General features: G+C 67.4%; 219 protein-coding genes and 8 pseudogenes (1 of these 227 only partly in view). 163 read left to right on the top strand and 64 right to left on the bottom strand.

Annotated elements, in window-relative coordinates; translation table 11 throughout:
• Positions 1-267 precede the first annotated feature (267 nt).
• The 91 genes and pseudogenes from GobsT_RS21880 (at position 268) to GobsT_RS21280 (ending at position 71803) form a co-directional block, all read left to right on the top strand.
• Positions 268-720, top strand: coding sequence for a hypothetical protein (locus tag GobsT_RS21880; protein ID WP_109570925.1), 453 nt, complete (start codon positions 268-270; stop codon positions 718-720).
• 537 nt (positions 721-1257) lie between these two features.
• Entirely contained in the window at positions 1258-1452 is a 195-nt protein-coding gene (locus tag GobsT_RS39840) for a hypothetical protein (protein WP_197905096.1), read from the top strand.
• 521 nt (positions 1453-1973) lie between these two features.
• Entirely contained in the window at positions 1974-2351 is a 378-nt protein-coding gene (locus GobsT_RS21865) for a hypothetical protein (protein ID WP_010052548.1), read from the top strand.
• Between the two features lie 683 nt (positions 2352-3034).
• Complete coding sequence (locus GobsT_RS38035) at positions 3035-3508, top strand: hypothetical protein (RefSeq protein ID WP_157507133.1); 474 nt, start codon at positions 3035-3037, stop codon at positions 3506-3508.
• A 1775-nt stretch (positions 3509-5283) separates the two neighbouring features.
• Positions 5284-5667, top strand: a complete 384-nt coding sequence (locus tag GobsT_RS38030; RefSeq protein ID WP_010051517.1) for a hypothetical protein — start codon at positions 5284-5286, stop codon at positions 5665-5667.
• Between the two features lie 63 nt (positions 5668-5730).
• Positions 5731-6726, top strand: coding sequence for an IS701 family transposase (locus GobsT_RS21840; RefSeq protein ID WP_010033997.1), 996 nt, complete (start codon positions 5731-5733; stop codon positions 6724-6726).
• Positions 6727-6839: 113 nt separating this feature from the next.
• The gene (locus GobsT_RS40565; protein ID WP_261340078.1) at positions 6840-6968 is read left to right on the top strand and encodes a hypothetical protein; all 129 of its coding nucleotides are present in this window, start codon (positions 6840-6842) and stop codon (positions 6966-6968) included.
• Between the two features lie 882 nt (positions 6969-7850).
• Positions 7851-8465, top strand: a complete 615-nt coding sequence (locus GobsT_RS21830) for a TapB family protein (RefSeq protein WP_010049974.1) — start codon at positions 7851-7853, stop codon at positions 8463-8465.
• Between the two features lie 134 nt (positions 8466-8599).
• Positions 8600-9073: a hypothetical protein gene (locus GobsT_RS21825; protein ID WP_010049973.1), complete on the top strand. Its 474-nt coding sequence runs from the start codon at positions 8600-8602 to the stop codon at positions 9071-9073.
• Between the two features lie 146 nt (positions 9074-9219).
• Positions 9220-9705 (top strand): hypothetical protein, encoded by a 486-nt coding sequence (locus tag GobsT_RS21820; protein WP_010049972.1) that lies wholly within the window; start codon positions 9220-9222, stop codon positions 9703-9705.
• A 149-nt stretch (positions 9706-9854) separates the two neighbouring features.
• Positions 9855-10328 carry a hypothetical protein gene (locus tag GobsT_RS21815; RefSeq protein ID WP_010049971.1) on the top strand — a complete coding sequence of 158 codons (474 nt, stop codon included), beginning with the start codon at positions 9855-9857 and terminating at the stop codon, positions 10326-10328.
• Positions 10329-10445: 117 nt separating this feature from the next.
• Positions 10446-10901 carry a hypothetical protein gene (locus GobsT_RS21810; protein WP_010043205.1) on the top strand — a complete coding sequence of 152 codons (456 nt, stop codon included), beginning with the start codon at positions 10446-10448 and terminating at the stop codon, positions 10899-10901.
• Between the two features lie 115 nt (positions 10902-11016).
• Entirely contained in the window at positions 11017-11460 is a 444-nt protein-coding gene (locus tag GobsT_RS21800; protein WP_010036179.1) for an SMI1/KNR4 family protein, read from the top strand.
• 73 nt (positions 11461-11533) lie between these two features.
• A complete protein-coding gene (locus GobsT_RS21795; RefSeq protein ID WP_010036162.1) occupies positions 11534-11836 on the top strand; it encodes a hypothetical protein in 303 nt (100 codons plus the stop codon).
• Between the two features lie 523 nt (positions 11837-12359).
• On the top strand, positions 12360-12851 hold the full coding sequence (locus GobsT_RS21785; RefSeq protein WP_109570928.1) for a hypothetical protein: 492 nt from the start codon (positions 12360-12362) through the stop codon (positions 12849-12851).
• Between the two features lie 115 nt (positions 12852-12966).
• A complete protein-coding gene (locus GobsT_RS21780; protein ID WP_010047339.1) occupies positions 12967-13380 on the top strand; it encodes a hypothetical protein in 414 nt (137 codons plus the stop codon).
• Between the two features lie 1128 nt (positions 13381-14508).
• On the top strand, positions 14509-14829 hold the full coding sequence (locus GobsT_RS38025; RefSeq protein WP_157507046.1) for a hypothetical protein: 321 nt from the start codon (positions 14509-14511) through the stop codon (positions 14827-14829).
• A gap of 408 nt (positions 14830-15237) precedes the next feature.
• Positions 15238-15627, top strand: a complete 390-nt coding sequence (locus tag GobsT_RS21770) for a hypothetical protein (RefSeq protein WP_010049655.1) — start codon at positions 15238-15240, stop codon at positions 15625-15627.
• 81 nt (positions 15628-15708) lie between these two features.
• The gene (locus GobsT_RS21765) at positions 15709-16107 is read left to right on the top strand and encodes a hypothetical protein (RefSeq protein ID WP_148087835.1); all 399 of its coding nucleotides are present in this window, start codon (positions 15709-15711) and stop codon (positions 16105-16107) included.
• Between the two features lie 126 nt (positions 16108-16233).
• Positions 16234-16548 carry a hypothetical protein gene (locus GobsT_RS21760; protein ID WP_010049652.1) on the top strand — a complete coding sequence of 105 codons (315 nt, stop codon included), beginning with the start codon at positions 16234-16236 and terminating at the stop codon, positions 16546-16548.
• Between the two features lie 115 nt (positions 16549-16663).
• Positions 16664-17209 carry an SMI1/KNR4 family protein gene (locus tag GobsT_RS21755; protein ID WP_010049650.1) on the top strand — a complete coding sequence of 182 codons (546 nt, stop codon included), beginning with the start codon at positions 16664-16666 and terminating at the stop codon, positions 17207-17209.
• Positions 17210-17283: 74 nt separating this feature from the next.
• Complete coding sequence (locus GobsT_RS38020; protein WP_010049647.1) at positions 17284-17742, top strand: hypothetical protein; 459 nt, start codon at positions 17284-17286, stop codon at positions 17740-17742.
• Between the two features lie 502 nt (positions 17743-18244).
• Positions 18245-18724 (top strand): hypothetical protein, encoded by a 480-nt coding sequence (locus GobsT_RS21740; RefSeq protein ID WP_010049641.1) that lies wholly within the window; start codon positions 18245-18247, stop codon positions 18722-18724.
• A 131-nt stretch (positions 18725-18855) separates the two neighbouring features.
• Positions 18856-19050 carry a hypothetical protein gene (locus tag GobsT_RS38910; protein ID WP_197905096.1) on the top strand — a complete coding sequence of 65 codons (195 nt, stop codon included), beginning with the start codon at positions 18856-18858 and terminating at the stop codon, positions 19048-19050.
• Positions 19051-20601: 1551 nt separating this feature from the next.
• Positions 20602-20856 (top strand): 30S ribosomal protein S21, encoded by a 255-nt coding sequence (rpsU, locus tag GobsT_RS21725; RefSeq protein ID WP_010036141.1) that lies wholly within the window; start codon positions 20602-20604, stop codon positions 20854-20856.
• Positions 20857-21010: 154 nt separating this feature from the next.
• Positions 21011-21442, top strand: a complete 432-nt coding sequence (locus GobsT_RS21720) for a hypothetical protein (protein WP_010036156.1) — start codon at positions 21011-21013, stop codon at positions 21440-21442.
• A gap of 552 nt (positions 21443-21994) precedes the next feature.
• A complete protein-coding gene (locus tag GobsT_RS21710; protein WP_010045714.1) occupies positions 21995-22450 on the top strand; it encodes a hypothetical protein in 456 nt (151 codons plus the stop codon).
• A 112-nt stretch (positions 22451-22562) separates the two neighbouring features.
• Entirely contained in the window at positions 22563-23033 is a 471-nt protein-coding gene (locus GobsT_RS21705) for an SMI1/KNR4 family protein (protein WP_010045715.1), read from the top strand.
• A 571-nt stretch (positions 23034-23604) separates the two neighbouring features.
• Positions 23605-24060 carry a hypothetical protein gene (locus tag GobsT_RS21695; protein ID WP_010045714.1) on the top strand — a complete coding sequence of 152 codons (456 nt, stop codon included), beginning with the start codon at positions 23605-23607 and terminating at the stop codon, positions 24058-24060.
• Positions 24061-24176: 116 nt separating this feature from the next.
• Positions 24177-24623 (top strand): hypothetical protein, encoded by a 447-nt coding sequence (locus tag GobsT_RS21690; RefSeq protein WP_232068403.1) that lies wholly within the window; start codon positions 24177-24179, stop codon positions 24621-24623.
• 503 nt (positions 24624-25126) lie between these two features.
• Positions 25127-25723 (top strand): barstar family protein, encoded by a 597-nt coding sequence (locus GobsT_RS21680; protein WP_081471832.1) that lies wholly within the window; start codon positions 25127-25129, stop codon positions 25721-25723.
• Between the two features lie 69 nt (positions 25724-25792).
• The gene (locus GobsT_RS21675) at positions 25793-26077 is read left to right on the top strand and encodes a hypothetical protein (RefSeq protein ID WP_010036128.1); all 285 of its coding nucleotides are present in this window, start codon (positions 25793-25795) and stop codon (positions 26075-26077) included.
• A 73-nt stretch (positions 26078-26150) separates the two neighbouring features.
• Complete coding sequence (locus tag GobsT_RS21670; protein WP_010045710.1) at positions 26151-26609, top strand: hypothetical protein; 459 nt, start codon at positions 26151-26153, stop codon at positions 26607-26609.
• 78 nt (positions 26610-26687) lie between these two features.
• On the top strand, positions 26688-27098 hold the full coding sequence (locus tag GobsT_RS21665) for a hypothetical protein (RefSeq protein WP_010038094.1): 411 nt from the start codon (positions 26688-26690) through the stop codon (positions 27096-27098).
• A 193-nt stretch (positions 27099-27291) separates the two neighbouring features.
• Positions 27292-27783 carry a hypothetical protein gene (locus GobsT_RS21660; protein ID WP_010038090.1) on the top strand — a complete coding sequence of 164 codons (492 nt, stop codon included), beginning with the start codon at positions 27292-27294 and terminating at the stop codon, positions 27781-27783.
• 37 nt (positions 27784-27820) lie between these two features.
• On the top strand, positions 27821-28201 hold the full coding sequence (locus GobsT_RS21655; protein WP_232068402.1) for an SMI1/KNR4 family protein: 381 nt from the start codon (positions 27821-27823) through the stop codon (positions 28199-28201).
• A gap of 89 nt (positions 28202-28290) precedes the next feature.
• Positions 28291-29007 carry a hypothetical protein gene (locus GobsT_RS21650; protein ID WP_232068401.1) on the top strand — a complete coding sequence of 239 codons (717 nt, stop codon included), beginning with the start codon at positions 28291-28293 and terminating at the stop codon, positions 29005-29007.
• Between the two features lie 115 nt (positions 29008-29122).
• Positions 29123-29644 (top strand): hypothetical protein, encoded by a 522-nt coding sequence (locus GobsT_RS21645; RefSeq protein ID WP_010038098.1) that lies wholly within the window; start codon positions 29123-29125, stop codon positions 29642-29644.
• A gap of 251 nt (positions 29645-29895) precedes the next feature.
• On the top strand, positions 29896-30204 hold the full coding sequence (locus tag GobsT_RS38010; protein ID WP_010045704.1) for a hypothetical protein: 309 nt from the start codon (positions 29896-29898) through the stop codon (positions 30202-30204).
• Between the two features lie 368 nt (positions 30205-30572).
• Positions 30573-30749, top strand: a complete 177-nt coding sequence (locus GobsT_RS38005) for a hypothetical protein (RefSeq protein WP_162542142.1) — start codon at positions 30573-30575, stop codon at positions 30747-30749.
• A 1296-nt stretch (positions 30750-32045) separates the two neighbouring features.
• Positions 32046-32498 (top strand): hypothetical protein, encoded by a 453-nt coding sequence (locus tag GobsT_RS21625; protein WP_010036182.1) that lies wholly within the window; start codon positions 32046-32048, stop codon positions 32496-32498.
• A 77-nt stretch (positions 32499-32575) separates the two neighbouring features.
• Positions 32576-32923, top strand: coding sequence for a hypothetical protein (locus GobsT_RS21620; RefSeq protein ID WP_010036172.1), 348 nt, complete (start codon positions 32576-32578; stop codon positions 32921-32923).
• Positions 32924-33073: 150 nt separating this feature from the next.
• The gene (gene rpsU / locus GobsT_RS21615) at positions 33074-33328 is read left to right on the top strand and encodes a 30S ribosomal protein S21 (RefSeq protein WP_010036141.1); all 255 of its coding nucleotides are present in this window, start codon (positions 33074-33076) and stop codon (positions 33326-33328) included.
• Positions 33329-33494: 166 nt separating this feature from the next.
• Positions 33495-33854 (top strand): DUF6959 family protein, encoded by a 360-nt coding sequence (locus GobsT_RS21610; protein ID WP_010045700.1) that lies wholly within the window; start codon positions 33495-33497, stop codon positions 33852-33854.
• Between the two features lie 70 nt (positions 33855-33924).
• A complete protein-coding gene (locus GobsT_RS21605) occupies positions 33925-34176 on the top strand; it encodes a hypothetical protein (RefSeq protein ID WP_010036135.1) in 252 nt (83 codons plus the stop codon).
• A 76-nt stretch (positions 34177-34252) separates the two neighbouring features.
• A complete protein-coding gene (locus GobsT_RS21600) occupies positions 34253-34741 on the top strand; it encodes an SMI1/KNR4 family protein (protein WP_071529331.1) in 489 nt (162 codons plus the stop codon).
• Positions 34742-34813: 72 nt separating this feature from the next.
• Positions 34814-35125 (top strand): hypothetical protein, encoded by a 312-nt coding sequence (locus GobsT_RS21595; protein WP_010045692.1) that lies wholly within the window; start codon positions 34814-34816, stop codon positions 35123-35125.
• A 505-nt stretch (positions 35126-35630) separates the two neighbouring features.
• Positions 35631-36230: an SMI1/KNR4 family protein gene (locus tag GobsT_RS21585; protein WP_010045689.1), complete on the top strand. Its 600-nt coding sequence runs from the start codon at positions 35631-35633 to the stop codon at positions 36228-36230.
• A 743-nt stretch (positions 36231-36973) separates the two neighbouring features.
• The gene (locus GobsT_RS21575) at positions 36974-37417 is read left to right on the top strand and encodes a hypothetical protein (RefSeq protein ID WP_010047344.1); all 444 of its coding nucleotides are present in this window, start codon (positions 36974-36976) and stop codon (positions 37415-37417) included.
• Between the two features lie 73 nt (positions 37418-37490).
• Positions 37491-37793, top strand: coding sequence for a hypothetical protein (locus GobsT_RS21570; protein ID WP_010036162.1), 303 nt, complete (start codon positions 37491-37493; stop codon positions 37791-37793).
• A gap of 71 nt (positions 37794-37864) precedes the next feature.
• Positions 37865-38308: an SMI1/KNR4 family protein gene (locus tag GobsT_RS21565; RefSeq protein WP_010036179.1), complete on the top strand. Its 444-nt coding sequence runs from the start codon at positions 37865-37867 to the stop codon at positions 38306-38308.
• Positions 38309-38414: 106 nt separating this feature from the next.
• Positions 38415-38783: a hypothetical protein gene (locus GobsT_RS21560; protein WP_010043916.1), complete on the top strand. Its 369-nt coding sequence runs from the start codon at positions 38415-38417 to the stop codon at positions 38781-38783.
• Positions 38784-38920: 137 nt separating this feature from the next.
• A complete protein-coding gene (locus tag GobsT_RS21555; protein WP_010036179.1) occupies positions 38921-39364 on the top strand; it encodes an SMI1/KNR4 family protein in 444 nt (147 codons plus the stop codon).
• 80 nt (positions 39365-39444) lie between these two features.
• Positions 39445-39711, top strand: a complete 267-nt coding sequence (locus GobsT_RS38000) for a hypothetical protein (RefSeq protein WP_010043908.1) — start codon at positions 39445-39447, stop codon at positions 39709-39711.
• A 236-nt stretch (positions 39712-39947) separates the two neighbouring features.
• Positions 39948-40361 carry a hypothetical protein gene (locus tag GobsT_RS21545; RefSeq protein ID WP_010047339.1) on the top strand — a complete coding sequence of 138 codons (414 nt, stop codon included), beginning with the start codon at positions 39948-39950 and terminating at the stop codon, positions 40359-40361.
• A gap of 111 nt (positions 40362-40472) precedes the next feature.
• The gene (locus GobsT_RS21540) at positions 40473-40772 is read left to right on the top strand and encodes a hypothetical protein (protein ID WP_148087832.1); all 300 of its coding nucleotides are present in this window, start codon (positions 40473-40475) and stop codon (positions 40770-40772) included.
• 1417 nt (positions 40773-42189) lie between these two features.
• Positions 42190-42681, top strand: a complete 492-nt coding sequence (locus GobsT_RS21530; protein ID WP_109570928.1) for a hypothetical protein — start codon at positions 42190-42192, stop codon at positions 42679-42681.
• A gap of 1821 nt (positions 42682-44502) precedes the next feature.
• Positions 44503-44886: an elongation factor Tu gene (locus tag GobsT_RS21505; protein WP_010043221.1), complete on the top strand. Its 384-nt coding sequence runs from the start codon at positions 44503-44505 to the stop codon at positions 44884-44886.
• 1070 nt (positions 44887-45956) lie between these two features.
• The gene (locus tag GobsT_RS21490; RefSeq protein WP_010047329.1) at positions 45957-46481 is read left to right on the top strand and encodes a hypothetical protein; all 525 of its coding nucleotides are present in this window, start codon (positions 45957-45959) and stop codon (positions 46479-46481) included.
• Between the two features lie 79 nt (positions 46482-46560).
• Positions 46561-47160, top strand: coding sequence for a hypothetical protein (locus tag GobsT_RS21485; RefSeq protein ID WP_148087830.1), 600 nt, complete (start codon positions 46561-46563; stop codon positions 47158-47160).
• Positions 47161-47185: 25 nt separating this feature from the next.
• The gene (locus GobsT_RS21480; protein ID WP_010047325.1) at positions 47186-47908 is read left to right on the top strand and encodes an SMI1/KNR4 family protein; all 723 of its coding nucleotides are present in this window, start codon (positions 47186-47188) and stop codon (positions 47906-47908) included.
• Between the two features lie 72 nt (positions 47909-47980).
• Positions 47981-48580 carry a hypothetical protein gene (locus GobsT_RS21475; protein WP_010047323.1) on the top strand — a complete coding sequence of 200 codons (600 nt, stop codon included), beginning with the start codon at positions 47981-47983 and terminating at the stop codon, positions 48578-48580.
• 377 nt (positions 48581-48957) lie between these two features.
• Positions 48958-49305: a hypothetical protein gene (locus tag GobsT_RS21470; RefSeq protein WP_029601390.1), complete on the top strand. Its 348-nt coding sequence runs from the start codon at positions 48958-48960 to the stop codon at positions 49303-49305.
• Between the two features lie 152 nt (positions 49306-49457).
• A complete protein-coding gene (locus GobsT_RS21465; RefSeq protein ID WP_148087828.1) occupies positions 49458-49688 on the top strand; it encodes a hypothetical protein in 231 nt (76 codons plus the stop codon).
• A 1304-nt stretch (positions 49689-50992) separates the two neighbouring features.
• A complete protein-coding gene (locus GobsT_RS21455) occupies positions 50993-51304 on the top strand; it encodes an SMI1/KNR4 family protein (RefSeq protein WP_010043226.1) in 312 nt (103 codons plus the stop codon).
• 205 nt (positions 51305-51509) lie between these two features.
• Positions 51510-51680, top strand: a complete 171-nt coding sequence (locus GobsT_RS37995) for a hypothetical protein (RefSeq protein WP_157506824.1) — start codon at positions 51510-51512, stop codon at positions 51678-51680.
• Positions 51681-52174: 494 nt separating this feature from the next.
• Positions 52175-52573 carry a hypothetical protein gene (locus GobsT_RS21445; RefSeq protein ID WP_010043223.1) on the top strand — a complete coding sequence of 133 codons (399 nt, stop codon included), beginning with the start codon at positions 52175-52177 and terminating at the stop codon, positions 52571-52573.
• Between the two features lie 898 nt (positions 52574-53471).
• Positions 53472-53855: an elongation factor Tu gene (locus GobsT_RS21435; RefSeq protein ID WP_010043221.1), complete on the top strand. Its 384-nt coding sequence runs from the start codon at positions 53472-53474 to the stop codon at positions 53853-53855.
• Between the two features lie 543 nt (positions 53856-54398).
• A complete protein-coding gene (locus tag GobsT_RS21425) occupies positions 54399-54854 on the top strand; it encodes a hypothetical protein (protein ID WP_010043205.1) in 456 nt (151 codons plus the stop codon).
• 187 nt (positions 54855-55041) lie between these two features.
• Complete coding sequence (locus GobsT_RS21420; protein WP_010043219.1) at positions 55042-55416, top strand: Imm1 family immunity protein; 375 nt, start codon at positions 55042-55044, stop codon at positions 55414-55416.
• Between the two features lie 121 nt (positions 55417-55537).
• Positions 55538-56383 carry a hypothetical protein gene (locus GobsT_RS39835; protein WP_010043217.1) on the top strand — a complete coding sequence of 282 codons (846 nt, stop codon included), beginning with the start codon at positions 55538-55540 and terminating at the stop codon, positions 56381-56383.
• Between the two features lie 112 nt (positions 56384-56495).
• The gene (locus tag GobsT_RS21400) at positions 56496-57062 is read left to right on the top strand and encodes a TIGR02996 domain-containing protein (protein ID WP_010043215.1); all 567 of its coding nucleotides are present in this window, start codon (positions 56496-56498) and stop codon (positions 57060-57062) included.
• A gap of 114 nt (positions 57063-57176) precedes the next feature.
• Positions 57177-57629 carry a hypothetical protein gene (locus tag GobsT_RS21395; protein ID WP_157506821.1) on the top strand — a complete coding sequence of 151 codons (453 nt, stop codon included), beginning with the start codon at positions 57177-57179 and terminating at the stop codon, positions 57627-57629.
• Between the two features lie 133 nt (positions 57630-57762).
• Positions 57763-57960 carry a hypothetical protein gene (locus GobsT_RS21390; protein WP_081471750.1) on the top strand — a complete coding sequence of 66 codons (198 nt, stop codon included), beginning with the start codon at positions 57763-57765 and terminating at the stop codon, positions 57958-57960.
• A 75-nt stretch (positions 57961-58035) separates the two neighbouring features.
• Positions 58036-58497: a hypothetical protein gene (locus GobsT_RS21385; RefSeq protein WP_010043210.1), complete on the top strand. Its 462-nt coding sequence runs from the start codon at positions 58036-58038 to the stop codon at positions 58495-58497.
• Positions 58498-58615: 118 nt separating this feature from the next.
• Complete coding sequence (locus tag GobsT_RS37990) at positions 58616-59092, top strand: hypothetical protein (RefSeq protein ID WP_010038105.1); 477 nt, start codon at positions 58616-58618, stop codon at positions 59090-59092.
• A gap of 971 nt (positions 59093-60063) precedes the next feature.
• Positions 60064-60258: a hypothetical protein gene (locus tag GobsT_RS39830; protein WP_197905096.1), complete on the top strand. Its 195-nt coding sequence runs from the start codon at positions 60064-60066 to the stop codon at positions 60256-60258.
• An 896-nt stretch (positions 60259-61154) separates the two neighbouring features.
• Complete coding sequence (locus GobsT_RS37985; protein WP_157506818.1) at positions 61155-61298, top strand: hypothetical protein; 144 nt, start codon at positions 61155-61157, stop codon at positions 61296-61298.
• A 115-nt stretch (positions 61299-61413) separates the two neighbouring features.
• Positions 61414-61971 (top strand): hypothetical protein, encoded by a 558-nt coding sequence (locus GobsT_RS21355; RefSeq protein ID WP_010043207.1) that lies wholly within the window; start codon positions 61414-61416, stop codon positions 61969-61971.
• Positions 61972-62515: 544 nt separating this feature from the next.
• Positions 62516-62971 carry a hypothetical protein gene (locus GobsT_RS21345; RefSeq protein WP_010043205.1) on the top strand — a complete coding sequence of 152 codons (456 nt, stop codon included), beginning with the start codon at positions 62516-62518 and terminating at the stop codon, positions 62969-62971.
• 115 nt (positions 62972-63086) lie between these two features.
• Positions 63087-63518: a hypothetical protein gene (locus GobsT_RS21340; protein WP_010036156.1), complete on the top strand. Its 432-nt coding sequence runs from the start codon at positions 63087-63089 to the stop codon at positions 63516-63518.
• Between the two features lie 1880 nt (positions 63519-65398).
• A complete protein-coding gene (locus tag GobsT_RS37980) occupies positions 65399-65584 on the top strand; it encodes a hypothetical protein (protein ID WP_029601031.1) in 186 nt (61 codons plus the stop codon).
• A 72-nt stretch (positions 65585-65656) separates the two neighbouring features.
• Positions 65657-65971 carry a hypothetical protein gene (locus tag GobsT_RS21320; RefSeq protein ID WP_010043203.1) on the top strand — a complete coding sequence of 105 codons (315 nt, stop codon included), beginning with the start codon at positions 65657-65659 and terminating at the stop codon, positions 65969-65971.
• 83 nt (positions 65972-66054) lie between these two features.
• Positions 66055-66642 (top strand): hypothetical protein, encoded by a 588-nt coding sequence (locus GobsT_RS21315; protein ID WP_010043201.1) that lies wholly within the window; start codon positions 66055-66057, stop codon positions 66640-66642.
• Between the two features lie 174 nt (positions 66643-66816).
• A complete protein-coding gene (locus GobsT_RS21310) occupies positions 66817-67203 on the top strand; it encodes a hypothetical protein (RefSeq protein ID WP_148087733.1) in 387 nt (128 codons plus the stop codon).
• A 37-nt stretch (positions 67204-67240) separates the two neighbouring features.
• Entirely contained in the window at positions 67241-68452 is a 1212-nt protein-coding gene (locus tag GobsT_RS21305; RefSeq protein WP_148087826.1) for a hypothetical protein, read from the top strand.
• 59 nt (positions 68453-68511) lie between these two features.
• Positions 68512-69669: a transposase gene (locus tag GobsT_RS21300; protein WP_010033494.1), complete on the top strand. Its 1158-nt coding sequence runs from the start codon at positions 68512-68514 to the stop codon at positions 69667-69669.
• A 72-nt stretch (positions 69670-69741) separates the two neighbouring features.
• Positions 69742-70074, top strand: a complete 333-nt coding sequence (locus GobsT_RS21295; protein ID WP_010043197.1) for an ISAs1 family transposase — start codon at positions 69742-69744, stop codon at positions 70072-70074.
• A 34-nt stretch (positions 70075-70108) separates the two neighbouring features.
• On the top strand, positions 70109-70558 hold the full coding sequence (locus tag GobsT_RS21290; RefSeq protein WP_010043196.1) for an ISAs1 family transposase: 450 nt from the start codon (positions 70109-70111) through the stop codon (positions 70556-70558).
• 144 nt (positions 70559-70702) lie between these two features.
• Positions 70703-71320, top strand: a pseudogene (locus GobsT_RS21285) (transposase family protein); the annotation flags it as partial.
• A 63-nt stretch (positions 71321-71383) separates the two neighbouring features.
• Entirely contained in the window at positions 71384-71803 is a 420-nt protein-coding gene (locus tag GobsT_RS21280; RefSeq protein WP_109570954.1) for a hypothetical protein, read from the top strand.
• Positions 71804-71835: 32 nt separating this feature from the next.
• On the opposite strand, the gene GobsT_RS21275 is transcribed toward GobsT_RS21280, so the two are convergent.
• The 6 genes from GobsT_RS21275 to GobsT_RS37975 all read right to left on the bottom strand — a co-directional run bounded on the left by GobsT_RS21275 (position 71836) and on the right by GobsT_RS37975 (position 78200).
• Positions 71836-75702 carry an FtsK/SpoIIIE domain-containing protein gene (locus tag GobsT_RS21275; RefSeq protein WP_010035442.1) on the bottom strand — a complete coding sequence of 1289 codons (3867 nt, stop codon included), beginning with the start codon at positions 75700-75702 and terminating at the stop codon, positions 71836-71838.
• 73 nt (positions 75703-75775) lie between these two features.
• Positions 75776-75997: a hypothetical protein gene (locus tag GobsT_RS21270; RefSeq protein WP_010035439.1), complete on the bottom strand. Its 222-nt coding sequence runs from the start codon at positions 75995-75997 to the stop codon at positions 75776-75778.
• Positions 75994-76650, bottom strand: coding sequence for a hypothetical protein (locus GobsT_RS21265; RefSeq protein WP_010035436.1), 657 nt, complete (start codon positions 76648-76650; stop codon positions 75994-75996). Before GobsT_RS21265 ends, GobsT_RS21270 begins: the two co-directional genes overlap by 4 nt.
• 79 nt (positions 76651-76729) lie before the next feature.
• Complete coding sequence (locus GobsT_RS21260; protein ID WP_010035434.1) at positions 76730-77002, bottom strand: WXG100 family type VII secretion target; 273 nt, start codon at positions 77000-77002, stop codon at positions 76730-76732.
• A 385-nt stretch (positions 77003-77387) separates the two neighbouring features.
• Positions 77388-77807 carry a hypothetical protein gene (locus GobsT_RS21255; protein ID WP_109570954.1) on the bottom strand — a complete coding sequence of 140 codons (420 nt, stop codon included), beginning with the start codon at positions 77805-77807 and terminating at the stop codon, positions 77388-77390.
• Between the two features lie 63 nt (positions 77808-77870).
• Entirely contained in the window at positions 77871-78200 is a 330-nt protein-coding gene (locus GobsT_RS37975) for a DDE transposase family protein (protein WP_085948016.1), read from the bottom strand.
• Between the two features lie 35 nt (positions 78201-78235).
• Between GobsT_RS37975 and GobsT_RS41175 the strand changes: the two are divergent.
• From GobsT_RS41175 to GobsT_RS21235, 3 genes and pseudogenes are all read left to right on the top strand, one after another.
• A pseudogene (locus tag GobsT_RS41175) lies at positions 78236-78427 on the top strand (transposase); the annotation flags it as partial.
• Positions 78428-78542: 115 nt separating this feature from the next.
• A complete protein-coding gene (locus GobsT_RS21240) occupies positions 78543-79412 on the top strand; it encodes an IS3 family transposase (protein WP_197905138.1) in 870 nt (289 codons plus the stop codon).
• A gap of 283 nt (positions 79413-79695) precedes the next feature.
• Positions 79696-80520 (top strand): IS5 family transposase, encoded by an 825-nt coding sequence (locus tag GobsT_RS21235; protein ID WP_010035390.1) that lies wholly within the window; start codon positions 79696-79698, stop codon positions 80518-80520.
• A gap of 33 nt (positions 80521-80553) precedes the next feature.
• On the opposite strand, the gene GobsT_RS21230 is transcribed toward GobsT_RS21235, so the two are convergent.
• The gene (locus GobsT_RS21230; protein ID WP_010035418.1) at positions 80554-85674 is read right to left on the bottom strand and encodes a beta strand repeat-containing protein; all 5121 of its coding nucleotides are present in this window, start codon (positions 85672-85674) and stop codon (positions 80554-80556) included.
• Between the two features lie 342 nt (positions 85675-86016).
• On the opposite strand from GobsT_RS21230, the gene GobsT_RS21225 reads away from it, so the two are divergent.
• The 3 genes from GobsT_RS21225 (at position 86017) to GobsT_RS21215 (ending at position 89970) form a co-directional block, all read left to right on the top strand.
• Complete coding sequence (locus GobsT_RS21225) at positions 86017-86334, top strand: hypothetical protein (RefSeq protein ID WP_010035415.1); 318 nt, start codon at positions 86017-86019, stop codon at positions 86332-86334.
• Between the two features lie 354 nt (positions 86335-86688).
• Complete coding sequence (locus tag GobsT_RS21220) at positions 86689-88020, top strand: IS701 family transposase (RefSeq protein ID WP_029600695.1); 1332 nt, start codon at positions 86689-86691, stop codon at positions 88018-88020.
• A gap of 144 nt (positions 88021-88164) precedes the next feature.
• The gene (locus GobsT_RS21215; protein WP_010035410.1) at positions 88165-89970 is read left to right on the top strand and encodes a cation:proton antiporter; all 1806 of its coding nucleotides are present in this window, start codon (positions 88165-88167) and stop codon (positions 89968-89970) included.
• A gap of 32 nt (positions 89971-90002) precedes the next feature.
• Here the strand turns inward: GobsT_RS21215 and GobsT_RS21210 are convergent, their stop codons facing one another.
• Positions 90003-90668 carry an HAD family hydrolase gene (locus GobsT_RS21210; RefSeq protein ID WP_029600694.1) on the bottom strand — a complete coding sequence of 222 codons (666 nt, stop codon included), beginning with the start codon at positions 90666-90668 and terminating at the stop codon, positions 90003-90005.
• A 185-nt stretch (positions 90669-90853) separates the two neighbouring features.
• On the opposite strand from GobsT_RS21210, the gene GobsT_RS21205 reads away from it, so the two are divergent.
• The 3 genes from GobsT_RS21205 to GobsT_RS21195 all read left to right on the top strand — a co-directional run bounded on the left by GobsT_RS21205 (position 90854) and on the right by GobsT_RS21195 (position 96174).
• Complete coding sequence (locus tag GobsT_RS21205; protein WP_010035405.1) at positions 90854-92200, top strand: DUF1501 domain-containing protein; 1347 nt, start codon at positions 90854-90856, stop codon at positions 92198-92200.
• A 651-nt stretch (positions 92201-92851) separates the two neighbouring features.
• Entirely contained in the window at positions 92852-94831 is a 1980-nt protein-coding gene (locus GobsT_RS38905) for a GAP1-N2 domain-containing protein (RefSeq protein WP_202903383.1), read from the top strand.
• 392 nt (positions 94832-95223) lie between these two features.
• Positions 95224-96174, top strand: coding sequence for a transposase (locus GobsT_RS21195; RefSeq protein WP_010035394.1), 951 nt, complete (start codon positions 95224-95226; stop codon positions 96172-96174).
• 231 nt (positions 96175-96405) lie between these two features.
• On the opposite strand, the gene GobsT_RS21190 is transcribed toward GobsT_RS21195, so the two are convergent.
• On the bottom strand, positions 96406-97230 hold the full coding sequence (locus GobsT_RS21190) for an IS5 family transposase (protein ID WP_010035390.1): 825 nt from the start codon (positions 97228-97230) through the stop codon (positions 96406-96408).
• A 61-nt stretch (positions 97231-97291) separates the two neighbouring features.
• Between GobsT_RS21190 and GobsT_RS21185 the strand changes: the two genes are divergently transcribed.
• Complete coding sequence (locus GobsT_RS21185; protein ID WP_010035388.1) at positions 97292-98194, top strand: hypothetical protein; 903 nt, start codon at positions 97292-97294, stop codon at positions 98192-98194.
• Entirely contained in the window at positions 98100-98822 is a 723-nt protein-coding gene (locus GobsT_RS21180; RefSeq protein WP_010035386.1) for a hypothetical protein, read from the top strand. Before GobsT_RS21185 ends, GobsT_RS21180 begins: the two co-directional genes overlap by 95 nt.
• Here the strand turns inward: GobsT_RS21180 and GobsT_RS21175 are convergent.
• Both GobsT_RS21175 and GobsT_RS40560 read right to left on the bottom strand, forming a co-directional pair.
• A pseudogene (locus tag GobsT_RS21175) lies at positions 98794-99078 on the bottom strand (IS66 family transposase); the annotation flags it as partial. The gene GobsT_RS21180 and the pseudogene GobsT_RS21175 overlap by 29 nt on opposite strands.
• 173 nt (positions 99079-99251) lie before the next feature.
• Positions 99252-99587: pseudogene (locus GobsT_RS40560) on the bottom strand (transposase); the annotation flags it as partial.
• Positions 99588-99664: 77 nt separating this feature from the next.
• Here GobsT_RS40560 and tnpC (GobsT_RS21165) point away from each other — a divergent pair.
• A pseudogene (tnpC, locus tag GobsT_RS21165) lies at positions 99665-101129 on the top strand (IS66 family transposase).
• Here tnpC (GobsT_RS21165) and GobsT_RS39820 read toward each other — a convergent pair.
• The 5 genes from GobsT_RS39820 to GobsT_RS21145 form a co-directional block, all read right to left on the bottom strand.
• Positions 101123-101569: a hypothetical protein gene (locus GobsT_RS39820; RefSeq protein ID WP_050790213.1), complete on the bottom strand. Its 447-nt coding sequence runs from the start codon at positions 101567-101569 to the stop codon at positions 101123-101125. The pseudogene tnpC (GobsT_RS21165) and the gene GobsT_RS39820 sit on opposite strands and share 7 nt — an antisense overlap.
• Positions 101566-102516 (bottom strand): transposase, encoded by a 951-nt coding sequence (locus GobsT_RS21160; protein ID WP_010035394.1) that lies wholly within the window; start codon positions 102514-102516, stop codon positions 101566-101568. Before GobsT_RS21160 ends, GobsT_RS39820 begins: the two co-directional genes overlap by 4 nt.
• 218 nt (positions 102517-102734) lie before the next feature.
• Positions 102735-103142 (bottom strand): helix-turn-helix domain-containing protein, encoded by a 408-nt coding sequence (locus GobsT_RS21155; protein ID WP_010035371.1) that lies wholly within the window; start codon positions 103140-103142, stop codon positions 102735-102737.
• A gap of 212 nt (positions 103143-103354) precedes the next feature.
• Complete coding sequence (locus GobsT_RS21150; RefSeq protein WP_010035368.1) at positions 103355-104293, bottom strand: response regulator; 939 nt, start codon at positions 104291-104293, stop codon at positions 103355-103357.
• Between the two features lie 267 nt (positions 104294-104560).
• A complete protein-coding gene (locus GobsT_RS21145) occupies positions 104561-106030 on the bottom strand; it encodes a DUF1501 domain-containing protein (RefSeq protein WP_010035365.1) in 1470 nt (489 codons plus the stop codon).
• A 229-nt stretch (positions 106031-106259) separates the two neighbouring features.
• Here GobsT_RS21145 and GobsT_RS21140 point away from each other — a divergent pair, with 229 nt between their 5' ends.
• On the top strand, positions 106260-106574 hold the full coding sequence (locus GobsT_RS21140) for a hypothetical protein (RefSeq protein ID WP_010035363.1): 315 nt from the start codon (positions 106260-106262) through the stop codon (positions 106572-106574).
• On the opposite strand, the gene GobsT_RS21135 is transcribed toward GobsT_RS21140, so the two are convergent.
• Positions 106567-107448 carry a transposase gene (locus tag GobsT_RS21135; RefSeq protein ID WP_071529242.1) on the bottom strand — a complete coding sequence of 294 codons (882 nt, stop codon included), beginning with the start codon at positions 107446-107448 and terminating at the stop codon, positions 106567-106569. The two genes, GobsT_RS21140 and GobsT_RS21135, sit on opposite strands and share 8 nt — an antisense overlap.
• A 381-nt stretch (positions 107449-107829) precedes the next feature.
• Here GobsT_RS21135 and GobsT_RS21130 point away from each other — a divergent pair, with 381 nt between their 5' ends.
• Positions 107830-108987, top strand: a complete 1158-nt coding sequence (locus tag GobsT_RS21130; RefSeq protein ID WP_010035353.1) for an NAD(P)-binding domain-containing protein — start codon at positions 107830-107832, stop codon at positions 108985-108987.
• A 186-nt stretch (positions 108988-109173) separates the two neighbouring features.
• Positions 109174-109344: a transposase gene (locus GobsT_RS37970; protein WP_010035349.1), complete on the top strand. Its 171-nt coding sequence runs from the start codon at positions 109174-109176 to the stop codon at positions 109342-109344.
• Between the two features lie 10 nt (positions 109345-109354).
• Here the strand turns inward: GobsT_RS37970 and GobsT_RS21125 are convergent, their stop codons facing one another.
• A complete protein-coding gene (locus GobsT_RS21125; protein WP_010035346.1) occupies positions 109355-109921 on the bottom strand; it encodes a hypothetical protein in 567 nt (188 codons plus the stop codon).
• Positions 109922-110017: 96 nt separating this feature from the next.
• On the opposite strand from GobsT_RS21125, the gene GobsT_RS40555 reads away from it, so the two are divergent.
• Positions 110018-110692, top strand: a complete 675-nt coding sequence (locus tag GobsT_RS40555) for an ISAs1 family transposase (RefSeq protein WP_010035343.1) — start codon at positions 110018-110020, stop codon at positions 110690-110692.
• Entirely contained in the window at positions 110580-111164 is a 585-nt protein-coding gene (locus GobsT_RS40550) for an ISAs1 family transposase (protein WP_109570957.1), read from the top strand. Before GobsT_RS40555 ends, GobsT_RS40550 begins: the two co-directional genes overlap by 113 nt.
• 18 nt (positions 111165-111182) lie before the next feature.
• Here the strand turns inward: GobsT_RS40550 and GobsT_RS21110 are convergent, their stop codons facing one another.
• The 8 genes and pseudogenes from GobsT_RS21110 to GobsT_RS37965 form a co-directional block, all read right to left on the bottom strand.
• Positions 111183-112007, bottom strand: a complete 825-nt coding sequence (locus GobsT_RS21110) for an IS5 family transposase (protein WP_010035390.1) — start codon at positions 112005-112007, stop codon at positions 111183-111185.
• A 40-nt stretch (positions 112008-112047) separates the two neighbouring features.
• Positions 112048-112200: pseudogene (locus tag GobsT_RS41170) on the bottom strand (IS4 family transposase); the annotation flags it as partial.
• Between the two features lie 74 nt (positions 112201-112274).
• Positions 112275-113315: an IS4 family transposase gene (locus tag GobsT_RS21105; RefSeq protein WP_162097343.1), complete on the bottom strand. Its 1041-nt coding sequence runs from the start codon at positions 113313-113315 to the stop codon at positions 112275-112277.
• 127 nt (positions 113316-113442) lie between these two features.
• The gene (locus tag GobsT_RS21100) at positions 113443-114690 is read right to left on the bottom strand and encodes a DUF1501 domain-containing protein (RefSeq protein WP_109571485.1); all 1248 of its coding nucleotides are present in this window, start codon (positions 114688-114690) and stop codon (positions 113443-113445) included.
• A 152-nt stretch (positions 114691-114842) separates the two neighbouring features.
• Positions 114843-115073 (bottom strand): transposase, encoded by a 231-nt coding sequence (locus GobsT_RS21095; RefSeq protein ID WP_081471463.1) that lies wholly within the window; start codon positions 115071-115073, stop codon positions 114843-114845.
• 390 nt (positions 115074-115463) lie between these two features.
• On the bottom strand, positions 115464-115733 hold the full coding sequence (locus GobsT_RS21090) for a hypothetical protein (protein ID WP_148087824.1): 270 nt from the start codon (positions 115731-115733) through the stop codon (positions 115464-115466).
• Between the two features lie 88 nt (positions 115734-115821).
• Positions 115822-117153 (bottom strand): IS701 family transposase, encoded by a 1332-nt coding sequence (locus GobsT_RS21085; RefSeq protein WP_010035327.1) that lies wholly within the window; start codon positions 117151-117153, stop codon positions 115822-115824.
• 66 nt (positions 117154-117219) lie between these two features.
• On the bottom strand, positions 117220-117393 hold the full coding sequence (locus GobsT_RS37965) for a hypothetical protein (protein ID WP_010035324.1): 174 nt from the start codon (positions 117391-117393) through the stop codon (positions 117220-117222).
• A gap of 300 nt (positions 117394-117693) precedes the next feature.
• Here GobsT_RS37965 and tnpC (GobsT_RS21080) point away from each other — a divergent pair.
• The 3 genes and pseudogenes from tnpC (GobsT_RS21080) to GobsT_RS21070 all read left to right on the top strand — a co-directional run.
• Positions 117694-118703 (top strand): annotated as a pseudogene (gene tnpC / locus GobsT_RS21080) (IS66 family transposase); the annotation flags it as partial.
• A gap of 433 nt (positions 118704-119136) precedes the next feature.
• On the top strand, positions 119137-121035 hold the full coding sequence (locus tag GobsT_RS21075; protein ID WP_050790211.1) for a hybrid sensor histidine kinase/response regulator: 1899 nt from the start codon (positions 119137-119139) through the stop codon (positions 121033-121035).
• Complete coding sequence (locus GobsT_RS21070; protein WP_010035319.1) at positions 121032-122216, top strand: HDOD domain-containing protein; 1185 nt, start codon at positions 121032-121034, stop codon at positions 122214-122216. The genes GobsT_RS21075 and GobsT_RS21070 overlap by 4 nt, the downstream gene beginning before the upstream one ends.
• Before the next feature lie 178 nt (positions 122217-122394).
• Here GobsT_RS21070 and GobsT_RS21065 read toward each other — a convergent pair whose 3' ends face one another.
• Both GobsT_RS21065 and fliK read right to left on the bottom strand, forming a co-directional pair.
• Positions 122395-122664: an EscU/YscU/HrcU family type III secretion system export apparatus switch protein gene (locus tag GobsT_RS21065; RefSeq protein WP_010035317.1), complete on the bottom strand. Its 270-nt coding sequence runs from the start codon at positions 122662-122664 to the stop codon at positions 122395-122397.
• A gap of 1 nt (position 122665) precedes the next feature.
• A complete protein-coding gene (gene fliK, locus GobsT_RS21060) occupies positions 122666-124165 on the bottom strand; it encodes a flagellar hook-length control protein FliK (protein ID WP_010035314.1) in 1500 nt (499 codons plus the stop codon).
• Positions 124166-124284: 119 nt separating this feature from the next.
• On the opposite strand from fliK, the gene GobsT_RS21055 reads away from it, so the two are divergent.
• The 10 genes from GobsT_RS21055 to GobsT_RS41165 all read left to right on the top strand — a co-directional run bounded on the left by GobsT_RS21055 (position 124285) and on the right by GobsT_RS41165 (position 133196).
• Positions 124285-124635 (top strand): flagellar basal body rod protein FlgB, encoded by a 351-nt coding sequence (locus GobsT_RS21055; RefSeq protein WP_010035309.1) that lies wholly within the window; start codon positions 124285-124287, stop codon positions 124633-124635.
• Positions 124636-124652: 17 nt separating this feature from the next.
• On the top strand, positions 124653-125087 hold the full coding sequence (gene flgC / locus GobsT_RS21050; protein WP_010035306.1) for a flagellar basal body rod protein FlgC: 435 nt from the start codon (positions 124653-124655) through the stop codon (positions 125085-125087).
• Positions 125088-125104: 17 nt separating this feature from the next.
• Entirely contained in the window at positions 125105-125416 is a 312-nt protein-coding gene (fliE, locus tag GobsT_RS21045; protein WP_010035304.1) for a flagellar hook-basal body complex protein FliE, read from the top strand.
• A gap of 71 nt (positions 125417-125487) precedes the next feature.
• Positions 125488-127059 (top strand): flagellar basal-body MS-ring/collar protein FliF, encoded by a 1572-nt coding sequence (gene fliF, locus GobsT_RS21040; RefSeq protein WP_010035303.1) that lies wholly within the window; start codon positions 125488-125490, stop codon positions 127057-127059.
• Between the two features lie 46 nt (positions 127060-127105).
• Positions 127106-128038, top strand: a complete 933-nt coding sequence (locus tag GobsT_RS21035; RefSeq protein ID WP_162097342.1) for a FliG C-terminal domain-containing protein — start codon at positions 127106-127108, stop codon at positions 128036-128038.
• Between the two features lie 1157 nt (positions 128039-129195).
• Positions 129196-129675, top strand: a complete 480-nt coding sequence (locus tag GobsT_RS21030) for a FliH/SctL family protein (RefSeq protein WP_010035300.1) — start codon at positions 129196-129198, stop codon at positions 129673-129675.
• A complete protein-coding gene (locus tag GobsT_RS21025) occupies positions 129662-130978 on the top strand; it encodes a FliI/YscN family ATPase (RefSeq protein ID WP_109570958.1) in 1317 nt (438 codons plus the stop codon). The genes GobsT_RS21030 and GobsT_RS21025 overlap by 14 nt, the downstream gene beginning before the upstream one ends.
• Positions 130979-131184: 206 nt before the next feature.
• Complete coding sequence (gene fliJ, locus GobsT_RS21020) at positions 131185-131670, top strand: flagellar export protein FliJ (RefSeq protein WP_010035296.1); 486 nt, start codon at positions 131185-131187, stop codon at positions 131668-131670.
• Positions 131671-131844: 174 nt separating this feature from the next.
• Positions 131845-132639 carry a MotE family protein gene (locus GobsT_RS21015; RefSeq protein ID WP_010035293.1) on the top strand — a complete coding sequence of 265 codons (795 nt, stop codon included), beginning with the start codon at positions 131845-131847 and terminating at the stop codon, positions 132637-132639.
• A 23-nt stretch (positions 132640-132662) separates the two neighbouring features.
• Positions 132663-133196 (top strand): flagellar biosynthetic protein FliO, encoded by a 534-nt coding sequence (locus GobsT_RS41165; protein ID WP_109570959.1) that lies wholly within the window; start codon positions 132663-132665, stop codon positions 133194-133196.
• Between the two features lie 145 nt (positions 133197-133341).
• Here GobsT_RS41165 and GobsT_RS41160 read toward each other — a convergent pair whose 3' ends face one another.
• A complete protein-coding gene (locus GobsT_RS41160; protein WP_010035289.1) occupies positions 133342-133890 on the bottom strand; it encodes a transposase in 549 nt (182 codons plus the stop codon).
• A gap of 721 nt (positions 133891-134611) precedes the next feature.
• On the opposite strand from GobsT_RS41160, the gene GobsT_RS21000 reads away from it, so the two are divergent.
• Positions 134612-136120: a hypothetical protein gene (locus tag GobsT_RS21000; RefSeq protein WP_010035283.1), complete on the top strand. Its 1509-nt coding sequence runs from the start codon at positions 134612-134614 to the stop codon at positions 136118-136120.
• A 242-nt stretch (positions 136121-136362) separates the two neighbouring features.
• On the opposite strand, the gene GobsT_RS20995 is transcribed toward GobsT_RS21000, so the two are convergent.
• From GobsT_RS20995 to GobsT_RS20980, 4 genes are all read right to left on the bottom strand, one after another.
• Positions 136363-140586, bottom strand: a complete 4224-nt coding sequence (locus GobsT_RS20995) for a tetratricopeptide repeat protein (RefSeq protein ID WP_010035280.1) — start codon at positions 140584-140586, stop codon at positions 136363-136365.
• A 219-nt stretch (positions 140587-140805) separates the two neighbouring features.
• A complete protein-coding gene (locus tag GobsT_RS20990) occupies positions 140806-141867 on the bottom strand; it encodes a S1C family serine protease (protein WP_010042563.1) in 1062 nt (353 codons plus the stop codon).
• 109 nt (positions 141868-141976) lie between these two features.
• Entirely contained in the window at positions 141977-143062 is a 1086-nt protein-coding gene (locus GobsT_RS20985) for a S1C family serine protease (RefSeq protein WP_010042560.1), read from the bottom strand.
• A 222-nt stretch (positions 143063-143284) separates the two neighbouring features.
• Entirely contained in the window at positions 143285-144661 is a 1377-nt protein-coding gene (locus GobsT_RS20980) for a UTP--glucose-1-phosphate uridylyltransferase (protein ID WP_010042557.1), read from the bottom strand.
• 187 nt (positions 144662-144848) lie between these two features.
• On the opposite strand from GobsT_RS20980, the gene GobsT_RS20975 reads away from it, so the two are divergent.
• From GobsT_RS20975 to GobsT_RS20960, 4 genes are all read left to right on the top strand, one after another.
• Positions 144849-146228 (top strand): arylsulfatase B, encoded by a 1380-nt coding sequence (locus GobsT_RS20975; protein ID WP_010042555.1) that lies wholly within the window; start codon positions 144849-144851, stop codon positions 146226-146228.
• Positions 146229-146500: 272 nt separating this feature from the next.
• Positions 146501-148189: a DEAD/DEAH box helicase gene (locus tag GobsT_RS20970; protein ID WP_029601004.1), complete on the top strand. Its 1689-nt coding sequence runs from the start codon at positions 146501-146503 to the stop codon at positions 148187-148189.
• A 68-nt stretch (positions 148190-148257) separates the two neighbouring features.
• Positions 148258-148779 (top strand): P-loop nucleotide/nucleoside kinase family protein, encoded by a 522-nt coding sequence (locus GobsT_RS20965; protein ID WP_010042551.1) that lies wholly within the window; start codon positions 148258-148260, stop codon positions 148777-148779.
• Between the two features lie 35 nt (positions 148780-148814).
• Positions 148815-150143 carry an outer membrane protein assembly factor BamB family protein gene (locus GobsT_RS20960; protein WP_010042549.1) on the top strand — a complete coding sequence of 443 codons (1329 nt, stop codon included), beginning with the start codon at positions 148815-148817 and terminating at the stop codon, positions 150141-150143.
• Between the two features lie 30 nt (positions 150144-150173).
• Here GobsT_RS20960 and GobsT_RS20955 read toward each other — a convergent pair whose 3' ends face one another.
• Both GobsT_RS20955 and GobsT_RS20950 read right to left on the bottom strand, forming a co-directional pair.
• Complete coding sequence (locus tag GobsT_RS20955; RefSeq protein WP_010042546.1) at positions 150174-151154, bottom strand: formylglycine-generating enzyme family protein; 981 nt, start codon at positions 151152-151154, stop codon at positions 150174-150176.
• Positions 151151-152701, bottom strand: a complete 1551-nt coding sequence (locus GobsT_RS20950; RefSeq protein ID WP_010042545.1) for a reverse transcriptase domain-containing protein — start codon at positions 152699-152701, stop codon at positions 151151-151153. Before GobsT_RS20950 ends, GobsT_RS20955 begins: the two co-directional genes overlap by 4 nt.
• A gap of 71 nt (positions 152702-152772) precedes the next feature.
• On the opposite strand from GobsT_RS20950, the gene GobsT_RS20945 reads away from it, so the two are divergent.
• The gene (locus GobsT_RS20945; RefSeq protein ID WP_010042544.1) at positions 152773-154830 is read left to right on the top strand and encodes a HEAT repeat domain-containing protein; all 2058 of its coding nucleotides are present in this window, start codon (positions 152773-152775) and stop codon (positions 154828-154830) included.
• Between the two features lie 421 nt (positions 154831-155251).
• Here GobsT_RS20945 and GobsT_RS20940 read toward each other — a convergent pair whose 3' ends face one another.
• The 5 genes from GobsT_RS20940 to GobsT_RS20920 form a co-directional block, all read right to left on the bottom strand.
• The gene (locus GobsT_RS20940; RefSeq protein WP_010042543.1) at positions 155252-155725 is read right to left on the bottom strand and encodes a TIGR03067 domain-containing protein; all 474 of its coding nucleotides are present in this window, start codon (positions 155723-155725) and stop codon (positions 155252-155254) included.
• A gap of 29 nt (positions 155726-155754) precedes the next feature.
• Complete coding sequence (locus GobsT_RS20935; RefSeq protein WP_010042542.1) at positions 155755-156510, bottom strand: SDR family NAD(P)-dependent oxidoreductase; 756 nt, start codon at positions 156508-156510, stop codon at positions 155755-155757.
• A 67-nt stretch (positions 156511-156577) separates the two neighbouring features.
• A complete protein-coding gene (locus GobsT_RS20930; protein WP_010042539.1) occupies positions 156578-157459 on the bottom strand; it encodes an RNA polymerase sigma factor in 882 nt (293 codons plus the stop codon).
• Between the two features lie 124 nt (positions 157460-157583).
• Entirely contained in the window at positions 157584-158939 is a 1356-nt protein-coding gene (locus GobsT_RS20925) for a tRNA modification GTPase (protein WP_232068400.1), read from the bottom strand.
• A complete protein-coding gene (locus tag GobsT_RS20920; RefSeq protein ID WP_010042534.1) occupies positions 158936-159517 on the bottom strand; it encodes a putative signal transducing protein in 582 nt (193 codons plus the stop codon). Before GobsT_RS20920 ends, GobsT_RS20925 begins: the two co-directional genes overlap by 4 nt.
• 78 nt (positions 159518-159595) lie before the next feature.
• On the opposite strand from GobsT_RS20920, the gene GobsT_RS20915 reads away from it, so the two are divergent.
• From GobsT_RS20915 to GobsT_RS20905, 3 genes are all read left to right on the top strand, one after another.
• Positions 159596-161113, top strand: coding sequence for a carboxypeptidase M32 (locus tag GobsT_RS20915; protein ID WP_010042532.1), 1518 nt, complete (start codon positions 159596-159598; stop codon positions 161111-161113).
• A 155-nt stretch (positions 161114-161268) separates the two neighbouring features.
• Entirely contained in the window at positions 161269-162234 is a 966-nt protein-coding gene (locus GobsT_RS20910) for a serine/threonine protein kinase (protein ID WP_010042530.1), read from the top strand.
• A 102-nt stretch (positions 162235-162336) separates the two neighbouring features.
• Positions 162337-163188, top strand: coding sequence for a DUF1559 family PulG-like putative transporter (locus GobsT_RS20905; RefSeq protein ID WP_010042529.1), 852 nt, complete (start codon positions 162337-162339; stop codon positions 163186-163188).
• Positions 163189-163386: 198 nt separating this feature from the next.
• On the opposite strand, the gene GobsT_RS20900 is transcribed toward GobsT_RS20905, so the two are convergent.
• Positions 163387-163623, bottom strand: coding sequence for a YqaE/Pmp3 family membrane protein (locus GobsT_RS20900; protein WP_010045091.1), 237 nt, complete (start codon positions 163621-163623; stop codon positions 163387-163389).
• Positions 163624-164422: 799 nt separating this feature from the next.
• Between GobsT_RS20900 and GobsT_RS20895 the strand changes: the two genes are divergently transcribed.
• Together GobsT_RS20895 and ispH are read left to right on the top strand one after the other, a co-directional pair.
• On the top strand, positions 164423-164764 hold the full coding sequence (locus GobsT_RS20895; protein WP_010045089.1) for a DUF6370 family protein: 342 nt from the start codon (positions 164423-164425) through the stop codon (positions 164762-164764).
• Between the two features lie 119 nt (positions 164765-164883).
• Positions 164884-165816, top strand: a complete 933-nt coding sequence (gene ispH, locus GobsT_RS20890; protein ID WP_010045086.1) for a 4-hydroxy-3-methylbut-2-enyl diphosphate reductase — start codon at positions 164884-164886, stop codon at positions 165814-165816.
• A gap of 111 nt (positions 165817-165927) precedes the next feature.
• On the opposite strand, the gene GobsT_RS20885 is transcribed toward ispH, so the two are convergent.
• Entirely contained in the window at positions 165928-166476 is a 549-nt protein-coding gene (locus GobsT_RS20885; RefSeq protein WP_033199077.1) for a VOC family protein, read from the bottom strand.
• A gap of 563 nt (positions 166477-167039) precedes the next feature.
• On the opposite strand from GobsT_RS20885, the gene GobsT_RS20880 reads away from it, so the two are divergent.
• Both GobsT_RS20880 and GobsT_RS20875 read left to right on the top strand, forming a co-directional pair.
• Positions 167040-167405: a hypothetical protein gene (locus tag GobsT_RS20880; protein ID WP_010045079.1), complete on the top strand. Its 366-nt coding sequence runs from the start codon at positions 167040-167042 to the stop codon at positions 167403-167405.
• Positions 167406-167741: 336 nt separating this feature from the next.
• Positions 167742-168563, top strand: a complete 822-nt coding sequence (locus tag GobsT_RS20875) for a 3-keto-disaccharide hydrolase (RefSeq protein ID WP_010045077.1) — start codon at positions 167742-167744, stop codon at positions 168561-168563.
• A gap of 212 nt (positions 168564-168775) precedes the next feature.
• Here the strand turns inward: GobsT_RS20875 and GobsT_RS20870 are convergent, their stop codons facing one another.
• Complete coding sequence (locus GobsT_RS20870) at positions 168776-169615, bottom strand: amidohydrolase family protein (RefSeq protein WP_010045074.1); 840 nt, start codon at positions 169613-169615, stop codon at positions 168776-168778.
• Between the two features lie 121 nt (positions 169616-169736).
• Positions 169737-170288: a hypothetical protein gene (locus GobsT_RS20865; RefSeq protein ID WP_010045070.1), complete on the bottom strand. Its 552-nt coding sequence runs from the start codon at positions 170286-170288 to the stop codon at positions 169737-169739.
• 365 nt (positions 170289-170653) lie between these two features.
• Here GobsT_RS20865 and GobsT_RS20860 point away from each other — a divergent pair, with 365 nt between their 5' ends.
• The 3 genes from GobsT_RS20860 (at position 170654) to GobsT_RS20850 (ending at position 173163) form a co-directional block, all read left to right on the top strand.
• Positions 170654-171769, top strand: coding sequence for a Gfo/Idh/MocA family protein (locus GobsT_RS20860; RefSeq protein WP_033199075.1), 1116 nt, complete (start codon positions 170654-170656; stop codon positions 171767-171769).
• Entirely contained in the window at positions 171766-172590 is an 825-nt protein-coding gene (locus tag GobsT_RS20855) for a hypothetical protein (RefSeq protein WP_010045066.1), read from the top strand. Before GobsT_RS20860 ends, GobsT_RS20855 begins: the two co-directional genes overlap by 4 nt.
• A gap of 78 nt (positions 172591-172668) precedes the next feature.
• Positions 172669-173163 carry a hypothetical protein gene (locus GobsT_RS20850; RefSeq protein WP_010045064.1) on the top strand — a complete coding sequence of 165 codons (495 nt, stop codon included), beginning with the start codon at positions 172669-172671 and terminating at the stop codon, positions 173161-173163.
• 44 nt (positions 173164-173207) lie between these two features.
• Here GobsT_RS20850 and GobsT_RS20845 read toward each other — a convergent pair whose 3' ends face one another.
• Positions 173208-174875 carry an amidohydrolase gene (locus tag GobsT_RS20845; protein ID WP_050790329.1) on the bottom strand — a complete coding sequence of 556 codons (1668 nt, stop codon included), beginning with the start codon at positions 174873-174875 and terminating at the stop codon, positions 173208-173210.
• 152 nt (positions 174876-175027) lie between these two features.
• Here GobsT_RS20845 and rlmN point away from each other — a divergent pair, with 152 nt between their 5' ends.
• From rlmN to GobsT_RS20830, 3 genes are read left to right on the top strand one after another with little or no spacing between them, the layout of a single operon-like run.
• Positions 175028-176188: a dual-specificity RNA methyltransferase RlmN gene (gene rlmN, locus GobsT_RS20840; RefSeq protein WP_081471814.1), complete on the top strand. Its 1161-nt coding sequence runs from the start codon at positions 175028-175030 to the stop codon at positions 176186-176188.
• Positions 176189-176240: 52 nt separating this feature from the next.
• Entirely contained in the window at positions 176241-176912 is a 672-nt protein-coding gene (locus GobsT_RS20835) for an RNA polymerase sigma factor (protein ID WP_010045058.1), read from the top strand.
• Between the two features lie 17 nt (positions 176913-176929).
• Positions 176930-178660, top strand: a complete 1731-nt coding sequence (locus GobsT_RS20830) for an anti-sigma factor family protein (RefSeq protein ID WP_010045056.1) — start codon at positions 176930-176932, stop codon at positions 178658-178660.
• 160 nt (positions 178661-178820) lie between these two features.
• On the opposite strand, the gene GobsT_RS20825 is transcribed toward GobsT_RS20830, so the two are convergent.
• The 4 genes and pseudogenes from GobsT_RS20825 to GobsT_RS20810 all read right to left on the bottom strand — a co-directional run.
• Positions 178821-179426 (bottom strand): flavin reductase family protein, encoded by a 606-nt coding sequence (locus GobsT_RS20825; protein ID WP_010045053.1) that lies wholly within the window; start codon positions 179424-179426, stop codon positions 178821-178823.
• A gap of 237 nt (positions 179427-179663) precedes the next feature.
• Positions 179664-180830, bottom strand: coding sequence for a homogentisate 1,2-dioxygenase (locus tag GobsT_RS20820; protein WP_010042683.1), 1167 nt, complete (start codon positions 180828-180830; stop codon positions 179664-179666).
• A gap of 222 nt (positions 180831-181052) precedes the next feature.
• Entirely contained in the window at positions 181053-181268 is a 216-nt protein-coding gene (locus GobsT_RS20815; protein WP_010042678.1) for a hypothetical protein, read from the bottom strand.
• A pseudogene (locus GobsT_RS20810) lies at positions 181265-181987 on the bottom strand (fumarylacetoacetate hydrolase family protein); the annotation flags it as partial. The pseudogene GobsT_RS20810 and the gene GobsT_RS20815, both read right to left, overlap by 4 nt.
• A gap of 297 nt (positions 181988-182284) precedes the next feature.
• Between GobsT_RS20810 and GobsT_RS20805 the strand changes: the two are divergent.
• Both GobsT_RS20805 and GobsT_RS20800 read left to right on the top strand, forming a co-directional pair.
• Positions 182285-183217, top strand: a complete 933-nt coding sequence (locus GobsT_RS20805; RefSeq protein WP_010042674.1) for a sulfurtransferase — start codon at positions 182285-182287, stop codon at positions 183215-183217.
• Positions 183218-183223: 6 nt separating this feature from the next.
• Entirely contained in the window at positions 183224-184192 is a 969-nt protein-coding gene (locus GobsT_RS20800; RefSeq protein ID WP_010042672.1) for an inorganic phosphate transporter, read from the top strand.
• 254 nt (positions 184193-184446) lie between these two features.
• On the opposite strand, the gene hppD is transcribed toward GobsT_RS20800, so the two are convergent.
• Complete coding sequence (gene hppD / locus GobsT_RS20795; RefSeq protein WP_010042670.1) at positions 184447-185547, bottom strand: 4-hydroxyphenylpyruvate dioxygenase; 1101 nt, start codon at positions 185545-185547, stop codon at positions 184447-184449.
• A gap of 70 nt (positions 185548-185617) precedes the next feature.
• Positions 185618-186517: a phenylalanine 4-monooxygenase gene (locus GobsT_RS20790; RefSeq protein ID WP_010042669.1), complete on the bottom strand. Its 900-nt coding sequence runs from the start codon at positions 186515-186517 to the stop codon at positions 185618-185620.
• A 124-nt stretch (positions 186518-186641) separates the two neighbouring features.
• Here GobsT_RS20790 and GobsT_RS20785 point away from each other — a divergent pair, with 124 nt between their 5' ends.
• The 11 genes from GobsT_RS20785 to GobsT_RS20730 all read left to right on the top strand — a co-directional run bounded on the left by GobsT_RS20785 (position 186642) and on the right by GobsT_RS20730 (position 198759).
• On the top strand, positions 186642-187640 hold the full coding sequence (locus tag GobsT_RS20785; protein ID WP_010042668.1) for an NADPH:quinone reductase: 999 nt from the start codon (positions 186642-186644) through the stop codon (positions 187638-187640).
• 118 nt (positions 187641-187758) lie between these two features.
• Positions 187759-188880: a hypothetical protein gene (locus tag GobsT_RS20780; protein WP_148087822.1), complete on the top strand. Its 1122-nt coding sequence runs from the start codon at positions 187759-187761 to the stop codon at positions 188878-188880.
• A gap of 280 nt (positions 188881-189160) precedes the next feature.
• Positions 189161-190156 carry a GDP-mannose 4,6-dehydratase gene (gmd, locus tag GobsT_RS20775; RefSeq protein WP_010042662.1) on the top strand — a complete coding sequence of 332 codons (996 nt, stop codon included), beginning with the start codon at positions 189161-189163 and terminating at the stop codon, positions 190154-190156.
• 88 nt (positions 190157-190244) lie between these two features.
• Complete coding sequence (locus tag GobsT_RS20770; RefSeq protein WP_010042660.1) at positions 190245-191204, top strand: GDP-mannose 4,6-dehydratase; 960 nt, start codon at positions 190245-190247, stop codon at positions 191202-191204.
• Between the two features lie 157 nt (positions 191205-191361).
• Entirely contained in the window at positions 191362-192471 is a 1110-nt protein-coding gene (locus GobsT_RS20765; RefSeq protein ID WP_010042658.1) for a hypothetical protein, read from the top strand.
• 448 nt (positions 192472-192919) lie between these two features.
• Complete coding sequence (locus GobsT_RS20760; RefSeq protein WP_157506574.1) at positions 192920-194137, top strand: transposase; 1218 nt, start codon at positions 192920-192922, stop codon at positions 194135-194137.
• Between the two features lie 142 nt (positions 194138-194279).
• Positions 194280-195002, top strand: a complete 723-nt coding sequence (locus GobsT_RS20755; protein ID WP_010042655.1) for a hypothetical protein — start codon at positions 194280-194282, stop codon at positions 195000-195002.
• Positions 195003-195255: 253 nt separating this feature from the next.
• Positions 195256-195741, top strand: coding sequence for a transcription elongation factor GreA (gene greA, locus GobsT_RS20750; RefSeq protein ID WP_010042653.1), 486 nt, complete (start codon positions 195256-195258; stop codon positions 195739-195741).
• Between the two features lie 401 nt (positions 195742-196142).
• Entirely contained in the window at positions 196143-196649 is a 507-nt protein-coding gene (locus GobsT_RS41155) for an FHA domain-containing protein (RefSeq protein ID WP_071529299.1), read from the top strand.
• Between the two features lie 498 nt (positions 196650-197147).
• Entirely contained in the window at positions 197148-198455 is a 1308-nt protein-coding gene (locus tag GobsT_RS20735) for a DUF1015 domain-containing protein (RefSeq protein ID WP_010042649.1), read from the top strand.
• 4 nt (positions 198456-198459) lie between these two features.
• On the top strand, positions 198460-198759 hold the full coding sequence (locus tag GobsT_RS20730; protein ID WP_010042646.1) for a zinc-ribbon domain-containing protein: 300 nt from the start codon (positions 198460-198462) through the stop codon (positions 198757-198759).
• A 67-nt stretch (positions 198760-198826) separates the two neighbouring features.
• On the opposite strand, the gene GobsT_RS20725 is transcribed toward GobsT_RS20730, so the two are convergent.
• The 8 genes from GobsT_RS20725 to GobsT_RS20690 form a co-directional block, all read right to left on the bottom strand.
• Positions 198827-200077: a glycosyltransferase family 4 protein gene (locus tag GobsT_RS20725; RefSeq protein WP_010042643.1), complete on the bottom strand. Its 1251-nt coding sequence runs from the start codon at positions 200075-200077 to the stop codon at positions 198827-198829.
• Positions 200078-200130: 53 nt separating this feature from the next.
• Positions 200131-200568, bottom strand: coding sequence for a DUF2784 domain-containing protein (locus GobsT_RS20720; protein WP_010042641.1), 438 nt, complete (start codon positions 200566-200568; stop codon positions 200131-200133).
• 616 nt (positions 200569-201184) lie between these two features.
• Positions 201185-201658, bottom strand: coding sequence for a hypothetical protein (locus GobsT_RS20715; RefSeq protein WP_010042639.1), 474 nt, complete (start codon positions 201656-201658; stop codon positions 201185-201187).
• A 185-nt stretch (positions 201659-201843) separates the two neighbouring features.
• Positions 201844-202272: an ElaB/YgaM/YqjD family protein gene (locus tag GobsT_RS20710; RefSeq protein ID WP_010038591.1), complete on the bottom strand. Its 429-nt coding sequence runs from the start codon at positions 202270-202272 to the stop codon at positions 201844-201846.
• A 65-nt stretch (positions 202273-202337) separates the two neighbouring features.
• Complete coding sequence (locus GobsT_RS20705; protein WP_010038590.1) at positions 202338-204158, bottom strand: AI-2E family transporter; 1821 nt, start codon at positions 204156-204158, stop codon at positions 202338-202340.
• A gap of 200 nt (positions 204159-204358) precedes the next feature.
• The gene (locus GobsT_RS20700; RefSeq protein WP_010038589.1) at positions 204359-205540 is read right to left on the bottom strand and encodes a hybrid sensor histidine kinase/response regulator; all 1182 of its coding nucleotides are present in this window, start codon (positions 205538-205540) and stop codon (positions 204359-204361) included.
• The gene (locus GobsT_RS20695) at positions 205518-205985 is read right to left on the bottom strand and encodes a response regulator (protein WP_029600831.1); all 468 of its coding nucleotides are present in this window, start codon (positions 205983-205985) and stop codon (positions 205518-205520) included. Before GobsT_RS20695 ends, GobsT_RS20700 begins: the two co-directional genes overlap by 23 nt.
• Positions 205942-210912, bottom strand: coding sequence for a PAS domain S-box protein (locus GobsT_RS20690; protein WP_010038586.1), 4971 nt, complete (start codon positions 210910-210912; stop codon positions 205942-205944). Before GobsT_RS20690 ends, GobsT_RS20695 begins: the two co-directional genes overlap by 44 nt.
• A gap of 95 nt (positions 210913-211007) precedes the next feature.
• On the opposite strand from GobsT_RS20690, the gene GobsT_RS20685 reads away from it, so the two are divergent.
• On the top strand, positions 211008-212465 hold the full coding sequence (locus GobsT_RS20685; protein ID WP_063744582.1) for a sigma-54-dependent transcriptional regulator: 1458 nt from the start codon (positions 211008-211010) through the stop codon (positions 212463-212465).
• A 61-nt stretch (positions 212466-212526) separates the two neighbouring features.
• Here the strand turns inward: GobsT_RS20685 and GobsT_RS20680 are convergent, their stop codons facing one another.
• The 3 genes from GobsT_RS20680 to GobsT_RS20670 form a co-directional block, all read right to left on the bottom strand.
• Positions 212527-214545, bottom strand: coding sequence for a DUF1559 family PulG-like putative transporter (locus GobsT_RS20680; RefSeq protein WP_157506653.1), 2019 nt, complete (start codon positions 214543-214545; stop codon positions 212527-212529).
• Between the two features lie 96 nt (positions 214546-214641).
• Complete coding sequence (locus GobsT_RS20675; protein ID WP_010038578.1) at positions 214642-216240, bottom strand: DUF1559 family PulG-like putative transporter; 1599 nt, start codon at positions 216238-216240, stop codon at positions 214642-214644.
• Positions 216241-216361: 121 nt separating this feature from the next.
• Positions 216362-217762 (bottom strand): undecaprenyl-phosphate glucose phosphotransferase, encoded by a 1401-nt coding sequence (locus GobsT_RS20670; protein WP_010038576.1) that lies wholly within the window; start codon positions 217760-217762, stop codon positions 216362-216364.
• Positions 217763-217911: 149 nt separating this feature from the next.
• On the opposite strand from GobsT_RS20670, the gene GobsT_RS37950 reads away from it, so the two are divergent.
• The 7 genes from GobsT_RS37950 to GobsT_RS20640 all read left to right on the top strand — a co-directional run bounded on the left by GobsT_RS37950 (position 217912) and on the right by GobsT_RS20640 (position 224784).
• Complete coding sequence (locus tag GobsT_RS37950) at positions 217912-218088, top strand: hypothetical protein (protein ID WP_010038575.1); 177 nt, start codon at positions 217912-217914, stop codon at positions 218086-218088.
• Between the two features lie 227 nt (positions 218089-218315).
• Positions 218316-219674 carry a reverse transcriptase family protein gene (locus GobsT_RS20665; RefSeq protein WP_010038574.1) on the top strand — a complete coding sequence of 453 codons (1359 nt, stop codon included), beginning with the start codon at positions 218316-218318 and terminating at the stop codon, positions 219672-219674.
• Positions 219675-219734: 60 nt separating this feature from the next.
• Complete coding sequence (glmM, locus tag GobsT_RS20660; protein WP_010038573.1) at positions 219735-221084, top strand: phosphoglucosamine mutase; 1350 nt, start codon at positions 219735-219737, stop codon at positions 221082-221084.
• A gap of 74 nt (positions 221085-221158) precedes the next feature.
• Positions 221159-221908 (top strand): SIR2 family NAD-dependent protein deacylase, encoded by a 750-nt coding sequence (locus tag GobsT_RS20655; RefSeq protein ID WP_010038571.1) that lies wholly within the window; start codon positions 221159-221161, stop codon positions 221906-221908.
• Between the two features lie 122 nt (positions 221909-222030).
• A complete protein-coding gene (locus GobsT_RS20650; protein ID WP_010038569.1) occupies positions 222031-222906 on the top strand; it encodes a bifunctional 5,10-methylenetetrahydrofolate dehydrogenase/5,10-methenyltetrahydrofolate cyclohydrolase in 876 nt (291 codons plus the stop codon).
• Positions 222907-222960: 54 nt separating this feature from the next.
• Positions 222961-224226, top strand: a complete 1266-nt coding sequence (locus GobsT_RS20645) for an AI-2E family transporter (RefSeq protein ID WP_010038567.1) — start codon at positions 222961-222963, stop codon at positions 224224-224226.
• A gap of 198 nt (positions 224227-224424) precedes the next feature.
• Complete coding sequence (locus GobsT_RS20640; protein ID WP_010038565.1) at positions 224425-224784, top strand: hypothetical protein; 360 nt, start codon at positions 224425-224427, stop codon at positions 224782-224784.
• A gap of 56 nt (positions 224785-224840) precedes the next feature.
• Here the strand turns inward: GobsT_RS20640 and GobsT_RS20635 are convergent, their stop codons facing one another.
• Complete coding sequence (locus GobsT_RS20635; RefSeq protein WP_010038563.1) at positions 224841-226208, bottom strand: MFS transporter; 1368 nt, start codon at positions 226206-226208, stop codon at positions 224841-224843.
• 381 nt (positions 226209-226589) lie between these two features.
• On the opposite strand from GobsT_RS20635, the gene GobsT_RS20630 reads away from it, so the two are divergent.
• Both GobsT_RS20630 and GobsT_RS20625 read left to right on the top strand, forming a co-directional pair.
• Complete coding sequence (locus tag GobsT_RS20630; RefSeq protein ID WP_010038559.1) at positions 226590-227939, top strand: DUF1501 domain-containing protein; 1350 nt, start codon at positions 226590-226592, stop codon at positions 227937-227939.
• A 95-nt stretch (positions 227940-228034) separates the two neighbouring features.
• The gene (locus GobsT_RS20625; RefSeq protein ID WP_010038556.1) at positions 228035-228535 is read left to right on the top strand and encodes a flavin reductase family protein; all 501 of its coding nucleotides are present in this window, start codon (positions 228035-228037) and stop codon (positions 228533-228535) included.
• 101 nt (positions 228536-228636) lie between these two features.
• Here the strand turns inward: GobsT_RS20625 and ypfJ are convergent, their stop codons facing one another.
• On the bottom strand, positions 228637-229001 hold the end of the coding sequence (ypfJ, locus tag GobsT_RS20620; protein WP_010038553.1) for a KPN_02809 family neutral zinc metallopeptidase. 532 nt of this gene lie beyond the right edge of the window; 365 of the gene's 897 nt are visible here — the last part of the coding sequence; the start codon falls outside the window, past its right edge; it ends in the stop codon at positions 228637-228639.

The following is a 229001-nucleotide window of genomic DNA, read 5'->3' as shown; positions in this document are numbered from 1 at the left end:
GCCGGCGCGGCTCATCGCCGCGAGGTGCGGTTGGTCGTGTCCTCCGGTGTGCGGCAGCACGGTGATGCGGGTCGGTGGTGCTCCGCTCGGCCGCACCGGTGGCCCGGGCTCCGCGGAGCCGCGACGCTCGGCGTGCGCCCCCGAACCGCGGAGTCATGCGAGCCGAACCCGGCGCTGCACCTGACACCGCCCGCTCGTTTGTGACGCACCGCTCATCCGATGATGGCGGTGCAGGTGAGCTTTATGTTCGGCACCAGAGGGCCGCGGATGAGCGACGGTCGTCTGAAGATGTTGGCGCACTTGCCGGCGTCGAGTGACTTCTCTCTGGCTGCGGCTGTCGCGTACTTCGATGGCCGACAGTGCGGTCGGCGGTCGGTCCAGGCCGAGTTAGCACCCGAAGCCCGTAGCCCAACCGGTTTCCGGGTGCGGTTCACCTCCTGGGCCGTGGTGGCGTGGTTGGAGGAGGGAGCGGAGGTGTTGGCCGACAGCGCAGAACTGGCCGCCGGCCCTGACCTACCGGCCCCGCCGGAGGTGGTCGCCGGGTGCTCCCGCCGGCTATCTGTGTGGTCCGACCCGGGTCTGACCGCCGACCGCCGGGCCAAGTTCTGGTGGCTCGCGGCCCAACTCCGCGAGCGGTTCGCGGCCCTGCACTACGACCACTTCGCAGTGCGGTGGCTCACAGACGCCGAACCCGGCGCTGCACCTGACACCGCCCGCTGATTCGGGGCGCACCGCTCATCGTGTGATGGCGGTGCAGGTGAGCTTGATTGTTCGGCCACCCGGGCGTTCTGGAGCGCGCGGGCGGCGGTGGGCGTGTGGTCCGCGGGGCATCAGACGGTGGTGGCTCCGCGTGGTGCCGGTCGGTGGTTGGCGCGGCTCGTCGCCGCGAAGTGCGGGTGGGCGTGGCCGGGGGCGCGTGGGGACACGGCGGTTCGAGTCGGTGGTGCTCCGCGTGGTGCCCGTGGGTGCCTGGCGCGGCTCATCGCCGCGAGGTGCGGTGGTGGGTGGCCTCCGGTGGGCCGCGACACGGTGCGTCGAGTCGGTGGTGCTCCGCACGCCCGCACCGGTGGCACGGGCTCCGCGGATGCGCGACGCTCGGCCCGTGGCCAGGAACCGCGGTGCGGAGCGAGCCGAACCCGGCGCTGCACCTGACACCGCCCGCGAGTTTGTGACGCATCGCTCCCTGGGAGGGGGCGGTGCAGGTGAGCTTTATGTTCGGCCACCTTCGCGTTCTGGATCGCGCGTGCGGTGGTGGGCGTGTGGTCCGCGAAGGTGACGCCCACGCGTCGGTGGTGGCTCCGCGTGGTGCCGGTCGGGGCGGGCGCGGCTCGTCGCCGCGAGGTGTGGTTGGGCGTGGCCGGGGTGCGGGTGGGGACACGGCGGTTCGGGTCGGTGGTGCTCCGCGTGGCGCGCGTCAGGGCGGGCGCGGCTCGTCGCCGCGAGGTGCGGTGATGGGTGGCCACCGGTGGGCCGCGACACGGCGATTCGAGTCGGTGGGGCTCCGCTCGGCCGCACCGGTGCCGCGGGTTCCGCGGATGCGCCAAGCTCGGCGTGTCGCCCGGAACCGCGGAGGCGAGCGAGCCGAACCCGGCGCTGCACCTGACACCGCCATCAGCCGCCGTTGTGTCGCTCACTCCATCCTGGCGGTGCAGGTGAGCTTTCTGTTCGGCCCCGCGCCGAGACCCACGGGGGTGGGCGCGATGTCGATAGGGTAGCCAGCCCCCCATCCCAAGTGGCTGGCCCGACCCGCGCCCACCCCCGAGGCGCGAGCGGATCGGTGTAGCTCATCTGCCGGGCTGCATGAGCGGGGCCGAATGTGGAGCTCACCTTCACGGGCAGCCCATGTTCGGCGTGGTGGGGCGCGGGGCCGAACCCTCCGCTGCACCAGACTCGCGCATGCAGAACTCGGGGATCGCCCCCTCCAGGGCGCGCGAGCAGGTGAGCTCCACATTCGGCACCCGAGGCGCTGATCCATGTCGCCACTACCAGAGGCCGCCACCGACGCTGAGTTGGTGGCGCTGGTCGATCGCTGGGTGGGACTTCTGGAGCAAGGCGACTACGAGGCCGCGAACGAGTTGATCCCTCCTGACGAGGGGCGCTGGGCACCGAACCGCGTGCGGTGGGCGATCGAGGGCTCTGGCGGACGCGCTACCGTCGCGGGCGAGTCGCGTGGGCTTCCCCAGCGCAGGGTGGTGGACCGCTGGGAAGCGGCCGACGGGTCCGACGCGGTGGGCGAGATTTGGTACGACCTCAACATCGACGGGGTGGCTTCCGACCTGACCGCGACGTTCTGGCTGGTCCGCGTGCAGGGCGGGCAGGTGGTGCGGCTCAAGGACATCCACGTCATGTAGCCGCCCGCCTGGAGCAAAGGCACGCCGAACCCGGCGCTGCACCGGACCCGGCCATGTAGTTTGTTTCCCGTTGCTCCCCGCGCGTCTCTGCCGCACACGGGTGTCGCGGCCGGGCCGGTGAGCTTCATCGTTCGGCACCGGAAGGGGGATCGGATGCGGGTGCGGTGGCTTGTGGTCGTCGTGTTACTCGGTGCGGGGTGTGCCGGTTATTGGCTGTCACCCTGGGGCCGGCACGCGGAATCGGCCACACGACAGGAGCGACCGTTCGTCTCCCTGGAAGCCGTCGTGGCCGGATACGATGGGTGGGAGGTCGTGGCCCCGCCCCGATTGCCGGGACCATACCGCAAATCCCTTGCCGGCGGTTCATGTCTCGGGCCAGGTGGGTCGATGATCTGTCGGGCACAGGACGACGACGGCACAGTGATCGAAGAAGTACGGCTGCAGGGCGCCCCGGCCTACGCTCAACTGGTCGTGAGCTTGGACACCGCGAGCGGAGGACGCACTCTCGTCGTCATGCGCCGACCGCGCTGAGGACAGAGCCGAACCCGGCGCTGCACCTGACACCGCCGGCTGACTTGGGACGCACCGCTCATCCGATGGTGGCGGTGCAGGTGAGCTCTTTGTTCGGCCACAGAGGCTCTCGTGCAAAAGCACTCCGCTCTAGTACGGGCCGACAACCCAAGGTGAACGCGGTGCTTCGTGTCATCGGCTGGACCCTGGCTGCGGCTGTTGCTGGTGCGGTGCTCGTTTTTCTCGGTGCAGTTGCCTTCGTCGAATTGATCCAGCCCCGGATGTTCCCTCCCAAGCCCGGGGAGGGCTTCAATGCCCTCGGGCTTGTTCTCTATCTCTTTGGCCCCCCCTGCGGGGCGGTGATCGGAGCAACGGCCGGGTTGGTCTGGTCGCTGTACCGGTGGAGGCGACCCGACAGGGCGCCGGCCAATCTGTTCGGCTACCTGTTCAGCGGTCTGGTCGCCACAGGCGTGCTCTGCTTCCTTCTCCTAGTGGTGTTCCGGGGAGGGCAAGTAAAACCACTCGCCTGGCTGCTGGTGGGTGGGGTGACGGCGGACGCCGTGGTCGGGGCTGCCGCTTGCTTCTGGCTGGGCGCCCGATCGACACGGTACGCCGAACCCGGCGCTGCACCTGACACCGCCCGCTGACTTGGAACGCACCGCTCATCCGGTGATGGCGGTGCAGGTGAGCTTTATGTTCGGCAACCATCGCGTGCATGAGGGCGCGCGTGCGGCGGTGTGCGTGTGGTCCGCGGTGGTGAACCGCGCGCGTCGGGCTTCGCGTGGTGCCGGTTGGGGCTGGCGCGGCTCGTCGCCGCGAGCTTGCGGTGGTTGTGGCCGGGTGCGGATGGGGACACGGTGGTGCGGGTCGGTGGTGCTCCGCTGAGACCGATCGGTTGCGGGCGCGGCTCATCGCCGCGTGTGGCGGTGGTGGGTGGCCCCCGATGTGTCGGGACACGGCGCCGTGGTTCGGTGGTGCTCCGCCCGGTCGCACCGGTGGGCGGGCATCCGCGGATGCGCGGCGCGGATGTGAGCGAGCCGAACCCGGCGCTGCACCTGACACCGCCCGCTGACTTGTGACGCACCGCTCATCCGGTGATGGCGGTGCAGGTGAGCTGTTCGTTCGGCAACCACCGCGTGCATGATCGCGCGTGCGGCGGTGGTGGGCGTGTGGTCCGCGTGAGTAAACGCCGCGGGTCGGGCTCCGCGTGGTGCCCGAGTGCGACGGGCGCGGCTCATCGCCGCGAGGTGCGGTTGGTCGTGGCTGGCGGCGCGTGGGGACACGGCGGTGCGGGTCGGTGGTGGCTCCGCGTGGTGCCCGGGGGTGCCGGGCGCGGCTCATCGCCGCGGGTGGCAGTGGGTGGCCTCCGGTGGGCCGCGACACGGCGCATCGGGTCGGTGGTGCTCCGCCCGCCCGCACCGGTGGGCGGGCTTCCGCGGATGCGCGGCGCGGACGTGAGCGAGCCGAACCCGGCGCTGCACCTGACACCGCCATCGGGCTTGGGACGCACCGCTCATCCGGTGATGGCGGTGCAGGTGAGCTGTTCGTTCGGCCACCCTCGCGTGCTGGAGCGCCCGTGCGGCGGTGTGCGTGTGGTCCGCGTGGGTGAACCCCGCGCGTCGGGCTCCGCAGAGTGCCGGTGGGCGCGGGCGCGGCTCGTCGCCGCGAGGTGCGGTTGGGCGTGGCGGGCGGCGGGTGGGGACACGGCGGTTCGGGTCGGTGGCGCTCCGCCAACACCGGTCGGTGGTCGGCGCGGCTCGTCGCCGCGAGTGGGGGTGGTGGGTGGCCTCCGACGTGCGGCGACACGGTGCTCCGGGTCGGCGGTGCTCCGCGTGGCCGCATCGGTGGCGCGGGCATCCGCGGATGCGCGGCGCGGACGTGAGCGAGCCGAACCCGGCGCTGCACCTGACACCGCCATCGGCCACCGTTGTCATGCGCACTTCATCCTGGCGGTGCAGGTGAGCTTGTTGTTCGGCAACCACCGCGTGCATGATCGCGCGTGCGGCGGTGGTGGGCGTGTGGTCCGCGTGAGTAAACGCCGCGGGTCGGGCTCCGCGTGGTGCCCGAGTGCGACGGGCGCGGCTCATCGCCGCGAGGTGCGGTTGGTCGTGGCTGGCGGCGCGTGGGGACACGGCGGTGCGGGTCGGTGGTGGCTCCGCGTGGTGCCCGGGGGTGCCGGGCGCGGCTCATCGCCGCGGGTGGCAGTGGGTGGCCTCCGGTGGGCCGCGACACGGCGCATCGGGTCGGTGGTGCTCCGCCCGCCCGCACCGGTGGGCGGGCTTCCGCGGATGCGCGGCGCGGACGTGAGCGAGCCGAACCCGGCGCTGCACCTGACACCGCCCGCTGACTTGGGACGCACCGCTCATCCGGTGATGGCGGTGCAGGTGAGCTGTTCGTTCGGCCACCGGAGGGGACGCAGCGGATGGGAGACGGTAAGAACCGCACTGCGGGCCGGCGAGCCAAGTTCGTCTTCAGCTACCGCGAACATGACGTGCCGGAAGTGTGGTCCGACGAGGTTGACGGCCTCCACGACGCATTCGCCTCCGACTCCGGTGTGTGGGGGTGGCAGGAGCAGGAGTTACCCGAAGGCGACCTCGCCGACTCTTGCGACCCCGGAGTTCGGAGCATCGACGACTTGGTGACTGTCGCCCGTGAGTACTTCGTAGCCCAGGGGCAGCAACCGGAGTGGCTGGTCCGCATCCCGTTCGACAAACTCGCAGTGCTGATGGACCGTGGGGGCTGGTCGTTCCTGGGCGGGGTGTTCGGGGAGTTCGTGGGCAACAACAGCGACACGGAGATCGAATAGGACTTACGCAGTTGCGCTGGCGCAGGATTTGCGCATGGTGTGTTGTTGGTCTATGATCGGGCCATGAACGCACCACGTGCGAGCGCCGAGGACTACATCCAATTCCTGATCGCCACCCCCAAGGTGGCGTCGGCCGCGGAAGCCGCGCGAGCCCAACCGGACCATCCGACGGCGCCCGCGCATGATGCGTTCACCCGACTGCTGCACCGGCTGGAACCGGACCCAGCGGCGTTGTGGGACGAAGCCCGGTCGTCGGTCCGCCCGGGCGGTGCCGTGGTGCTCGACGACTCGGTGCTGGACAAGCCGTTCGCCCGGCACATGGGGCTGGTGCGCCGGTGCTGGTCCGGGCGGCACCGCCGGGTGGTGAGCGGGATCGGGCTGGTGACCCTGCTGTGGACCGACGGGGCCGCCCTGGTACCGTGTGATTACCGGCTCGCCGACCCGGCCCGAGCCGAGACCAAGAACGACCACTTCCGAGCCATGCTGGCGGTCGCCAAGGGACGGGACCTGTCGCCCCGGGTGGTACTGTTCGACACCTGGTACTCGGGCAAGGACAACCTGAAGGCGGTGCGGGCCCTGGGGTGGCACTTCCTGACCCGGGTGCGGAGCAACCGGCGGGTGAACCCGGATCGCACGGGCAATCGGGCCATCGAGGGGTGCCCGATCGGGGCCGCCGGTACGGTGGTGCACCTGGAGGGGTTCGGATTGGTGAAGGCGTTCCGGATCGCCACCGGTGATGGGGGCACGGAGCATTGGATCACCAACGACCTCGACATGGACGAGGCCACTCGTGCGGTTCTGGCCGGGCACGCGTGGGGCATCGAGGAGTATCACCGGGGCCTCAAGCAGCATTGCCACGTGGACCGGTGCCAGGTGCGCATGAGCCGGGCCCAAGCGGTCCACATCGGGCTCGCGATCCGCGCGTTCCTGCGGCTCGAGTGGCACCGGCTCAAGTCCGGCGTCAGTTGGTTCGCGGCCAAGACGGCCATCGTGCGCGAAGCGGTGCGAACCTACCTCGCCGCACCTACATACCTACTTACCCAAAAGTCAACTACGTAAGTCCTATCGAAGTCTTCCTTGAGAAGGTGGCGGTGAGTTTCTCCGAGCGATGGTGATCGGGCACGGCTCTGGCGCTGGCCCGTCAGATGGATGTGTCGCGGGAGTTCTCCGCGATGCCGGTCCTGGCCGACGCGCTCCAAGACGTCGGGTGCGAGGACGAGCAGTTGCTCGGTCACTGCCGCAGCTCCGGTCCGCACGTCCGGGGCTTTCGAGTGGTGGACTTGGTGCTTGGCAAGGACTAGGCTCAAGGCCGAACCCGGCGCTGCACCTGACACCGCCATCTGATTTGAGGCGCATCGCTCATCCGGTGATGGCGGTGCAGGTGAGCTGTTTGTTCGGCAACCCCGAGGCGCTCGATCGCGCGTGCGGCGGCGGTGGGCGTGTGATCCGCGAAGGTGACGCCGGCGCGTCGGGCTCCGCGTGGTGCCGGTCGGGGTGGGCGCGGCTCGTCGCCGCGAGGTGCGGTTGGGCGCGGCTGGCGGTGCCTCGGGACACGGCGGGTCGGGTCGGTGGTGCTCCGCGTGGTGCGCGTTAGGGCGGGCGCGGCTCGTCGCCGCGAGGTGAGGTGGGGGGTGGCCTCCGGTGTACCGCGGCACGGTGGTGCGGGTCGGTGGTGGCTCCGCGGATCCGCGGTACGAGCGCGGGCTCCGCGGAACCGCGACGGTGGGCGCAGAAGCCGAACCCGGCGCTGCACCTGACACCGCCATCTGTTCCGGGACGCATCGCTTATCGGGTGATGGCGGTGCAGGTGAGCTGTTCGTTCGGCCGCGTGGCGTGACCCGCAGAGGGTCGGCGCGACCGGCGGGTGGCCCCTCCCCGATCCGAGTAGGTGGCACCGCCCGCGCCGACCCCTGCGGCGAAGGCGGTCTGGGTGGGTTCAGCTACGGGGCGTCCGGGGGCACGCGGCCGAACGGCGGAGCTCAACTGCGAGCGGGGCTTCATCCGCCCCGCCACGCACCCGAACCCTAAGTTGCAGCAGCGAGCCCAAGGTCGCTACAGGGACGGACCGCATACCGGGTCCGCTCGCAGCTGAACTCCGCCGTTCGGCACACAAAGGGCACCGGTGGATTGTCGGCCTCCCCCAGAACTTCATGTGCAAGTGTGTCTCCCGTTGAGGAGTGGCGATGAGGCAACTCTTGGCGATCGCGCTATTAATCCTCGCGAGCGTTGTTGCCGCGGCTCCAGTGCCAAAGGAGGCGCGGAAGCCAAATTGGCAGTTCCCGACCCTAGTCGGAACGGAGTGGGTGTACGAGACGGCGGGGCGGAGAAACGGCCTGACGACAGACACTATCGCCGAAGTCGGGCTAAGGAGGGGAGACCCGATGATCCACATTCGCAGTACCTTTGAGTGTGTGATCGAAGGGATGGAGACGTCTACCATCAACGCTACGAGGCTCATCGTCCGCGACGGGTGCTTGTGGGAGATGGCTGGAGATGCTCCCGGATTTCTACTGCTGAAGTTTCCACCGCGCGTCGGGGACGTCTGGGAGAGAAAGCACACCGCCTTGGCGTTCGACCGGACCGTCACGCGAGTGGTCGTGGAGGAACGGATCAAGGTTCCGGCGGGTACCTTCGACTGCGTGAAGGTCGAGACCCGTGCGTACACCGGCGACACGCTCGAGTGGACCGAAACCAACTGGTACGCCCCCGTGGTCGGGTTGGTGAAGAGCACCGGCGGTCCGATCAAGGAGCGGGCGAAGCTACTCAAAACCTTTACCCCCGGTCCGGCGGAGCATTGACCCGTAGCTCCTGGCAGCGCCAAGAAGCCGAACCCGGCGCTGCACCTGACACCGCCCGCTGAATGGGGACGCACCGCTCATCCGGTGATGGCGGTGCAGGTGAGCTTTATGTTCGGCTGAAGGAGGCCCCGACCATGAACCCGATGTGGTTCCTCATCGCCGCGGCGCCACTGACCTGCGCCGCGCCGGTCCCGAAGGACGCCGCCGCACCCCCGTTCGCGGTCGTCTCCGTCTCGTACACGGACAAGGACGACAGGCCGCAGACAGCCCCGTTCGCACAGGCCGAGGCCGTCCCGCCGCGCGAGGAGCCGCCGGGCAAGCTGCGCGTGCACATCGGCGCGTCGGCCGCCGGGCACGCGATCGTCATCAGCGGCACCGGCGCGCAGGGCCGCCCGGCCGTCCAGGCGATCCGGGTTGTGCTGCCCGGGCTCGACGGCGGGAAGGAGGAGGTCGTCAGCGTCAGCCCGAAGTACGCGGGCGGGAAGTGGTCGGCGACGATCGAGGCGAACACGCTCCCGACCAACCGCGTGTACCGCCTCGAGTTCGAAGGGCGGTGGGCGGTGGGCGCCGCCCCGGACGTCGAGCTGGCCATCGCCGCCAACCACTAGCTGGCGCCGCCGGTCCGGGCGCCCGGCCGAACCCGGCGCTGCACCTGACACCGCCGGCTGATTTGTAACGCATTGCGGCCTGCATCATGGCGGTGCAGGTGAGCTTTATGTTCGGCAACCGGAGGCGCGGAGGGTGAGGGCGAGAGGTGGACCTGCATCCTTATGACGGGGTGGAACGGCGGTTCCGCTACACCGATGTCCAACCGGGGTACGGGCCAGAGGCGCTCGCGCGGGTACTCCGCCTCTCCCGCCCACCTTCCGGTGAAGTATTGTACGACCTCTCCTTTTTCAGCGGGGGGATCGGCATAATCGACCATTTGTCGGCCTCCCTCCTGGCCACTCCAGAGTTATGGGCGGAGGTGGTTGCGGGGTTGGAAGCGCAATCCCTTGAAGAGGCGGCTAATAACACGGAATGGGCGGCGGAACTCGGTTGGCTGCTAACCGCCGCTGAAGGGCCGACACTGCTCCGCCCGGCGGCAGCGGCTTTCATTGCCCAGCACCGTCAGGACTTTCAGCCGTTATGCCACCCCGGAGACCGTATCTTGTTCGAGTGCGCGAGCGACGTGAACCACTGGGGCGTCCTTTGGGGAGATGACACCCGAATCAACTTTCTGGGCTACGACCAAGGGTAGTGCCCGAACCAGACCCCGTTGTTAACGGTACAGGCCGAACCCGGCGCTGCACCTGACACCGCCGGCTGATTCGGGACGCACCGCTCATCCGATGATGGCGGTGCAGGTGAGCTGTTCGTTCGGCGTCGGAGGCGGGATCGGAGGGCGTGATGGAGTTCTCGCCAGGGACCGATGGTGACCTCGCCGACATCGAGCGAGCCGCAGACGAGTTCCGATCCCTGTGGGGCTCGCTCCGGGCGATGCCGTTCCCGGCCCCGTTCGACGGGGGGCTTGGTGACATCCGGGCGCTGGACTACCTCGACTACGAGTCACTCGCCTACCCGCCCGGCGGGTTGCCGGCGGCGGCCCTGGTGTGGGGCCGAGTGCTGGCCCGTCAGAGCGGCCTCGCGTGGGCGCGGTGCAGCGTCGGCGGTCTGTGGCTGCGGGCCGGGGAGCCGGGCGGGCAGCTGGCCGTCTGGCCGCTCGCGCGGGTGGCCGAGGCACAGGCCAGGTCCAACCCGCAGGACGGCAAGTACGCGATGCTCATCGAGAGGGTACTCGCCGAGTGCTTGGACGGGTACTACGGGGTTGGCGAGGTGAGCGAGCGGCTGGAGCGGCTACGGGTGCAACTGGCCGGCGAGTAAAGGCAAGCCGAACCCGGCGCTGCACCTGACACCGCCCGCTGATCTGGAACGCATCGCTCAGCCGGTGATGGCGGTGCAGGTGAGCTCATTGTTCGGCCACCCGAGGGCGCTCGACCGATGGAGCCGCAGCCGTCGCGTTCGGTCGCTGAGGCACTGGCCGACGTCTGGTCGTGGCACCGCACGCCGCGTTTCCTCGACTACGTGGCCGACTCATTCGGGGTCCGCGTCGCCGACCTCGCCGCGTTCGACGCGCTGTACATCTACCAAGTCGCGGACGGCGACCTGGAGCGCGGGCAGTTCGACCACGGCAGCACCTTCCAGTGGTGGGAGGTGACGGACGCCGGGGTGCGGGAGTGCGGCCGGCCCGGCCGGTTGCTCGGCTGGCGAGACGCCCCCGAGAAGGTGCGGGGGTCGTTCTACCGCTGGCCGTACGTCAGCTTCCTGCACTGCGGGGAGCGGGTCGGGTTCGGCGAGTGCTTCGGGCCGGCCCTGCTCAACCGCAAGGCCGGGCAACTCGCCGCCGGGCCAGGCGGCATCGAGCTTGCCGGCGTGCAGGTGGTCTGGCGGGGGTAGCCCAGACGCCGAACCCGGCGCTGCACCTGACACCGCCGGCTGATGCGGGACGCACCGCTCATCCGATGATGGCGGTGCAGGTGAGCTTCATTGTTCGGCCACAGAGGGCTTGCATGTGAACGAGCGACTGCGGCAACTCCTTGTCGCGGCGTGGCACGCCTGCCCTGAGGAGGAACGCCACCCGCCGGCCGCCGAGGGCGACCTGCGGGCGTTCGAGGTCGAGTTCGGGACGATCCCGCCAGCGTTCCGCGAGTACCTGACGGTGTGCGGCGGGCGCGTGGGCGGTGACGGCGAGTGGATCGACGGGCTGCCCGAGTTGGCCGATTCGCACCGCCAGTTCCGAGCGGACAACGAGTTCTGGCACATGCGAGGAGTGTTCATCATCGGTTGGGATGGCGGCGGCAACCCGTTCGGCATCGAGCTCTCGTCCGGGCGAGTGCTGGTCGAGGATCACGACTTTGGCGGCATCCACGAGATGGCCCCTTCGTTCCCCGCGTTCCTGGCCGCCGGGTTATCCCCAAACGCCGAACCCGGCGCTGCACCTGACACCGCCGGCTGATTCGGGGCGCACCGCTCATCCGGTGATGGCGGTGCAGGTGAGCTTTATGTTCGGCACCAGAGGGACGCATCGGATGAGCCTCGTCGTTCGCCTGTGTGTGTGCAACGACGCTGACAGCGGGGCCGACCGGTTAGTGGAGGTCGTCCCAAGCGACTTCAGCGTCGCCCTTCGACCCGGCGAGGAGTGCGTCGTTACCGCTGTCGGGTTGGACGCGGTGCCGTCGCTGACGGTTGTCGAGTCGGCCTACGGCACGCATGTCATCTGCGAAGGCGGGGCCGCGGTCACCGTCGAGGGGCCTCGTCGATACCAGATGCGCGGTCTGGCAGAGGCGCCGCAAGAAGCCGAACCCGGCGCTGCACCTGACACCGCCATGTGATTCGGACCCCGCCGCTCATCCGATGATGGCGGTGCAGGTGAGCTATTTGTTCGGCTACCATCGCGTGCATGAGGGCGCGTGCGGCAGAGCTGGGCGTGTGGTCCGCGGGGCGTCCGGCGGTGGTGTGGCGCTCCGCGTGGCGCCCGTGGGTGTGTGGCGCGGCTCGCCGCCGCGCGGTGCGGTTGGGCGTGGCCGTCGGCGGGTGGGGACACGGCGGTCCGGGTCGGTGGTGCTCCGCGGGGCGCGCGTCAGGGCGGGCGCGGCTCGTCGCCGCGAGGTGCGGTGGTGGCCGGCCTCCGATGGGCCGCGCACGGCGCGTCGGGTCGGTGCTGCTCCGCTCGGCCGCACCGGTGGCCCGGGCTCCGCGGATGCGCGGCGCTGGACGTGTCGCTCGGAACCGCGGAGGCGAGCGAGCCGAACCCGGCGCTGCACCTGACACCGCCATCTGCCGCCGTTGTGGTGCTCACTGTATCCTGGCGGTGCAGGTGAGCTGTATGTTCGGCAACCCGAGGGCTTTTCGGCGGTGACAGCCTCAGACTGGTGGGCGTGTCTCGATCCCGATGCGATGGTACGGGCGATGCCTGCCGACCGCTACCAGCGCGAACTGCGGCTATTTGCGGCGGGGTGTGTCCGCCGCGCCTGGCACTTGCTCCCGCCAGGCTGCCGAGCCGCTGTCGACGCGTCTGAGCGGTTCGCGGCGGGGCGTATCGGCGTGTCGGAGTTGGCGTCCGCAGTTGCCGTCGCGGGCGGCGAGGCCCAGGAAGCGTTCCCCGGTCACTCGGCCCCGGACGCTCGCGGGTATGCGGCATCGGCCGCCGTCGATGCGTCGTCGGTCTGGCCCCGCTCGGCATCCAACGTGCTGGCCGCCACATCCTGCGCGGCATCGGCCGTCGGATGTGCCGCGGGCGAGGCCAATGCGGAGCGGTACGACGAGGCGTTCGAGGCAGCACGGGTTGCGGAGTTGGCGGCACAGGCGGCGCTACTTCGCGAGCTGGTCAGCCATCCGCCCGAGTAAAGGCACGCCGAACCCGGCGCTGCACCTGACACCGCCATCTGATTCGGGACGCATCGCTCATCGGGTGATGGCGGTGCAGGTGAGCTTTATGTTCGGCAACCCAGAGGGCGCAAGAATGCGATCCCGCGTCGCGGTCCTGGCGGTTGCCACCACCCTCTCGGTCGTGGCCGTCGTGGCGGTTCGTCAGCGCTCCGCCGCCCCACCTGAAGCCATCGCGGCAACAGAGCGCGTGGCCGCTGCGGTTGTCGCGTCCGATCGCACCGCGCTGGCCGTCGAGCCGCTGCTCCGCGGGGACGCGGGAACAGTCGATTGGCTCCTCCGACATCAGCCGGCTCTGGTCGGTGGGTACCGTGTGTCGGTCGTCCGGAATGGGGCCAGTGGTTATCACCTGCTTTCCGAGGAACTGGTGTACCACCTGGGCGTAATTGACACGCCAACGGGTACGATGCTGCTGGGCTTCCGCTCAACCGCGGACGGCGCGCTGGTGTTCGTGACGGCTTCGTTTTCGGACTTCCCAGCAGCTCGATAGAAGCCGAACCCGGCGCTGCACCTGACACCGCCATCGGGTTTGGGACGCACCGCTCATCCGGTGATGGCGGTGCAGGTGAGCTGTTCGTTCGGCCTGGTCGCGCCGGTTCTCTGCAACCGCGGGTTCCGGTGCGGCACAGTGTGGGGACCCGTCGCCCCCCTCCCAAGCGCGACGGCGCCGCCCCGGAACCCGGCCCGGGGTGGTGGTCCCGCGAACTCGGGGCTCGGCGCGACCAGGCCGAACCTCGTAGCTCAGGCGCGGGGTGCGTCACATCCTCGCAAAGCCTGCGAAGTGTGATGCGCCGCCGAACCAGACGCTGCAGGCGACGCGCGGTCGCGGCTCGGGAGCGCAGCTTTATCCAGCCGCGCGCGCCTGAGCTCCGAAGTTCGGCAACCCCCGAGGGCATGAGGGCGCGTGCGGCGGCGCTGAGCGTGTGGTCCGCGGTGGTGAGTCTCGCGTGTCGGGCTTCGCGTGGTGCCGGTCGGTGCTGGCGCGGCTCGTCGCCGCGAGGTGCGGTTGGGCGTGGCCGGCGGTGTGTGGGGACACGGCGGTTCGGGTCGGTGGCGCTCCGCGTGGTGCCCGTGGGTAGGGGCGCGGCTCGTCGCCGCGTGTAGCGGTGGGCGTGGCCCTCGATGGGCCGGGACACGGCGCATCGAGTCGGTAGCACTCCGCCCGGTCGCACCGGTGCCGCGGGCATCCGCAGATGCGCGGCGCTCGGCGTGTCGCCCGGAACCGCGGACGGCAGCGAGCCGAACCCGGCGCTGCACCTGACACCGCCCGCTGTATTGTGACGCACCGCTCATCGTGTGATGGCGGTGCAGGTGAGCTGTTCGTTCGGCCACCCGAGGGCACGGGATGAGGCTGTTCGGCTGGCTCCGATCGAAGCGTCCCGCGCCACCGGTGGCGCTGCCCGTGCGGTACGGTCTCGGTCCGCCGCCACCGAAGAAGCCCGGTGAATTGTGCCCGATCTGTGGCGGTGAGGTGATTCAGGTCGATTGTTGGTTCCACAGCGAGTTTCACTCGGCGTGGCGGGGCCGGTGTTCCGCTTGCGATACCGCCCTGTGCCGCTCGTTTGAATCGCCGTGGCAGCGCCCGTGCGTGGTACCGCCCGAAGCTTGGGGCGAGGTCGTGCCGGAAAAAGAGCTCGACGCGCTCACGGCACAGTTTGCGTCGCTCGGGTTGATGCCTTACGACTACTTCTGGAAGTCGCTCCTGACCGGCCGCCGATCCGGGGATGAGGTGCGGCGGGTCACAAGTACCGACGGCCGGGCGTGTTTCGTGCTCGTCCGCGGTGATCGACTGCTGGATACTTTCCTCGGCCCCGAGCCCAGCCACGCACAACAATGGCTGGCGTTAAAGGCCAATCAAGGAAGCTCGAACGCGGTGCGCAGCGCTCGGAACCAAGTGCCGAACCCGGCGCTGCACCTGACACCGCCATCGGCCTTGTGACGCATCGCTCATCCGGTGATGGCGGTGCAGGTGAGCTTTATGTTCGGCCACCCAAGCGTGCATGAGTGCGCGTGCGGCGCGCGCGTGTGTGGTCCGCGTGGGTGAACTCCGGTGTCGGGCTCCGCGTGGTGCCCGCCGGTGTGTGGCGCGGCTCATCGCCGCGAGGTGCGGTTGGGCGTGGCCTCCGGTGTGCGGCGGCACGGTGATGCGGGTCGGTGGTGCTCCGCAGGGCCGCACCGGGGCGCGGGCTCCGCGGAGCTGCGGTGCGGAGCGTGTGCCCGGAACCGCGGTGGTCCGCGAGCCGAACCCGGCGCTGCACCTGACACCGCCGGCTGATCTGTGACGCACCGCTCATCCGGTGATGGCGGTGCAGGTGAGCTATTTGTTCGGCAGGCAAGAGGCGCACCGATGGCGGAAGCCCCCGACAACACGGAGCCGCGGTGCCCTGCGTGCGGCGGGCGGCTCGGCGGGTTCGCCCCCGACGACACCGTCACCGGCATCCGCTGCACAGTCTGCGATTGGGTCGGGGCGGTTACGACCAACCACAACCGGCCGACGTTCGATCACACGCCCTACGACGTGTGGGTGGAGTGGGCCGGGCACGACCGGGGGCGGATCATCGCGGCGGTCGGCAACGCCCTGTGCATCGGGGTCAAGGCCGCCCGCGAACTGCTGGACGCCGGGTCGCCGGTCGCCCGCGGGGTGCAGGCGCTAGAGGTGCGGCGGCTGTCCGAGATGTTCCGCGGGCTGGGGCTGTGCATCCGCGTCAGCCCCGAGTATCGTTGGCCGCTGGGGTAGCCGCAGACGCCGAACCCGGCGCTGCACCTGACACCGCCCGCTAGACTGGGACGCATCGCTCATCGTGTGATGGCGGTGCAGGTGAGCTGTTCGTTCGGCGGCGGAGAGCGGAAGGGAGTTGCGATAGTCATCGAGTGTTGGATTCCCGAATGGCGGTTCCGGGAGTTCCTGGAGGCTGTTGTTTCGCTGATCGGTAGCCACCGTTCGAATCCGAGCGGGCACCAAGCCGCGGGCACAGTCCGTGTGGACGCGGGCGGTCGGCTCGACGAGTTCTACTGGCAGAGGCTGAGCATGATCCTCGCGCTCACCGAACGGATCAACTCGGACACGTGGGCCGGCTTCTCCTGGCACGGCCGGTGCAAGGCACGATGCGAAGTCCAGCGCGACGACGGGTACAGCGGCGTGTGTGTCCGGCTTGAGGTGCCGGCTTCCTGGGAGAGTCGTGTCGAGGAAGTCGTCGGCCGCTTCCGGGCGGAGTAGCAAAGGCACGCCGAACCCGGTGCTGCACCTGACACCGCCGGCTGATTCGGGGACGCACCGCCCATCGTGTGATGGCGGTGCAGGTGAGCTATTTGTTCGGCACCAGAAGGGCGCGGAGGGCCGTTAGTGACCACACGGTTCGTCGTGCGGCTGATGTTCGAGTGGGGCGGCGGGTGCTTGTGGTGCGTCAACGATGTGACCCGCGCAGTGTTCGATGTCGGCCCGATCGAGGAGCAGCTTCCGTTGTCCCCAGGCATCCGCCAGCGGCTCGTGGAGTTGACCGCGTGGCACGACGGGGCGCTCGATTGGGAGTATCCGCCGGGCTCGTCGCCGTGGTCAGCCGAGGAGCGGGAGCGGTTCGAGAGAGCGGCGGCCGAGGTGCTCGCGGTCGTTCGCTCAGAACTTGGCCCAGAGTTCGAGGTGGTGTACGTCCCGCTGTAGCTCAGGGCCGAACCCGGCGCTGCACCTGACACCGCCCGCTGATTCGGAACGCATCGCGGCCCGGGACCTCGCGGTGCAGGTGAGCTGTTCGTTCGGCGGCGGAAGGACCCGACAGATGGCTGTACGGCAAGCGGCCGAGGACTTCGTCGCACGAGCTACGGCGGCCGGTCAGGTTGGGCGTCCGGCGACGGCAGAGGAGATCGCCGCCCTCCAGGTGGCGTTCGGCGACCGATACCCGGCTTGGCTGACCGAGCTGTGGCAGTCCCTCCCGCTTTGCGGGCTCCGGTTGGGCTGGCGGTCGGATGCGTTCAAGCCGTGGGAGGGGCCGTGGTGGCTTGTCTGGCCGACGCCAGCTGAGGCGGTGGGACGGCTCAAGTTCCTACTCACCGAGAACGCGCTGGCCGCCGGCTACCTGCTGGTGGCCCTCGACGGCAGTTCCGGGGCTGATCCGTACTACATTCAGGCCGGCGGCGACGACCCGCCGTTAGTCCGGCTGTACCACGACGGCGAGCAGTTGCAACCGGATGACATCACCCCAGTCGCCCCCTCGCTGAGCGCGTTCCTGCGGGTGGCCGAGGTGCGACCGCTGACCGACGAAGAGGCGGAAGCCCTGATGCTCAACGATGCCGAACCCGGCGCTGCACCTGACACCGCCATCTGATTCGGGACGCACCGCTCGTCCGGTGATGGCGGTGCAGGTGAGCTGTTCGTTCGGCAACCCGAGGTCTCGAGTCTGTGAACCGCATCGAGGCGATCCGCGCGCCGAGCAAGTTCGTCCCGGAACCGCATTTGGTGATTGCGGTGGACGGTGTTCCCCTCGACGTGGCGCTGGGCGTCGAAGGACAGGTGTCGTCGCTGCTCGGGTGGTTCCACCACGAACCAGACGCGGCCATACCGTGGGAACGCATCTTGCCGGCGGTCGGCTGCACTGGGTACGCACCAGTACTCATCTGCCCGGACGACCTGGATCTGAGCTGTAGCGTGGTGATGGCCGAAGTCGTGTCAGAGCCGGACGTCGTTCGCTGGGAGAAGCTTGGTTTTGACGTGTCCCCGAACGGTGGCTTGAGCGCGATCATTCGGTGGAATCCGGGGTGGGGACCGTACCGCTTCAGCCGCGCCGAATACGAGCGGTGTTTGGCTGCTTTCAAGCCGCCAGAGGCCGAACCCGGCGCTGCACCTGACACCGCCGGCTGATTCGGGACGCGCCGCTCATCCGATGGTGGCGGTGCAGGTGAGCTGTTCGTTCGGCAACCATCGCGTGCAGGAGCGCGCGTGCGGCGGTAGTGGGCGTGTGGTCCGCGTGGGTGAACCCCGGGTGTCGGGCTCCGCGTGTGGCCTGCTGGTGGTTGGCGCGGCTCGCCGCCGCGAGGTGCGGGTGGTCGTGGCCCGGTGTGGGTGGGGACACGGTGGTGCGGGTCGGTGGTGCTCCGCGTGGTGCCCGTGGTTGGCGGGCGCGGCTCACCGCCGCGGGTGTCGGTGGTGGGCGGCCACCGGTGTGCCGCGGCACGGTGGTGCGGGTCGGTGGTGGCTCCGCGGATGCGCGGCGCGGGCGCGGGCTCCGCGGAACCGCGACGGTGGGCGCAGAAGCCGAACCCGGCGCTGCACCTGACACCGCCGGCTGATCTGGAACGCACTGCTCATCCGATGATGGCGGTGCAGGTGAGCTTTTAGTTCGGCAACCAGGGGGCCGCGCGGCGTGGAGGTATGCGGCGAGTTGCAGCTTGGCCCGACCGACTTCCGCGTCCTCATCGCGTGGTTCGCGCCGGTGGCGGGCGGTGGGTGGGACTTCCACTTCTACGCCCATTGCACCAACGAAGCCGACGCGGCAGTCTTCCCGTACGGGGTGGCCTTGGTCGCGGAGGGTGCCCCAGTCCCACAGGTCCTGGCTGTCGACTACACCGGGGTCCGGCTGGTCATGCCCGAGGCGCGCTACCCCGACTCCGGCCAGTCGTGGTTCGGGCTGTGGGTCGGCGGGGAGCACGAGACGTGGCACCCGGAGTTGCGGTTCGCCGCGCGGGACGGGGCGCGGTACCGGGTCGAGTTCGCGTCCGGGACCAGCTTCGAGGCGGGCGGGGCGTATCTGCCGCTCCGCCTGTCCACATGGGCGGAGGCACGGCCGCCGCGTTCCGGGCCGGCCACCGTCTGGGGCGTGTGGCCTCGCGGGCGTTGGCGCTGAGGCGCCGAACCCGGCGCTGCACCTGACACCGCCGGCTGAGTTGGGACGCACCGCTCATCGGGTGATGGCGGTGCAGGTGAGCTTTATGTTCGGCCACCTTCGCGTTCTGGATCGCGCGTGCGGTGGTGGGCGTGTGGTCCGCGAAGGTGACGCCCACGCGTCGGTGGTGGCTCCGCGTGGTGCCGGTCGGGGCGGGCGCGGCTCGTCGCCGCGAGGTGTGGTTGGGCGTGGCCGGGGTGCGGGTGGGGACACGGCGGTTCGGGTCGGTGGTGCTCCGCGTGGCGCGCGTCAGGGCGGGCGCGGCTCGTCGCCGCGAGGTGCGGTGATGGGTGGCCACCGGTGGGCCGCGACACGGCGATTCGAGTCGGTGGGGCTCCGCTCGGCCGCACCGGTGCCGCGGGTTCCGCGGATGCGCCAAGCTCGGCGTGTCGCCCGGAACCGCGGAGGCGAGCGAGCCGAACCCGGCGCTGCACCTGACACCGCCATCAGCCGCCGTTGTGTCGCTCACTCCATCCTGGCGGTGCAGGTGAGCTGTTCGTTCGGCAACCATCGCGTGCAGGAGCGCGCGTGCGGCGGTGTGCGTGTGGTCCGCGGTGGTGAACCGCGCGCGTCGGGCTTCGCGTGGTGCCGGTCGGGTCTGGCGCGACTCATCGCCGCGAGCTTGCGGTTGGGCGTGGCCTCCGATGTGTCGGGACACGGCGGTGCGGGTCGGTGGTGCTCCGCGTGTGGCCCGTGGGTGGTCGGCGCGGCTCATCGCCGCGAGGTGCGGTGGTGGGCGTGGCCTCCGGTGTGCCGGGACACGGCGGGTCGTGTCGGTGGTGCTCCGCGTGGCGCCGTTGGTGGCGGGCGCGGCTCACCGCCGCGAGGTGTCGGTGGTGGGTGGCCCTCGGTGGGCCGGGACACGGGGCGCGGAGTCGGTGATGCTCCGCAGGGCCGCACCGGTGCCGCGGGCATCCACGGAGCCGCGGTGCTCGGCGTGTGCCCCCGAACCGCGGATGTGAGCGAGCCGAACCCGGCGCTGCACCTGACACCGCCGGCTGACTTGTGACGCATCGCTCCTCGGGACGGGCGGTGCAGGTGAGCTTTATGTTCGGCCACCCGGGCGTTCTGGAGCGCGCGGGCGGCGGTGGGCGTGTGGTCCGCGGGGCATCAGACGGTGGTGGCTCCGCGTGGTGCCGGTCGGTGGTTGGCGCGGCTCGTCGCCGCGAAGTGCGGGTGGGCGTGGCCGGGGGCGCGTGGGGACACGGCGGTTCGAGTCGGTGGTGCTCCGCGTGGTGCCCGTGGGTGCCTGGCGCGGCTCATCGCCGCGAGGTGCGGTGGTGGGTGGCCTCCGGTGGGCCGCGACACGGTGCGTCGAGTCGGTGGTGCTCCGCACGCCCGCACCGGTGGCACGGGCTCCGCGGATGCGCGACGCTCGGCCCGTGGCCAGGAACCGCGGTGCGGAGCGAGCCGAACCCGGCGCTGCACCTGACACCGCCCGCGAGTTTGTGACGCATCGCTCCCTGGGAGGGGGCGGTGCAGGTGAGCTTTATGTTCGGCCCCGCGCCGAGACCCACGGGGGTGGGCGCGATGTCGATAGGGTAGCCAGCCCCCCATCCCAAGTGGCTGGCCCGACCCGCGCCCACCCCCGAGGCGCGAGCGGATCGGTGTAGCTCATCTGCCGGGCTGCATGAGCGGGGCCGAATGTGGAGCTCACCTTCACGGGCAGCCCATGTTCGGCGTGGTGGGGCGCGGGGCCGAACCCTCCGCTGCACCAGACTCGCGCATGCAGAACTCGGGGATCGCCCCCTCCAGGGCGCGCGAGCAGGTGAGCTCCACATTCGGCCCCAGAAAGCTCTTTCAACCGGCGTCGCGGCAGCCGTACAAGCCGCATAGCGATGGGTGTCCGAGTGGAGGTCTGCGAGGGCGAGTCGCTCACGTCGGCCCTGCGGAGGTTCCGCAAGTACGTCCGGTCGGCGAACGTGATGTACGAGTACCGCTGGCACGACGAGTTCACCAAGCGGTGCGAGGAGCGGCGGCGGCGCAAGGGCAACGCCAAGCGGCGGGCCCAAGGGTTGCGGTCGTGGCGGGAGTACCAGCGTGAGTGCGAGTCTGAGGCCAACTGGCCCGACCCGCCGCGTCCATCCTTGTAGGCCGGCTGGCCCCGCCCCGCAAATGCACGGCGCGGGGGTCGCAGAAGCCGAACCCGGCGCTGCACCTGACACCGCCCGCGGAGTTGTGACGCATCGCTCATCGGGTGATGGCGGTGCAGGTGAGCTTTATGTTCGGCAACAGAGGCAGTGCGAGATGCGGCGGTGGAAGTGTGTCGTCGGCTTGCTCGCCCTGGCCGCGTTGCTGTTGGCCCGCGGGTGCGTGGCCGGGTTCGTCGCGCTCGACCGGTATCTCGACCCGTTCGACGACCGCCCATTCAGCCCGGCGGCGTGGGCGGCCGCCGACGAGCGGGGGCGGGGGCCGATGGCCCGTGACGCCATCCGCCACCTGCCCGCTGGGACGCCCAAAGAGCGTGTGCGGGAACTGCTGGGCGAGGGCGAGCCACCGTCGCGTGACCCGCGGGGGCCGGTGGACGGGTACGGCGTTCGACTGGACCACCCGGAGACGTGGGTGTACTGGCTGGGATGCTGGAGCGGCCTCGGCCCATACGGCTTCGACGACGCCTTCCTGTACGTTCACTTCGGCCCGGATGGTCGGGTCGTGGCGGCCGAGGTCAACGGCGGGTAGCTGGGGGCTGCGCAGATGCCGAACCCGGCGCTGCACCTGACACCGCCCGCTGATTTGTGACGCGTTGCTGACGGTATGATGGCGGTGCAGGTGAGCTTTATGTTCGGCACCCCGAGGCCGCTCGATGGCGCGTGCGGTGGTGTGCGTGTGGTCCGCGGTGGTAAACGGCGAGTATCGGGCTCCGCGTGGTGCCCGAGTGCGACCGGCGCGGCTCGTCGCCGCGAGCTTGCGGTGGGCGTGGCCGGTGGCGGGGGGGGACACGGCGGTTCGTGGCGGTGGTGCTCCGCGTGGTGCCCGTGGGTGCCGGGCGCGGCTCATCGCCGCGGGTGTCGGTGGTGGGCGGCCACCGGTGTGCCGCGGCACGGTGGTGCGGGTCGGTGGTGGCTCCGCTCGGCCGCGTCGGTGGGCGGGCTCCGCGGATGCGCGGCGCGGGGCGCAGAAGCCGAACCCGGCGCTGCACCTGACACCGCCATCTGATCTGGGACGCATCGCTCATCCGATGGTGGCGGTGCAGGTGAGCTGTTTGTTCGGCCACCCGAGGGCGCTCGACCGATGGAGCCGCAGCCGTCGCGTTCGGTCGCTGAGGCACTGGCCGACGTCTGGTCGTGGCACCGCACGCCGCGTTTCCTCGACTACGTGGCCGACTCATTCGGGGTCCGCGTCGCCGACCTCGCCGCGTTCGACGCGCTGTACATCTACCAAGTCGCGGACGGCGACCTGGAGCGCGGGCAGTTCGACCACGGCAGCACCTTCCAGTGGTGGGAGGTGACGGACGCCGGGGTACGGGAGTGCGGCCGGCCCGGCCAGTTGCTCGGCTGGCGAGACGCCCCCGAGAAGGTGCGGGGGTCGTTCTACCGCTGGCCGTACGTCAGCTTCCTGCACTGCGGGGAGCGGGTCGGGTTCGGCGAGTGCTTCGGGCCGGCCCTGCTTAACCGCAAGGCCGGGCAACTCGCCGCCGGGCCAGGCGGCATCGAGCTTGCCGGCGTGCAGGTGGTCTGGCGGGGGTAGCCCAGACGCCGAACCCGGCGCTGCACCTGACACCGCCATGTAGTTTGGATCGCATCGCTCATCCGGTGATGGCGGTGCAGGTGAGCTGTTCGTTCGGCCACAGAGGGCGCGGATGGATGAGGTCGCGGCTCTCCTCGACCGGATGCGGGAACTCGAACCGCACGTGCACGTCAACGGGCCGGCGGCCGAGGACACCATCCGCGAGTTGGAGAGCGTGTTCGGCCGCCCGATGCCGCCGAGCTACCGGGCGTTTCTGGCTAGGTTCGGCGGATTTAGCATCGTCGATAACTCCTGGTCGGGGGTCTACGAGGGCAAGATCGTCGGCGGCGGGGGCTGCGTGTGGTCCGACACGACTCGCGCCCGCACGTGGTGCCAGTTGCCCGAACACTACTTGGTGGTCGAGCCGGACCAGGACGGGTTCGTCTGCCTGGACTTCAGCCGCACGAGTCCCGACGGCGAGCATCCGGTGATCTACCACATGCCGTTCCGGGAGACGCCGTTCAACGAGCTCGGGCCGAATTACTCGGCCTACCTGATTGGGTCCTTGCGGGCGATGGTCGAGGCGTGGGACGATGGGGACTGAGTGCGGGGCAGCTGTGTGGCGCGGATGGCCCAGAGGCCGAACCCGGCGCTGCACCTGACACCGCCCGCTATATTGTGACGCACCGCATCCTGCATCCTGGCGGTGCAGGTGAGCTTTATGTTCGGCAACCATCGCGTGCATGAGGGCGCGCGTGCGGCGGTGTGCGTGTGGTCCGCGGTGGTGAACCGCGCGCGTCGGGCTTCGCGTGGTGCCGGTTGGGGCTGGCGCGGCTCTTCGCCGCGAGCTTGCGGTGGTTGTGGCCGGGTGCGGATGGGGACACGGTGGTGCGGGTCGGTGGTGCTCCGCTGAGACCGATCGGTTGCGGGCGCGGCTCATCGCCGCGTGTGGCGGTGGTGGGTGGCCCCCGATGTGTCGGGACACGGCGCCGTGGTTCGGTGGTGCTCCGCCCGGTCGCACCGGTGGGCGGGCATCCGCGGATGCGCGGCGCGGATGTGAGCGAGCCGAACCCGGCGCTGCACCTGACACCGCCATCTGATTTGGGACGCGCCGCTCATCCGATGATGGCGGTGCAGGTGAGCTATTTGTTCGGCCACCCGAGGGCGCTCGACCGATGGAGCCGCAGCCGTCGCGTTCGGTCGCTGAGGCACTGGCCGACGTCTGGTCGTGGCACCGCACGCCGCGTTTCCTCGACTACGTGGCCGACTCATTCGGGGTCCGCGTCGCCGACCTCGCCGCGTTCGACGCGCTGTACATCTACCAAGTCGCGGACGGCGACCTGGAGCGCGGGCAGTTCGACCACGGCAGCACCTTCCAGTGGTGGGAGGTGACGGACGCCGGGGTACGGGAGTGCGGCCGGCCCGGCCAGTTGCTCGGCTGGCGAGACGCCCCCGAGAAGGTGCGGGGGTCGTTCTACCGCTGGCCGTACGTCAGCTTCCTGCACTGCGGGGAGCGGGTCGGGTTCGGCGAGTGCTTCGGGCCGGCCCTGCTTAACCGCAAGGCCGGGCAACTCGCCGCCGGGCCAGGCGGCATCGAGCTTGCCGGCGTGCAGGTGGTCTGGCGGGGGTAGCCCAGACGCCGAACCCGGCGCTGCACCTGACACCGCCATGTAGTTTGGATCGCATCGCTCATCCGGTGATGGCGGTGCAGGTGAGCTGTTCGTTCGGCACCCAGAGGCGCAGGGTAGTGTTCACCCGGCAGGAGCTGATCGCCACGTTTCCCGGCCTTGCGGTCGCCGATTCGCCGCCGCTGGAGGTTGCCTACTTCCCAAGCCGTGACTTCATCACGCCGGATTGCGAGGAGTCCATCTGGGTGTTCCGCGGGTGGAAGCGGGACTTTACCAGCGACCTGCTATTCTGGGTGAAGGCTTTGCAGGCGCAAGACTGGTCGGGACGTGAAGATTACCTCGTGCCATACGCAGAGGGGGGGCTATGCGAGCCGATCACCGAGGCCGAGTGCATCCGATTAGTGACGGAGTACAGCAGCGGGCTCCGTAGCCCACTGCCACCATACATCGCCGATCTGAGTGGGTTCCGGTCGGGGCTGCGGATGTACGCTGAGTGGTACGATGTGGCGGCTGTAGCAGAGTTGGATGAGATGTTCGTGGCGTTCTGTTGGTCCACGACCGCGTAGGTGGTAATGCCGAACCCGGCGCTGCACCTGACACCGCCGGCTGACTTGGGACGCACCGCTCATCGGGACGGGCGGTGCAGGTGAGCTGTTCGTTCGGCAACCATCGCGTGCATGAGCGCGCGTGCGGCGGTGGGCATGTGGTCCGCGGTGGTAAACCCCGCGCGTCGGGCTCCGCGTGGTGCCGGTCGGGGTGGGCGCGGCTCACCGCCGCGAGGTGCGGGTGGTCGTGGCCCGGTGTGGGTGGGGACACGGTGGTGCGGGTCGGTGGTGCTCCGCGTGGTGCCGGTGGGTGGTCGGCGCGGCTCATCGCCGCGAGGTGCGGTGTTGGGCGGCCACCGGTGGGCCGCGACACGGTGGTGCGGGTCGGTGGTGGCTCCGCGGATGCGCGGTACGAGCGCGGGCTCCGCGGAACCGCAACGGCCCGCGCAGAAGCCGAACCCGGCGCTGCACCTGACACCGCCATCCGCCGCCGTTGTAGTGCTCACTGTATCTTGGCGGTGCAGGTGAGCTTTCTGTTCGGCACCCAGAGGGCGAAACGGGTGGGCAGCTTCCGAACTGATCCGGCCAACCCCCACTGCGTCCACCCGGACGATGTGCTACGGGTGGATCGGCAGGTGCTGCTGAACGGCCCGGTCGCCCTGTACGGTCCTGCCGAGCGGTTGCGGCGGCACGTCGCCGCGCTGGAGTCCTACGGCTACCGCTGCCCGGCGTTCGATTGCGGCGAGTGGGCGTCCGAGGCCGACATGCATCGGGAGGTCGCCGCCCGGCTGGAGTTCCCCGGCTACTACGGCCGCAACCTGAACGCACTCAACGACTGTCTCGGTGACATCGACATCCCGGAGGCGGGCGGCGTGGCGTTGGTGCTGTGGCGGTTCGATCAGTTCGCCCGACGGCCGGGTGTGCGGGCGTGGGACGTGCTGGACGTGATCGCCAACGCCTCTTGGGTGCATCGGCTGTATGGCCGGCGACTGCTGGGGCTGGTGCAGTCCGACGACCCGGAGCTGCACTTCGCTTCTGTCGGCGCTCGACCTGTCATGTGGGTGTCCTGGGAGGCTCACAAGCCGGCCGAACCCGGCGCTGCACCTGACACCGCCGGCTGATTTGGACGCATCGCTCATCCGGTGGTGGCGGTGCAGGTGAGCTGTTCGTTCGGCCACCGGAGCGCACCGATGGGTAGGTCGGCGAATCCGCTCTTGCCCTTGTGGTGCGACCTCGACCGCCTGCTGTTGCGGGAGTTCATGTGCCTGCCGTGGGAGTCGCAGAACCCGGCGGTCCACGCTGTCTGGGAGCGACTGACCCGCCCTGACAACTTGGTCGCGCTGGAGAACTGGGGGCTGGGCGTGGAGTCCTTCAACGAGTTCGCCAGGGAGTCCACGCTCCGGGCGCTCGCCGAATGCAGGGCGCGGGTTGCCGAGCAAGCCGAACCCGGCGCTGCACCTGACACCGCCGTCTGATTCGGGACGCATCGCTCATCCGGTGATGGCGGTGCAGGTGAGCTTTATGTTCGGCCACAGAGGGGGCGCAGCGGTGGGGCATCCGGTCAACGTGGCGTTCTTCAGCCGCGACAACGACGGCCAGGTGTCCCCGCTGATCTACTGCCCCTACGGCGGCGAGTACCTGTTGCAAGACCTCCGCGTCGCCCTCGACCTGTGCGGCATCCCGGGCGCGGCCGAGGTGAGCCGCGAGATCTTCCTGCACTGGGCGCTCAAGTACGGCAAGCGGAACGTGTGCGCGTTCAACCTGGGCGCCCCGGGAATTGTTGCCGGGGCATCCGCCGCCGAAACCTTCCGGGCATCCCTCGCGTACCTCCGGGAGTTGGTCAGCAAGAGCGACGAGTTCGCCGCGGTCGATCTGGACGAGTTCGTGCTCGAGCACCGTCGCGGCTCCCAGTCGTTGGAGCGGGACGGCGCTGAGCCGTCTCCGGTGGTGGGTGCAGCGCCGGGCTCAGCTGCCGAACCCGGCGCTGCACCTGACACCGCCATCTGATTCGGGACGCATTGCTCATCCGGAGATGGCGGTGCAGGTGAGCTTATTGTTCGGCACCAAAGGCACCCGGAGGTGCTCGTGGCGGTCGTCACTATCGCTGAGGCGGCGGGTATGTCGCTGTCGCTGTCGCCCGACCCAGACCTGCCGGGCGTACTGGTGGCGTGGCTCCGCGGAACGGCGTTCGAGGCCGCCGTGTCCGTTGATCCCGACGCCGAGCCCGCCTTCCCTGGGATGGGACAGCTCGGCGACTTCCTCATATCGGCGGCGGGTGTCGCCGCCGGCCGCGAGCGGCAGTGGACGGCGAGCGGGGAGGACTTTACCCTACGGGCCGAGGCCGGGGACGACGGCCGGGTGCTGCTCGGCGTGTACATGGGCTCGACCTCCGACGACGCCTGCTGCTGGCAAACGGACGCCACGCTGAGCGTCGTGCGGGCGGAGTTGCGGCGTGCCGGGGCGGCGCTGGCTGAGTGGAGCCAAGCAGAGTCCTAACCCGGCGTAACGTTGACCGGCGGTGTCGCTTGCCTCATTTGGCGGCTCTGCTGACGGGGCGCGGCCGATTCAGTCCCGAGCAAGGCGAGCCGAACCCGGCGCTGCACCTGACACCGCCATCTGATTCGGAACGCACCGCTCATCCGGTGATGGCGGTGCAGGTGAGCTGTATGTTCGGCAACAGAGGGCGCTGATGGCAGCGGATGAGGTGGTCCCGCACATCGGCATCCGGTCGCTCGCCGGCATGGTGCGGCTGGGCATGACCCGCGCGGAAGTACAACCCCTGCTCGACCAGGATCGCGACATCCGGGTGGATTTCCGCGGTGATCCACCGGTGGTGGCGTTCGTCGAATCGCCCAAGCACTGGGGATCGTTCGAGGGCATCGACCTGTTCGAGGCCGGGGCCGACGAGGTCATCGCCGAGATCGCCGAGCGGCTCGGGTTGGCGCCAGAAGTGTACCGGCCAGGGCGGCACTCGTACTACTTCCCCGATCTGCGCATGGGCCTGTGGCGGAGTTGCGTGTCGGACGAGGACGGCGACCAGGGCTTCACGTTCGACAGCGTGAGCGTCCACGCGCCGGGGTACTACGATCCCACGGGACTGGCGTTCATCCGGCATCAGGGCGGGCTGCCTCCGGAGCAGAGGCACGCCGAACCCGACGCTGCACCTGACACCGCCATCTAATTTGTGACGCACTGCTCATCCGGTGATGGCGGTGCAGGTGAGCTATTTGTTCGGCCACCGGAGGGCGCAGGGCGTGCAGTCGCTGGAAGAGGTCGAGACATGGCTCGGGCGACCGCTGCCGGAGCCGTACCGTTCCTTCCTAGCGGGCACCGCCGTGTCGTTCCTCGCGGCCAATGGGCGGACGCTGGTGTACGGTCGCACCGCCGTGATGGAGCGGAATGACACCCACGAGTCGCGGGCGTACTGCCCAGGGCACCTGATGATCGGCGACAACAGCGGCGGGGTCGCGCTCGTGCTGTCGCTCGCGGACGGGCAGGTCCACAGCGTCGGCATGGGGGCAATGACGCCGGACTGCTTTGAGCCAGTAGCCCAGAGCTTTGCGGCGTGGCAGGCCGCGGGTTTCCTGTGCGCGGAGTAAAGGCACGCCGAACCCGGCGCTGCACCTGACACCGCCATGTAGCTTGGATGGCATCGCTCCCTTGGCAGGGGGCGGTGCAGGTGAGCTTTATGTTCGGCCACCGGAGGCGCACTGTGACCGAAGCGGAGTGGTTGTCCGCGGATGACATTTGGCCGATGAAGAACTACCTGTGGGAGACCGGGAAATACTCGTCTCGCAAGTACCGCTTGGCTGGGTGTGGCATCTACCGGTTGATTCGCAGCGGCACCTTCAGCGACCAAGAATCTCGGCTTCTCGATCTCGCGGAAGCCTTCGCCGACGATCCGAGCTTCGCCGTTCAGGTGCGTGCGTACGCCGACAAGGCCGATGAAATCCCAGGCACGTTCCCGTTCGAGGTCTGCTGGCCACCCGATCATGGCAGGTACGGCTCGGAAACTGTCGCAAGGGTGGTTTCGTTCATGCAAGACCGACTCGCGGATCAATGGTGGGAGTTACACCCCACCCAAGACGATGATGAGGACGAGGCGCAAACTGAGGCGGGACGGTGTTACCGGAGGCAAGCCAACGCGGTCGGGGCAACTATCCTCCGCGAAGTTCTGGGCAACCCATTCCACCCCGTCGACCTCGATCCCGAATGGCGCACACAGAAGGTGTTGGCGTTCGCTCGGCAGATGTACGAGTCGCGTGAGTTCTGCACCATGCCGATTCTCGCTGACGCGCTTCAAGACGCGGGCTGTGACTCCGACGACATCCTCGACCACTGCCGCGGCCCCGGCCCGCACGTTCGCGGCTGCTGGGTGGTGGACTTGGTACTCGGCAAGGAGTAGCATCGAGCCGAACCCGGCGCTGCACCTGACACCGCCCGCTGACTTGGAACGCACCGCTCATCTGGTGGTGGCGGTGCAGGTGAGCTGTTCGTTCGGCGACGGAGGGGGGATAGAGGTGGACCCAGAACGGCTGCCACACTGGTTGCGGGTGGCCTTTGCCGTGCGGTGCGCCCGCCGCGTTCAGCCGCTGTTCGCCGAGGCGTGGCCGGATGCCGCCCCAACCCGAGTCGCAGCTGTCGACCGGGCCATCGCGCTGGCCGAGCAGTCCGCGGCCGAGCGGCAGGCGTGCGGCGGGCTGCGGGCGGCGTACATTGATGCCCTTGCGGCGGCCGGTCGGGCGCTGATCCCGTACCACTACCCGGTGCCGCTGGAGCCCGACGAGGCGGAGCACGACCCCGGCCCGGCCGGCCCCGAGGCGGCGCTGGTCGCGTCGTTCGCCGCGAAGGTGGCGGAGCACGCGGCGAAGGCGGCGGAAGCCGCGGCGGGTGAGTCGGCACGGCCGGCCCGGGAGGCGCTCGGGTTCGCCCTGGATGCGATCGGAGCCGCCGGCCGTCCCGGGTTGGTGAAGGTGCTAGAGGCCGACTTCGAGGCCGCCGTTGGGTCGGCCCCGCGTCGACGCTGGTGGCGGTTCTGGTGAGTGCCGCAGGCGCCGAACCCGGCGCTGCACCTGACACCGCCGTCTGACTTGGAACGCACTGCTACTCGGGACGCCGCGGTGCAGGTGAGCTTTATGTTCGGCGGGAAGAGAAGCGAAGGAGGCTGGTAATCGTCAGCTACGAAGACGCGAAGCGGCTGGTAATCGACCGCTGGTCCGGGCTCTGGGAGTCCGAACTCGGTGTCGGGCTGGTCGTCGACGAACACCAGACGCGGGAGTATGAGTGGGGCTGGATGCTGGCTTACCACCCCGCTGACTCGACGCAGGTTCCTTCCGACCACTGGCTCGCTGGCGGGATCAATATGGCGGTTGTGGACCGTGTGACCGGGTGCGTCGAATCCGTCAGCACGTCCGGCCCGAACATGGCGATCATGCGACTCTTGGAAGGCCGGCCGCCGGAGATACGTGACGGGCTGATCGAGGTGCTTGGAACGACCGGGCTGATACAGATCCGGGTTGCGGATCGGGCATTTCAGCCGTTCTCACGCGCGGGGAGCGCCGCGGACGCCGAACCCGGCGCTGCACCTGACACCGCCCGCTAGTCTGGGACGCACCGCTAACTGTATGATGGCGGTGCAGGTGAGCTTTATGTTCGGCACCCGAGTTGCTCGATCGCGCGTGCGGCGGTGCCGTGCGTGTGGTCCGCGTGGGTGAACGGCGCGTGTCGGGCTCCGCGTGGTGCCCGTGGGCGTGTGGCGCGGCTCATCGCCGCGAGGTGCGGTTGGGCGTGGCCGGCGGTGTCATGGGACACGGCGTTTCGTGTCGGTGGTGCTCCGCGTGGTGCCCGTGGGCGGCCGGCGCGGCTCGTCGCCGCGAGGTGCGATTGGGCGTGGCCTCCGGTGGGCCGGGACACGGTGCATCGGGTCGGTGGCGCTCCGCTCGCCCGCATCGGTGGCACGGGCTTCCGCGGATGCGCGGCGCGGACGTGCGACCCCGAACCGCGGACGGCAGCGAGCCGAACCCGGCGCTGCACCTGACACCGCCATCTGTTCTGGGACGCACCGCTCATCCGGTGATGGCGGTGCAGGTGAGCTTTATGTTCGGCCACCATCGCGTGCATGCGCGTGCGGCGGTGCTGGGCGTGTAGTCCGCGTGAGTAAGCCCCGCGCGTCAGTGGTGGCTCCGCGTGGTGCCTATGGGCGCCTGGCGCGGCTCATCGCCGCGAGCTTGCGGTGGTTGTGGCCGGGTGCGGATGGGGACACGGTGGTGCGGGTCGGTGGTGCTCCGCTGAGACCGATCGGTTGCGGGCGCGGCTCATCGCCGCGTGTGGCGGTGGTGGGTGGCCCCCGATGTGTCGGGACACGGCGCCGTGGTTCGGTGGTGCTCCGCCCGGTCGCACCGGTGGGCGGGCATCCGCGGATGCGCGGCGCGGATGTGAGCGAGCCGAACCCGGCGCTGCACCTGACACCGCCCGCTGATTCGGGACGCATCGCTGATCCGGTGATGGCAGTGCAGGTGAGCTTTATGTTCGGCAACCCCAAGGCGCTCGATCGCGCGTGCGGCGGCGCTGAACGTATGGTCCGCAAAGGTGAACAGTGCGTGTCGGGCTCCGCGTGGTGCCCGCGAGTGGCCGGCGCGGCTCATCGCCGCGAGGTGCGGTTGGGCGTGGCGGGCAGTGAGTGGGGACACGGTGGCGCGAGTCGGTGGGGCTCCGCGTGGTGCCGATCAGGGCTGGCGCGGCTCGTCGCCGCGGGTGGCGGTTGGTGCCGGCCTCCGGTGGGCCGCGGCACGGTACGTCGGATCGGTGGTGCTCCGCACGCTCGCATTGGTGGCACGCGCACAGCGGATGCGCGGCGCTCAGCGTGAGGCCCGGAACCGCCGAGGTAAGCGAGCCGAACCCGGCGCTGCACCTGACACCGCCATCTGATTCGGGACGCACCGCTCACTGTATCATGGCGGTGCAGGTGAGCTGTATGTTCGGCCACCCTCGCGTGCAGGAGCGCGCGTGCGGCCGTGGGCGTGTGGTCCGCGGTGGTGAACCCTGCGGTTCGGGCTCCGCGTCGTGCCCGCCGGTGGCCCGCCCGGCTCGTCGCCGCGAGTGGCGGTTGGGGGTGGCCGGTGGTGCGTAGGGACACGGCGGATCGTGGCGGTGGTGCTCCGCGTGGTGCCCGTGGGTGTCTGGCGCGGCTCATCGCCGCGAGGTGTCGGTGGTGTGTGGCCTCCGGTGTGTCGCGACCCGGCGGGTCGAGTCGGTGGGGCTCCGCTCGGCCGCATCGGTGGCCCGGGCATCCGCAGATGCGCGACACTGAGCGCGCCCGGAACCCCCGAGGGCATCGAGCCGAACCCGGCGCTGCACCTGACACCGCCCGCTAACTTGGGACGCACCGCTCATCCGGTGATGGCGGTGCAGGTGAGCTTTATGTTCGGCACCAGAGGGCCGCGGATGAGCAACGGTCGTCTGAAGATGTTGGCGCACTTGCCGGCGTCGAGTGACTTCTCTCTGGCTGCGGCTGTCGCGTACTTCGATGGCCGACAGTGCGGTCGGCGGTCGGTCCAGGCCGAGTTAGCACCCGAAGCCCGTAGCCCAACCGGTTTCCGGGTGCGGTTCACCTCCTGGGCCGTGGTGGCGTGGTTGGAGGAGGGAGCGGAGGTGTTGGCCGACAGCGCAGAACTGGCCGCCGGCCCTGACCTACCGGCCCCGCCGGAGGTGGTCGCCGGGTGCTCCCGCCGGCTATCTGTGTGGTCCGACCCGGGTCTGACCGCCGACCGCCGGGCCAAGTTCTGGTGGCTCGCGGCCCAACTCCGCGAGCGGTTCGCGGCCCTGCACTACGACCACTTCGCAGTGCGGTGGCTCACAGACGCCGAACCCGGCGCTGCACCTGACACCGCCGTCTGACTTGGGACGCACCGCTTATCCGGTGATGGCGGTGCAGGTGAGCTATTTGTTCGGCTAAGGAGGGCTTCGGGGTGGGGATGGCGGAAGACATCGTGGCGTTCCTGCGGCTGTTCGCGCCGCACGCTCCCGATCCCGAGTCCGCCGCACGGGTGGTGGCGCTCGCGGCCGACCCCAAGCAGTGGCCGGCCGCCCACCGCCTATTCGACGAGGTGCGACGCCGCTGGCTCGGCACCTCGGACCGGTTGCGGCAGGGGCAGTACGCCTTCGAGGAGATCTGCCTCAAGACCCTGTACAACGAGACGGCGGCCGTGGACCCGTTCGACTCCGATTCCGCGTACTACGTCGTGCCGTTCGCCCTCAGCCGGGCGCGGCAACTCGGGGTTCCGGTCCAGCGGGTACTCGACATCGTTGCCCCAGGGAAGTAGCCCAGGCGCCGAACCCGGCGCTGCACCTGACACCGCCATCTGACGTGGGACGCACCGCTCCCTTGGAGGTGGCGGTGCAGGTGAGCTCATTGTTCGGCCCCAGAAAGCTCTTTCAACCGGCGTCGCGGCAGCCGTACAAGCCGCATAGCGATGGGTGTCCGAGTGGAGGTCTGCGAGGGCGAGTCGCTCACGTCGGCCCTGCGGAGGTTCCGCAAGTACGTCCGGTCGGCGAACGTGATGTACGAGTACCGCTGGCACGACGAGTTCACCAAGCGGTGCGAGGAGCGGCGGCGGCGCAAGGGCAACGCCAAGCGGCGGGCCCAAGGGTTGCGGTCGTGGCGGGAGTACCAGCGTGAGTGCGAGTCTGAGGCCAACTGGCCCGACCCGCCGCGTCCATCCTTGTAGGCCGGCTGGCCCCGCCCCGCAAATGCACGGCGCGGGGGTCGCAGAAGCCGAACCCGGCGCTGCACCTGACACCGCCCGCGGAGTTGTGACGCATCGCTCATCGGGTGATGGCGGTGCAGGTGAGCTTGTTGTTCGGCCAGCAAGAGGCGCAGGAGGTGCGAAGCTGATGGAGGTGCTGCCGCTAGAGGTGTACGCCACGGACTCGAACTACGCGGTGGTCAAGCCGCCCGGCCGCAACTTCCCCGGCGCGGTCATCCAGGGCGACAGCCTCCGCATCCTGTGCGGGCTTGCGGTGAGTGTCGCACGGCGGGTCCGGGATCACGCCCCCGAGGACGACGAGTTCCTGAGCGACCTGCAAGAGTTGGCGCAGTCACTCGTCGGTCGGCTGCTCCATTACCAACAGGTGTTGCAGGCCCACGGCGTCAGGTTGCCGTACACGCGGCCGGTCACCGACGCGGACCTCGTGCAACTGTTGCCCGAGGCCCCAGACGCCGAACCCGGCGCTGCACCTGACACCGCCCGCTGATTTGGAGCGCACCGCTCGTCCGATGATGGCGGTGCAGGTGAGCTTGATCGTTCGGCAGCGGAGGTTGCGCGTGTCCCAGAAAGCCGCGCTCACGATCCTGCATGTGGTGATGGGTGCGCTCATCACGCTCGGCGGGATGCAGGTAGCCGGGTCGATCGCGTCCGAGCAGCCGTTGGGTGCGCTGATGGTGCTGGCCGTGTCGGCCGTCATGCCACCACTGATCGCAACCCGCGTGGCATGGGCGAGTGGCTTCGCGGCCGGGCGTGTCGTCAGGAACACTCGAGGCGCCGAACCCGGCGCTGCACCTGACACCGCCATCTGATCTGCGTTGTGTTGCTCACTCGATCCTGGCAGTGCAGGTGAGCTTTATGTTCGGCCGCCGGAGGGCGCGGTTGCGAATGCCGACGTTCAGCCGGAGCTATGGCCCCGTATCCGCCGCAGTGGTGAACGCCGCCGAGAAGCGGCTCGGGGTCAGGCTGCCGGCCGACTACAAGCGGTTCCTCCGCACCATCAATGGCGGGTGCCCAGACCCGCAAGAGTTTGTCGTCCCGAATCGTGGCCCGGCGCTGGCGGCCATCTTTTACGGAGTGCGGAGCGAGCGTACCCACGCCGACCTAGAGTACGAGCAGGAGCAGGCGACGCTCTGGGACCCGCTGCCGCCGGGATTCCTTGCCATCGGGCACGACCCCGGCGGCAACACGTTCCTCCTGGCGACCTTCGCGCCAGACGCCGGGCGTGTGTTCTTTTGGGACCGCAACGGGCTGTGGGTCCGCGAGGACGGGCGCAACGCGTTCCCGGTGGCGGACACATTCACCGCGTTCATGGAGTCTCTGCACGAGTCGCCCCAAGACGCCGAACCCGGCGCTGCACCTGACACCGCCATCTGATTCGGGACGCGTCGCGGCTTGGGTGATGGCGGTGCAGGTGAGCTTGTTGTTCGGCACCCAGAGGGCGTGACGGTGCGTGTGCCGCTGATCCGGTTCGGGCAGGATAACCGCCCCCTCGCTTGGTGGGAGTGTTTCTTCTTCCCGATCGTGATGCCGGCAGTGTTCCTGTTGCTCGGCGCGGCGGCCCTGGCGTCGATCCCGTACTTCGCGGTGTTCCCGGACCACCACGCTCACGAGTACGATTTCGGCACCGAGCGACAGCAAGAGGTCATGCGGCGCTATCGGCAGTTCGCGTCACGAGTGCCGGTCTGGCGGCGGGTCGGTCGCGCGTTGGCGTTCCCGCTCCGTCAAGCTCGCAGGCGCCGAACCCGGCGCTGCACCTGACACCGCCTGCTGATTCGGGACGCATCGCTCATCCGATGATGGCGGTGCAGGTGAGCTTTATGTTCGGCAACCCTCGCGTGCTGGAGCGCCCGTGCGGCGGTGTGCGTGTGGTCCGCGTGGGTGAACCCCGCGCGTCGGGCTCCGCAGAGTGCCGGTGGGCGCGGGCGCGGCTCGTCGCCGCGAGGTGCGGTTGGGCGTGGCGGGCGGCGGGTGGGGACACGGCGGTTCGGGTCGGTGGCGCTCCGCCAACACCGGTCGGTGGTCGGCGCGGCTCGTCGCCGCGAGTGGGGGTGGTGGGTGGCCTCCGACGTGCGGCGACACGGTGCTCCGGGTCGGCGGTGCTCCGCGTGGCCGCATCGGTGGCGCGGGCATCCGCGGATGCGCGGCGCGGACGTGAGCGAGCCGAACCCGGCGCTGCACCTGACACCGCCCGCTGACTTGGAGCGCACCGCTCACTCGGCGATGGCGGTGCAGGTGAGCTTGTTATTCGGCGGCGGAGGCGCGGATGCGGTACTTGCAGCGTGCTCTCGACCTCGCTGAAGTCCGCGGCTACCTCCGTTACCCGGAGGTACTGGCCGCTCACGACAGGGTGCCGGACTGGTTCCGCGCCCTCGGCACCGATTCCGGGGTTGCGGAGTTCGAGGCCCGGCATGGGTTCCAGATTCCGGCGGCTGTGCGGGAGCTCTACGCCTCCCTGCCACTAGCTTGCTTCCTGGAGGCCACGATCGACGGCGAGGTGTTCCTGACCGATCTCGCCACCATGATCGAGGGCGACCCGCCGCCGGTCGTCCACTGGTCGGCGGGGCCGCACATGGTGTTCGCGTTCCACAGCCACAGCGGGATGGTGTTCGCCGCACACCTCGCGGCGGACGACCCGCTGACGCATTGCGGGTTCGACGGCGACCCGGAGCCAATCACGGATGAGGAGCGGCCGCCCGAGTCTTTCTCCGCTTGGGTGTTCGGGGCGGTGGACGGGCACGAGGCCCGACTCGACTATTGGCAGGGCGTGTACGAGAAGTGCCGGCGCGACCCAGCCGAGAACGCCCGGATCGGGGGTGTCGAGTGGGTCCGGTCGATGCCTGGGATGGCTCAGCGGCTTGGGTAGCCCGGACGCCGAACCCGGCGCTGCACCTGACACCGCCGTCTGACTTGGGACGCATCGCTCATCGGGACGGGCGGTGCAGGTGAGCTATTTGTTCGGCAACCCGAGGTCGCAGGAGCGCGCGTGCGGCGGCAGTAGGCGTGTGGCCCGCGGTGGTGAAACCCGTGTGTCGGGCTCCGCCTGGTGCCGGTCGGTGCTGGCGCGGCTCATCGCCGCGAGGTGCAGTGGTGGGTGGCCCTCGGTGGGCCGCGACACGGCGCATCGAGGCGGTGATGCTCCGCCCGCACGCACCGGTGCCGCGGGCTCCGCGGAGGCGCGGCGCTCGGCGTGCAACCCGGAAACGCCGAGGGCATCGAGCCGAACCCAGCGCTGCACCTGACACCGCCATCGGACTTGGGACGCACCGCTCATCCGGTGATGGCGGTGCAGGTGAGCTCATTGTTCGGCCCCGCGCCGAGACCCACGGGGGTGGGCGCGATGTCGATAGGGTAGCCAGCCCCCCATCCCAAGTGGCTGGCCCGACCCGCGCCCACCCCCGAGGCGCGAGCGGATCGGTGTAGCTCATCTGCCGGGCTGCATGAGCGGGGCCGAATGTGGAGCTCACCTTCACGGGCAGCCCATGTTCGGCGTGGTGGGGCGCGGGGCCGAACCCTCCGCTGCACCAGACTCGCGCATGCAGAACTCGGGGATCGCCCCCTCCAGGGCGCGCGAGCAGGTGAGCTCCACATGCGGCGGCGGAGGGCGCGGTGAGCTTCGACGTGTTTGTCCAAGACCTGCCGCTCGACACCCGCACGGTGGCGGAGATCCCGGACGACTTCGCCCCACAGCCCATCGGCCGGCGAGCGGACATCGTGGCCGGCATCCTCCGAGCGGTACCGGCGACCAACTTCGCCGACCCGACGTGGGGCGTGATCGACGGGCCGGGGTTCAGCATCGAGGTCAACATCGGCCCCGCGGAAGTACTGGACAGCTTCGCCTTCCACGTTCGCGGCGCCGAGGAGGCGCGGTTTGTCATCGCCGACATACTCCGCGAGTTGCGGCTGAGGGCACTCGCCCCTGGCACCGACAGCGGGTTCTTCGAGCCTTCGGAGTTGGGGGCGGCTTACACGGCGTGGCAGGCGTACCGGCGGCAGGTGGTTGGCGGCGCCCCAGACGCCGAACCCGGCGCTGCACCTGACACCGCCCGCTGATTTGGGACGCACTGCTCATCGTGTGATGGCGGTGCAGGTGAGCTTTATGTTCGGCACCAGAGGGACGCATCGGATGAGCCTCGTCGTTCGCCTGTGTGTGTGCAACGACGCTGACAGCGGGGCCGACCGGTTAGTGGAGGTCGTCCCAAGCGACTTCAGCGTCGCCCTTCGACCCGGCGAGGAGTGCGTCGTTACCGCTGTCGGGTTGGACGCGGTGCCGTCGCTGACGGTTGTCGAGTCGGCCTACGGCACGCATGTCATCTGCGAAGGCGGGGCCGCGGTCACCGTCGAGGGGCCTCGTCGATACCAGATGCGCGGTCTGGCAGAGGCGCCGCAAGAAGCCGAACCCGGCGCTGCACCTGACACCGCCATGTGATTCGGACCCCGCCGCTCATCCGATGATGGCGGTGCAGGTGAGCTTTATGTTCGGCCACAGAGGGCTTGCATGTGAACGAGCGACTGCGGCAACTCCTTGTCGCGGCGTGGCACGCCTGCCCTGAGGAGGAACGCCACCCGCCGGCCGCCGAGGGCGACCTGCGGGCGTTCGAGGTCGAGTTCGGGACGATCCCGCCAGCGTTCCGCGAGTACCTGACGGTGTGCGGCGGGCGCGTGGGCGGTGACGGCGAGTGGATCGACGGGCTGCCCGAGTTGGCCGATTCGCACCGCCAGTTCCGAGCGGACAACGAGTTCTGGCACATGCGAGGAGTGTTCATCATCGGTTGGGATGGCGGCGGCAACCCGTTCGGCATCGAGCTCTCGTCCGGGCGAGTGCTGGTCGAGGATCACGACTTTGGCGGCATCCACGAGATGGCCCCTTCGTTCCCCGCGTTCCTGGCCGCCGGGTTATCCCCAAACGCCGAACCCGGCGCTGCACCTGACACCGCCGGCTGATTGGGGGCGCACCGCTCATCCGGTGAGGGCGGTGCAGGTGAGCTTTATGTTCGGCGGCGGAAGCCTGCGGGAGTGAACCGGCAGATTTCGCTTCCTGAGGTCGTCCATGAGCGACGTTGATGCCGACCCACCCCCAACGATGGCGTGCGGAATCGTCGAGGGGTTCCATAGGGACGACCTCGTCGCCCACATCCTCCAAGTGCGCCCCGAGCAGCGCGGCGAGTGGCTACTGCCAGGCGAACCGCCGGCCGTGCGGCACCGCGTCAAGGTGCAGGTGTGGACAGAGGACGGGGGATGGGCCATCCTCACGGGGCGCGTCGTCGAAGTCGGCGACGGCTTCGTGGTCGCAACCGCCGAGCGCACGACCGAGAGCGACACGTTGCCCGGCGGCCCATACCGGCTCACGCTCCGTCACGACGCGAGCATGGAGTGCCCGTGGGTGCTGACCCACGCCGAGTTGTCCGGTTCCACTTGATGCTTACGGAGTCACAGTGCCCGAAGGCAAGCCGAACCCGGCGCTGCACCTGACACCGCCCGCTGATCTGGAACGCATCGCTTGTCCGATGATGGCGGTGCAGGTGAGCTTTATGTTCGGCCACAGAGGGCTTGCATGTGAACGAGCGACTGCGGCAACTCCTTGTCGCGGCGTGGCACGCCTGCCCTGAGGAGGAACGCCACCCGCCGGCCGCCGAGGGCGACCTGCGGGCGTTCGAGGTCGAGTTCGGGACGATCCCGCCAGCGTTCCGCGAGTACCTGACGGTGTGCGGCGGGCGCGTGGGCGGTGACGGCGAGTGGATCGACGGGCTGCCCGAGTTGGCCGATTCGCACCGCCAGTTCCGAGCGGACAACGAGTTCTGGCACATGCGAGGAGTGTTCATCATCGGTTGGGATGGCGGCGGCAACCCGTTCGGCATCGAGCTCTCGTCCGGGCGAGTGCTGGTCGAGGATCACGACTTTGGCGGCATCCACGAGATGGCCCCTTCGTTCCCCGCGTTCCTGGCCGCCGGGTTATCCCCAAACGCCGAACCCGGCGCTGCACCTGACACCGCCGGCTGATTGGGGGCGCACCGCTCATCCGGTGATGGCGGTGCAGGTGAGCTTTATGTTCGGCGGCAGAAGGAGACGGAGGCGCGAAGGTGGCGATAGACGGCAACCTCTTATCTCTCCTGCACGAGTTAGATCGCTCATCCGCGGATGCAGTGATCCGCTTCTACGACGGCGAGGCGTATGGGGTGCGGGTCATCTCGACGGCTCACGCGGATGCCGGCGGCGATGTCATTGCCGAGATCCTGACTGTCGCGGCGGGTTCCATCCCGGTTGGGGCGTTCATGAACTTCGCGCTCACGGATGTGGCCGAGGTCAGGGTGGGTGGGACCTGTGCATTCGCTGCTCCGAGCGGCTGAGTTATTATGGCCGGGGACTCACACCGGCGTGCCGGTCCCGCTCCGCGGATGCGCGGCGGTGGGCGCGGTCGCTGCGGATGCGCCATGCGGGCGCGGGCTACGCAGATGCGCGACGGTGAGCGAAGAAGCCGAACCCGGCGCTGCACCGGACCGCGGTCAAATACGTACTTTCCCGACCGTGTCGCGTGGTCCCGCGGCCGGTGAGCTTTATGTTCGGCAACCCAGAGGGCGCAAGAATGCGATCCCGCGTCGCGGTCCTGGCGGTTGCCACCACCCTCTCGGTCGTGGCCGTCGTGGCGGTTCGTCAGCGCTCCGCCGCCCCACCTGAAGCCATCGCGGCAACAGAGCGCGTGGCCGCTGCGGTTGTCGCGTCCGATCGCACCGCGCTGGCCGTCGAGCCGCTGCTCCGCGGGGACGCGGGAACAGTCGATTGGCTCCTCCGACATCAGCCGGCTCTGGTCGGTGGGTACCGTGTGTCGGTCGTCCGGAATGGGGCCAGTGGTTATCACCTGCTTTCCGAGGAACTGGTGTACCACCTGGGCGTAATTGACACGCCAACGGGTACGATGCTGCTGGGCTTCCGCTCAACCGCGGACGGCGCGCTGGTGTTCGTGACGGCTTCGTTTTCGGACTTCCCAGCAGCTCGATAGAAGCCGAACCCGGCGCTGCACCTGACACCGCCATCGGGTTTGGGACGCACCGCTCATCCGGTGATGGCGGTGCAGGTGAGCTGTTCGTTCGGCCACCGGAAGGGCGCTGCGATGATTCCGTGCGTCCAATGCAATGGCCCGCTCGTTAGCGCCGTCCAGCACGGCAGCTTCCTGCTGCGGTGCCCGGCGTGCGGGGCCAACTACAACTGCACCTCGTGGTGCGCCGTCGGGCCGACCATCAACCATCGGGTCGCCGTGTTCCGCGAGGGCGAGGAGGCCACCGGGCCGGTGTTGGTCGGCATCGGGGCCGAGGTGTGGCAGCGGGTGCGGGAGCTTGCGTCCGACGGCAGTTTCCTCCACCTGCGAGCGGCAGAGGCCGAACCCGGCGCTGCACCTGACACCGCCATCTGATTTGGACGCACCGCTCATCCGGTGATGGCGGTGCAGGTGAGCTTTATGTTCGGCAACCCCGAGGGCATGAGGGCGCGTGCGGCGGCGCTGAGCGTGTGGTCCGCGGTGGTGAGTCTCGCGTGTCGGGCTTCGCGTGGTGCCGGTCGGTGCTGGCGCGGCTCGTCGCCGCGAGGTGCGGTTGGGCGTGGCCGGCGGTGTGTGGGGACACGGCGGTTCGGGTCGGTGGCGCTCCGCGTGGTGCCCGTGGGTAGGGGCGCGGCTCGTCGCCGCGTGTAGCGGTGGGCGTGGCCCTCGATGGGCCGGGACACGGCGCATCGAGTCGGTAGCACTCCGCCCGGTCGCACCGGTGCCGCGGGCATCCGCAGATGCGCGGCGCTCGGCGTGTCGCCCGGAACCGCGGACGGCAGCGAGCCGAACCCGGCGCTGCACCTGACACCGCCCGCTGTATTGTGACGCACCGCTCATCGTGTGATGGCGGTGCAGGTGAGCTGTTCGTTCGGCTACCATCGCGTGCATGAGGGCGCGTGCGGCAGAGCTGGGCGTGTGGTCCGCGGGGCGTCCGGCGGTGGTGTGGCGCTCCGCGTGGCGCCCGTGGGTGTGTGGCGCGGCTCGCCGCCGCGCGGTGCGGTTGGGCGTGGCCGTCGGCGGGTGGGGACACGGCGGTCCGGGTCGGTGGTGCTCCGCGGGGCGCGCGTCAGGGCGGGCGCGGCTCGTCGCCGCGAGGTGCGGTGGTGGCCGGCCTCCGATGGGCCGCGCACGGCGCGTCGGGTCGGTGCTGCTCCGCTCGGCCGCACCGGTGGCCCGGGCTCCGCGGATGCGCGGCGCTGGACGTGTCGCTCGGAACCGCGGAGGCGAGCGAGCCGAACCCGGCGCTGCACCTGACACCGCCATCTGCCGCCGTTGTGGTGCTCACTGTATCCTGGCGGTGCAGGTGAGCTGTATGTTCGGCTACCATCGCGTGCATGAGGGCGCGTGCGGCAGAGCTGGGCGTGTGGTCCGCGGGGCGTCCGGCGGTGGTGTGGCGCTCCGCGTGGCGCCCGTGGGTGTGTGGCGCGGCTCGCCGCCGCGCGGTGCGGTTGGGCGTGGCCGTCGGCGGGTGGGGACACGGCGGTCCGGGTCGGTGGTGCTCCGCGGGGCGCGCGTCAGGGCGGGCGCGGCTCGTCGCCGCGAGGTGCGGTGGTGGCCGGCCTCCGATGGGCCGCGCACGGCGCGTCGGGTCGGTGCTGCTCCGCTCGGCCGCACCGGTGGCCCGGGCTCCGCGGATGCGCGGCGCTGGACGTGTCGCTCGGAACCGCGGAGGCGAGCGAGCCGAACCCGGCGCTGCACCTGACACCGCCATCTGCCGCCGTTGTGGTGCTCACTGTATCCTGGCGGTGCAGGTGAGCTGTATGTTCGGCAACCCGAGGGCTTTTCGGCGGTGACAGCCTCAGACTGGTGGGCGTGTCTCGATCCCGATGCGATGGTACGGGCGATGCCTGCCGACCGCTACCAGCGCGAACTGCGGCTATTTGCGGCGGGGTGTGTCCGCCGCGCCTGGCACTTGCTCCCGCCAGGCTGCCGAGCCGCTGTCGACGCGTCTGAGCGGTTCGCGGCGGGGCGTATCGGCGTGTCGGAGTTGGCGTCCGCAGTTGCCGTCGCGGGCGGCGAGGCCCAGGAAGCGTTCCCCGGTCACTCGGCCCCGGACGCTCGCGGGTATGCGGCATCGGCCGCCGTCGATGCGTCGTCGGTCTGGCCCCGCTCGGCATCCAACGTGCTGGCCGCCACATCCTGCGCGGCATCGGCCGTCGGATGTGCCGCGGGCGAGGCCAATGCGGAGCGGTACGACGAGGCGTTCGAGGCAGCACGGGTTGCGGAGTTGGCGGCACAGGCGGCGCTACTTCGCGAGCTGGTCAGCCATCCGCCCGAGTAAAGGCACGCCGAACCCGGCGCTGCACCTGACACCGCCATCTGATTCGGGACGCATCGCTCATCGGGTGATGGCGGTGCAGGTGAGCTTTATGTTCGGCGGAAGAAGCCCGGCATTGGAGTTCCGTGGAGTCTCGGTGATGGCGGAGCGGGAACTCTCCCCGGGTCAATGTTGGGCGCTGCGCGCCGGGGTGCTGCTGATGTGGCTGATAGGGTTGGCCGGTGGGGTGCATGTGTGGCTCTCCCCGGAGCACGAACCGTGGCAGCGTGTGGCGGCCCCGGCCGCGATCCTGGTCACAGGAGCCTGGGTAGTGAGGCACGCTTGGCTGCGCGCCCCGGGGCCGGGGGCAGCGCGGATGGGCTGGGCCGAGGCGGCGTTCGAGTGGGGTTTGGTCGGATTCGCAGCCCTTTTAGCACTCGGCTGCTGGCTTCCGCTGGCTTGGCGGTAAGTCCCACGCGCTGCACCGGGCCGCTTTTGAGTGTGTGGCTTCCTTACCGTGTCGCTCACCCCACGGTAGGTGAGTTAGGTCGTTCGGCGGTGCCGCTCCGCCGTTCTGCGTGGGTGGTGCGGGCCATCGCGCCGAGCTGGTCGCGCCGCTCCGCCGGTGGGTCGCGGCGTCCGCGGTCCCGGCGCGAGGGCCGAACCCGGCGCTGCACCTGACACCGCCCGCTGATTCGGGGCGCACCGCTCATCCGGTGATGGCGGTGCAGGTGAGCTTTATGTTCGGCAACCCTCGCGTGCAGGAGCGCGGGTGCGGCGGCGCTGACGGTGTGGTCCGCGTGGGTGTACCTCGCGCGTCGTGCTCCGCGTGATACCGATCGTGGCTGGCGCGGCTCATCGCCGCGAGGTGCGGTTGGGCGTGGCCTCCGATGCGTTGGGACACGGCGGTTCAGGTCGGTGGTGCTCCGCGTGGTGCCCGCCGGTGGTCGGCGCGGCTCATCGCCGCGAGGTGCGGTGGTGGGTGGCCCTCGGTGGGCCGGGACACGGCGCGCGGGGTCGGTGGTGCTCCGCCCGCCCGCACCGGTGGGCGGGCTTCCGCGGATGCGCGGCGCGGACGTGCGCGAGCCGAACCCGGCGCTGCACCTGACACCGCCCGCTATACTGCGACGCATCGCTCATCGTGTGATGGCGGTGCAGGTGAGCTGTTCGTTCGGCCGCCGCCGTGAGGTGGTTGCAAGCGCCGCGGATCGGCGGGCGGTCGTAAGGTTGTCGCCACCTCCACCCTGGTGAAGGCGACCGGCGAGGGCCCGCCGATCCGAGCGGCCTGAGGTCGCATGGTGATCTCCCGCCGTGCGATGTCCCCGGTGGGCTGAGCTCATCCGGCGGGTGCCGAACCAGGAGCTGAGCTGCAAGGCTCACTCATCCTCTGGCGGAAGGAGGCGGCCGTCGGCCGAACCCCCCGCTGGAGCTGACAAGCCGTCGCGGGAGCAAGGGGAGACCGCCCTGAGAGGGGCGGCTTGCAGCTCAGCTCCTGGTTCGGCACCCGCCGTGAGGTGGTTGCAAGCGCCGCGGATCGGCGGGCGGTCGTAAGGTTGTCGCCACCTCCCCCCTGGTGAAGGCGACCGGCGAGGGCCCGCCGATCCGAGCGGCCTGAGGTCGCATGGTGTTCTCCCGCCGTGCGATGTCCCCGGTGGGCTGAGCGGATCCGGCGGCGGCCGAACCAGGAGCTGAGCTGCAAGGCTCACTCACCCTCTGGCGGAAGGAGGCGGCCGTCGGCCGACCCCCCCGCTGGAGCTGACAAGCCGTCGCGGGAGCAAGGGGAGACCGCCCTGAGAGGGGCGGCTTGCAGCTCAGCTCCTGGTTCGGCAACCGGAGGGCGCACCGATGGGCGGAGGTCTCTACCCACCCGACGACTTCGAGGCCGCCATCCGGGTGTACGGCCCGGAGGAGGGTGGGCGGCGGACGCGGGCGTTCAACGGCATCCGGTGGGACTTCGCCTATGCCGACGACGGGCCAACCCCACCGAGCCTGTACATGATCTGGCCGGACTTCTTCGCCGCTGACGGACAGAGCCTGGCGACCGATCATGGACTGCCGGTAGGCGTGGAGTTGTCCGCCCGCATGACGGTCGTGATGGATGAGATGCGGGCCGAGGTGCATCGCGGCCGGATTGCCCCCGGCGCCCGGTTCTACTGCCACGAGGGCGGGCGGCGGGTCGCCGAGGGCGTCGTCACCCGCATCACTGGGCTGCACGCGGTTCGCGGGTAGCAAGGCAGGCCGAACCCGGCGCTGCACCTGACACCGCCCGCTGATTCGGGGCGCACCGCTCATCGTGTGATGGCGGTGCAGGTGAGCTTGATTGTTCGGCCACCCTCGCGTGCATCAGGGCGCGCGGGCGGCGGTGGGCGTGTGGTCCGCGGTGGTGAACCCCGGGTGTCGGGCTCCGCGTGTGGCCTGCTGGTGGTTGGCGCGGCTCGCCGCCGCGAGGTGCGGGTGGTCGTGGCCCGGTGTGGGTGGGGACACGGTGGTGCGGGTCGGTGGTGCTCCGCGTGGTGCCCGTGGTTGGCGGGCGCGGCTCACCGCCGCGGGTGTCGGTGGTGGGCGGCCACCGGTGTGCCGCGGCACGGTGGTGCGGGTCGGTGGTGGCTCCGCGGATGCGCGGCGCGGGCGCGGGCTCCGCGGAACCGCGACGGTGGGCGCAGAAGCCGAACCCGGCGCTGCACCTGACACCGCCGGCTGATTCGGGAGGCATCGCTCATCGGGACGGGCGGTGCAGGTGAGCTGTTTGTTCGGCAACCCAACGGTGCATGATCGCGCGTGCGGCGGCGGTGGGCGTGTGGTCCGCGAAGGTGACGCCCGCGCGTCGGGCTCCGCGTGGTGCCCGTGGGTGGCGGGCGCGGCTCACCGCCGCGAGGTGCGGTGGGCGCGGCCGGGAGCGGGTGCGGACACGGCGGTTCAGGTCGGTGGTGCTTCGCGTGGTGCCGATCGGGTCTGGCGCGGCTCACCGCCGCGAGGTGGCGGTTGGGTGTGGCCGGCGGTGCATCGGGACACGGCGGGTGGGGTCGGTGGTGCTCCGCGTGGTGCCCGTGGGTGTCTGGCGCGGCTCATCGCCGCGAGGTGCGGTGTTGGGCGGCCACCGGTGGGCCGCGACACGGTGGTGCGGGTCGGTGGTGGCTCCGCGGATGCGCGGTACGAGCGCGGGCTCCGCGGAACCGCAACGGCCCGCGCAGAAGCCGAACCCGGCGCTGCACCTGACACCGCCATCCGCCGCCGTTGTAGTGCTCACTGTATCTTGGCGGTGCAGGTGAGCTTTCTGTTCGGCAACTAGAGGCGCGGGGATGACGTTGTCGCCAGAACAGCGAAAGCGGGTCGCGTGGCTGAAGGACGGGCACTTGGACGACGAGGACGAGGGCACCTTCGACGCCCGGTGGTGGCGGCAGTTCGCGGCCCTCGCATCGCCCGAAGAACTGTTCCTTCACGCCTCCGAGTGCCACCCGGCCCAGGGCGTTGCCGAGTGGCGGCGGTTGCTCGACCATCGGCTGTGCGACCAGGGCACGGCGCTGCTCATCTTCTGGCGGAACTCGCCGGTGCACGAGTACGGGAGCGAGCCGGCCGGCGGGTGGGACCGCGAGCGGCACGAGTTGGTCCGCGAGATCGCCGGGCGGTGCGCGGCCGGGGCATACCCGTCTGCTTTGGTGCGGTTCGATCCGGCCGCGTTCAAGGGGTTCAGCTTCCTGGCGGGGTACACGCCGGAGGAGTTGGAGCGGGTGCCGGCCCACATGCGGGTGCCCAGCCCCGGCCAGCCGGTGGCCCCGCTCACCGCCCCCGACTTCGAATGGGGCGAGGGACTTGGGGCGCAGTAAAGGCAGGCCGAACCCGGCGCTGCACCTGACACCGCCATCTGATTCGTAGCGCATTGCGGCCTGCATCATGGCGGTGCAGGTGAGCTTCATTGTTCGGCAACCAGAGGGCGAGCTGATGGGGTGGCGGCGGCGACTGCTCGGACAGCGCCCCGACGCCGGCGAGCCGCCCCGGCCGCCGGCCCCGCACGAAAGGTTCGGCGTGGTCGCCGGCTTGGCAGACGGGGCGGTGTTCGGGGCCGGGTTCAGCCCCGGCTTCACATCGGACCTGACGTGCTGGCGGCTGTGGTTCTACCTCGACGGCCGCGTCCGGCAGGAACTGCGGGTCAGCACCCCCGATAACAACTACGTCGGCGAGCCCTCGTCCGAGTCTCGCACTGTCGGCCCGGAGGTGCCCGCCGGGCTGGTCGCCGCGGCCGGCGTTGCCGGTCTGGCCGGGCTGGATGGCTGGTACGGGGCCGATTGCACCGACCTATGCACGGTGTCGGTGGCGGCCCTCCTGCCGGGCGGCGTGCGTGCGGTCGAGGTATACGGGCCGTTCGACATGGCCGGCCGGGGGCACGCCGGAGCGGGTGTGGTACTCGGCCTGTGGCTGTCGGCAGTTCGGTTCGCCCCGCGCCGGCCGGAGTGGCTGGCGGTCGCAGACGCCGAACCGGGCGCTGCACCTGACACCGCCCGCTGATTGAGAACGCACCGCTCATCCGGTGATGGCGGTGCAGGTGAGCTATTTGTTCGGCCACGGAAAGCGGAGTCATGCGATAGCAGAAATCGAGTTGTTGCGAGCGCGCCTCGCTGAACTGCGGAGGCGTGACCCCGGTTACAAGGTGTTCGGGTCCAGGGCGCATCGCTACCAGAGCGCCCCAGTTGGACAGGCGGAGTTGGACCGCGCCGAAGCCACGCTCGGTGTACCGCTCCCGACCGAGTATCGGCGGCTCATGCTGGAACTCGGGCACGGGGCCGGCCCCTACTACGGGCTGTGGAGTCCTGGCGAGTCACTGGACGAGTTCCTCGGGCGAGCTCAAGAGTACGAGGCCGAGGAGGGTCGGCCGGTGCGTCCGGCCGGCCCCTTCCCGCTCGCCGCGGCTGACCTGCGCGACGCTGAGGTCAGCCCAGCCGCCCGTGATTGGCCGTGCGACGGCTGCATGCCGATCTGCCACCAAGGCTGCACGTTCTGGTCGGTACTGGTGCTGACGGGCGAGTTCGCCGGGCGTATATGGGACGTTGCGTGCTTCGTCGGGTTCTCGGGAGAGTGGCTGCCGGCGCGCCGACCGCCGGGTTGGTGGGAGTTCGGGATGCCACACCCGCGTCAGTTGCCCCCACTGCCCAGTCCACCGACGTTGACCGAGTGGTTCGCCGGTTGGGCCGAGCGGTGTCTCACAGACCTTCCCGAGCAGGCCGAACCCGGCGCTGCACCTGACACCGCCCGCTGATTCGGGGCGCACCGCTCATCCGATGGTGGCGGTGCAGGTGAGCTTGATTGTTCGGCAACAAAGGCGCGGCGCATGACCGAGGCGGACTGGCACCGGAGCAACGACGCGGGTGCCATGCTCGACTACCTGTGGGAGTGGCGGGGCGTGTCTCCCGACGGGATCGGCCTCCGCTTCGGCGGCGACGTGCAGGAGTCGGACGCTGCGGGCGGCGCGGACGACAGGTTCGGTCTATCGCTCCATCGGTTCTACTTGGCGTCCTGCCGCGGCATCTGGCCGCTGCTGCCGCAGGAGGCCAGCCGCCGGGGCGTCGAACTGGCCGAGCAGTTCCTCGCCGGTGAGGCCACCGCCGAGCAGGTGAGTGAGTACAACTGGCACACGGAGGGCGCGGCCTTCGTCCTCGACTACAACACCGCCCCCGAGGACATCGCCCGCTGGGTGGCTGAGGTCCAGGCGCTGCCCCCGGCCGAGCTGCGAGGCCTGCTTCACCCGCCCGAGACGGCCGACGAGGTCGAGCCGCGGGAGTTGCTCAAGCGGGCCGCGTACTTCGCGGACTACGTGATGGTCTACCCGAGCCTTCGCCCGCAGGGACCGCCACCGGACAGCTACCGCCCGTTCCTGTCGGCCCAGGTGCTTCGACGGCACGTCAGGTATCCCGGGGCAGCCGGCAAGTAAAGACACGCCGAACCCGGCGCTGCACCTGACACCGCCATCGGCATTGTGACGCACTGCTCATCCGGTGATGGCGGTGCAGGTGAGCTTCATTGTTCGGCCCCGCGCCGAGACCCACGGGGGTGGGCGCGATGTCGATAGGGTAGCCAGCCCCCCATCCCAAGTGGCTGGCCCGACCCGCGCCCACCCCCGAGGCGCGAGCGGATCGGTGTAGCTCATCTGCCGGGCTGCATGAGCGGGGCCGAATGTGGAGCTCACCTTCACGGGCAGCCCATGTTCGGCGTGGTGGGGCGCGGGGCCGAACCCTCCGCTGCACCAGACTCGCGCATGCAGAACTCGGGGATCGCCCCCTCCAGGGCGCGCGAGCAGGTGAGCTCCACATGCGGCGACAGAACGCAGGAGTCGCGGCGGTGATCGTGTATGTCTTCAACCGCCGCGAGCTGAAGTCGCCTCTCGTAGTGGCCGCCGGGCTGGTCGCGTTCGCGGTCTGGCGGTCGGAGTGGGTGGCCCTCGTGGGGTTGCCGCTGGTCTACGTCGGGTGGTGCGGTTGCGCCCCGAACATGAACTTGGCTAACGGGTGCCTGCCGGCCCTGGCCACGGGCACGGCCCTCGCCTTCGGGGCCACGGTTGGCTCGGCCGGCGTACTCGTCGCCGCGGGAGCGTGTGGGGTGACGTGGGTGGTGGCGTCCGCGGAGTCTGCGTGGCGGTGCTGGCCCGTGGAGTGGTAGCGCCGAACCAAGCAGCGTGTTGCCCGACCGCGATCCGTAGCCGCGCCGAACCCGGCGCTGCACCTGACACCGCCCGCTGATTCGGGGCGCACCGCTCATCGTGTGATGGCGGTGCAGGTGAGCTGTTCGTTCGGCCACCGGAGGGCTTCCGAGTGGAGGAGCGTTGCGACGAGTGCGGAAGCCGTCGCCTGGAGGTCGTTAACATCCGCGAGGTGCGGCCGCCGGCCCGAGCGGGCGACCCCCAGGAGGTCGCGGCGCCGGTGATGGTCCGCAAGGTCGAGGTGCGGTGCCGGCGGTGCGGGTGGTCCGACTTTATCCTCCGACGCGTCGCCGCGGATTCGCAGCGAGCCGAACCCGGCGCTGCACCTGACACCGCCATCTGATTCGGGACGCACCGCTCACTGTATCATGGCGGTGCAGGTGAGCTTTATGTTCGGCAACCATCGCGTGCAGGAGCGCGCGTGCGGCGGTAGTGGGCGTGTGGTCCGCGTGGGTGAACCCCGGGTGTCGGGCTCCGCGTGTGGCCTGCTGGTGGTTGGCGCGGCTCGCCGCCGCGAGGTGCGGTTGGGCGTGGCCGGCGGCGCGTGGGGACACGGTGGTTCGGGTCGGTGGTGCTCCGCGTGGCGCCCGCTGGTGGTTGGCGCGGCTCGTCGCCGCCAGGTGCGGTTGGTGCCGGCCTCCGGTGGGCCGGGACACGGCGGGTGGGTCGGTGGTGCTCCGCTCGGCCGCGACGGTGGGCGGGCTTCCGCGGAGCCGCGATGCTGAGCGTGCCACCTCGGAACCGCGGACGTGAGCGAGCCGAACCCGGCGCTGCACCTGACACCGCCCGCTATTCTGGGACGCACCGCTCATCCGGTGAGGGCGGTGCAGGTGAGCTTTATGTTCGGCCGCCGCCGTGAGGTGGTTGCAAGCGCCGCGGATCGGCGGGCGGTCGTAAGGTTGTCGCCACCTCCCCCCTGGTGAAGGCGACCGGCGAGGGCCCGCCGATCCGAGCGGCCTGAGGTCGCATGGTGTTCTCCCGCCGTGCGATGTCCCCGGTGGGCTGAGCGGATCCGGCGGCGGCCGAACCAGGAGCTGAGCTGCAAGGCTCACTCACCCTCTGGCGGAAGGAGGCGGCCGTCGGCCGAACCCCCCGCTGGAGCTGACAAGCCGTCGCGGGAGCAAGGGGAGACCGCCCTGAGAGGGGCGGCTTGCAGCTCAGCTCCTGGTTCGGCCACCCTCGCGTTCTGGATCGCGCGTGCGGCGGTGTGCGTGTGGTCCGCGTGGGTGAACCCTACGTGTCGGGCTCCGCGTGGTGCCCGAGTGCGACGGGCGCGGCTCGTCGCCGCGAGCTTGCGGTGAGCGTGGCTGGTGGTATCGTGGGACACGGTGGTTCGGGTCGGTGGTGCTCCGCGTGGTGCCCGTGGGTGGTGGGCGCGGCTCATCGCCGCGAGGTGCGGTGGTGGGTGGCCCTCGGTGTGCCGGGACACGGCGCGGGGAGCCGGTGGTGCTCCGCCGGGTCGCACCGGTGGCCCGGGCTCCGCGGAGCCGCATCGCTCGGCGCGTGACCCGGACCCGCGGACGTGAGCGAGCCGAACCCGGCGCTGCACCTGACACCGCCCGCTGCTCTGTAACGCATTGCGGCTTGCATCATGGCGGTGCAGGTGAGCTTTATGTTCGGCACACAGAGAGGGCACAGCGAGTGGGAATGCCCGAAGACGTCCGCGGGGTGTTCACGAACGACTACGACGAGTATGTCTTCGGCGCTCCATGCTCAGAAGCGGACCTTGCACGGGCCGAAGCCACACTCGGCGAACCGTTACCCCAGCAGTTGCGCGAGCTGTACTTGGCGTTCAACGGTTTCACTGGATGCAGCGGGGCGTCGTTCTTCTGGCCGCTGTTCGGTGAGCTCAGCTTGGTGGAAGCGAATCGGCTTTACCGTAGTGACGATGTGTTCCCGCGAGCAGGCCATTCACGGTCCCAACGCAAGTATTTGCGAGGCAATTACTTGCGAATCTAGTGCTTGCTTGATATTAGTGAACAATTGCTCAATATCCAGCGTGGCTCTCGATCAGAAACCCTCAGTTTCCCGGGGAATCTTCACTGCGACCCCTCTGGACATATGACCACGACCGTGAATGGCCTGGTTCCCGCGAGCAATCACTTCAACCTGCTTGTTTTTCGGGGACAACGCTTGTAGGCAACTGTGGGCATTCAAGAGGGACATGCCAGGCCGCGTCATTCAGTGGAACCTCTCGTGGCCGGATGAGGTCCAAGATGTCGGCGACAGCCCGCTTGCGGCGTGGGCCGCCGAGAAGCGCATCTACGACGAGTTAGAGGCTGAGAACGCAGAGCCGCAGGCCGAACCCGGCGCTGCACCTGACACCGCCGGCTGACGTGAGACGCGCTGCTCATCCGGTGATGGCGGTGCAGGTGAGCTGTTCGTTCGGCTACCATCGCGTGCATGGATGCGCGCGGCGGTAGGCGTGTGGTCCGCGTGGGTGAACCCCGCGCGTCGGGCTTCGCGTGGTGCCCGAGTGCGACGGGCGCGGCTCGTCGCCGCGAGTGGAGGTTGGGCGTGGCCGGCGGTGCCGTGGGGACACGGCGGTTCGGGTCGGTGGCGCTCCGCGTGGTGCCGGTGGTAGCAGGCGCGGCTCATCACCGCGTGTGGCGGTGTTGGGCGGCCACCGGTGTGCCGCGACACGGTGCGCGGGGTCGGTGGTGGCTCCGCGGATGCGCAACGCGGGCGCGGGCTCCGCGGAACCGCGATGGTGGGCGCAGAAGCCGAACCCGGCGCTGCACCTGACACCGCCCGCTATACTGCGACGCACCGCTGACGGTATGATGGCGGTGCAGGTGAGCTTATTGTTCGGCACCGGAGGGATTCGGGGTGGCGGACGGCTGCATGGTGTTCTTCCGGGCCGGCGCGTGCGACCTCGACGCGGCTGCGAAGGCGTTCGCCGGGTACGGGCTGACTGTCACCCGGCGCGGCGACGAACTCACCGCCGGGCGGCCGGCCATCCCTGGTTTCCCCAACCGCTGGTTCCGCGTCCGCCTGGCCGCCGGCCCGCACGTCGCGGCCGAGGCGACCGAGATCGGCGAGGGCACCCCGCACGAGGCCGCCATGCGGGAGTGCGCCGCCCGGTTCGAGATCAGCATCGACGACCTGGACGCGGCGCTGGACGAGATCAACACGCTCATGGAGGTTCAGGGCGCGCTGCAGGACGCATCGCAAGGATTCCTGTTCCTGCCTTGGAACGGCAGCCTGTCCAAGCCGTGGCGCGAGTAGTCGCTGGGCAGCAAAGGCACGCCGAACCCGGCGCTGCACCTGACACCGCCAGCGAGTTTGGGACGCACCGCTCATCCGATGATGGCGGTGCAGGTGAGCTTACTGTTCGGCCACCCGGGCGTTCTGGAGCGCGCGGGCGGCGGTGGGCGTGTGGTCCGCGGGGCATCAGACGGTGGTGGCTCCGCGTGGTGCCGGTCGGTGGTTGGCGCGGCTCGTCGCCGCGAAGTGCGGGTGGGCGTGGCCGGGGGCGCGTGGGGACACGGCGGTTCGAGTCGGTGGTGCTCCGCGTGGTGCCCGTGGGTGCCGGGCGCGGCTCATCGCCGCGCGTGGCGGTGGTGGGTGGCCTCCGGTGGGCCGCGACACGGTGCGTCGAGTCGGTGGTGCTCCGCACGCCCGCACCGGTGGCACGGGCTCCGCGGATGCGCGACGCTCGGCCCGTGGCCCGGAACCGCGGTGGTGAGCGAGCCGAACCCGGCGCTGCACCTGACACCGCCCGCTGATTTATGACGCATCGCTGCTCGGGATGTGGCGGTGCAGGTGAGCTGTTCGTTCGGCCGCCGCCGTGAGGTGGTTGCAAGCGCCGCGGATCGGCGGGCGGTCGTAAGGTTGTCGCCACCTCCCCCCTGGTGAAGGCGACCGGCGAGGGCCCGCCGATCCGAGCGGCCTGAGGTCGCATGGTGATCTCCCGCCGTGCGATGTCCCCGGTGGGCTGAGCTCATCCGGCGGCGGCCGAACCAGGAGCTGAGCTGCAACGCTCACTCATCCTCTGGCGGAAGGAGGCGGCCGTCGGCCGACCCCCCCGCTGGAGCTGACAAGCCGTCGCGGGAGCAAGGGGAGACCGCCCTGAGAGGGGCGGCTTGCAGCTCAGCTCCTGGTTCGGCAACCGGAGGGCGCACCGATGGGCGGAGGTCTCTACCCACCCGACGACTTCGAGGCCGCCATCCGGGTGTACGGCCCGGAGGAGGGTGGGCGGCGGACGCGGGCGTTCAACGGCATCCGGTGGGACTTCGCCTATGCCGACGACGGGCCAACCCCACCGAGCCTGTACATGATCTGGCCGGACTTCTTCGCCGCTGACGGACAGAGCCTGGCGACCGATCATGGACTGCCGGTAGGCGTGGAGTTGTCCGCCCGCATGACGGTCGTGATGGATGAGATGCGGGCCGAGGTGCATCGCGGCCGGATTGCCCCCGGCGCCCGGTTCTACTGCCACGAGGGCGGGCGGCGGGTCGCCGAGGGCGTCGTCACCCGCATCACTGGGCTGCACGCGGTTCGCGGGTAGCAAGGCAGGCCGAACCCGGCGCTGCACCTGACACCGCCCGCTGATTCGGGGCGCACCGCTCATCGTGTGATGGCGGTGCAGGTGAGCTTGATTGTTCGGCCACCCTCGCGTGCATCAGGGCGCGCGGGCGGCGGTGGGCGTGTGGTCCGCGGTGGTGAACCCCGGGTGTCGGGCTTCGCGTGGTGCCGGTTGGGGCTGGCGCGGCTCGTCGCCGCGAGGTGCGGTGGGCGTGGCCTCCGGTGTGCCGGGACACGGCGTTTCGGTTCGGTGGTGCTCCGCGTGGTGCCCGTGTGTGGTTGGCGCGGCTCGTCGCCGCGTGTGGCGGTGGGCGTGGCCTCCGGTGTGCCGGGACACGGCGGGTCGGGTCGGTGGTGGCTCCGCTCGGCCGCGTCGGTGGGCGGGCTCCGCGGATGCGCGGCGCGGGGCGCAGAAGCCGAACCCGGCGCTGCACCTGACACCGCCATCTGATCTGGGACGCATCGCTCATCCGATGGTGGCGGTGCAGGTGAGCTGTTTGTTCGGCCACCCGAGGGCGCTCGACCGATGGAGCCGCAGCCGTCGCGTTCGGTCGCTGAGGCACTGGCCGACGTCTGGTCGTGGCACCGCACGCCGCGTTTCCTCGACTACGTGGCCGACTCATTCGGGGTCCGCGTCGCCGACCTCGCCGCGTTCGACGCGCTGTACATCTACCAAGTCGCGGACGGCGACCTGGAGCGCGGGCAGTTCGACCACGGCAGCACCTTCCAGTGGTGGGAGGTGACGGACGCCGGGGTACGGGAGTGCGGCCGGCCCGGCCGGTTGCTCGGCTGGCGAGACGCCCCCGAGAAGGTGCGGGGGTCGTTCTACCGCTGGCCGTACGTCAGCTTCCTGCACTGCGGGGAGCGGGTCGGGTTCGGCGAGTGCTTCGGGCCGGCCCTGCTTAACCGCAAGGCCGGGCAACTCGCCGCCGGGCCAGGCGGCATCGAGCTTGCCGGCGTGCAGGTGGTCTGGCGGGGGTAGCCCAGACGCCGAACCCGGCGCTGCACCTGACACCGCCATGTAGTTTGGATCGCATCGCTCATCCGGTGATGGCGGTGCAGGTGAGCTGTTCGTTCGGCCGCGGAGTGGCGCGATTGACGGGGCATCGTACATCGTCGAGTGGGACGACACCGAAACCCGACTGCCCGATACGGCCGCCGTCGGAGAGGTGTTGACGCGAGCGGCGGCGGCCGAGGCGTGCGATCTGTGGGTACTCCTCGACCGCGGCACACGTCATCGGACTTGGCTGGGTCGGCTGCTCAGTCTGCCAGCCCGCGACATCGAGCCGTGCTTCTGGCTCGGTAAGGCGGGCGGGGTAGCGGTCCTGATGTTCCTTGATGGGGCGTGGAGCGAGTACCGGGCCACCGACCCGGATGGCCCCGCGCCGGCGACCGAGGCCCAGCGGATGGCGCTGTCGTGCGAGGAGCCGACGCCGGCCCCGCCGGAGTCGTGCCTGCGGGCGGAGCGTGCCTTCGCGGCGGCCGCCGAGTACTTGGTGCGGGGCGAGCGGCCGAGGTGGTTGGTGTACCAGTATGTGCGATAGCCCACAAAGGCACGCCGAACCCGGCGCTGCACCTGACACCGCCCGCTAGACTGCGACGCTCCGCTCATCCGATGATGGCGGTGCAGGTGAGCTTATTGTTCGGCACCCGGAGGGCATCGGGGTGCGGAAGCGTGGCGAGTGGAGCGACGCCGAGGTGGTGGCCGACCTCACCCGCGAGTTGCCGCTCGCCCGGTACTGCCTGATCGGCGGCCGGCTCCACACTTGGGCGCGGCTCAAGCAGCCGGACGGAGACGTGTGGCTCCCGCTGTGGCTGCTCATCGAGGACAACGCGCTTGCCGAGGCCGCCCCGGGGGCGATGTGCCGTGCCGGGGTGCGGGTGTTCCGGTCAGCCGAGGAGGCGGTCGCGTGGGGGCGGGCTCACCTGGGCGCGGTCGCAGAGGCCGAACCCGGCGCTGCACCTGACACCGCCATCGGATCTGCGTTGTGGTGCTCACTCGATCCTGGCGGTGCAGGTGAGCTATTTGTTCGGCCACCCGAGGGCGCTCGACCGATGGAGCCGCAGCCGTCGCGTTCGGTCGCTGAGGCACTGGCCGACGTCTGGTCGTGGCACCGCACGCCGCGTTTCCTCGACTACGTGGCCGACTCATTCGGGGTCCGCGTCGCCGACCTCGCCGCGTTCGACGCGCTGTACATCTACCAAGTCGCGGACGGCGACCTGGAGCGCGGGCAGTTCGACCACGGCAGCACCTTCCAGTGGTGGGAGGTGACGGACGCCGGGGTGCGGGAGTGCGGCCGGCCCGGCCGGTTGCTCGGCTGGCGAGACGCCCCCGAGAAGGTGCGGGGGTCGTTCTACCGCTGGCCGTACGTCAGCTTCCTGCACTGCGGGGAGCGGGTCGGGTTCGGCGAGTGCTTCGGGCCGGCCCTGCTCAACCGCAAGGCCGGGCAACTCGCCGCCGGGCCAGGCGGCATCGAGCTTGCCGGCGTGCAGGTGGTCTGGCGGGGGTAGCCCAGACGCCGAACCCGGCGCTGCACCTGACACCGCCGGCTGATGCGGGACGCACCGCTCATCCGATGATGGCGGTGCAGGTGAGCTTCATTGTTCGGCAACCAGAGGGCGTATGAGCGACGAGGCTGCATTCCTGGCAGCGATTCGAGCTGCCCCGACGGACGACCTGCCGCGATTGGTCTACGCCGACTGGCTGGACGAACACGACCGGGCCGGAGGCGGCTTCCTCCGCGCCGAGTGCGAATTCGCCGCGCTTGCCCCCTCCGATCCGTGCCGGGAGGCGATGCAGGGTCGCCTGCGGGAGGCCAGTCTCGGTGTTGATCCTGACTGGCTCGCGTCGATCAGTCGTGCCCCGGTCGAGGGCTGTGGGGTCGAGTTCCGGTTCCGCTGTCCGAAGCAGTGGGAGCAACTCCAGCCAACGGCCGAGGAGGGCGTCCGCTTCTGCGGCCAGTGCCGGCAGAAGGTGTTCTTCTGCTCAAGCATCGAGATCGCTCAGACGCATGCGTCCCTCGGGGAGTGCGTGGCTGTCGATCCGCGGCTCGCTCGCAAACCGCGAGATCTGGAGTCGTCGGTCTGGGAGTCAGGCAGGTTTGTCATGGGCATGCCGCTCGCCGACGACGAGGAGCCAGACCCGAAGAGTGAGGAGCCACCGCTTCCGCCAAGTCGGCGGAGAGGATAAGGCATGCCGAACCCGGCGCTGCACCTGACACCGCCATCTGACTTGGGACTTACCGCTCATCCGGTGATGGCGGTGCAGGTGAGCTCTTTGTTCGGCAACCCGAGGTCTCGCGGCGTGGAAGTTGGAGCACTGTCGATCAACGAGGCGCAAGCAACCCTCGCCGCGGCCAATCGCGGCTTGGAAACGCTCAGCGCGGAGGGCCTTGCCCGTGCGGATGCGGCGGCGTGGCTGCTGTTACGGCATCACCTGTCGCGCATCGCCAGCGGGCTAGTGGACCCGTGGGCGGGGTTGGAGGTGATCGAGGCCGAGGTGCGATGGCCCTACCTCGTGCAGCTCCAGATGCGGTCGTATCCGTGGCGGTATGCGTGTGAGTCCCACGACTACCACCACCTGTACGGGCTCTACGTCGACTACGGCGACCTAACGGGCCGCCCTCACGAAGTGACGTGGGACGGGTTGTACGGCGAGGCGGCGGTGGCAGCTTGGGGCCGGTCGGTTGTCGCGGAGGCGCGGGGTTGGCTCCAAAGGCATGCCGAACCGGTCGCTGCACCTGACACCGCCGGCTGATTTGTGACACACCGCTTATCCGGTGATGGCGGTGCAGGTGAGCTGTATGTTCGGCACCCAGAGGGCGCATGAGCGCCCGTGCGGCGCGTGGGCGTGTGGTCCGCGGTGGTAAAGCCCGTATGTCGGGCTCCGCGTGGTGCCGGTGGTTGCGGGCGCGGCTCGTCGCCGCGAGGTGCGGTTGGTCGCGGCCGGGTGCGGGTGGGACACGGTAGCGCGGGTCGGCGGTGGTGGCTCCGCGATGCGCGGTACGAGCGCGGGCTCCGCGGAATCGCAACTGCCCGCGCAGAAGCCGAACCCGGCGCTGCACCTGACACCGCCCGCTAGTTTGTGACGCATTGCTGACTGTATGATGGCGGTGCAGGTGAGCTTTATGTTCGGCGGTAGTTGGCGACCACGGGAGGGCCAGATGCGGCGATGGACTGGGGAGGCGAAGCTCGCCACGGTCGCCACGGCGGCCGTCCTGCTGCTTCTGAACGTCTGGTCGTGGGCCCCGTCGATCGGCGGCCGGTGGCCGGATCAACCGCCGGGGGCGGAGATCGTCGAGTTGTTCGGGTTCCCGGCAATCTGGCGAGCCGACCGGTGGGAGTCGGACGACGTCAGACTTATCCCGTCCGCCTTGGAGACCGCCCCGTTCCGCCTGCCGACCGATCGGATGGCCCGCACCGGCCGGATCACCCGCCAGGCCGCCCTGGCGTACAACCTAACGTTCGCCGCCGCGGGCGCTGTCGGGGTCGGGCTGGCTGTGGATGCCCACACGTCGGGCCGGTGGACCCGCCGCCGGGTGGGCATGGTGGCCGCCCTCGCGGCGGCCGGTGTCGGGATGGTCGCGGCCGCCCCGCTGGTGCGGATCGAGCGGCTGACGTGGTGAGGCGCGGCATGCCGAACCCGGCGCTGCACCTGACACCGCCGCGCGGCTTATGACGCACCGCGGCCCGGGACCTCGCGGTGCAGGTGAGCTACTTGTTCGGCAACCAGAGGCGTAAGCGGTGGACGAGGGCAGCCGCAACGTCGTCGCGTTCTTGGGTGCGTTAACGCAGGCCCAACACACGCTCCTGCAGTTGGCGAACGACCTCGCCGATGGTGGCCTCGTCGCCGACCAACATGAGCCGTATATCCGCATCAGTATGCACGCCTGGCGGTATTTAGAGATCGGGGTCGAGGTCGATACTGCCGTCTGCCGCCGCTACAATCTCCGGCTAACGGTGGACTGGTCTGAAGATCAGTGGAAGATCCAGACGGGCGCAGCCAGCCAAGTCGTTCGTGGTGCTGTATGGGATGCCGAATCGTATCTCCCCGATCAACTCGGGCTGCCGGTACGGTCGGCGACCACACTCGATGGGTTCGCCGTCGAGCTTCGCGAGGCGACCATGAGCGGTTGCCATGCTCTCCGGCAACTACTCGCGTCCGGCAGAGTGGCGGCCCAAGAGGCCGAACCCGGCGCTGCACCTGACACCGCCCGCTGAGTTGTGACGCACCGCTCATCGTGTGATGGCGGTGCAGGTGAGCTTTACGTTCGGCCACCTTCGCGTGCTGGAGCGGGCGTGCGGTGGTGGTGGGCGTGTGGTCCGCGTGAGTAAGCCCCGCTCGTCAGTGGTGGCTCCGCGTGGTGCCGGTCGGGGCGGGCGCGGCTCGTCGCCGCGAGGTGTGGTTGGGCGTGGCCAGCCGCGCATGGGGACACGGCGGTGCGGGTCGGTGGTGCTCCGCGTGGTGCCCACCGGTGGTCGGCGCGGCTCATCGCCGCGTGTGTCGGTGGTGGGCGGCCACCGGTGTGCCGCGGCACGGTGGTGCGGGTCGGTGGTGGCTCCGCGGATGTGCGACGCGGGCGCGGGCTCCGCGGAACCGCAACTGCCCGCGACGAAGCCGAACCCGGCGCTGCACCTGACACCGCCCGCTGACTTGTGACGCACCGCTCATCCGATGATGGCGGTGCAGGTGAGCTGTATGTTCGGCAACCATCGCGTGCAGGAGCGCGCGTGCGGCGGTGTGCGTGTGGTCCGCGGTGGTGAACCGCGCGCGTCGGGCTTCGCGTGGTGCCGGTCGGGTCTGGCGCGACTCATCGCCGCGAGCTTGCGGTTGGGCGTGGCCTCCGATGTGTCGGGACACGGCGGTGCGGGTCGGTGGTGCTCCGCGTGTGGCCCGTGGGTGGTCGGCGCGGCTCATCGCCGCGAGGTGCGGTGGTGGGCGGCCTCCGGTGTGCCGGGACACGGCGCGTCGGGTCGGTGGTGCTCCGCCCAGCCGCGTCGGTGCCGCGGGCTCTGCGGATGCGCGGCGCTCGGCGTGCGACCCCGAACCGCCGAGGGCATCGAGCCGAACCCGGCGCTGCACCTGACACCGCCGGCTGAGTTGGGACGCACCGCTCATCGTGTGATGGCGGTGCAGGTGAGCTTTATGTTCGGCCACCTTCGCGTTCTGGATCGCGCGTGCGGTGGTGGGCGTGTGGTCCGCGAAGGTGACGCCCACGCGTCGGTGGTGGCTCCGCGTGGTGCCGGTCGGGGCGGGCGCGGCTCGTCGCCGCGAGGTGTGGTTGGGCGTGGCCGGGGTGCGGGTGGGGACACGGCGGTTCGGGTCGGTGGTGCTCCGCGTGGCGCGCGTCAGGGCGGGCGCGGCTCGTCGCCGCGAGGTGCGGTGATGGGTGGCCACCGGTGGGCCGCGACACGGCGATTCGAGTCGGTGGGGCTCCGCTCGGCCGCACCGGTGCCGCGGGTTCCGCGGATGCGCCAAGCTCGGCGTGTCGCCCGGAACCGCGGAGGCGAGCGAGCCGAACCCGGCGCTGCACCTGACACCGCCATCAGCCGCCGTTGTGTCGCTCACTCCATCTTGGCGGTGCAGGTGAGCTTTCTGTTCGGCCACCCAGAGGGCGCGTGAGCACGCGTGCGGCGGCGCTGAGCGTGTGGTCCGCATGGGTGAACCTCGCGTGTCGTGCTCCGCGTGGTGCCGGTCGTGTCTGGCGCGGCTCATCGCCGCGAGGTGCGGTTGGGCGTGGGCGGAGGCGCGTGGGGACACGGCGCGTCGGATCGGTGGTGCTCCGCCGATACCGGTCGGTGGGCGGCGCGGCTCATCGCCGCGCGGTGCCGTGGTGGGTGGCCCCCGGTGTGCCGCGGCACGGTGGTGCGGGTCGGTGGTGGCTCCGCGGAACCGCGACGCGGGCGCGGGCTCCGCGGAACCGCACATCCCAGCGCAGAAGCCGAACCCGGCGCTGCACCTGACACCGCCATCTGTTCTGGGACGCACCGCTCATCCGGTGATGGCGGTGCAGGTGAGCTTTATGTTCGGCACCGGAAGGGGGATCGGATGCGGGTGCGGTGGCTTGTGTTCGTCGTGTTACTCGGTGCGGGGTGTGCCGGTTATTGGCTGTCACCCTGGGGCCGGCACGCGGAATCGGCCACACGACAGGAGCGACCGTTCGTCTCCCTGGAAGCCGTCGTGGCCGGATACGATGGGTGGGCGGTCGTGGCCCCGCCCCGATTGCCGGGACCATACCGCAAATCCCTTGCCGGCGGTTCATGTCTCGGTCCAGGTGGGTCGATGATCTGTCGGGCACAGGACGACGACGGCACGGTGATCGAAGAAGTACGGCTGCAGGGCGACCCGGCCTACGCTCAACTGGTCGTGAGCTTGGGCACCGCGAGCGGAGGACGCACTCTCGTCGTCATGCGCCGACCGCGCTGAGGACAGAGCCGAACCCGGCGCTGCACCTGACACCGCCGGCTGACTTGGAACGCATTGCTCATCCGATGATGGCGGTGCAGGTGAGCTTCATTGTTCGGCAACCGAGGGGGAGCCGATGCACGCGAAGGTGCTGGAAACGCTCTCCTACCTGCAGGACGGGCGACGGGATCGCAGGGAGAAGGCCGTGCGTCCGTCCTGGGAGACAATCGAGACCGCGATCCGCCGGCTGGACCGCCGGACCCACCCCATCCTGATCCTGTGGCCGACCGAGGACGAGGCGTGCCACGAATACGACCAGTTCTGCGAGCGGTTCGAGGTGTCCGGTGGCGACGGGGTGTACTGGCTGGCGGGCACCCACGGCGGCTACCTGCAGCGGCGGTTCCAGGACCCGGCCGGCGGCGACCGGGACGTGGAGATCTATGGCCCGCTCATCGAGCAGGGGTTCGGGGACCGTGAGCGGCACATCTGCCGCGACGTGGAGCTGGTGGTGCGGGCCGCCCGGTACTACGCAGAGCGGGGCGGATTCGACCCGTCGGTGCCGTGGGAGGTCGGGCGGCGTGCCTACCTATGCCAGCGGTGCGGTGCCCCGACGCTGGCACGCGAGGATGACCCGCAGCGCGAGGTATGCTATCGGTGCCTGACCCCTGTGGAGCGGAAGGCCAAGTTCGGTTGAGGAGGTCGCGCCGAACCCGGCGCTGCACCTGACACCGCCCGCTGATTCGGGACGCATCGCGGCTCGGGACGTGGCGGTGCAGGTGAGCTTGTTGTTCGGCACCCCGAGGCCGCTCGATGGCGCGTGCGGTGGTGTGCGTGTGGTCCGCGGTGGTAAACGGCGAGTATCGGGCTCCGCGTGGTGCCCGAGTGCGACCGGCGCGGCTCGTCGCCGCGAGCTTGCGGTGGGCGTGGCCGGTGGCGGGGGGGGACACGGCGGTTCGTGGCGGTGGTGCTCCGCGTGGTGCCCGTGGGTGCCGGGCGCGGCTCATCGCCGCGGGTGTCGGTGGTGGGCGGCCACCGGTGTGCCGCGGCACGGTGGTGCGGGTCGGTGGTGGCTCCGCTCGGCCGCGTCGGTGGGCGGGCTCCGCGGATGCGCGGCGCGGGGCGCAGAAGCCGAACCCGGCGCTGCACCTGACACCGCCATCTGATCTGGGACGCATCGCTCATCCGATGGTGGCGGTGCAGGTGAGCTGTTTGTTCGGCCACCCGAGGGCGCTCGACCGATGGAGCCGCAGCCGTCGCGTTCGGTCGCTGAGGCACTGGCCGACGTCTGGTCGTGGCACCGCACGCCGCGTTTCCTCGACTACGTGGCCGACTCATTCGGGGTCCGCGTCGCCGACCTCGCCGCGTTCGACGCGCTGTACATCTACCAAGTCGCGGACGGCGACCTGGAGCGCGGGCAGTTCGACCACGGCAGCACCTTCCAGTGGTGGGAGGTGACGGACGCCGGGGTGCGGGAGTGCGGCCGGCCCGGCCGGTTGCTCGGCTGGCGAGACGCCCCCGAGAAGGTGCGGGGGTCGTTCTACCGCTGGCCGTACGTCAGCTTCCTGCACTGCGGGGAGCGGGTCGGGTTCGGCGAGTGCTTCGGGCCGGCCCTGCTTAACCGCAAGGCCGGGCAACTCGCCGCCGGGCCAGGCGGCATCGAGCTTGCCGGCGTGCAGGTGGTCTGGCGGGGGTAGCCCAGACGCCGAACCCGGCGCTGCACCTGACACCGCCATGTAGTTTGGATCGCATCGCTCATCCGGTGATGGCGGTGCAGGTGAGCTGTTCGTTCGGCAACAGAGGCAGTGCGAGATGCGGCGGTGGAAGTGTGTCGTCGGCTTGCTCGCCCTGGCCGCGTTGCTGTTGGCCCGCGGGTGCGTGGCCGGGTTCGTCGCGCTCGACCGGTATCTCGACCCGTTCGACGACCGCCCATTCAGCCCGGCGGCGTGGGCGGCCGCCGACGAGCGGGGGCGGGGGCCGATGGCCCGTGACGCCATCCGCCACCTGCCCGCTGGGACGCCCAAAGAGCGTGTGCGGGAACTGCTGGGCGAGGGCGAGCCACCGTCGCGTGACCCGCGGGGGCCGGTGGACGGGTACGGCGTTCGACTGGACCACCCGGAGACGTGGGTGTACTGGCTGGGATGCTGGAGCGGCCTCGGCCCATACGGCTTCGACGACGCCTTCCTGTACGTTCACTTCGGCCCGGATGGTCGGGTCGTGGCGGCCGAGGTCAACGGCGGGTAGCTGGGGGCTGCGCAGATGCCGAACCCGGCGCTGCACCTGACACCGCCCGCTGATTTGTGACGCGTTGCTGACGGTATGATGGCGGTGCAGGTGAGCTTTATGTTCGGCCACCCTCGCGTTCCTGAGCGCGCGTGCGGCGGTGGTGTGCGTGTGGTCCGCGTGGGTGAACCCCACGTGTGGTGCTCCGCGTGGGGCCGGGCGGGGCTGGCGCGGCTCGTCGCCGCGAGGTGCGGGTGGGCGTGGCCGGGGGCGCGTGGGGACACGGCGGTTCGAGTCGGTGGTGCTCCGCGTGGTGCCCGTGGGTGCCGGGCGCGGCTCATCGCCGCGCGTGGCGGTGGTGGGTGGCCTCCGGTGGGCCGCGACACGGTGCGTCGAGTCGGTGGTGCTCCGCACGCCCGCACCGGTGGCACGGGCTCCGCGGATGCGCGACGCTCGGCCCGTGGCCCGGAACCGCGGTGGTGAGCGAGCCGAACCCGGCGCTGCACCTGACACCGCCATCTGGTCTGGGACGCAACGCTGACGGTATGATGGCGGTGCAGGTGAGCTGTTCGTTCGGCAACCATCGCGTGCATGAGTGCGCGTGCGGCGGTGCGAGGCGTGTGGTCCGCGGTGGTGAAACCCTTGTGTCGGGTTCCGCGGGGTGCCGGTCGTGTCTGGCGCGGCTCGCCGCCGCGAGGTGCGGTTGGGCGTGGCCGGCGGCGCGTGGGGACACGGTGGTTCGGGTCGGTGGTGCTCCGCGTGGCGCCCGCTGGTGGTTGGCGCGGCTCGTCGCCGCCAGGTGCGGTTGGTGCCAGCCTCCAATGGGCCGGGACACGGCGGGTGGGTCGGTGGTGCTCCGCTCGGCCGCGACGGTGGGCGGGCTTCCGCGGAGCCGCGATGCTGAGCGTGCCACCTCGGAACCGCCGAGGGCATCGAGCCGAACCCGGCGCTGCACCTGACACCGCCCGCGAGTTTGTGACGCATCGCTCCCTGGGAGGGGGCGGTGCAGGTGAGCTATTTGTTCGGCCACCCTCGCGTGCTGGAGCGCCCGTGCGGCGGTGTGCGTGTGGTCCGCGTGGGTGAACCCCGCGCGTCGGGCTCCGCAGAGTGCCGGTGGGCGCGGGCGCGGCTCGTCGCCGCGAGGTGCGGTTGGGCGTGGCCGGGATGCGGGTGGGGACACGGCGGTTCGGGTCGGGGGTGCTCCGCGTGGTGCCCGCCGGTGGTCGGCGCGGCTCATCGCCGCGAGGTGCGGTGGTGGCCGGCCTCCGATGGGCCGCGACACGGCGCGTGGGGTCGGTGGTGCTCCGCTCGGCCGCATCGGTGCCGCGGGCATCCGCAGATGCGCGGCGCGGGGCGTGTGCCCCGGAACCGCGGACGTGAGCGAGCCGAACCCGGCGCTGCACCTGACACCGCCGGCTGATTCGGGACGCACCGCTCATCGTGTGATGGCGGTGCAGGTGAGCTTTACGTTCGGCAAGACCAGCCGGAGGCGCGGATGCGGTGGCTCGGCTGTGTGGCACTGGGGTTCGCTGCTGCCGTGGCCGGCGGGTTTGCGTTCATGCAGGTCGGGGAGATCGTCTTTGCGTTCACGGACACGTTCGCTCCCGGCTTCTTCCCGGGTTGCTACCCCGGGCTAATCCGGTACAGCTCGCCCGAGTTCGACGCCCCACGCAAGCATGCGTGGGCGGACATGGTGGGCGGCTCCGCCCTGTGCGGCGCGGCGTGCATCGGGTCGGTCACCGTGCTCATCCGGGGGCTGCGTCTGGGGGGCGCCGTGTCGGTCCTGCGGGCATACCTGATCGTGTGCCTGAGTGGCCTCGCCGGGGCGTGTGCCGGCGGCGGGGGCGGTTATCTCCTCGGAGCGGCGGCCCCCGGGTACTCCCGCCGAGCATTTTCGGCCGGTGGGGACGTGGTTCAGCCCTCTGCACGTGGGCATCGGTTCGGGCGTGTCACAGGGGCTGCTCGTGGGGCTGGTGGTCGGAGCGGTGGCCGCCGTGGCCGTGGCGTGGCGCCGGGAGCAGATTCCGGCACCCACGGCTCACCAAAAGCACGCCGAACCCGGCGCTGCACCTGACACCGCCATCTGATTCGGGACGCATCGCTCATCCGATGATGGCGGTGCAGGTGAGCTGTTCGTTCGGCCACCCGAGGAGCGATTGGTGTTTGCCAACGCCATTTTGACTCCAGAGCCAGACTGGGAAACTAGTACCCCTGGCGAAGTGGCGATCTGGGGTGCCTGCTTGGCATTGGCTGCGGTATTGGTGGGATGGCTCCTCATCGCGCTCTACACCGGCGTGTGGCCGCAGCGGCCGCGCTTCGTGGTCATGTTCCTTCTCGCATCCGTGGCGCTGGTGTTCGGGGCCACGATCATCGCCACGCTCGGCCATGTGCGGCACGCTCAGGAAAGGGTAAGGAACCAACGCGAACGAGAGGAGTCGGAGCGCAAGCATGGGGTAGAGAAGGCGCCGCCTTGACCGGAGCTGTGCCAGGAGAGTTGGTGTTCCCGATGCGTGGCTCAAGAGTTGGTGAGCCTCGGTCGTCACCGAGGTGTGCAGCAATGAGAAAGCCGAACCCGGCGCTGCACCTGACACCGCCCGCTGATTCGGGACGCATCGCTGATCCGGTGATGGCGGTGCCGGTGAGCTTTCTGTTCGGCCACCCAGAGGGTTTTCGAGTGGCGGTGCGGCTTGCCACATTCGAGCGTGATTACTGGCAAATCGACTCCGGTGAGGAGTTGAGCCGACAGCACCCCGACACGTTCTGGGTGCCCCCGCTCGACCAGCGCCGCGGCCTCAAGCGCGGCGACGCCGCTAAGCTGCTGTTCCATATCGAGGCTTACGAGAACGACGGGTCGGTCGGGGTGCGGTCGGAGCGTATGTGGGTGCTCGTGGCCGAGCGGGTCGGCGACACGTACATCGGCATCCTGGACAACCAGCCAGCGTGCCTCGAACGGTCCGACCGGGTGTACCTGTGCTTCGGGGCTGAGGTACCGTTCCGGGCGGAGCACGTGCTCGACATCGGCCACCCGCCGCCCGAGTACGTCGCCTGGCAGTTGGGTCAGCCGCCGGATCGAGTGTGGCCCCGCGACTACTGGCGGGATAGCGCAGAAGCCGAACCCGGCGCTGCACCTGACACCGCCATGTGATTCGGGACGCGTCGCTGACTGTATCATGGCGGTGCAGGTGAGCTCATTGTTCGGCGGCGGAGGCGGAAGTGACCGGGTCCACGACACGGTTTGCAAGTTGGGGTATCATGATAGACCGCGGCTCGAAGAAATAACGGCCGTGCGAGCCACACAAGTCGTTGGTGGAGATCAGGTATGGCACGCCCCAATAACGCTCGTCCCGAAGTCGCAGCGAATAAGGCGTACCTGGACGGGGTGGCCAAAACGTTGGTCGAGAGGCTGTTCGGACCCGATGGGCCGCCGTGGGGCACGACGTTCGAGGAACTCGAAGAACTGGTCGTCCAGTTGGGCCAAACGGTGTCACGCGAACTGCTCCGCCAAGCTCTCCAGAAACAAGCGGCCGGCACCATACCCGCCGAGAGACAACAATGCCCGGGGTGCCGACAGACGCCATCACCCGGTGATCCCGAACCACGCATCCTCACCACGCGGGTCGGGGAAGCGGAGTGGAGCGAACCGTCGGCCTACTGCACCGCCTGCCGGCGGGCTTTTTTTCCCTCAGTCGGCGAGTCTGGCGATTGACCGCGGCGGGCAATCCCCGGCCCTGTTGAAGAAAGTCGTGTTCGCGGGCACCCGGTGCGGATCGTTTGCGCTGGCCGCTGAGGCCCTGCGGGAACTGGCCGAGGTTCCGGTTCCGGTCAAGCAGGTCGAGCGACGAACGCAACAGATCGGTACCGAGCGGTGTGCCGAACGCGATGCCGCCGTCGCGGCTTACGAGTCCTTGCCTCTGGTTGAACGCAAGAAGGCGCCTCCGGATGTCGTGCCCCCGCCGATTGCGGTGGTCCAGATGGACGGCGGAAGGCTTCAGATCCGGAACCCGACGTCACCGGAACAGCCGAAGGGCTCCGCGGTCGCGACGCCGGTACCCCCGAAGAAGAAGAAGAAGGGGGAGCATTGGCGTGAGGACAAGGTGGGTTTGCTGGCCTCAATGGCGAGTGTGTCCGACACGGACGACCCGTGCCCGCAAATTCCCACGCACTATATCGACCCCGAGCGGATCCCGCGTCTGGCCCAGGAAATCAAGTCGGAATCGAAGGCCGCCGGGCGTGAGCCGGCCGGTGACGCGGTCGCCCCGGTCGATCCCCAACCGGTGCCCGAGGCGACCGGCCGGTACGAACCGCCCGAGTTGGTCGTGCGGAGCGTGGTGAGCACCAAGCAGGGGGTCGAGGTGTTCGGTGGGTTGCTGGCGGCCGCGGCTTGGGCCCGTGGGTTCTACGGGTCGAAACGCCGGGTGTTTCTGGGCGACGGGTCGAATGCCAACTGGGGCGTGTGGGAACGGCACTTCTCGAGCTTCACGCCGGTGGTCGATTTCATCCACGCGTTGGCGTATGTGTACGGTGCCGCGATGGCGGGTGGTCCGTTTGGGGAGGGTTGGTCCCGATATGTGCAGTGGATCGAGGCGCTGTGGCGTGGGGATGTTGCGACGGTCGTGTCGGGTCTGGAGTCGCGGCAACAGGTTCTCGGGATGCCCGAGGCGACCGACGGCGAGACGCACCCGCGGGTGTGCGTAGCCGAGGCCCGGTGCGACTTCGAGAACCAACGGGGACGTATGAAATACGCGGAGTATCGCCGGGCCGGTCTGCCGATCACCACCAGCCACGTGGAGTCGACGATCAAGCAGATGAATCATCGGGTCAAGGGGTCCGAGAAGTTCTGGTCCGAGCCGGGCGCCGAAGCGATCCTCCAACTCCGGGCCGACCTGCTCAGCGAAACCGCACCGCTCGATGACTTCTGGAATCCAGTAGTTTCAAGTTGGGCGATTTATGAGTAGCGGGCCGCATGGGTTTACCGGTCAATGGTGGTTACCACGCCTCCACTGTCGGAGCCCCCATGCGACCCAAACGTCAGTCTATCCGAGCCACCCCGGCCCACGCCACCCGGCACCTCCGTCCGGTCCTGACCGACTGGCTCGGCCGTGCGGTCCAACTGCCCAAGCGTCGCCGCACCTGTACACCCGAGGTGGTGTGGCGGGTGGTGCTGTTCGCCGCGGCGTTCGCCCGCTCGGTGGCCGCGGCCTGTGCCGCGATCGCCGACGCCCCGTCCGGGCAGGCCATCTGGGATTGCTTGTACCTCACGCTGCCCAAGCGGCGCCGCACCCTCGAGCGGCGGTTGCGGCCGGCCCTCCACGCCCCGCTCGGCAAGCGGAAGCGGGCGGCTCGGGTCGCGATCGACTACCACCGGATCGGGTACTTCGGGACGCCGAACCGGGACACCACCCGGTCCAAGGGGGCCGGCGGCACCCACACGTTCCACACGTACGCCACCGCGTGCCTCGTCGGGGGACCGGACCGGTACACGCTCGGGTTGACGGCCGTGGGCGAGAAGGAGCCGATGACCGCGGTGCTCACCCGGCTGTTGGATCAGGTGACGGCGGCACGGGTTACGGTCCGGGTCGCGCTGCTGGACAAGGCGTTCTTCTCGATCGCGGTGATGCGGTTGCTCCAGGCGCGGGGTGTGCCGTTCGTGATCCCGGCCGTGGTCCGGGGCCGCAAGCCCCGGCCCGGGGTGAAGGGGGTCGGGTTGCGGGCCGTGCGGCGGCGGGGCGCGGGTCGATATGCGTACACCCACGCGGATCGGGGCACCTCGGTGCGGGTGCACGTGGTGATCGCTCACAAGAGCTACCGGTACCGGCGGACCGGGGGCCGGCGGAGCAAGAAGTTACTGTACGCGGTGTGGCGGGTGAGCGGGAGCCCGGTGGCGATTCGGGACCTGTACCGGACCCGATTCGGGATCGAGAGCAGCTACCGCCAGTTGGGGCAGGTTCGGCCCCGGACCTCGACCACCGATGGGGTCGTGCGACTCCTGTGGGTGGCCGTCGGGCTGATCCTGCGTAACGCCTGGTTGTGGTCCCGCTCAGCCCGCGGCCTCGGGTGGACACTGGCGGCGGTATGCCTGATACTGTTGGCCGATGGGCTGGCACCTACAGATGGCGAAAATAAGTCCATTACTACTGCACGATCGGCCAACAAAACCAAGCCGCCAACTTGAAACTACTGGAATCGACGACAAGCCAACATCACCGGCGAACGCCGACACAGACTCGCTGGGTAGGCGCAAAGCATGTCGTACACCCATGGTGATGTGCCCGGTCAACATCTCGTCGCCGCCTATGCTCCGGCCGTTGAAGCCGTACTCGCCCAGGTTCGCGTTGACTCCAAGACCAACGAACACAAGGCGGCTCTGGGATTGTTGGGGATCCTGCCGCTCCAGGGCAAAGTTGTGGTCGGCGATGCGATGTTCTGCCAGCGGGACCTGGCGGAACAGGTGATCGACAGGGGTGGCGATTACCTGCTCGTCGTGAAGGGCAACCAATCCGGATTGGAGGTCGATATCGAGGGCGGATTCGCCTTTGAAACGGCCGCCCGAGGGCTCGCGGCGGCCACTTCCCCCTGAAGACGTCCACTTCTCGGCACCGGCGGACCGAGTCGTGACGACATCGGAGAAAGGTCACGGTCGGATCGAGAAGCGGACGCTGGAGACGACACCGATCGTGACGGTGGGTCAGAAGTGGAAGGGCCTGAAGCAAGGTCTGCGAATCACGCGTGAGCGGGCGGTGAAGGGTAAGAAGACGGTGGAGGTGGTGTACGGGATCACGAGCCTGTCGATGGCGCGGGCGAACGCGGCGACACTTCTGACGATTCTTCGTGATCACTGGCAGATCGAAAACGGCTTGCATTACGTTCGAGATGTGACGCTGGGCGAGGATGCGTGTCGCGTGCGAAAGGGCACGGCTCCGCAGGTCCTGGCTGCGGTGCGTAACGTTGTGGTTCACCTGCTGGCCAGCGTCGAGGCCAAGAGCCGGCCGGAGGCTATTGAACTCCTCCAACTCCACCCCGAGAACGCGAGGAACCTTATCGGCATCCCCCAGAGTGAATAAAGGAATGGCCCTGTCATGCCCAGGGCCGTTCCTTATTTCACCTTGTCGCGTGCAGGCTTGTTGGGTAGCGGGGCACTCCTTCGGCCCGAGGTGCTCGATGCCCGCGCGCGCTGGCAGTATGAGTAGTAGTCAACGGTCCCCGACCCGCGCGGGTTGCAGGGCCGGATCCACCCGCTGCCGGCGGTCCTCGGGTTGGTCGCGTTGGCGGTGCGGATGGGCCGCACGGGCCTCCAGGGGATCGCCCGGTTCGGGCGCCAGTACGGGACCCCGTTGGCTCACGCGCGCGGGTTCCGGCGGGGTCAAACGCCGTCCGCGTCGACCCTGTCCCGGACCTTGCGGCGGATCGCCCCCCAGCAACTGGAGGCGGCCCTGGGCCGGTGGATCGCGGGCCGCCTGACCCCGGACGCCCGCGCGCATGTGGCCCTGGACGGCAAGTGCCTGCGCGGGAGCCGGGGCGGGCACGTGCCGGGCCCGCACCGGGTGGCCCGGCACGTGCCCGCCCGCCGCGGCGGTGCTCGGCCAGATCCGGGTGGACGCCCAGACGAACGAGCACCAGGCGGCCCTGGCGTTGCTCGGGATCGGCTCGGTGCTCACCGGGGGTGCCACGTTCTGCCCGCGGGACGTGGCCGCGGCGGTGGTCGACGGCGGGGCCATTACGTGCTCACGGCCAAGGACAACCAACCCGGCCTGGTGGCCGACATCGAGGCCGGGTTGGGGTTCGAGGACGCCGCCCGAGGGCTCGCGGCGGCCACGTCCCCCTGAGCCGGTCCCGACGCCCGAGCAACTGGGGCGCCCGGCCACGTCGGTGGCCCGGGGCACGGGCGGATCGAGACGCGGACCGTGCGGGCCACCCCGCTGCTGACGTGCCACGATCGGTGGACCGGATTGAAGCACGGGTCCCGCATCACCCGTGCGCGGACGGTCAAGGGTGTGACCACCGTGGAGGTGCTGCACGGGATCACCAGCTTGACGGTCGAGCGGGCCGACGCGCGAGCACTTCTGGGCCTGGTGCGGTCCCATTGGCGCATCGAGAACCAACGCCACGACGTGCGCGATGTGACCTTGGGCGCGGATGCGTGCCGGGTCCGCAAGGGGGCCGCACCGCAGGTGCTCGCGGCCCTCCGCAACGCCGCCATTCACCGGCTCGCCACCGTACCCGCCGACCGCACGCCCGAAGCACTCGAATGGCTCCAGCGACACCCCGAACACGCGCACAACCTTATCGGCATCACCCAACGTGAATAACGGAACGGCCCTGGAGTTTCGCGCACAAGGAATTACACCGCCGCGTGTTCCGGCTGCAACGCGAGTCGGGCTCGGAGGGACGCACACGCCTCGTCGAGCCACTCCGGCGCGGGTAACCCGTAGGGGCGGAACTTCTCGGGCCGGTCCTGTTCGTCCTGGAGGTACAACGCCCGGTGCCGGCCCAACTTCGAGGCGGTCGGCGCGTCCATCAGGGTACTGGAGTCGGTCGCGCTCATCTGGAACAGCACCCGCAGTGCGAACTCGCGCAGGAGCGGTCGGTCGAACGCGCGGTTCAGGTTCACGAGCGAGTCGCACCACACGACCGCGTGAACGCCAGAGAGCGGGCCGTCCTTCAAGATCGTTGCGAGCCGCTCGGCGGGGGACGGCTCGCGCTCGCCGCGGCGCCCGAAGCTGAAATCGTCCTCGGCTTTGCGCAGCTCGCGGAACCGGTGGATTCCGAAGATCAGCACGAACCGCGGCGTGCGCTCGCTTTCTCCCTTTTGGCGCTTATCGATCTCCCCCGTAAGTTCGGCGAGTGCGGCGGGTAGGCCGGCACGGTTCGGGGCGGTAGCGGAAGGCAACTTCTCGGTGAACTTGCGGAGGTATTCGGCTTCGTCCGCGTCGTCCGGGGTGCCGTCGAGGAGGGTGAACTTCGTTTCGGGCGCCTGAGCCGCGAGGCTGAGTACCGAGGAGACGAACAGCGCCCGGGCGACCTCCTCGCTCTGGCCGATCATGAGCAGGTTCGAGCCGCCATGGGCGCGGAACAGGGCCGCCGTCGGCTCCTTGATGGCCACCGGATCGCCGAGCCACGCGGTCGGCACTTTCACGGGCGCCGGTTCGCGCAACTGCTTCGCCAGCGGGCGGTTGTTCGCGAGCACTGCGGCCGAGTTCCCGCTGAACACCAGCGGCGCGGGCCACCGGTCGCCGGCCCGCGCGTGGAGCTCTTCGAGCACCTGCTCGCGCTTCTCCTCCGCGAGCCACACCACCTGGAACGGGTCGTTCCCTTCGACCATGCCGTTCTGGTCGTTGTAGATCGCCTCCCCGGGCCGCGACAGCAACCGGGCGGCTGTGTTGTCCTTGCTGAGGATCATTTGCGCGTCGGCGTCGGAGCACTGGAGCGCGACGCGCACTGCCATCTGGTCGATGGTGCTTCGCGCGAGGGAGTACGAGCCCCCGAGCGTTTGCGAGCCGAGCAGGACGTGCATCCCGAAGGCGCGGCCCTGGCGCACCAGCCGGTCGAGCAGGAGCGACGCCTCTTGCGCGAGCTTATCATCCTCGGTGAAGAACGCCTGAAACTCGTCGATCACCAGGAGAATGCGCGGCGTCTTCTCGTGCGGCACGGCCGCGCGGTAGCCGGCCAGGTCGTTGACGCCGGCGTCACGGAACTTCTCGCCGCGCTCGCGCAGGACGCCGTCCAGGCGCTGGAGCACGCTCAGCCCGAACTCGCGCTCGCTCTGGATCGCCACGACCCGCGCGTGCGGCAACCGGTAGTTGGCGTACCACTGGAACTCGACCCCTTCCTTGAAGTCGATCAGATAGAGTTCCGCCTCGTCGGGGCTGTAGGTGAGAGCGAGGTTCGTAATCAGCGCGTGCAGCAGAGTGGACTTGCCGGACCCGGTCTTCCCCGCGATCACGGCGTGCTGCGCCGTTCCGCGACCGAGCGAGAACAGTTGCTTCCGCGTCGCGCCCGCGCGGCCCACGGCCACGTCGAAACTCTTCGCCGCGCTGCCGGTCCAGACGTCCTCGGGCCTGGGGGCGATGTACTCGAAGGGCACCTCCACCCGGGCCGCTTCCTTGCTGCCTTTGCCGACCCGCTGAACGATGCTGGCGATCGTTGCCGGCTCCGGCGGGCGGTCGAGTGCCGGCACGAACGGGGCCAGCACGGGGTCTTTCGGCACGAACGTGTTGTCCTTCCAGACGAGCGTGTAGCTGGCGGCTTCGAGGTCCGCGATGTTGAAGTCGCGCGGCATCGCGGCGCGCGTGTCCGCCGTCACCAGCACGCACACGCCGCACGACGGGCCGCTGTTCGCGAGGCTGACGAGGCGCTTGGCCGCCTCCGGGGTGAAGTTGTTCGGGAAGTTCGCGACCACCAGCACGCGGTACGGCTCGGCCACCTCGCCTGCCGCCTTGTTGTACTCCTCGATCGACTTGTACTGGTTGCGCAGGTACTTCTGGATCACGCTCGCGGTGTGGTCGGTCAGGTCCGAGAGCCGCGCCTCGATGTCGCGCGGGTCGGTCCAGATTTTCGAGGTGACCAGCTTCTCGTCGTAGTCCGCGAGGTGCATGAACGCGGCGAAGCTGTCGCCGAGGCTGACCGGATCGACGATTGTGAACCGGACCTTGCCGGCCGGCAGGCCGGTGAGGAACCGCAGCATCATCGCTTGCAGGGCCGAGATGCCCGCGGCGCGGCCCTCGTCGCGGCACCGCATCAGCACCGAACACCGGTCCGGGAAGGGCAAGTACGCCGGCACCTCGCCGCTCAGCGCCGCCGCCGGCGCCAGGCGCGGGTCGGTGGGTACGGCATCGGTGATCGTACCCAGATCGACAATCACCGAGCCGAAGCGGATGCCCGCGGGGACGCGGTCCGCGAGCGGGCGGTTCGGTGTGAACGCGTCCCACGCGGGGAACGCGGCGCCCGCGGCCCGGAGTTCCTCAAAAGTGCCGGCCACGCTTTGGGTGGTGGCGTTCCAGGCGCCCGCCATTTTCTCCCACTGGGCGTCGCGGGCCGCGGTCAGTTGGGCCATTCGTTCGGCGAACGTCGCCTCCGCGGCGGCCAACTCGCCGCCTCTGCGCGATTCGGTTTCGGCCTTCTTGGTGTTGTACTGGTTGTCGGCGGTGCGGGTGTCGGCGTCGCGCTTGTTCCGGAGCCGCTCCGCCGCCGTTGCGAAGTCGGAGTCGAGCCGCCGCAGCTCGTCTTCGAACTGCCTCTTTTGTGACGCCAGTAACGGCTTGTAGTGCTCCTCGGTGCGCTGCCGGTCCCGGTCGTGCTTTTCGTTCAGACGCCGGATCTCGGCCGCGTGCTGCGCCGTCGCGAACTCCCGGAGCAACTGGCACGCACGCGCCGCCTCCGCGAGCTGCTGCGCGATCACTTTCCCTTCGCGGAGCGTTGTCCGTTTTCCGAGCCAGCGGAGCAGGACCCACGATCCGAATCCGAGCACCACGGCGGCGCCGCCGGTGATCGCCCCGGCCGTGGCGACGTCCGGCACGGCCGCGAACGAACTCGCACCGACGCCCGCGAACAGCGCCAGCAGCACGGGAAGGCGCAGCGGCGAGCCCCACGACGGCGTTTTCGCCCGTGCCAGCCGCTCGACGCTCTTGTCAGCGGCGCCGAGCCACTTGTTCATCCGCTTGATGGGGTCGTCGTCGCCAGGTTCCGGCAGCGCTTCGGCGGACTCGACGGCCGCCCGTGTCACCCGCCCGCGCTTCAGGAGCGGTTCGGCGTCCGCCCACAGCGATTCCACCTGTTCGGCCCCCGCGGCGGCCTTGCGCTGCAGCGTGTCGTGTTGGTCCCGCGCGGTCTTCTCGCCGGCTTCAAGGAGCGTGTGGTGGCTCCACAACTGCTCGTCGAACTTGGCCTGCCCGCTCTTCTCCGCGGCATGGAACCGGTCGATGAGGAGCTTGCGCCGCTCCTCGCGGGTGCGGTCCTGACGCACCTGCTCGGCGGTGAAGTCGGTGGCGATACGCGCGAGCGTGGTGGCACGCTCCGTGTCGAGTTCGGTGAGCTCCGCTCCAAGGGCGGCGGCGTGCGCCTTCCGCGTGCGGGCGATGTCCCGCTCGGCCTTGTCGCGGGCGGTTTCGAACGCGGCGGTCAACTCGGCTTCGGCGGCGGCGCGCTCGCGGGCGGCGTCGGAGAGGCCCGCGAGCGCGGCCCGCTGGTGATCGAACAAGTTGTCGGGCATGGATGCACCGTGCGTAAGTGGGCGACGTGCGGGCGCACTCAGGAAACGTGAACGCCAACGACCCGACGACGGGTCACGACGGGAACTCGCACTCCAGGCGGATCTGGGTGAACAGCACCGCGAGCTGGTCGATGGCCCGTAGCGCGTCGCTGACCGCGTGGTCGAGCGGTTCCACCACCTTCTCCTCGTGCTCCCGGTGGACCTGGTCGTCCCAGGAGGTGAACGTTTCGTCCCATTTGGCGCGGGCGGTCTTTTGTGCGTCGTAGATCTGGCTGCGGGTGGCACCGAACTTCATGACCGGCCCTCACCGACTGGACCCGTTCCCGCACCGGAGGGAAGGGGGGAGGAATGAACTTCCGGGACGGCCGCCGAATCGGCCCCCGCGCTTTCCGCCCCCGCCGGGGGCGTGTCCGCCGCGCCTTTTGTTTCGGCAGCCGGCGCCGGTAGCGCCGCCGGCGCCGGGGCGTAGTCCGTGCGCAGCCCCGCGTAGCTCTCCAGGGCCGCGATCCGCCGGTTCAACGCGGTCAAAGCGTTGGGCAAGTCGGATTCGAGCATCGACTTGAGCCGGCGGGACGAGCCGGTGAACGTTTCGTCCACCATTTTCGGCAGGCGGCCGAGCCACCGGCGCACCGTGACGACCTTCTCTTCGGCGTGCTCCAGGCGCGCCTTCGCGAGCCGGAGGGCCTTCTCCTGGACGGTGCAGTCGGGCTCGCGGCCGTCCCAGTTGGGGAACTTCCGCTGTGAAAGCTCGGCCTTCGCGCGAACGACCTCTTCTTCGCAGTCGCGCACGGCCCGCTGCCACCGCTTGAGCTGCTCCTCTAGCCAGTCGTACGCGCGGCGGATCTCGAGATCGACGCCGGCCATCGCCTCGTCGAGCCCGTCGCGGTAGTTCGTGAGGGCCGCGTGCCAGTCGATGACCGCGGCGATCGAGCGGACGTCGGCGCTCATGAAGGGTTCCGGGCTCAGGTCAGCAGGTCGTCAGTTCCCAACCGCCGGCGGTGTGCGGGCGGCCCGGCGTGCCGCGGCACTAACGCTGGGACAGGTACTCTTCGATCCGCTCGGCCTTACGGAGCAGGAACGGCACGTGCTCTTCCGACATCGTGAGGAACCGCTCCATCACGAGCATGGTGGCCTCGAACTCTTGTCGGAACCGGTCGTGCTCCTGGTCGCGCCAACTGTCCCCGAGCGCGGTGAGCTGCCCGTGCAACCCGGCGAGCGCGGACTGCATGTCGGCGTTGAACCGCTTGAGGCTGCTGGCGAACCGGCGCACCTCGGCCGGGTCCACAATGGCCTGTGACATGGCGTCGGAACTCCGCGGGCGAAAGACGTGGAAGGGAGCCCACTCATCTTATCACAGCTCGGCGGCGAATGTTGGCGCGAGTTTTTCGTGAAACTGGTGCGCGGTGCTTCGTGCGACACGGAAACGGTTCTGACGGCGGTGACCCGGGCCGCTGCTGCTCGCACGACCCGCGCGGCACGCTAAAAGTGTTGGTAGTCCAGCGGTCTGCGGTCGCGTCGATCCGCGAAATGTGGTTGGAGAAATGAGGTTGGCGAACCGGTCCGAAAACTGATCGGGACCCCGTTCGCCCAACTCACCCGACACTTGGTTGTGGGGGACGTGTTGCGAAGTCAGAAGGCTGGTCGCTCGTGCCGGGCGGTTCCGTCGTGCACCCAGGGCCGTTCCGTTATTCACGTTGGGTGATGCCGATAAGGTTGTGCGCGTGTTCGGGGTGTCGCTGGAGCCATTCGAGTGCTTCGGGCGTGCGGTCGGCGGGTACGGTGGCGAGCCGGTGAATGGCGGCGTTGCGGAGGGCCGCGAGCACCTGCGGTGCGGCCCCCTTGCGGACCCGGCACGCATCCGCGCCCAAGGTCACATCGCGCACGTCGTGGCGTTGGTTCTCGATGCGCCAATGGGACCGCACCAGGCCCAGAAGTGCTCGCGCGTCGGCCCGCTCGACCGTCAAGCTGGTGATCCCGTGCAGCACCTCCACGGTGGTCACACCCTTGACCGTCCGCGCACGGGTGATGCGGGACCCGTGCTTCAATCCGGTCCACCGATCGTGGCACGTCAGCAGCGGGGTGGCCCGCACGGTCCGCGTCTCGATCCGCCCGTGCCCCGGGCCACCGACGTGGCCGGGCGCCCCAGTTGCTCGGGCGTCGGGACCGGCTCAGGGGGACGTGGCCGCCGCGAGCCCTCGGGCGGCGTCCTCGAACCCCAACCCGGCCTCGATGTCGGCCACCAGGCCGGGTTGGTTGTCCTTGGCCGTGAGCACGTAATGGCCCCCGCCGTCGACCACCGCCGCGGCCACGTCCCGCGGGCAGAACGTGGCACCCCCGGTCAAAACCGAGCCGCCCACCGGGACGATCCCGAGCAACGCCAGGGCCGCCTGGTGCTCGTTCGTCTGGGCGTCCACCCGGATCTGGCCGAGCACCGCCGCGGCGGGCGGGCACGTGCCGGGCCACCCGGTGAGGTGCTGACGATTTGGCGGACAGCCCAACTGCCTAAGATGGCCATCGCCACAGGAGTTCGGCGATGCCTCGAAAGGCCAGCCCACCGGCACCGACCACGTCCCGACGGAAGTTCACGGAGGAGTTCCGCCGCGAAGCCGTTCAGATGCTCCTGGATGGGCACACGGCGACCAGCGTGGCGGAGCGGCTCGGGCTCGACGACCCCACGCTCCTGTACAAGTGGAAGGCTCGGCAGCTCGAACATGCCGGCCCCGTCGCTTCGACCCTCGAGGATCGCGTGAAGCAACTCGAAGCCGAGTTGCTCCGCGTCACCCGCGAGCGCGACGTGCTAAAAAAGCGCTCGCCATTTTCGGCCGCAACGAGTGAGCGACGTGTATGCCGCCATCGAGGCCATCGCTCAGGACACGAGCATTCCTACGGTCACGATCTGCGACGCGCTCGAGGTGAGTCGCTCGGCGTACTACGACTGGCTCACCCGAGAACCCGGTGCTCGCGAGCAGGAGCTCGACGAACTCACACCCGCCATCGTGGACATCTTCGTGAGGCATCGCCGTCGCTACCGGGCCCGACGCATCGCCTCGGAATTGGCGGACGAGGACATCGTGTGCAGCCCGAAGCGCGTCGCGTGGGTCCTAAAAAGCCAGGGCTTGCGAGCGATCCAGCCGAGGTCGTTCGTACCCAAGACGACCGACTCGCGTCACACCCTGGGGTACAGCCCGAACCTGTTGCTCGAGGCGGATGAGCCGACGCGGGTCGATGAGTTGTGGGTTGGCGACATCACGTACCTGCCGCTGCGTGGCGGCGGGTTCGGGTACCTGGCCGCGTTGCTGGACCGGTACTCGCGTGACATCGTGGCGTGGTCAATTGACGCGACGATGACGGAGCCGCTGGTGCTGGACGTGTTGCGCCGTGCGATCCGCGAGCGCCAACCGAGGGCCGGTCTGGTGCATCACACGGATCGCGGCGGGCAGTACGCCGGCACCGAGTATCGAGCTGTGCTGCGTCGTGCCTCAATGAAGCAGAGCATGAGTCGGGCGGACAACTGCTACGACAACGCGTTCATGGAAAGTTGTTGGAGTTCGATCAAGCGCGAACTCGAAGTGGCCGAGTATGACAGTGTCGTGGCGGCCCGGACGGTCGTCGCGGAGTACGTGAGGCACTACCGACTCGAGCGGGAGCATTCGGCGATCGGCTACCTTACACCCCACCAATTCGTAACCCGCACCATGGCCCAGAACTAAGCAGCTGAACTGTCCGCCAAATCGTCAGCATCCCACCGGTTCGGGCACGGGCAGCGGGTCCATTGCGCGCGCTCGAGCGTCGGCAGTCGTCACCAGGCCCACCATGCTGATGGCGAGCACGAACAGGTGGAGCATTCGCATCGTTGCACCTCTGGGTTGAAACTGGTCACACACAGACGACCTTCGGTGGCAGGATCGAAACGAGTTGCGCCCTCGTGACGCCCTGCCGAACTTGGAATTAGTGACTGTCCCATATGTGGCGGTTGGGTGGGTAGAATGGTCCATGCGAACCCAATCCTACCCGAGCGACGTGACCGACGAGCAGTGGGGGCTCATCGAGCCACACATCCCCGTGTACCCCGGCGGCCGTCCCCGCACCACCGCCCTGCGGGACGTCACCGACGCGGTCTTCTACGTGCTGCGGACCGGTTGCCAGTGGCGGTACCGGCCCAAGGACTTCCCGCCCAAGTCCACGGTCGGGCGGTACTTCGACGAGTGGCGACACAACGGCACCCGCGACACGATCCATGACCTTCTCCGCAAAAAGGTCCGCACCGCCGAGAGGCCGTACTCGCCCCGGACGACCGCGAGCGTGGATAGCCAGTCGGTGGACACGACCTCCGGCGGCGAGGAGCGGGGCCGGGACAACGCCAAGAACGTGGACGGGCGGAAGCGGCACATCCTCGTGGATTCCATGGGGTTGCTGCTGGCCGTGCTGGTGACGGCCGCGAGCGTCGATGATGCCAAGGCGGCGGCCGAACTGTTCGGCCGGCTGGACGAGCAACCGATGGGGAAGGTGCGCCGGGTGTTCGCCGACCGCAAGTACCACAACTACGCCCTGTACGAGTGGGTCGAGACGAACGCCCGGTGGGAGCTGGTCATCGTCCGCCGCCCGGACGGGGCCAAGGGGTGGGTGAAGTTACCGCGGCGGTGGACGGTGGAGCGGACGTTCGCCTGGCTGGGGACGTGCCGGCGGTTGTCCAAGGACCGGGAGAAGACGGTGCGGTCGTCGGAGGCGTTCGTCAAGTTGGCCATGATCCACCTGATGCTCAACCGGCTTGAGCCGAAAGGGGTCGACGCCGAGTTTCAATACCACACGGTGGCATAAATCCCACATATGGGACAGTCACTAAGCCGTTCGTTAGCCGACGAACACGCCGCCGTTGAACCCGGTGAAGGGGGTCAGGGTGGAGAGCTGGTCGAACGGGAACGTCCCGCTCCGCACGCTGACGGTCGGGCCGAGCGTGAGGATCAGTTCGTCCTTCCCGTCGCCGTCGCGGTCGGTCCCCGCCACCCGCGGCGTGGTCGCCACCGCGCCGGACGAGAACTGCCCGATCGCGGCTTCGCCCTGGAACACCGTCGTCACCGCCTGACCGCCGACCCGCGCGCCGACCAGGAGTTCCGCGCGCTTGTCCCCGTCGAGGTCGCCGGTGCCGACACTGATGCCGGTGTCCGGCGGCAGGTTCGGGACCAGGAAGCTGCGGAGCGTGTTGCCGGCGAGGTCGAACGTCTTCACGTGCGGGGCGACGGTCGCGCCCACGACGATCTCGGCCCGCCCGTCGCCGTCGGTGTCGCCCGCGGCCACCGTGATGCCGCTGGCGATCGGGGCTCCGGTCGTCAGCGTGAAGGCGTAGAAGCTGGCCCGCTCCTGCAGCGTGGTCGCGTCGAACACCTTCACGTGCGGGGCCAGGGTGCCGGCCCCCACGATGATCTCGGACTTCCCGTCGTTGTCAAGGTCGCCGACCGCGACGCTCACCCCGCTGGCGAAGTTGGTGAACGCGAAGAAGCTCCGGATCTCCTTGAAGGTGACCCCGTCGAACACCTTCACGTGCGGCGACAGGGCGGTCGCGCCGGTCACGATGTCCGCCACCCCGTCGCCGGTCACGTCCCCGACCGCCACCGATACCCCGCCCTGGTACCCGGCGTAGGGCCGGAACGAAGCCACCGCCGTGTTGCTGCTGTTGTCGAGTACCTGGACCGTGCCGCTGGCCGACGAACCCACGACCAGGCGCCGCCCGAGCGCGTCGTTGTCGGCGATGGCGATCGTGGCCTGGCTCGCCCCGGCTGCGATCTCGTAGGAGGCGCTCGGGGACAGCGTGAGCACCGCCGTGCGGGTGCCGTCCACGCTCGAGTTGTCGATCGGGGTCAGCGTGACGGTCGCCGTGCTCGCGCCGGGCGCGAACGTCACGGTGCCCGTGAGCGCCTGGTAGGAGACCCCGTTCACCGCGGTGCCGCTCAGCGTGTACGTCACCGTGAGCGCGGCGGAGGTGTCGCCGACGCGGGTGATGGTGAACGTCCCGGTGTCCGGGGTGGCGCCCTCGGCGGCGCTCGCGTCGGAAGCCGCGACGCGGAGCACCGGCGCCGGCCCGACCTCGATCTGGCTGAACGTGACCGCGCTGCGGTTCGCGAACGTGTACGTCCCGCCCCCGACCACCGGGGTGAACGTGGCCCCGTTGGCGTTCGTGGTGATCAGGTTCAGCGTGTCGCCCGGGATCGTCGTCGGGCCGCCTCCCACGACGGTCACCGCCGGCAGCGGGTTCGTGAGGTCAACGGTCACCGTGTCGCGGTCGGTCGAGCCGGTGACGGTGAGGGTGCTCACGTCGCCGGTGCGGCCGCTGAACAGCGTTTGCGTTGCACCGGTGCTGTTGGCCTGAACGGTCACGTTCAGGGCGCTGCCGGTGTTCGACACGGTGGTCACGTCCGGGCTCGCGTTGCCGTCCTGGAACCCGGCCGTTTGAAGCCCGATGTTGAGGGCGTAGGTGCCCCCGGTGGCCGCGACCGATTCCAGCCCAGTGGCGACCACGCTGCCGCGGTTCCCGAAGCTGAACGTGCCCGTCCCGACCGCGGTGATGTTGCCGAACGCCGACGCGGTCGCGGCGGTCAGGTCGATGTTCAGTGTGTCGGCCCCGGCCGCGGCGATCAGGTTGGTGGTGATGCCGGTGGTGAGCGGGCGCAGGTTGAACGTGTCGTCGTCGGCCCCGCCGGTCACGTTCATGACGGTGGCGCCGCTCACGTTCGACGTGGCCGAGAAGGTGACCGCGCCGCCCACGCCGACATCGACAGCTCCCGCGTCCACGTTCACGTTCACCGTGCCGCCGGCTACGGTGGTGAGCGTGCCGCCGATCGTGACCGCGTCGCCCGCGTTGATGGTGAGCGTGGCAGCGGTGGTCGAAACCGAGACGCCCGCGGCCACCGTTACGGTGTTGGTGGTCGCGGCGGTGTCGGTGGCGGTCAGGGTGACGCCGCCGATGCCGGCCGCGACGCTCGCGCCGACCGACAGCGCGCCCGCCGACGCGGTTAGCGCCACGCTCCCGGCCCCGCCGACGGTGACGGTGGCGGCCGCGGTGGTGGTCAGCGTGGTGCCGGCCGTGACGGTGGCGCCGGTGCCACTCACGGCGCCGCCGATGCTGACCGCCCCCGAGGCGGTGAGCTGGACCGCGCCGGTGGAACTGCTGACGGGGGCGGTGGTGTTCAGGTCACCGCCGCTGGTCGAAACGGCCACACCGGTGGCCCCGCTCACCGTGGCGGCGAGGGCGATTCCGCCGGTCGAGGACAGCACGACGCCGCCGGCGGTGTTCTGGTTCACGACCCCCGCGCGCCCGGCGACGGTGCCCACGTTCAGAGCCGCCGAGGCGTTCGCGATGACGATCTCGCCCGTATCGGGGCTGGAGTTCGCGGCCGCGAGGTTCGTGACTGCGACATCAAGCCCGCCCACGCCCGTCGCGCCGATGCCGCCCGCCCCCGCGCGCCCGGCCAGCAGTGTGAGGCTCGCGACCGTGATGTCGGTCTGCTCGGCGCCGGTGGCGTCGGTGATTGCGCCGCTCGTTTCGAGCGACAGCACCGGGACGGCGCCCCCGAGCGTGATCTGACCCGTGACCGCGATCCCGCCGGTGTTGGTCGCGCTGCCGATGTGCAGGGTCGCGGTGGTGACGTTGTTGAGGTCGGCGTTCGTGAGCCCGAACCCGGTGTTAGTGCCCAGGTTGATGACATCGGCCGGGTCGCGGGTGAGCAGGAAGATGTCACCGCTGGCGGCCGTGGTGGTCGTGGCGGCCGCATTGAGCTCGATGTCTTGCGCGCTGATGGTGATGTCGCCGCCGGCGGTTGTGAGCGCCGCCGTGTTGGAGAAGTTTCCGCCCCCGTTATTGTCGCTGTCGGCGCCGGCGGTGATGTTGCCGGTGCCGGCGACGGTGACCGTCGCGTCTACCGTGATGTCGTTGCGGGCCGACAGGGTGATGTTGCCGTTGCCGCCGCTGGCGATGACCGGCGCGTTGATCGCCAGGTCGTTGCTTGGCGTCAGGGTGATGTTTCCGCCGCCCGCGACCGACACGCCCTCGGTCGGGGTCGCCCCGACGGTGAGCGAACCCGTGACGGTGATCGCGATGGCACCCGAAGTCGTCACGCTTAACCCGGAGAGTGCTCCGGTTACGCCGCCGATCACCAGCTCGCCGAAATTACTGATCCCGATGCCCCCGGTCGCGGTGGTCGCTTCCAGGTTCGTGACGCTCAGCTCGAGGTTCGGAGTGTTGGTGCCGACCACACCGATCCCGGTGCCGGCTGTGATCGCGAGTCGGGCGACGGAAATGTCCTGAGCACCGGAGTTGTTGTCCATGACTCCGCCGCCGGTGATCAACTCGAGCTGGCTCGCGCCGTCCACGGTGATCGCCGCGCTGACATCAATGTTCCCGGCCGCGGCGTTACCAATCCGCACGGCCCCTGTGGTAATCAGAAAGTCAATTTCGGCATCCGTCAGCGCGAACGCGCCGACCGTGTTGGTCCCTAGGTTGATAGGCGTGCTGGCCTCGAACGGTTGAACCAGGAGCAGTTGCGCTCCGGCGTCCACATCAGCCTCGATTTCAACGTCGTTCGCGGTTAGTGTGACCCCGCCCGTGCCGGTAACGCCGGCGTCGATCGCGACGGCAAGCAGCCGGTTCTGCCCGGCCGCGCCGCCGGCGGTGAGGGACACGGTGCCGGTGCCGGCGTTCACGTCCGGCGTCGGACCCGCGTTGCCGTTGGTGATGCTCAGGTCGCCGTCGGTGGTGGCGATGACGATGGCGCTGTTGGTCGTGGCAACGCCGCTGGTGCCGCCAACGATACCCACGGTCAGAGCGTCGGCGTCGGTGTAGCTGAGGGCACCGGCGACGCTGGCGGCCAGTGTCGCGACGTTGTTGCCGGCGTTGGTGAGGGTGACCGGGCCGGCGCCGAGCAGTTCGAGTTCGCTGGTGGTAACGTTGGCGCCGGCTGCCTGGGTCAGTGCGCCGGCCGACAGGGTCACCTGCGAACCGGGCGCGGTGGTGGTGGCGGCCCCCGCGACCCCGTCCACGGTTCCGAGGACCAGCGCGTTGGTGTCGGTGAACCGGAAGGCGTTGCCGGCCCCGGTGACGCTCGCGGCCAGCGTGGTTACGTCGTTCCCAGGGGTGGTAAGGACGACCGTACCGGCCGACTGGACGGCGAGGTTGGTGACGCTCAGCGGTGCGGTCTGTGTGACCGCGGTGGCGGTGTTGTTGCCGGTGCGTAGGCTGAGCGTCGGGACGGCGCCGCCGGCGAGCGTGATCGGGGCGGTCACGGCGATGGTGCCGGTGGCGGTGAGGCTGCCGACCCGCAAGACGCGGGCGGTGATCGTGTCCAGTTCGGCGTCGGTGAGCCCGATGGTGCCGGCGCTGCCGGCGCCGCCGAGATCGACGTTCACGGTGTTGGTGACCGGCTGAACGGTCACGATGCTGCGGGTCGGGTTCGTGCCCGCGTTCACCTGCACCCCCGCGAGAACGTTCACCGCGTCGGCGTTCAGGGTGACGTTCCCGCCGGAGGTGGCGAGGTTCGCGACGGTGAGCACGCCGTTCGTCGAGGTGAGCGTCAGGTCGGCGCCGCTCGTGGTGAGGGACTTGGCGGACGCGAACGCGAGGTTCCCGTTCGACGCGACGAACGCGGCGCTGGCGGTGCCGTCCGTTTGCAGCGCGACGGGGGCCGTGAGGGAGGCGTCGAAGACGATTGCGTTTTCGGCAGCGATGCTGATCGCAACGCCCGCGCCGACGCCCTGGAGGGCGGCGCGAGAGAGCGTGCCGGCCTGGCCGGCCAGATCATTCAGGGCGATGGTGCCGTCGGTCGCGCTGAGGAACCCGTCGAGCGAGCCGGCCGCTTCCTGGATCGTGATGACCGTCGCCGGGACGCTGCGGTCTTCCAGGGCCTCGACGCCGAGTCGCGGGGCTAGGTGCACGGGCCGAGTCGGCTGTTGGCTCTTGAACATTTGCTTCGACCAGTTCGGCATCTGGGCACCCGGTTCAAGGTGGCGGCCACGAGTACGGATCGCACACCGGCTCACATGAGCTGGTATGGGGGCCGTGATGTGCGCGTTGCGAATTAAATTAGCCGCTCGGGCCAGGGCCGCGGGCCGTTTTGTTGCCTTTTCCAAATCGCGTATCCTGTCCACATTGCGCGAATCGGTATGACGCTGGCAATCGGATTTATGTGCCCGGTCTTGCTCGTGGTGAGTGTAACGTCTTTGACAATTGAACGAAGAGAGTTGATCCGGTGTGCAGTTGGAGCTAAACTTCTCCGAATCTCTGAACAACGATTCGTTACCCGCATCGGACAGATCGAGAGGCATCCCGTGCCCTTACGCCCAACATCTCACTTTACTTGGCAGGTTCTGCGCACCGTTCGGCGGAGCAAGAAGCCGATCGACGGGCGCGCCCTGCGCCTGGTCCCCAGCCGCAAAACTAAAGACGGCTCGTTCCTCACGTCGCTCGTCGACGAGGGGCTGCTGGAGTTCAGCACCGGGTCCGCGACCGACCCGTTCACCGCAACTTACTCGCTGACAGAAAAGGGCAAGCACGCGGCCGAATACGGTGAGTACGAGTACGAGCTGAAGCGCCCGGCCGTCCCGACCAAGTCGGCCTCGGCGAAGGGCGCGAGGCCGCGCTCCTGATTCGGCCGGCACGCTTCCGGGGATCGCACGAATTGACACGCGCCCGCGGCACGATTACCAGCGCGAGCGCGTGGGGACTTCTTCACATCCATCCCTTTCGGCCCCGCGTCGAGCAGCCACGCCGCGCGAGGGGACTGCTCGCGTCATCGGCTTCACGGTCCGCTCGTGCGCAAGGGGGCACGAACGCCGCCCCGCCCATCATTCGGCCTGGGCAATTTTTGACGGATCGCACGGTTCTGTACTTTCCGCGAATTTGTAGGTCGGGAGGTGATGGTGGGTTCGGAGTAGACGAGTGCCGGCCCGTCCGGGAGGATGGCGTTACCACACGACCAGCCACCCCGAACGGACACGGCCATGCCATCTGCGCATACTCCGTCCCCGCGTTGCCACTGGTTTTCGGTTCTGGCCGGGGCACTGGATCGGCGCTCGGGTCGGCGGTTGGCGGCCCTGTTCCTGGGTGTGCTGCTGGCCCGCGGGCGGCACGCCCTGAGTTGCTGGATTCGGGCGGCCGGATTATCGTCCCAATACCGCCGCTGTTACCCCACCGCGGCCGCGGTCGGGCGCCGGGTCGAGCGCATCGCGACCCGGTTGTTGGTCGAGATCCTCAAGCCCCTGGTGACCGGGCCGCGGGTGGTGCTGGCGTTGGACGACACACCGACCGCCCGGTACGGACCGAAGGTACAAGGGGCCGGGGTGCATCACAACCCGACACCCGGGCCGGCCGGGAGCGCATTCGTGTACGGGCACGTGTGGGTGGTGCTCGGGTTGCTGGTGGCGCATCCACTGGGTGGGGTCGTGGCTCTGCCCCTGTTGGCCCGGTTGTACATCCGGAAGGCGAACCTGGGCGCGGTGCGGGCGACCGATCGGCCCCGGTTCGCCACCAAGCTGGCGATGGCCGTTGACCTGGTGCGGTGGGCGCACGGATGGCTGAAGATGTGGGGCATGGCGGTGTGGGTGGTGGCCGACGGGGCGTACGCCCAGGGGCCGGTGCTGAAGCCGCTGCGGAAGCTCGGGGTGACGGTGGTGAGCCGGCTCCGCCGGGATGCGGCCCTGTGCTCGTTACCGCCCGCGCGGGAGCCCGGGCTGCGCGGGCGCCCGCGGGTGTACGGAACGGCACGGATCTCGTTGGCCAAGCGGGCCGGGCACAACGGCGGGTGGAGCACCGGCACGTTCACCGTGTATGGGAAGACCGTCGAGAAGCGGTACAAGACGTTCGTGGCCACCTGGCGCCCGGCCGGTGGGGCGATCCGGGTGGTGCTGGTGGACGAGCCCCACGGATGGGTCGCGTTCTTCAGCACCGACCCGGGCGCGACGGTGACCGACATCTTGGAACGGGTGGCCGACCGGTTCACCCTGGAGACGTGCTTCCGGGATCTCAAACAAGTCGCCGGGACGGGCCAGCAACAGGTGCGCGGGGTGCCGTCGAACGTCGGGTGCTTCCACCTGTGTGCATGGGCGCACACCCTGACCGAGGTGTGGGCCTGGGCTCGGAACGCGGACGAGTTGGTGGGGCACCGGTCCGCGTCCCCGTGGGACGATCCGAGCCGGCGCCCGAGTCACGCGGACAAGCGCCGGGCCTGGCAACACGAGCTGTTGGCCGAGGAGATTCGGGCCGTTGTGGGCGAGCACCACGACCACACGAAAATCCGCGACCTCGCCTACCGGTGCTTGGACTTGGCCGCGTGAGCACGGCTGATTCGCGGAAAGTACAGACGGTTGAAAGGGCTTGGCGCTGAGCCGCCGCGTGACCGGGCTTCCGCAAATCCCGACGTGCCGCTAACCTCCCTATCGGGGCGTGAATAGTGACCGGCTCGGGAGCGGGACCGCGGAATGCACAACCAAGACGTCGTGTTTATGCTCGCCGGCGGGCTCGCAGTGGCGCTCGCGTTCGGGTACGCCACGAACCGGCTCGGGCTGTCACCGATTGTCGGTTACCTGCTCGCCGGGGCTGTCGTCGGGCCGCACACGCCCGGGTTCGTTGTGGACCAGGGCCTCGCGGACCAGCTCGCCGAGGTCGGCGTGGTCCTACTCATGTTCGGGGTGGGGCTACACTTCCGGCTGGACGAACTGCTCGCGGTGCGCCGGGTCGCGTTGCCCGGCGCCCTCGCCCAGTGCGGGGCCGCGACGGCGTTCGGCACCGCGGTCGCCCTCGCGTTCGGCTGGTCCCCGCCCGCGGCGGTCGTGTTCGGGATCTCGGTGTCGTTCGCGAGCACCGTCGTACTGACCCGCGTGCTGTCGGACCAGAACCAGTTGCACACGCCGACCGGCCACGTCGCGGTCGGGTGGCTGATCCTCCAGGACGTGTTCGCGGTGCTGGTGCTGGTGGTGCTGCCGGCGGTACTCAAGGACGGGCCGGTCGACGCGGTCGAACTGCCGCTGGCGCTCGGGCTGGCCGCGCTGAAAGTGGGTGTGCTGATCGCGGCGGTGCTGTTGGCCGGCGGGTATTTCGTGCCGCGGCTGCTGAAGCACGTCGCCGAGACGCGGTCGCGCGAGCTGTTCACGCTCACCGTTCTGGTGGTCGCGCTCGGGATCGCGGTCGGGTCGGCGGTGCTGTTCGGGGCGTCGATGGCGCTCGGGGCGTTCCTGGCGGGCATGGTGGTCGGGCGGTCGGAGTTCAGCGTCCGGGCGGCCACCGAGGCGCTCCCGATGCGGGACGCGTTCGCGGTGTTGTTCTTCATCTCCGTCGGGATGCTCTTCGAGCCGGCGTTCCTCCTGAAAGCGCCGGGGCTCGTGGCGGCGACAGCCGCCATCGTGATGATCGCCACGCCCGTGACCACGTTTGCGCTGGTACTGGCGCGCGGGTACCCGGTGCGGGTCGCACTGGGGGTGGGGCTTGCGCTGGCGCAGATCGGCGAGTTCTCGTTCATCGTGGCCGCCGCCGGGAAGTCGCTGAACGTGCTGCCGGAGGCCGCCACCCAGGTGCTGGTTGTGGTCGCGATCGGGACCATCTCGGTGAGCCCGCTGGTGTACCGGCTCGCGGGGCTGCTCGAAAGGTGGGCTGCGGGCCGGCCGCGGCTCTGGGCGCTGCTCACGGCGCGAACCCGGGAGCGGCTCGGGAGCGGCCCGGAGCCGGTGCCCGCGAACGCGGAGCCGGCGTACCGCGCGGTGGTCGTGGGGTACGGCCCGGTCGGCCGCACCGTGTGCCGGCTGCTGCGCGAGAACGGCATTGAGCCGACCGTGGTCGAGCTGAACGTCGACACCGTGAAGCAACTCCGGGCCGAGGGCGTCCGGGCCGTGTACGGCGACGCAACGCACCCGAACACGCTGAAGGAGGCCGGGGCGGACCGGGCGGCGAGCCTGATTCTGAGTTCGTCGCAGGTGAGCGGCGGCAGCGAGGTGATCCGGGCGGCCAAAGAGCTGAACCCGGGCATCCGGGTGCTGGCGCGGTCGGCTTACGTGCGCGAACTGGCAGCGCTTCAGCGGGCCGGTTCGGAGGTAGTAGTTTCGGGCGAGGGTGAGGTGGCGCTGGCGCTGACGGAGGCGATCCTGCGGCGGCTCGGGGCGACACCGGACCAGATCGACCGCGAGCGCGAGCGGGTGCGGTTGGAACTGTCGGCGGGCGGCGCGGAAGTGTACTCGCGGAACGCCGACACGTCGCCCGATCTTTTACTGCCCGACGCGCCCCGCAAGAACTGAGGCGGCCGCGGGAGGCGCTGCGCGTCCCGAACTCACACCAGTGCCGCGACCTGCTCGGCGGTGATTTCGTCGAGCGAGCCGACGACGATGTCGGCCCCGGCGGCCCGGAGCTTATCTGCCGGGTGGTGCCCGACGAACGTCACCGCCACGCACTTCATTCCGCCGGCCTGCGCCGCTTCCACGCCGGCCGCGGCGTCCTCGAACACCACGCACCGCCGCGGGTCGGCTCCCAGTTGTGCCGCGGCGGTGAGGAACACCTCGGGGTCCGGCTTGCCGCGCTTCACGTCGTCGCCGGTGACGACCGCGCCGAAGTAGCCGCGCGTGTTCGTGACGCTCAGCAGCAGGTCGATGTTCCCCTGCGGGGCCGATGAGCCGACCGCTTGAGGCCACCCGCGATCAGCGAACTCCTTGAGGAGCCGGGCGACGCCGGGCAGGAGTTGTGTGCCCTCTTTACGCACGGATGCGCGGTAGTGGTTTTCCTTCTGCTCGCCCCACTTCGCGCAGAGCGCGTCGTCGGCGTCCGGCTCGAACAGCTTGCGCAGGATTTCCAGGTTGCGCATGCCGAACGTGGCGGCGAAGTCGGCCCGGGTGAATGGCCGGCCGATCTCCGCCGCGAACCGCGCCCACGCCTGGAAGTGGTGCTCCGCGGTGTCCACGAGGGTTCCGTCGACATCCCAAATGATCGCAGGTATCGTCATGAGGTCCGTTGTACGACCTGGGAGGCGGCGCCGTGGCGAATGTGGCCGATCGGGAGACGTGCGACCGCTCGAAGGCGTATTCCAAGGTGTGAGCGGTTAACCTCCAGCAGAATCCGGTTGACGCGGCGGCTGTGCCGGGCCACACTTGAAATCCCTCCCATCATCCCACCACACGGGCTCAAGTCATGCCGCCCCACACGCTCCCGCGCCGCGGGTTCCTCAAGATCGGCGCCCTCGGCCTCGGGGGCCTAACCCTGCCGAACCTGCTCCGCGCCGAAGCCAACGCGGGTACCCGCACGCCGCACAAGTCGGTCATCCTCATTTACTTGGTCGGCGGGCCGCCGCACCAGGACATGTTCGACCTGAAGCCCGACGCGCCGAAGGAGATCGCCGGGCCGTGGAAGCCGATCCCGACGAACGTCACCGGCGTCCAGATCTGCGAGGCGTTTCCGCTGCTCGCCCGAAACATGGACAAGCTCGCGATCGTCCGCTCGCTGGTGGGTAACCAAGCCGACCACGACGCGATCCAGGTGTACAACGGGCACAACCCGAAGAAACCGACCCCGCCCGGCGGGTGGCCGCAGTTCGGCTCCACGGTGGCGAAGCTGCAGGGGCCGGTCCACCCGTCCGTGCCGTCGTACGTGAGCCTCTGTTACACCTGCACCCACGGCCCCTACAACGAGCCCGGCCCCGGGTTCCTGGGCCAGTCGCTCGCCCCGTTCCGCGCGATGGGCCGCACCCGCGAGGACATGACGCTGCGCGGCGTCGACGTGAGCCAACTCGCCGACCGCAAGACGCTCCTCAAGCAGTTCGACGACATGCGCCGCGACGCCGACACGTCCGGCTCGGTCAAGGCGATGGACGCCTTCACCGAACAGGCGTTCGGGCTGCTCACCTCCTCGAAGATGGCCGAAGCGCTCGACATTTCGCGCGAGCCGGTCAAAGTGATCGACCGGTACGGCACCGGCGACCCGAAGGTGTTCATGGACAGCAACGGCGCCCCGCGGGTGCCGCAGAGCCTGCTCATGGCCCGCCGGCTGGTCGAGGCGGGCGCGCGGGTCGTGACGCTGAACTACAGCAAGTGGGACTGGCACGGCGGGATGAACGCCGAGGGCCGCAAGAACAACTCCATCTTCCTGCGCGAGGAAGAGGACTTCCCCGTGTTCGACAAGTGCGTCAGCGCGCTGGTCGAGGACCTGCACGACCGCGGGTTGGACAAGGACTGCACCGTCGTCATCATGGGCGAGTTCGGGCGGACCCCGAAGATCAGCGCGGCGCTCGGGCGCGACCACTGGCCGAACGTGAATTGCGCGCTGCTCGCCGGGGGCGGCATGAAACTGGGGCAGGTGATCGGCAGTACGGACCGGATCGCAGGAGAGGCCGTGTCCCGCCCGGTGACGTTCGGTGAGCTGTTCGCGACGCTGTACCACAACCTCGGAATCGACGCCGACAAGGTCACGCTCCCGGACTTCACCGGGCGACCGCAGTATCTCGTCGAAGACAGCGGCGCGCCGATCAAGGAACTGATTTGACGGCGGGCTCGCAGCAATCTTTTACTCCTGATACTTCAATTTCCTGGGCCTCTGTGACACAGCGTTTTGTCCCGTGCGACAGAGGCCGCGTTGGAACCCGTAGCTGGTTCGCAGTCGGTGAGAAAGCCGTGTGGTCGGCGAGTCGTTTACGCAACTTCAGTGCGGGTGTGAACCTGACGACCACCGGCACCGGTGTTGCCGATCGTACCCGTGACGCCGCACGCTCCCGCCCCCCGATAGAGACTGTAGTGAGGCCGAAGAAGCACAATCGCTCGATGACTAATCCAAGAAGATTCGACGGGAGCGACAGGATTCACCGGATGAAGACCGATCGAGTTAAATCCTGTCGCTCCCGTCAAAATCGGTTGTCGCAAACATCAGGTCCGCGTGGGCCGGAACGAAGCCGCCACCGGCGTCTGCTCCGCAACTGTTTATAACGGCCACCTGATTCACGATCCGGCTGGTGGCGTCTGTTTTGGTTTTTGTCTTCGTGGCGCAGACAAGAATGTCTGTACCACAATAAACAGACAACACCAGCGGGGCCGTGAATGATGCGCATCTGGCAGCCGGCCAGCGTTGCGGCGACCGCTCCCGGCGAGTACGATTCTGTGTCGGCCGCGGGTGTGGTGCGGTGGGTGTGCGAGGCCAGAGATGTCAGGCTCGGGTAGGTCGGTCGGCGCGGGGCACCAGTTTTACGTTACTCACTGCGTGCGTGCCGACAGTGTGCGCCGTGAGTCGGGCTACTCCGTGCGGGCCGCATCGACGACCGCGTCCGGGCTGCTCGACGAGGCGTCCCACTATCCGCCCTACGAACTGCCGTTCGACATGTGGCGCGACCTGCCCGAACCCGGGGCCGCGCCGCGCCGGCTGGCCCGGACGGTCGGCGAACGCGGCGGGGTGTGGGTGGCGCACTCGGCGTACCTGGCGAAGGATTCCGTCGGGCGCGACCGCTCTTACTTCTCACATCTCATTTTGCTCCCGGTGGTGAGCCCGGCGACCGTGCTGCGGTCGTGGGGGGCGCCCGAGTGGACTGTAAGGTATTCGTCAGGGGAACCGAAGACGTTGCCGGCTCCCGAGCTGCCGGACGACGATTTGGTCTGCGACGCCTCACTGACCGCGTTCCTCGGCGACCGGCCGCCGTGGCCCACTTCGCCGTCCGTGGACGTGTGCCCGCTGCGGTTGCGCGTGCTCCCGGCGTCGTCGCGACGCGACCTGCTGGCCCGCGCGCTGCACGCGGTGCAACTGCTCGCCGCGGAGAAGCCCGGGAGCCGCAAGCGGCTGTTCATCCACGCCGAGCCCGGGGTCGTGGCGCTGCTCCTGTACGGCTGCGTCCGGCTCCTCCCGCCCGAAATGACCGAAGACCTCACGTTCTCGACGTTCGAGCCGTACCACCGGGACATCCGGAACTACCGGCTGGCGCGCGTGGTCGGCACGTACCTGGGACCGAACGGCGGGTCGCTCGAGCTGGAACTCGGCGCGAAACAAGGCATTACGCTGGACACCTTCACACGGGGGCGGTCGTCGACGGAGTTAAGCTGGATCATGCCCGCCGGGCTGTCCGGGCTGGTAGACGTGGCCGTTAACGGGCACTGGGAGGGACTCGCGGAGGCTCGCAAAGCGCTCGCCGAGGCCCGGGACGAAGGCGACGACTGGATTCAGCAAGAGGTGGCCCGGGCGCGGGCCGAGTTGCAAGCGAACCCGGCTCTCGCGGACGCGCCCGATTCGGACCCGCTGCTGCCGAAGTCGGCCGGCGGCCCGGCCCCGGCGATCCGCCGCGCGGTCGGCTCCTACGACGCCCAGATCAGCCGGGCGAACCCGGCGTGCCTGCTGTTCCTGATCGACCAGTCCGGTTCGATGGGCGACCCGTTTATTGGGGCCGGCGGGACATCTAAAGCGTCGACCGTTGCGGACGCCGTCAACCGACTGCTCCAGAACGTGGTGCTCCGCTCGGCCAAGGCGGACGGGGTCCGCGACTACTTCCGGGTCGGCGTCATCGGGTACGGCACCACCGTCAAGGCCGGGCTCGGCGGCGCCACACCTTCCAACGTGCTCATCCCGGTGAGCCGGCTGGGGGAGCACCCGCTCCGCGTCGACACGCGGGTGAAAAAGGTGCTCGACGCGCAGGGCCGGGTGACGGAGCAAAAGGTGAAGTTCCCGGTTTGGTACGACCCCATCTCGGGGGGCCAAACGGCGATGTGCGAGGCGCTCGGCGTCGCGGGGCAGGCGGTGAAGGAGTTCGTGTACGAGTTCCCGAACTCGTACCCGCCGATCGTGCTGAACCTAACCGACGGGCTGCCTTCCGACGGCAACCCGCAGGAGGCGGCCCGCGCCATCCGCAACATTTCCACCGCCGACGGTAACGTGCTGCTGTTCAACCTGTTGATCTCGAAGGTGCCGGTCACCCCCGCGTACTTCCCGGCCGACGAGTCGGGCTTCCCCGAGACGGAGGCGAAACTGCTGTTCCGGATGTCGAGCGCGCTGCCGCCGAAGTTGTGGGCGGCGGCGCGGAACGAGGGGCACGCGGTGAAGCCCGGCGCCCGCGGGGTGGTGCTCAACGCGGACCCCACCGCCATCGTCCGGTTCCTCGACATCGGCACCCGGGTGTCGCCCGGCGGGAACCGCCCGCTGTGATGGCGTTACTGATGCTTCGTGAACCGTATCGTTGTTCGAGTTGCTTGACAAGCGGGCCGAAAACGAGATCACCTGTGTCGAGGTTGGGCGCATTGAAATTGCGTTCGAGCTTCATCGTCGCCGGTAAGGTCGCCTAGTGGTCTGCGGCGGGAGTTTGCTTTGGGTAAACTCTCGCCATCTTCTTCCGGGCGTCAGCGATTTTGAAGCACAAGTTGATCTTCACTCGGTCGCGGTTCCGTGCTGCTTGCCGAGCGTCGATCTTTTTGGTCAAGAAAGCCGCATTCGGGATGCGACGGTTCAGGCATAGCCGACCAGGCCATTCACGGTGCGGCCGCTTGCCTATAAGGTGCCACCAGGTAAGGACTTGGCAAGGCTTGGGCGAGGGCGCAGCCATGCTCTTCGGTGGGGTATTCGAGAGCTTTCTCAAGGCCCGTCCGTTGAGTGTGATGGCGCGGGCCACCATCGAACATGCACTCTCGGCCTCGGCCCTCGATGACCTGTTCGACCGGACCGCCGAACGCGGCTACACCCGGGAATTGCTGTTCTCCACCACCGTCGACCTGATGAGCCTGGTCGTCGGCGGCAAGGCTCTCCACGTCCAGGCCGCGTACCCACACCTCCGCGAGCGAGTTCCCGTCACCCTCAGGAGCGTGTACGACGAGCTCCGCAACATCGAGACGGGTGTTTCGGCGGCCGTGGTCACTCACGTGTCGGGCCGGTGCCAGGCGCCGATCGCCGAGTTGGGTGGGGCGTGCAAGAGCCTGCTGCCGGGCTACCGGGTGCGGATCCTCGATGGCAACCACCTGGCCGCCACCCAGAGGCGACTGGACGTCACCCGGGGGCACACCGCCGGCCCCCTGCCCGGACAGAGTCTGGTCGTCCTCGGCCCGGCCCTGATGCTGATCACCGACATCGTTGCGTGCGAGGACGCCCACACCCAGGAGCGGGCGTTGATCGAGCACGTCTTGCCTCTGGTGGAGGAGCGGGACGTCTGGGCCGGGGACCGCAACTTCTGCACGGTGGAGTTCCTGCGGGGGGTGGCCGATCGGCGGGCTCATGTCGTCACCCGCCGCCACGGGAACCTGAGCGTCGAGCCCGAGACGGAGTACGGGGGCGAGGTCGAGACGGATCGGGGCGGGGTGAGCGATCGGCGGGTGAAGGTCTGTCGGGGCAGGCACCGGGTGCTGCGGATGCGGCAGGTGCGCGTGCGCCTGAAGGAGCCGACCGAGGACGGGGACTCGGAGGTGGAGGTCCTGACCGACCTGCCGGGCAAGGTGTCCGCGGTGCGGGTGGCGGAGATCTACCTCAAGAGGTGGCAGATCGAGGGGCCTTCCACGAGTTGACCGTCGCTCTGAACTGCGAGGTGAACGGGTGTGATCCGGCTGGTGCGCACCTTTTGAGTGTTTTCGTTTGGCCGTCGGGTAGTTGCCGAGCGGGAGTTCGTTTGAGGTCGCGTGGTGGTGCTGGAATTGTGCTTGACAACGCCGCGTCCGGTGGGCGGAGTGGAAGTACCACCAACCAGCCCAACCCACACGGACGCGACGATGACTTAGTGACTGTCCCATATGTGAGATTTATGCCACCGTGTGGTATTGAAACTCGGCGTCGACCCCTTTCGGCTCAAGCCGGTTGAGCATCAGGTGGATCATGGCCAACTTGACGAACGCCTCCGACGACCGCACCGTCTTCTCCCGGTCCTTGGACAACCGCCGGCACGTCCCCAGCCAGGCGAACGTCCGCTCCACCGTCCACCGCCGCGGTAACTTCACCCACCCCTTGGCCCCGTCCGGGCGGCGGACGATGACCAGCTCCCACCGGGCGTTCGTCTCGACCCACTCGTACAGGGCGTAGTTGTGGTACTTGCGGTCGGCGAACACCCGGCGCACCTTCCCCATCGGTTGCTCGTCCAGCCGGCCGAACAGTTCGGCCGCCGCCTTGGCATCATCGACGCTCGCGGCCGTCACCAGCACGGCCAGCAGCAACCCCATGGAATCCACGAGGATGTGCCGCTTCCGCCCGTCCACGTTCTTGGCGTTGTCCCGGCCCCGCTCCTCGCCGCCGGAGGTCGTGTCCACCGACTGGCTATCCACGCTCGCGGTCGTCCGGGGCGAGTACGGCCTCTCGGCGGTGCGGACCTTTTTGCGGAGAAGGTCATGGATCGTGTCGCGGGTGCCGTTGTGTCGCCACTCGTCGAAGTACCGCCCGACCGTGGACTTGGGCGGGAAGTCCTTGGGCCGGTACCGCCACTGGCAACCGGTCCGCAGCACGTAGAAGACCGCGTCGGTGACGTCCCGCAGGGCGGTGGTGCGGGGACGGCCGCCGGGGTACACGGGGATGTGTGGCTCGATGAGCCCCCACTGCTCGTCGGTCACGTCGCTCGGGTAGGATTGGGTTCGCATGGACCATTCTACCCACCCAACCGCCACATATGGGACAGTCACTTACAGTACCCGACTGGCCTTGGCTCTGTCCACCCTGGGCTCGGCAACGGCGGACCTGCGCCAACACCTGCGGGTCATACTCGAACGGTTCGAGGCGCGGTTGGAGCCGCGGGTGCTCACGTCGCTCGCGCAACCAGTGTGCCCGGCCGCTGTGTTCGACTGGGAGAACCAACTGGCTCGGGACCGGCGCGAACTGGGGCGTGACGTGATCGCCTGGGGCTACAACCGACTGGAAGGGGGCGCCCCCGATGCGCGGCCCGCCCACGTGCAGCTCGAGGGCACGCAGTACCGCCTGGTCCGCGCCAAGACACGCCAAGAGGTGGGCACCCTGTTCGGGCCGATCGCCCGGTGGCGCCATCTGTACCGCCCGGCCGACCGGCATGCCCCGGAACCGGCCTTCGCCCCGCTGGCCCACGTTCCGGGGCTCGTCGCCAATACCACCCCGGCTCTGGCACAGGCCACGGGCCGGTACCTGGCGGAGGACGGGGCCACACAGCGGACCGTCCAGCAGCGGGTGCGTGACACCCACGGGGCGAACATGGGAACCGGTCGCCTGCGGGAACTGGCCGCGGGCCTGTCCGAAGCCATGTCCGCGGCGTGCCCAGCATTGCAGGTCCGGCGGTTGGTGGAACTGCTGGGCCAGGCCGACCAGAGCCGCGGGAGCCGCAAGCCGGTGCTGTCGGTGGGCCGGGACGGGATCACCCTGCGGCAGCACCCGGTCGGGTTCTTTGAGGTGGCCTCGTGCGCCACACTCGCGGTGTTCGACCGGGCCGGCCGCCGGTTGGGGCGTGTGCCTGGCGCGGGCGCCCGAACACGGCCAGGGCCGCATGAGCGACCCGTTGACGCACCTGGTCCGGGCCGTGTTGCGGGAATGGACCGGTCCGGACCCGCGGCTGGCGTACGTGACCGACGCCGGGGATAACGAGGCCGGGTACTACCAGCGGGTCTTGCGGACGATGACCCACCCGCGGACCGGCGCGCGCCTGGAGTGGCACCGGGTGATCGATTTCTACCTCGCGCTGGAGCGCGTCTGGGCCATGGCGGGCGCCCTGTTCGGGGAGGGCACCGCCGCGGCCCGCAGTTGGGCGCGGAAAATGGGCCGGCTATTGAAGCGCCCCAACGGCCCGTTCCGGGTGTTGCATTCGGCGGCGGCCGTGCGGGCCGCTCGGGTCCTGAGCCCGGGTCGGAAGAAGGAGTACGAGGCGGCGTACCGGTACATCCGGGCGCGCACCCGGTGGATGCAGTACCACGAGTACAAGGGGTGGCACGTGCCGTTGGGCAGTGGGATCACCGAGGCCGCGTGCAAGACCGTGTTCACCCAGCGGCTGAAGCTCTCGGGCATGCGATGGACCAAGGCCGGTGCCCAGGTGATCCTGTCCCTACGGGTAGTGCTCCTCAGCGGCATCTGGGATGACGTGTACCGCCAGACACTCACCACGCACAACGACAACGAGATCCAGACTCCCGACCCGAAACCCGAAATCCCCATGCGTAAGCGTTCACAGTTGATGTGTGTGTATGTCAACAAGCGGCGAGAGCTGGGGTCATGACTGGTGGCTGTTGCGGGTGGGCCGGGATCAGGGTTGGTGGGGTCCCCCCGGTGCGGTGCGCGGTGACCGCGTCGGTCAGGAACGCGAGGACATTCCGTTCCTGTCGGCGGCACGACGCGACCACCGTGAGGATCCGCTCCACGAACCGGCTCCCGGTCGCGCTGTCGGTGCCGAAGCTGGTCTTGCGCCCGCACACCGCGTGACGCACCTCGCGCTCGGCCGCGTTGTTGGTGGGCTCGACCCCGGAGACCGACGCCGTCACCGCACATCGCACTGGGGCAACGCCACCAACCCTGATCCCGGTCCCGGCTCAACAACCATCGGTGAGGAGTCCAGCTCTCGCCGGCTGTTGAGATACATCCACATCAACTGTGAACGCTTACTGCCGGCGAGTGTGGTCTCAATGGCGGTTCGGAAGGACGCGAAGTCGGGGTGGTATCGGCCGTACACGCTGTGCCGCTTGGCCCCCCCCCAGAGCCGCTCGATGAGGTTCAGGTTGGGCGAGTAGCTGGGCAGGAACAGCAGCCGGATCGACAGCTCCGCGGCCAACTGCTGAACCACCTTGTTCCGCTGGTACCGGGCGTTGTCCAGAACCAGGGTGACCGGGCCGACCAGGTCCTGGGCGGCGATGGCCCGCCGCAGTTGGCACATGGTGTCGGTGTTCGCCACGGTGCTGTTGGTGACCGACACCAGGGCCCGAGTGACCGCGTTCCAGGCCCCCAACACGTTGAACCGCTGGCGACCCGAAGCCGCGCGGACGAACACCCGGGCGATGTAACCGTTCACGGCCCGTTGGGTGTTCGGGTTGACCGGCGATCACGGTTCGGGTTCTTCTTGGCCACATGACCCGACCTGCTTCCATCCCTGCGGACCTGTGGGACGCGATCCCATCCGACCTGCGGCCCGCCATCGTGGCGGTGGTCACCGGTTTGGAAGCCCGGATCGCGGACCTGGAAGCCCGGCTCAACCAGAGCTCGTCCAACTCGTCCAAGCCCCCGTCGTCTGACGGCCCGCAGGTCAAGGCCGCCCCGACCCAGAAGGCGACCGGCAAGCGGCGCGGCGGGCAACCCGGGCACCCCAAGCGGGCCCGCCCGGACCTGCCCCCGGACACGGTCGTCGACCTGCTCACCGACGCCTGCGACCGGTGCGCCCGCCCGCTCTCCGGGACCGACCCGCAACCGCTCCGCGACCAGGTGCTCGAACTCCCGCCGGTGCGGCCCCAGGTGACCGAGTACCGACGGCACCGGCTCACCTGCCCGAACTGCGGGCGGGGGGTGCGCCCGGCCCTGCCGCCCGGGATCCGGGGCGGGTACGGCCCCCGGACCCAGGCCGCCTGCGCGGTCCTGACCGGGGCGTACCGGATCGGCAAGCGGGGCGTCGCCCGGGTGATGGGCGACCTGTTCGGCGTGCCCATCAGCCCGGCGGCCGTGTGCGACCTCCAGCACCGGACGGCTACCGCCCGGGAACCGGTCGCGGCCGCGGTCCGGGCCCACCTCGTCGGGAGGCCGGCCAACGTGGACGAGACCGGGTGGCGTGAGGGCCGCAAGCGGGCCTGGCTGTGGGTCGCCGTGACCGCCGGGGTCACGGCGTTCGTGATCCGCCCCTCCCGTGCCCGCAAGGTCCTGGGCGAGTTGATCCCCGGAACACTGGGGGTGCTGACCACCGACCGGTACCCGGCCTATTCCCACCTGGAGGCCGACCGCCGTCAGGTGTGCTGGGCGCACCTGCGGCGGGACTTCCAGGCGATGATCGACCGGGGCAACGACGGCACCTCAATCGGCCACGGTCTGTTGGCTCTCGCCGACGACCTGCTGGCGCGTGGAAGCGGGTCCGGGATGGGACCCTGACCGGCCACCGGTTCCGTTCGCACCACCTCCAGGGGATTCGTGCCGGCGTCCACGTGCTGCTGAGGCGCGGGCGCGAGTGCCGTTACGCCCGGACGGCCGGCGTGTGCCGGGAGCTGCTGGCCGTGTCGGGTGCGCTGTACACGTTCGCGGCGGTTGCGGGCGTGGAGCCGACCAACAACGCGGCCGAGCGGGCGCTGCGCCACGCGGTGTGCTGGCGCAAGACCAGCTACGGCACCGACTCCGCACGCGGCAGCCGTTTCGTCGAGCGGGTGCTCACCGCCGTGGCCTCGTGCCGGCAGCAGGGGCGGGACGTCCTGGCCTTCCTCACGGACGCTATTCAGGCCGCTCGAAACGGCACACCCGCCCCATCACTCATCCCCACTCCGCTCGCGACCCCGTGAACGGATACCGGGCGATGGACCACAGGCAACCAGGCCATTCACGGTGTGCGACTCACTGATTCTTGTTGGCTTTGGCTTGGCGAGCCTTCTTCGCTTCGTCGATCAGACGGGCGGTCGAAACATGTGGGCTCTTGTCTTTGATCCGTCGGGTTTTCTCCTTCGTGGGCTTCCGGGGCGGCGCGTTCTTGATCCTCTCCAGGTTGATCTGGCCCGCCCACTCACGCAGGGAGGCGGCCAACTCTTCGCCCGGCATCCGACCGAACACCTCCCACTCCGCAGCGGGCAAGGCGATCATCATCTCCGGGTACACCATCGCCCACTCCAACGCCATGTAATACCCCGACACCTCTTCCCGGACCTTCTGCTCCCCGTGGACCGCTCGCAGAGCGGCCTTCAGCACGGACCGCACGTTGTACGCCGCCACCGCCACGCAGAACCCGAACAACGCCGCCCGCGGGTAGCCCAACGTGTTCACCTCGCAGTTCAGAGCGACGGTCAACTCGTGGAAGGCCCCTCGATCTGCCACCTCTTGAGGTAGATCTCCGCCACCCGCACCGCGGACACCTTGCCCGGCAGGTCGGTCAGGACCTCCACCTCCGAGTCCCCGTCCTCGGTCGGCTCCTTCAGGCGCACGCGCACCTGCCGCATCCGCAGCACCCGGTGCCTGCCCCGACAGACCTTCACCCGCCGATCGCTCACCCCGCCCCGATCCGTCTCGACCTCGCCCCCGTACTCCGTCTCGGGCTCGACGCTCAGGTTCCCGTGGCGGCGGGTGACGACATGAGCCCGCCGATCGGCCACCCCCCGCAGGAACTCCACCGTGCAGAAGTTGCGGTCCCCGGCCCAGACGTCCCGCTCCTCCACCAGAGGCAAGACGTGCTCGATCAACGCCCGCTCCTGGGTGTGGGCGTCCTCGCACGCAACGATGTCGGTGATCAGCATCAGGGCCGGGCCGAGGACGACCAGACTCTGTCCGGGCAGGGGGCCGGCGGTGTGCCCCCGGGTGACGTCCAGTCGCCTCTGGGTGGCGGCCAGGTGGTTGCCATCGAGGATCCGCACCCGGTAGCCCGGCAGCAGGCTCTTGCACGCCCCACCCAACTCGGCGATCGGCGCCTGGCACCGGCCCGACACGTGAGTGACCACGGCCGCCGAAACACCCGTCTCGATGTTGCGGAGCTCGTCGTACACGCTCCTGAGGGTGACGGGAACTCGCTCGCGGAGGTGTGGGTACGCGGCCTGGACGTGGAGAGCCTTGCCGCCGACGACCAGGCTCATCAGGTCGACGGTGGTGGAGAACAGCAATTCCCGGGTGTAGCCGCGTTCGGCGGTCCGGTCGAACAGGTCATCGAGGGCCGAGGCCGAGAGTGCATGTTCGATGGTGGCCCGCGCCATCACACTCAACGGACGGGCCTTGAGAAAGCTCTCGAATACCCCACCGAAGAGCATGGCTGCGCCCTCGCCCAAGCCTTGCCAAGTCCTTACCTGGTGGCACCTTATAGGCAAGCGGCTGCACCGTGAATGGTCTGACCACAGGCAACACAAGAACGTGCCGTACACGAAGTGAGCGGCGTCCACGAACAGGACGTGCCCGGTGCCGGCGGCCGCGTCCAAGGTCGGTTGTAGTTCGGTGCCGAGGAACTGCCGCTGGATCTGAACGTGCTCGGTCAGCGACTTTTTGGGGGCACCGGGACGGCCCGGGACCGCTGCCATGTGAACCCGAGCCCGGCCAGGAACGTGCGGGTCTGGGTGAGCCCGCGGCGCAGCCCGGTGAGCTGGTGGATCCGCTCGATGGCTTCGGCCGTGGTACGCACCGGTTGCGCGGTGAGGGACCGCGTAATGGCCTCGGCGTGGTCGGCGAGCGCGCTGGTGGGGATGTGGCGGTTGCATCGCACCAGCACCAGTTGGTCCAACCCGCCGTCCCGGTACGCGAGCACGTACCGCTTGGCTGTGGCGACGCCGACCCCGGCCAGGTCCGCGGCCTGCGGTCGCGAGTGCCCCAGGTGTATGGCCCACAGCACCAGCATCTTGCGCCGCACCACCGGGTCCGGGTGCTCATTCCGGTCGGCCGACACCCGGGTTTGTTCCTCGGGCGAAAGGGTGGGGCGGAACCACAATACCCATTGGCGACCCCCGAGCAGAGATCCGAACACCGATTCAGGGATTCTTGTACGGACGACAAGAAAAAGATCAACTGCCGCCGAGTAGGGTATAATGGGCAAATCACGTCACGAGACAAGGGGTCGACCGGCCCCCGGGATCGTCGGGGGTCGGAATCGGATGAACTTCACTCATCGCTGGACGCGCGGTCGCGGCGCTTTACCATCGTGACGCGGTTGCCGGTGGCGCTGTACCGCACTTCATCCATGAACGCCCGCATGAGCAGGATGCCGCGCCCGCTCGCCCGTTCGATGAAGATGTCCTCTGTCGGGTCCGGCAACTTACTCACATCGAAGCCGGGCCCTTGATCCAACACCACGAAGGTCGCTTGGGCGGACGTCAGTCGCGCGGCCACCCGCACCCGGCGCTCGGCGTAGGGTGACTGGAACCGCCGCTCGGCCGCGAGTTTGTGAAACGCGCTGTCGCCGCCCTCGCGCAGTTCCGAACTGACTTCCAAGTTCCCGTGGTACACGGCGTTGAGCAGTGCTTCTTCCAGCGCGATGCCGGCCCGCGTCGCGCCGGTCACGTCGCACAGCCCCATTTCGATCAGGTCTTCGCGGAACTGTGCCACAAGCGGCGGCACAAGAGTAGGGTCGTTTTCCAGAACGTACTGCGAACTGCGCCGCGTCATGCCTCGCAGCACTTCGTACCGCCGGAGCGCCGCCTGACCGGCTGATAAGACCCGATCGAGAACGCTGATGAGGTCGTGGCTCAGCGCCTGTTTGGCGACGTAATCCGCGGCACCGGCCTTGAGTGCCGCCACCGCCAGCCGCTCGCTCCCGCTACCGGTCATGAGGACTACGGGGACGTGCGGGTGCTTCTCGCGCACCTTTTCAACGAGCGTCAGCCCGTCCATACGCGGCATGTTCATGTCGGTCAACAGCAGCGCCGGTTGGGTCTTGGCGAGCAGCGCTAACGCCTCCTCGCCGTTGCGCGCGAACACCGCTCGCCAACCGCCCTGCTGTTCGAGAATGCGGGCGACGTACCGCTGTTCCAGCAGTGAGTCGTCGGCGACGAGTATCAGCGGAGCATCGGGTGCCGGCGGGGCGGCGGGCAGGTCGGCCATGTGGCGGCTTCCTGTGGCGGCACATAATTGAAACGCCGAGTAAGGCCATATTACCAGTTTCGGTCCGGTTCGCTACGGACAAGGTTGCACCCGGCTGGTAGCGACTGCTCAACTGTGCCACCGCCCTGCTGTGAAGCAAACCCGTTTCGGATGCCTGGGTAGGCACGGCGCTCTGCGGTGGTTGGAGCGGGCGCAAGAAAAACCGCTCAGGCAATAAGCCCAAGCGGTTGTAACGTTATGTTCACCGGTTTCGGTGGCGGTGTCGGATCAACCCAACAACCCGCTCACGACCTCGCCTTTCACTAGCTCACGTGGCTGATTAAGATGGTTGTACACGATCGTGTCCGGCTTGATTCCGACAGAGTGGTAGATGGTCGCGAGCAACTCGGTCGGGTGGATCGCGCCTTCGACCGGCGCACTGGCCGTCTTGTCGCTCTTGCCGTGAACGTACCCACGCTTGACCCCGGCGCCGGCGATGACCCCGGTGTAGCAGTACGGCCAGTGGTCCCGGCCGTCTTCGGAGTTTTGGTTGCCGGAAGTGCTGACGCCCCGTTGCGGGCTGCGGCCGAACTCGCCCACGCACACGACGAGGGTCTCTTTGAGCAGGCCTCGCTCGTCCAGATCGGTGATGAGGGCCGAGAGTCCGGCGTCCAGCATCGGCGCGGCCTGGTCCTTCATGCGCTTCGAGAGGCCGACGTGGACATCCCACGAGTGGTTGTCGCTGTTGGCGACCTTCGGCCACACGACTTCCACGAACCGCGTTCCGGCTTCCACCAGCCGGCGGGCCAGGAGCAGGCACTGCCCGAAGGTGTTCTTTCCGTACCTTTCGCGCAGCTCGGCCTTCTCCTCGGCGAGTTCGAACGCCTTCTTCGCGCGGCCGCTCACGACGAGGCCGAGTGCCTTACCGTAGTACTCGTCGAGGTCGTGCTTCGCGACCGCCGCTTCGATTTCGGGCATCCCCTTCGAGATGGTCTCGCGGAGTGTGGCCCGTTTCTCCATCCGGACTGGGGTGAGTTCATCGCGCAGCTTGAGGTCGTCGGTGCGGATGCGGTTCATCTTCGCCATGTCCATGTCGTCGCCGGACGGGTACAGGGTGTACGGTTCGTACCCCTTGCCGAGGAAGCCGGCGGTGCCGCCCTTTCCGACCACGTTGGACTCTTGCAGCGGCCGGGGCATCATCACGAACGGCAGCATCGGCACCGTCGGCGGCTTCATCTTGATGATGTTCGAACCCAGCGTCGGGAAGTCTTTGGGGCTGGGCGGCTCGAGTTGGCCGGAGGCACTGACCTTATCGGTGGTGTACCCGGTGTGCATCTGGTAGATGGCGGCCGTGTGGTTGAACAGCCCGTAAGGCGTGTAGCTGACCGCCCGCATGAGGGTGGTCTTATCGAGCACCTGTGACAGCTTCGGAAGCAACTCGGTGACGTGCGTGCCAGTGAGCTTGGTTTGCTGGTGCTTGAAAACGCTCTTCACCTTGTCCGGAACGTTGTCCTTCGGGTCCCACAGGTCGAGGTGGCTGGGACCGCCCTGGAGATAAATGAAGATGACGCTTTTGGCCTTCCCGAATCCGGGACCGCCGCCGACCTCGGACTTGTTCGTGCTCGCGCTGGCTTTCTGAAGCGCGAGAAGGTCGGCAAGGGTGACGCCCAAAACGCCGGACCCGCCAATGCGGAGCAGGTCGCGCCGGGTGACGCGGTCACAATCACTTTTCGCGGCCGCACCAGGAATGACGAGCATGGACAGGGCTCCGCAGTGGGGTGGGAGGGCTTGAGGAGCGCAGGGCGGCGTGACCGCTCTGAGAAGTGAGTGCAAGTTTACCGGAATTCGGTATCGGTCGCAAAAGGTTTCTTCACCGTTCCGCGCGGCGGGGCGTGCGGCTTGTATTTGGGTGGGAAGTTCAGCGGCGACGGACTATCTTACCGGGGCTTGAGCAAATCCGCTTCCGACATCGCCCGTGGAGGTTCTCATGTCGGCGACCAACCCCAAGAAATCCTCGGCTCCCGAACCCAGCCGCGAGGAACGCATTGAAGCCGTCGTGGAGCAACTGCGGCCCCAAATCGAGCAGGTCGTGCGGCAGATGGTCGAGCGGGCCGTCGATGTTCCCGAAGCCGAGGAGTTCGGGGCCATCGACACCGAGTTCCGCGATGCCGGTCAGAATCTCGTCACCGATGTCCGGCAAGCCAGAAAAAAAGGGTACGTCGGGTGCAGCGTGACTTGCCCCGATTGCCAGTACGCGGCCAAGTTCCATTTCTATCATACCAAATCCAGTAGTTTCAAGTAGGCGGTCTGGGATTGCTACCGTTAGCCACGTCAGTGAGTAGCTGGCGGATAATTGTTGGCGATGCTAAGCTGTCGGCCAGCAGGATCAGGCACACGGTTGTCAGCGCCCACCCCGGGCCGCGTGCCGTTCGGAACCGGATCCAGGCGTTGCGGAGGATCAGGCCCACGGCCACCCACAGCAACCGCACCACCCCGTTGGTCGTCGAGGTTCGGGGCCGCACCTGACCCAGCCGGCGGTAGCTGCTCTCGATCCCGAACCGTCGCCGGTACAGGTCCCGGATCGGAACCGGGGCACCGGTTACCCGCCAGGGCGCGTACAGGAGCGTCTTGGTCCGCCGGCCCCCGGTCTTCCGATGCCGGTCGCTCTTGTGCGCAATCACCAGGCCGCTGCGGACCGAGGTCCCCCGGTCCGCGTGGGTGTACGTGTACCGGCCCGCCCGGCGCCGCCGCAGGGCCCGCAACCCGACGGCCGGGACACCGGGTCGGGGTTTCCGCCCCAGGACCACCGCGGGGATCACGAACGGCACGTTGTGGGACTGGAGCAACCGCATCACCGCGATCGTGAAGAACGCCTTATCCAGCAGCGCCACCCGGACCGTAACTCGTGCGGCCGTCAGCTGATCCAGCAACCGGGTGAGCACGTCGGTCATGGGCTCCTTCTCGCCTACCGCGGTCACCCCGACCGTGTATCGGTCCGGCCCCCCGACGAGACACGCGGTGGCGTACGTGTGGAAGTTGTGGGTGCCCCGGCCTCCTTGGACCGGGTCGTGTCCCGGTTCAGTGTCCCGAAGTACCCGATCCGGTGGTAGTCGATGGCCACCCGCGCGGCCCGCCTCCGCTTCCCCAGTGGTGCGTGCAGGGCCGGGAGCAACCACCGCTCGAGGGTGCGGCGCCGCTTGGGGAGCGCCAGGTACAAGCAATCCCAGATGGCCTGCCCGGACGGGGCCGGGGCGACGGCGGCACACGCGGCGGCCACGGACCGGGCGAACGCGGCCGCGAACAGGATCACCTGCCACACCACCTCCGGGGTGCACCGGCGGCGCCGCCTGGGCAGTTGGACCGCTCGACCGAGCCAGTCGGTGAGCACCGGCCGCAGGTGTACGGTGGCATGGCCCCGGATTGGTCGGATAGACTGGGCCTTGGGCCGCATGGGGGCTCCGGCAATGGGGGCGTGGTAACCGCCATTAACCGGCAAACCCATGCGGCCCGCTATTCCTAAATCGCCGCTAACTTGAAACTACTGGACACGAACAGAAATGGTCAAGGGTCAACCGCTGCGGGTGGCGGTCATCGGTGCGGGTCCGATCGGCATCGAAGCTGCACTGTATGCGAAGACGTGCGGGTTCACGGTGTCGGTGTTCGACCGCGGCCCCGTGGGCGAGCACCTGCGCCGCTGGGGGCACGTCAAGTTGTTCACCCCGTTCGGGTGGAACGTCACGCCGCTTGGTCTCGCCAAGGTGAGACACGAGAAGGGATCGCGCACGATTCCGGGTGAAACCGACCTGCTCACCGGACGCGAGTTCCTCGAAGCCTACACGACCCCCATCGCCGAATCCGAAACGTTGCTCGAATCGCTCAACCTCGAAGCTGCAGTGCTTCAGGTCGGGCGGGCGGCCGGCGTCAAAAAATCGGAAGTCGCGGACAAGCTCCCGTTCCGGCTGTTGGTCCGCGACGCTGCGGGCAAAGAGGGCATCGTAACAGCGGACGTCGTTCTCGACTGCACGGGCACGTACATCACCCCACAGCGTCTGGGCGACGGCAACATCCCCGCGGTGGGCGAACTCGCGGCCCGGCAGCACATCGCCTGGGGCATCGAAGACGTTTTCGGCACCCGTAAAGCGCATTACGCGGGCAAAAGCATCGTCCTTGTGGGCGGCAGCTACTCTGCGGCAACCACCATTTGTGCCCTCGCGGCGCTCGCAGAAGAAGCGAACGATACGTGGGTCGTCTGGCTCACACGCGGCCCGCGGGGGCAGCCACTCCCACGCATCCCCAACGATCCGCTCAAGGAGCGCGACCGGTTGGCGGCGCGGGCGAACGCGCTCGCGACCCGGTGCGATGGCAACCTCGAGTTCCACCCGCAGACGGTCATTGATGAGGTCCTTTGCCACGGCCCAAACCAGGGTTTCCGCGTGTCCGGTCGGAGCAACGGCAAGCCCATCGCCTGGGAGTGCGAGCGGCTCATTGCGAACGTGGGCTACCGGGCCGACCTGCGCATCAGCGACGGGTTGCGCGTGACCGAACCGGCCGGCGCCCCCGAGACCGGCGAGCCGGGGTACTTCGTCCTCGGCTCGAAGAGTTACGGACGCGACTCCGGGTTCCTGCTCCGTAACGGATTCGATCAGATTCGCAAAGTGTTCGCGGGCCTCACCGGCACCCCTCGGCTCGACCACTACGCGAAGAAGGTGGCATGATCCGCACGCGATCCAACTTCGCACACTACAGTGGTATAGTGGACCCCGAAAACTGGACCGCCGGTTAAGCTACACCGGCAATCCAGGGAAGAGGAACCGATGGCGGGCAAGCGGAAGAGTCACTCGGCAGCGTTCAAGGCCCAGGTCGCACTGGCGGCCCTCAAGGGCGACAAGACGATCAACTAGGTGGCGAGTCAGCACGGGGTCCACCCGACCCTGATCCACGCCTGGAAGAAGCAACTCCTGGCCGGGGCCGAGGGCGCGTTCGCTTCGACGGCCAATAGCACCGCACCCCCGGAGGACAAGACGGTTGAGTTGTATGAGCAGATCGGGCGCCTCAAGGTCGAGCTCGACTAGGTGAAAAAAGCTAGGCCGGCAAACTTGACAGGATGAGCTTGTTTTCCAAGGCTTTCAGGTATTCCTCCGGGTTCCGGCGGAACCGCCTTCGTTCGACCCGCCGCTGGCGCCGCACCTCCAGCTCGGCGCGAGCACGCTTCCATTGGTCCCGGTCGGCCCCGGCCAAGTCCGACGCGGTGACCTCCCCCGTCCGCGTCGCCAACGCGGCCACCACCCGCACCGACCCACGAAGCACGGTTCCCGGAGAACCGCCCTTGCGACCACTCGCCCGGCGCTCGTGATACCGGTGCGCGCCGAACAACTGCTCCAGGTCGTTGTTCGTCCGCGGCAGGCCCGCCACGTCGTAGCACGCGAACAAGCCCGGCCCGTAACTCCGAGTGACCTTCACGAAGTGATGCACCGCATCTTTCAACGCGCCCGCCGAACGACGGTGCCGCGGCATGGCCCCCAACAAGCCGCCCAGCTTCTTGCGGATCGCCGCACCGGATGTGACTTCCACACCCAACACGTGGGCCGTCTGATGCAACCACCCGAACGCCACACCGATCGCGGGCCACAACGTGGCGGTCGCTTTCAAGCCCTTCGCGATCGTGCCCCAGGGCTACGCACGGATTGACCTTGGGCAAGGTGCTGCATTTGGGTATGTGAGCGACTCCTCATTTGGGAGTCGCCAATGCCCGGGTCACTGGTCGAGCGGTTGGCCGAGTTACCGGACCCGCGGAGCCGCCACGGGCGCCAGTACCGGCTGGTGGGGCTGTTGACTCTGTGCCTGGTGGCGGTGATGGCCGGGCATACCACGCCCGAGGCCATCTCGCAGTTCGGTCGGCTGCGGCCGAAGCGGTTGGGCCATGCGCTGGGGTTCCAGAACGGCAACATGCCGTGCGCCAATACCATCGCCGGGTTGCTGCGGAAGTTGGACGCCGACCACCTGGACCGGATCATCGGTGCATGGCTCGGGGATCGGCACCCGGACGGGTGGGACCACATCGCGTTGGACGGGAAGCGGTTGTGTGGGTCCCGGGACGGGGCGGTACCGGGTACCCACCTGCTGGCCGCGTACGCCCCCCAGGCCTCCGGGGTGATCGCTCAGATGACCGTCGAAGCCACCACCAACGAGCACCAGGCGGCCCTGCGGTTGCTGGACGTGCTGCCCCCGCTGGGCGGGTCGGTGGTCACGGGCGACGCCATCTTCACCCACGCCGACGTGTGCGCGAAGGTACTCCACAAGGGCGGCGATTACATCCTCTACGCCAAGGGGAACCAGTCCGAACTGCGGCGGGACATCGAGACCGCGTTCGCCGCCGAGTCGGGCGGCTTTTCCCCCCTCGGTTCAGGCACAGTGGGCTGAACACGCGGGCACGGCAACCGACCAAGGCAAGGGACACGGGCGTGTCGAGCGGCGGACCATTACCACCACCACGTGGCTCAACGGGTACTTGAGCAACTGGCCGGGTGTGGGACAGGCGTTCCGGCTCGAGCGGCGGCGGAAGGCGAACGGGAAGGCCACGGTGGAGGTGGTGTACGGGATCACCAGCCTCAGCACGTTGGCGGCCGACGCGGGTGCACTGTTAGGTTACTCGCGCGGCCACTGGGGTATCGAGAACGGGTTGCATTACACCCGCGACGTGACGCTCGGGGAGGACCGGTGCCGGGTGCGGCGCGGTCCGGCCCCACGCGCGTTGGCGTCGCTGCGGAATGTCGCGGTGTACCTGTTGCGGAACACCGAACACCCCAGTGTGGCGGCGGCAACCCGGGCCATGGTCGCTCGCCCCGACCTCGCCTTGGACCTGCTCAACGCCCCGGCTTCAATCTCTGAGTGACTGTCCCATATGTGGGATTTATGCCACCGTGTGGTATTGAAACTCGGCGTCGACCCCTTTCGGCTCAAGCCGGTTGAGCATCAGGTGGATCATGGCCAACTTGACGAACGCCTCCGACGACCGCACCGTCTTCTCCCGGTCCTTGGACAACCGCCGGCACGTCCCCAGCCAGGCGAACGTCCGCTCCACCGTCCACCGCCGCGGTAACTTCACCCACCCCTTGGCCCCGTCCGGGCGGCGGACGATGACCAGCTCCCACCGGGCGTTCGTCTCGACCCACTCGTACAGGGCGTAGTTGTGGTACTTGCGGTCGGCGAACACCCGGCGCACCTTCCCCATCGGTTGCTCGTCCAGCCGGCCGAACAGTTCGGCCGCCGCCTTGGCATCATCGACGCTCGCGGCCGTCACCAGCACGGCCAGCAGCAACCCCATGGAATCCACGAGGATGTGCCGCTTCCGCCCGTCCACGTTCTTGGCGTTGTCCCGGCCCCGCTCCTCGCCGCCGGAGGTCGTGTCCACCGACTGGCTATCCACGCTCGCGGTCGTCCGGGGCGAGTACGGCCTCTCGGCGGTGCGGACCTTTTTGCGGAGAAGGTCATGGATCGTGTCGCGGGTGCCGTTGTGTCGCCACTCGTCGAAGTACCGCCCGACCGTGGACTTGGGCGGGAAGTCCTTGGGCCGGTACCGCCACTGGCAACCGGTCCGCAGCACGTAGAAGACCGCGTCGGTGACGTCCCGCAGGGCGGTGGTGCGGGGACGGCCGCCGGGGTACACGGGGATGTGTGGCTCGATGAGCCCCCACTGCTCGTCGGTCACGTCGCTCGGGTAGGATTGGGTTCGCATGGACCATTCTACCCACCCAACCGCCACATATGGGACAGTCACTTAGCTCGCGTGGCCGGCGCTCCGAGGCCTGGGCCACCTGGGCCATGGCCGTGCGGATCAGGTTGTAGGCCAGCAGGTGGGCCCACACCTCCTTCCGCACCAGCCCCGGGGTCTTGCACCGCAGCACGTCCATTCCCAGCGTCACCTGGACGCTCCTCATACATGAACCCGCCGTTACTGCCGCATTTGGACTCGTGTAATGCGTTTCCGGCCAAGGATTTACGACTATCCAAATGGGACAACTTCGGCGGGTTCATGTCTCAGGTCCACCTCAATGCTCCACCTCTGGCGGTACCGCTCCCCCAGATCCGTGGCCCGGATCGACGGGTCCGTTAGGGTCGTGGCGACCACCAGCACGCGGGTCCGGAACCCCCGCTGGGCGACCCGCACCCGGACCTCGCGGATGTCCAACTCGTCCGGCAACCGCACGTACGTGTCGCGATCCATCCACTCCGGGCGTTGCCCCTTGGGCCACCGCACCACGTGATCGTCACGGCCCAACCGCCGGCCCCGGCGGAAGTCCGTGGCCCGCTTCTGGTGGATCCGGGTCACCACGTCGATGCCCCGCTCCCGCCACAGGACCAGGTCGAACCAGCCCCCGAAGTACCGGTCCGCCAGGAGCACGGTCCCGGACCCGACGCTCCCGGCGATCTGACGCCGCAAGGCGGTCTCGCCCGATTGCTTGCCCCGGCTCGGGCCCAGGGCCGCGTCCAGAACGGCCCCACAGGCCAGGCAGAACAGGGCGACCAACCGGATCTGCGGGAACCCGATGCCGTCGGCCTGGGAGCCCGGGTGCGGGTACTCGTTCTGGTTCTTCGGGGTATCGGGCATGGTGACCGTGGTGCCGTCGGCGATCAGCACCCGGCGGCCGTTCCACCGCCAGTTCCCGGGGGCCCGGTCGTGCAACCCGCGACCGGTGTGCCGGGCCAGTTGTGGAATCGCCCTCGGGCAACCGGGTGCGGGCTTGCAGTACCCGCCCGTGCCCGGCCCGCACGGCGGCTCCCCCCGGACCACGAGCCACGCCAGGACCCGCGCGACGGCCAACCGGCAGCACCCGACGGGACAGATGACCTGGGTGAGAAACGCCCACGGGGTGACGACCGGGGTGAACACCTCGTCCCGCCATCCCCCGCCGTGCTCCTGGATCGCCGGTTCGATGCTCGATTCGGGGAGCGCATCCGCAAAGGGCAGCCCGTCGCCTTGGGCGAACCGGTTGCGGATCGCACGCATCTGGCTCGGTGCCGTGGGCCGGGTAGAATGTACCATCGTGGGATGTCCGGGCCGGGGTTGAGGCGGTCGTAACTCCATCTTCGCAACCCGGACATCCCGCGCCTATCCTCTAACACCGAATCGACTTACAGCCCCAGGAAGTGCCATTCGGGCCCACTGTATTTCACACCAGAATGGCCTTGATGGGCTTACCCTCGCTGCGCGGGAACGTGCGTCCGATCGGGCTCCGGAGCGTGTGTTCACAGTCGATCCTAAGAGCCTGGAGTACGGTCGCATTCAGGTTCGCGATTGGTTGGCGCTTGTTTTCGGGCAGCTTTCCGCCATTCGGGTCGCTCTCGCCGACCACGGTGCCGCCTTTGATCCCACCGCCCGCAAGTGCCGCCGCGAAGTTGTGGGGCCAGTGATCGCGGCCACCGAGGTTATTCATTTGCGGGGTGCGGCCGAACTCCCCGACGCACATCACCAGCGTGTCTTTCAGCGTGCCGCGCCCGTTCAGGTCACGAAGGAGCGCGGAGAACGCCGGGTCCAGTTCGCCCTTGAGGCGCGTGGTGATCTGATGGTTGTTCGCGTGGCTGTCCCACCCGCCGAGCGTCACCTCGACGCACCGCACACCGACCTCGGTGAGCCGCCGGGCCGCGAGGCACCCGCGCCCGAACGGCGTTTCGCCGTATTCCTTCCGGACCGAGGCGGGTTCCAGTGAGATGTCGAACGCTTTGAGCTGTTCGGAACTCATCATTTTGCGGGCGCGGTCCATCGTGTCTCGGTGGCCGGTCGAGCCGACGCGCGTACCACGGCCCTTCACGAACGAGTCTTCCACGACCTTCAGATCTTCCAGACGCTGTTCGAAGCGGGCTTGCGGAACGTGGGGCGCGACGTCCGGCACCTTATCTTTCGGGTCGAATACCTTGAACGCGTCGAACCCCGCGCCGAGCGCACCGCCTCGCGCGGGCCACTCGTTCGGCGTAACGGACACGTGGCGCGGGATATCGACGGTCGTGTCGGGAAGGGCGTGACAAATCACCGCTCCGAGCGACGGGTACGTGGTGGTCGGGTCCGGACGCACGCCCGTTTTCACCATCGAAGTGCCGCGCTCGTGGTCGCCCTCGGGGCTCCACAGCGAACGGACCAGGGCGACGTGGTTCATCTGATCCGCGAGGCGCTCGAGACCTTCCGCGAGTTGAACACCCTTGGCGGCGGTGCTGACGGCTTTGGTGCCGGCCGCGATGTTTGTGCCCGGCATCGGGTCGAACGTTTCGAGCTGACTCGGCCCACCGCCCAGCCACAGTACGATGACCGATTTCGCGGGTGTGCGAGTCTTCTCTGACGCCCGCGCGAGTGCGGTGCCGAGCGGGGTGAGCCACGCGAACGAAGGCGCCGCTGCGAGGAAATGACGCCGGGTGAGGGACGACATCAGTGATTCCATAAAAGTTCGGTACTGTTTCGGGACGGTTCGCACCGCTTGGAACATGGCAACGCCGCGCGACATCAGCAGGACGGCATTCGCGCTTGGCTCGCACGGGGCGCACAGTTGATACCTCGAAAGAGGAAGATGGGTTTTATACTTTACGCGGTCAGGAATGAGTCACGGTCGAACGTCTGGAACTTCCGCGTCGTGAGCGAGGCGAGAGCCTCGCTGTGGTCCGTTGGGATGCGATCGAGGCACTCGTCGATGGCCGCCCGGAAGGTCGCGAAGTCGGCGTAGTGCTTGCCCCGCAGCCCCTTCTTCTTGGTGAACCGCCACAGCCGCTCGATCACGTTCAGGTTGGGCGAGTACGAGGGCAGGAACAGCAACACCTAACCGCTTGGCTTCGGCCTCCACCGCCGCGCACCGCTGATACCGCGCGTTATCCAGAACCGATGTCGTCGGTCCGGTGGCCCGTGCCGCGCCCCGGCCCAGCAACTCGACCATCGTATCCGAAGACACGCGCGTCTCGTTGGTCACGCGGATCAGTTCCCGAGTCACGCCGTTCCACGCCCCCAAGACGTTGTACCTTCGCCGCCCCGAGGCCGCGCGCACGAACATCCGCACCAGGCACCAGACGCAGCACCAGAACGACCCCGGCACGAAGTGCGCGGCGTCCACGAAGAACGCGCTCCGTTGCCCGGTCCGCGCCTGCGCCAGCACGGGTTCCAGCTCGTCTCGAAGGAACGCGGCCTGGGTTTGTCGGTGCTCGTCGATCGTCTTCATTCGGGGGCAATGGGATGGCCCCCATCCGACGCCACCTCAGGCCGAGACTTTTTTGAGGAACGCGCGCACTGCGTCTCCTTCCGCCGCACCCCGGTCAACGTCGCGATCCGCTCGGCCGCTTCGGCGACGGTATGCGGCGGGCGCTCGTGGAACTCGGCCTCCAGGGTCGTCCGATGTGCCTCCTGTGCGCCGACCGGCTTGGCCCACTGGAACGCCCTCAAACCGGCCACCCCGTGCAGGCAGAAGATCCCGATGTACCGGGCCACCGTGGCTTTCGAGACGCCTGCCAGTTGACCGCTACGGGCTTGGGTCTCGCCTTGGCTGAACACTGTAGTTTCCGCGAATCGGCCGCGCTCACGCGGCCAGATCCAAGCACCGGTGGGCGAGGTCGCGGATTTTCGCGTGGTCGTGGTGCTCGCCCACAACGGCCTGAATCTCCTGGGCCAACAGCTCGTGTTGCCAGGCCCGGCGCTTGTCCGCGTGGCTCGGGCGCCGGTTCGGGTCGTCCCACGGGGATGCGGATCGGTGCCCCACCAGGGCCTCGGCGTTCTGGTTCCAGGCCCACACCTCGGTCAGGGTGTGGGCCCACGCGCACAGGTGGAAGCACCCCACGTTCGACGGCACCCCGCGCACCTGCTGCTGACCCGCCCCGGCGACTTGTTTGAGATCCCGAAAACAGGTCTCCAGGGTGAACCGGTCGGCCACCCGCTCCAGGATGTCGGCCACGGTCGCGGTGGTGTCGGTGCCGAAGAACGCGACCCATCCGTGGGGCTCGTCCACCAACACCACCCGGATCGCCCCACCGGCCGGGCGCCACGTGGCCACGAACGTCTTGTACCGCTTCTCGACCGACTTCCCGTACACGGTGAACATGCCGGTGCTCCACCCGCCGGGGTGGGCGGCCCGCTCGGCCAGCGACACCCGCTCGGTCCCGTACACCCGCGGCCGCCCGGGCCGCCCGGGCACTCGCGCCGGTGGCACCGAGCACAGGGCCGCATCCCGGCGCAGTCGGCTCACCACCGTCACCCCGAGCTTCCGCAGGGGCTTCAGCACCGGCCCCTGGGCGTACGCCCCGTCGGCCACCACCCACACCGCCTTCCCCCACAACGCCAGCCACCCGTGCGCCCACCGCACCAAGCCCACGGCCATGGTCCGCTTGGTTGCGAACGGGGGCCGGTCCGCCGCCCGGACCGCCCCCAGGTTCGCCTTCCGGATGTACAGCCGGGCCAACAGGGGTAACGCCACGACCCCACCCAGCGGGTGCGCCACCAGCAGCCCGAGGACCACCCACACGTGCCCGTACACGAACCCGCTCCCGGCCGGCCCGGGGGTCGGGTTGTGGTGCACCCCGGCCCCTTGCACCTGGGAACCGTACCGCGCCGTCGGGGTGTCATCCAACGCGAGCACGACCCGCGGCCCGGTCACCAACGGCCGGAGCACCTCGACCAACAACCGGGTGGCGATGGCCTCGGCCCGGCGCCCGACGGCGGCCGCGGTGGGGTAGCAGCGGCGGTACTGGGACGACAACCCGGCGGCTCGGATCCAGCAACTCCGGGCCTGTCGCCCGCGGGCCAACAGCACCCCCAGGAACAACAGCGCCAACCGCCGGCCCGAGCGCCGATCCAAGGCACCGGCCAGAATCGAAAACCACTGGCACCGCGGGGCCGGAGTGTGCGAAGATGGCATCGCCGTGTCCGTTCGGGTTGGGAGGTCGTGTGGTAACGCCATCCTCCCGGACGGGCCGGCATTCGTCTACTCCGAACGTACCACCATCACCGCCCGGCCTACAAATTCGCGGAAAGTACAGCTGATCAGCCACAGCACCTCCATCCGCTGCTGCACTCGCGGATCCGGATGCGCGTACCGCTTCGCGCCGAGAGCTTCGAGATCGGCGGCGGAGAACGTCAGTGTGGTGTGTCGAGCCATCGATCCGCCCTCTAGTACTACTCCGTTACCTCGCCACAACTGCTTATTTTACAACGTGTTATGTACACGCCACCAGAGAACATCTCGACGGAACATCTTGTAGGATCTGGACTTGAGTCAAATGGAATGCTCACTGCCCCAGCGGGATGTTTGCTGCTCTCGTGAACGGACTCGCCAGAATCGCTGGGATTTGAACCCATTGCGGATGCACGGGCCTGTAGGTGTAGATCGCCATAAATCGCGACACTGTAATTGGTTGTGGCGAATTAACGGAGTAGTGCTAGAGCCTGTTATGAACCTATCACCTGCCCCCGTTGCGCGCGGGTCACATGCCCACCATTGCCACCCGGGGTGCGGGGCGGATACGGCCCCCGGACCCCGGCCGCCTGCGCGGTCCTGACCGGGGCGTACCGACTCGGCAAGCGGGGCGTCGCGCGGGTGCTGAGGAACCTGTTCGGGGTGCCGATCAGCCCGGGTGCCGTGTGCCACCTCCAGGACCGCACCGCGGGCGCCCGGGAGCCGGTCACCACGGCGGTCCACGCCCACCTCACGGGGAGGCCCGCGAACGTGGACGAGACCGGATGGCGCGAGGGCCGGAGCCGGGCCTGGCTGTGGGTCGCGGTGGCCGACCGGTTGACCGGGTTCGTGATCCGCCGGTCCCGAGCCCGCAAGGTGTTGGGCGAGCTGATCCCGGGAACCCCGGGTGTGCTCACCACCGACCGGTACTCGGTGTACGACCACCTGTCACCGGACCGGCGCCAGGTGTGTTGGGCGCACCTGCGGCGGGACTTCCAGGCGATGATCGACCGGGGCAACGACGGGTCCCCGATCGGGACCGCCCTGTTGGCCTCGGCCGATGCGCTCCTGGGCGCGTGGCCCCGGGTGCGAGACGGGATGTTGAGCCGGGCCCGGTTCGTGTCCCATCACCTGGGCGGGGTTCGGGCGGCCGTCTACGCCCAACTGGGGCGCGGGCGCACGTGCGGGTGCGCGATCACCGCGGGCGTGTGCCGCGAGTTGCTTCGGTTCGGTGGAGCCCTGTACACGTTCGCCCGGGTGGACGGCGTCGAGCCCACCAACAACGCGGCCGAGCGGGCCCTGCGCCACGCGGTGTGCTGGCGCAAAACCAGTTACGGCACCGACTCCGAACGCGGCTCCCGATTCGTCGAGCGGGTGCTCACCGCCGTGGCCTCGTGCCAGCAGCAAGGCCGCAACGTGCTCCCCTTCCTCACCGACGCCATTCAGGCCGCACGAAACGGCACACCCGTGCCCTCACTCCTCCCGGCACCCATCGCCACCCCGTGAACGGATAATCTACGACACGTGTACCTTTCAGCCGCGTAAGAAATCTCGTCCGGAACAACAACAGGCGTCTGATTTTCGGTCAAAGTGTACGAGAAGTTGAGCCCGGAGGAGCTTCCGGCACGCTGTTCAGGACCCGCGTGAGCTAGAGTTGGGTCGCTGACCGCCCGGCGTGCCGGGTCAGCCCCGGCACGGACGCACTCAATGAGTTTTGAATTGAGCGGACTAATGACCGATCGAACTGAATTGCCGACGGCGGGGCCGGATCTAACCGGTACCGTCGCGGTGTCGTTCGCCGGTTCTGTGGCGCTCGGGGTAGCGGGTGGGGCGTTACTGTTTACCCTCATTATCGTTGCCCTAGCAGTAAAGTTGCGGCGCCGGCGCCGCGTTTCGCCTGCTGGTATCAACTTTTCAGCAGAACCACCGAACCCGGCGTCAGCTCCTTTGAGTCCGCCACCTGATACCACGGACGACCTCTTCCGACTCCTGTTCGAAAGCCACCCGACGCCGGCTTGGGCGTTCGACGAGGACTCGCTCCGATTCGTTGCGGTCAACGACGCAGTCCTGCGACGGTTTGGGTACGCTCGCGAGCGGCTACTGCAGTTAAGCGTTCGTGACGTGTGTCCCGACGAGGACGCGGACCGGTTGCTCGGTGCCCCTTGTGGCCCGCTCCAGTGGCGGCACCGGATCTCCTCCGGTGCGCTGGTGCCCATTGAGGTGACTTCACGTCGGCTTACCTCCGGGGGGCTACTGCTACGGCTTGTGGTCGCGAGCGACACGAACGACCGGCGCAAGGCAGAAGGCGAACTCAAGGAACGGGACGATCTGCTCCAGAACGTGCTAACCAACGTCCCGTGTGCGGTGTTCTGGAAGGACCGCGCGTCCATCTACATCGGGTGTAACGACCAAGCCGCGCGGGACCACGGGCTCACCGTCCCGGGCGAGGTCATTGGCCAGACCGACGAAGAGCTGATAGGGGTGGCCGAGGAGGCCGAACAGGCGCGTCAGAGCGACCGGTTGGTCATCGAGTCGGCCCAGCCATTGCTAGACGTGGAGGAGACGCGCACCTTACCAGACGGTACGCGGGCGACGTTCCTAACCAACCGGGTGCCGCTCCGCGACTCAACCGGTCGGGTGATAGGCGTCGTCGGGGTCGCACAGAACGTTACCTCCCGCAAGCGACTGGAAGATGAGCTGCGACACGCGCACAAGATGGAGGCGATCGGGCGGCTAGCGGGCGGAGTGGCGCACGACTTCAACAACCTGCTCACCATCGTTACCGGGAGCATCCACCTGATCCGCGGGTTGCCCGCCGGCGACCCGATGATCGGCAGCTACGTGGACGAGATCCAGGCGGCCATCGACCGGGCCACGGCACTCACGCGCCAGTTGCTCGCGTTCAGCCGCAAGCAGCCGTCTCGCCCCGAGGTGCTGGATCTGAACGAGGTGGTGTCCGAACTCGGCGGGCTGCTTGCCCGTCTGATCGGGAACCGGATCGCGGTTCGCACCGAGCTGGCGCCCGAGCCGGTGCGCGTGCGGGCGGACCGTGGGCACCTCGAGCAGGTGCTCATGAATCTGGCTGTGAACGCCCGTGACGCCATGCCCGACGGCGGCACCCTGCGAATCGCGACCGGGTTGGCCGAGCAGTTCGCCAAGCTCACGGTCGCCGACACCGGGTGCGGGATGCCGGAACACGTGAAGGCCAAGATCTTCGAACCGTTCTTCACCACCAAGGAAATGGGCAAGGGCACCGGGCTGGGCCTTGCGACGGTGCACGGAATCGTCGAGCAGGCGGGCGGCGGAATCGAGGTACTCACCGCGCTGGGAGCGGGGACGACGTTTCACATCCGGCTCCCGTCGGTGATCGCGCCCACGCCCCCGCCGGTGACAACACCGGGAGCAGTGCCGCTCCCCGCGCGAGCCGCGCGGATGGTGCTGCTCGTGGAGGACGAGGAGCGGGTGCGCAAGACAGTGCGGTCTGCCCTTGAGGGCTGGGGGTACGCGGTAACCGAAGCGGACCGGGCGGAAACGGCTCTGGCGCTGCTGGCCACACGGCGCGACATCGACCTGTTGGTGACGGACTTGGTGATGCCCGGCATGGACGGCCGCGAGCTGGCAACTCGGGCGCGGGGCGAGCGCCCAGAGATCGCAGTCGTGTTCATGTCCGGATTCGTTCCCGACCTGCGCCGAACCGACGGGTTCGCCGACGGCGTGTTCTTGCCGAAGCCGTTCACGCCGTTCGACCTGATTCGGTGCACCGAACGGGCCCTGCGCCAGCGGACCGGCGGGAGTAAAACCCGTGAGCGACTCGCCGCCCCTACCGCCGGGGGGTCGGAACTATGAGCCGGCGTGTACTTGTCGTCACCGACGACCCGGCGGTGCGGCGCGCGCTGCGCGACACGTTCGCGCCTCTCGTCGCGGAGTGGGAGGCCACGTTCTCGAGCGGCACCGAGGCCGTGAAACACCTGCTCGGGCTCCGCTTCGACGCGCTCGTACTCGACGCGCACCTGCCCGCCAACGGGGCGACGGAACTGCTCACCGAGGGGCGCCGCCGGAACCCGTCGATGGCCCGGGTGGTGCTGGCCGCACCGGGACGAACGGAGGTCATCGGGCTGGTCGCGCTGGCCCACCGCGTGCTTCCAAGGCCGTGTCCGCCGGACGAGTTGGTCGGTGTGATTCAGCGGACGTACTCGCTTCGCGAACTGCTCAACAGCCCGTCGCTGGCCGCACTTGTGGGGCGACTCACCACGATTCCAGCACTGTCGGCAGTTTATACGCGGATCTCCGAGGAGCTAGCGTTCCCCGACTTCTCGCTGGCCACGGTCGGTGGGCTGGTGGCGCAGGACTTGGGGATCTCCGCGAAACTGCTCCAGATGGCGAACTCGGCCCTGGTAGGACTGCGCCGGCCGGCATCGACCCCGTCGCAGGCGGTGCGCATCCTCGGGGCAGACCTGACCCGCACACTGGTGCTCGCAGTTGACCTGTTCTCGCACTACAACCCGTACGCACTCCGTCCCTTTTCGATTGAAGCGCTGTGGGAGCACAGCCAAGCGGTGGCGGAACTGGCCGCCGCCATCGCGGTCGCCGAGCGAGCGGAGGAGCGGGTAATTCGAGAATCCGCACTCGCAGGGCTGTTCCTTGACATCGGTCGGCTCACGCTCGCGAGCCAGCTCACCGGGCCGTACAAAGAAATACTCGCACTTATGCGGCACCAGCACCTGAGTGCGGTGGCTGCCGAAACGCGAGTGCTGGGAACGTCGCACGCTGAGGTGGGTGCGTACTTGCTCGGGCTCTGGGGCCTGCCCGACGGCCTAGTAGAAGCGGTCGCATGGCACCATCAGCCGTCGGGGTGCCCGGGGACCGTATTCACACCTCTCACCGCGGTACATGCGGCGGACGCGATTCTGCAAGAGGACGAGGGCGCTGAGCCCGACTGGGCTTACCTGGAGCGGTTGGGGCTGAGAAGCCGCTACTCGGAGTGGAAGGGGCTGGCGCGGGAACGTACCTCGGCACACGTGCCGTAGAGGTTGATGTGGCAAAATTCGATTGCAGACACACGTTAAGCTGATCAGAGGACCGCGTTACGTATGCCACGTCTGCGTGAGGCGTTGCGAGCTGCTGTGGCCGCGCACTGTCAGGTCAGGCGATTTCACCCGCATACGGGGCCGTGGTTCGTGAAGTGGTGTCGCGCGAACCGACCGCCTACCCACCGGGGCGGTTTACGCGGTTCAGAAACGCGAGGATCAGCGCCACGGCGCGATACACCTCCGGCGGAATCTCTTGGTCCACCTTGAGTCGACTCAGCACCTGGACGAGCGTTGGGTCCTCGCGCACTGGCACCGCGTTTTTACGGGCCAGCGCCAGGATCTGCTCGGCGGTGCGCCCTTTCCCCTTCGCGACCACCTTCGGGGCGCGATCCTTGGCGGGGTCGTAGCTCAGCGCCACGGCGCGCTTCTGGTCCTGCTTTGCCATCTCACGCCCTCACATCGAGAAGGGAAGTCGAGGCCGGGCGCCCGGCTAGCATCGCGGACGAGCGTTCGCGGGTCTTCTTGGGCAGGTCGGCGGTTGCGCGTACGTCCAGCAGCACTTCTCCGAACCCGTCGGTACTCAGCTCGGTACGCAGTTCGGGCAGGGCCTCACGCACTCGGTCGCGGATCTCAGACCGGTCGAGGTAGATCGCGGCTCGGAACTGACCGCCGCTCAACCCGGCGTCGATCCACGTTTCGCCCAATTCACTGAGCGGCACGTGCATGAGCATCCGGAACCGTCCGGGGCCGCTCTCGTTCTCGCTTTCGTCGCTCGATTGCCCCTCACGCTCGACCGCGAGGTGCAGCGTCCGCCACTGATCGCGGTCCGGAAACGGCACCTGAAGGATGTACGGCGTTCCGGTCGCCTGCGCCAGCGTTTGCGTGGCCTGCTGTGCCTCGATACCCTCAAGGGCTGCCCGCGCGGCGGGAAACTGTACCGCCAGTCCGAATTCGCGGGTCGTCTGAATCAACCGCAGGAGATCGCCCTTCAAATCACCACGGAGGTCGCCGCGCACCTCCGACGCGGTTTGTCGCGGCAACGCACCGGCGAGTTGAGGGTCTTCAGCGAGCCGAGCGAGTTTCGCCTCGAAATGGAGGCCACCGTTTTCGACCAACTTTTGAAGGTCCGCTGCGTTCGGAACGCGTGGCTCGGTCGGAACCAGCGACCGGATCGTTTCACGGACCGCTTCTGCGGCCTCTCGTACCGCGGACGGCAACCGCGGGGGAAGCGTTTCGGTCGTACCGCCCTTACTATCCAGCGCGCCTTTACCGCCCAGCGCTTCGACAAGCTTTACTTCCTCCCCCCGAACTATGACCGCCGTGCCTTCCACGAGTTGGGTCAATTCGGCCTGGAGTGGCTTCAATGCCGCCGTCAGGTCGTTGGTCGGCGTCGCTTGCAACAGCGCGGTTGCCACCGCCACGGGCAGAACTGGTGTTTCAGCCGGCGGGCGCAAAACGACGCCGGCAGGTGTCGGAACCAGTTCGAGAACGGCCCGGCTTCCCGGGGCCAGGGGCAGAGGAGCCTGCGTCAGCGGGTCGCGCGCGGTAGCCGTTTGTTCCTGACCCTCGATCCGCACCTGCACACGACCGTCTGGGAGCGTGTCAAGAACCTCAACGACCTTCACCTGGGTTGAACCGGTCGGGACCGACTGCACTTCGGGCTTCGGCGCCCGCGGTGGGGGCGTGACTTCGAGTACGCCACCGCCGGTACTCGGCACCCGCACGAACAACACGGCGCCGGTCTGCAACCCGGTGGGCGGGCGAACGGTCAACGACTGCCCGTTCACGTCCAGCGTTGCTTGGCGCGGGTCCACTTGCGTTACCACCGCTTGCAGCAGCGAGCCGAGCGGCACGGACGCGAGGTCCCCGGCTACCACGCGCACGCTCGCCGACGCGCTCACTTGGGCCGTGGTGACCGAGACAATGTCAGCAGGGGTGACTTGCATAAAATTCACTTTACCCCATTTTGAATGCCCTGCGGACCTCCTCTGTCGCGCAATCTCCCGGTCTGCACTGCCCTTATTATCGATTCAAGTTCCGGCCGATTTTTTCCGATTTTACCGATATGAACACCAACCTTCCCGGCCTGAGCGTGCTGACGCAACTCCTGGACGCGTCCGGGTTGCGGCACCGCGTCATCGCGCAGAACGTCGCGAACGTGAACACTCCCGGCTACAAGCGCCTCGAAGTGGCGTTTGAAGCCGACCTCGCCAAAGCCCTAGCCTCGCCCACCGGGGGCACCCCGGTGAAGCCCCGCGTGGTCACCGGCGACGGCCCCGAGCGGGTCGACGGCAACAACGTGGACATCGACGCCGAGATGAACGCGCTGGCCAAGAACGCGCTGCTGTACCAAGCGGCCACCCAGATCATCGCGAGCCGCGTCGGGACCTTGCGGTCCGCGATCAGTGGCCGCTAGTTCCGAGGGAGTAACCCGTGCCTTTTAACGACCTATTCGCGGGTAGCGCGATCAGCGGCACCGGCATGTCGGCCGAGCGGCTGCGGATGGAGGTGATCGCGAACAACATCGCGAACGCCAACACCACCCGGTCTGCCAACGGCGGTCCGTACCGCCGCCAAGATGTGGTGTTCGAAGAGTTGCTCGGGGCCGCGGCCGGGCCGTTCGGCGGCCCGGACCTGCGCGGCGTCGTAGCGGTCGAGCGTGTGGAGGACCCGACCGAACTGCCCCGCGTGCACCAACCGGGGCACCCGGACGCGGACGCCGAGGGCTTCGTCCGGATGCCCAACGTGCAACTGCCCATTGAAATGGTGAACCTCCTGACCGCCACCCGCGCGTACGAGGCCAACCTGCGCGCCGCGCAGACCTTCCGCCAGATGAACGAGCAGGCGCTGGTCCTGCTCCGCAGCTAACACACGAGGGTTCCGTCATGCCCGTGGATTCGATCGCGACCGTCGCACCACTGTCCCGGCTCCAACCGCTGCTGGCCCCGCAAGCCCCGGCGGACCTGACGCCGGGTGGGGCACCGTTTGCCGGCGTGCTAAACAGCGTGCTGAACGGCAACATTGAGGCCAACCGCGGCGCCGACGCCGCGGTTCAGTCGCTCGCAACGGGTGAGGCCCAGGATCTTCACACGGTCAGCCTCGCCGTGGCGCAAGCGGACCTCTCGTTCCGGCTGATCCTCGAATTGCGAAACCGGCTGACCGATGCGTTCCAAGAAGTGACCCGCATGCAGGTGTAGTCCCCGGGCCGCACGACGCGGCCCGCGCTCGGCACACCGCTCCTTCTTTGTCAGACACGATCGGGTGACGCATGGACGTGTTCAACCGCCTGCTCGAACAAGCCCGCGCCTACTGGGCCGGTCTCAGCGCCGGTCGCCGCATCGGCGTGGTCCTGAGCTTCCTCGGCGTGCTGCTCGCGCTCGGGGCGGTGGTGTACCTCTCCCCCGGGGGCCGGTACACGCCGCTCGGCGCCGGGCCGCTCCCGCCCGAGGACGTGTCCGCCATGCGCACCCGCCTCAGCGGGGACGGGATTCCGTTCCGGCTTAGTAGCGGAGGAACCGGGATCGAGGTCCCGGACGAGCGATACGCCGAGGCGGTGGTGTCGCTGGCGGGTGCCGGCATACCGGCTCGTGGTGGCAAGGGGTTCGAGGTGTTCGACGAAACCTCGCTCATGACCACCCCGTTCGTCCAGAGCGTCAACTATCAGCGGGCACTCCAGGCCGAGCTAGCGCGTTCCATCATGCAAATGGAATCGGTACAGTCGGCACGGGTGATGATCGCCAAGCCCGAACCATCTCCATTTGTTCGGGACCAGAAGAACCCGACGGCCAGTGTGGTCATAAAATTGAAACCGCGGATGACGATGAACCCGGCAACGGCTGGCGCCATCGTCTCGCTGGTCGCACACAGTATTGAAGGATTGCGGCCCGAAAATGTTACCGTAATGGAGACCGGTGGGCGACTGCTGTCTGACCCGAACGCTGCGGCCCGGAGCGGGCTTCCGACGCCGCAACTTGAATACATAGAGCGACTTGAGACTTATCTCTCCACGAAGGCCGAGGAGATGTTAAGCAAGACTCTCGGCCCCGGTCGGGCGGTGATTCGGGTTAGCGCAGATGTGAACTTCCAGAAAATCAAGGAACGTGTTAAAACCTACTCGCCTGATGGACGCGTCGGGGTGGCGGAACGAACTGCCAACTCGACCAGCACGGGGACCCGGGCCGGTGGGGTGACAGGCGCAACCGCGAACATCACCCGCACCGGTGGAAGCACCGCCAATGCCGGTAGTGGTGGCGGAACGTCTAAAGAAGAGGTGATCCAGACCGACTTCCTTGTTTCTGAAACGCTCCGCGACATTGAAGAGGGTAGCGGAGCGGTGACCCGCCTGAGCGTTGCGGCCCTCGTGGATCTGACGGCAGCCGATGGGCAAGCGGTTATCAGCCAAGCTGACGCGGAAGAAATTATCCGCCAAGCAGTCGGCTTCCGTCCGGGACGCGACAGTGTTACAATCGCTCGCGCACCGCTGACCGGACCGAACGCCGGGGAACCGGATGACACGCTCGTTCGGCTTCAGCGGATCCAGACGTATGTGAGCCTCGCGCGGAACTTGAGTGTGGCGTTCGCGGCCGTTTTGTCCTTCCTGGTAATTGGGCTGCTACTCCTTCGCCGCCGGCCGGTTCCGGAAGCTCAAGGGGCAACCGGAACTGAACCCGGAGCAGAGACAGCCGGTGCGGGTCCGACCGGTCCGGTCGCCCCGACCCCGCCGCCCACGACGGAAGAACGGCGCAACGCCGAGCTGATTCGGTTCCAGACCATGGCCCGAAACGAGCCTGCCACCGTTGTGCATGTGCTCAGTGTCATGCTTGGCGAGAAGTCAATCTGAGATGACCCAACGCACCCGCTCGACTTTTGCCCAACTGGTAGCCCGCATGGCTGAGTCTAACGGCGAAGATGCCGCCCTGATGTTGCTCCGAGTGCTGCCGGTGGACGTAGCCGAGAACGTCCTATCGCAGCTCAGCCTGGAGTCGAGCATGCGCCTGCGCCGGCGCCTCCGCTTGGCTCCCAGCGAGCCGCCCCCCATCGCGGAACTGGACGACGCACTCGCCCAGTTCTTCGACCTATTACGGTTGATCCGCCGCCGGGCCGCAATGTCGCCCGACGAGATCGCAGCCGAGCAACCGCCGCCGGCCAACCCGATCGACGAACTCAAACTCATCCCCCCGGACCAACTCGCCCGCGCAATGGAGGGCGAACAGGCCGGGGCCGTTTCGCTGATCCTCAGCGCTTTGGATCCGGCCACCGTCGGGCAGATTATCCGCCGGCTCCCGGCGGAGCAGCGGGCCGATATCGCCTTGCGCATCGCGAAGCCGGGGACACGCAATCTTTCCCTGCTTCAACCGCTCGCCAAGGCGGTGGTCGAGAAAACGCGGAAGCTCCGGGACGTGCCATCGGCACCGTCGCAGGAGGAGCTGATCCAGAACCTCGCCGACATGCTCCGGTCGTTCCCGCGCAACGACCGCATGCCGGTGGTGCAAAAGCTCGAACAGGCCGATCCCGAAATCGCCTCGCGGGTGGTCGAGAAGTTGTACCGCATGGAGGACCTGCTCCGTATCCCGGACCGGCAGATCCAGATGCTGCTCGGGAAGTTGGACGTGAAAACCGTCGCCGTGGCCCTCAAGGGAGCGGTTCCCGCGATCCGGCAGAAGGTAACGTCCAACATGTCGAGCCGGTCGAAGTCGGTGCTTGAGGAGGAAAGCGAGTTGCTCGGGTCGATCGCGGATTCGGTGGTGCGCGAAGCTCAGGGCACGGTCTTGGCCGCTGTCCGCAAAGGCGAAGAAGATGGCCAGATCACCATGGACTGACGGCATCTGCGATGACAGCGGACGCGCCGAAATGCCCCTCGGCGCGAATAAGGAACCTGTTCTGAATGCCGCCACAACTGTGCAGTTTGATCACTTCGCACTTGAACCCGAAAAAAGTCCGATTCGGGAATCGGACTTGAAACGCTGGATTTGATGCTCGCTGATGCGACGACGACAAAATAGTGGCGTCACGCGAATTCAACACCAGTAGCTTCAGGTTCCAAGTTTCAAGTTGGGGACCAGCTCAGCAAAAGCCCCGGCCACTCGTGTGCTTTGAGGCTTTAGGTGGAACGTGAAACTTCTGAGAACGATTGAGACAATGCGTCTCAATCGCTATCCTGCGCTCAGCTCAATTCTTGTCGCAGTTACCAGCTATTGACTCGGATGAGCTGTGCGAGCGGCACGCGCCATCACATAGAAACTGATGACAGAAACTCGCGTCCACACATCACAGGGAGAGGCATCTACTGACTAAACATGACCTTGTGACGAGTGCCCCTTGAGTGCCTTTCGAGAATCCGATGCAACCTCTCTAGTGCGTCATCCACGCTAAACTTTCGGGTTGCTGAAGTGGTATCCACAGGGAATTCCTGCAAAAGCAGGGCGCTTCGACCCGAAAATTTAGCGTAGACGGAACACTAGTCAACTCGTTTTTAGCAGTTTCACAACCCCTTCTACGGACGATTTCGCACGAGAGTGAGTCTCGTCGAGAGTTCTTTTGCCTTCACAATAACTTTCCCGAACCGGCTCGAAACCCACTACTCATTACCTCTTTTTCTCCAGAAATCCCCTCCAACCTCCGCTCCCACCAAACGAACCTGATCCATTGTGAAATTGTTCGTTTCCACCACCCAGACTCTTGCGGACTCGGCCCCGAGTGGGTATCCGCACGCCGTGTGTCTGGCATCACCCAACCGCTTGGTGTGGGGTCGGAAGTGAGCGAGGGGAGTTTCATGCGGTCAACACCGGTCGCCCGCCGGGGAAATCAACCCGGGTCGCACGAGTTCCGCGTCCGATTCACTCGTCCGCTCCGCGGGGTCCGGATCGTCGCCGCTCTCGAGCCGCCGACTGCTGTACCCGCTCCGCCGCCCGCACCTGTGGTCGTCAGCCCGCCGCCCGCTCCGCCCGCTACACCGGCACCGCCGCCGAGCGGCTTCGTGCAGCCCGACGTTTCCAAAGAGCTGCGCGAGGACCGCGAGCGTATCGAAGTTGTTTTGGGCGCGATGAAGGCTGCCGTCGACCGGGTCCGTACCGACCGGAACGACCGACTGGTCGAGTGGCAGCAGGCCGCCGTCGAACTGGCGCTGACGATCGCAACCCGCTTGCTGCACGAGCGCATCGAATCGGATTCGTTCGCCATCGACGCAAAGGTGAGCGACATGATCGCCCAGCTCGGTGACGACGCGGCCGTCACGGTGCGACTGAACCCAGCCGATCTCGCGCTGCTCAACGCCCGCCTCGGCGGGCGCCCTCTGGTCCCTTACCGCGGCGACCCGCGATTTGTTGCCGACCCGAACCTCGGGCGCGGCGACTGCCAAGTCGAAGGCCGCGAGTCTATGCTCCTGTCGGACGTGGTCCGCGAGCTGGACGAAATTCGTGACGAACTCTTACGGAGCCTGAAGAATGCTCGGTCTTGATATGTCAGCGATGAGCCGCAGCATCACTCAGACCCCGCTGTACCGCATGGGCGGGCGGCTCAAGAGCGTCACCGGGCGCATGACCTGCGCGATCCCGGCTGCCGTAGGCGATCACTGCGCGATCCTGCCGCGCGACGGCGAGCCGGTGCTGGCCGAGGTGATCGGGTTCGAAAACGACCTTGCCTACCTGGTGCCGTTTGACGCCGCCGAGAACCTCCAACCCGGGATGCCCGTGCTCCGAAAGGGCAAGGGCCTCATGGTCCCGACCGGCAAGAACCTGCTGGGCCGCGTGATCGACGGCCTGGGGCGGCCGCTCGACGGCAAGGGGCCGCTGGCCGACTGCCCGCTGAAGCCGGTCAACCGCCCGGCCCCGCCCGCGATGGAGCGGCAGCGCATCCGCGAACCGTTCGTGACCGGCATCCGCGCCATCGACAGCGTTCTGACGTGCGGCGGCGGTCAACGGGTCGGCATCTTCGCCGGCTCGGGCGTCGGAAAAAGCACCCTGCTCGGCGAGGTGGCGAAGGGGTCGCAGGCGGACGTGAACGTGATCGCCCTGATCGGCGAGCGGGGCCGTGAGGTGGCGCCGTTCCTCGAAGACGTGCTCGGGCCGGAAGGCATGGCCCGCTCGGTGGTGATCGTCGCCACCTGCGAGCAGACCGCCCTCATGCGGGTGCGGGCGGCGCAGTCGGCCATCGCCATCGCCGACTACTTCCGCAGCGAGAGTCAAAACGTCCTGTTCGTCATCGACAGCCTCACCCGCCTGGCGATGGCTCAGCGCGAGTTGGGGCTGCTGTTGGGCGAACCGCCGAGCAGCCGCGGGTACACCCCGAGCGTGTTCCAGACGCTCGCTAACACCGTCGAACGGCTCGGCAACGCCGCCGTCGGCGGGATCACCGCGCTGCTCACCGTGCTGGTGGACGGCGGCGACATGGACGAGCCGATCGCGGACTACGTGCGCGGGCTGGTGGACGGCCACATCGTGCTGGACCGCAAGATCGCCGAGCGCGGCTTTTACCCCGCCATCGACGTGTCGCGTAGCATCAGCCGTGTGGCCACCGACGTTGTGGACCGCGAGTCCGCCAAGGCGGCTCGAAAACTGCGTGCCATCATGGCGACCCATGCCGACATCCAGGACATGCTCCGCATTGGGGCGTACACCCGGGGAATGGACCCGCAAGTGGACAAGGCCCTCGAACTGATGCCGAAGGTCGAGAAATTCCTGCGGCAGGACGTCGGCGAGCGGTCGTCGTTCGAGGACACGAAGGCCGGGTTGCTTCAGATCACCGCCGCGTGGCCGTATTAAGCAAAACGAGAGTCGGAAGTCGTAGATGAGAGCGACTTGGCTTTCGATCTCTGACTTCCGACTTTCCCAACTCCAGTCGTGGAGTTTGAGCGCTGTAACTTGTGGGCTGAAGCCAATTGACGACCTGTAAGCACGGGCGTCAGACTTGAAGTTGACACACCCCCGCGGGTTCGCCATAACCCCGGCACCAACGGAGGTGCCCAACTGTGAAACGATTCGAGTTCCCCCTGGAACGGCTGCTCCGCGTTAAGCGCCAACTCGAGCGCATCGCCGAACTCGAACTGCAGCGCGCGCAGGAGGCGACCGAGCGCGCGCGGGCACATCTGCAATCCCTTCGTGACCAGCTCGACAGTCTTTCGGATAAAATATCCGCGTCAGTGGGCCGGGTGATGGCGCCACAGCAGTGGGCGACGGCGTCCGGAATGGCGGAGCGGGTCGGCCAGTCCATTCAGGCCTCGGAACGCGAGGTGTTAACGGCCGAGCAGCGGGTACTGGCTGCGGCCCAGGAACGCACCCAACTCGCGACCGAAGTGGAAGCGCTCTCCACGCTCCGCCGCCAGCAGGCTGATAAGTGGCAACAGGAAGTTCAGAAGCACAATCAGAACCAGCTCGACGAGATGGTTCAACAGCGCTGGCAGGCGGCCCAAGGCGCGCCGGCCGTCGCGCTGTACGAGGCCGAACACGCTGCGTAACTGTTCGGCCCGCGACCCGGTCGCACCAATTCCGGTTGTTCCACGTTCGCGTTTCTAGCTCCAGGCGAACTCGCGCCCGAACCCGTCCCGACGGGCCTCGCGCGAGTTCGCGCTCGACTTGGGTGCTGGAACCGAGAACCCTAAACGACTGAAACTCCAGCGCAGAGGCCGTCCATGAAGAATTTGTTGTTCCTCGGGGCCGTCGCCCTTCTACTGTTTTCCCTCTCCGCCGCACTGTCGCTGTGGCTGAATCAAACGAGGAACCCGGCTGAGCCGGATAAGGCCGAGAAACAGCCCGGCGATGGCAAGGTGATTAGCAAAGCCCCTCCGTCCGGAAGCGAGGGGGCGAAGGAGCCGACGAAGGAGACAAAAGAGCCGACGAAAGACAAAGCCGGCAGCACGCCGATCGTCTCTCCGAGTCTCGGCCCCACGGAGGCCAACTTGCTCGACGACAAGGCCCGGCTGGAGCGCAAAGCGCTCCAGATCACGATGGTTCTGGCGGACGTGCAGGCGCAACGGGAAACCACTGACGAGTTGCTCAAGCAGGTGACCGCCGCGCTCAAGACGCAGCCGAAAACGCAAGGGCCGGACGCGACCGAGCAGAAGCTCCAAAAGGAACGTGAAGAATCATTAAAGATCGAGCGCCAGAATCTCATCAAGCTAGCCGCGATCTACGACGCGATGACCCCGGAGGGGGCGGCGCCCAACATCAAGAGCATGGCCGAGTCCGGAGCCGGCAAGCTCGAACAGGTGGCACAGATCATGATGCTCATGAAAGAGCGAAATGCGGCCCGGCTGATGGAAGCACTGAACGATCCCGCCCTCGTCGCGCAGTTGATGGATAAGATGCGGCTGTTGCGGGCGCAGAACACTGCGATCGCGCCGGCCCCGGCACCCGCCTCGAGCGCCCCGGCCTTCGGAACAGCCGCTGGAACCCCAAGCAACGTGCGGCCCGCGGGCGGCCCGTGATTCACACCTAACGAGAGGGCACGATGCCCGGCGCCACACCGACCAAACCCGTTCGCATCCCCCCGACCGTGATCGGTGCGGGGGTTCTTATCGTCCTGTTGGGTTTCGGCCTCCCGTCTTTGTTTTCGGTGCCTTCGGTTCCGACCGCGCCGCAAACCCCACAAGCGGCAACGAAGGCCGAGGCCCCCCCCACGCGACCGGCTGCACCGGCGCCGGCACAGAACACCCCGAGAGACATCGGGTTAGCTCTGGTACGCTTGGTACTCAGTTTGGCGGTCGTGTGTGGCGGATGCGTTCTCGCAACGCGCTACCTCGGCAAGAAGAGCCCCGACGCTCCGACTCCGTCGATGGTGGTGGTCGCTTCGCTGACGGTCGGTCGGTGCGCGGTACACCTCGTTCGCGCCGGCGAGCGGCGTATGCTCATTGGGACCGATTCGAGCGGAGTAAAAGCACTGGTCGAATTACCTAGCTCAGATCCCGACGCGACAACTGAGCACACTCCGAACCCGTTCGCGACGAACGTACCGAATGCGGTAGTTCCAAGTTGGGCGATTTAGGGGTAGCGGACCGCATGGGTTTACCGGTCAATGGTGGTTACCACGCCTCCACGACTAGCACCTGCATGCGGCCCACGAACCCGTGTATCCGAACAACCCCGGGCCACGCCACTCGTCACCTGCGCCTGGCCCTCGCTGACACGCATCACTCGGGCCAAGAAGTTGACGCGGCACGCGTGCCCTCGGCCACCCGCTCAGCGTGCGCCCGTGGGCTCCCATAACGGGCCTTCAACTCGGCGTGAATGCTCTTCACTTCGGCGGCCCGTTCCTCGCGCCGAACCTCGGTCGCACGGGGCGTGCGTGCCCCAGGCGTAGTAGCCGGCGCGGGAACTCCGAGGACCCGACACATCCACGACACGGCCAGCTGGCCCTTGCATTCCTCGATCCCCGCGAAGATCTGTTCGGCTGGCTGGCGAAAAACACCGTTGCTTTTTTCGGATGTCGCGCTCCGCTTCGGACCTCTGGATCTCGGCCCGGAGCCGCTGATTCTCCTATTCGAGTAGGGTCTGTTCTCCGGACCCGGGGCCGCATCGGCTCCCTTCCGGGCGTGCACTCTGTCCCACTCGAGCAGTCGGTTCTCGGTGACGCCCAGACGCCGAGCCACCTCGGCGACCGACCACTTCTGGTCGGTGATCATTTTCACCGCCGACAACGTGTACTCGGCCGTGTACGTTTTCCGCTTAGGACCGGCCATCGGCATTCCCTCCTGTGACTGGAACTTACGCCGTTTTCCTGCTGTCCACCATTCGTTGGGAACTTCACTTACGCGACCGTACACGCGTCGCGGACTCGGCCCGAGTGTTCACGAGGCCCAGAACAAGGAAGACGAGGCCGCCGGTCTGCCCACGTTGGAGGGTTCGTTTGCCGCCAACGCGTGTCCCAAACACCCCGAGGCGTTCCAATGTCCGCGTCGCGCGCCCCGCTTGGTGCAGGAGATGAAGGGACACGCGGGCGAGGACGGGACCCCAGAAAAGTAAAGCGGATCGCCGCCCCCGGCGCCCCGAGCTACGACGCTCTTGCCCGCCCGCGGTAGTCCACGCAGCGGGTCGTGAGGACGTGCGTGGCGCGCCCTGAGGCGCGTTCGCCGTTCGGTCCGATGATGGCCGCCGAAGCCCAGCAGCCTCACTTCGATAAGGCCCGGCGGCGGGCGTTCATGGCCGACGGGACCGCGTATGATTGGTCGACGCATCTGGGGTACTTTGAGACCTTCGAGCCGATCGTCGATTTCCTGCACGCTGCGTGTTACGCGTTCTCATCGGCCGCGGCCGTGTCCCCGACCAGGCCTCGGACTGGTCTTATACATGAACCGGCCTGGTTCAGAAGTGGGTAACAGTTGGGGCTGAGTAGTTCACGAAAATGCCTGTTTCCCCGAGACTGGTGGTTACGACGCCTCCAGGATCTCCAAGGAAACAGGCATGTGTGTTTTAACTCCACCCGCGACGGCGGTCCACCCCCAAGCGCCCAATCGGTCACCGGCCCACGCGCTCACACCCGAGCAGCGTCAGCGCCTGGCGCTGGACGCTCTGGCCGGCACCCAACCGATCTCCGCGCTCGCGCAAGACGCCCACGTCAGTCGCAAATTCGTCTACCAGCAACAAGATCTCGCGCGCCACGCCCTCTCCAACGCCTTCGACCCACCCACCGACGATGCGGTTCTGTTCCACCTACCCGTCACCAAGCACTGGATCCGCCAGTTCACACTCGGTCTGGTTCTCATCGGTCACTGTCCGCTCCGCGGGGTCGTCGAGCTCTTCCGCGACTTCTTCGACCACGATCTGTCCCTGGGTCACGTCCACAACATCATCCACTCCGCCGTCGAACGGGCACGGCACCACAACGCGAACTGCGACCTGTCGCCGGTCCGTATCGGTGCCCACGACGAGATCTTTCAGAACGGGCAACCGGTCCTCGTCGGCGTCGATGTGGGGTCCACGTTCTGCTACCTGCTCCGTCTCGAAGAGCACCGCGACGCCGACACCTGGGGTGTCCGGCTCTTGGAGCTGCAAGACCACGGCCTTCGGCCCGACGCGACCATCGCCGACGCCGGTCGTGGCCTGCGCGCCGGCCAGACCTTGGCCTGGCCCGACACCCCGTGTCGTGGCGACATCTTTCACGCGCTCCGTGATCTGGGCCAGTTGATCCGGTTCTTGGACAACCGGGCGTACGGCGCCGTCGATGCGTGCGACCAGCAGCAGCGGCGCATGACACGGGCCAAGCGGCACGGTCGCGGCAAGACCCAATCCAAGCGGCTCGCGTTGGTGCGTCAGGAACAAGATCGGGCCATCGCCCTGGCCGACGAGGTGTCCGTACTCCTCGGCGGGCTCCGGGACGACATCTTCACCGTGGCCGGTCCCGACCATCCCACCCGGTGTCACCTGTTCGACTTCGTGGTCGCCGAGTTGGACGCGCGGGCGCCCCGTTGCCCGCATCGGATCGGCCCGGCGGTTCGTGCCCTGCGCCACCAGCGCGACGACCTGCTCGCCTTCGCCGGCGCCCTCGATGAGCAGTTGGCGGCCGTGGCGAACGAGTACGAGGTGCCGCCGGCGTTGGTGCGTGAGGTGCTAGCGGTGTCGATGTCGGACGAGCGCTGTCCCGCGACGTGGCAACGCGATGCCGAGTTGCACCGGCGCCTGGGGACCCGTTACCGAAGCCTGCGGAACGCGGTGGCGCCGGTGGCGGCGGGGACGGTTCGCGCGAGCTCGGTAATCGAGAACCTGAACAGTCGGTTACGCGGGTACTTCTTCCTCCGGAGGCACCTGGGCGGTGCATACCTGGATCTGCTGCGGTTCTTCCTGAACCACCGACGGTTCGGACGCAGCGAGCACCCGGAACGCGTGAACCAGAGCCCGACGGAGTTGCTGACCGGCTGCGCTCATCCGCACTGGGTCGAACTGTTGGGATACCAACGGTTCCAACGCAACTGAATACGCATACACGCCCGTCTCAGCCGTCCACGCGGCCACGTCCCCCCACGCACCTGTTACCCTAAAGCGGGCTTTTTTGAACCAGGCCGAGATTTCCCGGGCGCAAACCGCAGCGTGGCCTCATTTCCACGTGCCGCACGTCTCACTACAGTGTTACCTCAACCGAAGGGAAACGTCGTCACCGAAAAGGCCGCGGGTCCAGGTTGTACCCTGGACCCGCGGCGACTCGCATTTACTTGTCATTAGCGGCGTTGAACATTAGCAGCGTCGAGCACCTTGAACACTGACAGGTCGGCCGGGTGGACGTCTTTAGGCTCGATCCCGCGCCGCTTGGCCTCCTCGAACGCCTTTAGAGCTTCCTCGGGCTGCTGAGGGGTCTGACTCATCCGCAGCACCGCGACGTGGAACCAACGTAGCGCGGTCGGCTGGTGGCTGATGGCTTCTGCCAGGTCATGATGTGCCGCCGTGTGCTGTTTGAGGGTGATCTGAACGCGGGCACGGGTGTCAAGCAGTTCGCCCGTTAGCCCGCCCTCGCGGGTCGCTTGTGCGACCAGCCTCAGAGCCTCGTCGGCGGTCGTGGGGTCGGCCGCGAGGAGCCACGCGAGGTTGTTTAGCGCGATCACGTTCTTCGGCTCCTTCTTGATTACCTCCTTGAACCCCTTCGTTGCACCAGCGGTGTCGCGGCGCAGCGCCAGGAACTCCGCCCGGTTGAGCAGCAGGGGGATCGAGTCAGGTTCTTCCGTAAGGCAGTCGTCAAGCCACTTGCGGGCGAGTTCCGCCTGTCGCTCGGTGATCTCGCCGCGGCCGCGGACGATGGCCAAGCCGGCGCTGGCACGCAGCCGGGCCGGGATGTACCGGTTGAGCCGCTCGATGCGGTCGAACGCGTCCGCGGTCCGGCCGTCGGCGGCCAACACCCCCGCGGCGCCGACGATGGCCTCGGGCCGGTTCGGCACGATCGCGGTATACCGCTCGACCGCGGCGTCGGTCATGCGCCGGGCCACCGGGGTGCCGCGTACGTTGGGCAGCCGGCTCAACTCGTCCAGCAGCTCTGCGACCCGGGCGGAGCGCACCAGGTAGTCCCCGGACCCGCCGTCCGCGACGCGGGCGTAGTCCTCGGCGATCGCCAGCCCGCGCTCCGGGCGCCCGGCCTTGCACTCGAACCGCGCCACGCTCGCGAGTGCGTTGAAATCGCCACCGGCCTTTGCCGTTAGCCGGCCCGCGAATGTGGCCGCGGCTTCGAAGTAGTTGTCCTCGACCAGTTCGTCGAGCGCGGCCCGCAGGTAGAACGCGTAGGACGGATCCTTTTCGTCGTTGAGCAGGATCTGCAGGCACTCGCGGCTCTTGCGACGCTCGCCGAGGGCGCGGTACAGTTGCGACATCGCGAACAGGTAGCTCGGCGCGTTGGTGGCCTTGTGTGCCGCGGCTAGCGACGTGATCGCGCCGTTGAGCACGGCGCGGCGGTCCGGCCCTTCGAGGTACCGGCCGAGGGTGGTCAGCACGCTGGCGGTGGCGCGCAACTCCTCGGGGCTCAGTGACTCGGTCGAGACGACCGTGCGGATCAGGTTCATTGCTCGCACGCGGTCCTCGGGGGTCCCGCCGACAGCGTAGATCATGGCGAGGTTGCGCCGCGCCCAGTCCGCGTCCGCGGCCGGCACGTCCTTGCCCGCGAGGTACGCCTCCAGCACCTTTCCGCCTTCGGCCGCCTGTGACCGCGACAGTTTCACCGACAGCCGCGCCTGGGCCAGCGCCCGCCGTTCCGCAGGGCCCGCAGCATCAGGGGTGAAGGTGCTGCCGGCGGCCGTGTCGCAGTACACGGCGACGAGCTGGAAGTACGTCGCGACCGGCAGCGCCGCGCGGGCGGCGGCCAGCACTTCCGGCCCGGCGGCCGGGTTGTCGCGGGACGCGAACAGGGCCTTGCGGAGCCAATCGTCGGAGGTGGCCCCGGGGCGCCGCGTCGCCTCGTCGACCAGGTTCGCGGCTTCCGGCAGCCGCAGCGCTACACCACACTCGGCCATCCATGGGAGCCCGTTCGGGTCGCGCTCTACCAGTTTGCGGCACTGGGCCAGCAAATTCGCCGCGACCGGCGTCGGCAGGATGGGGAGGACGTGGCCGACCATGCGGCGGAACGGCTCGCCGGCCCACCGCGGGTCGTTCGCCAGTCGCCCGAGTAGTTGCGCCGTCCGGTCCGCAGCTCCGGCCTTCGCGTGCTGCGCCACCAGTGCTTCGGCGCACTCGTAACGAGTGGGCTCCAGTTTGAACGCGCGCTCGGTGAGTTCGGCTGCGGCTGTCGCGTCGCCGGTGAGGGCCTTGAGGCGGGCGAGAGCGAGGCAAACGTCGGCCCGGGTCGGGGCCGCTCCGAACGCGTGCAGCACGCGCGGGAGCACGGCTGCGGCGCTCTCCACTGTGGCGGTCCGGGCGTCGCAAAGGGCCACCGACGGGCCGGACTCGGTTTCCAGTTTCGCGATTGCTGCACGGGCCGCGCCTGCGGCCGCGCCGGCGCCGGCGCGCTCGTGCAGCTTGAGCCACACGCCGACGTTCGACGGCTGCCGCGCGACGATCCGGCGGAGCAGTTGGACCACGCGCTCGGCGTCGCCGAGCCGGTCGTAGACCTCCACCAATCCCGACAGAAGCCGGAGTTGCTCATTCTCGGGCCAGCTCTCGGTGTGTTCGGAGAGCGCCTCAATGGGCCGGACCCGCCCGGGCTCGCGGCTGTAGAGGGTCGCTCGCGCGAGCCGCACGTCGGCGCAGTCGCCCGCGGACGCTTGGGCCTCATCGAGCACGACCAGCCCCGCCGCGCACCCGCTGAAATCAGCGGTTGTCAGGGCGAGCGCCGCCCACAGGTGACCGTCGGCCGGCCGGCGGGCGGTCTCTTGGCGGAGTAACTTCACCGCTTCAGAGAGCTTGCCCTGCGCGGCGAGCACCTCCCCGCGGAGGAGGAGCGGTTCCACCGACCCACGGCCGAACCGCGGGACCGCCGCCCCGATCGCGGCTTCGAGCCGCGCCCAGTTCGCCTGCGGGTCGGTCTGGAGCAGGCGGGCCTTCAACTTGACCCACTGGGAAACGACTGTTCCCGTCGCGTACGGCGACTGTAACGCGGCCTCGAATTCGCGAGCGGCGTCGTCGAACCGGCCCTGGTTCAGGTACAGGTTCCCCAAACCGACGTGCGCGGTCACGTTCTTCGGGTCGCCGGTCGTGACCCGCTGGTACGCTTTCTCCTCGGCCGACTGGTCGCCCAGCTTGCTGGAGCAGGCGGCCGTCAGGAGGTTCAGTTGCTGTTGCAGCCCGGTCAGCTTCACCACATCGGGGTCGCGCCGGAGGGCATCGATCAGGTTGACCGCCTGCTCCCATTTCTCTTCGCGCATCACCATCCGCGCCCGGAGGTACTTGACCTGCGTGGGCGGGGCCTTACGCGCTTCCAGGCGCTTGAGGATCTCGGCGGTGCGAACGGTGTCGTTTTGCTGGATCAGCAGGTCCGCGAGCGGCACCATCAGGTCGAACCCGTCCGGGGTGGCCTTGAGCCCGTCCTCGAGAACGGTGATCGACGCGGCCACGTTCCCGCGGATCAGTTCGAGCCACGACAGGCCGCGGACGAGCTTCAGGTCCTTCGGGTACAGTGCGACCGCGTCGCGGAGCAGCGCGTGCGCCGCGGCGATGTTTCGGTTCCGCTGCATCAACTCCGCGAGCAGTAGGGCGGCCTCGGCGTGTTCGGGATCGAGTTCGAACACGCGGTGCAGGTCCGCGATGGGGCGTGCGAACTGCCGCGCGGCCGCCTCCTCGTCGGCGAGCAACGTTTCGAACCGTGCGCGGGTCAGGAACGCGTTCGGGTTCTGGGGCAGCGCCAACACCATCCGGTCCAATACGGCGCGGGCGCCGGTTTTGTCGTCCAAGTTCTTGTACACGAGCTGGGCGAGGTGCTGGTAGTGGGCGATCTCGTCCGGGGCGCACCGCACCGCCTCTTCGTAAGACTTCCGCGCAGCCGCGTGCTGGCTCAGCCCCGTTTGTGCCGCGGCGAGCCGGTCCCACAGGGCCGCGTCGGTCGGGAAGTCCTGGAGCAGAGCCTGTCCGTGCGTCACGGCGTCGGTGAACTTCCCGGCCCGCAAAGCGGTCTCGAACGCTTGTCGGCGAATGTCATGGCGACGAGGGTCGAAGCGCGCCTGGTCCAGCCGGAGGATCTTGTCGTAAAGGAACAGCAGGTCGGTCAGCCCGCGCTGCGTGGGGGGGCGCTGGGCGAGCAGCTCGGCGAGTTTGATCTGGGATTCAATCTCTTGGGGGTTGAACTCCAGGTACTGACGCAGGTAATGGATCGCGACATCGGTTTTACCGGCCTCGGCGGCACGGTCAGATTGCCTCTTGAGTGCTGCCGGGATGCGGCTGGCCTGCACCGCATGGGCCGCCACCAGCGCGCCGCTGAATGCGAACAGCGCCAGCAGCATTTTGAGGAGGAATCGCTTGTTGATCGTCGGCATATGCGCGTCCGTGCGACCGCCGCAGTTGCGTCAGGTTGCCCGAACCCGAGGCGCGTGCGCGGCAGGGGGAGCATGGTACGCGGTCACAAAAATGAGATTCAACCCCAAACCGGCTCGGCGGCTGAAGTGAAACGGCAGGGGCGGGCGCTGGCCGATTACCAGCGCCCGCCCCGCTTTCAAAACGTTACTATGATAAACCGTGCGTTGACCGAACGTGTGTTACTTGCCCTTGGGGGCGTGGGGCGCCGGCGCTTCGGGCAATTTCTTGGTGCTCACCACAGCAAACTTGCCTGCTTTCAGATCGGGCAGCAACGGGCGGATCACTTCACTGGGCAGAATCCACGTTTCCACGCGGCCCGCCCGAGCGATGTTGATGCCCAGCACGTTTCCCTCCAGGTCCACCACCGGCCCGCCGCAGTCCTTAGCGTCCACCACGAGGTCCGTTTGCAGCACCTGCGGGAACCCGGTGCGGCGGTTCGAAAGGGTGCTCCCCATCGAGTTCTGAATGTCGCCGCGGTCCAGTTCTGCTCGCCCGAGGGTCAGCTTGAAATTCTTGATTTCTTCGCTTCGTTTCGCTTTAACCGTCACCACGTCGCCACTCCGCAGCGACGCAAGTTGGTCGCGCATCGTGGTCGAAGTCGTGACCGGTTTGCCATTCAATTCGACGACGATATCGCCGACTTTCAGCCCGGCCTTGGCGGCCGCACCCGTCGGTTCGATCTGCCTCAGTTTCGCGCCGACCGCCTTGCCGTCGTCGTCCGTCGCGTCCTCGGGGTACACGCCCATGACGCCTCGGTTCGGGTCGCGGATCGCTGCGACGGCGTCGAGCCCGGTCAGCTTACGGGTCATCACGCTGACGATTCCCACCGAAATGGGATCACTGTTCGGGCCGGCCGCGGCTAGCCAGTTGCCGCGCGGCAACTTTTCAGTGTCGGTAAAGGTCACCGGCCGCAACCCCTTCACGTCGACTTTCAGGAGCGCGAGGTCTGTGTCGTTGTGCGCTGCGACCTTGGCGGCCTCGTACTCGCTGCCGTCCGGCAGTCGCACCCAGATGGTGCCCTTCAACTCGCTGGCCTTGGTCAAGATGTACCCGGCCTCGTCCACGATCGTGCCGAGGATCGTGTCCTTGTCGTCGCACTTAATGCGGACCGTGGACTCGCTGGCGCGGGCCACGATCGGTTTGAACGGGCCGAGGAGTTTAGTGTCTTTACCGATCTGAGCCTGGGCCGGCGCGCCGAGCGCTACCAGCGCGAGCGTTGCTGCAATCAGTCGCGTGTACATCGATCTCAGCTCCGGCGTGAGGTGAAAGCGTGTAGTTGAGTTAGCCGCGACGCGAGCGCCACGGGGCAGGGAGAGGGTGGGGCGTGTGGGCGGAGCCGTACAGTCGCGGTCAGACCCGTTTGGCCAGGGTAACGGGCATGGTCAGCACCGCGGCGCCGCGGCGGACCGTGATCTGGACCGTGTCGCCGGCCTTAACGGATTCCATCTGTTTGCGGAACGCCTTTACGGTTTTGATGGCGGTGGCGTTGAACTTGGTGATCGTGTCACCGGGCTTCAGACCCCCTTTGCCCGCCGGGCCGTCCTCTTCCACTTCCTTCAGCCACGCGTCTTCTTCCTCGTCATCAGGAAACACTACACCCAGGTACGCTGTAGTAGTCTTGAGGCTGGCGGGTTTGTCCACCCACTCGCCGGCGACCAACTGATCCCACTCGTTCTTGAACTGGTCGGCCTGCACGTGGATGTTTTGCGAGATCGGCAGCCCGATGCGGCTGTGGATGCCGATCACGTTCCCGTTGAGATCGAACAGCGGGCCGCCAGAGTCACCGCCCACGAGGGTGCAGTCGGTGCGGAGCACGTTCTTGGTGCTGCCCTGGAGCCGACCGAGTCGAGCGACAGGCGAGCGGCCGTCCTTCGGGCCGTTCGGGTGTCCCAGCGATACGACCCACAGCCCCTTTTGAAGGCTGCCCGACTTCGCAATCGGCAGGAACGGCCACTTTCCGTTGTTCGGTCCCTTGTCGGTGATTTGCACCATTCCGCTGTCCAAGCCCTCGTTAATGCCGAGGGTCTTGGCGTTCACCCGCTTTCCGTCCGCCAGCATCACTTTGATGGACTTGCCCGCGGTGAACGGCAGCGCCCGGCCTTCCATCTGTCCCTTCCCGCCCCCCGCGTACTCGCGGATCACGTGAGCCGCGGTGAGCACCAACCCGTCCTCGCTGACGATCACGCCGCTGCCGGCGCTCGAGCCGGACAGCACCGCGACGGTCGCCGGGGTGCATTTATCGACCACCTTTTTGACTGTAGCCTGGAGCGCCTTTAGCTCGGCGAGGTCTTCCGGCTGGGTAGTGCGCGTAATGTCCCATTGCGGCATCTCGTTCGCGGCGGGCTTCTCGTTTGCGGCAGGCGCCGCGGCCGCGAGACCGGCAACGAAGAGCAAGCCGAGGCAGACGGCCAAACGGGCCGACCGTGGCGTGGTCATGGTGGGTGACTCCGACTATCGGGCGGAAACGTGAGGTTCCAAAGAAGAGTATCGTGGGTACGCGGGGGATTCATCACCGCTACCCGGTTTCTCCACTTTCCCTCATCTTTGTGCCGTGTGCAAGTGGCTGCTCGTATTGTTCGCACCCAACGTGGCCATTTGAAGCAGCGGCGAAAAAATACCGATGAGGAAAGATTGCGCACTGGTGGCGATTCGCTGTCACTAACGGAAGTACGCGGATGCGCTAACTTGCGTACCGGGTGCCATTTTCCGTCCGCACTCTTCCGGGTCGAGTGCGAACAGCGGGGAAATTTCGACTGCCGCCCCTTCTGGGACGGTGGCGCCAGCGCGACGGAGCCAGGAGGCGTGGAGAGCACTCATCGCCCGGTGAACCGTCTCGGGGGAATCAGCCCCGGTGGCGTTCTTGAGCGGCGCAAATTCCTCCTCGCGGCTCGTTTCCATTGCGACCCAGCGGTCGGCCATGGGTAACGCATCGAAGATGAACAGCTCAAACTTGAGCGCGTTCTCTTTTGTGGGCGAAACGTAATCGCCGGTCGCCGGGTCGAGGTGCGGTACCTTCTTGCGGGCGACGTGGTACGTCAGCCCACCGGCCCCAGTCACTCGCTCCAAGAACCCGAGATCGAAAAGATGGATCGCCGGGTTTCCCGCCCGGAAGCGGAGCGTACCATCTTCGGTCCGCTCCGCAGCCATTTCGGCCGGCAGATCAGAATATTCGACGATCGCGCACCGCCCGTTCACGACAGCCAGGATGCCGACCTTCTCGCCGGGCTGTTCCTTGTACACGACCTTTGAGGAGGCTTCGGATTCTGCCCGTATGTGGTTTCCAAGGAAGTCCGGGTCGCACACCTTGACTAGCGGGTTGTCTACCTGGAAGTAGAACACGTGCCGAATGCCACGTGCCTGCATTTGTGCGAGGGTGCCGGTTTCGCGCAGCGCCGTGAGCGTGCCGCCGTGGCCGTTGGGGCTCAGGAACAGCTTGCCGGGGGCTTCCAGCAGGAGCCTTCCGGTGGCAATGTCGACCGCGGGCATGGTTCCCTGTCGGAAGAATACAACATCTTCCGGCGCAAGACCGAAGAAGTTATTGGCTCGGAAAAACGCTTCGGTTTCACTGTGTGTGGCCTGGCTGGTCATCACCAGGAACGGGACCGGCCGGCCGTACCGCCGCGACACCGCCAGCACCTTTTCGGCGTGGACCTGGAACAGCGTTGCCTTGCTGACCGGGCCGACGGGGTACATCCCTTTCGGCTGATCGAACCCGAGCCGGCTGCCCTGTCCGCCGGCCACCAGCAGGACCGCGACTTCTCCGCGACGGAGGGCCTCTTCACCAATCGCGTGGGCCTCCGGTGTGGCGGCCCGGGGAAGCACGGGCAGCGGCCCGATGGCGCTGCGAGGGGGTAGCGCAGCGGGGGCCGTATCGTGCGCCGTATACAAGTCATGGAGCGCGCCGAAATTGATGCCGGTGACCTGCTCGATCAGCACCGTTCGCTCGGCGTCTGAGAGCCGATCCCATCCGTGCAGGATGTGCTCCTGGCCGTGGGCCGTGAGGTGCTGAGCGAGTTCGGCAGGCGCTGGGGGCATCGTGTGGTTCCCGTGAGTCGGTGAGCCGTTCTGTGGGCTCGTGGTGCTATCTGGCGCGCCGGAACGAGCTTTTTCAAGTCGGCGCAAAAAACTTCTTCATCGAGAGCAGCGGGCGTGCCGGAATGGTTCGCCGGTATTCTCCTTGATACGTATCCGGGCTGAGTTCCCCATCACAGGACGAACCCCCATGCGGCGATTCACAGTTTTGCTCTTCCTTCTCGCGCCCGCGTCGGTGGCGCGGGCCGAGGCGCCGGCGCAACCGAGCGTTGTGTTCCTCCTCGCCGACGACCTCGGCCGCGAGGACTGCGGGTTCATGGGCGGCAAAGAGATCAAAACGCCGAACATCGACAAAATCGCCGCTGCCGGTGCGACCCTCGACGCGTTCTACGCGCAGCCGGTGTGTAGCCCGACTCGGGCTGCGTTTATGACCGGTCGCTACCCCATGCGCCACGGGTTACAAGTCGGGGTGGTTCGCCCGTGGGCGCAGTACGGACTCCCACTCGACGAGCGTACCGTCGCGCAGGGCTTGAAGGACGCCGGCTACACGACTGCCGTGATCGGCAAATGGCACCTCGGGCATTTTGCCCCCGAGTACCTGCCCACGAAACGCGGGTTCGATCACCAGTACGGGCACTACAACGGCGCTCTCGACTACTTCACGCACATCCGTGACGGCGGCTTTGACTGGCACCGTGACGACAAGGTGAACAGCGACGAGGGGTACAGCACGCACCTCGTTGCGAAGGACGCTGTGCAGTTCGTGCAAACTCATGCCGGGAAGAAGCCGTTTTTCCTGTACGTGCCCTTCAACGCCGTTCACGCCCCGCACCAGGTTCCGGAGGAGTATCTGAAACCCTACGGGCACCTGAAGGGCGAGCGACAGAAGTACGCCGGGATGCTCGCCGCGATGGACGAGGCGGTCGGGCAGATCGTGGCGGCCGTCGAGAAGGCTGGCGTGCGTAAGAACACGCTCTTCGTGTTTCTGAGCGATAACGGCGGTCCGCAACCCGGTGTGGTGACGAGCAACGGGAAATTCCGAGCGGGGAAGGGGACCCTGTACGAAGGCGGTGTGCGCGTTGCGGCGTGCGCCGCCTTCGACGGCCACATCAGGCCGGGGACGACGATCACCGAGCCGCTTCACGTGGTGGACTGGTACCCGACGCTGCTGAAACTCGGCGGGCCGACGGGTGAACAGCAGCTACCCGTCGACGGCCTCGACATCTGGCCGGTCCTGACGGGCGGCAAACCGAGCCCGCACGGTGCCATTCTGCTTAACACGACGCCAAACACCGGGGCCGTTCGCGCCGGCGACTGGAAACTGGTTGTGAAGAACGGGACGGACGATCCCGACGGCGCTGCGGCGAAAAACCCGGGCAAAGCAAGTGTTGAGCTGTTCAACCTGAAGGACGACCCGTTCGAGAAAACAAACCTTGCCGAGAAGTACGCCGACAAGGTGAGCGAACTGCGTGAGGCGCTGGCCAGGTTCGCGAAGCAGGCGGTTCCGCCAAAGGCGAAACCGAAACCGAAAGGGTTCGTGTCTCCGAAGGTGTGGGGCGAGAAAGATTGAACACGTCGCGAGTCCGGTCGGTTACCGGAGTTGTCCGGGACCGACTGCAAGTGTCGTCGGTCGGTCCGGCGCTGCCATTCCGGTTCCGCGCGAACCGTTGTGCCGCGGTGAACCTCTAATTCTGGAAGGCGCCGCTGGCGTGAATACCAACCGGTTTTTTCGCCCATTTTCCGGCGGCTCTCCCGGAATTCACACGCCGCTCTCGGTTCGGCGTTAAGATTCCATATAATAAGAGATTACCTTTGACGGAACTGTACTCAGAGAAAATCCACATGGTTGAAACGATGGCGACGGAAACTGAGTCGGGGTTCGCTAAGCTGGGTCTCGACAGTCGCCTCGTGGAAAGGCTTACGGGACTGGGATACGAGGAGCCGACGCCCATTCAGCGGGAGGCGATTCCGCCGCTGATCGAGGGGCACGACTTGATTGGCCGGGCCGCCACCGGCACCGGCAAGACCGCCGCGTTCTCGCTGCCCATTCTGCACGGCCTCGCACGAAGCACCGCACGCACCAAGCCCACCTCCCTGATCCTCGTGCCGACGCGCGAACTCGCCATGCAGGTGGCCGAGTCGGTTGCGAAATACGGGCAGCCGCTCGGTGTGCGTGTCCTGCCGATCTACGGCGGCGCGCCGATGGACCAGCAGATCCGCGCGCTGGACCGCGGGATCGACGTGGTCGTCGCGACCCCGGGCCGCGCGCTCGACCACATGCGCCGCACCACGCTGAAGCTCGACGCCATCACCGTCGTCGTGCTCGACGAAGCGGACGAGATGCTGGACATGGGGTTCGCCGAGGACATTGAGGCGATCCTCGCTGCCACGCCCACGGAGCGGCAAACGGCCCTGTTCTCCGCCACCATGGCGCCGAGGATCAAGGCGATCGCGGTCAAGCACCTGAAGAACGCGACCGAGATCCACGTCACGCGGGACCCGGTGCCCGCGGGCGAGTTGCCGAAGGTGCGCCAGACCGCGTACGTGGTGCAGCGGCAGTACAAGCTCGCGGCGCTCGGTCGGGTGCTCGACGGGGAGTCCCCGGCGGCGGCGCTCATTTTCTGCAAGACGCGCTCGGAAGTGGACGAGCTGACGGAGGCGCTCGGGGGCCGGGGGTACCGGCCCGAGGCGCTGCACGGCGGCATGGCGCAGGACGCCCGCGACCGGGTGATGCGCCTGTTCCGCGCCGGGCAGGCGAACCTGCTGGTGGCGACCGACGTCGCGGCCCGCGGGCTCGACGTGGAACACCTCACGCACGTGGTGAACTTTTCGCTCCCGTTGGGGATCGAGAACTACGTTCACCGGATCGGCCGCGTCGGCCGCGCCGGCCGCGAGGGCGTGGCGATCACCGTCGCGGAACCGCGGGAGCAAGGCGCCCTCCGCGCGATCGAGCGACACACCGGGCAGCGGATCGAGTACGGCCAGGTGCCCACGGCCGCGACCCTTCGCGAGAAGCGGCTGGAACGCACGAAGGTCGCGATCCGTGAAACGGTCGCCGCTGGGGAACTGGAGGCGTTCCGGGCGATGTTCGGGTCACTCGTGGGCGAACTCGATCCGACCGATGTGGCTCTCGCGGCGCTCAAACTGGCGCACCGCGCCCGGGGCGGCGACATCGACGACGGTCCGGACATTCCGGTGGCGACTGTCCCCCAGCGCGGCGATCGCAACGGACGCGACAACAACCCGTTGCCCCCGCGGCGGGGGGCCGGTGCCTTCCGCGGGCCGGGGCCGCGGCTCGCGCGGATCTTCATCAGCGCCGGGCGCGAGGCGGGGATCATGCCGCGCGACCTCGTGGGGGCGATCGCCAACGAGGCCGGCCTGCCCGGGCGCGAGATCCACAGCATCGAGATCACGGAGCGGTTCTCGCTGGTGGATGTGCCCGAGGACGCTGCCGAACACGTGATCGAGTCGCTGAACGGCGTGCGCCTCCGGGGCCGGCGGGTGAGCGCCCGGCGGGACCGTCAGGGGTGATTCGAGTTGGTCACACAAGGGCGGCCGGTGTGTCACTCCGGCGCCGTGCCGTTTCCGGGAACGCCACCATGCTCATTGCAATGGCCGGTTTGCCCGGGAGTGGTAAAAGTACACTCGCCGCCCGCCTCGCCGCTGCATCCGGTGGCGTCGTGCTCAGCAAAGATGTTGTCCGGGCCGCGCTGTTCACTGCCTCCGTTCTGGACTACTCTTCCGCGCAAGATGAAATCGCAATGACGGCGGTCTACCAGGCCGCCGCGCACCTTCTCAAGACACGTCCCACGGTGCCCGTCTTCCTTGACGGCCGCACGTTCAGCAAAGCCGGTCAACTTGATGCCCCCTCCTCGCTGGCCGCCCAGGCCGGTTTATCGCTGCGCGTGATTGAGTGCGTGTGCGCGCCGGGCGTCGCCCGTGAGCGGATCGCCTCGGACCATTCCGCTGGGGCGCACCTGGCTGGCAACCGCACTCCCGACCTTTACGACCGCGTTCGGGCCGGCGCTGTTCCGCTGACGTTGCCGCGGCTCACCCTCGACACCGGGGCGCTAACGCTGGACGAGTGCGTTGCGCGGGCGCTCGCGTATCTTGGTGGGTAGGTTCGTCGTCCGCTTTAACACCGGAGTTCAACCCGATGCACCGCCTCGCTGCCGTGGCGCTCGCTTTGACACTTGTGCCGTTCGCCCGCGCTCAAAGCCCGAGGGATGTCGAAGCCAACTGGCACCACTGGCGTGGACCCAACGCCGACGGCTCCGCGCCGAACGCTCGCCCGCCAATCAAGTGGGACGCGAAGACCAACATCACCTGGAAGGCCGAACTGCCCGGCCGCGGTAGTGCCACGCCGATCATGTGGGGGGACCGCATCTTCGTCCTCACCGCCATCAAAACGGACCGCAGGGCCAAACCCGAGGAGATGCCCAAGGTCGAAACGAAGCTCGCGGTGAAGACGGAACCGCCGACGAACTTTTACAAGTTCGTCGTGCTCTGCTTCGACCGGCGGGACGGCAGCAAGTTGTGGGAAAAGCAGGTTGCGGAGATGGTGCCGCACGAAGGCCACCACGTCACGCACTCCTACGCCGCGGGGTCGCCGACGACCGACGGGAAGTTGCTGTACGCGTCGTTCGGCTCGTTCGGCACCTACGCCCTCGATTTCGACGGCAATGTGAAGTGGGCGCGGACCGATCTCGGCCGGTTGCACACGCGGCTCGGCTGGGGCGAGGCCGTGACTCCGGTCGTTCACGGGGGCCACTTGCTGCTGAACTACGACCAGGAGATCGATTCGCGGCTCATCTGTCTGGAGGCCGCGACCGGGAAAACGCAGTGGGAGGCGAAGCGCGACGAGAAGACGACGTGGTCCACCCCGCTGGTCGTGGACTTCGGGGGTAAGACGCAGGTGGTCACCAACGGTACGGCCCGTATCCGCAGCTACGACCTCGCGACCGGTGCGGTGCTGTGGCAGTGTGGCGGCATGACCGTAAACCCGATCCCGTCTCCGGTGCGGTTCGGTGATTCCGTCATTTGTATGAGTGGCTACCAACGGGCCGCCGCCGTGTCGGTCCCACTCGGTTCGAGTGGTGACCTCGGTGACAAAGGCAAAGTCGACTGGCGTTATTCGTTCGGTACGCCGTACGTCCCGTCGCCTGTGCTCAGTGGAGAACTGTTGTACTTCAACTCCACCAATGAACCGATGGTCACGATCCTCAACGCGAAGACCGGCAAGGCGGTTATCGAGAAGGAGCGGCTTTCGCAGGCTAAGACCTTTTACGCTTCGCCGCTCGTGGCCGGCGGACACATCTACTTCGTGGACCGCACCGGAACCACGGTTGTTGTGAAAGCCGGAGAGTCGCTGGACGTGGTATCGGTCAATAAGCTTGACGACCCGATCGACGCCTCACCCGTTGCGGTCGGCAAGCAACTGTTCCTGCGTGGCGAAAAGTACCTGTACTGCATTGAGGCAAAATGACCTGAACGGATTCAGCGGTCGATGAGCGATTTAGAATTTCGCCGACGGTCGCACTGGCAACAGGCACGCCGGGCGGAACCCGACCCACTGGTTCCGCCGCGCCACGGAGAGGCGCCGACGGTGCGTCGATTTCATCGCGTTCGCTGATCCCCGCAGAAAGCACGCCCCGCGCACGACCGTTTCCACCGGGGCGGCCTCGGTCGGGTACGGGATGTTCTGCTCTGTCGGCGGGAACTCGCCCGGTGCGGCGTCTTCGGCCGCGGGTAGGCACCACTCGGACACGTTGCCGACCAACTCCTCGCACCCGAACGGCGAGCGCACGTGTGAGAACTTCCCCACCTCACACGTCGAACGCGCTTCGACGTGCGCGAGCTTACGGTTCCCCTTGGTGCCGGCGTTCGTGCCCCACGGGTACATGCGCCCGTCGGTACCGCGGGCCGCCTTTTCCCACATCCACTCGGTCGGGAGCGTGAGCCCGGCCCACGCGCAGTACGCGAGCGCGTCGAACAGCGACACCCAGGTGACCGGGTGCTTCTCCCGGCCTTTCGGGATCTTTCCACCGGTACAGTGCGCGAGCAGATCGCCGGTAACGGGGTTCTGCGCGTCCTGCGGCCAGTAACCCGTTTCTGTTTGGAACTGGACGTACTGCTCGTTGGTGACCGGCCAGCGGGCGAGTGAGAACCCCGCGCACTCGCCGAACTCGCCCTGCGTTCCGACGGAGAACTTGCCGGCGGGTATCCAGATCATTTCCGACCCGTCGATCGGGTTCGTCCACTTCAGGTTCGCGATCGTGCTGTCTGTGTGTTCGCAGGGTTGCACGAGTTCGTGCTCGCGCGCGAAGTCGATAGCCGCGTGCCCGTCCGGGTTGCGGGCCGCGGCCGTAACGAGCTTCCATGCCGCGAGCCCGCGTTCCGGCCCAGGAGCCTGATTGGTGAGGGCTTCCAGTTCGACCATCGCGCGGGCGGACGGGAACCGGCTCGCCTCGTCCGGCACGGTGTCGTCGTCGCTCATGCGTCACCCGCCTTCCCCTGGTCCTGCGAGGGCGTGTCACCTTCGATCGGACCGCCGAGCAGTTCGTTGACCCGGCGGAGCAGGGCGGCCCCGTGCTCCGGCTGCACCATGTTGAGGTACGCCGCAATGCCTCGCAAGTATTGCGAGAACGCCGGGACGTTCCCCCGGAACCGCGGGTGCCGTTTCGCCTGCGATTCGAGGTCCTTGGTTTCGCAGTTGTGGAGGATAGCCCTGATCTCGCGGCGCAGCTCACGGGGCGCGCGAACCGCGTCGTTCACCACGATCCCGGTCACCACCTGGCGCTGCGAATCGCGGATCACCCGGAACTTCTCCTGGTTCACCACGAACCCTTCCTGCTGACACACCTGATCGACCCACCAGCGGAACCGGCCCAGGTTCATGCCTTCCGCTTTGGGGAACGAAAAGGTCAGGTCGTCGGCGTAGCGCGTGTAGGTGCCGTGATTGGTTTCGGCCAGACCCTGGAGCCGGGCGTCGAGCCGGCGGCACACGAGGTTCGAGATCGCCGGTGAGGTCGGCGCGCCTTGCGGAAGCGCTGCGCTGCCCCACTGCTTCGGGTCCGGGGTGTAACAGCACAGCCGGGCGAGCACCGGCGCAATCTGGTTGGCGCCGTCGTCGGTGCCGAACATGCAGTTACCGACCGGGTAACCCAGGCTCGCGAACAGGCCCATCACGCGGAAGTAGTGGACCGTCGGGAAGAAGTCCTTGAGGTCGAACTTCACCACCAACTCCGCGCCGACGTGCGGGGTGGCGTTGCTCACCGTGGAGCGGCCGCTGACGAACCCGTGCGCCGCCGGGTGCGGCGGCACCTTGCTCAGGATGTGTTTCAGGATCTGTTTCTGCACCCACTTCAGTTGTTTCTTGGGCGCGCAAATCTGGCGATCGCTGCCGTCGCGTTTCGGGATCTTGTGTGTGGTGTACGGCCCGCCCTTGTGGTCGCTGGCGAGCAGGAAGAACCCGAGCTGGTTCGTCGATTTGATCCCGAGGAGCTTGCGCAACTCTGCGAGCTTCGTGAGCGCCGGAACCCCGCTGCGCTCTTGCGCGCGTTTGCCGGTTTTGTGGCGCGTGACCTTTGAAACTTCGTCCGGTAGGAGCCACCCGGACGGGTCCCAGTCGCCGTCCTTCTTGGCCGGGATGGCGACCTCTTGAATCTTCGCCTTCCGGATCGCTTTCGCCACGGTGCGGCGTACGTTCATGTCCGCGTCTTTCGCGAGCCGCCGTAGGACACGCGCGCACGCCCGCTCGGGCATGTGTTCGCGAGCGTAACGGATGAGAGCGATGCGGGCCGTTCCTTCTGGCGCTGTGAGCAGGGTTTCGAGCTTCTCCCAGACGAGCGTGTTGGAGCGGTTCACGGCCGGTTCATAGCTCGCCAGCGCCCGCACCTCGTCGAGTGCGTCGTGGAGCTTCTTGAACTCTTGCGGTAGCGAAGTCGCGTACTGCTCGATTGTGGCGATGAGAATTGCGTCGGCGTCCGCGTTGGCCGGGAGCGGTAGCAGCAGCCACGCCGGAGCGGACTGAGAAGCAGACATTGCGTGACCCCCTCCGACCGTCGATGATGTGCGTAGAAGTTAGCGGACGTCACCCCTTTGCACAAGCACCGATGCGCGTTCCAAACGACCACCCGCTGGCCCGCTCCTACGCCCTGCTCGACCCCGACGCGGCGCCATCAGTCGCGTCAGCATTTCGCGGGACAGTCGAACGCGCCGAAATTGAAGGTCTGGTCGAGTTGGTGCTGAACCGCGAGACCGGTGCGACCGCCGCTGCGGCCGCGCTCCGCAGCCTCGAACACGACACTTCGGCGCTTGTATCCGACACAGTCGTGCGCGCGCTCAACAGCCCGCACCCGAGTGTGCGTATCCTCGCCGTGAATGAGGTCACACGGCGGAAGCTATGCGGACCGAGGGCGCTCACGACCCGTGCGCTCCAGCGCCTGCGGGAGTACGACGCGTTCTGGCAAGTGCGACGCGCGGCTGTGAGCGCACTCGCGGCTCAAGGTGCGTACGCCTCGGTTATGGCGGCGTCCTCAGATCCGCACTGGCGCGTGCGGTACGCGGTCGCCCAAGTCCTCGAATCGTTTGGCCGTGAGCCTGGGAGGAGCCAGGAGCTGATCGTACGGATGCTCGGTGAGCATCCGCACGCCCTGCGCCTTGGGGAGTACCTGCATTACCGCTGGACCGGTGAGGCGCCGGCCGAACGCGTCACAGACGATCCGTCCACGTGGTGCCCGTTCTGGGACTGGGACCCGGCGGTCCTCGCGCGCAACCTGGAGTTACTCGGCCGGGCCGGCCGGCGCGACGCGCTGTCTGTACTCGCGCGACTCGTGAACCACCCGGACGAACGGGTGCGGAGCTGGGTCGTTCTCGCGCTGCGTGAGGACGGGACCGTTGCGCAATGGGCGCACGCGCTGAGCTACCTGGGCGACCCGCGCGAGGACACCGCGCCCGTTCTCGATGCCCTGACCCGTGGGGTAGAACTGGACCGCATTGAGGAGGTGGCGAAGCACATCCTTGCAATGGAGTCTCCGCCGCTGGTGGCCCTCAAGTGGGCCGCCGCGCAGGTTGGGGAGGCGTTCCCGGCCGACGAAACTGCCACCGATCTCGCCCGATTGCGCCCCCAACTCGTCGAAGTGAGCGAGCCGATAGAGGAGCCGTTTTCCGATACGCACCCGTATTCGCGTGCAGCCGCGCTGACCCCGGCCCGCGCAAAAGAACTCGTCGAGAACCCGACACAGGAAACGTCGTGGTTCGTGCTTGCACGTGCTTCCAAGCTGTGCCGCGTGCCGATCTGGAGTCTGGCCCCAGAAGCGCATTGGAAGCCGCCCGCGGTGCCGCGCGAACCCGCCGAACCGCTCGCGCTGCCGGCGATCAATCTCGTGAGACCACGCCAGATTGGTCCCGACGGTCCGGTCGTGTCGCCGCTCGGCGTATCGGGGCACTACGGGCTGCCCGTTGAAGGGTACGTGCGCGCCGCCGAGCAGGGCGTGAACCTCTTTTTCTGGGAGCCGAACTACGCCACACTCACGCGGTTCATGACACGCCTCTCGCCCGCCGATCGGCGCGGAGTTCATGTTCTCGTTGGCACCTTCGAAGCCGACCCCGTCAAGATCCGCAAAGATGTCGAACGCGCGCTACGCAACATGAAGCTGGAACGGATCAGCATCTTCCTCATCTTCTGGACGCAGTCCTGGCAGCGCATTACCCCTGACGTCCGCTCGGAATTGGACCGGCTGAAGGCGGACGGGTTGGTTCAGGTGTACGGCCTCTCGACGCACAACCGCGGCATCGCTCGCGACGCCATTATTGAGGGCTGGAACCCGGTGATGGTGCGGCACAGTGCCGCACATCGAAAGGCTGAAACCGAGGTGCTTCCCTTCGCGTGCGAACGGGGCACCTCCGTCCTGACGTTCAACAACACCTGTTACGGCCGACTGCTCGACCCGTCGTTCCGGCCGAGCGACTGCTTTCGCTACACGCTGAACACGCCGGGCGTGTCGGCGTGCTTCACCGCGCCGTCGAACTTAGAGTACCTGGAAGAGAACCTGAACGCGCTGCGCAACCCCGAACTGGCGGACGAGGTGCGCGAGAGGCTGTTGAAGCGCGGCGAATGGATGTACCGGGAGGATACCGTGTTCCGCAAAACCGTCCGCTCCGAGGTGTAAAGGCACCCACTTTCCGCGCGGCTCAAGGCCGGATTCGACTCATGTTCGTCCGCCTTGAAGTGAGTGAGCGATTGGAGCGTGAACAGCTTGCTGCCAGTGTTGCTCATCACCATCACCCGCAGCCTCACGCGGCAGGTGGCAACTTTTCCCAACGAGCCGAGCACTGATCGACCGCGCGACCGTGTTCGGGTATTGCTTTTGGGTGACGGCTTGTGCCGTGCGCTGGTACCCGGTGGTCGCCGGCGCCGGCACTACTGACCAATGTCAGCTCTTGGAATCAGGTGAGGGTAGCGGTGTCGGTCTTCCCCTTTGGGCGTCGTCTGGTCAGTCGGCGAGGCGAACCTGCGTTCCTCAAGGTGCGCGAAGTACGCCCCGCGGTTCTTGTAATACCGAACTCTCGACGTTCTAACTTCGCCCTGACCTACCCTTTGACCCGATTCATCTCGATCACCACATCCGCCGTTTTCGGGTCGACCGACTTCGGGCGCGCCTTGCCGGTCCACTGCTTGTCTTTCCACTGCCCGACCACGCAGGCCACCTTCAACTTGTCACAGTCGAGTTCGTAGATGCCGAGTACGTCCGCGCCCGTCTTCTTCGCGTCGTGCGACCGGTGGTCCCACACCTTTGGGGCCGCCGTCGGGTCGATCTCGAACGTCCCCGCCCAGAGTTCCTTCCCGTCCTTGTCTTGGGCCGCGTAGGTGCCGTCCTTGTTGAACACCAGCCGCCGGGCGTCCTTCGTCGCCCCGTCCGGCGTCACGGTGACGATCTCCCAGGTGCCCGTGAACACCTTCAGTGCCTTCTCGACCGCGGCTTTCTTGGCGTCAGCCTTGGGTTCGTCCGCAAGGACCACACCCGCCACTGCCCCGCACACCATGCTCAGCACGAACCGGTTCATCCGTTCCCCTCGTGAGTGGTTGAAGCGATCTACCGCAGCCCGCCGGAAGCGAGGATGACCTCGCCGGTCAGCCAGGCGGAATCGTCGGACGCCAGAAACGCCACGACCCTCGCGATGTCCTGTGGCATGCCGATGCGGCCGAGCGGTGTCATTGCGACCAGTTGTTTTTCGAACTCGCTGCCGGTGCCGTACAGGCCCGCGGCCTTGGTGCCCTCGCTCAGCGTGGCACCGGGATTGACCGAGTTCACGCGGATCTTCCGCGGGGCCAACTCCTTCGCCAGAACTCCCGTGATGGCGTCCAGAGCCGCCTTGCAGGCCGCGTAAACCGAGTAGCCGGGCGGGCACATCCGTGAGGCGCCGGAGCCGATGTTGATGACGCTGCCGCCGTGCGGCCCGAAGAGCTTGAGTGCCTCCCGGATGACCAGCAGCGGTCCGAGCACGTTCGTGTCGAACTCGCGGTGGAACTCGTCCTCGGTGACTGCCTCCAGCGGCATCGGCATGTAGACCCCGGCGTTGTTCACGAGCACGTCGAGCGCGCCGAATGCCCGTCGGGTTTCGGCCAGCAGTCGGGCCACATCGGCTGCCTTGGACACATCGCCCGGAGCCGCGATGGCTCGGCCGCCGGCCTGAATGATCTCGCCAACCACCGCGTCCGCGCCGCTCTGGTCGTTGGCGTAGTTCACCACGACGGCCGCCCCGGCGACGGCCAGTTCCCGGGCGATGCCGGCCCCGATCCCCTTCGACGCCCCGGTCACCAGGGCCACTTTGTCTTGCAGTTTTGACATGGTTCGACCTCCTTGCACCCGTAGACACGCCGGGAGATCGACTGTGACAACTGTCGGGGAGAAATGTTCAATCCAGGTGCAAGGCGGTGCGGATGTCGGGGCCGTCAAGAACCCGGCGGACCCACGCGACTTGATCGGGCGGTTCGAGGAACGCGTGCTCACGGAAGAGGGCCGCGTACTTGCGGTCGAGAACGTCCTCGATCTCGCGCACCGTGTCGGCCGCAACGTCCTTGATCCGCCGGACGCGCAGCGGAACGAAGAGCAAGTGGTCGGGATCGACGTGGCCGCCGGCGATGAACCCCTTCGTCTTCTTGGGACACCGGCACGGGTTGTTCGCGTTCACCAAGCCGCACTGGCCGTGCATGAACTGGTAAAGGTCGCGGCGGGCGCGGGTCAGACTTTGCCGGAAGTTGTCGGCCGACATCTCCAGCACCTCGCCGCCGACGGTGTCGCTGGTGCCGAGGATCTCGCCGAGGGTGAACACGAGCCGCTGCTTGCGGTCGAGACACATCAGCATCCCGGTCGTGCAAGTCAGTTTGGCCTCCTCAACGAGCAGCGGCACGTCCACGGGCACGCTCTTCGGGTCGGGCAGGTCCAGATCGGGGGTGTCGTTGATGGCCGCCGCATAGGACGAGAACGTCTGCGGTCGGAGTTCGCCGCCGCGTCGCTTCATGTTCAGTACATGGCTCGTAGCGATGCGGTAGAGCCAGGTGCGGAACGCGCTCTCCCCCCGAAACGTGCTCAGCCGGGTGACGGCCTTGATGAGCACTTCCTGGGTCACCTCCTCAGCGTCCTGCGGGTGGAAGACCATGCGGACGGCGACGTTGTACACCCACGCCTGGTGCCGCAGGACGAGCTTTTCCAGGGCCTCCAGGCTGCCGCCCCTCGCCGATTCGACGAGGGCGAGGTCATCGGACTCGTCGATGACCTCCGTGAACGGGTTGAACACGACGCTACTCCCGGGTCCACGTCCACCCCCGCCACGTCGGCCGGGTGGGGGCTGCATCTTTGACACAGGAAAATTGGCGGTGTGACAACTTCGGTTCTCTGGACGCGTTGCCGATCCGGAGAAACTATTTCCCGATGCAGAATCGCGAAAATATGCGATCAAGCAGATCGTTGGTGTAGATGGCCCCCGTCATCTCGCCGAGCGGCTCCAGAGCGCCGCGAAGCGCCAGCGCGAGCAACTCGGGGTGCTCGCCGCGCGCTGCCAGGGTTTCCGCTTCCCACAAGTGCTCAAGGCACGCGAGCACGTGCCCCCGGCACCGGCTCTGGCTCGGCGCGAGCGCCGAGCGCGTCAGCGAGGTCGCGGCGTCAACTAGTGCGGCGAGCAGCAAGTCGAGTCCGCCGGGTGCAATGACCGAGCAGGCGAGCGACTGGCCCTCCGAAACCTCACTCGTCAAATCGCTTTTCGTGCGCACTTTGAGTAGCTCCGCCCCCGTCGCGCGAAGGTGGGTTTTGTCCCGAGCGCCAAACGCGCCCGACTCGTCGCACCACACGATCACGTCCGCACGCGTTGCCTGCTCGGCTCCGAGTCGTTGTGCTTGCTCCTCAATCGTGTCGGTGGCGTCCAGCCAGCCGGCGGTGTCGACCAGTTCGACCGGCACGCCGGCGAGGGCGAGCGGCTTCGTGAGGTAGTCCCGCGTGGTGCCGGCGACCGGGCTGACCAGTGCCGCACCGCTCGCCAGCGCGTTAAACAAGCTGCTCTTGCCCGCGTTCGGTAAGCCCACCAGTGCTACCCGCACCGAACGTCCGGACAGGGTGCGGGCGTCGAGTTGTTTCCGCACCATTTCGAGATGTTCAACCGCGCCGCGCACCCGCGCAACGGTCGCGGCTTGCGTGACGAACTCGATGTCCTCGTCGGCGAAGTCGAGCGCGGCTTCCACGTCGGCGAGAAGGTTCAGCAGGTCGTCACGGAGGGCATCCAGCGGGCGCGACACCCCGCCCGCGAGTTGCTCCAGTGCCGCCGAGAGGTCGGAGTCGGTGCCGGCCTCGATCACCGCCTGCACCGCTTCCGCCTGGGGCAGGTCCTTCTTACCCGCGAGGAATGCCCGCATCGTGAACTCGCCCGGCCGCGCGGGCCGCGCGCCGGCTGACAGCAGGTCACTGATGAGCCGCTCCACCAGCGGCGGCGAGCCGACGAGGTGCAGTTCTGCCAGGTCCTGGCCGGTGTACGACTTCGGGCCGGCAAAGAAGTACAGCACCGCGGGCAGCGGCGAACTCACGCCGCTGAGTCGCAGCACGCCGCGAACGAACCGGCGCGAGCCGGGGGACGTGGGGAGCGGTTCCGCCGCAAACACTCGCGCGACCACCGCACGCGCGTTCGGACCGCTCACGCGCACGATCGCTCGCGCTCCGGGATCGGGCGCAGACGAGAGTGCAACGATGGTGTCGCCGGGGTGGGGAGCGGCAGTCGCAGTCAGGCTCACGGGAACGGGTCTCGGTACAGGGCAATCAGGTACATGGCGGTGAAAAAACCGATGGCAAGTAACGCGCCTATGGCGAGCAGCCGGTTCTTGTATCGCGGGCTGATGGACCCGGTTCCGAACGCCGCATTCAGGAACAGGTACAGTGCGTAAAACCACAATAGCGGAACGATCAACCCGAAGAATGCGGCCAGAAACGCCCGTCGGGCGTACTCGTCTCGCTCGGATGGAGGTTGGGCCCCGGCTGCGTCAATCGGCACAATTGCTACCGGTTCCGGCTGCGGCCTTTCGGCGGCGTCCGCTTCCCCGGCGGCTTCGGCCTCTGCTGCCAATGCCGCCTCATCCACCGGGCCGGTTTCGGCACCCAGCGTTTCCTCCAGAACCGCTACGGCTCGGTCCGCGTCCTCTTCGAGTACCTGCACTTTTACCCATCCCACCGCGCCGCCCAGCAGCCAGTCCATTGTAACAACGGCTTCGTCCGTAACCGTCGCCCTGATCCCGGCCTCTTCCAGCACCCCGCGGGCGAGGTGGGCGCGCGCGCCCTGCTCGAACGTCGCGATCGTGACCAGCTTACCCGCCATGCGGTGCCCTCGGTGCTTCGCGTCTCGCTCCGTACACCGACATTACCCGAACGACTCGGGTTCGTACAGGAGCCGCAGATGACCGCCGCCGAAAGCTACTCCGAACTCCTCCGCCGCTCGAAAGCACTCGGCGTTCTGAACTCGTGTGCCGCCGCCCTGGGCTGGGATCATCAGACCTACATGCCCGCGAAGGGCGCCGCGCTGCGCGGCGAGCAGATGGCCCTTTTGGCCGCTCTTTCGCACCAGAAGCTCACCGACCCCAAGAACGGCGAACTGCTCGCGGCCGTCGAGGGGACGGACCTCGTCACCGACCCCGAGAGCGACGCGGGCGCGAACGTCCGCGAGTGGCGCCGCGGGTACGACCGCGCCACCAAGATCCCGCAAGCGCTGGTCGAGGAGTTGGCCCGAGTGACCACCCAGGCCCAGCAGGTGTGGGAGCAGGCCAAGAAGAAGAACGACTACGCCAGTTTCCGCCCGCTGCTAGAGCAGGTGGTGAAGCTCAAGCGCGACGAGGCCGCCGCCGTCGGCTTCAACGACCACCCGTACAACGCGTTGATCGAGGAGTACGAGCCCGGAACGACGGTCGCAGAACTGAAAGTGCTGTTCGCAGGCCTCACGGCCGAACTCGCGCCCTTGGTGAAGAAGATCGTGGCCGCGCCGAAGCAGCCCGATAAGGGTGTGTTGGAGCGTGACTTCCCGATCGACCGCCAGAAGATGTTCGCCGAGGCCGCCGCCGCGGCGATCGGGTTCGACTTCGCCGGCGGCCGGCTCGATACGACCGCGCACCCCTTCTGCTCGGGGTTCGGGCCGGGCGACTGCCGCATCACCACCCGCTACAACCCGAAGTTCTTCAACGAGGCGTTCTTCGGCGTGCTCCACGAGACGGGGCATGCGATGTACGAGCAGAACCTCCCCGCAAAGCACTTCGGCACGCCTCTTGGTGTGGCGTGCTCGTTCGGCATCCACGAATCGCAGTCACGGTTGTGGGAGAACCAGGTCGGGCGCGGGCGGCCGTTCTGGGAACACTTCTTCCCCCGGCTGAAGCAAACGTTTCCTGCCGCCTTTGCTGATGTCGCGCCCGAGTCTTTCTACTTCGCCGTCAACGAGGTGAAGCCGTCGCTGATCCGCGTCGAGGCGGATGAAGCGACCTACAACTTGCACATCGCGCTGCGGTTCGAACTCGAACTGGCCCTGCTGTCGGGCGATCTGAAACCGGCCGACCTTCCCGGCGCCTGGAACGATCGGTTCGAAGCTCTATTCGGGCTTCGGGTTCCGGACGACGCGCGGGGCTGCTTGCAGGACATTCACTGGAGCTTCGGCGGGATCGGGTACTTCCCGACCTATACGCTCGGGAACCTCTATGCGGCCCAACTGATGGACGCGGTGCGGCGCGAGTTCGGGCCGGCGCTCGACGACGACTTCCGGCGCGGTGACTTCTCGCGCCTGAAGGGGTGGTTGAACCAGAACGTCTACGCTCACGGGCAGCGGTTCAGGGCCGGTGAACTGTGCCGCCGAGCGACCGGCGCGCCGCTCTCGCCGAAGCCGTTCCTGTCGTACCTGAATGAAAAATTCGGAGCCCTGTACGGAGTGTGCTAAACTTCAATGCGTGTGGGACTATATGCAATCGGCTTCCCGTGTGTCCGTCAGCTTCTTCCGCAGTGCCGCTCTGTGGCGCTGCGTCCCGCGACTGGTACACGATGACCATGGCCCGGTAGCCACTCGGCCAACACGAACGCCCAAGCGCCCGCGAAATGCAGCCTCCGAAAACGACTGAACCGCTGCCGCCGACCACTGTGACCGAAACCGCGGCCACAGCCGCGACGGACACACGGGCGCACCCGTTCCCGCACCGTGAGGTGCCGGGAGAGGGAAGTGCGCCGCCGCCCGAAGTGGGCACCATCGTCGGGCCGTTCGTTCTTCAGGAGAAACTCGGCGAAGGCGTTTCGTGCCACGTGTTTCGCGGCTGGGACCAGTACCGTTCGTGTCCCGTCGCGCTGAAAATCCTGAACTGGGCGAACGTTTACGATCGTGCGGCGGCGATGAAACAGCTCCGCATGGAAGCTGCGACGCTCGCGCGGGTCAAACATACCAAGGTTGTGCGGTTCATTGACTTCGGGTTCGACCCCCGGTGGCCTTACTTGGTCACTGAGTTCTTCGAGGGCCGTCCGCTCGGCGAATTGCTCCGCGCCGGCGGTGCGCTCCCGCCCGAGTGGTGTTTGTTCTTGATCGGACAAATGGCCGACGCGCTGGGGGCCGTTTGGCAGGCCGGGGTGGTCCACCGCGACATCAAGCCGGACAACATACTCGTGGGGCCGAACGGCAGCGCGAAGCTGATTGACTTCGGCCTCGCGAAAGCGGACGTGCTCGCCGCGCGCGAGCGGGCCGGTCCCGAGATGGCCGGAACCGCCGCCTATCTTGCCCCCGAGCAGGCCAAGGACGCGAGCACCGTCGATCACCGGGCCGACATTTATTCGCTCGGCGTCACACTTTACGAGGCGCTCACCGGCCGGTTGCCGTTCGAGGGCCGCAACCGCGTACAGGTGATTTTCCAACACCTCAACACCCCACCGGTGCCGCCGGCCGAACGCGTCGAAGGCATCCCGCCGCTGGTGTCGGACCTGTGCCTGTGGATGCTGACCAAGAACCGCGATGACCGCCCGCAGAACTACTCGGAACTGCGTCAGGCCCTGGACACCGTCATCGGCGTCCCGCTCTGACCGGCTGCGCACCTCTCTCGCACCTCGCCAACTTACGTGTTGGTGTGGTGCGAGACGTTTTGTACGCTGTTCGGTGCCAATTCCTCCGAACAGGAGCGTCTCGTGCGTCTTCACCACACCCGCTCGGCGACAATTGTCGCCGCGGCGCTGTCGGTCGGGTTGCTCGCGCTGCCCGCCTGCAAAAAGAAAAAGAGCCCGCCGACGGTCGCCGACACTCCGTCTCCTTCGGACCCCGTGCCTCCTCCGGGTCCGACCGGGGAGGTGCCGAACGTGGGCGGCCTCAGTTTGCCACAGCCGCCGCGCGCTCCGATCTTCCGCACCCAGAACCCGCGGGCGGCCGCAGTTCGGGCAACGGCCGAGAAGAACATGAAAGACGTGGTGATGGCGATCCAGAACTTCGAAGCCACTCACGGCGCACTGCCGGCCGGGTACGCGGACAAGACGGGAAAGCCCGGACTCAGTTGGCGGGTTGCGATTCTGCCGTTCCTTGAACAGGATCCGTTGTTCCGGCAGTTCAAGTTGGACGAGGCGTGGGACAGCCCGAACAACATCAAGTTGCTCGACAAGATGCCCAAACAGTTCGCCCCGCCGAACGAGCCCACTTACGGGTACACGTTCACACGTGGGTTCACCGGGCCGAACACCTGGCTCCCGCCGCTCCAGCAACCGGTGCGCCCCGGGCAACAGCTTTTCGGCGTGAAACTCCTCAACATCACCGACGGAACTTCGAACACCGCTCTGATCGCCGACGCGTGGGACCCGGTCATCTGGACCAAGCCCGATGAGATGGTGTTCAGCCCCAACAGTGTCCCCAAGCTCGGTGGCGTGTTCGAAAGTGGCACGATCGTTGGCCTGGCCGACGGGTCCACGCACCTCGTCCGCAAGAACGCGGACCCGACCTTGTTCCCGCGCCTGATTCAGATCAACGACGGCCAACCGGTGCAGCTCGATTGATCGCACAAGCGCGGCGGGGCGCCGGTCGGACATTCCGACCGGCGCCCCGCCGCGCTTTGTACGACAGTCACTTCACGTTGCTGTGTGCTAGGGATTCGGCAGCACTCACGCGCTGCCGCATCGCCGTCATTCTGCAACCGCCCCAACTCGCTCACCGGTCTCAACCATCGTGGCGACCGACACATTCGAGGGAAGCGATCAGCGGGCCGTCAGAGCCGGCTGCCGGGACGCGCGCAGCGTGGCGCGGCTCTCGAGTACCCGCATAAGAGAATCGTACTGCCGGTGAGTGCGGTAGGTCTCTACAACCGAGCGTGCGTGCAGAACACCGGGAACATAAAACAGCAGTGTCAGCCCAATGTTCTTGAACGCCTGGGACGGGGAATCGGTCAACAGCACCGCGAACGGCGGGCACAGGACCACAAGTAGCGCTAACATGAAGATAACTCCCTAACCACGAATCCGTTCGACGATGAAAACCCGCACTTGCACTTACACTACCCGACGACCAATGAGTCGCAGCTTAACGATCCCTGAAGGATCGGTGATAAAACGGCTCGGTTCGTAATAACAGGTCGGTAGCGCCATTCTCGTCGACGGGCGACTTAGACACCGAACGAGTCGCGCTCGCGACCCTCACGGCAACCGGGCGGGTGACGGACACCCAAGTTACAACGCAGCCGACCCTGCGCACGTTAGTAACGCAATCGAGGCGCGCTAGGTGATACGTTCGCGGGGGAAACAAATTTCACCCGCCACGCAAGGTTCCGCCAATCGATACCGGCCGCACCGGGCGTCCTAACACCCCGGCCGCGGCTCTCACGAACCCTTCAGGGAAGCGTCTATGTCTACGACTTCTTCCGGTGATGCCCAGGCCTTCGAATCGGCACGACGTGAAAATCCCGACGACCTCACGGGCTGGCGCGCTGAAGCCAACTGGCTCGCCAACCGCGGCGACCCGCTCGGCGAGTTTATGCAGGTGCAAATCACACTGGAAGACGAGTCGCGCCCAAAAACGAGCGCGCCCCCTCAAATATCGCGAATCGCGACTGCTAACAGAGCACGAACGCGAGTGGCTTGGGTAACTTGCGCCTCTCGCCGGTCGGTCGTTTCGGTAGTTTCAGTCGCTTCTTGCACCCGAGCGGACCGATAGGTATATTTGTTCCGGCCGGTGGGCTTGTGGCGCCCGTGTCAGGTGCCGGGGCCGCCGGAACACTCCGAATAAAGGGTTCCTCTCATGCTGCGCGCCGCTTTAGCGCTCGCCCTCGGCTTCGCCGTCGTCACTCTGGCCGGTAGCGGTAACCTGACCGCAGACGACAAGAAGCCGGAAACCAAGAAGCTCGAAGGCAAGCTCACCTGCACCAAGTGCTCGCTGAGCGAGACCAAGACTTGCGGCCACGCACTCGTGGTCAAGGAAGGCGAGAAGGAAGTCAAATACTACCTGAGCGACAAGGGCGCCAAGGAAAGCTACCACGGCAAGTGCTGCACCGCCCCGGTGGACGCCACCGTGACCGGCAAGGTGGTCGAGAAGGATAAGAAGTTGACCATCGAAGAGCCGAAGGTCGAGATCAAGAAGTAAGTTCGCGTTCGAGCCGCGCGCGACGCCACCCATTCTGGGTGGCGTTTTGCGTTTCGGGGTTGTGAGTTCGCCGCGGGGGGCGGTTCACGTAGCATAACGGGTGTCACAGGAGGGACGGCATGCAGATCATCCTGGCCAACCCGCGTGGGTTCTGTGCGGGCGTGAACATGGCCATTTCGGCACTGGAAACGGCACTCACGCACTACGGCAGTCCGCTCTACGTGTACCACGAGATCGTTCACAACCGGCCCATCGTTGAGCGGTTCCAGAAGCTCGGGGTGGTGTTCGTCAACGACATCTCCGAGGTGCCGAACGGCGGAACGGTGCTGTACAGCGCGCACGGCGTGTCCCCGGTGATTCGGCAGCACTCGCAGCAGCGCAACCTGCGCGCGATCGACGCGACCTGCCCGCTCGTCACCAAGGTTCATAAGGAGGCGATCAAGTTCGCGAAGGAGGGGTACACCATCATCCTCGTCGGGCACGAGGGGCACGACGAGGTGATCGGCACGATGGGCGAGGCGCCCGCGAACATGGTGCTCGTCGAGGACGCGGCCGGCGTGGAGAAGCTTACGCTCCCAGCCGACGCCAAGCTCGCGTTCCTGACCCAGACGACCCTCAGCGTGGACGAGGCGAAGAACGTCATCGACGCTCTCAAACGTAAGTACCCGCAAATCGTCGGGCCGAACAAGGACGACATCTGTTACGCCACACAGAACCGCCAGGACGCCGTGAAGCAACTCGTGGGCGAAGTGGATAAGGTTCTGGTTCTGGGTAGTCAGAACAGTTCGAACAGCCAGCGCCTCGCGGAACTGGCCCGAACGAACGGCCGCCCCGCGTACCTCATCGACCGCGTCAGCGAACTGAAGGACGAGTGGTTCGCGCCGACCGACACGGTCCTGGTGACGGCCGGCGCGAGCGCGCCAGAGGAGCACGTTCAAGACTGCATTGAACACCTGCGCACGAAGTTTGGCGCCACGGTGGAAACCCGTGTGGTCCGCGAGGAGGATGTGAGCTTCCCGCTACCTCGTGAGCTGCGCGTCCTAGCGGGGTAAGGCCCGGCGGCCGGCTGTGACGGCTCCGCGGGTCGTATCTGCTGTCGGGTGCGCCCGGCGGCGTCTCATTAGTCGAGACCTCGGCTCCAGTATGTTCGGCGCCCGCTGGTGTTACGCAACGGGAGCGGGATTTCTCTCGGTCACCGTGCGGTCCTGCCTGGGCGGGGCTTCGGCCAGCAGGCCGTTCAGATCGAGGCGTCGGGTGACCATTGCCAGCTCACCGCTGGCCGTTCGCGGCCAAACTTCCGGTTGCCGGTCCCAGTACAGTTCCACGCCGTTATCGTCCGGATCGCGCAAGTAGAGGGCTTCACTGACCCCGTGATCGCTCGCACCGTCCAGCGAGACGCCGGCGGCGATCACGCGGCGCAGGGCGTCGGCCAGCGCCGCCCGCGTCGGGTAGAGAATGGCGACGTGGAACAGCCCCGTCGTTCCCGGCGGCGGGGGCGATCCGCCCCGGCTCTCCCACGTGTTCAGCCCGATGTGGTGGTGATACCCGCCCGCCGACACGAACGCGGCTTGCGTCCCGTATCGCTGAGTGATCTCGAAACCGAGAACGCCGCAATAGAACCGCAGCGCGCGTTCCAGGTCGGCAACCTTGAGGTGCACGTGACCGATCCGCGTTCGCGGGTCCACTGGCGTAGCATCAGCATTGGGGCGCATGCGAGCGCACCTTGATAAAGTGGTCAGTGATCGGACAATGTGCCCCTATTGGGCATTTGGCCTCGTTTGAAGGATACCGCCCCTCGGTGGTAGTCTCTCAACGCCGAAGGATTATCGCGCTGAGGTGGGGCGCCAGTGCCGTTGAGAGCGTGGGCGATTATGTAAGAGGTGTTGGTTCGTTGTTTTTTTGTATGGTTTATTATTTTGAAAATTGATGGTTTTGAATTGATGCTGTTTCATCAGTTATGGGATTGTTGAGGTGCGACGGTTTGGATCAATTGCTGGGTCACGTTTGCCCCATTGGTCGATTGCAACGCTCGGCTGACGGGCGAGAGCGGGGAAATACCACCCCGACGGCCTTAAGAGCCAAAGGTACCTCTGGTCGAAAGAAGGCCCGCCTGCCCGACAAAGCCATACGCGCCAAGTTGATACGGGGGACGGCCGCGCACGCACAAATCGAGCGGGGCGATTACGCAAGTTAACTTACCTCGTGCCCGCTCGCGCGCCGATATGGGACTGTGTCGATCGGTCCGCACTCGGACCGGAACCACGGAGACCTGCGCATGAATCGCTTCTTTCTGGCTGTGACGGCGTTGGGGCTGGCCGTGGGCTCGGCCAATGCGGACTGGGGCGGGCGAACAGGCGCGACGCAGGGCGGCGCACCGACCCCGCAGTTGGGCGGCCCGAACACAGTGCTCGGTATGGGGAATCCGTCCAACGGGGTCGCGCCCGACCCGTACGGCATGCACCCGCGACTCAAGCGATTGTTCCGACTCGGCGGCTCGTCGCACGCGCAAATGGGTTACGGCCAAACCGGACCATCGTTCAACCCAAACGCGTCTGGCCCGGCTCAAGGTACGCTCGTGTTCCCGAACCACCCATTCGTGCGCAGCCCGCGTGACTTCTTCATGTTCGAACAGAACCGCTAGTGTCACGTCCGATCTCAATTTTCGGACCGCCTTAACCGCAACTTTGGGGAGCCTCGTCGTCTACCGAGAGGTTCCCACAAACAGGAAGGCCGGGAAGGCGGTTCGGACGAGTCACATCGCCGCGCGGGAACTGTGGGTCGTCAGCACCGCTTTGCGGGGCCAGAAACGGTGGCGCGAGGCGGTCGAAAATTCGCGATTGACAGCCTGACGGACGGAACCGCCAGTCTCTTCATGGTTGCGTGAGGTACAAACTCGGAACCGGACCCGACGTGCCGTGCGGTGGCCGCGCCGTACACTGACGGCGGGATTCGACTTCCGGTTGTTTGGAGGCACGCTATGAGCGTGTGGAACTGGGGACGGGCGGTGCTGCTTCTCGCCCCACTCGCATTGGCAACTGTGCTACCCGTGTCGTTTTCGTCTGCGGCCAGTTGCTCAGACTCTGATGAGTGGCTCCCGCTCTTCAACGGGAAAAATCTGGAAGGCTGGACCCCCAAGATCACCGGGTACGAGTTCGGAGACAACTACGCGGACACGTTCCGGGTCGAAAACGGTGTCATCAAGGTCGGATACGACAAGTACAAGGACAAGGAGTTCGACGGAAAATTCGGACACCTCTTCTACAAAGACAAGTTTTCGCACTACCGGCTACGGGTCGAGTATCGGTTCACTGGGGAACAGTGTAAGGGCGGCCCGGGCTGGGCGACGCGCAACAGCGGCGTCATGTTCCACTGCCAAGACCCCAAGACGATGCGCAAAGATCAGGAGTTCCCGGTTTCGATCGAGGCCCAATTCCTCGGCGGGCTCGGAAAGGGCAAGCGCACTACCAACAACATGTGCTCTCCGGGCACGAACATCGTTGACTCCAACGGAAAGCTGTACACGCCCCACTGTTTGAACTCGAAATCCGAGACCTACGACGGCGACGTTTGGGTTTCCGCGGAGATCGAGGTCAACGGCTCGGGAGTCGTCAAGCACTTCGTAGAGGGAAAGCTGGTGATGGAGTACCAGAAGCCGCAACTCGACCCGAAGGACGACGACGCCAAGAAACTCATCAAGGACGAGAAAAACCTGCTGCTCGAAGAGGGGTACATCGCACTCCAAGCCGAGAGCCACCCGGTCGAGTTCCGTAAGGTCGAAATCAAGGTCCTGAAGAAGTAAGCTCCGGTCCTTGGCGTAGACGAACCCGGAGGGGCGGGGCATCCTGTATCCACGGCGGATATCGTCAACGCGGTCCTGTGCCTTGCCCGGGCCGGGTGATCGTGACGCACAGTGTCACGGGTTCGGCGGAATGAGCGCGTGGCGCCATCGCAAGAATCCGGTCCCGGGATTCGTGAGACCCATTTCCGGCTGCCACGAAACGAGTGCCGCGGTCATCTGAGTCGGAAGAGGAGCCGGGCGTTGTCGAGGAAGATTTGTTCGTGGTTGTCAGCCGGGACGCACGTCCTGACAAACTCGCGGTACGCGGTCATGGGGGCGAGCGGCCAGTCGGTGCCGTAGACGAACCGGTTGGGGCGCTCGGAGTACTTGATGGCCTTGCGGATGTTCTGTGCCAGTTCGTGCGCCGCCTCGCGCCCCTCTTCCGAGGCGAGGTAGCCGTCGTCGCCGATCATCAGCCCCGACAGGTCGGCCCACACGTTAACGTTCTTGTAGATCACTTCCGCAGCGTCGGTCATCCACGGGTTGCCGAGGTGGCAGATGAGGAACCGACAGTCCGGGTGGTCGACCGCAACGTCGTCAACTCCGAGCGGGTGTGCGTAGCGGAGCTTGGCCTCGGGCGAGTACGTGTCGCCGGTGTGAAACATAACGGGCACGCGGTAGCGGGTCGCGAGTTCGTAGTACCGCCGATAGTTCGGGTGACCCGGTTCGAAGTGCAGGTAGCCAAGGTAGCCCTTTAACGCGACCACCGCACCGGCCGCGAGGAGCGTTTCGACTTGGCGGAAGTGCTCCGGCGAGTCGCGTGTGGGGTCCATTACCCCGATGGGACGGAGCCCGGGCACGAACGGGGCGATTGCGAGTGTGCCGGTGATGCCCAACGGATCGCTGTCGTCGTTGGTCCACGATCCCATTGCGAACACGTCCGTGACACCGGCCGTCTGCATCTCGCGCCGGAGCTGCGCGGCGATCACTTCGGGCGGTTCGCGGAGGAGCGGGGACAGTGACCCGACGCCCGGCAGGTTCGGGGGGACCGCGTGGATGTGGACGTCGATCATCGCCCGGCTCACGGCATCAGGTGCGCGGCGCAACTCCAGCATTAATGTAGGGGTGCGAATAGTAGAAGCGCGAACACCGGGCGGTGTTCCGCCCGGTGTTCGCGCGCCAGCATAGTGGAACTCACGGGTTGGGGGACAGGGGCAGAGGTGTCAGTGGGAGCCCGGCGGCACCCGCCGGGGCGGGGCCGCCGGCGGGCGCCGCGGCGACTTGCTGGCGGAATTTGGTCATGTCGTGCCGACGGATCACGATCCCGTTGCCGTTTTGCCCCGGCCCCATCGTGTACACACCGAGTTGCCCGGTTGTGGTTTCCGACAGGTACAGTGCCGACTGCCCCTGGGTGATGTACCCGGTGGTCATCATGAAGTGAACGTCCTGCTGGGCCTTGATGTTGAACTCGGCGGTGAGGTCGACTTCGGCCCAGCCGACGATCTTGCCCTGCGCGCGGTCGATCACGGTCCCCAGCAATTTGCCCGCCTTGTAGTCGAGCAGCCAGACGCCGTCGGTCTGGACGCGGGGGTTCACCGAGACGGCCCCGGTGGCCATAATGTAGTCCTGGTAGCGATCGTTTGAAGCTGCCGCAGCCTGGCGCGGTGGGCCAAGGTAGTAAGCGGTGCCGATGATCCCGGCCGCGAGGCCAAGGGCGACCAGTCCGACGGAACCGATCCGGTACATGTGTGATCTCCGGGGGCGGCGGGAGCCGTTTGGGCGCTTGGCATAGCGTCCCGGCGTGTTGTGTCTAGTCGAACTGTCTCTCCGCGCTGGCGGCCATGCAGGCCGTGCCTGACATCGGGCCAACCCTTGAGTTGGCGCGGAAGATGTCCAGGGCTGGTTGCTTTCCCGCCGCCATCGGTGCGCTCCCGAGATGGGAGCGCGTCACCGCCGTGACCTTATCTGATACTCATCAGCTATCCGATGAGTTCTGGAACCCCTGCAAGCGTGCGCGGGTGGGGGCCAGTTTGGCGTGCCGCGGGAAACCCAGAAGCCGTGTCCCGCTCATGGGTGGATCATTCCCAAGCGGTTGCGAAGGTTGAGAAGCGATGAACACTTCTTCAGATCCCGCATTCGGTCTGAATCACCGTCCGACACTCCCGCGCCGCCGCGACTGGCGCATCGGGTGCGTTGGGTCGGGGTTCATCATGCGGGACTGCCACCTCGTTGCTTACCGCAACGCCGGGTTCAACCCAATCGCAATTGCGTCACGAAACGAAGCGACCGCACGGGACGTTGCTGCACAGTACAATATCCCCACCGCCCAGTGCATTGATGAACTGCTCGCCAACGGTGATGTCGAAATCCTCGACGTGGCCGTGCCACCCGACGCGCAACCGGACTTGATTCGGCGGGCGGTGGTCGGCGGGAAGGGGCGACTCCGGGGCATCCTCGCTCAGAAACCGCTCGCCCTGTCGGTCTGCGTCGCGAGGGAACTCGTGACGCTATGTGCCGACGCCGGGATCACGCTGGCCGTGAACCAGAACATGCGGTACGACCAGTCGGTGCGGGCGGCGAAGGATCTCCTCAATCGGGGCTGGTTGGGAGAACCCGTTCTTGCCACCATCGACATGCGGGCCGTTCCGCACTGGATGCCGTGGGCCGAGGCGTTGCCGTCGCTCTCGACGTTCGTGATGAGCGTTCACCACCTCGACACGTTCCGCTACTGGCTCGGCACGCCGAACCGGGTTCTAGCATCCACGCGCCCGGACCCGCGAACGAAATTCCCGCACCGCGACGGCCTCAATCTGTACATCCTCGAATACGATTCAGGTGCTCGCGCTTCTGCGTGGGACGATGTGTGGGCCGGGCCGTGCAAGGAAGGGGTTGCCGGCGATACCGCCATCCGCTGGCGCGTCGAGGGGACGGAGGGGCTGATGCGGGGAACGATCGGCTGGCCCAAATACCCCGAACGCACCCCCAGCACCTTGCAGTTCAGCACCCGCGACAGCAACGGGTGGCAGTTCCCGAAATGGGACGATGTCTGGTTCCCGGACGCCTTCGTCGGCACAATGGCGCAACTGCTTGTCGCGGTGGAGCAGGGCACCGAGCCCGAAATCAGCGGGCGCGACAACATCGAGACCGTCGCGCTGTGCGAAGCGGTGTTCGCCGCCGCAACTCAGCGCCGTGTGGTGAGTATGAGTGACATTCTGGGGGGCGCATGACGCCCGATCTCCGCATTCAGCAAGCGGTCGTGACGACCGACGGTCGCAACGTGCAGGTCGCCGCGCAGACCGGTGGGTTCGATACACCGGAGGCCGAACGCATCGCGGTGCTGTTCGGCCCGCGTCCCGACGGGGTGGCGTGTCCGGGGGCGGTGTTCGCGTGCCCGTTTGGTACATCGCACGTCGCGGTGGTGCGGGTGGAAGACCGGCCCGGCCCGGTGCTCGGGTTCCGGTTTCTCGTGCTCGCGCGCGAACTGTACCGGCACCTCGGCGACCCGTTCGCGATCGCGGACCGTTACCCGCCGGACTGGGACGCTACCGGAACGCTCGCCGATCTCGCGTGGCCCCACGAGGTGCTGCCCGAGCGCACCCTGGAGCAACTCGACGCGGTGCTGAAGAGCGGCGACAGCCCGCTGCTTCTCGGCAGCACCCAGGCACTCGTGGACGGCAACCGCGTGCTGCTGACACGCGCCGCGCCGGCGCTGTTCGTCCGCGATTTGTGGCAACTCCTCCCGGACCGGACGCGCTGCGACCTGTGGCCGGCGACGTTCGCGTTCTCCGACGAACTCGGGTTCCACGCGGCCGTCGGCCCAACGCTTCCCACCCCGCGGCACGGGGTTCAGGTTCTCGTCGAGGAGGCGATCCGCGATTACCCATCGAGCAGCTACGAGCTCAACCTTCAACTCGCCATCGAGTCCGGTGACCGCGCGGCCCTCCGTCGGCTCTTGGCCCGGCGCACCGCGGACGACACCATCCGCATCGGGCTGTACGCACTGGCGTTCGCTCTGATCGTGGCCGTGGTGCTGCGGGTCGCGTTCTAACCGGAACTCGCGAGATTACATTGGCGTATCGCGTTCACCCGTAAGATAATAGCAACGGTCACGTCTTGGGGAACGGGAATGACCCACACGCTCAAGCTCCTGGCCGTGGTGCTCGTTGGTTGTGTGACCGCTCTGCCGGCTGGTGCCGCGCCCGCCAGGGACGGCTACCCCGTCGTCGTCGGAAGCGTGTGGAAGGGCAAGCTGACGCAGACGGGCGAGTACAAAGGGCAGGGCGGCGTGCCCCCCGAGTTCGAGTGCGAACTCCGAATCCTTCGGCGCGACGGCGAGAAGTTCGAGGCCGAACTGATCGAGCGGGCCGGCGAGCGGAAGCTGACGTACCTCGTTCGCGGGACGGTCAAGCCGGTCGACAAGAGTAAGTCCGGGCAGGAGTACAGGGTCGAGTTCGTCTCGGTCGGCTCGAAGGACGTTGCGAACACGGAAGCGCTGATCAAGACCCCGTACACCGCCACACTGGTCGGGCAGAAGATCAAGGGCACCTGGAAGTTCCCCGCCAACGACGACGGTACCACGCTTGAGGGGGCTTTCGAGTTCGAGTTGGCCAAGAAGGAATGAAGTCGGCGTCCGACGAACCGGATGCGCGAATTCGGACCCACGCATCACTTCCGCTCGAACACCACTTTTCCACCCACAACAGTCAGCAGCACGGTCGTCGTGCCGATGCGGTTCTTCTCGGCGGCACTGAAGATGTCGCGCGACAGAAGCACGAAGTCGGCAAGCTTACCAACGGTAATGCTCCCGCGGTCGGGTTCCTGGAACCCTGCGAACGCACTGCCAAGTGTGTACGCTTCCACCGCCTCCGGGACGGTGGTGCGCTGCTCGGGGAACCAGCCGTTCGGGTGCTTGCCGTCGAGGGGGCGCCGGTTCACCGCCGCGTCAACGCCGACCAGCGGGTTAAGTGGTGCGACCGGCCAGTCGGACCCGAACGCGAGCGTCGCCCCGGCGTCGAGCAGCGAGCGGTACGCGTAAGAACTCGCGCACCGCTTCGCACCGATCCGCCCCTCGGCCCAGCGCCCGTCGTCAATGACGTGGTACGGCTGCATTGAGGCGATCACTCGCAGTTCCTTGAACCGCTTGTAATCCTCGGGGCGCAGGTGCTGCGCGTGTTCGATCCGGAACCGCCGGTCCTTGGCCCCGTTCTGCTTCGCAACGTCAGCGAAGAGGTCGAGGAGCACTGCGTTGGCCCGGTCGCCGATCGCGTGGACGCACACGTTGAGCCCCGCGGCGTCGGCCCCGCGGATGTAGCTGCGCATCGTGTCCGGTTCGGTGACGTACACGCCGGTGTTGTTCGCGCCGCCTTCATACGGGCCGAACATCTTCGCCGTGCTGCTGCCGAGCGAGCCGTCCATGAAGCCCTTCACCCCGCCGACGCGAACGAAGTCGCTCCCGAAGTCGGCCGTGAGCCCCGCGTTGGCGAGTTCCTTGTAAGCCGAGATCGGCCAGCGGAGGTCGATCCGGCAGGTGAGCTTCCCTTCGCGCGCGAGCTTCTGGTAGATCCGGAACAGTTTGCGGCGAGTTTCGGCGCCGCTGCCGTCGAGATCCTGCACGCTTGTGACACCAACCTCCGCCGCTGCTTTTTGGGCCGCAAGAACCGCTTCGAGTATCTCCTCATCGCCGGGCTCCGGGATCAGCCGGTCCACCAGCGCCATCGCGTTGTCCTTGAGCACCCCCGACGGCGTTTTGCCGTCCGCCAACCGGTAGATCACCCCGCCCGGCGGGTCCTTGGTGACCGCCGTGATGCCAGCGAGTTTCAGGGCGGCCGAGTTCGCGACCCCCATGTGCCCGTCGTACCGCTGGATGAACACCGGGCGGTCTTTCACGTACTTGTCCAGCAGCGCGGCAGTGGGCAACTCGCCATTGAACGTCCGGTCATGGTCCCACAACCCGCCGACGATCCAGCGGTCGCGCGGGGTGTTCTTGTTGAACGCCGTCAGACGCTTGCCGAACTCGGCCTCGTCTTGGACGTCCTTCAGGTCGATTTGCGTGAGCGACTGCCCGCCGCTCAGGAAGTGAACGTGGCTGTCGTAAAACCCGGGGACCAGTCGCCCGCCCTTAAGATCGATGATTTTGGTGGCAGGGCCGGTGAGCGCTTTGACATCGGCGCCCGTGCCCACCTTGACGATGCGGCCGCGCCACACCGCAACGGCTTGTGCTTCGGGGCGCTTCGCGTCGCCGGTCCAGACCTTGCCGTTGTGAGCGATCAGGTCGGCCGAAACTGCCGGTTCTGCGGACAGAACAAGTAAAGCAAGACAAAGCAGAGAAGGCATGATTCACCGCAGAGGGCACAGAGAACGACGGATGAGAGTTTCGACAGGATTGCGGACTTCAGCAAGCTGAAATCAGCCACATTCTCGGCTTCTCTCCCTTCGAACTGGTCGGGCGCTTTCCCGACACACAGATTGAGCGTACAATAACAGCTATGCTTTCGACGCTCCCGATTCTTGAAACCGGTTCCCTTCCCGCTGGTACGGAAGGTGTACCGCCTTCGCACGCCAAACCTGGCATACTTGATGTGCCGGCCGAGACGTTGCGCGCGTGGCTCACGGAGCGCGGCCAGCCGCCGATGCGGGTCAACCAGATCTGCAAGCAGATTCTCGCCAACCGGGCGACCGCGTTCGAGGACATGTCCGACCTCCCGAAGGGGTTACGCGCCGATCTCGCGGGCGCCTTTCGCGTGTTCTCGATGTCCGTAGAACGCCACTTCGCCGCATCCGACGACACCCACAAGTTCGTACTGCGGCTCGCCGACGGTCGGATGATCGAGGCGGTGCTGATTCAGGACGACGGCCGCGCGACCGCGTGCATCAGCACGCAGGTCGGGTGCGGGATGGGCTGCGTGTTTTGCGCCAGCGGGCTCAACGGCGTGGTGCGCAACCTCACCGCCGGCGAGATGGTGGAGCAACTCGTACTGCTCCGTAACCTGACCGACGCGAACAGCACGAACCCCGAACGCGCGCCGCGGCTCACCCACATCGTCGTGATGGGAATGGGCGAACCGCTCGCGAACCTCGACAACTTGCTTGATGCGCTCGCCGTCGCGGGTGACAAGAACGGGCTCGGCATCGGGGCGCGGCACGTCACCATTTCAACCGTCGGACTGCCGGCGAAGATCCGCAAACTCGCCGAAAGCGGAAAGCAGTATCACCTGGCGGTGTCGCTGCACGCGCCGAACGACGAGTTGCGCACGCGGATCGTGCCGACCAACGACAAGGTCGGGATGGACGCGATCCTGGCCGCGGCGGACGAGTTCTATGAGAAAACCGGACGCCAGGTGACTTACGAATACGTTGTCCTCGGCGGGCTGAACGACCAAGCCCCGCACGCGCGGCAGCTCGCGGGCCTGCTGCGCGGGCGCCAGGCGCACGTGAACCTGATCCCGTGGAACGCGGTCGAAGGGCTGGCGTTTAAGCGCCCCGCCGACGCCGACCTTCAGTACCTGATCGACACGCTCCGCCGCGGCGGGATCAGTGTGAAGGTGCGGAAGCGGAAGGGGGCGGAGATCGACGCCGCGTGCGGGCAGTTGCGCCGCCAGGCCGAAGCCGCGCTCGGAGCCGAGCGGGTCGGCGAGCGGCCGCAGTAGCCCGCGCCCCGATCGTTGCGGCACCGCCCCGTCACCCCGAACCACTGGCGAAATGGCGACCGGCCAAACCAGCGCGCAGATGGCGCTCCGCGACCCGGACATCCGGCTCATGCTCCGAGTCCGGGACGACGACGGCGCCGCGTTCGCCGAACTGGTCGAGCGGTTCCAGCACCGGCTCGTCGCCGTCATGCACCACCTGGTCGGCAGCGCCGAGGAGGCCGAGGACCTCGCCCAGGAGGTGTTCCTGCGGGTGTACCGCACCCGCAAGCGGTACACCCCGAAGGCCAAGTTCTCGACCTGGCTGTTCACCATCGCCAACAACCTCGCGCTCAACGCCCTCCGGAACCGGAAGCGGCGCCCGGTGATGCCCCTGGAGGTGCAGGAATCCGGCCCCCTCGGAACGCGGCCCCCGGGAGCGCTGGTGCCCACACGCGACGAACCGCCCAACCACAACCTTCAGCAGCAGGAACTCGCCGGCGTCATCCGGGACGCGCTGGAGGGGCTCAACGAGCGCCAGCGGATGGCGATCGTGCTGAACAAGTTCGAGGACATGAATTACGCGGACATCGCGGACGTGATGGGGCTGACCACCAAGGCGGTGAAGTCGCTCCTGAGCCGCGCCCGCGGGAAGCTGCGTGAGGCGCTGCAAGGTTACATTTACATGGACGGCGTCGTCCCCCCCGAGGCGGAGGCCGGCGACGATTCCGACGGCTCCGAACCGTGAGCGCTTGAGGTCACCACATGAGCGCTGACAGCACCGAATTTGATGACGGCCCGCCGCCCGACCCGTTTGAGGCCGAGTTGGTCGCGTACTTGGACGGCGAACTCGACCCCGCCGCGGCGCGCCGGGTCGAGGACCGGCTCGCGGAAGATCCGGCCGCCCGCGCCCGCGCGGCGGAGCTGAAAAAGTCGTTCGACCTGCTCGACTACCTGCCCAGGCCGGAGCCGTCCCCGAACTTCACCACCCGCACGCTCGAAAAGCTCCCCGCGGTTCGATCGCCCGCTGGGTCGGGCGCGGGGGGGCGGGCGGTGGGGCCTGCTTCCGTGGGCGTGAGATCCGGACCGGGTGAGTTCCTTTCGACCTCAATGCCGATTCCGCTCGCGGGCGCCGACCCGCTTCGGCCCCGATCTCGCGGCTGGCTCCCCGGCACGGCGCTCGTCGCCGCAGTCGTGGTGCTCGGCCTGCTCGGCTACCTCACCGCCGGCGCGGCGCGGTCGCTTCTGATCCCGCGCGGTAGGGAGCACGAGGAGGTGAAGACCGACCCCCGGATCGTCGCCTTGCTGCCGCTCTACGCGGTCGCCGACGACCTCAGCTTCGTTCAGGAGATTGCGAAGCCCGAGCTGTTCGGGGACGACCCGGCGGTCAGCTACGATCCGCTGCTCAAGGTGCCGGCGGTGGACCCGCCCGAGCGCCAGGGCGTGAAGGCGCACGACTCGCTGGCGAAGGCGTTTCGCGACCTGCCGGCGGCGCGCCAGGCCGAGGTGTCGAAGCTCGACCGGGACCTGCATGCGCGGGAGCCGAAGGAGCGCGACCGGTTGCTCCGCGCGCTGGAGGTGTACGCGATCTGGCTCGACCGGCTGCCCGAGCCCGAGCGCCGCGGGGTGCTCGGCGCGGCGACCCCGAACCTGCGCCTCGGAGTGGTCCGTGACCTGCGCGAGCAGCAGTGGGTGGACGCGCTCCCGCCGCCGACGCGGAAGAAAGTCGATTCGCTCACCAGCCCGAAAGAGAAGGCCGAACTGATCGCCCAACTGCGGGACGAGGAAGAGGAGCGCCGCGAGCGGTGGCAGTTCTTGCGAGGCCACGCGGAGGCGTTCGTGACCGACCGGCCGCCCTGGCCGTTCGACACCAAAGCCGGGCGCGACGAGGTGACGGAGTTCGCGCGGGCGGCGTTCAAGTTGGACGACTCGAAGCGGTCGCGGCTCGCCCCGGACGAGGTCGCGGAGTACCGCCGGGCGCTGGCGCTGGCCAACGGCGAGCAGGCCTGGGCGCTGTACGGCTGGACCGTATACGAGTTGAACAAGGCGCACCCGTACTTGCCCGAGCCGGCCGACCCGAAGCTGATGTGGACCGAGACGGCGGACCTGCCCGATTCGGCGTCGCGGCTGCTGAAAAAGAACGCCGCGTTTCGGCTCCGCTCGGTCGCCGGCAAATGGCCCGAGTTCCCGCTGGAGTTGCACCGCGAGTTGAGCGGGCCGAAGGGCGTGCTGGCGCCGGTGCTCGGCCCGGCACGTGTTGCGGATTTCAAAGAACCGGTGCGGCAGTTCGCCGAAAAGGAGCTGTTGCGCCGGCTGACCGCCGAAGAAAAGGCAGCCCTTCACAAACTGGAAGGGAAGTGGCCCGACTACCCTCGCGAGTTCGTGCGGTACGCCACCAAGTACGACCTGTCGGTCCCCGGTGTGACGTTGCCGGGCTCGCCGAAGAAGTGGGAGGCCACCTACGGCACGCGCCCCGGGCCACGAGGAACGAACTGATACGCGGGCCGAAACGACTCCGCACCTTGACTCCTGAAGCAGACGGACATCGTCGCTGATTCGAGTTCTCGGCGGCGATCCGCTTGGTGGATCGACACGACCACTGGAAACATCAACCCCGTGAGCCGGAGATGCACTTGCCGGCGGTTGCCACGGGCAGCTACGGGCGCTCCAACTCGAACAGGTCCGACGTGTGGCACCAGAACGCGCCACCAAGTCGGGCCACCGTTCGCAGCTTTCGCGGGTCGACCGCGCCCCTCGCGTCCAGCACGTCGTCGGCAATGTGAAAGAGCACCACCTCGCCGATGACGAGGTTCGCCGCGATCGGTCCGGTTCCGCACGGGATGATTTGCCGGACCACGCACTCCAGCGCAACCGGCGATTCCGCGAGCCGGGGCACCTTCACCTTCACGCCCGCGATCGTACTCAAACCCGTCAGGCTGATCTCGCTCTCGTCCGGTGGCACCTCTTTGGACGAGAGGTTCACCTTGTCCGCGAGCGGGGCCGTGGCGGTGTGTACCACGAATTCGCCGAGCTTTTCCAAGTTCAGAAGGGTATCCTTCTTGGTCCCGTCGCGCCGAAGAGTCGGGGAGAACACGACGGTCGGCGGGTTGGCACCAAACGCATTGAAGAAGCTGAACGGTGCCAGGTTCACCACGTCCGCAGGTGAGAGTGTGGTCACCCACGCGATGGGTCGCGGCGTTACCACGCCCGTTAGGTGCTGGTAGACGTTTGGCACAGGTGCGGTCGAAGGGTCGATCTGCATAGAGCTTCCGAGTAGGTGCGAAGGCAGAACCGCTGCGAAGAAGCAAAAAAAGCACGAGAGAAACCGCAAGGCAGCGGCGTCGGTTGTACCCGCCGGCTGACACCGGCGGTTCGACGAGCCACGGTCGAACCGCCGGTGTCAGCCGGCGGGTAGTGCTCCCAATTACCGATGCTCTTCAACCGGGCTTGGCTTGTGCGTTTTGTGCTTCTTTGTGGCCACTCTGCTTCTTCTTTATCTTCAGTCCAGCCACGAGTACGGGTACTTCGGCTCGTCCAGTTCCATCGCCTGTTTGGTCACAAATAGGGGTCGGAACGTGTCCACCATGACGGCCAGTTCGTCGGTCCACTTCACATCCCGGCTGGCGACAATCGTACCGGGGTGTGGCCCGTGCGGGATGCCGTGCGGGTGCAGCGTGAACGACGCTTCTTCCACGCCGCGGCGCGACCCGAATTTGCCGCGCACGTAGTACAGCACCTCGTCGCTTTCGACGTTGCTGTGCGCGTACGGAACCTTGATCGCCTCGGGGTGCGTGTCGAGCACCCGCGGCGCGAACGTGCAGACCACGAACCCCGACGTTTCGAACGTCAGATGGATCGGCGGCGGCTGGTGGATCGTCCCGGTGATCGGCTCGAAGTCGTCGGCGTTAAATGTGAACGGGTACACGAGCCCGTCCCAGCCGACGACATCGAAGGGGTGGCTCGCGAGCACGTATCGCGACAGCCGGGTGCCGTCCTTGATGAGGACCGGGGTGTCTCTCTCTTCGTCGATGACGAGCAGGTCGGTAGGGCCGTGCAGGTCGCGCTCGCAGTACGGCGCGCCGAGCCGCAGTTGGCCGTCGTGGTTCAGGTACTTGGGCGGGATGTTAATTGTGCCCGCGGACTCGATCACCAGTAGATCGGGTTGCACGCCGGGATCGAATTCGAGCTTGTAAGTGGTGCAGCGCGGGATCAGCACGTAATCGAAGGGCTTGAACGGCAGCACTCCGAAGTGGGTTAGCAACCGGCCCGCCCCCCTGTGAACGAAGACGAGTTCGTCCGCGAGCGCGTTGCGGAACAGTTCGGCCTGAGGCTGCGTCGGGCGGCACCGCCAGAGCGTGACATCGGCGTTGGTCAACATCGGGACGCGACCAGAGACCGGATCACCGCCTGCGGGCATCGCGCTGCTTTTGAGGTGGTGGTGCCGCAACACGTCTTGCGGGGCGACTTCGATCGACTGAATGCCTGCCGATTCAACGTGCTTCACGCGTGTCGGCGGGCGCAGGTGGTACGCGAACGAGTGCGCCCGCGAGAACCCCTGCGTGGTGATGACCTCTTCGTAGTACAGGCCCTCGCCCTTAAAGCCGGGGTCGGTCCGGTGCCGCGTGTGACGCTTTTTCGGGACGCTGCCGCGGGAGAGGTATTGCATTTCTTCGGGTCCCAAGTCGTCAGAGCGTAGGTCGAACTGTCGCGGACATTACGACCCGTGGCGTTCAGGCGCCCGGCCGAGCGAGGACGCGTGGCCGAGCACCGTTGGGCCGTTCTTGAGGAGCGAACAGGTTGGCACCCAGCCGAGGCGGACGCGCCGCGCGAGCAGTTCGTCGGCACTCGGTTTGTGATCCCAGACGGCGACCGCCGCCAGTTCACCGAATCAGGACACACCGAAGTTCAGCCAGCGCGAATCGGGGAGCGGGAGCAGCAGGTCGTAGCTGTACTCGTCCTGTTGAACCAAGTCGATCCTGGCGAAGTCGATCCCCGCACCCGGTGCCCACTTCAGGATCGCTTCGAGGTTGCGCAGCGGAGCGACCCGCGCCCCGAGCAAAATGTCCGTTACAGTGAGTTCCGCGAGCTGCTCAGCGTAAGTCAAGATGGACGCTCCGCAACAGTGTTTCGCAGCGAGCCCAGGCGCTCGACGCACAGTTCCACAACGTCGCCCGGTCGGAGCCACCCCCCGACGGCCTCGGGGGTCAGCTCCAGAATGCACCCGGTCCCCACGGTGCCGCTGCCGATCACGTCGCCGGGGCGCAACTCGGCGTCGCGGCTCGCGTGGGCCAGGAGTTGCGGCCACGTCCAGTACATGCTACCCGCGTTGCCGCTCGAATACACCTTTCCGTTGACGCTCGCGGTCATCGCGAGGTACAACCGGCCGTCGCGATATGCTTCTCGGAGGTCGGCAAACGGGACGAGTCGCGGTCCGAGCGAGGTGGCAAAATCCTTACTTTTGGACGGTCCGAGCCCGACCGCCATTTCCGCCCGCTGAAGGTCGCGTGCGGACCAGTCGTTCATGATCGTGAACCCGGCCACGCAGTCGAGCGCCGCGTCGTCCGCGGGCAGGTCGCGCGCGGACGCCCCGATCACGCACGCCAGCTCCAGTTCGTAGTCGAGTGCGGAACTGCCCTGCGGAGCCCAAACGGGGTCAGCATCTCCGATGACCGCGGCGGGGTTCGAGAAGTAGAAGACGGGCACCTCGTACCACTGCGGCACCATTCCCAACCCGCGGTGCCCGCGGCACGTTTTGACGTGCTGCTCGAACGCGTAAAAGTCTCGCAGCGACGCGACCGGGAACGGGGCCGGCATGGGAGCGACTCGGTGGCGGCGGCCGGGCGGGCTCGCACAGGAACTGGAAATGGCCATGTGATTATGGCGTTCGACGCGCCCGGGGCAAAGGCGAATCGCGCAAGCATACCGGCCGTTCGGGTTTCACGTCCCCTCGCAGAAGGTGCCGCACGCGGAACTGGCGGCAGACCGTCCGATCGCATCGTGGGGGGCGTGCGCCCGGGTGCCGCTCGAGCTCTGAGCCCGGGAACATGAGGCTGGTCACCTCCGCCCGCTCCGATACCTTGTCACCAGGGCTGGTGTCACGACGGTGGAGGCCGCGCGCTCATGCAACTGCTCAGGTCCGTTTCGTTTTCCCGGCTGCTCGTTGTGGCCGCGGTTCTGGCGTTGCCCGGGGCGGCCCGCGCCGACATCGGAATCATCTCGCCGGCCGAGGCGAAGAAGCTGATCGAGAACCCCGACGCGGCCAAGCGGCCGATCGTGCTGGACACACGCGGCGGGTACAAGGACTACTTCCGCGGGCACCTGCCGACCGCGCACCACCTGAACTTCGACACGCTCCGGGGCACCGACGGCGGGGTTCCGGTGCAGTACCTGCCCGACGACCTGACCAAGGTGCTGCTGGTCCGCGCCGGGGTGGACAAGGGCCGGTTGCATCTGATCTACGCGACCGGCGACAAACTGCCGAACGACGAGATCCTGAGCGCCAGCATGGTGGCCTACGTGCTGGAGAAGTTCGGGGTCGAGCACATCCGCATCGTGGACGGCGGGCTCCCCGAGTGGTCCAAGCAGAAACTGCCGGTCACGCAGGAGTACTTCGGCAACCCCAAGGGCGCGCTGCCCGAGAAGGGCCACCCGGAAATCGCGGCGACCGTGGACGATGTCCTGAAGCGGAAGCCGACGGCGGTCCTGGCGGACGCCCGGCCGCACAACGAGTACCTGGGCAACGACGACATCTGGGTGCGGAAGGGGCACATCCCCGGCGCCATCAGCTTCCACTGGGCGCGGCTCATGGAGCCGGACAACACCCACAAGTTCCTGCCGTTCGAGAAGGTGAAGGCGGAACTGGAAGCGGCCGGGCTGACGGCGGATAAAGAGATCCTGGTGTACTGCGGCACGTCCCGCGAGGGGAGCCTGCTGCGGTTCTACCTGAAGCACGTCGCCAAGTACCCGAACGTGCGGCTGTACGAGGGCTCGTGGAAAGAGTACGCCCACCTCAAGCAGCACCCGGCCGAGACGAAAGAGAACAAGACCAAGTAGGCCGTCATGCTGCTCGCGCTTCTGTTCTTCGCGGCTTGTTCCGTGGCGTTTACGAACGGGGCCAACGCCAACTTCAAGGGCGTGGCCTCGCTGTACGGGAGCGGGACGACGACGCTCCGCGCGGCGGCGCTGTGGGGCACCGCGACCACGTTCGCGGGTTCGCTCGCCGCGCTGCTCCTCTCCGAGAACATGCTGCTCGCGTTCCGCGGGCGCGGGGTCGTTCCGGATGAGTTGGTCGCCTCGCGACACTTCGTCTGCGCCGTTGCGCTGGGCACGGCGCTCACCAGCTTCCTGGCCACGCGGTTCGGGTTTCCGGTCTCCACCACCCACGCACTGGTTGGCGCCCTCGTGGGCGCGGGACTGGCCGGCGGTGGCGACGTTCGGATCGGTGCGCTGGGAACGCAGTTCCTGTACCCGCTGTTCTTTAGCCCGGTGGTCGCGGCGCTGGCCGGGGCCGCGGCGTATCTGATTCTGCGAGGCGGGCGACTCATGCCGGACCGCCGGTCGCGTCCGCTCGACGTGTTGCACTTTCTCAGCGCCGGCGCGGCCAGCTTCGCGCGCGGGCTGAACGATACGCCGAAGATGGCGGCCCTGATGGTAGCCGTGCCTGCCATCGGTCCCCGGGAAGGAATTGTGATCGTTGCGTTTGTGGTCGCGGCAGGTGGACTACTGGACATCACCCGCGTGGCCGAAACGCTCGGCAAGAAGGTCACGGACATGAACCCCGGCCAAGGGTTCGCGGCCAGTCTGGTGACCGCGGGCCTCGTGACCACCGCCAGCCTGCACAGCTTACCTGTAAGCACCACGCACGTGAGCGTCGGGTCGCTATGCGGGATGGGCGCGGCGACCGGACGGGTACACTGGCGCAAGGCGGGTGAGATCCTGCTCGCGTGGGTCAGTACCGTCCCCTGTGGGGCCGCCTTGGCGGCCCTTGCCTACGCGCTTGTGACGAGCTTGCTGGCCGCCTCCGGGTGAGCGATGCTGGCAATTGAGACTGCCGCTTGTCGCCGAAGCGTTCCGGGCTAAGTCGCAACCGATTGCGCTTGAGAACCCGTGGCGGAATGAAGCTCGCGCGGGGTGCCACGACCCGCCCGAGGCGAGCGCGTGTGCCACTAACGCGGGCAGGATTGACAGGATAAACAGGATCTCGGGTCGATTTGCTTGATCGCGTTCATCCTGTCAAAATCTGTCTTCGTAATCACGGGATAAAACCATACCGCGACTAACTTTTAGAGCGTTCCGCGGAGTTCTTGCTCGCGCTCGATGGCCTCGAACAGCGCCTTGAAGTTCCCCTTACCGAAGCTCTTGGACCCGCGCCGCTGGATCACCTCGAAGAACAGCGTCGGGCGGTCGGCCACCGGCTTGGTGAAGATCTGGAGCATGTACCCTTCGTCGTCGCGGTCCACGAGGATGCCCAGCTCCGCCAGCTCTTGAATGTCCTCCTTGATGTCCCCGACCCGGTCGGCCAGCGCGTCGTAATAGGCCTGCGGGACGCGCAGGAACGACACGTCGTTGGCCCGCATCGCCCGGACGGTTTTGACGATGTCGCCGGTGATCAGCGCGATGTGCTGGACCCCCGGGCCGCCGTAATACTGGAGGTACTCGTCGATCTGGCTGCGGCGCTTGGCCTGGGCCGGCTCGTTAATCGGGAACTTGATCCGTCCCGTGCCGTTCTGCACCACCTTCGACATGAGTGCGGAGTACTCGGTGCTGATGTCCTTGTCGTCGAACGACACGAGCTGGTTGAACCCGAGCACGTTCCGGTAGAAGCTCACCCATTCGTCCATCTTGCCTTCTTCGACGTTCGCCACCAGGTGGTCGATCGCCGCGAACCCCACGGGCCGCGCCGTGCTCGGGTGGTAGCGGTCCGGCGCCATCGGCTTGAAGCCCGGGGCGAACGCGCCCTTGTAGCGGTCGCGGTTGATGAACGTGTGCGTCGTGTCGCCGTAAGCCAGGATGCCCGCGGTCTCGAACACCCCGTGCTCGTCCTCGAGAGCTTCCGGGGGCCGCACTCCTTTGGCGCCACGGCGGACCGCTTCCTCGTAGGCTTCGCGCACGTTCGGCACGTCCAGCGCGATGTCCATCACGCCGTCGCCGTGGGTCACGAGCCGCCGGCTCTCCGGGTGCTGTTCGGACAGCGGCGAGGTGAGCACGAACGTGATCTCGCCCTGCTTGAGGACGTATCCCGCCTCGTGCTTCACCTTGGTTTCGAGGCCGGCGTAGGCGACCACGTCGAAGCCGAACGCGTTCCGGTAGAAGAACGCGCTCTGTCGCGCGTTGCCGACGAAGAACCGGACGTGATCGATCTTCCGGAGCGGAATGTCTGCCATTGGAGGTGTGGTGGTTAGTTAGGGCTGGTCCCATCGCCTCGCGAGATGGGGACCGAATACAAAACAGCGATCAGAGAACAGGTATACCGAACCGCCGGACCAGTGCTTCCAACTCGCGCCGGAGGAACAGTAGCGACGGCGCGACGAAAAAGTCCTTCTGCATCTGCGACGGGTCGTAGTCCGTGGCGATGACCGTGTCCGTTACGAACGGGTGCCGGGTTGCGCTCGGTGAGAACAGCGCGTGCGGAATCTCGCCGGTACTCGACAGGATGCCGGCGCCGAACACTTTTACCTCGCCCGCCTCCTCGATCAGCCCGAACTCGATGCTGAACCAACTGAACCGCTTCAGCGCCAGCACTTGGTCGCCGTGCGGGGTGGCCGCGGCGGCCTTGCCGATCAGCGTCAGAAGCTCCGCGTAATCCCGGTTCATGACGGGCGGCACGTGCCCCAGACAGTCGTGGATCATGTCCGGCTCCGGCGTGAATTCCGGGTGCGAACCGTGCCGGATGAACTGCGTGACCGGGAACCCGCGGCCGGCAATGTACTGGTAGAACGTGCGGTACGGCAGCGCACCCTCTGCCGGAACTAGGTGCATTTGCGTTTCGCACGCGAGGCGGTCGCTGATAGTTTTCAGTTGGGGGATTTCGGTTTCCGTGATCGCAAGTTCGTCTTTCGCACGGAGGTAGAGGGCACACGCGTACTTGTCGTGCAGTTCGTGCAGCTTCGGTGCGACCTCACGCCACACGCGAGTTTCTTCGGCGGTGTAATCGATCAGTGGCGGACCGAGGCGCTCAAGCCTGTGCCTTCGCGTGAGGTCAAAAAGGTACTGCCGGCGCGCGACGTACTCGGCGTCGTGTTCGCCGGGGTGATTGGGTTCGAGTTCTAGTGCGGTCACGTCCGGCGGCTCTACCATTTGGTGGCCGTCGATTGCCCGACCGTATTCGACGAGCGTCTCGGGTGACGTGTTCATCGCGCTCGGCTCCTCGGGAGAAAGGACGGAGGAGAACGGCTATTCTATCGGGCCGCCCTGTAAATAGGGTGAAGCTTTGGCCGGGGATCGCACCGTCCCGCACACGAACGAGAGGGCACGCGCAATGAAAGCCGCTTACTTCGACACCACCGGCGCACCCGACGTGATCCGCTTTGGTGACGTGCCGACACCTGACCCCCGGGCGGGGGAGCTTCGGGTAAAAGTGCTGGCCGCGGGCATCAACCCGATCGACACGTACATTCGGAGCGGCGCGGCCCCCATGCCACTGCCCAGGCCGGCGATCACGGGCACCGATTTCGCCGGCGTTGTCGACGCGGTTGGACCAGGGGGGAAGTTCAGGGTCGGGGACCGGGTCTGGGGAAGTAACCAGGGGTTGCTGGGCCGGCACGGTACGTGTGCCGAGTTCGTGTGCGTCGAGGAGAAATGGGCGTACCCCACGCCAGCGAGCGTGACGGATGAGCAGGCTGCGGCTGCCGCGCTGGTGGGCATTACCGCACACCTCGGTCTGTTTCACCGTGCGAAACTGACGCATGGCGAGACCGTATTCGTGAACGGTGGCACCGGGGGCGTTGGCTCGATGGTCGTGCAAATGGCAAAGGCGGTTGGCGCGAAGGTGATTTGCACCGTTGGGAGCGAAGAGAAGGCCGCGCTGGCGCGCGAACTCGGCGCCGATCTGGCGATCAATTACAAAACCGACGACATCTCCACTCGGGTCAAGGAGTTCACCGGCGGAACAGGAGTGCAAGTGTGGTACGAAACGCTGCCGCCTGCGGACTTCGACGAAACGGTCGAAATGATGGCCACACGCGGACGCATCATCGTGATGGCGGGGCGTGCCGCACGCCCGGTGTTCCCGAACGGGCCGTTTTACGTGAAAGGCCTGTCGCTGATGGGCTTTGCGATGTTCAACATGACCGCCGAGGAGCAGCGCGTTGGAGCCGATGAGATGAACAGGTGGTTCGAGGCCGGAAAACTGGTGGCGCTGATCGGCGCGCGGTTCCCACTGATGCAAACCGTACAGGCACACCAGTTGCAAGAGGACAACACGATCCGGAAGGCCGGCACTTTGACCGGGAAAATCGTTATCACGCCAACGGAATGACCTGGAGCGTCGTCGAAACAACAAGCGAACACCGCGCCTGAAATCGTGTAAGATCGGACCGACCGTCACGAATACCCGTTAGTTGCGGCCGGCGCTGCTCATCTTCAAGGGGATCATCATGAAACGGCTCACGGCGCTTTTCGTTCTGGCCGGTGCAGGGTTCGTGCTGAGCCCCGCGACCGCATCGGCTCAATTCGGGTTCGGGTACGGGTACCAGCGCTACGGCGGACCGGTGGTCACTCCGACTTTCAATCCGTTTTTCGCGGCGCCACAGTACCGATACCAGCAGACGTACGGGCTGAGCATCCCGACAACGTACGGGAACCTCACGTTCGGATCACGGTACTATTCCTACGGGTATTTTAATCCGGCTTGGTCCCTGTCGCCGCTGGGGGGGACGTTCTACTCGCAGAACGGGTCGTACATGTCGGGCAGTGTCCGGCCCAGCTTCGCTCAAGACATGCAGCGCGACATCCAGCGTGCGCAGCGGGCGGCCGGCTTGCCCGGGGCGAACGGGGCCGACCGCAACTCTTCGTCCGGCACGGCGGTCGTACCGGCGCCGATCGCAGATCGCGTTCCGAACCTGCCGGCAGGTTTCGAGAAAGAACTGAGCCCGGTTGATCGGACAAAGGTTCTGTCGGGCGAGGCGCTCAATTCGCTGCTCGTGGCGATTGCGAAAGCCGAACTGCGCAACGTGGAACGGCCGTCGGCGTTCGTATCGCCGCTTCAACTCGAAGAGGTGCGATTCGGCGGGTCCGATGCGGCCGACGCGCTCAACTTGGTGCTGCGGCCTCTCGATTTCCCGTCCGCGTTCGACGACCCTTCGCTCAAGGACCTTAGACTAGCCCTCGCCCGCGACTTCGCGCCGCTGGCAACTGCGATCCAGGCTGGTAAGTCCCCGGAGGCAACTAAACGGACGCAATTCGAAGCGACGCTCGCAAAGATGGAAGCTGCGCTGGCCCCGGTGATCCGAGACATTCCGTTCGCGGACTCGACCGCCGCTCGGCGGTTTATGAACCAACTTGCGGGTGCCGCGAAGGCAATGAAGGTCGGGGCAGATAACGGTTTAGTGGACACGAAATGGGCCAGTGAGGGTACGACGGTCGCTAACTTTGCGAAGCACATGACCCGTCACCAGTTGCAGTTCGCGGCGGCGCCTGCCGGGAGTGAGGAGACGTACTTCAACCTGCACCGCAACCTGGCGACCTACCTTTTCTTGCTCGCGGAGCAGAAGAAGTGATTGCAGCTTCGGTTTGAATGTGGAGCGAGACGGGTGCAAATTGTACCCGCCTGCATCGCTTTTTGGTTGGGTTCAGACATCGTAACGTGCATATCCGTCTTGCCCTTACGGCTGGTCCGTGGGGTTCGAGTCGATAGCGGTCGTCAGGCTGTGGCGACGGGCCATTACCATTTCCCACTTGTGAGTAACCGACGAGCCGCTATACAAAAACACCGTTGGCTCCGCCTGCTGCCGGCCAAGGCGCGGTGCGCGGGGCCTGAATTCGTACACAGGCGGACGCATGAAGCGGGCACTCATCACCGGCATCACCGGTCAGGACGGCAGCTACCTCGCAGAGCTATTGCTCGAGAAAGGCTACGAAGTTCACGGCGTGGTGCGGCGGTCCAGTACCGAGCCGTTTGAGCGCATCGAGCACCTCGCAGGCAAAGTTCACCTCCACCAGGCCGACCTGCTTGATCAACTGTCGCTCATCGACGTTCTTAAGGTGGCAAACCCGCACGAGGTCTATAACCTCGCGGCTATGAGCTTCGTGCCAACGAGTTGGAAACAACCGGTACTTACGGGCGAGTACACTGCCACCGGCGTAACCCGGATGTTGGAAGCAATCAAACTGGTGGGCCGGGACACGATCCGGTTCTACCAGGCGTCCAGCAGCGAGATGTTCGGGAAGGTGCAAGCCGTCCCGCAGACCGAAACGACGCCGTTCTACCCTCGCAGCCCCTACGGCGTGGCCAAGTTGTACGGCCACTGGATCACGATCAATTATCGCGAATCGTACAACATGTACTGCTGCTCCGGTATCCTCTTTAACCACGAGAGCGAACGCCGTGGCAAAGAGTTCGTGACCCGTAAAGTGACCGACGGGGTGGCCCGGATCAAGCTCGGGCTGGCGACCGAACTCCGCCTGGGCAACCTGGACGCCAAGCGCGACTGGGGTTTCGCCGGGGACTACGTTCGCGCCATGTGGCTGATGCTCCAGCAGGACCAGCCGGACGACTTCGTCATTGCGACGAACAAGACGCACACCGTGCAGCGTCTGGTTGAGGTCGCGTTCGAAGCGGCCGGGCTGGACTGGAGGAAGTACGTCACCATCGATCAGTCGCTGGTGCGCCCGGCCGAGGTGGATCTGCTCATCGGCGACCCCGAGAAGGCGGAGAAAAAGCTGGGCTGGAAGCCCGAGGTGACGTTCGAGCAACTGGTCGAGCGGATGGTCAAGGCCGACCTCGCCCGGCTGCAGGGGAAGCCGCTCCCGGATTTTAAAGCCCGCGGTATCTGACCCGTGCGAGTGCGCGTGTGGGGTGGGGAAGAAGCACCGGCCCGTTCCCTGCCCCCGCCACACCCGCACACCCACTCACACCGAGTCTATGCGAATTCTCATCACCGGCATTACCGGGTTCGTCGGCGGGCATCTGGTGGAGCACCTGATGTCGTTAGGCGGGCACGAACTGTTCGGGGTGAGCCGTCGCGCGGAGTGGCCCGAAGGCCTGTCGCACCTCTCGCCGCACGCGCGGCTGTACGCGGTCGATTTGTGCGACGGTGCGGGGACGGAACGCGTCGTGCGCGAGTGCCGCCCGGACTGGGTGTGCCACCTCGCCGGGTACGCCAACACCGGCGGTTCGTTCCGCGACCCCGAGCGGGCGTGGCGCGAGAACCTCACGGCCACCCGTTGCCTGTACGACGCCGTGGCCGGTTCCGGCCTGAAGCCGCGCATCCTGTTCGTGTCCACCGGCCTGATCTACGGTGAGCCCGACGAGCCGGACGGCGTGTGCGACGAATCGACCACCCTCAAACCGGCCAGCCCGTACGCCTCAAGCAAGGCGGCCGCTGACCTCATCAGCTACCAGTACACCCGCAGCGCCGGGCTCGATATTGTGCGGGTGCGGCTGTTCAACCAGATCGGGCCGCGCCAGAGTGCCGACTTCGCGGTGCCCAACTTCGCTCGCCAAATTGCCGCCGCCGAGGTCGGGAAGCAGGCCCCGGAAGTCAACGTCGGTGACCTCTCGGCACGCCGCGACGTGGCCGACGTGCGCGACATCGTGGCCGCCTTCCCGCTGCTTCTGGAAAAAGGGCAGTGCGGTGAGGCGTACAACGCCGCGCGGGGCGAGTCGTTTCTGATCCAGAGCCTTCTGGACAGGTTGGTGGCGATGTCGCGGGTGCCGATCCAGGTGAATCAGAAGATCGAGCCCGGGCGCAAAGCCGATACCGCTGTGGCCCGCGCGGACGCAGCCAAGCTCCGTACCGCAACCGGCTGGGCGCCACAGGTCACACTCGATCAGTCGCTCGCGGGCGTGCTTAACTATTGGCGGTCCCTGTCTTCCGCCTAAATACCGTAATGCCGATCCCTGAAGGGGTGAGCGACATCGCGTTGCAGCCCTTCTACTCACTTTCCGGGTTCCGACCGCACGATTTTCGACTACAATTTCTAACGAGCCTCGCGACGGCACCGGACAGGCTCGTTAAAAAACACCGTCGCTTCACTCCATGTCAGACGCCAAGTTGCGTCAGGCGATCGCGTTCGAAGCCGCAAGGCTCATGTACGAACGCGTCGAGTCCGAGTACTTTACCGCAAAACGCAAGGCCGCGAAGCGGCTCTGCCGCGGCACTGTCAAACCGAGCGATCTCCCGAGTAACGCGGAGGTCCGTGACCAGGTGCAGGCGTTCGCTCGGGTTCACGAGGGCGAGGCCCGGACCGCGAATCTGTGCGAGATGCGGTTGCACGCTCTGCGCCTGATGCGCCTGCTAACGCGCTTCCGGCCCCGGCTGATCGGTAGCGTGATGACCGGCCACACCCGCAAGGGGTCCGATATCGACCTGCACCTCTTCAGCGACCACATCGAACCGATCACAGCGGCGTTGGAAGAAGAGGGCCTCCCATACGAGGTCGAACGCAAGCAGGTGACGAAGCACGGCGAGAGTCGAGTGTTTACGCACGTCCATGTGTTCGACGCGTTCAACTTCGAACTGACGGTGTACGAGGAGGACCGGGCCCACTACGTTTTCAAGTCGAGCATCACCGGCAAGGCGATCGAGCGGGCCAGCACCCGCGAGTTGGAAGAGTTGATCGCGCATGAACACCCGGAAGTCGTCATTGAGGAGGCCCTCGCCGACCAGCAGGAGGCCGTCGACCCGTACCAGATGTTCCGGCTGCTGTTGCTGCCTTTGGAAAGCGTGAAACAGAGTGCGAAGCACCACCCCGAGGGTGATGTGCTGTTTCACCTGCTCCAGGTGTTTGAACTGGCGCGCGGCGAGCGAGCCTGGGACGAGGAGTTCCTGCTCGCGGCGCTACTGCACGATGTAGGGAAGGGCATCGACCCGCGTGACCACGTCGCCGCAGGGCTTCAGGCTCTTGACGGGCTCATCACGCCGCGCACCGCGTTCCTGATCGAGAACCACATGCTGGCCCTCGAATATAAGGCCGGCACTTTGGGGCACCGGCAGCGTAAACGTCTGGAGGAGTCCGAGGACTTCGAGGACCTGATGCTGCTCCGGGACCTCGACACCCGGGGCCGGGTGCCCGGCGCACGGGTGGGTACCGTGGACGAGGCCCTTGACTTCATCAAGGAACTCGAGCGCCAGAACAAGTGGAAATAAAGCCGAACCTGGGCGCGCCCAGACCTGTTCCGTGTTTCACAGCGCGTGCGCGTTTGAGTTGCGCTGTATCTTCCGTTGGTCAGTATGTGATCAATGTTGAAACTTAAAAGTTAATGTTATATTTAATAATAATGTAAGTTTAGATAGTTCTTGTGAGCGTTCCCACCACCGGCAGTGGTGCAAAAAGCACGGGAAAATCGACACTTCTCGCTGGACGCGACAGCGGGTACTGCGTTGCGGTGATTGATCTTGTGAAAGAGTCCAGCCGGTGCCTTTTTGGGGGTTACCACACCAACCCATCAAGGACACCGGCATGGACCGCGCTCATGTGCGCGTTGTGTCGAAGAGTTGTGCCCCGGAGACCTTCCCGTGCCCCCGGTGCGGAGAACGGGGACGGCGGAAAGGTACCCACACCCGCCGCGTTCGGGACATCGCCTACGGGGAAATCGTGTTCCTCGAGTTGACCGTTGGAGAATACCGCGCCACCTGTGCCTGTTGCAAGACCTTCCGCTCTCAGATCGAAGGGATCGAACCTCGAGCCGAGTACACCAACCGCGTTCGCGAGGCCGTCATCGACCGACTCCTCGAGGACGGCATGAGCGCCCATCGGCTCCAACAGGCGTTGCGTCGGGACTTCCTCCTGGATCTGTCCGACGGGTTCCTCTCGGACTGCCTGGACTGGAAGGTGCGCCAGACCGACATGCCCGGGTACCGCCAGTGGACGCTTGACAACTTCTCGGGCACCCTGTGCATCGACGAGCTGCACTTGGGCCACCGCACGCTCCTGTTGGCCACCGACCCGATCGGCGATTTCCCGGTGGCCTTCGCCGTGGTCTCGGCCAACGATCAGGCCCATATGCGTGGGTTCCTGAACAACCTGCGGAACCACGGGTTCTTGCCCCAAGTGGTCGTCACCGATGGCTCGAACCTGTACCCCACCGTGTTGGCGGACCTGTGGCCCCACGCCCGTCACCAGCTGTGCGTGTTCCATGTCCTCAAGGACATCAATACCCATGTCTTCGATGCCCTGCGACGGCTCCGACGCGCGCTCGCCCGAAAAGGGGGACGGAAGCGACGTCGGGGCCGGCCGAGCAAGGCCCAGAAACAGGCCCGGGCACGCCGCGGGAAGACCAAGACGGAGCAAGGGCACTTCGTGTGGAAGCATCGGCACCTGATCGTGACCCGACCCGAACATCTGGATGGGCGACAACGCCGCTGGCTCAGCCAGATGTTCGGTTACCTGCCCGCGCTGCGGGCGCTCCGCGCGTTCGCGCTTCGGATCTATCGGCTGTTCGACCCCGAGCAAAGCCCTCATCAAGCGCGGTGCCGTCGGGCGGCTCTGGTCCGAGACGCACAGTACCAATCCGATCCCGACCTGTCCTCGGCGTTGGAACTGCTGAGCGCCGAGAAGTTCGACAAGATGATGGCGTTCCTGCACAGCCCCCACGCTCGACGGGTTCGGACCAATAACCACGTGGAGCGCACCAATCGGCGCCTCCGATACTTGGAAAAGGTGCGGTACAAATGGCGTCGGCGAAGGACCATCGTCCGGTTCATCGTCCTGGCCCTGGATCGCTGGCACCAACAACGCTTGACCCAAAAACAAACCGCGGTCACGCCGGATACACAGTCGAAGGGTGTGGAGACCAGAAAGCCGGCATCATGAAGTTGTCGCGTTCAGCGAGAAGTCTCGGAAAATCGCACGTTCTTGGCCCAAGAACGTGCGGGAAGTACAGGGCTCTTAAAGGGCCTCGCGTTCCAGTAATTCTGACTTTCCGTTCCGCGCCGGCTGCGTTTACATTTCCCCTATGGATTTTTCACACGAAGAACTGGTCGAGGTCGTTGACCGGCTCGTCGCCGGGCTGATCGAACGCGCGGGCGTTACCACCGGCCCGGTCGACGCGCTCCACATTGCCGAGTACCACCTCGGCATTCCCGTTGAGTTCGTCGAACCGGCGGAGGACGACGGCTCCGGCCGGCGGCGTCCGCGGTCCCGCCCGGCGGGCAACGGGATCACGCTGACCACCGACATGAGCGAGGAGGCCCAGCAACGCGGCGCGGCCGGCGGCATCGCGAACCTGCTCATTCCCGACATCATGCACAAGCTCGGTGTACCCCTCGGTGCCGAAGGGAAGCCGTTCATTACTCACGTTCGCGGGCTGGTTGTGCCGCGAGTTCTCATCCCGACGCGGCTGCTTCGCGCGGCCCTGCGCGATTGCAAGTACGACGTTCCCGCGCTCCACCGCGTGTTCAGTACCGCGAGTATGGAGATGGTCGCGCTGCGGCTGCTCGACCTCGACAGCCCGTGCGTGATCGCCATCGTGGACGACGGGGTGGTGGCGACCCGGCGCGGGAACCAGATGCAGGTGGCAAGACAGCTCAGCGACGCCGAGCGCGAGTGCGTCGAACGGGTTACGGAACTCGAACTCCCTCACCGCGCGCGGGTGGGGGAGTGGACGGCCTGGGGGTGGTTCGTCGAGGGGCGCCCTTTTCGCCGGATTATTGTGCGCGCCGTGCCCGACGACGTATAATGTGTTCACGTTGAGTTCACACGGCGGTCGCCATCGCATAAGGTTGGCGACCGCCGGACCGTTTCCGGCACCGAACCGGTAGTAGTTTCCGGTTCTCTATCCGGAGTTAGTGATAGCTCTGGACCCAGAAGCCCGCACTTTGGGCTTCTCTTCACATTTGGACCCTTTACAACCGCCGGCCGGGGCGGGAATATCTTTAGTTACCGTCCGCACGGAACCTTGTGCCGGACCGACAGATCAGGAGCGCTCGGCCATGACCGACGACCGCATCCCCATGACGCGGGAAGGCTACGATAAACTCAAGGTCGAACTGGACCGGCTCCGCGGGGCGGAGATGATTGAGATCACCAAGCGGGTGGCCGCGGCGCGCGATCTGGGCGACCTGAGCGAGAACGCGGAGTACCACGCGGCCCGCGAGGACCAAGGGATACTTCAAGCCCGCATTGACGCCTTGTCGGACCGGTTGTCGCGCGCGGTGATCGTTGACACGAGCAACCTTCCGAAAGATACGGTTGCGTTCGGGAGCAAGGTGCGCGTGCTCGACGTGGATGTCGACGAAGAAGAGACGTTCGAACTCGTCAGCCCCGGCCAGGAGAACCCGGACAAAGGGCGCATTCTCACCGGCAGCCCGATCGGGCAGGGGCTGATCGGCCGCAAGAAGGGCGACACCGTTGAGATTCAAGTGCCGAGCGGTACGATCAAGTTCAAGATTTTGGAAATCTCGTCCGCGAACATTTAATGTGAAGAGCGTTAGTTGTTTCCTTGAGCCGCTCGGCCGTTTTCACCGCGCGAGCGTTTTGGTAGTCAGGTCGTGAGACGAACCCGGCGTGAGTGGGGCAATGTTGCCCCACTCACGCCGAGGGCAGGAAAAAGTAACGCGTCACGTCGGCCGAAAGCTGAGAACGTGCGCTCGTTTTGTCCCGCAACTATTTGTGAGACGGTTGCTCATTGGCGGAATTGAGTTTTTTGCTCGGCGGGCAAAAAATGGATAGGCGCCGTCGATACTTGTGGCTACAAACTCTTTTCGCATTTCCACCGGCCGCCGTTGACGTGGTGCCGAGGGCGGCGAATGCTATGGTGGTGAGCGGCTCCGATCCCGCTCCCGATTCGACTGGGTCAGCCCTGTGAGCGAGCGCAGGCATGTCCGACCCCCGGCTTCAAAGTTTGCACCTCGAAGGGCAACTCAGGCGGGACACGTTCCGTTCTGCTCGCGATCGCCTTCAAGCGGCGTGTGGCGCTCACACGCTGGCCGGGGACGTTCGGCCGTCCGGGGACAAGGGCTTGGTTGCTTCGTCAGCAGCCGCGTTTGACGGGACTCCACCAACTCCGCTTGTCCTCGGCCGGTTCACATTTTTCCTCAAAGATGGAAGTAACGTTTACACACTTCGCGTGGGGATGAACAGCATCGGCCGGCTCCCCGACAACGATGTCGTTGTGAACGACGAGTGCGTGTCGCGGCGCCATTGCGCGATCGTGGTTCATTCCGATTTGCGGTGCGAACTGCACGATGTCGCGTCAAAGAACGGCACTATCCTGAACGGTCGACGTATCCCCCAACCCACCAAACTTCAGTCCGGTGACCAGATCACGCTCTGCAACCGGCGGCTCACCTTTCACATAACGGAAGTCGCTGGCGATGCGAGGTGAGTATGCGACAGGTTTCCGGCTTCTCGCTGTGGGTCGGTAACGTTGCGGACGGGCGAGACCTTCGTGCCGTCCTTTCAGCAGGTGTTGAGGCGGTGGTCGATCTCGCGCTCAATGAACCACCCTCAGCACCAACTCGTGAGTTGGTCTATTGTCGGTTCCCGCTCGTTGACGGCGCGGGCAACCCTTCGTGGCTGCTCCGCACTGCGGTCGAAACCGTTGCGGGACTTCTTCGAGCCCACATCCCAACACTCGTCTTCTGCGGTGCCGGAATGAGCCGCTCGCCGGCGGTCTCAGCGGTCGCGCTTTCGCTGGCGTTCCATCGCTTACCTGTTGACTGCCTGGAACTTGTGACCCGTTCCGGGCCGTGCGATGTGTCAGCGGGTTTGTGGAGCGAATTACTCGCGGCGCGCCCGGCGGTCTGAACGCAGGTCTGCACGACTCTGTTTCTGTACAACAACGGTGATCGTTCTCACCTATTTTGTGCGGAGGCGTCGTTCGATGGCGGACATTAGGGGGTTTCGCGGCTTCAGGTACGACCTCGGCTCGGTGGGCTCCCTCTCGGAAGTGGTTGCGCCGCCGTACGACGTGGTTGATGCGGCCCTCCAGAAACAACTTTACGATAGCAGCCCGTATAACGCGATCCGTCTCGAACTGACCCGCGACGAAGCGGGCGACGACGAGACCAACAACAAATACACGCGTGCCGCCAATACGCTCCGCGAATGGGTTCTGGCGAACGTGGTGCGCCAGGACACCGCACGCGGGCTTTACGTCTACGAGCAGGAGTACACGGTCGAAGGGAAGACGTTCACCCGGCGCGGGTTCTTGGCCCGCGTTCGGCTCGAGCCGTTCGGGCAGGGCAAAATCTATCCGCACGAACAGACCATGTCCGGCCCGAAGGAGGACCGGCTGAAACTGTACCGTGCCACCGGCTTCAACCTGTCGCCGGTGTTCGGGTTGTACCCGGACGGCAACGACGAAGTGTTCCGGGCACTCGAGCCGCTGATCCGCTCGGCGCCGCCGCTCGTCGCAAAGGATCACTTGGGCGTCACGAACCGGCTCTGGGTAGTCACCGATTCGGCGGCGGTGAGCAAGGTGATCGGGCTAATGGGGCCGAAGCCGGTCTACATTGCCGACGGGCACCACCGGTACGAGACCGGCGTGAAGTACCTCGAAGAGCGTCGCGAGGCGGGGGACGTTCCGGACGATGAGGCCGCTCCGAACTTCTGTCTGATGATGCTGGTCGGGATGAGCGATCCGGGTCTTTTGATCCTCCCGACGCACCGCCTCGTCAGCGGGCTGGCGTCCAACATCACGGCCCCGCAACTGGAAGAGGTGCTGAAGGAACACTTCGACATCCTCGAACGCACCGGGACGAACGAGCAAGCGGCCTGGGAACACGTGCAGATGGACGGGGCACAAGCCACGCTCGCGTTCGGGACCGTCGCAGACGGTCAGTGGATCGTGGCGAAGTTTCGCACCCCGGAACTGATGGCATCGCTGGCCCCCAACCAGAGTGAGGACTGGCGCGGGCTGGGCGTGAGCATTCTCCACAAAGTTGTCCTGGACCGCCTCGTCCGCGAGAAGGTGGGCGGTACGCCGATCTGCAAGTACGTTCACCTGCTGAGCGAAGTGACCGATGCCACGGCGAAGAAACAGTGCCAACTCGCGTGCCTGGTGCCGCCCGCGACGATGGAACACGTCGAGCGGATCGCCGGGAACGGTGAAAAGATGCCGCCGAAATCGACGTACTTCTACCCGAAGCTGCTAACGGGGCTGGTGTACAACTCGCTCAAAAAGGATTGAGGCCGTGGCGCGTACTCGTCTCGACGACCCCGACGATGATGACGGCGACGAGTACGACGCCGAACACGACTACGACCCCGACGATCCCGAAACGTACCCGCAGGGAGTGTACGTTGACGACGAGCGGGCACAGATCCCGTGCCCGCACTGCCGCGCCGAGATCGACGAAGAATCGGAGCAGTGCCCGAGGTGCGGGATGTTTCTCTCTGCCGAGGACGCACCGCCCGATCAAAAGTCGCGGTTCGTGATGGCAATGCTGCTGCTCGCGCTCTTCGCAGCGCTCATCATGGCGCGAGGGTGTTGATCGGCCGCACGGCTCAGCGGAGCACCAGCGGCGGGGCTTACGCCGCGACCCGTGGACCGCCCGTCAGCTACGTGGATGCCGGCAAGAACCCGTGCTTTGTTAGTGCCGCGGTGAGCTTCTCGATCGCCGCGGCCCAACTGAATGCCGGCGCTCGCCGCGCGGCTACCGAGCCGAAGCGATCGGCGGCGGCGCGGTCCGCGTACACCTCGCGCAGCCGCGCAATCAGGTGGTTGTCATCGGGGTCGGCCCAACGGCCGGAGTACACTTTGTTCTTCGCCTCAACGAGCTTGTAGTTCACCTCGTACCCCACGGCCGAATCGAACACCTCGCCGACCGCGCTGAACGTGGTGCTCACCAGGGGCACGCCGCACCCCATCGCTTCGAGCAGGTGCAGCCCGAACCCTTCGCCGTAAGACGCGTTGACATAGCATGTGAGCGAGCGGTACCAGTCCGCGAGTTCGTTCGGCTTCAGCCCGGTGTTGATGACCTCGATCCGCGGGTCGTTGTGCGTGTTCACCATCGGCGACCGGGGGGTGATCTTGACCTTCAGTCGCACGTCTTTTCGATCGGGAAACGCCTTCACGAACAGGTCGATCACGCGTTGCACGTTCTTTCGCAACCCGCCCTCGGTGAGCGCACCGGCGGTCCCAAACGTGCACACCGCCGGCCCGCTGTTGGCGGGGCGGGGCGAAAACACGTCCGGGTCGTACCCGAGCGGCACCAGCTCCGTCGGCACGGTGACCCCGCTCGCGCGGAAGCAGTCGATGCCCCACTGACTCGGGATGAGAACCAGCCCGCACTTGTTGAGGTACTTCGCGGAGCCCGCGGGGATTGTGTCCGTTTCCCACATCGTCCACGCGGCGGTAAGTGCCGTCGGGCGGAACATGTACAGCAGGTGCGGCGGGATGACCGCGAGCCGCGGGGTGTCGAAGTTGTACATCCGCTCGTTCGGCACCGCCTCGTCCGGCACCCAGTCCATTTCGACCCACGACCGCGGGTCGCGGAACACGTTCACGTTCTTGGCGGTAAGACCGACGAGCGCCTTCAGCACGACGTGGTCGTAGCCGCCGTGCCCGTGGATGTGGCCCGAGAGGAACAGTGGCGGGCCGGTTCGCACCGGGGCCGGCTTTTGGGTGCGGCGCGGGCCGCGGGCTTTTGCCGCGAGCCGGCTGAACTGGCCGGTGGAGAGCATCCCCGCCGCTCGGAACAGAGAACCGAACGCGCCGCGGAAGTCCCGCGTGTACGCCAGCAGCCGCAGCTTGCCGTAAATCGCCTTCAGCAGACCGGCGCGCGCGGGTTGCGTGGACGCATCAGCCATCGCGGTACTCCCTTACCTTCGGATGGAGGATGGTAAGGGAGCCGGGTAAAAAATCAAGCCGAAGCCGGGACAACCGAAACCGGCGCGGTTGCCGGCCGGAACCGGAACCACCGCGGCGGGTACATGACGAGCGCCTGGACGATCAGCACGAACGCCGCGACGTGGACGGTCGTGAAGAAGATCGCCGGCAGGTCGTAGAAAAGCAGGTCGTGCATGAGCCGGCCCATAAACGTCTGGCTGTCGTTGAACCCTTGGCCAGCGAGCGCCCGGAACTGCTCCTCCCACACGGTGAGCGGGCAGCGGATTCCCCGGAACTCTTCGTAGGCCACGATCGCAATGGCGGTGAGGTGCGAGAACCGGAACCAGGGGTTCCGCGCCCACTGCCACTTCAACGGCGCCGCGACGACGATCGCGAGCTGCCCCAAGACGACGTACGCGACATACGCGACGTGAATGCCGACGACGACATCGGCGGCGACGCCGTACCACATGGGTGCCTCATTGGTTGAGTGCTGTTCGGATTTCGTTCGGCCGACGTGTGCTGTCGTTAGATGTGATCCCGACCCGAAAGGGTTTATTCCCGTTCAGCGCGATGTGGAATTGCCGCAAATAATCAACAAAGAGTATTGGCCACAAAAAAGCACACAGCGCACAAAAGTAAGCAGAATACGAACGCAGAAGAAGTGATTTTAAGCTGCTTTTCTGTGTTCGTATTCTGATTTTTTTGCTCGCTTTGTGCTTTTTTGCGGCCAGCCATCTGTCTTTATGTGTTTAATCCGTGGCGCGGCCAATGTGGGCTGCCGGTAAGTGTCTTGCAACCACCCAGACACACCGAATCAGGCCGTGGACGCCCTCGAAACACCTTGCCGCGGGCGAGTCAAGCCGATTGCCCGTGAGCGATCTACAACTCCCGTGAGGTTGTGACTCGCGATGATTCAGGTGGCCGGTAGCAGTTGGATGTGAGACCGGTTCGCAGGATTCATCCGGGATGTGCGAAGCGGCTCCTACCAATGGCAGGAGCCGTCACCAGGGGCGGAACTCCCTTACCGTGGAGTAAAGGCCGTGCTGATGGGTTTGTTGCAGCCGTCAACTGATACGTGCGGTGTGTCAGCGCCCGGCGACCGCCTGCTGACCGGAGACGAGCGCGGCGAGCGGCACGGCACCTTTCTTCGCGGAAATGATCCGGCGGATGCGCTTCGCCAGCCCCGGTTCACCGGCAGACCGCAGTTGGCCTGCCCGTTCATGCAATCGCCGGGCGGTTTCCGGCGCCCACCCAGGGTCCGCAACGCGGTCGGCGTTGAGCACCGCGTTAAGTTCATCAAGGTTATTGATAACGGTACCGCCGTAATCGTAGATGAGTTCGCACAGCACGAGAGCGGATAGAACCGTTTCTTGACCATATCGTGCAATACGGGCCGCAGCGCCCTCGTCACGCGATCGCGTCCGTTCGGCATAGACTGCGTGTGCGTAGATCGCGCGGCATTCCCGCGTGAAGTCGGCGTTGAGCAGTTCGAGCAGATCGTTCTTCGTAACAACCGATGGGGCGTATTTCGAGCGACGAACTGTGGTCTGCGTTTTCATCGGATCGGGCCTCCGGTTCTGGGCGTCTCGCTTTTCGCAAAGCCTGTGCCGGAAATGATTTGCCGCGATATCCACAAAAACGGAGCCGGCCCCGGAAACCTAAGTTTCCGGGGCCGACTCCGACAACCAGCTCTCGTCTTTAATCGCCTATTGAGGCGTTCTCGACAGGTCATCACTCAACACAATCAGATGACGCGAGCCGTACGACCGATGAGCAGGCCGACGCCGAACCCGATGAGAATCGCCGGCAGCGGGTGCTTGCGGACCAGAGCCGTCACTTCCCGGCCGAAATCACCGACCGAATCGCTCGCCGTATCGTATGCGTTCTCGACGGCATGACGGGCATCACCGGCAATGTGACGGGCCCGGTCCCCGACGTTCTCCAGCGTGCTCCGAGCGTCGCCTGCCCATTCCTGCACCTTGTCGCGAGCCTGTCCGGCAAAATCGCCAGCCCGGTCCACGAGGTTTTGGGCGTTATCCTTCACGCGGTCCGCGAGGTTGCCGCCGTCGTTCTTTACGTTCTGTGTCGCGTTGGCCGCCTTGTCGGTCGCGTTCTTCGCTGCGTCGGCCGCGTTATCGATGCCGGTCTTCACGCGATCCTTGAGATCCGCCATGGTCGTGCCTCTGAAGGGGTTCTTGAGTCCGGGCGGAACCAACTCCTCCCGCTGACACCGAACTACTATGCACCTGCCGTGCCAACCAGCTCGCGCCCGGACGCGGGCCATTGTTCCTTGTCGCCGGCCGCTTCAAGCCTCGGGTACAGGTCTGCGAGCCGTTTACGGCTGTCGGCCAGCGTGCGGTCGATTCCGTCGATGTTCTTGATCGTCTCGCTGCGGTTGTCCTGCTCCGGCGCATCCGCACCCCAGCGCCCCAGCAGCAGTTTCACTTCTGGGAACCGCTGGCGCAGGCGGGTGAGTACGTACCGAGCGTGCGTGACCCCGCCCGGCGGAAGGGTGGCGATCAACACAACCGCAGGGCGGAACTCGTCAGCCTGTGTGATCAGTTCGGAAGCGAGCGTTTCGTCGCCGACGATTTTCACCTCCCACCGCGAGGGGTCGAGGGTCATGGCGAACACCTCCGCGGCCACGTGCTCGGCTTCGTCGCGTGCGGGGGCGATCAGCAGGCGCACGCGCGCATCCGCAGGGTGTTCTGTAACCGGCCGGAGTTCGGCCACCTCTTCGGCGATCTCACGAGCCGCGGTGGCGACGTAGTGCAGGTCGGACTTGTCCAGATCGCCCTCGTGGTGGTCGCGGCGGGCCAAACAGAGCGCCGGCACCACGACCGAATCGAGTGCGAACTCGGCTCCATGTTCTTCAGCGGCTTCGAGCGCTACGTCGGCCGCCTCGTCTTGGTCGTGAGCGGTGAGCCGCTGGTAGAACGCCACCCGTGGTTCCAGCGCCGGCTGGTCGCCCAGCAGCACCTCAAAGAACTCGAACTGCTTCACGTGCCGCCCGAGCACCAGCAGGCACACCGTCAACGGCCCGGAGAGGATCAGACCGATCGGCCCCCACATAAACGCCCAGAACGCGGCCGACACGAGCTGCGCCACCTCGGACAGCCCCATGCTCTGGCCGTACAGCTTCGGCTCGACGAGGTTGTTGCAGATCGCCTCGAGGCCCAGGAACAGTGCCAGCACCGCGACCGGTTGCCCCCAACCGCCGCCCCACTCCGGCGCGGTTGCGACGGAGAACAGCAGCGGCGGGATGAGACCCACCCACGTGCCGATGTACGGCACATATCGCATGAGGGTCGCGATGAAGCCCCACAGGATCGAGTACTTCACGCCCAGTGCGAACAGAGAAATCGTGATGATGGCACCGAACGCGGTGTTCACCATCAACTGACTGAGCAGGTACTTGCTGATGCGCTGCGAAGCGTCGTCCACGGCCTTCGTGGTGGTGGTGATCTTCCCCGCGCCAAGGAGCCGGATCATCCGGTTCCGCAGGTCCTCACGTTTGAGCAACATGAACACGGTGAGGATGAACGTGAATGCCGCCTGGCCGAGTACCTCGGCGGCCGGGCTGAGCATCCCGCTCCACTGGGCCGCCATCGACGGTGACGCTTGTTCCACCACCACGGCGTTCGAGTTCGACGCAGGTTTCGCCGATGCGAACACGTCTTCGACATCATCGACGAGCTTCCCGAACTGGCTCTCGCCGCCGCCCGCGATCCACTGCTTAACCGAGGTTAATTTTTGTTTGATCGATTCGCGCTTCTCGGCCGACGTCTCGGCCACCCGCGTAATCTGTTGCGCGATGACAGTACCGATACCTAACCCAGTGAGGCCGAGCAGCCCGACGGTCAGGATCACCGCCGCGGGCCGCCCGATCCCGCGGCGCTGAAGACGGTTCACGACCGGCGACAGTACAAACGCGAAGAACACCGCGAGCGTGACGGGAATGAAAATCGATCGTGCCCAGAACAGTACGGCCACGAGCGCCGCGCCGACCACGGTCGCGGCCAGCGCCACCAGCGCGCGCTGCCAATCCGAAGCAGCCATGAGCGGATCCCCTACAAGAACGAAGAGCGGAAACGCTCGACCGTTACGCAACCGCGGTGCCGCGGTGCGCGGCAAACCGTTGCCGCCTGTAGGGAAAAGGACTGCGCTGGGAACGTAGCGCTTGGGTGCTGTAACGGCAGGGGCTCAAGACTCCGACGGCATCACTGCCCCAAAAACAGTAGGCGTGTAAGCCACAGTCTTTACGCTGCTCGGGTCACCGGCAGGTGAATCGTAAACGTTGCGCCCGTGCCCGGCCCGTCACTGTGTGCAGTCACCGTGCCGCCGTGCATTTCGACCAACCGGCGCACGAGGGCCAACCCGATCCCCAGGCCCGATTGCGAACGGCTCAGCGTGCGGTCCACCTGTGTAAACAGCCCGAAGAGCTGAGGAAGCACCGACTCGGCAATGCCGACGCCCGTGTCACGAATCGTGACCGTGACGCGGCCCGGGTGCGGGGCCACGGAGACGAACACCCGGCCGCCGGGCTCGGTGAACTTCGCCGCATTGTTCAGCACGTTGCAAAGCACCTGCGTTAGCCGCACCCGGTCGCCGGTCAGCACCACCTGTTCCGCGGGCACATTGAGCACAAGCTCCAGCTTCGCCGCCTCGAGCTGCGAGCGGCTCATGTCGACTGCCGAGTCGATCAGCTCCTGAATCGTGAGTCGCTCTGGGGCGAGGCGCAACTTCCCGGTAGTAATTCGGGACACGTCGAGCAGATCTTCCACCAGCCGCTTCAGTTGCGCCACCTGGCGCTCCATGCGCTCGCGCTGGCGCCGGACCGTGTCGCCGGAATCGTTAGCGAGCCGGAGGATTTCGAGCGCGTTGAGAATCGGCGTGAGCGGGTTCCGCAGTTCGTGCGCCAGGAGGGCGAGGAACTCGTCCTTCCGCCGGTCGGCTTCGCGGAGCGCCTCGTTCACCCGGGCCAGTTCGTCGGTGCGCTCGCGCACCTTACGTTCAAGCTCCGCCGCGGCGCGTGACTGCACCAGTGCGTACCGAATCGCGCGGTCCAGCAGGGCCGATGTCAGACCGGCCTTTTCGAGGTAGTCGTCGGCCCCCGCATCGAGCGCTTCCAAATCGGTCTGAGAGTGCGCCTGCCCGGTGAGGAGAATCACCGGGGCCGCCCGCCCGCGCGCCCGGGACTCGCGCAGCAGTTCGATGCCGGTACGCGCCCCGAGCCGGAAGTCCAGCAGGTACGCGTCGTGGGTGCCGGTGCAGATCGCCTCCAGCCCCTCCGCATAATGCGGCGTCCAGTCGAGCGTGTACGGCCGCCCGGGCACATCGCCGAGTCGCTCTTCCGTGAGGAACCGATCGTCCTCGTCGTCGTCGATCAGCAACACCCGGATCGAGCCGGACGAGAGATCAAGCTTGGGTTCCGTGCCCATCGGGTGGCAGCTCCACAATTTCCAGCCAGTACTTGCCGAGGGTCCGCACCACCTCCACCAGCCGCTCGAAGGTGACCGGTTTGGTGATGTACGATGCGGCCGACAGGTCGTAACTCCGGACCACATCCTCTTCGGCCTTGGAGGTGGTCATGACGACCACACGGATGGACCGCAGCCGCGGGTCGGCCTTGATCTCCTGGAGCGCCTCGCGCCCGTCCTTGCGCGGCATGTTCAGGTCCAGCAGGATCAGCCCCGGCAGGGGAGCAGCTCCCGCGCCGGCGTATTTGCCGCGCTGGTTCAAATAGTCAAGAAGCTCCTCACCGTCCTCGACGAACCGCAAATCGTTGGCCAAATGGTTCTCTTCAAACGCTTCCCGTGTCAGCTCGCGATCGTCCGGATCGTCATCGGCCATGAGAATCGTAATCGGTTTCGTCCGATTGGACATTTTTATCGTTCGCCTCAAGCGAGTTAGCGTGGGTGGCGGGCAAAACGACCACGAACGTGGCCCCTTCGCCCGAAATGCCGTGTGCCTCAATGGCCCCGCCGTGCCGCTCGACGATCTTGCGGCAGATGGCGAGGCCGACGCCGGTGCCCTCGTACTCGTCGCGGCCGTGGAGCCGCTGGAACACCTCGAAGATCCGGTCCCGGTACTTGTCGTCGAACCCGATCCCGTTGTCCCGCACCGTGATGCGACACACAGAAATGGGCTCTGCGCCTTCGTTATTTAGCGGGACCTGGGCTGCGAGTTCGCCGGTGATTTGCACCACCGGTGGGACACCCGGTCGCTGAAATTTTACCGCGTTGGCGATCAGGTTCTGGAACAACTGACGCATTTGCGTCGGGTCCGCGTCCACCGCGGGCAACGGCCCCACCTGAACCGCGCCGTTCGCCTGACCGATCCGCACGTCGAGATCGGAAACGACTTCGCTCACCAACTTCTGCAGGTCCAGGCGGCGGAACGGCCGCTGCTGGGTCGTGACCCGGGAGAACTGGAGCAGGTCGTCGATCAGGCGCCGCATCCGCGCCGCCGCCACCTGCATCCGGTCGAGGTACTCTTTCCCCTTGTCGCTGAGTTCGGCACGGCACTTGGTCACGAGCCGGTCGCCGAACGCCTGGATCTTCCGCAGCGGCTCCTGGAGGTCGTGGGACGCGACGTAGGCGAACTTCTCCAACTCGCCGTTGCTGCGTTCCAGCTCCACCGCGACCGCCCGCGCCTGGTCCTCGGCCGCCTGCCGCACCTCGATCTCCTCGGTCAGAGCGACGTTGGCCAGCTCGAGCGCCAGCGTGCGCTCGCGCACCATCGCCTCAAGGGTCTCGGTCTGGCGCTTTTGGTCGTCGATGTCGGTGAGCGTGCCCACCCACTCCTCGACGTTCCCGTTCTGGTCGCGCAGCGGCAGCGCGTTCGAGAGGAACCAGCGGTACGCGCCGTCGTCGGCGCGTCGGAGCCGGAACTCGGAGGAGTACCCGCCGCCCCCCCGGGCCACCGCGAGCTGCCACCCGACGCGCACCCGGTCCGCGTCATCGGGGTGCAGGAGGTCCCCGCCCCACACGGAGCCGCGGCCCGCCTCCAGCTCCACCCCGGTGTAATCCGTCCACCGGCGGTTGAAGAACGTGACCGCGCCCTTCGGCTCGGCGGTCCACACGATCTGCGGGACCGTCTCCGTGAGCGTCCGGAACCGCTCCTCGCTCGCGCGGAGCGTCTGCTCCAGTTCGCGCTGGGCGGACACGTCGGTGTTGGTTCCGAACCAGCGGATGATGTTCCCGACCTGGTCGCGGATCGGCCGCGCGCGGCTCAGGAACCAGCGGAACTTGCCGTCGCGCCCGCGGAGCGGGAACGTGTCCTCCCAGTGCTCGCCGGCGGCCAGCGCGGCCCGCCACCGCTCCACGACGCGGGGCAACTCGTCCGGGTCCTGGACCGCCTGCCAGCCCCAGCCCTTCATTTCCTCCAGGGTGGTGCCGGTGTAATCGTACCAGCGCTGGTTGTACCAGAAGATGTGCCCCTCCGCATCGGTCATCCACGCGAGCTGCGGGATCGACTCGGCCATCTGGCGGAACAGCTCCTCGCTCTCACGGATCCGCTCCTCGGCCCGGCGCTGCTCGGTGATGTCCCGCGACACCCCGAGCAGCCGGTCGGGCTTGCCGTCCGCGCCCGGCAGCGGGGCCACCGACACGTCCCAGTACTTGGGCGTCCCCTTCGCGGTCGGGCAGAACCCCTGGAACCGCCCCACCTGCCCGTCGCGCGCGGCGGCCACGGCCTCGCCGATGACCTCCCGGTTCGCCACCGGCCACATCTCCGCCCACAGGTTCCCGCGGATCGGCTCGAGGTCGTCGAGCTCCATCAGCCGGCACCCGGCCTCGTTCATCTCCAGCAGGCGCCCGTCCAGGTCGAACACCTTCAGGCAGTCGGGGCTGTTGTCGAACACGCTGCGGCGGAACGCCTCGCTCTGGCGCACCCGCTCGACGGCGGTCTTCTGGTCGTCGATGTCGGCCATCGAACCGATCCACTGGTCCACGGTCCCGTCCGGGTGGCGGAGCGGGACGGCCACGCTCTGGAACCACCGGTACGCGCCGGTCGCGGCGTGGCGGAGCCGGAACTCCTGGAAGAAGCGATCGGACCCGCCCGGCGCGACCTGGACGACCGTGTCGCGCCACGCCCGGTACACCCGGTCGCGGTCGTCGGGGTGCAGCGCTTCGGTCCAGTCGCTCCTGCGCTCCTGGTCCACCGGCAGCGCGGCGTAATCGGTCCAGCGGCGGTTAAAGTAGGTCACCGCGCCGCCGGCGTCCGCGTTCCACACGATGTGCGGGACCGCCTCGGTCAGCGTCCGGTACCGCTCCTCGTTGCGCCGCAGCGCCTCGGTGGCCATCCGCTCTTCATGAATATCGGTACACGTGCCGTACCACCGGACGATGCGCCCGTCGGCGTCCCGCTGCGGCAGCGCGCGGCCCAGGAACCACCGGTACCGGCCGTCGGCGCCGCGGAACCGGTACTCGATCTCGTACTCCGCACCGGTGGCGGTGGACTGCTCCCAGCGGGCTGCCGCGCGCGCCCGGTCGTCGGGGTGCAGCGGCCCGGACCACCCGTCCCCGAGGCTCTGCTCCTCGGTGAGCCCGGTGTAATCGTACCAGCGCTGGTTGTAGTACTCGTGGTACCCGTTCGCGCGGGTCACCCAGATGATGTGCGGGACCGCCTGGGCCAGCGTCCGGAACCGGGCCTCGCTGTCCCGCACCGCCTCGACCGCCTTGCGCCGGTCGATGAACTGGGCGAGGTTCGCGGCGATCGGCCCGAGGTCGGTCACCAGCCCTTCGGACAGCTTGGTGCGGGAGTACACCCCGAGCACCCCGAACACGCGCCCGTCCACCACGAGCGGGTGCCCGGCGAACGAGCGGATGCCCTCGCGCCCGGCCCACTCCGGGTCGCTGGTGAGCGGGTCGTTTGGCACGTCGTCGGTCAGGTACGGGTGACCGCTTGCGGCGATGCGTCCGATCTTCGTCTCGCCCACTCGCACTCGCTCGTGCGGTCCCTGGTCCGGGGTGAACGCGCCGGCACTGGCCTGGAGGTCGAGCCACCGCCCGGACTCGTCGAGGGTCCAAACGCGGGCGAGCGCGGCCCCGAGCGCCCGCGCCAGGGTCTCCGCGCACCCCTGGAGCGCGGAGCGGGTCTCCGCGGCCCCGGCCAGCCCGGCGGCCACGTCCGCCCGCAGCGCGATCGCGCGGGCGCGCTCCGCCAAATCGTCCGCGGCCCGCTTCTGCTCGGTCACGTCGCGGGTGAAGCAGCGGGCGTGAACGAACGAGCCGTTCTCCACCAGCGCCGTCGCGGAAATCAGAACGTCGCGGACCGTGCCGTCCTTACAGCGGAGCCGCGCCGGGTGGTTCGTGAGCCGCTCCCCGCGGAGCAAGCGGGCGTGCAGCTCGCGCCCCGCGCCGGGCTCCTCGTAAAACGCCTCGGCCTTGTGCCCCACGAACTCGGTGCGGTCGTACCCGAGCATCTCCAGTTCGGCCCGGTTGGCGCGGACGATCGCCCCCGCGCCGTCGACCCAGTGGAGCCCGACGTTCGCGTTCTCGAAGAAGTCGGTGAGGTTGCGCTCGCTGCGCCGCAGCTCCTGCTCCGCCCGCCGCTGCTCGGTGATCTCGTGTACCACAACGCCGGCCCCAAGGGTGGGGCCGCCGGGCAACCGCACCGGGAACGCCGTAACATGGAACGCCTGAAGCGCGCCGGTGATCGGGTGGCGAACGTCGACGGTGTCGGAGTACGACTCCGCGGCCCCCGTCGCGACCGCCCGGTACCGTTCGACCCGTTCGGCCGGGACGTCGGGAACCACCTCCGTGACGGTGCGCCCGAGGTGCTCGCTCACCGGTTTGCCGTTGGCGCGGGCGATGAAGCTGTTGACCCGCTCGTACCGCAGTTCGGGATCGAAGAAGACGATTCCGACGTTCGCGTTCTCGATGAACGCGTCGAGCCGGGCCAGCGCCTCGTCGGCGCGGGCCTGGGCCGCGACCAGGTCGGCCTCGCGCTGCCGCAGCGCCGCCTCCACCACCCGGCGCCGGACCACCTCCGACTCGAGCTCCTCTTGCCGCCCCAGCGCGACCCCCAGCGCGGCCCGCGCGCGGCGCTGGGCGACCCGGTGCGATTCGCCCAGCGCCGCGCACGCCACCCCGCAAAAAAAGAACAGCGCCAGGGCCATCTGGCTCCCCAGCCCGGTCACGAAGAGCCGGTTCCGCGGCTCGACGAAGAAGAACGTGAACCCGACCAGCGAGACCAGGAGCGTCACGAGCGCCGGCTGGAACCCGTACCGCCAGCTCACGTACACCACGCCCAGGAGCGGCACCACGAGCGCGTGCTCCTGTTTGAGGACGGCGTCCCCGGCCGCGCGGACCAGCACCGCGAGCACCGCCACCAGCAGCGCGACGATGTACGCCCGCCCGGAGGTCCCGCGCGCCTCGCCGGTGATCGGCAGGTGCGTCTTCGTGTCGGTCCCGGTCCGGACCGTCTTGCTCGCCTCGGCGACCGCCGGCATCACCCGCGGGATGACCCGAATGAGCGCGACCACCGTCGCCCACGACACCACCGCCGTGACGCCCTTCATCAGCCCCGCGAACCGGTAGATCGGGAACTGGAAGATGAGGGCGTCGATCAGGTGCGTGGTGCCGCACGCCAGGATGAACAGCGCGAAGAGCACGAACAGCCGCGGGAACGGCAGGTCCCGGCGCCGCGTGAAGTACAGCAGCACCAGCGGGATCGAAACGTACGCGAGCCAGATGAAGAGGTCGCTGGTCGCGTGCAGAAAGATCAGCTCGTCGTTCCATGCGGCCCCGCAGTGGGCGCGGCGCGTGAACCCGGTCGGATCGAAGAGACTGGTCAGAACGTCCAGCATGAACTGGGCCTGGTGGGGAGGAACGATTCGCGCGCCACACAACAACCCGCTCGGGATACAATAGACCCTGAGCCAATACCGTAGGAACTCAGCGCATGGTTAACGAGCCAGCACCTGCACCTTCCGTGCCAGCGCCCGCCCCGGTCCAACGGGTTCTCGTCGTCGAAGACCTGGAGGACACCCGCACGTCCCTCCAGGAGCTGCTCCAGATGAGCCTCAAGCTGGAGGTTGATACCGCCGAGGACGGCGCCGCCGGGCTCGCCATGCTGCGCGCCAAGCCGTACAGCCTGGTGATCACCGACCTGCGCATGCCCCGGGTCGGCGGGATGAAGCTGATCGAAACCATTCAGGCGGAGAAGATCCCGGTCACGGTGATCGTCACCACCGGCAACGGCAACATCAAGGACGCCGTCGAGGCGATGCGGATGGGGGTCTACGACTTCCTCACCAAGCCGCCGGACCCGCAGCACCTTCAGATCATCGTGCAACGTGCCCTCCGGGACCGTGCGCTCCAGGACGAGGTCGCGGCGCTGCGCCGCGAGCTGGGCGAGCGGCACACGTTCCAGAACGTGCTCAGCCGTAGCCCGAAGATGGTCGACCTGTTCGAACTGATCGGGCACGTCGCGGGCACTGCCTCAACGGTGCTCATCCGCGGCGAAACCGGGACCGGCAAGGAGCAGATCGCCCGCGCCATCCACCAAGCGTCGGCGAACTACCGGACCGGTGAGTTCGTCGCGGTCAACTGCGGCGCGCTGAACGAGAACCTGCTGGAGAGCGAACTGTTCGGGCACGAGAAGGGCTCGTACACCGGCGCCGACCGCAAGCGCATCGGCCGGTTCGAGCTGGCCCACAAGGGCACGCTGTTCCTCGACGAGATCGGCGACGTGCCGATGTCGATGCAGGTCAAGCTGTTGCGGGTGCTCCAGGAGCGGCGGTTCGAGCGGGTCGGCGGGGCCGAGCCGATCGAGATCGACGTTCGGGTGGTGGCCGCCACCCACCAGGACATGGAAAAGCTGGTCAAGGACGGGAAGTTCCGCGAAGACCTGTATTACCGGCTGAACGTGGTGCGGATCGACATCCCGCCGCTGCGCGAGCGCACCGAGGACATCCCGGTTCTGGTGTCGCACTTCTGCCAGAAGTTCGTCCGCGTCGGCCAGAAGCCGCCGACGATCAGCCCCGAGGCGCTGGACCTGCTCACCAAGTGCCCGTGGCCGGGTAACGTGCGGCAGCTTGAGAACGCGATCGAGCGCGCGTGCGTGACGGCACGCGACGGGGTGATTCGCACGAAGGATTTGCCGCCCGAAGTGGGGCGCCGGCCCGAAAGCAGTGCCGCCGGCAAGCACCCGTTCCATGTGGACCTGAACCGCAAGCTGCCGGACCAACTCTCGGAACTCACGGCCGCGTTCGAGGAGCGGTACATTCGCCGCGCGCTGAAACGCTCCCGGGGGCATGTGGGCAAGTGCGCCAAGATCACCGGACTGTCGCGCCGCAGCATCACGGACAAGATCGCGCAATACAAGATCGATAAGGAGCAGTTCAAGGGCGAGGAGTAAGAAACCCGTTAACGTCTGCACGTGCCTTCGGTCCGGTACGCACCGAAGGCACGAGCGTTTATCACTTCTGCGGTGCCTTCTTCTGCGCGGCTTTCAGGGCCTCGACAGCGGCTGTGAGTTCGCGCCGGACGGCTTCCAGGCGAGCGAGTGCCTCGACGTACACCGCCTCTACCCGCTCGATTTCGACTATCGGCGCGCCGCTCTTTTCGAGCCGCTCCCGGAGCCGCGCGGTGGCCTCCTTCAGCAGCACGGCCGCGCGCTCCTGCGCCTGGAGTGCCGCTACCTTCACGGCCAGGCTCTCGCGGGTCCCCCGCTCCACCACCTTCTTCGGCAGTGGAAGCGGTTCGAGTTCCTTTGTCGAAGCGGGCTTCGGGGGCTCCGCCTGCGTCGTAGCCGGCCGTTTAACGTCTGAGGCCGGTCGCTGAACGAACGGCACACGGCGCTCGTTCTCAAGGTCCGGCAGCACTTCGCCGCCGTCGATGGTGACACGCGGCCAGAACATCTCTGGTCTGAGTGTCGTCGGAAGCAGGAACACGCTCCCATCGAACAGCAGCGCCGGGGTGCGATCCCAACCCTTCTCTCCCAGCGCCGGAACCGCGCCCCCGAACGGGAGATCGTCCGGCTTCGTCCACACCACCCCCTCACCGGCCTCGACCACCGCGAGCGTATTCGACGTTCCGTCTGGGATAGCGGCGAGTGACCATCCTTGCTTCTCACCGTCCTTGAGCCACGGGCGCCCGGCGATCCCCTTTAACGGAGCCGCGTTTTCGCGTTGCACAAATCCCTGGTAAAACGTCTCGCCTTGCGTGTGTTTGCGGTCGGGGGCCTGGAACACCTTCGGCATCTTCTCGATGAGCTTCCTGTTGTTCTCACTGTCCCACGGTTCGTCCAGTTTGAACTGTCTGTACAGCGCGTCCTGCTCCAGGTACGGGAGCAGTTGCACCCGCCAACTCAAAAGCAACTCGCCTTTCGGCCCGTACACGTTGGTCGGCAACCGGAGGTTGGAGCCGTAGTAGTTGTGAAGTGCCAAGCCGATCAGTTTCAGGTTCTGCATCCTCTGTTCGGCCGCGCGACGACTCTGCACGGCTTGAAGCAAATCGCCGAGTGCCTTGGCAGTTGCCGAACCAAAATCCACTTCCGCAACGGCAACAGCGGTAGCCCCGTCGGCCTTCACGCCGGCCGCCTTCATCCCTGCGGCGAACGCACTCAGGAGCGGCGCGGCCGCCTTGTCCAGCGGGCGCCGGCTGTCGCGCATCGTGCCGGCCATCTTCTCCGCACCCACGGCGACACTCGCGAGCCCTTCTTCCAGCACCGGAGCGGCGCGTTTCGCGGCGGCCGCGTCATCGAACGTCAGCGCCAGGTTCAGTTTCGCACCCCGACCGAGATCACCTGTGACCACTGCGGTGCGCGCCCCAAGCAGGGCGGTGTACGGAGCCAGTTCGGGTTCGATCCAGCCGTCGAACTCACGGAACAGCGGCGGTAGGTACACGCCCGCCGCGAAGGTGTGCGCGCCCGCGGTCGCCAGCGCGGCCGTGAGCGGGCCTTTGGCCCCTTTCTTGAGGTGCGCATTCAGAAACGCGAGAGCCGTCACGTCGGCGGCCCCGCGCCCCGGCAGGAACACGAGGGTCCGCTCGTCGGTCAACAACAGGGTCGCGAACGGCCCGCGATCGAGGCGGTGGAACAACGGCTCCGACGCCTCACGCCTTCCCGGACCGGTCGCCGGAAACCGCTCGTCCGCACCGAACACCGGCCGGGCCTGCAACGCTTTCAGTACCCGGGCCTCGTTGAACGGTTCGACCGTCGTGGCAACGAGAACGGGATCGGGGCCGTCGCGACCGAGTCGCGGCCAGAACAGCGTGACGCGATCCAGTTCCAGGGGCGAAACCCCGATCAGTTCGGAGACGCCGGCCAGAGCGTCGGGCTGCTTCGCGAGCTGCGCCAGCACCGGTTTAAGGTCCGGGTGCATGACGAGATCCGCGACCTTCAGCGTGACGAACGCCGTCGCCGTCGGCGGCACAACCGGCAGTGCGGCGGGTGGAACCGGACGTTCCGCCGGTTGTGCGGACGCGGGTGCGCTCACAATCAATCCGGCCACAAAAGCAACCGCAGCACGAAGTCGTATCCGGAACATGAAGGCCCCTCGGAGAGGACAAGACCGCCGCCCGGCCCGATCGCGTTACGGTATCGAAATCACCTCACCGCCCTGAGCCGTGATGATCGCGCGAAGCGCGTTTTCGCCGACCTTGCTCGGGCGGAGGACGCGCACGCTCCCGTCGGCCATGGCCGCGATGAACCGGTCCGCGGCCTTATCGCCCAGTTGTGGCAGCGGCGCCTTAGCGTCGTAGGCGAGCAGGTCCGGCTTGTACCATGGAACCGCCTCTCCGGCTTCCACGATCATAAGGGTGTTGCTGACTCCGTCGGTGATGCTGGTGATCGTCGGCCCTTTTTGCCCCTCAGCGAAGAACGGTCGATCGGCCTCCTTGCCGCTTTTCGGCAGACTGAACACGCGGAAGTACGTGTGCCCCTTCGGGGCCGGTCGACCGGGGATCTCGAACACCTTCGGCATCTCCATTGATTCGAGCTTCTTCAAGTTCACGGGGTCGTCCCACGCCTTCGTCCAGTCGAGTTGCTTGAGCAGGTTGCCCTGTTCGATGTACGGCAGCACCTGCACCCGCCAGCTCATCGGTATGGGTTTCGGTCCGCCAGCGGGTGTCACGTCGCTCGGGAAAACCCCGTAGGCGCTTTCGAAGTTGTGGAACGCCAGCGCGAGTTGCTTGAGGTTGTTCTGCCCGCGGCGGCTGTCAACCGCCCCCGCGTACGATTTCGGTAGCACGGCCGCCAGTTTCGCGACCGCGTCCAGATGCGGCAAATCGGCAGTGGCAACAACACTTGAACCTGATGATTCCACCTTCGCGGCCTTGAGTACGGCAACCACGTTCTCGAAGTAGGCGCGCTCGGCGGGTTCCAACTGGCCCTTACCCAGAATCCCTTTCTCGAACACGCCGATGATGTCCGCGATGCCTTCCTTCAGAACCGGCGCCGCCCGCTTCGCGCCCGCCTCGTCCGCGAAGGTCATCTTGAACGTGCCGCGGGCGGTCTTGTCGAAGTCGGCCGCGAAGGTGATCGTCCTGGCGCTGAAGAGTGCCAGGTACGGGGCCAGTTCCGGTTCGCGATCGGCCTGCAGCAACGTGGCGAGCGGGCGTCCGTCGAGGGCGAACGCGAAGTCGTGCTTCGCGGCGCCGGCCAGCGCGTCCGCGAGCGGCCCGTCGGTCCGCTTCGCCAGCACCTGCCCGAGCAGACCCGCCACCCCCAATTCGCCGTCCGTTTTCAGGAACAGGAGCGTGCGCTCGTCGCCGAAAATGAGCGTGTCGAACCGGCCGGACTGGAACCGCACCGCGTTCCCGGACCGGCGCGGGGGGCCGCCGTCCGATCCAAGGGACTTGATGACTTTGGCCTCGTTGAGCGGCTGCTTGGTGGTGATCAGTGCCCCCGCAAGCGGGCGCCGATCGGCCGTCGGCAGGAACAGTGTGATGCGCTCGATGTCCCCGACAGGCAGGCCGAAGAGTTCGTCGGTGGGGCCGGATTTCTGCGCCTCGAACCACGCGCGGAGTGGCTTGAAACCGGGGTTTTCCCACAACTTGCCGACGTTGACCGTCAGGAACCCGAACGAATCCGTCGGGACCGTGCCGAGCGTCGGTGCCGGTTGCGCGCGACTCACCGCAGGACTGGCGAGCAGGAAGATTAACGGCGCGACCAGGGGCAGAGGTGTGCGCATTTCGGATCGCTCCGGAGGTAAGACGTGACCACTTCCACACGGAGATGATACCGCGAACCGAACGCCGGTACTAACACCCGTGCGGCGCGATTACGACGCCACTCCGGAACGGACGTTTCACTCAGTAGGCGTGTTTCTGCTTCGAGAACAGCATTCGCCACACGGTCAGGAAAATGATGCGGAGGTCGAACAGCGGGTTCCAGTGGCTGATGTAGTACAGGTCGAACTGCACGCGCTTGCGGAGCGACGAGTTGCCGCGCCAGCCGTTCACCTGCGCCCAGCCGGTGATGCCGGCCTTCACCGCGTGGCGGGCGTTGTAGTTCGGAATGGTCTTGGCGAACTTGCTCACGAACACCGGCCGCTCGGGCCGCGGCCCGACGATGCTCATGTCGCCCCACAGCACGTTAAAGAACTGCGGCAGCTCGTCGAGGTTGGTGGCCCGCATGACCGTTCCGAGCCGGGTGCGCCGCGGGTCGTTGGCGCCCGTCATCTGCGGGCCGGCCGCCTCGGCGTCGACCCGCATGCTGCGGAACTTGAGCATCATGAACGAGCGGCCGTTCAGCCCGCACCGCTCCTGCCGGTACAGCAGAGGCCCCGGGCTGGTCAGCTTGACGAGCAGCGCGATGAACCCCATCAGCGGGGCCAGCAGCACGATCGCCACGCACGCCAGGATCACGTCCATGACGCGCTTCACGACCATGTTGAGCCCGTGGTGCGGGTTCTCGCGCAGCCCGATCACCGTCATCCCGTGGATCTGCGTGGTGGTGAACGTCATCCCGGCCATCGCGGGCAGGTCGGCGATGAGTTGCACGTCCACAACGGTCTGTGAGAGCGCGGCGAACACCCGCCGGGCGTCCGCGTAGCGGTTCAACGGCAGCGCGACGAAGACGTGCTCAATGTGGTGCCGCTCGACCAATTCCGGCAGTTCCGCGAGGCCCCCGAGCACCGGCAGGTCGGCGCCCGCCCCGCGGTGCGCGTCGTCCTCGACGTAGCCGACGGGCTGGATGCCCGACCACGACACGGAGTGCAGGGTGCGCACGGTGCGCCGGGCGAGCCGCCCGGTGCCGACGACCAGCGCGTGACTCTGGTTCACGCCCCGGGCGCGGAGCTGCCTGATCCCGAGCCAACTGATCCGCCGCACTACCAGGAGCGTGAGCAAGGTGACGACGGTAAACATCACCATGGCGCCGCGCGACTCGTGCTGCGCGTGCCGGGCGAAGCTGATCGCCATCACCACCAGCGCCATCAGCCCGACGCCCTTTCCGACCGCGGCGAGTTCTTCGCGGAACCGGCGCAACCGATGAATCTCGTACATCCCGGCGAACCGGTAGGTGATCGCCCCGGCGAGCAGGATCAACGGGAGCGCGCGCAGGTACAGGGCAAAATCGGGTACGCCGCGATGAACGGAGAAGAGACCGGTGTGGAACCGCACGTAGTACGCGGCCAGCCACCCGGCGGCGGTGAGGGTGAGGTCCCAGAGCAGGAACCACGCGACCAGCGACTGACTGACTCGACGAACCATCAATGCGCCTTCGCCGTTCGGTCTGCGCGCCCGTCCCTGGGCGTGCGGCGTGGAACGGTAACACCGGCGCCGGGGCGCGTCAAGATGGGTAGAATCCCCATCGGCTGTGACGCCCCCTGAGTTGAACCAACCCGACCGGAACCGGTGCGATGATGAACGCCGACCAGTTGCTCGCGAAGCTTTATGCGCTGCGGAAGGATTACGCCGACGATCCCGAAGACGAGACGTACCAGGCGCTGCACCACACGTTCTTGTTCATCAGCTACAACATGGCGGCGTTTAAGGAGTACGTGAAGAAGGAAGCGGAAAAAGAGAACAAGGAGTAACCGAGATTGCCGCCGCCCCGCCCGGACGGCAACATCCCAAACACCGCGAGCGGGCCGAGCACAACGGTGAAACGCTCTCAACGAGCGCGAGCTGTTGCTCCGGGGCTACCCCGGGGTCGTTCGATGCCTGAGGATTGAGCGCGCGACAGTAGGGGCGCTTCCACGCCCGTCTTGTCGCGCAGGACGGGATTCGTCGGCCCGCTCGCGGCCCTCTGACCACGAACGTGATGACCGCGAACCGATTCGTGAGCAACCTCGCGGCGGCGCTGCTGGCTGGCGAATGGAGCGTCGCGGGGCTCCGCACCTCCGTCTACCGGGCAACGGGAAAGCGGTTCGGCTGGACGCCGCGGTTCGCAAAGCGGGTCCACACCGCACACGCCACCCCGCCAACGTTCAACGAACTGCTCGCGTTTCTTGGCCGTGATCCGGGGTTCGTGCGTGCGCTGGCCGCGCTGGCGACCGCACGGTATCCGGCGGATCGGTTCCCCGTGTGGCACATCTTTGCGCCGCCGGAACCGCCGCCCCGCCCGCGCCCCGACTGGGCCAGCGGTCTCCCCGTGTTACCCAACGAGCCGGCGCTCGCCGAATGGCTCGGCGTTCCGGTCGGCCATCTGCTCTGGCTCGCGGACCCGGCTGGGCGGAACGCCATCAGCAAGGGCGTGCGGTCGTATCGCGTGCGCTGGGTGCCGAAACCCAAGGGGCGCGCCCGACTGCTCGAAATCCCCGTTCCGCCGCTCAAACGGGTTCAGCGAAAGCTGCTGGCGGACCTTTTGAACCACGTTCCACCGCACCCGGCCGTTCACGGGTTCCGACCGGGGCGCTCGATCGTTACCAACGCGACCCCGCACTGCGGCCACGCGATCGTGATCCGCTTCGACCTCACCGACTTCTTCGCGTCAGTGCCCGTCGGGCGCGTTCTCGCGCTGTTCCTCGCACTCGGCTACCGCGAGTCGGTCGCGCGGCTGTTGTCCGGCCTCTGCACGACGCGCCTGGCTTCCAACGACTGGAACGAACGCCCGAACCCGCTGAACGACGGTTCCGAGCACGCCACCCGTGCCCGGCTCACATCGCGACACCTCCCCCAAGGCGCGCCCACCTCTCCGGCACTGGCAAACTTGGTCGCGTTGCGGCTGGATCGGCGACTGGCCGGGCTCGCCGCCGCGTGCGGGGCGACGTACACACGCTACGCCGATGATCTCACGTTCTCCGGCGGTGAACTCTTGCGCCGGAACGCCGCACGGTTCGTTCGACGGGTCACGCTCATCGCCGCAGAAGAGGGCTTTGCTCTTAACCGCGGGAAAACCCGGGTGATGGGGGGCGGCGGGCGGCAGACCGTGACGGGGGTTGTGGTGAACCAGCGGCCCAACGTGCCGCGCGCCGAGTTCGACCGGCTGAAAGCAATTCTGACCAACTGCGTGCGGCACGGCCCCGCCGATCAGAACCGAAGCGGACACCCGGACTTTCGCTCGCACCTCGCCGGCCGGGTGGCATACGTTGCGGGGGTGAACCCGGTGCGCGGGCGGAAGTTGTGGGCGCTCTTTGATCGCATCACATGGCCCGGAGCACACACGTACCCGGCGAGTTGAGGGTGCGAGAGCCGTCCGTACAACACCCTTCGTCGCCCGTTTCGCACCAAGGGTTTGCCGATGGCGGTTCCGTCCGATCTCATCGTGTCCGTCTCGGGCATTCGCGGAATCGTCGGCGCGGGCCTCACCGCCGAAGCCGCCACCCGGTTCGCGGCCGCCTACGGTTCGACCGTGGCCGGCAAACGGGTCATCGTCTCCAACGACGGGCGCCCCAGCGGCGAAATGCTCCGCCACGCGGTTACGGCGGGGCTGCTCAGCGCCGGTTGCAAGGTCGAAGACCTCGGGATCGCCTCGACGCCCACGTGCGGGTTCGCGGTGCGGCAGTTGAACGCCGCGGGCGCGATCCAGATCACCGCGAGCCACAACCCGGCACCGTGGAACGGGCTGAAGATGTTCGGCTCCGACGGCGCGGTGCTACCGGCCGCCGCCGGTGCCGTCATCCGCGGGCTGTACGAATCCGGCGACTTCGCCCGCGCGGCGTGGAACGGAATCGGCACCGTCGGCGTCCCCCCGGACGTCGGCGCGGATCACGTGCAGGCCGTACTCGACACGGTCAGCGTCGCGGCGGTCGCGGGGCAGCGCTTCCGGGTGTTCCTCGACGCCAACGGCGGCGCCGGCGGCCCGCTCGGGGTGAAGATGCTCACCGACTTCGGTTGCGAGGTGATCGCGCACGGGTGCGAGGCGACCGGCGTGTTCGCGCACGAGCCCGAACCGATCCCGGCTCACCTTGTTGACGTGGCCCCCTGGGTGAAGCAGCACGAGTGCGCGATCGGGTTCGTGCTCGACCCCGACTCCGATCGCCTGGCGCTGATCGATGAGAACGGGGACTGCGTGAGCGAGGAGGCCACGCTCGCGCTCGCCGTGAAGTACCGGCTCCGGCAGCAGCCCGGCACGGTCGCCATCAACATGTCCACGTCGCGGATGAACCAGGACGTGGCGGCGGCCGCGGGGTGCCCGTGCGTCCGCTCGGCGGTCGGCGAGGCGAACGTGGTCGCCCTCATGCGCGAGACCGGCGCGGTACTCGGGGGCGAAGGCAACGGCGGCGTCATCGACCCGCGCATCGGGTGGGTGCGCGACCCGTTCGTGGGGATGGCGTTCATCCTGTCGCTGATGGCCGAGGAGCGCAAGCCGTTCTCGCAGCTCGTCGCCGAACTGCCCCGGTACGCGATGCTCAAAACCAAGTTTACCATCTCGCGCGAGCGGCTCCCGGACGCGATCGCGGCTCTCGAAGCGCGGTGGCCGGAGGCGACGATCAACCGCGACGACGGGCTGCGGCTCGACGGCCCCGACTGGTGGCTGCACGTGCGCGGCAGCAACACCGAGCCGGTGGTGCGGGTGATCGCCGAAACGCCCGATCCGGAGCGGACCGCGCAACTGTGCCGGGAAGCCGGCTCGGTCGTCACCGGGTGAACCACCGCGTTGCCAGCGGCGGGCGCAGCGGTTATTCTCAAACGGTCCCCCGGTCGGCCAACTGGGAATCGCGAATGACCGACGACGAACTCAACGACGCCCTCGATCGAGCCGCCCGCTGGTTGCGGGCCGCCAAGAGCGTCTGTGTGCTCACAGGAGCGGGCATTTCGGCCGAGAGCGGGGTGCCCACGTTCCGCGCCTCGGACGGGCTCTGGGAAGGGCACCGCATTGAGGACGTGGCCAGCCCCGACGGCTGGGACCGCAACCCGGCGCTCGTGTGGCAGTTCTACAACGCCCGCCGCGCGAACGTCGCGACCGTGAAACCCAACCCGGGGCACTTCGCTCTTGTTGCGCTCGAAGACCGCTTCGGCGACAACTTCAAGCTGGTGACACAGAACGTCGACGGCCTTCACCTCCAAGCCGGCAGCCGTCGGGTTCTTGAGATTCACGGCAGCTTGCGCCAAACGCGTTGCACCGTTTGTGAGGCTGTCACGAACCGCGGGTTGGAACCGCTCGGAGACGCGCCGGAGTGCCCGCAGTGCCACGGCCGGCTGCGTCCGCATATCGTCTGGTTCGGTGAGGGGCTGCCCGACGACATCTGGATGGAAGCGATGGTGAGCGCGAGCGAGTGCGACACGCTGCTGGTGGTCGGCACATCGGCGGTGGTTCACCCGGCCGCGTCGCTCGTTCCGATCGCGCGGCGCAAAGGTGCAACGGTGATCGAAGTGAACATCACCCGCACCGAGGCCAGCGCGTACGCCGACATTGGGCTTTACGGACCGTCAGGTGAGGTGCTCCCGAAGCTGCTTCAGCGACTCGGGTAGAGGGCACTTCAAAGGCGCGGGAGGCCGCTCGGCCTCCCGCACTCGTTGTTTTCAGAAAACGAGCGGCCCCGTCCCGCCTACAACGACATCCTGAAACCACACCCACGAACACAGACAGCGCAATGCCGGCTCAAAAGCTCGACGGAAAGGCTCTTGCCGCAACGATGCGGGGCGAGATCGCGACCCAGGTCCAGGCGCGTGCCGCGGCCGGGAAGCGAGCCCCCGGGCTCGCGGCCGTGCTGGTCGGCGAAGACCCGGCCAGCCAGCAGTACGTCAAGAACAAGCACAAGGCCTGCCAGGATGTGGGGTTCGCCACGGCGGCCCACCGACTGCCCGCGACCACCTCGCAGGCCGAGCTACTCGCTCTGGTCGCGCAGCTCAACGCCGACCCCGCCGTTCACGGCATTCTGGTCCAACTCCCGCTGCCCAAACAGATCGACGGCGAGGCGGTCATCCGGGCAGTTGCGCCCGCCAAGGATGTCGATTGCTTCCACCCGGAAAACGTCGGGCTGTTGGCCGCCGGGCACCCGCGGTTCTACCCCTGCACGCCGCACGGCGTGATCCAGTTGCTGACCCGCAACGGCGTTTCCCTCGCGGGAAAATCGGTCGTCGTCGTCGGCCGCAGTAACATCGTCGGCAAGCCGCTCGCGCTGATGCTCATGCAGAAGCCGACGGCCGCGAACCCCGCCGCCGCGGACGCGACGGTGACCGTCGCCCACACCCGCACCTCCGACCTCGCCGCCGTGTGCCGCGGGGCCGACGTGCTCGTCGCGGCGGCGGGCGTTCCGGAGTTTCTTACTGCCGATATGGTGCGCCCCGGTGCGGTCGTGATCGATGTCGGAACGAATAACGTGAACGGGCGCTGGTGCGGCGACGTTCACCCGGGCGTGTGGGACGTGGCCGGGTGGGTGTCGCCGGTGCCCGGCGGGGTCGGGCCGATGACGATCACCATGCTGCTCCACAACACGCTCGCCGCGGCACAACAGATCGACGGTTAACGTGCCCGCGGCTCCGTCGCGGCGCGCCGGGTTCCTTACGGGTACGAACGCAAGATGAACCTGAGCCTCACACTCGCCACCCGCGTCGGGCTGAACCTGTGTGCCGTGTTCGGCATCTCGGTCGCCCTGTACCTCGGCAGCAGCATCTTCATCCCGGTCGTGTTCTCGATCCTGCTGGCCTCGATCCTGTACCCGTTCGCGCAGTTCACGCACGAGCGGCTGCTCGTGCCGTGGTTCTTCGCCTGCCTCCTGTCGATCTTCGCGCTGGTCGCGCTGCACTTGGTCGTGATCGGGGCGTTCGCCTGGGCCATCCCACAAACCCTCAAAGGCCTCCCACAGAGCGAGGAGCAGTGGATCGGCCAGTACAACAAGGTCCAGTCGAACCTCGGCACCCTGTTCCCCATCCACGACGACGACGAGGTGTTCGGACGGGCCGACCAGCAGCACCCCGAGCGGCACCCGAAGGCGGTGGCGCTGCTCCGGAAGCAGTTGAGCGAGGACTCCATGTCCTCGGTACTCGCGCGGCTCTCGCTGGCGGGCCTGGACCACCTCTGGCAGGCCATTCTGGTGCTGTTCATCACGCTGTTCCTGATCTTCGAGGGGCAGATGCTGGCGGACAAAGTGAAGGCGATCTTCGGCACGTCGATGGAGACCCGCGGGCGGGTCACGCTGGCGTTCGCGGAGATGGGGGAGGCGATCCGGACGTACCTGGTGTGGCGCACGGTCGTGAACCTGGGCCTCGCCCTTGTGCTCGGCACGGTGTACCAGCAGGTGGGGTTGCAGCACTGGTACCTGTGGGCGCTGCTGGTGGCGGTCCTCAGCTACGTGCCGTACATCGGCACCATCGCGGCCGGCATCCCGCCGTTCCTGGACGCGCTGCTGTTCGTGGACCCGCTGGCCGCGTTCGGGATCGCCATCTTCTACACCTGCGTGGTGACGTTCGAGGGGTACATCATCGTCCCGTGGGTGATGGGCCGGAGCATGGACCTCAACGCGACGACGGTGCTGCTCGCCTGCCTTTACTGGCATCAGGTGTGGGGGATCGCGGGGCTGTTCCTGGCGATGCCGCTGATGGCCGCGCTGAAGGCGGTCTGCACGCAGGTGATCGGGTGGCAGGGGTGGGGCCACCTGATGAGCTCGGGGCCGGCGGTGGAACTGAAGATCGACGACCCGGCCACCGAGCGGGCGCGGCTCGAAGCCATCGAGCGGGCCGCGGCCGGCGACCCGGAGCTCACAACCGTCATTTCGGTAGAGGACGGGAACAAAGGCGCCGCCCGCCCCGGCGACTCCAAAAGCTCGGGCGGCGTTACCGCATCCTGATACCGGTGCGGCGGATTGCGTCCGCGCCGCGTCGCCCACGCTTTACTATCCGAGCAGGCGGGCGTGGTTGCGGTGCACATTCGATGCGCTGTGACCGACAGGGGTTGTGCGGGAGACTTCGCCCGCTCCCCGCGGCCACGGCTCCTTCCAAAACAATGCACCTGTCCGCGCGATAAAATCAGCCCAACGAGTTCCCAGGTGCAGCAGGTGAGAACGATGGACGTGTTCCGGTTCGCGAAGATCCCGATGCGGGCCAACGACCCGACGCGCCGCTACCGGATCGTGCGCGGAGAAGAGGACGTTACTGTCGGCCGGCTCGAAATCGGCGGTGACGTGCCCGACGGCGATTCGGTGGTGCTGACGGTGGACTGCCGTGCGGTTCTGGCCGAAACAGAGCGGGAGAGTGTGTTGAGCACCGCCCGGCGGTTCCTGGATGAGTTGGTCGCCGGTTGGGGGCATCAGGTGGCGGAGGTTCCTGGTGCCCGCGAGTGGGCGCCACAACCGGACGGCGTTCACCGGATGCGGATCGAGTACCAAGTCGTCTGTGCCAACCTCTGACTGTGGCTCGGTGGCGGCGGCTTCCACGCCCGCCGCCGGGTACTCCAGATCGCAATTTACGACACCACCTTCGCGATTTCCGGCGTCGGCTCCTCGGGCGAGATCGGTTTCGCCACGACCGGGCCGCGGTTGTCGTGTGCCTCCGGGAGTCCGAGGGCGTCCGACACCGGGGCGTCGATCGCATCGAGCGGCGACTTGTCGGCCGGGGCCGGTTTCAGCACACCCGCCAGCACGAGCGAAATCGCAGCCGTGACCGCCGCGACCCAGCCGACGTTCTCGAACCCGACCGGGGGGAGCGGGTTGAGGGTCACCAGCGCGCCGGCGATCAGCGGGGCGAGGCCCGTGGCGGCGTGCTGCACCGCGGTGTTCACGCTCATGAACGCGCCGCGGTTCTTCGGGCTCGCAACGCCCAGCAGCAGCGCTTGAACCGGCACCATCCGCCCCGCCGCGACGACCATGAACGCGCTCATCGCGATCGCGGCCACCCACAGCGGCCCCGCCGGGAGGTGGGTCACCACCAGCGCCATGACGATCGCCGCCGATCCGATCACCCGGAACAGCGTGAGCCGCGGGAGCTTGTCCGAGAGCCGGCCCACGACGGTCATGCCGACGAGGGTGCAGGCGCCCGCGACGAAATACAGTTGTGCGAGCTGCCGCTCCGTCCACCCGTTGAGGGCTTTCAAGTACGGGCCGATGAACGACGCGACCGTGAACGTGCCGAGCACCAGGAAGAAGGAGAACGCGAACGCTCCCAGGTAGGTGCGGTTGCTCACCACCTCGCCGAACTCGGCCCAGCGGTTCGGGCGGTTGTCGGTGAGGTGGCCGCGCACCGGCGGCAGTTTGGACCAGACGAGCGCCCAAACGAGCGCGCTCAGCGCCGCGAGCACCAGGAACGGTGCCCCGCGTCCGAACCACTCCGCGAGCATCAGCCCCGCCGGCAATCCCGCGATGGACGCGACCGCGAACGACGACATCACCGCGCCGCTCGCCCGCCCGCGCTTCTCGGGCGGGAACACGTCGCCGATAACGGACATCAGCGCCACCGCTGCGGTGCCGCCGAACGCCCCGGCCAGCGTGCGCGACAGGAGCAGCAACTCATACCCGCCCGCGAGCCCGCAGAACAGCGTGCTGAGCGTGAACCCGGCGTACATCGTGAGCAGCACGGTCTTGCGGTCGAACCGGTCCATCACGAAGCTCGCGGCGAGGCTCGCGACCCCGGCCGCCCACGCGTACGCGGAGACGATGTGGGCAAACTGCGCCTCCTTGAGCGACAACTCGTCGATGAGCCGGCCGCCGAGCGGCATGATGATGACGAAGTCCACCATGTGCGTGAACTGGATCGCCATCAGCAGCAGGATCAGCCCCCATTCGCCGCGCGAAATGTGCGCCCCGGGGGGCTGGGACGGTTCGGCGGGTGCGGTCATCAAGTTCCTCCGGAAGCACGGCGGCAGTACGGATACCGCAAAAGAGTCGATAGGTTACAACGGGTTCGCGGTTCGCACCACGAAGGTTCTGTGAGGGGGCGGGCCGAATCCGGACACGGCCGAGCGTCCCGCCTTTCTGTCGTGAGGGCAAAGGTGAGGGGCCGCAATCGGCCGGCGCACGAATCGTGTCGGGCGGCGTTCGGAACCGGGACTTTTTCGGCCGCTTCGGGAACTTCCGAATACCGTTCGCGTCAGAAAAACAGAACCGGCCCGCGACGCGTTCCGCGACCCGCCGCAAGCAGTTGCTCGGACCGGACTTCTGAGATACACTCGGTTTCGCCACCCGGCCGGCCTGCCCGGTCACTTTTGGGAGCCTGCGGAATGTTCGGAATCACCGATCGTCGGCACTTCATGAAGCACGCGGCGGCCGGTGCCGCCGTCACGGTGCCCGGGCTGAACTTCCTCGCCGGCCTCAAGGCCCGCGCCGCGGAACTCAAGAAGAAGCAGAAGAGCCTCATCGTCCTGTGGATGGGCGGCGGCCCGACGACGATCGACCTGTGGGACATGAAGCCGGGCAGCCCCAACGGCGGCGAGCACCGGCCGAAGCCGACCGCGGCCAGCGGCATCGAGATCACCGAGCACCTGCCGAAGGTCGCGGCCCAGTTCAAGAACCTGTCGATCATCCGCTCGCTGAACTCGCTCGAGGGCGACCACGCCCGCGGCACGTTCATCATGAACACCGGCAAGCAGCGCAGCCCGGTCATCGACTACCCGTCGATCGGTTCCGTGCTCAGCTACTACACCGGCATGGACCCGGAAGCGGCCAAGAACGCCGACATCCCGTCGTTCATCTCGGTCGGCGGCGGTCAGGTCGGGTCGGGCTTCCTCGGCATGAAGTACGCCCCGTTCACCGTCCAGAACCCCGGCAGCCCGCCGGAAAACGTCTCCTCGGCCGTCGCCGACGACCGCACCGTCCGCCGCGCCGCGCTGTTCGACCGCCTCGAAGGCGGTTTGGTCCAGCACGAGGGCAAGAAGCCGGTGATGGACGCCGCGCAGGCGCACAAAGAAGTGTACGAAAAGGCCCTCAGCCTCGTGGTCAGCTCCCGGAAGGAAGTGTTCAACCTCGAGAAGGAGATCGACGGCAAGCCGATCTCCGCGTCGCTGAAGGAAGAGTACGGGGCGGCGGGGGCCGGCGCCAACAACTTCGGACGCGGGTGCCTCCTGGCCCGCAAGCTGGTCGAGGCGGGCGTGTCGTGCGTGGAAGTAAGCCTCGGCGGCTGGGACATGCACAACGGCATCTTCAACGCCCTCGCCACCCGCGCCCTGCCGACCCTGGACAAGGGGATGGGCGCCCTGATGCGGGACCTGGCCGACCGCGGCCGGCTGAAGGACACCGTGGTGGTGTGGATGGGCGACTTCGGGCGCACCCCGCGCATCAACCAGAACGGCGGCCGCGACCACTACCCGCGGGCCTGGAGCGTGGTGCTCGGCGGCGGTAACATCAAGGGCGGCGTGGTGTACGGTGCGACCGACAAGGACGGCACCGCGGCCGTGGACAACCCCGCCAGCGTCAACGACATGTACGGCACGATCTACCGCGCCCTCGGCATCGACCCGACCCCGGAGCAGAACGCGAGCGTTCGCGACAACCTGGGGCGTCCGTACTACGTCGCCGGCGAGAAGCCGAACGAGAAGACCAACTCGTACTGGATCAAGGAACTCGTCAGCTAAGTTGGTGAGTTGACACAACGCGAAGCGGCCGGAGCGCTTGCTCCGGCCGCTTGCGTTTCTGCACTTCGATTCGATTAAGCACTCCGGAAGGGTTCATGAGCGCCGAAATGAGTCGGCTGTTCCGTCACCTCACCAACGGGGTGTATGCGATCGGGGTCGCTGACGGCGAGCGCTGCAACGTTTTCACCGCCGCATGGGTCATGCAGGTCTCGTTTCAGCCACCGCTCCTGGCGCTTTCCGTCAATCCCGGACATCACTCGTACCCGCTACTCCGGACCGGCCGAGCGTTTGCGGTGAGCGTGTTACCAAGCGATCAGTTGGATCTCGCCCGACACTTCGGCACCCAATCGGGACGTGACATCGACAAATTGGCTGGGGTGACGTGGCGGGCCGGCGCGACAGGCGCTCCAATACTCACCGCCGCCGTCGCTTACTTCGATTGTCAGGTGGTCGGAGATACCGAAGCCGGCGACCACCGACTCGTCATCGGGCGCGTGGTCGGCGGTGCCGTTCTCGCGCCCGAGTCTCGGCCCCTCATCTACGCCGAGACGGACACCCTTGACGGCAGCACGACGCTTTTTCCGGATGCGTTTTGACCAAAGCTGTAGTGGCCCTGCCGATGTAGATCGGAAGGGCCAATACCGCCACGGGAAGCTGTCGGGACTTGACGGGGTTGCGGATCGGTTGTCCGATTCGGTCACCTTCCGAACAGTGTCGGGTTTCGCAATTCGCCCGCCCTGGCGTCGAACGGCGTTTGTTCGTCGTCGAAGTACAGGTCGAGCTTCTTCTTGCTCGCGTCGCCCGTCTTGAGGCCGTCGGAGAACGCGGCGTACCGCTGGCGGTCGGTGCCGTGGTTGAAGCTCTCGGGGTGGACGCGCCCTCGCATCTTCTCCTGGATTCGGTTGTCGCCGATTGATCGCGCGGTTTTTAGCGCCTCTTCCACGTCGCCCCGTTGCAGAATCTTGTACTTCTTGTCCGCGTGATTGGACCACACCCCTGCCAGGTAGTCGGCCTGGAGTTCGAGGCGGATGGAGTATTCGTTCTCGCGCTTCGTCTTCCGCA

It is taken from the genome of Gemmata obscuriglobus, from assembly GCF_008065095.1.
GTDB classification, from domain to species: domain Bacteria; phylum Planctomycetota; class Planctomycetia; order Gemmatales; family Gemmataceae; genus Gemmata; species Gemmata obscuriglobus.
Note: the sequence above shows the minus strand (reverse complement) of the source record. Positions and strands in the feature narration are given on the sequence as shown.

Excerpts from the sequence above, each read along its gene's own strand:
- GobsT_RS21205 (WP_010035405.1), top strand. The coding sequence starts at position 90,854 with ATGCCGCCCCACACGCTCCCGCGCCGCGGGTTCCTCAAGATCGGCGCC.
- GobsT_RS21300 (WP_010033494.1), top strand. The coding sequence starts at position 68,512 with ATGCGACCCAAACGTCAGTCTATCCGAGCCACCCCGGCCCACGCCACC.
- GobsT_RS21100 (WP_109571485.1), bottom strand. The coding sequence starts at position 114,690 with ATGTCGTCCCTCACCCGGCGTCATTTCCTCGCAGCGGCGCCTTCGTTC.
- GobsT_RS21705 (WP_010045715.1), top strand. The coding sequence starts at position 22,563 with ATGGATGAGGTCGCGGCTCTCCTCGACCGGATGCGGGAACTCGAACCG.
- rpsU (WP_010036141.1), top strand. The coding sequence starts at position 20,602 with ATGGGTGTCCGAGTGGAGGTCTGCGAGGGCGAGTCGCTCACGTCGGCC.
- GobsT_RS20955 (WP_010042546.1), bottom strand. The coding sequence starts at position 151,154 with ATGAGCGACGACGACACCGTGCCGGACGAGGCGAGCCGGTTCCCGTCC.
- GobsT_RS20720 (WP_010042641.1), bottom strand. The coding sequence starts at position 200,568 with ATGTGGTACGGCGTCGCCGCCGATGTCGTCGTCGGCATTCACGTCGCG.
- GobsT_RS20915 (WP_010042532.1), top strand. The coding sequence starts at position 159,596 with ATGACCGCCGCCGAAAGCTACTCCGAACTCCTCCGCCGCTCGAAAGCA.
- GobsT_RS20710 (WP_010038591.1), bottom strand. The coding sequence starts at position 202,272 with ATGGCGGATCTCAAGGATCGCGTGAAGACCGGCATCGATAACGCGGCC.
- GobsT_RS20985 (WP_010042560.1), bottom strand. The coding sequence starts at position 143,062 with ATGACCACGCCACGGTCGGCCCGTTTGGCCGTCTGCCTCGGCTTGCTC.
- GobsT_RS20950 (WP_010042545.1), bottom strand. The coding sequence starts at position 152,701 with ATGTCTGCTTCTCAGTCCGCTCCGGCGTGGCTGCTGCTACCGCTCCCG.
- GobsT_RS21140 (WP_010035363.1), top strand. The coding sequence starts at position 106,260 with ATGTCGGCGACCAACCCCAAGAAATCCTCGGCTCCCGAACCCAGCCGC.
- GobsT_RS40565 (WP_261340078.1), top strand. The coding sequence starts at position 6,840 with ATGCCGGTCCTGGCCGACGCGCTCCAAGACGTCGGGTGCGAGGACGAG.
- GobsT_RS21585 (WP_010045689.1), top strand. The coding sequence starts at position 35,631 with ATGCGGTACTTGCAGCGTGCTCTCGACCTCGCTGAAGTCCGCGGCTAC.
- GobsT_RS21310 (WP_148087733.1), top strand. The coding sequence starts at position 66,817 with ATGGCACGCCCCAATAACGCTCGTCCCGAAGTCGCAGCGAATAAGGCG.
- GobsT_RS21345 (WP_010043205.1), top strand. The coding sequence starts at position 62,516 with ATGGAGCCGCAGCCGTCGCGTTCGGTCGCTGAGGCACTGGCCGACGTC.
- GobsT_RS21625 (WP_010036182.1), top strand. The coding sequence starts at position 32,046 with ATGAGCAACGGTCGTCTGAAGATGTTGGCGCACTTGCCGGCGTCGAGT.
- GobsT_RS21545 (WP_010047339.1), top strand. The coding sequence starts at position 39,948 with ATGCGATCCCGCGTCGCGGTCCTGGCGGTTGCCACCACCCTCTCGGTC.
- GobsT_RS21230 (WP_010035418.1), bottom strand. The coding sequence starts at position 85,674 with ATGCCGAACTGGTCGAAGCAAATGTTCAAGAGCCAACAGCCGACTCGG.
- GobsT_RS20685 (WP_063744582.1), top strand. The coding sequence starts at position 211,008 with ATGGTTAACGAGCCAGCACCTGCACCTTCCGTGCCAGCGCCCGCCCCG.
- GobsT_RS21215 (WP_010035410.1), top strand. The coding sequence starts at position 88,165 with ATGCACAACCAAGACGTCGTGTTTATGCTCGCCGGCGGGCTCGCAGTG.
- GobsT_RS21755 (WP_010049650.1), top strand. The coding sequence starts at position 16,664 with ATGGCTGTACGGCAAGCGGCCGAGGACTTCGTCGCACGAGCTACGGCG.
- GobsT_RS21455 (WP_010043226.1), top strand. The coding sequence starts at position 50,993 with ATGCCCGAAGACGTCCGCGGGGTGTTCACGAACGACTACGACGAGTAT.
- GobsT_RS20785 (WP_010042668.1), top strand. The coding sequence starts at position 186,642 with ATGAAAGCCGCTTACTTCGACACCACCGGCGCACCCGACGTGATCCGC.
- GobsT_RS21065 (WP_010035317.1), bottom strand. The coding sequence starts at position 122,664 with ATGGCAAAGCAGGACCAGAAGCGCGCCGTGGCGCTGAGCTACGACCCC.
- GobsT_RS21260 (WP_010035434.1), bottom strand. The coding sequence starts at position 77,002 with ATGTCACAGGCCATTGTGGACCCGGCCGAGGTGCGCCGGTTCGCCAGC.
- GobsT_RS20940 (WP_010042543.1), bottom strand. The coding sequence starts at position 155,725 with ATGAACCGGTTCGTGCTGAGCATGGTGTGCGGGGCAGTGGCGGGTGTG.
- GobsT_RS20920 (WP_010042534.1), bottom strand. The coding sequence starts at position 159,517 with ATGGCGGGTAAGCTGGTCACGATCGCGACGTTCGAGCAGGGCGCGCGC.
- GobsT_RS41165 (WP_109570959.1), top strand. The coding sequence starts at position 132,663 with ATGCCCGGCGCCACACCGACCAAACCCGTTCGCATCCCCCCGACCGTG.
- GobsT_RS38030 (WP_010051517.1), top strand. The coding sequence starts at position 5,284 with ATGGGAGACGGTAAGAACCGCACTGCGGGCCGGCGAGCCAAGTTCGTC.
- GobsT_RS21610 (WP_010045700.1), top strand. The coding sequence starts at position 33,495 with ATGGAGGTGCTGCCGCTAGAGGTGTACGCCACGGACTCGAACTACGCG.
- GobsT_RS20695 (WP_029600831.1), bottom strand. The coding sequence starts at position 205,985 with ATGTCCAATCGGACGAAACCGATTACGATTCTCATGGCCGATGACGAT.
- GobsT_RS21620 (WP_010036172.1), top strand. The coding sequence starts at position 32,576 with ATGGCGGAAGACATCGTGGCGTTCCTGCGGCTGTTCGCGCCGCACGCT.
- GobsT_RS21720 (WP_010036156.1), top strand. The coding sequence starts at position 21,011 with ATGCGGCGGTGGAAGTGTGTCGTCGGCTTGCTCGCCCTGGCCGCGTTG.
- GobsT_RS21265 (WP_010035436.1), bottom strand. The coding sequence starts at position 76,650 with ATGAGCGCCGACGTCCGCTCGATCGCCGCGGTCATCGACTGGCACGCG.
- GobsT_RS38905 (WP_202903383.1), top strand. The coding sequence starts at position 92,852 with ATGTCAGGCTCGGGTAGGTCGGTCGGCGCGGGGCACCAGTTTTACGTT.
- GobsT_RS21505 (WP_010043221.1), top strand. The coding sequence starts at position 44,503 with ATGGGCGGAGGTCTCTACCCACCCGACGACTTCGAGGCCGCCATCCGG.
- GobsT_RS20820 (WP_010042683.1), bottom strand. The coding sequence starts at position 180,830 with ATGCAATACCTCTCCCGCGGCAGCGTCCCGAAAAAGCGTCACACGCGG.
- GobsT_RS21570 (WP_010036162.1), top strand. The coding sequence starts at position 37,491 with ATGAGCCTCGTCGTTCGCCTGTGTGTGTGCAACGACGCTGACAGCGGG.
- GobsT_RS20870 (WP_010045074.1), bottom strand. The coding sequence starts at position 169,615 with ATGATCGACGTCCACATCCACGCGGTCCCCCCGAACCTGCCGGGCGTC.
- GobsT_RS21055 (WP_010035309.1), top strand. The coding sequence starts at position 124,285 with ATGAACACCAACCTTCCCGGCCTGAGCGTGCTGACGCAACTCCTGGAC.
- GobsT_RS40555 (WP_010035343.1), top strand. The coding sequence starts at position 110,018 with ATGCCCGGGTCACTGGTCGAGCGGTTGGCCGAGTTACCGGACCCGCGG.
- GobsT_RS21195 (WP_010035394.1), top strand. The coding sequence starts at position 95,224 with ATGCTCTTCGGTGGGGTATTCGAGAGCTTTCTCAAGGCCCGTCCGTTG.
- GobsT_RS21560 (WP_010043916.1), top strand. The coding sequence starts at position 38,415 with ATGAGCGACGTTGATGCCGACCCACCCCCAACGATGGCGTGCGGAATC.
- GobsT_RS21160 (WP_010035394.1), bottom strand. The coding sequence starts at position 102,516 with ATGCTCTTCGGTGGGGTATTCGAGAGCTTTCTCAAGGCCCGTCCGTTG.
- GobsT_RS21210 (WP_029600694.1), bottom strand. The coding sequence starts at position 90,668 with ATGACGATACCTGCGATCATTTGGGATGTCGACGGAACCCTCGTGGAC.
- GobsT_RS20705 (WP_010038590.1), bottom strand. The coding sequence starts at position 204,158 with ATGGCTGCTTCGGATTGGCAGCGCGCGCTGGTGGCGCTGGCCGCGACC.
- GobsT_RS21400 (WP_010043215.1), top strand. The coding sequence starts at position 56,496 with ATGAGCGACGAGGCTGCATTCCTGGCAGCGATTCGAGCTGCCCCGACG.
- GobsT_RS20960 (WP_010042549.1), top strand. The coding sequence starts at position 148,815 with ATGCACCGCCTCGCTGCCGTGGCGCTCGCTTTGACACTTGTGCCGTTC.
- GobsT_RS20725 (WP_010042643.1), bottom strand. The coding sequence starts at position 200,077 with ATGGCTGATGCGTCCACGCAACCCGCGCGCGCCGGTCTGCTGAAGGCG.
- GobsT_RS20655 (WP_010038571.1), top strand. The coding sequence starts at position 221,159 with ATGACCGACGACGAACTCAACGACGCCCTCGATCGAGCCGCCCGCTGG.
- GobsT_RS38005 (WP_162542142.1), top strand. The coding sequence starts at position 30,573 with ATGCGCGGCGCGGACGTGCGACCCCGAACCGCGGACGGCAGCGAGCCG.
- GobsT_RS21470 (WP_029601390.1), top strand. The coding sequence starts at position 48,958 with ATGCGGCGACAGAACGCAGGAGTCGCGGCGGTGATCGTGTATGTCTTC.
- GobsT_RS20635 (WP_010038563.1), bottom strand. The coding sequence starts at position 226,208 with ATGACCGCACCCGCCGAACCGTCCCAGCCCCCCGGGGCGCACATTTCG.
- glmM (WP_010038573.1), top strand. The coding sequence starts at position 219,735 with ATGGCGGTTCCGTCCGATCTCATCGTGTCCGTCTCGGGCATTCGCGGA.
- GobsT_RS21295 (WP_010043197.1), top strand. The coding sequence starts at position 69,742 with ATGTCGTACACCCATGGTGATGTGCCCGGTCAACATCTCGTCGCCGCC.
- GobsT_RS37985 (WP_157506818.1), top strand. The coding sequence starts at position 61,155 with ATGATCTGTCGGGCACAGGACGACGACGGCACGGTGATCGAAGAAGTA.
- GobsT_RS20630 (WP_010038559.1), top strand. The coding sequence starts at position 226,590 with ATGTTCGGAATCACCGATCGTCGGCACTTCATGAAGCACGCGGCGGCC.
- GobsT_RS20945 (WP_010042544.1), top strand. The coding sequence starts at position 152,773 with ATGCGCGTTCCAAACGACCACCCGCTGGCCCGCTCCTACGCCCTGCTC.
- fliF (WP_010035303.1), top strand. The coding sequence starts at position 125,488 with ATGGACGTGTTCAACCGCCTGCTCGAACAAGCCCGCGCCTACTGGGCC.
- GobsT_RS20670 (WP_010038576.1), bottom strand. The coding sequence starts at position 217,762 with ATGGTTCGTCGAGTCAGTCAGTCGCTGGTCGCGTGGTTCCTGCTCTGG.
- GobsT_RS20735 (WP_010042649.1), top strand. The coding sequence starts at position 197,148 with ATGGCGGACATTAGGGGGTTTCGCGGCTTCAGGTACGACCTCGGCTCG.
- GobsT_RS20995 (WP_010035280.1), bottom strand. The coding sequence starts at position 140,586 with ATGCCGACGATCAACAAGCGATTCCTCCTCAAAATGCTGCTGGCGCTG.
- GobsT_RS20780 (WP_148087822.1), top strand. The coding sequence starts at position 187,759 with ATGAAACGGCTCACGGCGCTTTTCGTTCTGGCCGGTGCAGGGTTCGTG.
- GobsT_RS21105 (WP_162097343.1), bottom strand. The coding sequence starts at position 113,315 with ATGGTACATTCTACCCGGCCCACGGCACCGAGCCAGATGCGTGCGATC.
- GobsT_RS37950 (WP_010038575.1), top strand. The coding sequence starts at position 217,912 with ATGATGAACGCCGACCAGTTGCTCGCGAAGCTTTATGCGCTGCGGAAG.
- GobsT_RS21315 (WP_010043201.1), top strand. The coding sequence starts at position 66,055 with ATGAGAAAGCCGAACCCGGCGCTGCACCTGACACCGCCCGCTGATTCG.
- GobsT_RS37995 (WP_157506824.1), top strand. The coding sequence starts at position 51,510 with ATGCCAGGCCGCGTCATTCAGTGGAACCTCTCGTGGCCGGATGAGGTC.
- GobsT_RS21220 (WP_029600695.1), top strand. The coding sequence starts at position 86,689 with ATGCCATCTGCGCATACTCCGTCCCCGCGTTGCCACTGGTTTTCGGTT.
- GobsT_RS20690 (WP_010038586.1), bottom strand. The coding sequence starts at position 210,912 with ATGCTGGACGTTCTGACCAGTCTCTTCGATCCGACCGGGTTCACGCGC.
- GobsT_RS21340 (WP_010036156.1), top strand. The coding sequence starts at position 63,087 with ATGCGGCGGTGGAAGTGTGTCGTCGGCTTGCTCGCCCTGGCCGCGTTG.
- GobsT_RS20895 (WP_010045089.1), top strand. The coding sequence starts at position 164,423 with ATGCTGCGCGCCGCTTTAGCGCTCGCCCTCGGCTTCGCCGTCGTCACT.
- GobsT_RS21000 (WP_010035283.1), top strand. The coding sequence starts at position 134,612 with ATGTGTGTTTTAACTCCACCCGCGACGGCGGTCCACCCCCAAGCGCCC.
- hppD (WP_010042670.1), bottom strand. The coding sequence starts at position 185,547 with ATGGCAGACATTCCGCTCCGGAAGATCGATCACGTCCGGTTCTTCGTC.
- GobsT_RS20825 (WP_010045053.1), bottom strand. The coding sequence starts at position 179,426 with ATGCAGATCGACCCTTCGACCGCACCTGTGCCAAACGTCTACCAGCAC.
- fliE (WP_010035304.1), top strand. The coding sequence starts at position 125,105 with ATGCCCGTGGATTCGATCGCGACCGTCGCACCACTGTCCCGGCTCCAA.
- GobsT_RS20910 (WP_010042530.1), top strand. The coding sequence starts at position 161,269 with ATGCAGCCTCCGAAAACGACTGAACCGCTGCCGCCGACCACTGTGACC.
- GobsT_RS20800 (WP_010042672.1), top strand. The coding sequence starts at position 183,224 with ATGCTGCTCGCGCTTCTGTTCTTCGCGGCTTGTTCCGTGGCGTTTACG.
- GobsT_RS21675 (WP_010036128.1), top strand. The coding sequence starts at position 25,793 with ATGGGTAGGTCGGCGAATCCGCTCTTGCCCTTGTGGTGCGACCTCGAC.
- GobsT_RS38010 (WP_010045704.1), top strand. The coding sequence starts at position 29,896 with ATGCTGGCTTACCACCCCGCTGACTCGACGCAGGTTCCTTCCGACCAC.
- GobsT_RS21275 (WP_010035442.1), bottom strand. The coding sequence starts at position 75,702 with ATGCCCGACAACTTGTTCGATCACCAGCGGGCCGCGCTCGCGGGCCTC.
- GobsT_RS21490 (WP_010047329.1), top strand. The coding sequence starts at position 45,957 with ATGACGTTGTCGCCAGAACAGCGAAAGCGGGTCGCGTGGCTGAAGGAC.
- GobsT_RS21540 (WP_148087832.1), top strand. The coding sequence starts at position 40,473 with ATGATTCCGTGCGTCCAATGCAATGGCCCGCTCGTTAGCGCCGTCCAG.
- GobsT_RS21385 (WP_010043210.1), top strand. The coding sequence starts at position 58,036 with ATGCGGCGATGGACTGGGGAGGCGAAGCTCGCCACGGTCGCCACGGCG.
- GobsT_RS20980 (WP_010042557.1), bottom strand. The coding sequence starts at position 144,661 with ATGCCCCCAGCGCCTGCCGAACTCGCTCAGCACCTCACGGCCCACGGC.
- GobsT_RS20860 (WP_033199075.1), top strand. The coding sequence starts at position 170,654 with ATGAACACTTCTTCAGATCCCGCATTCGGTCTGAATCACCGTCCGACA.
- GobsT_RS20900 (WP_010045091.1), bottom strand. The coding sequence starts at position 163,623 with ATGTTAGCGCTACTTGTGGTCCTGTGCCCGCCGTTCGCGGTGCTGTTG.
- GobsT_RS21270 (WP_010035439.1), bottom strand. The coding sequence starts at position 75,997 with ATGAAGTTCGGTGCCACCCGCAGCCAGATCTACGACGCACAAAAGACC.
- GobsT_RS21435 (WP_010043221.1), top strand. The coding sequence starts at position 53,472 with ATGGGCGGAGGTCTCTACCCACCCGACGACTTCGAGGCCGCCATCCGG.
- GobsT_RS21035 (WP_162097342.1), top strand. The coding sequence starts at position 127,106 with ATGGCTGAGTCTAACGGCGAAGATGCCGCCCTGATGTTGCTCCGAGTG.
- rlmN (WP_081471814.1), top strand. The coding sequence starts at position 175,028 with ATGCTTTCGACGCTCCCGATTCTTGAAACCGGTTCCCTTCCCGCTGGT.
- GobsT_RS21660 (WP_010038090.1), top strand. The coding sequence starts at position 27,292 with ATGGCAGCGGATGAGGTGGTCCCGCACATCGGCATCCGGTCGCTCGCC.
- GobsT_RS41160 (WP_010035289.1), bottom strand. The coding sequence starts at position 133,890 with ATGGCCGGTCCTAAGCGGAAAACGTACACGGCCGAGTACACGTTGTCG.
- GobsT_RS21650 (WP_232068401.1), top strand. The coding sequence starts at position 28,291 with ATGTTCGGCCACCGGAGGCGCACTGTGACCGAAGCGGAGTGGTTGTCC.
- GobsT_RS21830 (WP_010049974.1), top strand. The coding sequence starts at position 7,851 with ATGAGGCAACTCTTGGCGATCGCGCTATTAATCCTCGCGAGCGTTGTT.
- GobsT_RS37965 (WP_010035324.1), bottom strand. The coding sequence starts at position 117,393 with ATGGCTCGACACACCACACTGACGTTCTCCGCCGCCGATCTCGAAGCT.
- GobsT_RS21190 (WP_010035390.1), bottom strand. The coding sequence starts at position 97,230 with ATGCGAACCCAATCCTACCCGAGCGACGTGACCGACGAGCAGTGGGGG.
- GobsT_RS21840 (WP_010033997.1), top strand. The coding sequence starts at position 5,731 with ATGAACGCACCACGTGCGAGCGCCGAGGACTACATCCAATTCCTGATC.
- GobsT_RS20830 (WP_010045056.1), top strand. The coding sequence starts at position 176,930 with ATGAGCGCTGACAGCACCGAATTTGATGACGGCCCGCCGCCCGACCCG.
- GobsT_RS20805 (WP_010042674.1), top strand. The coding sequence starts at position 182,285 with ATGCAACTGCTCAGGTCCGTTTCGTTTTCCCGGCTGCTCGTTGTGGCC.
- GobsT_RS21815 (WP_010049971.1), top strand. The coding sequence starts at position 9,855 with ATGGAGTTCTCGCCAGGGACCGATGGTGACCTCGCCGACATCGAGCGA.
- GobsT_RS21145 (WP_010035365.1), bottom strand. The coding sequence starts at position 106,030 with ATGCTCGTCATTCCTGGTGCGGCCGCGAAAAGTGATTGTGACCGCGTC.
- GobsT_RS21795 (WP_010036162.1), top strand. The coding sequence starts at position 11,534 with ATGAGCCTCGTCGTTCGCCTGTGTGTGTGCAACGACGCTGACAGCGGG.
- GobsT_RS21770 (WP_010049655.1), top strand. The coding sequence starts at position 15,238 with ATGGCGGAAGCCCCCGACAACACGGAGCCGCGGTGCCCTGCGTGCGGC.
- GobsT_RS20850 (WP_010045064.1), top strand. The coding sequence starts at position 172,669 with ATGACCCACACGCTCAAGCTCCTGGCCGTGGTGCTCGTTGGTTGTGTG.
- GobsT_RS41155 (WP_071529299.1), top strand. The coding sequence starts at position 196,143 with ATGTCCGACCCCCGGCTTCAAAGTTTGCACCTCGAAGGGCAACTCAGG.
- GobsT_RS20765 (WP_010042658.1), top strand. The coding sequence starts at position 191,362 with ATGTCAGACGCCAAGTTGCGTCAGGCGATCGCGTTCGAAGCCGCAAGG.
- GobsT_RS21150 (WP_010035368.1), bottom strand. The coding sequence starts at position 104,293 with ATGGCCGACCTGCCCGCCGCCCCGCCGGCACCCGATGCTCCGCTGATA.
- greA (WP_010042653.1), top strand. The coding sequence starts at position 195,256 with ATGACCGACGACCGCATCCCCATGACGCGGGAAGGCTACGATAAACTC.
- GobsT_RS20625 (WP_010038556.1), top strand. The coding sequence starts at position 228,035 with ATGAGCGCCGAAATGAGTCGGCTGTTCCGTCACCTCACCAACGGGGTG.
- GobsT_RS21780 (WP_010047339.1), top strand. The coding sequence starts at position 12,967 with ATGCGATCCCGCGTCGCGGTCCTGGCGGTTGCCACCACCCTCTCGGTC.
- GobsT_RS21710 (WP_010045714.1), top strand. The coding sequence starts at position 21,995 with ATGGAGCCGCAGCCGTCGCGTTCGGTCGCTGAGGCACTGGCCGACGTC.
- GobsT_RS20770 (WP_010042660.1), top strand. The coding sequence starts at position 190,245 with ATGCGAATTCTCATCACCGGCATTACCGGGTTCGTCGGCGGGCATCTG.
- gmd (WP_010042662.1), top strand. The coding sequence starts at position 189,161 with ATGAAGCGGGCACTCATCACCGGCATCACCGGTCAGGACGGCAGCTAC.
- GobsT_RS20790 (WP_010042669.1), bottom strand. The coding sequence starts at position 186,517 with ATGAACACGTCACCCGAGACGCTCGTCGAATACGGTCGGGCAATCGAC.
- rpsU (WP_010036141.1), top strand. The coding sequence starts at position 33,074 with ATGGGTGTCCGAGTGGAGGTCTGCGAGGGCGAGTCGCTCACGTCGGCC.
- fliK (WP_010035314.1), bottom strand. The coding sequence starts at position 124,165 with ATGCAAGTCACCCCTGCTGACATTGTCTCGGTCACCACGGCCCAAGTG.
- GobsT_RS21180 (WP_010035386.1), top strand. The coding sequence starts at position 98,100 with ATGAGCGACCCGTTGACGCACCTGGTCCGGGCCGTGTTGCGGGAATGG.
- GobsT_RS21110 (WP_010035390.1), bottom strand. The coding sequence starts at position 112,007 with ATGCGAACCCAATCCTACCCGAGCGACGTGACCGACGAGCAGTGGGGG.
- GobsT_RS21480 (WP_010047325.1), top strand. The coding sequence starts at position 47,186 with ATGGCGGTGCAGGTGAGCTATTTGTTCGGCCACGGAAAGCGGAGTCAT.
- GobsT_RS21085 (WP_010035327.1), bottom strand. The coding sequence starts at position 117,153 with ATGCCATCTTCGCACACTCCGGCCCCGCGGTGCCAGTGGTTTTCGATT.
- GobsT_RS21235 (WP_010035390.1), top strand. The coding sequence starts at position 79,696 with ATGCGAACCCAATCCTACCCGAGCGACGTGACCGACGAGCAGTGGGGG.
- GobsT_RS21475 (WP_010047323.1), top strand. The coding sequence starts at position 47,981 with ATGACCGAGGCGGACTGGCACCGGAGCAACGACGCGGGTGCCATGCTC.
- GobsT_RS21355 (WP_010043207.1), top strand. The coding sequence starts at position 61,414 with ATGCACGCGAAGGTGCTGGAAACGCTCTCCTACCTGCAGGACGGGCGA.
- GobsT_RS20880 (WP_010045079.1), top strand. The coding sequence starts at position 167,040 with ATGAATCGCTTCTTTCTGGCTGTGACGGCGTTGGGGCTGGCCGTGGGC.
- GobsT_RS21865 (WP_010052548.1), top strand. The coding sequence starts at position 1,974 with ATGTCGCCACTACCAGAGGCCGCCACCGACGCTGAGTTGGTGGCGCTG.
- GobsT_RS20990 (WP_010042563.1), bottom strand. The coding sequence starts at position 141,867 with ATGTACACGCGACTGATTGCAGCAACGCTCGCGCTGGTAGCGCTCGGC.
- GobsT_RS21810 (WP_010043205.1), top strand. The coding sequence starts at position 10,446 with ATGGAGCCGCAGCCGTCGCGTTCGGTCGCTGAGGCACTGGCCGACGTC.
- GobsT_RS20965 (WP_010042551.1), top strand. The coding sequence starts at position 148,258 with ATGCTCATTGCAATGGCCGGTTTGCCCGGGAGTGGTAAAAGTACACTC.
- GobsT_RS21880 (WP_109570925.1), top strand. The coding sequence starts at position 268 with ATGAGCGACGGTCGTCTGAAGATGTTGGCGCACTTGCCGGCGTCGAGT.
- GobsT_RS20835 (WP_010045058.1), top strand. The coding sequence starts at position 176,241 with ATGGCGACCGGCCAAACCAGCGCGCAGATGGCGCTCCGCGACCCGGAC.
- GobsT_RS20675 (WP_010038578.1), bottom strand. The coding sequence starts at position 216,240 with ATGCGCACACCTCTGCCCCTGGTCGCGCCGTTAATCTTCCTGCTCGCC.
- GobsT_RS21695 (WP_010045714.1), top strand. The coding sequence starts at position 23,605 with ATGGAGCCGCAGCCGTCGCGTTCGGTCGCTGAGGCACTGGCCGACGTC.
- GobsT_RS20650 (WP_010038569.1), top strand. The coding sequence starts at position 222,031 with ATGCCGGCTCAAAAGCTCGACGGAAAGGCTCTTGCCGCAACGATGCGG.
- GobsT_RS20935 (WP_010042542.1), bottom strand. The coding sequence starts at position 156,510 with ATGTCAAAACTGCAAGACAAAGTGGCCCTGGTGACCGGGGCGTCGAAG.
- GobsT_RS21130 (WP_010035353.1), top strand. The coding sequence starts at position 107,830 with ATGGTCAAGGGTCAACCGCTGCGGGTGGCGGTCATCGGTGCGGGTCCG.
- GobsT_RS21600 (WP_071529331.1), top strand. The coding sequence starts at position 34,253 with ATGCCGACGTTCAGCCGGAGCTATGGCCCCGTATCCGCCGCAGTGGTG.
- GobsT_RS20665 (WP_010038574.1), top strand. The coding sequence starts at position 218,316 with ATGACCGCGAACCGATTCGTGAGCAACCTCGCGGCGGCGCTGCTGGCT.
- GobsT_RS20970 (WP_029601004.1), top strand. The coding sequence starts at position 146,501 with ATGGTTGAAACGATGGCGACGGAAACTGAGTCGGGGTTCGCTAAGCTG.
- ispH (WP_010045086.1), top strand. The coding sequence starts at position 164,884 with ATGCAGATCATCCTGGCCAACCCGCGTGGGTTCTGTGCGGGCGTGAAC.
- GobsT_RS21825 (WP_010049973.1), top strand. The coding sequence starts at position 8,600 with ATGAACCCGATGTGGTTCCTCATCGCCGCGGCGCCACTGACCTGCGCC.
- GobsT_RS20865 (WP_010045070.1), bottom strand. The coding sequence starts at position 170,288 with ATGTACCGGATCGGTTCCGTCGGACTGGTCGCCCTTGGCCTCGCGGCC.
- GobsT_RS21425 (WP_010043205.1), top strand. The coding sequence starts at position 54,399 with ATGGAGCCGCAGCCGTCGCGTTCGGTCGCTGAGGCACTGGCCGACGTC.
- GobsT_RS21070 (WP_010035319.1), top strand. The coding sequence starts at position 121,032 with ATGAGCCGGCGTGTACTTGTCGTCACCGACGACCCGGCGGTGCGGCGC.
- GobsT_RS21025 (WP_109570958.1), top strand. The coding sequence starts at position 129,662 with ATGCTCGGTCTTGATATGTCAGCGATGAGCCGCAGCATCACTCAGACC.
- GobsT_RS20715 (WP_010042639.1), bottom strand. The coding sequence starts at position 201,658 with ATGAAAACGCAGACCACAGTTCGTCGCTCGAAATACGCCCCATCGGTT.
- GobsT_RS20845 (WP_050790329.1), bottom strand. The coding sequence starts at position 174,875 with ATGCCTTCTCTGCTTTGTCTTGCTTTACTTGTTCTGTCCGCAGAACCG.
- GobsT_RS21015 (WP_010035293.1), top strand. The coding sequence starts at position 131,845 with ATGAAGAATTTGTTGTTCCTCGGGGCCGTCGCCCTTCTACTGTTTTCC.
- GobsT_RS20645 (WP_010038567.1), top strand. The coding sequence starts at position 222,961 with ATGAACCTGAGCCTCACACTCGCCACCCGCGTCGGGCTGAACCTGTGT.
- GobsT_RS20855 (WP_010045066.1), top strand. The coding sequence starts at position 171,766 with ATGACGCCCGATCTCCGCATTCAGCAAGCGGTCGTGACGACCGACGGT.
- GobsT_RS20875 (WP_010045077.1), top strand. The coding sequence starts at position 167,742 with ATGAGCGTGTGGAACTGGGGACGGGCGGTGCTGCTTCTCGCCCCACTC.
- GobsT_RS20700 (WP_010038589.1), bottom strand. The coding sequence starts at position 205,540 with ATGGGCACGGAACCCAAGCTTGATCTCTCGTCCGGCTCGATCCGGGTG.
- GobsT_RS20885 (WP_033199077.1), bottom strand. The coding sequence starts at position 166,476 with ATGCGCCCCAATGCTGATGCTACGCCAGTGGACCCGCGAACGCGGATC.
- GobsT_RS20975 (WP_010042555.1), top strand. The coding sequence starts at position 144,849 with ATGCGGCGATTCACAGTTTTGCTCTTCCTTCTCGCGCCCGCGTCGGTG.
- GobsT_RS20755 (WP_010042655.1), top strand. The coding sequence starts at position 194,280 with ATGGATTTTTCACACGAAGAACTGGTCGAGGTCGTTGACCGGCTCGTC.